General features: G+C 46.0%; 163 protein-coding genes, 2 tRNA genes, 1 rRNA gene, 1 pseudogene and 2 riboswitches (1 of these 169 cut by a window edge). Of the genes and pseudogenes, 148 read left to right on the plus strand and 19 right to left on the minus strand.

From position 1 onward, the window contains the following. The 13 genes from rrf to AC58QG_RS30105 form a co-directional block, all read left to right on the plus strand. A 5S ribosomal RNA gene (gene rrf, locus AC58QG_RS30045) occupies nt 1-110 on the plus strand; the annotation flags it as partial. Nucleotides 111-212: 102 nt separating this feature from the next. Then, the gene (locus tag AC58QG_RS30050) at nt 213-1,415 is read left to right on the plus strand and encodes a putative glycoside hydrolase (protein ID WP_497365734.1); all 1,203 of its coding nucleotides are present in this window, start codon (nt 213-215) and stop codon (nt 1,413-1,415) included. Nucleotides 1,416-1,575: 160 nt separating this feature from the next. Beyond that, nucleotides 1,576-3,033 carry an IMP dehydrogenase gene (gene guaB, locus AC58QG_RS30055; protein ID WP_497365735.1) on the plus strand — a complete coding sequence of 486 codons (1,458 nt, stop codon included), beginning with the start codon at nt 1,576-1,578 and terminating at the stop codon, nt 3,031-3,033. Nucleotides 3,034-3,200: 167 nt separating this feature from the next. Continuing rightward, on the plus strand, nt 3,201-4,571 hold the full coding sequence (locus tag AC58QG_RS30060) for a D-alanyl-D-alanine carboxypeptidase family protein (protein WP_497365736.1): 1,371 nt from the start codon (nt 3,201-3,203) through the stop codon (nt 4,569-4,571). Nucleotides 4,572-4,691: 120 nt separating this feature from the next. Continuing rightward, nucleotides 4,692-5,573, plus strand: a complete 882-nt coding sequence (gene pdxS, locus AC58QG_RS30065) for a pyridoxal 5'-phosphate synthase lyase subunit PdxS (RefSeq protein WP_065854409.1) — start codon at nt 4,692-4,694, stop codon at nt 5,571-5,573. Beyond that, nucleotides 5,573-6,151, plus strand: a complete 579-nt coding sequence (gene pdxT, locus AC58QG_RS30070; RefSeq protein ID WP_497365737.1) for a pyridoxal 5'-phosphate synthase glutaminase subunit PdxT — start codon at nt 5,573-5,575, stop codon at nt 6,149-6,151. Before pdxS ends, pdxT begins: the two co-directional genes overlap by 1 nt. A 91-nt stretch (nt 6,152-6,242) precedes the next feature. Beyond that, on the plus strand, nt 6,243-7,523 hold the full coding sequence (gene serS, locus AC58QG_RS30075; protein ID WP_497365738.1) for a serine--tRNA ligase: 1,281 nt from the start codon (nt 6,243-6,245) through the stop codon (nt 7,521-7,523). An 83-nt stretch (nt 7,524-7,606) separates the two neighbouring features. Further along, nucleotides 7,607-7,693: transfer RNA gene (locus AC58QG_RS30080), tRNA-Ser, on the plus strand. 157 nt (nt 7,694-7,850) lie between these two features. Continuing rightward, the gene (locus AC58QG_RS30085; RefSeq protein WP_497365739.1) at nt 7,851-12,017 is read left to right on the plus strand and encodes a choice-of-anchor I family protein; all 4,167 of its coding nucleotides are present in this window, start codon (nt 7,851-7,853) and stop codon (nt 12,015-12,017) included. A gap of 120 nt (nt 12,018-12,137) precedes the next feature. Continuing rightward, complete coding sequence (locus AC58QG_RS30090; RefSeq protein ID WP_497365740.1) at nt 12,138-12,485, plus strand: hypothetical protein; 348 nt, start codon at nt 12,138-12,140, stop codon at nt 12,483-12,485. A 20-nt stretch (nt 12,486-12,505) separates the two neighbouring features. Further along, nucleotides 12,506-12,661, plus strand: a complete 156-nt coding sequence (locus AC58QG_RS30095; protein ID WP_497365741.1) for a hypothetical protein — start codon at nt 12,506-12,508, stop codon at nt 12,659-12,661. A 15-nt stretch (nt 12,662-12,676) separates the two neighbouring features. After that, nucleotides 12,677-12,847, plus strand: coding sequence for a small acid-soluble spore protein P (locus AC58QG_RS30100; RefSeq protein WP_497365742.1), 171 nt, complete (start codon nt 12,677-12,679; stop codon nt 12,845-12,847). A gap of 26 nt (nt 12,848-12,873) precedes the next feature. Next, on the plus strand, nt 12,874-12,996 hold the full coding sequence (locus AC58QG_RS30105) for a hypothetical protein (RefSeq protein ID WP_279615885.1): 123 nt from the start codon (nt 12,874-12,876) through the stop codon (nt 12,994-12,996). Nucleotides 12,997-13,155: 159 nt separating this feature from the next. Here AC58QG_RS30105 and AC58QG_RS30110 read toward each other — a convergent pair whose 3' ends face one another. The 5 genes from AC58QG_RS30110 to AC58QG_RS30130 form a co-directional block, all read right to left on the minus strand. Further along, nucleotides 13,156-14,340: a hypothetical protein gene (locus AC58QG_RS30110; RefSeq protein ID WP_497365743.1), complete on the minus strand. Its 1,185-nt coding sequence runs from the start codon at nt 14,338-14,340 to the stop codon at nt 13,156-13,158. Next, nucleotides 14,340-14,816 carry an anti-sigma factor gene (locus AC58QG_RS30115; protein ID WP_497365744.1) on the minus strand — a complete coding sequence of 159 codons (477 nt, stop codon included), beginning with the start codon at nt 14,814-14,816 and terminating at the stop codon, nt 14,340-14,342. Before AC58QG_RS30115 ends, AC58QG_RS30110 begins: the two co-directional genes overlap by 1 nt. Continuing rightward, nucleotides 14,813-15,283, minus strand: coding sequence for a sigma-70 family RNA polymerase sigma factor (locus AC58QG_RS30120; RefSeq protein WP_497365745.1), 471 nt, complete (start codon nt 15,281-15,283; stop codon nt 14,813-14,815). The genes AC58QG_RS30115 and AC58QG_RS30120 overlap by 4 nt, the downstream gene beginning before the upstream one ends. A 186-nt stretch (nt 15,284-15,469) precedes the next feature. Further along, nucleotides 15,470-16,675, minus strand: a complete 1,206-nt coding sequence (locus AC58QG_RS30125) for an MFS transporter (protein WP_497365746.1) — start codon at nt 16,673-16,675, stop codon at nt 15,470-15,472. Nucleotides 16,676-16,776: 101 nt separating this feature from the next. Then, nucleotides 16,777-16,850 (minus strand) — tRNA-Arg (locus tag AC58QG_RS30130). 163 nt (nt 16,851-17,013) lie between these two features. Here AC58QG_RS30130 and AC58QG_RS30135 point away from each other — a divergent pair. Together AC58QG_RS30135 and AC58QG_RS30140 are read left to right on the plus strand one after the other, a co-directional pair. After that, nucleotides 17,014-17,511, plus strand: coding sequence for a DUF1648 domain-containing protein (locus AC58QG_RS30135; protein ID WP_497365747.1), 498 nt, complete (start codon nt 17,014-17,016; stop codon nt 17,509-17,511). 15 nt (nt 17,512-17,526) lie between these two features. Next, a complete protein-coding gene (locus AC58QG_RS30140) occupies nt 17,527-18,078 on the plus strand; it encodes a DUF1697 domain-containing protein (protein ID WP_497365748.1) in 552 nt (183 codons plus the stop codon). A gap of 21 nt (nt 18,079-18,099) precedes the next feature. Here AC58QG_RS30140 and tadA read toward each other — a convergent pair whose 3' ends face one another. Continuing rightward, on the minus strand, nt 18,100-18,558 hold the full coding sequence (gene tadA, locus AC58QG_RS30145) for a tRNA adenosine(34) deaminase TadA (RefSeq protein WP_497365749.1): 459 nt from the start codon (nt 18,556-18,558) through the stop codon (nt 18,100-18,102). A 284-nt stretch (nt 18,559-18,842) separates the two neighbouring features. Next, a riboswitch (cyclic di-GMP riboswitch) is annotated at nt 18,843-18,929 on the plus strand. Between the two features lie 103 nt (nt 18,930-19,032). Here tadA and AC58QG_RS30150 point away from each other — a divergent pair. The 62 genes from AC58QG_RS30150 (at nt 19,033) to AC58QG_RS30455 (ending at nt 93,883) form a co-directional block, all read left to right on the plus strand. Further along, complete coding sequence (locus tag AC58QG_RS30150) at nt 19,033-19,773, plus strand: PilZ domain-containing protein (protein ID WP_497365750.1); 741 nt, start codon at nt 19,033-19,035, stop codon at nt 19,771-19,773. Between the two features lie 79 nt (nt 19,774-19,852). Next, complete coding sequence (gene ychF, locus AC58QG_RS30155) at nt 19,853-20,953, plus strand: redox-regulated ATPase YchF (protein WP_497271010.1); 1,101 nt, start codon at nt 19,853-19,855, stop codon at nt 20,951-20,953. A 33-nt stretch (nt 20,954-20,986) separates the two neighbouring features. Further along, nucleotides 20,987-22,051 carry a peptide chain release factor 1 gene (prfA, locus tag AC58QG_RS30160; RefSeq protein ID WP_497365751.1) on the plus strand — a complete coding sequence of 355 codons (1,065 nt, stop codon included), beginning with the start codon at nt 20,987-20,989 and terminating at the stop codon, nt 22,049-22,051. 14 nt (nt 22,052-22,065) lie between these two features. Further along, nucleotides 22,066-22,941 carry a peptide chain release factor N(5)-glutamine methyltransferase gene (gene prmC, locus AC58QG_RS30165; RefSeq protein WP_497365752.1) on the plus strand — a complete coding sequence of 292 codons (876 nt, stop codon included), beginning with the start codon at nt 22,066-22,068 and terminating at the stop codon, nt 22,939-22,941. Between the two features lie 152 nt (nt 22,942-23,093). Then, entirely contained in the window at nt 23,094-23,897 is an 804-nt protein-coding gene (gene spoIIR / locus AC58QG_RS30170) for a stage II sporulation protein R (RefSeq protein WP_497365753.1), read from the plus strand. Nucleotides 23,898-23,980: 83 nt separating this feature from the next. Beyond that, a complete protein-coding gene (locus tag AC58QG_RS30175) occupies nt 23,981-25,048 on the plus strand; it encodes an L-threonylcarbamoyladenylate synthase (protein ID WP_497365754.1) in 1,068 nt (355 codons plus the stop codon). 64 nt (nt 25,049-25,112) lie between these two features. Continuing rightward, nucleotides 25,113-25,673, plus strand: a complete 561-nt coding sequence (locus AC58QG_RS30180) for a manganese efflux pump MntP (protein ID WP_497365755.1) — start codon at nt 25,113-25,115, stop codon at nt 25,671-25,673. A 143-nt stretch (nt 25,674-25,816) separates the two neighbouring features. Then, on the plus strand, nt 25,817-26,389 hold the full coding sequence (locus AC58QG_RS30185; protein ID WP_497365756.1) for a low molecular weight protein arginine phosphatase: 573 nt from the start codon (nt 25,817-25,819) through the stop codon (nt 26,387-26,389). A gap of 75 nt (nt 26,390-26,464) precedes the next feature. Continuing rightward, nucleotides 26,465-26,545, plus strand: a riboswitch (ZMP/ZTP riboswitch). Nucleotides 26,546-26,649: 104 nt separating this feature from the next. Continuing rightward, a complete protein-coding gene (gene rpiB, locus AC58QG_RS30190) occupies nt 26,650-27,108 on the plus strand; it encodes a ribose 5-phosphate isomerase B (RefSeq protein ID WP_056611733.1) in 459 nt (152 codons plus the stop codon). A 15-nt stretch (nt 27,109-27,123) separates the two neighbouring features. Beyond that, complete coding sequence (locus AC58QG_RS30195) at nt 27,124-27,735, plus strand: TIGR01440 family protein (RefSeq protein WP_497365757.1); 612 nt, start codon at nt 27,124-27,126, stop codon at nt 27,733-27,735. A gap of 36 nt (nt 27,736-27,771) precedes the next feature. Further along, nucleotides 27,772-29,022, plus strand: coding sequence for a serine hydroxymethyltransferase (glyA, locus tag AC58QG_RS30200; RefSeq protein ID WP_497365758.1), 1,251 nt, complete (start codon nt 27,772-27,774; stop codon nt 29,020-29,022). Nucleotides 29,023-29,798: 776 nt separating this feature from the next. Further along, on the plus strand, nt 29,799-30,809 hold the full coding sequence (locus tag AC58QG_RS30205; RefSeq protein WP_497365759.1) for a glycoside hydrolase family protein: 1,011 nt from the start codon (nt 29,799-29,801) through the stop codon (nt 30,807-30,809). Then, nucleotides 30,809-32,527: a family 16 glycosylhydrolase gene (locus AC58QG_RS30210; RefSeq protein WP_497365760.1), complete on the plus strand. Its 1,719-nt coding sequence runs from the start codon at nt 30,809-30,811 to the stop codon at nt 32,525-32,527. Before AC58QG_RS30205 ends, AC58QG_RS30210 begins: the two co-directional genes overlap by 1 nt. A 141-nt stretch (nt 32,528-32,668) precedes the next feature. Next, complete coding sequence (locus AC58QG_RS30215) at nt 32,669-33,571, plus strand: ABC transporter permease (protein ID WP_497365761.1); 903 nt, start codon at nt 32,669-32,671, stop codon at nt 33,569-33,571. A gap of 15 nt (nt 33,572-33,586) precedes the next feature. After that, nucleotides 33,587-34,459: a carbohydrate ABC transporter permease gene (locus tag AC58QG_RS30220; RefSeq protein WP_497365762.1), complete on the plus strand. Its 873-nt coding sequence runs from the start codon at nt 33,587-33,589 to the stop codon at nt 34,457-34,459. A 77-nt stretch (nt 34,460-34,536) separates the two neighbouring features. Then, complete coding sequence (locus AC58QG_RS30225; protein WP_497365763.1) at nt 34,537-36,150, plus strand: type 2 periplasmic-binding domain-containing protein; 1,614 nt, start codon at nt 34,537-34,539, stop codon at nt 36,148-36,150. A gap of 77 nt (nt 36,151-36,227) precedes the next feature. Then, the gene (locus AC58QG_RS30230; protein ID WP_497365764.1) at nt 36,228-38,012 is read left to right on the plus strand and encodes a cache domain-containing sensor histidine kinase; all 1,785 of its coding nucleotides are present in this window, start codon (nt 36,228-36,230) and stop codon (nt 38,010-38,012) included. Further along, on the plus strand, nt 38,009-39,607 hold the full coding sequence (locus AC58QG_RS30235) for a response regulator (RefSeq protein WP_497365765.1): 1,599 nt from the start codon (nt 38,009-38,011) through the stop codon (nt 39,605-39,607). The genes AC58QG_RS30230 and AC58QG_RS30235 overlap by 4 nt, the downstream gene beginning before the upstream one ends. 16 nt (nt 39,608-39,623) lie before the next feature. Then, a complete protein-coding gene (locus AC58QG_RS30240; protein WP_497365766.1) occupies nt 39,624-42,809 on the plus strand; it encodes a glycosyl hydrolase in 3,186 nt (1,061 codons plus the stop codon). A gap of 190 nt (nt 42,810-42,999) precedes the next feature. Further along, nucleotides 43,000-43,629 (plus strand): uracil phosphoribosyltransferase, encoded by a 630-nt coding sequence (gene upp / locus AC58QG_RS30245; protein ID WP_497365767.1) that lies wholly within the window; start codon nt 43,000-43,002, stop codon nt 43,627-43,629. Between the two features lie 107 nt (nt 43,630-43,736). Next, on the plus strand, nt 43,737-44,873 hold the full coding sequence (wecB, locus tag AC58QG_RS30250) for a non-hydrolyzing UDP-N-acetylglucosamine 2-epimerase (RefSeq protein ID WP_497365768.1): 1,137 nt from the start codon (nt 43,737-43,739) through the stop codon (nt 44,871-44,873). A gap of 223 nt (nt 44,874-45,096) precedes the next feature. After that, nucleotides 45,097-45,318 carry an AtpZ/AtpI family protein gene (locus AC58QG_RS30255; RefSeq protein WP_056611689.1) on the plus strand — a complete coding sequence of 74 codons (222 nt, stop codon included), beginning with the start codon at nt 45,097-45,099 and terminating at the stop codon, nt 45,316-45,318. After that, nucleotides 45,315-45,698, plus strand: coding sequence for an ATP synthase subunit I (locus tag AC58QG_RS30260; RefSeq protein ID WP_497365769.1), 384 nt, complete (start codon nt 45,315-45,317; stop codon nt 45,696-45,698). The genes AC58QG_RS30255 and AC58QG_RS30260 overlap by 4 nt, the downstream gene beginning before the upstream one ends. A 46-nt stretch (nt 45,699-45,744) precedes the next feature. Continuing rightward, a complete protein-coding gene (gene atpB / locus AC58QG_RS30265) occupies nt 45,745-46,443 on the plus strand; it encodes a F0F1 ATP synthase subunit A (protein WP_236290481.1) in 699 nt (232 codons plus the stop codon). Between the two features lie 78 nt (nt 46,444-46,521). Further along, nucleotides 46,522-46,746 (plus strand): F0F1 ATP synthase subunit C, encoded by a 225-nt coding sequence (gene atpE, locus AC58QG_RS30270; RefSeq protein WP_028556930.1) that lies wholly within the window; start codon nt 46,522-46,524, stop codon nt 46,744-46,746. A gap of 78 nt (nt 46,747-46,824) precedes the next feature. Continuing rightward, nucleotides 46,825-47,310, plus strand: coding sequence for a F0F1 ATP synthase subunit B (atpF, locus tag AC58QG_RS30275; RefSeq protein WP_236290479.1), 486 nt, complete (start codon nt 46,825-46,827; stop codon nt 47,308-47,310). Beyond that, the gene (locus AC58QG_RS30280) at nt 47,307-47,840 is read left to right on the plus strand and encodes a F0F1 ATP synthase subunit delta (protein ID WP_497365770.1); all 534 of its coding nucleotides are present in this window, start codon (nt 47,307-47,309) and stop codon (nt 47,838-47,840) included. Before atpF ends, AC58QG_RS30280 begins: the two co-directional genes overlap by 4 nt. Before the next feature lie 32 nt (nt 47,841-47,872). After that, on the plus strand, nt 47,873-49,387 hold the full coding sequence (gene atpA / locus AC58QG_RS30285; protein ID WP_497365771.1) for a F0F1 ATP synthase subunit alpha: 1,515 nt from the start codon (nt 47,873-47,875) through the stop codon (nt 49,385-49,387). Nucleotides 49,388-49,513: 126 nt separating this feature from the next. After that, the gene (gene atpG, locus AC58QG_RS30290) at nt 49,514-50,371 is read left to right on the plus strand and encodes an ATP synthase F1 subunit gamma (protein ID WP_497365772.1); all 858 of its coding nucleotides are present in this window, start codon (nt 49,514-49,516) and stop codon (nt 50,369-50,371) included. 48 nt (nt 50,372-50,419) lie between these two features. Continuing rightward, entirely contained in the window at nt 50,420-51,817 is a 1,398-nt protein-coding gene (gene atpD, locus AC58QG_RS30295) for a F0F1 ATP synthase subunit beta (protein WP_497365773.1), read from the plus strand. Between the two features lie 98 nt (nt 51,818-51,915). Then, complete coding sequence (locus AC58QG_RS30300) at nt 51,916-52,320, plus strand: F0F1 ATP synthase subunit epsilon (protein ID WP_497365774.1); 405 nt, start codon at nt 51,916-51,918, stop codon at nt 52,318-52,320. 495 nt (nt 52,321-52,815) lie between these two features. Then, nucleotides 52,816-53,181, plus strand: coding sequence for an NADH-quinone oxidoreductase subunit A (locus AC58QG_RS30305; protein ID WP_497365873.1), 366 nt, complete (start codon nt 52,816-52,818; stop codon nt 53,179-53,181). After that, nucleotides 53,166-53,684, plus strand: coding sequence for a NuoB/complex I 20 kDa subunit family protein (locus tag AC58QG_RS30310; RefSeq protein WP_028556938.1), 519 nt, complete (start codon nt 53,166-53,168; stop codon nt 53,682-53,684). The genes AC58QG_RS30305 and AC58QG_RS30310 overlap by 16 nt, the downstream gene beginning before the upstream one ends. After that, nucleotides 53,681-54,664 carry an NADH-quinone oxidoreductase subunit C gene (locus AC58QG_RS30315; protein WP_497365775.1) on the plus strand — a complete coding sequence of 328 codons (984 nt, stop codon included), beginning with the start codon at nt 53,681-53,683 and terminating at the stop codon, nt 54,662-54,664. Before AC58QG_RS30310 ends, AC58QG_RS30315 begins: the two co-directional genes overlap by 4 nt. A gap of 3 nt (nt 54,665-54,667) precedes the next feature. Then, nucleotides 54,668-55,768: an NADH-quinone oxidoreductase subunit D gene (locus tag AC58QG_RS30320; RefSeq protein WP_497243359.1), complete on the plus strand. Its 1,101-nt coding sequence runs from the start codon at nt 54,668-54,670 to the stop codon at nt 55,766-55,768. Beyond that, nucleotides 55,768-56,772 carry an NADH-quinone oxidoreductase subunit NuoH gene (gene nuoH, locus AC58QG_RS30325; RefSeq protein WP_497365776.1) on the plus strand — a complete coding sequence of 335 codons (1,005 nt, stop codon included), beginning with the start codon at nt 55,768-55,770 and terminating at the stop codon, nt 56,770-56,772. The genes AC58QG_RS30320 and nuoH overlap by 1 nt, the downstream gene beginning before the upstream one ends. A gap of 131 nt (nt 56,773-56,903) precedes the next feature. Next, nucleotides 56,904-57,356, plus strand: coding sequence for an NADH-quinone oxidoreductase subunit NuoI (gene nuoI, locus AC58QG_RS30330; RefSeq protein ID WP_497258854.1), 453 nt, complete (start codon nt 56,904-56,906; stop codon nt 57,354-57,356). Continuing rightward, nucleotides 57,349-57,879 carry an NADH-quinone oxidoreductase subunit J gene (locus AC58QG_RS30335; protein ID WP_497365777.1) on the plus strand — a complete coding sequence of 177 codons (531 nt, stop codon included), beginning with the start codon at nt 57,349-57,351 and terminating at the stop codon, nt 57,877-57,879. The genes nuoI and AC58QG_RS30335 overlap by 8 nt, the downstream gene beginning before the upstream one ends. 2 nt (nt 57,880-57,881) lie before the next feature. Next, nucleotides 57,882-58,193: an NADH-quinone oxidoreductase subunit NuoK gene (gene nuoK / locus AC58QG_RS30340; protein ID WP_497365778.1), complete on the plus strand. Its 312-nt coding sequence runs from the start codon at nt 57,882-57,884 to the stop codon at nt 58,191-58,193. 15 nt (nt 58,194-58,208) lie between these two features. Then, entirely contained in the window at nt 58,209-60,131 is a 1,923-nt protein-coding gene (nuoL, locus tag AC58QG_RS30345) for an NADH-quinone oxidoreductase subunit L (RefSeq protein ID WP_497365779.1), read from the plus strand. Next, on the plus strand, nt 60,121-61,743 hold the full coding sequence (locus AC58QG_RS30350; RefSeq protein WP_497365780.1) for a complex I subunit 4 family protein: 1,623 nt from the start codon (nt 60,121-60,123) through the stop codon (nt 61,741-61,743). Before nuoL ends, AC58QG_RS30350 begins: the two co-directional genes overlap by 11 nt. A 37-nt stretch (nt 61,744-61,780) precedes the next feature. Continuing rightward, on the plus strand, nt 61,781-63,259 hold the full coding sequence (locus tag AC58QG_RS30355; protein ID WP_497365874.1) for an NADH-quinone oxidoreductase subunit N: 1,479 nt from the start codon (nt 61,781-61,783) through the stop codon (nt 63,257-63,259). A 308-nt stretch (nt 63,260-63,567) separates the two neighbouring features. Then, a complete protein-coding gene (locus tag AC58QG_RS30360) occupies nt 63,568-66,069 on the plus strand; it encodes a S8 family serine peptidase (RefSeq protein ID WP_497365781.1) in 2,502 nt (833 codons plus the stop codon). A gap of 19 nt (nt 66,070-66,088) precedes the next feature. Then, complete coding sequence (locus AC58QG_RS30365; protein WP_497365782.1) at nt 66,089-66,349, plus strand: DUF1146 domain-containing protein; 261 nt, start codon at nt 66,089-66,091, stop codon at nt 66,347-66,349. 198 nt (nt 66,350-66,547) lie between these two features. Next, nucleotides 66,548-67,867 (plus strand): UDP-N-acetylglucosamine 1-carboxyvinyltransferase, encoded by a 1,320-nt coding sequence (gene murA / locus AC58QG_RS30370; protein WP_497365875.1) that lies wholly within the window; start codon nt 66,548-66,550, stop codon nt 67,865-67,867. Between the two features lie 698 nt (nt 67,868-68,565). Next, nucleotides 68,566-69,615, plus strand: a complete 1,050-nt coding sequence (spoIID, locus tag AC58QG_RS30375; RefSeq protein ID WP_497365783.1) for a stage II sporulation protein D — start codon at nt 68,566-68,568, stop codon at nt 69,613-69,615. Between the two features lie 82 nt (nt 69,616-69,697). After that, nucleotides 69,698-70,435: a peptidoglycan DD-metalloendopeptidase family protein gene (locus tag AC58QG_RS30380; RefSeq protein ID WP_497365784.1), complete on the plus strand. Its 738-nt coding sequence runs from the start codon at nt 69,698-69,700 to the stop codon at nt 70,433-70,435. 245 nt (nt 70,436-70,680) lie between these two features. Beyond that, nucleotides 70,681-70,971, plus strand: coding sequence for a sporulation transcriptional regulator SpoIIID (gene spoIIID, locus AC58QG_RS30385; RefSeq protein WP_497365785.1), 291 nt, complete (start codon nt 70,681-70,683; stop codon nt 70,969-70,971). A 174-nt stretch (nt 70,972-71,145) separates the two neighbouring features. Next, the gene (locus AC58QG_RS30390; RefSeq protein ID WP_436233409.1) at nt 71,146-72,144 is read left to right on the plus strand and encodes a rod shape-determining protein; all 999 of its coding nucleotides are present in this window, start codon (nt 71,146-71,148) and stop codon (nt 72,142-72,144) included. A gap of 28 nt (nt 72,145-72,172) precedes the next feature. Next, nucleotides 72,173-73,066: a flagellar hook-basal body protein gene (locus AC58QG_RS30395; RefSeq protein ID WP_497365786.1), complete on the plus strand. Its 894-nt coding sequence runs from the start codon at nt 72,173-72,175 to the stop codon at nt 73,064-73,066. A gap of 24 nt (nt 73,067-73,090) precedes the next feature. Continuing rightward, nucleotides 73,091-73,957 (plus strand): flagellar hook-basal body protein, encoded by an 867-nt coding sequence (locus tag AC58QG_RS30400; protein ID WP_497365787.1) that lies wholly within the window; start codon nt 73,091-73,093, stop codon nt 73,955-73,957. A 25-nt stretch (nt 73,958-73,982) separates the two neighbouring features. Continuing rightward, on the plus strand, nt 73,983-74,201 hold the full coding sequence (locus AC58QG_RS30405; protein WP_497365788.1) for a DNA-directed RNA polymerase subunit beta: 219 nt from the start codon (nt 73,983-73,985) through the stop codon (nt 74,199-74,201). A 206-nt stretch (nt 74,202-74,407) separates the two neighbouring features. Next, a complete protein-coding gene (locus AC58QG_RS30410) occupies nt 74,408-74,926 on the plus strand; it encodes a CDP-alcohol phosphatidyltransferase family protein (protein ID WP_497365789.1) in 519 nt (172 codons plus the stop codon). A gap of 166 nt (nt 74,927-75,092) precedes the next feature. Next, on the plus strand, nt 75,093-75,521 hold the full coding sequence (gene fabZ / locus AC58QG_RS30415; protein WP_029195635.1) for a 3-hydroxyacyl-ACP dehydratase FabZ: 429 nt from the start codon (nt 75,093-75,095) through the stop codon (nt 75,519-75,521). 32 nt (nt 75,522-75,553) lie between these two features. Then, entirely contained in the window at nt 75,554-77,248 is a 1,695-nt protein-coding gene (locus AC58QG_RS30420) for a phospho-sugar mutase (RefSeq protein WP_497365790.1), read from the plus strand. A gap of 183 nt (nt 77,249-77,431) precedes the next feature. Beyond that, nucleotides 77,432-79,483, plus strand: a complete 2,052-nt coding sequence (locus AC58QG_RS30425; protein WP_497365791.1) for a DUF5693 family protein — start codon at nt 77,432-77,434, stop codon at nt 79,481-79,483. Next, nucleotides 79,456-80,586 carry a polysaccharide pyruvyl transferase CsaB gene (csaB, locus tag AC58QG_RS30430; protein WP_497365792.1) on the plus strand — a complete coding sequence of 377 codons (1,131 nt, stop codon included), beginning with the start codon at nt 79,456-79,458 and terminating at the stop codon, nt 80,584-80,586. The genes AC58QG_RS30425 and csaB overlap by 28 nt, the downstream gene beginning before the upstream one ends. Nucleotides 80,587-80,688: 102 nt before the next feature. Next, on the plus strand, nt 80,689-81,480 hold the full coding sequence (locus tag AC58QG_RS30435; protein WP_497365793.1) for a WecB/TagA/CpsF family glycosyltransferase: 792 nt from the start codon (nt 80,689-80,691) through the stop codon (nt 81,478-81,480). A 132-nt stretch (nt 81,481-81,612) separates the two neighbouring features. Continuing rightward, complete coding sequence (locus tag AC58QG_RS30440; RefSeq protein WP_056611602.1) at nt 81,613-82,722, plus strand: glycosyltransferase family 4 protein; 1,110 nt, start codon at nt 81,613-81,615, stop codon at nt 82,720-82,722. Nucleotides 82,723-82,991: 269 nt separating this feature from the next. Further along, nucleotides 82,992-86,945 carry an S-layer homology domain-containing protein gene (locus AC58QG_RS30445; RefSeq protein WP_497365794.1) on the plus strand — a complete coding sequence of 1,318 codons (3,954 nt, stop codon included), beginning with the start codon at nt 82,992-82,994 and terminating at the stop codon, nt 86,943-86,945. A 618-nt stretch (nt 86,946-87,563) separates the two neighbouring features. Further along, nucleotides 87,564-90,638 carry an S-layer homology domain-containing protein gene (locus AC58QG_RS30450; protein ID WP_497365795.1) on the plus strand — a complete coding sequence of 1,025 codons (3,075 nt, stop codon included), beginning with the start codon at nt 87,564-87,566 and terminating at the stop codon, nt 90,636-90,638. Between the two features lie 254 nt (nt 90,639-90,892). Continuing rightward, nucleotides 90,893-93,883 (plus strand): S-layer homology domain-containing protein, encoded by a 2,991-nt coding sequence (locus tag AC58QG_RS30455; protein WP_497365796.1) that lies wholly within the window; start codon nt 90,893-90,895, stop codon nt 93,881-93,883. 66 nt (nt 93,884-93,949) lie between these two features. On the opposite strand, the gene AC58QG_RS30460 is transcribed toward AC58QG_RS30455, so the two are convergent. Beyond that, nucleotides 93,950-94,651, minus strand: coding sequence for a stalk domain-containing protein (locus tag AC58QG_RS30460; protein ID WP_497365797.1), 702 nt, complete (start codon nt 94,649-94,651; stop codon nt 93,950-93,952). Between the two features lie 116 nt (nt 94,652-94,767). Between AC58QG_RS30460 and AC58QG_RS30465 the strand changes: the two genes are divergently transcribed. The 47 genes and pseudogenes from AC58QG_RS30465 to argH all read left to right on the plus strand — a co-directional run bounded on the left by AC58QG_RS30465 (nt 94,768) and on the right by argH (nt 142,853). Then, entirely contained in the window at nt 94,768-95,304 is a 537-nt protein-coding gene (locus AC58QG_RS30465) for a hypothetical protein (protein ID WP_497365798.1), read from the plus strand. A gap of 149 nt (nt 95,305-95,453) precedes the next feature. After that, a complete protein-coding gene (locus AC58QG_RS30470) occupies nt 95,454-95,723 on the plus strand; it encodes an alpha/beta-type small acid-soluble spore protein (RefSeq protein WP_497365799.1) in 270 nt (89 codons plus the stop codon). Nucleotides 95,724-96,099: 376 nt separating this feature from the next. Further along, nucleotides 96,100-97,314 (plus strand): methionine adenosyltransferase, encoded by a 1,215-nt coding sequence (metK, locus tag AC58QG_RS30475; RefSeq protein WP_497365800.1) that lies wholly within the window; start codon nt 96,100-96,102, stop codon nt 97,312-97,314. Nucleotides 97,315-97,517: 203 nt separating this feature from the next. Further along, nucleotides 97,518-97,793: a hypothetical protein gene (locus AC58QG_RS30480; protein ID WP_497365801.1), complete on the plus strand. Its 276-nt coding sequence runs from the start codon at nt 97,518-97,520 to the stop codon at nt 97,791-97,793. 196 nt (nt 97,794-97,989) lie between these two features. Beyond that, complete coding sequence (locus tag AC58QG_RS30485) at nt 97,990-100,593, plus strand: stalk domain-containing protein (RefSeq protein ID WP_497365802.1); 2,604 nt, start codon at nt 97,990-97,992, stop codon at nt 100,591-100,593. Between the two features lie 98 nt (nt 100,594-100,691). Next, a complete protein-coding gene (locus AC58QG_RS30490; protein ID WP_497365803.1) occupies nt 100,692-101,855 on the plus strand; it encodes a sensor histidine kinase in 1,164 nt (387 codons plus the stop codon). A 1-nt stretch (nt 101,856) separates the two neighbouring features. Continuing rightward, nucleotides 101,857-102,582 carry a response regulator gene (locus tag AC58QG_RS30495; protein WP_056611570.1) on the plus strand — a complete coding sequence of 242 codons (726 nt, stop codon included), beginning with the start codon at nt 101,857-101,859 and terminating at the stop codon, nt 102,580-102,582. A gap of 80 nt (nt 102,583-102,662) precedes the next feature. Continuing rightward, nucleotides 102,663-103,058, plus strand: a complete 396-nt coding sequence (locus tag AC58QG_RS30500; RefSeq protein WP_497365804.1) for a hypothetical protein — start codon at nt 102,663-102,665, stop codon at nt 103,056-103,058. A 48-nt stretch (nt 103,059-103,106) separates the two neighbouring features. After that, a complete protein-coding gene (locus tag AC58QG_RS30505) occupies nt 103,107-104,960 on the plus strand; it encodes an ATP-dependent helicase ComFA (protein WP_497365805.1) in 1,854 nt (617 codons plus the stop codon). Next, nucleotides 104,957-105,715: a ComFC family protein gene (locus tag AC58QG_RS30510; protein WP_497365806.1), complete on the plus strand. Its 759-nt coding sequence runs from the start codon at nt 104,957-104,959 to the stop codon at nt 105,713-105,715. Before AC58QG_RS30505 ends, AC58QG_RS30510 begins: the two co-directional genes overlap by 4 nt. Nucleotides 105,716-105,831: 116 nt before the next feature. Further along, entirely contained in the window at nt 105,832-106,248 is a 417-nt protein-coding gene (locus AC58QG_RS30515) for a flagellar protein (protein WP_497365876.1), read from the plus strand. A gap of 111 nt (nt 106,249-106,359) precedes the next feature. Then, nucleotides 106,360-106,629, plus strand: a complete 270-nt coding sequence (locus tag AC58QG_RS30520) for a flagellar biosynthesis anti-sigma factor FlgM (protein ID WP_497365807.1) — start codon at nt 106,360-106,362, stop codon at nt 106,627-106,629. 30 nt (nt 106,630-106,659) lie between these two features. Beyond that, nucleotides 106,660-107,157 (plus strand): flagellar protein FlgN, encoded by a 498-nt coding sequence (locus AC58QG_RS30525; RefSeq protein WP_497365808.1) that lies wholly within the window; start codon nt 106,660-106,662, stop codon nt 107,155-107,157. Nucleotides 107,158-107,205: 48 nt separating this feature from the next. Further along, a complete protein-coding gene (gene flgK / locus AC58QG_RS30530) occupies nt 107,206-108,654 on the plus strand; it encodes a flagellar hook-associated protein FlgK (RefSeq protein ID WP_497365809.1) in 1,449 nt (482 codons plus the stop codon). 39 nt (nt 108,655-108,693) lie between these two features. Continuing rightward, nucleotides 108,694-109,593: a flagellar hook-associated protein FlgL gene (flgL, locus tag AC58QG_RS30535; protein WP_497365810.1), complete on the plus strand. Its 900-nt coding sequence runs from the start codon at nt 108,694-108,696 to the stop codon at nt 109,591-109,593. A 22-nt stretch (nt 109,594-109,615) separates the two neighbouring features. Continuing rightward, nucleotides 109,616-110,185, plus strand: a complete 570-nt coding sequence (locus tag AC58QG_RS30540; protein WP_497365811.1) for a DUF6470 family protein — start codon at nt 109,616-109,618, stop codon at nt 110,183-110,185. A gap of 73 nt (nt 110,186-110,258) precedes the next feature. Then, nucleotides 110,259-110,714: a flagellar assembly protein FliW gene (gene fliW, locus AC58QG_RS30545; RefSeq protein WP_497365812.1), complete on the plus strand. Its 456-nt coding sequence runs from the start codon at nt 110,259-110,261 to the stop codon at nt 110,712-110,714. Between the two features lie 5 nt (nt 110,715-110,719). After that, nucleotides 110,720-110,950 (plus strand): carbon storage regulator CsrA, encoded by a 231-nt coding sequence (gene csrA / locus AC58QG_RS30550; RefSeq protein WP_497365813.1) that lies wholly within the window; start codon nt 110,720-110,722, stop codon nt 110,948-110,950. Nucleotides 110,951-111,122: 172 nt separating this feature from the next. Beyond that, on the plus strand, nt 111,123-112,901 hold the full coding sequence (locus AC58QG_RS30555) for a flagellin N-terminal helical domain-containing protein (RefSeq protein WP_497365814.1): 1,779 nt from the start codon (nt 111,123-111,125) through the stop codon (nt 112,899-112,901). Nucleotides 112,902-113,583: 682 nt separating this feature from the next. Then, a complete protein-coding gene (locus tag AC58QG_RS30560) occupies nt 113,584-114,672 on the plus strand; it encodes a DUF2920 family protein (RefSeq protein ID WP_497365815.1) in 1,089 nt (362 codons plus the stop codon). A gap of 392 nt (nt 114,673-115,064) precedes the next feature. Continuing rightward, nucleotides 115,065-115,670: a DUF8042 domain-containing protein gene (locus AC58QG_RS30565; protein WP_497365816.1), complete on the plus strand. Its 606-nt coding sequence runs from the start codon at nt 115,065-115,067 to the stop codon at nt 115,668-115,670. Further along, on the plus strand, nt 115,657-117,525 hold the full coding sequence (locus AC58QG_RS30570; protein ID WP_497365817.1) for a motility associated factor glycosyltransferase family protein: 1,869 nt from the start codon (nt 115,657-115,659) through the stop codon (nt 117,523-117,525). Before AC58QG_RS30565 ends, AC58QG_RS30570 begins: the two co-directional genes overlap by 14 nt. A gap of 21 nt (nt 117,526-117,546) precedes the next feature. Then, a pseudogene (locus AC58QG_RS30575) lies at nt 117,547-117,609 on the plus strand (hypothetical protein); the annotation flags it as partial. A 126-nt stretch (nt 117,610-117,735) separates the two neighbouring features. Beyond that, on the plus strand, nt 117,736-118,785 hold the full coding sequence (locus AC58QG_RS30580) for a nucleotidyltransferase family protein (RefSeq protein ID WP_497365818.1): 1,050 nt from the start codon (nt 117,736-117,738) through the stop codon (nt 118,783-118,785). After that, nucleotides 118,782-119,471, plus strand: coding sequence for an acylneuraminate cytidylyltransferase family protein (locus AC58QG_RS30585; RefSeq protein WP_497365819.1), 690 nt, complete (start codon nt 118,782-118,784; stop codon nt 119,469-119,471). The genes AC58QG_RS30580 and AC58QG_RS30585 overlap by 4 nt, the downstream gene beginning before the upstream one ends. A gap of 14 nt (nt 119,472-119,485) precedes the next feature. After that, nucleotides 119,486-120,496, plus strand: coding sequence for an NAD-dependent 4,6-dehydratase LegB (locus AC58QG_RS30590; RefSeq protein WP_497365820.1), 1,011 nt, complete (start codon nt 119,486-119,488; stop codon nt 120,494-120,496). After that, nucleotides 120,493-121,674 (plus strand): LegC family aminotransferase, encoded by a 1,182-nt coding sequence (locus AC58QG_RS30595; RefSeq protein ID WP_497365821.1) that lies wholly within the window; start codon nt 120,493-120,495, stop codon nt 121,672-121,674. Before AC58QG_RS30590 ends, AC58QG_RS30595 begins: the two co-directional genes overlap by 4 nt. Then, nucleotides 121,667-122,821, plus strand: a complete 1,155-nt coding sequence (neuC, locus tag AC58QG_RS30600; RefSeq protein ID WP_497365822.1) for a UDP-N-acetylglucosamine 2-epimerase — start codon at nt 121,667-121,669, stop codon at nt 122,819-122,821. Before AC58QG_RS30595 ends, neuC begins: the two co-directional genes overlap by 8 nt. Before the next feature lie 3 nt (nt 122,822-122,824). Next, the gene (neuB, locus tag AC58QG_RS30605; protein WP_497365823.1) at nt 122,825-123,910 is read left to right on the plus strand and encodes an N-acetylneuraminate synthase; all 1,086 of its coding nucleotides are present in this window, start codon (nt 122,825-122,827) and stop codon (nt 123,908-123,910) included. Further along, nucleotides 123,907-124,554, plus strand: coding sequence for an acetyltransferase (locus AC58QG_RS30610; protein WP_497365824.1), 648 nt, complete (start codon nt 123,907-123,909; stop codon nt 124,552-124,554). The genes neuB and AC58QG_RS30610 overlap by 4 nt, the downstream gene beginning before the upstream one ends. 29 nt (nt 124,555-124,583) lie before the next feature. Further along, nucleotides 124,584-124,682, plus strand: a complete 99-nt coding sequence (locus tag AC58QG_RS30615; protein ID WP_497365825.1) for a flagellin — start codon at nt 124,584-124,586, stop codon at nt 124,680-124,682. A gap of 132 nt (nt 124,683-124,814) precedes the next feature. Then, nucleotides 124,815-125,228 (plus strand): flagellar protein FlaG, encoded by a 414-nt coding sequence (locus AC58QG_RS30620; protein ID WP_497365826.1) that lies wholly within the window; start codon nt 124,815-124,817, stop codon nt 125,226-125,228. A gap of 38 nt (nt 125,229-125,266) precedes the next feature. Further along, nucleotides 125,267-127,123 carry a flagellar filament capping protein FliD gene (gene fliD, locus AC58QG_RS30625; protein ID WP_497365827.1) on the plus strand — a complete coding sequence of 619 codons (1,857 nt, stop codon included), beginning with the start codon at nt 125,267-125,269 and terminating at the stop codon, nt 127,121-127,123. A 40-nt stretch (nt 127,124-127,163) separates the two neighbouring features. Continuing rightward, nucleotides 127,164-127,574 carry a flagellar export chaperone FliS gene (gene fliS, locus AC58QG_RS30630; protein WP_497365828.1) on the plus strand — a complete coding sequence of 137 codons (411 nt, stop codon included), beginning with the start codon at nt 127,164-127,166 and terminating at the stop codon, nt 127,572-127,574. Beyond that, nucleotides 127,567-127,908 carry a flagellar protein FliT gene (gene fliT / locus AC58QG_RS30635; RefSeq protein ID WP_497365829.1) on the plus strand — a complete coding sequence of 114 codons (342 nt, stop codon included), beginning with the start codon at nt 127,567-127,569 and terminating at the stop codon, nt 127,906-127,908. The genes fliS and fliT overlap by 8 nt, the downstream gene beginning before the upstream one ends. Nucleotides 127,909-128,319: 411 nt before the next feature. After that, the gene (locus AC58QG_RS30640) at nt 128,320-128,517 is read left to right on the plus strand and encodes a cold shock domain-containing protein (protein WP_028556842.1); all 198 of its coding nucleotides are present in this window, start codon (nt 128,320-128,322) and stop codon (nt 128,515-128,517) included. Between the two features lie 173 nt (nt 128,518-128,690). Then, nucleotides 128,691-129,239, plus strand: a complete 549-nt coding sequence (hpf, locus tag AC58QG_RS30645; protein ID WP_497365830.1) for a ribosome hibernation-promoting factor, HPF/YfiA family — start codon at nt 128,691-128,693, stop codon at nt 129,237-129,239. Nucleotides 129,240-129,531: 292 nt separating this feature from the next. Continuing rightward, nucleotides 129,532-132,051 (plus strand): preprotein translocase subunit SecA, encoded by a 2,520-nt coding sequence (gene secA / locus AC58QG_RS30650; protein ID WP_497365877.1) that lies wholly within the window; start codon nt 129,532-129,534, stop codon nt 132,049-132,051. Between the two features lie 54 nt (nt 132,052-132,105). Next, nucleotides 132,106-133,219 (plus strand): peptide chain release factor 2 gene (gene prfB, locus AC58QG_RS30655; RefSeq protein ID WP_497365831.1). Its coding sequence is split into 2 segments (ribosomal slippage): nt 132,106-132,177 and nt 132,179-133,219, totalling 1,113 coding nucleotides; the frame shifts between segments, so codons are not numbered across the junction. Nucleotides 133,220-133,361: 142 nt separating this feature from the next. Continuing rightward, complete coding sequence (locus tag AC58QG_RS30660) at nt 133,362-134,231, plus strand: YitT family protein (RefSeq protein ID WP_497365832.1); 870 nt, start codon at nt 133,362-133,364, stop codon at nt 134,229-134,231. Nucleotides 134,232-134,708: 477 nt separating this feature from the next. Continuing rightward, nucleotides 134,709-135,758, plus strand: a complete 1,050-nt coding sequence (gene argC / locus AC58QG_RS30665; protein ID WP_497365833.1) for an N-acetyl-gamma-glutamyl-phosphate reductase — start codon at nt 134,709-134,711, stop codon at nt 135,756-135,758. A gap of 31 nt (nt 135,759-135,789) precedes the next feature. Further along, nucleotides 135,790-137,016 (plus strand): bifunctional glutamate N-acetyltransferase/amino-acid acetyltransferase ArgJ, encoded by a 1,227-nt coding sequence (gene argJ / locus AC58QG_RS30670; protein WP_497365834.1) that lies wholly within the window; start codon nt 135,790-135,792, stop codon nt 137,014-137,016. Nucleotides 137,017-137,052: 36 nt separating this feature from the next. Then, the gene (gene argB / locus AC58QG_RS30675; protein ID WP_497365878.1) at nt 137,053-137,823 is read left to right on the plus strand and encodes an acetylglutamate kinase; all 771 of its coding nucleotides are present in this window, start codon (nt 137,053-137,055) and stop codon (nt 137,821-137,823) included. A 29-nt stretch (nt 137,824-137,852) separates the two neighbouring features. Then, nucleotides 137,853-139,049 carry an acetylornithine transaminase gene (argD, locus tag AC58QG_RS30680; RefSeq protein WP_497365835.1) on the plus strand — a complete coding sequence of 399 codons (1,197 nt, stop codon included), beginning with the start codon at nt 137,853-137,855 and terminating at the stop codon, nt 139,047-139,049. 30 nt (nt 139,050-139,079) lie between these two features. After that, nucleotides 139,080-140,039, plus strand: a complete 960-nt coding sequence (argF, locus tag AC58QG_RS30685; protein ID WP_497365836.1) for an ornithine carbamoyltransferase — start codon at nt 139,080-139,082, stop codon at nt 140,037-140,039. A gap of 45 nt (nt 140,040-140,084) precedes the next feature. Then, complete coding sequence (locus AC58QG_RS30690; protein ID WP_436233450.1) at nt 140,085-141,323, plus strand: argininosuccinate synthase; 1,239 nt, start codon at nt 140,085-140,087, stop codon at nt 141,321-141,323. A gap of 114 nt (nt 141,324-141,437) precedes the next feature. Then, entirely contained in the window at nt 141,438-142,853 is a 1,416-nt protein-coding gene (argH, locus tag AC58QG_RS30695; RefSeq protein WP_497365837.1) for an argininosuccinate lyase, read from the plus strand. Nucleotides 142,854-142,956: 103 nt separating this feature from the next. Here argH and AC58QG_RS30700 read toward each other — a convergent pair whose 3' ends face one another. After that, the gene (locus tag AC58QG_RS30700) at nt 142,957-144,702 is read right to left on the minus strand and encodes a methyl-accepting chemotaxis protein (protein ID WP_497365838.1); all 1,746 of its coding nucleotides are present in this window, start codon (nt 144,700-144,702) and stop codon (nt 142,957-142,959) included. 217 nt (nt 144,703-144,919) lie between these two features. On the opposite strand from AC58QG_RS30700, the gene AC58QG_RS30705 reads away from it, so the two are divergent. From AC58QG_RS30705 to AC58QG_RS30720, 4 genes are read left to right on the plus strand one after another with little or no spacing between them, the layout of a single operon-like run. Beyond that, nucleotides 144,920-145,963: an HD-GYP domain-containing protein gene (locus AC58QG_RS30705; protein WP_497365839.1), complete on the plus strand. Its 1,044-nt coding sequence runs from the start codon at nt 144,920-144,922 to the stop codon at nt 145,961-145,963. 19 nt (nt 145,964-145,982) lie between these two features. Then, a complete protein-coding gene (locus AC58QG_RS30710; protein WP_497365840.1) occupies nt 145,983-146,528 on the plus strand; it encodes a heme NO-binding domain-containing protein in 546 nt (181 codons plus the stop codon). Then, a complete protein-coding gene (locus AC58QG_RS30715; RefSeq protein WP_497365841.1) occupies nt 146,529-148,286 on the plus strand; it encodes an ATP-binding response regulator in 1,758 nt (585 codons plus the stop codon). Beyond that, complete coding sequence (locus tag AC58QG_RS30720; RefSeq protein ID WP_497365842.1) at nt 148,279-148,641, plus strand: response regulator; 363 nt, start codon at nt 148,279-148,281, stop codon at nt 148,639-148,641. The genes AC58QG_RS30715 and AC58QG_RS30720 overlap by 8 nt, the downstream gene beginning before the upstream one ends. Before the next feature lie 103 nt (nt 148,642-148,744). Here the strand turns inward: AC58QG_RS30720 and AC58QG_RS30725 are convergent, their stop codons facing one another. The 3 genes from AC58QG_RS30725 to AC58QG_RS30735 form a co-directional block, all read right to left on the minus strand. Next, nucleotides 148,745-149,632, minus strand: a complete 888-nt coding sequence (locus AC58QG_RS30725) for a DUF4097 family beta strand repeat-containing protein (protein ID WP_497365843.1) — start codon at nt 149,630-149,632, stop codon at nt 148,745-148,747. A 3-nt stretch (nt 149,633-149,635) separates the two neighbouring features. Then, nucleotides 149,636-150,424 (minus strand): DUF1700 domain-containing protein, encoded by a 789-nt coding sequence (locus tag AC58QG_RS30730; protein WP_497365844.1) that lies wholly within the window; start codon nt 150,422-150,424, stop codon nt 149,636-149,638. 113 nt (nt 150,425-150,537) lie between these two features. Then, on the minus strand, nt 150,538-151,971 hold the full coding sequence (locus tag AC58QG_RS30735) for a VanW family protein (RefSeq protein WP_497365845.1): 1,434 nt from the start codon (nt 151,969-151,971) through the stop codon (nt 150,538-150,540). A gap of 219 nt (nt 151,972-152,190) precedes the next feature. Between AC58QG_RS30735 and ftsE the strand changes: the two genes are divergently transcribed. The 5 genes from ftsE to AC58QG_RS30760 all read left to right on the plus strand — a co-directional run bounded on the left by ftsE (nt 152,191) and on the right by AC58QG_RS30760 (nt 158,116). Further along, nucleotides 152,191-152,877, plus strand: coding sequence for a cell division ATP-binding protein FtsE (gene ftsE / locus AC58QG_RS30740; protein WP_497365846.1), 687 nt, complete (start codon nt 152,191-152,193; stop codon nt 152,875-152,877). Beyond that, on the plus strand, nt 152,867-153,784 hold the full coding sequence (ftsX, locus tag AC58QG_RS30745; protein ID WP_497365847.1) for a permease-like cell division protein FtsX: 918 nt from the start codon (nt 152,867-152,869) through the stop codon (nt 153,782-153,784). Before ftsE ends, ftsX begins: the two co-directional genes overlap by 11 nt. Nucleotides 153,785-153,964: 180 nt before the next feature. Further along, nucleotides 153,965-155,158, plus strand: coding sequence for a murein hydrolase activator EnvC family protein (locus AC58QG_RS30750; RefSeq protein ID WP_497365848.1), 1,194 nt, complete (start codon nt 153,965-153,967; stop codon nt 155,156-155,158). Nucleotides 155,159-155,249: 91 nt separating this feature from the next. Beyond that, entirely contained in the window at nt 155,250-156,713 is a 1,464-nt protein-coding gene (locus AC58QG_RS30755) for a S41 family peptidase (protein WP_497365849.1), read from the plus strand. A 119-nt stretch (nt 156,714-156,832) separates the two neighbouring features. Beyond that, nucleotides 156,833-158,116, plus strand: a complete 1,284-nt coding sequence (locus AC58QG_RS30760) for a serine protease (protein WP_497365850.1) — start codon at nt 156,833-156,835, stop codon at nt 158,114-158,116. A 418-nt stretch (nt 158,117-158,534) separates the two neighbouring features. Here the strand turns inward: AC58QG_RS30760 and AC58QG_RS30765 are convergent, their stop codons facing one another. Further along, complete coding sequence (locus AC58QG_RS30765; RefSeq protein ID WP_497365851.1) at nt 158,535-159,356, minus strand: flagellar motor protein MotB; 822 nt, start codon at nt 159,354-159,356, stop codon at nt 158,535-158,537. Next, nucleotides 159,340-160,131 carry a flagellar motor protein gene (locus tag AC58QG_RS30770; protein ID WP_497365852.1) on the minus strand — a complete coding sequence of 264 codons (792 nt, stop codon included), beginning with the start codon at nt 160,129-160,131 and terminating at the stop codon, nt 159,340-159,342. The genes AC58QG_RS30765 and AC58QG_RS30770 overlap by 17 nt, the downstream gene beginning before the upstream one ends. Before the next feature lie 270 nt (nt 160,132-160,401). Here AC58QG_RS30770 and uvrB point away from each other — a divergent pair, with 270 nt between their 5' ends. The 4 genes from uvrB (at nt 160,402) to AC58QG_RS30790 (ending at nt 166,242) form a co-directional block, all read left to right on the plus strand. After that, a complete protein-coding gene (gene uvrB, locus AC58QG_RS30775) occupies nt 160,402-162,399 on the plus strand; it encodes an excinuclease ABC subunit UvrB (protein WP_497365853.1) in 1,998 nt (665 codons plus the stop codon). A 38-nt stretch (nt 162,400-162,437) separates the two neighbouring features. Beyond that, on the plus strand, nt 162,438-165,320 hold the full coding sequence (gene uvrA / locus AC58QG_RS30780) for an excinuclease ABC subunit UvrA (protein ID WP_497365854.1): 2,883 nt from the start codon (nt 162,438-162,440) through the stop codon (nt 165,318-165,320). 263 nt (nt 165,321-165,583) lie between these two features. Next, the gene (locus AC58QG_RS30785; protein ID WP_497365855.1) at nt 165,584-165,733 is read left to right on the plus strand and encodes a hypothetical protein; all 150 of its coding nucleotides are present in this window, start codon (nt 165,584-165,586) and stop codon (nt 165,731-165,733) included. 305 nt (nt 165,734-166,038) lie between these two features. Then, on the plus strand, nt 166,039-166,242 hold the full coding sequence (locus AC58QG_RS30790; protein ID WP_497365856.1) for a hypothetical protein: 204 nt from the start codon (nt 166,039-166,041) through the stop codon (nt 166,240-166,242). Between the two features lie 77 nt (nt 166,243-166,319). On the opposite strand, the gene AC58QG_RS30795 is transcribed toward AC58QG_RS30790, so the two are convergent. The 6 genes from AC58QG_RS30795 to AC58QG_RS30820 all read right to left on the minus strand — a co-directional run bounded on the left by AC58QG_RS30795 (nt 166,320) and on the right by AC58QG_RS30820 (nt 174,360). Then, nucleotides 166,320-167,288 carry a sugar phosphate isomerase/epimerase family protein gene (locus tag AC58QG_RS30795; RefSeq protein WP_497365857.1) on the minus strand — a complete coding sequence of 323 codons (969 nt, stop codon included), beginning with the start codon at nt 167,286-167,288 and terminating at the stop codon, nt 166,320-166,322. 51 nt (nt 167,289-167,339) lie between these two features. Then, nucleotides 167,340-168,494: an MBOAT family O-acyltransferase gene (locus AC58QG_RS30800; protein WP_497365858.1), complete on the minus strand. Its 1,155-nt coding sequence runs from the start codon at nt 168,492-168,494 to the stop codon at nt 167,340-167,342. Nucleotides 168,495-168,584: 90 nt separating this feature from the next. Beyond that, nucleotides 168,585-169,502, minus strand: coding sequence for a hypothetical protein (locus AC58QG_RS30805; protein WP_497365859.1), 918 nt, complete (start codon nt 169,500-169,502; stop codon nt 168,585-168,587). Nucleotides 169,503-169,593: 91 nt separating this feature from the next. Continuing rightward, nucleotides 169,594-170,793 carry a class-II aminoacyl-tRNA synthetase family protein gene (locus AC58QG_RS30810; RefSeq protein WP_497365860.1) on the minus strand — a complete coding sequence of 400 codons (1,200 nt, stop codon included), beginning with the start codon at nt 170,791-170,793 and terminating at the stop codon, nt 169,594-169,596. A gap of 7 nt (nt 170,794-170,800) precedes the next feature. After that, the gene (locus AC58QG_RS30815; RefSeq protein ID WP_497365861.1) at nt 170,801-171,052 is read right to left on the minus strand and encodes an acyl carrier protein; all 252 of its coding nucleotides are present in this window, start codon (nt 171,050-171,052) and stop codon (nt 170,801-170,803) included. A gap of 44 nt (nt 171,053-171,096) precedes the next feature. Continuing rightward, nucleotides 171,097-174,360 carry an FG-GAP repeat domain-containing protein gene (locus AC58QG_RS30820; protein WP_497365862.1) on the minus strand — a complete coding sequence of 1,088 codons (3,264 nt, stop codon included), beginning with the start codon at nt 174,358-174,360 and terminating at the stop codon, nt 171,097-171,099. Nucleotides 174,361-174,578: 218 nt separating this feature from the next. Here AC58QG_RS30820 and AC58QG_RS30825 point away from each other — a divergent pair, with 218 nt between their 5' ends. The 11 genes from AC58QG_RS30825 to AC58QG_RS30875 all read left to right on the plus strand — a co-directional run. Then, nucleotides 174,579-177,131: a U32 family peptidase gene (locus tag AC58QG_RS30825; protein WP_497365863.1), complete on the plus strand. Its 2,553-nt coding sequence runs from the start codon at nt 174,579-174,581 to the stop codon at nt 177,129-177,131. Between the two features lie 165 nt (nt 177,132-177,296). Next, nucleotides 177,297-178,235 carry a DoxX-like family protein gene (locus AC58QG_RS30830; protein WP_497365879.1) on the plus strand — a complete coding sequence of 313 codons (939 nt, stop codon included), beginning with the start codon at nt 177,297-177,299 and terminating at the stop codon, nt 178,233-178,235. Between the two features lie 4 nt (nt 178,236-178,239). Next, a complete protein-coding gene (locus AC58QG_RS30835) occupies nt 178,240-178,920 on the plus strand; it encodes a DUF4166 domain-containing protein (RefSeq protein WP_497365864.1) in 681 nt (226 codons plus the stop codon). Nucleotides 178,921-179,128: 208 nt separating this feature from the next. Then, on the plus strand, nt 179,129-181,198 hold the full coding sequence (locus AC58QG_RS30840) for an alpha-glucuronidase family glycosyl hydrolase (RefSeq protein WP_497365865.1): 2,070 nt from the start codon (nt 179,129-179,131) through the stop codon (nt 181,196-181,198). Nucleotides 181,199-181,237: 39 nt separating this feature from the next. Next, entirely contained in the window at nt 181,238-182,248 is a 1,011-nt protein-coding gene (locus AC58QG_RS30845; protein ID WP_497365866.1) for an endo-1,4-beta-xylanase, read from the plus strand. Nucleotides 182,249-182,394: 146 nt separating this feature from the next. Beyond that, entirely contained in the window at nt 182,395-184,014 is a 1,620-nt protein-coding gene (locus AC58QG_RS30850) for a response regulator transcription factor (protein ID WP_497365867.1), read from the plus strand. Then, a complete protein-coding gene (locus tag AC58QG_RS30855) occupies nt 183,986-185,773 on the plus strand; it encodes a sensor histidine kinase (RefSeq protein ID WP_497365868.1) in 1,788 nt (595 codons plus the stop codon). The genes AC58QG_RS30850 and AC58QG_RS30855 overlap by 29 nt, the downstream gene beginning before the upstream one ends. Nucleotides 185,774-185,868: 95 nt before the next feature. Continuing rightward, entirely contained in the window at nt 185,869-187,560 is a 1,692-nt protein-coding gene (locus tag AC58QG_RS30860; RefSeq protein ID WP_497365869.1) for an ABC transporter substrate-binding protein, read from the plus strand. Between the two features lie 199 nt (nt 187,561-187,759). Further along, entirely contained in the window at nt 187,760-188,629 is an 870-nt protein-coding gene (locus AC58QG_RS30865) for an ABC transporter permease (RefSeq protein ID WP_497365880.1), read from the plus strand. A gap of 30 nt (nt 188,630-188,659) precedes the next feature. Continuing rightward, nucleotides 188,660-189,589, plus strand: a complete 930-nt coding sequence (locus tag AC58QG_RS30870; RefSeq protein WP_497365870.1) for a carbohydrate ABC transporter permease — start codon at nt 188,660-188,662, stop codon at nt 189,587-189,589. 68 nt (nt 189,590-189,657) lie between these two features. Then, a protein-coding gene (locus AC58QG_RS30875; RefSeq protein ID WP_497365871.1) for a family 8 glycosyl hydrolase crosses the window boundary here: on the plus strand, nt 189,658-190,000 show its 5' portion. Its footprint extends 803 nt past the window's final position; 343 of the gene's 1,146 nt are visible here — the first part of the coding sequence; the start codon lies at nt 189,658-189,660; its stop codon lies beyond the right edge, outside the window.

Here is a 190,000-nt window from a genome sequence, read left to right on the forward strand (position 1 = left end):
ATGATGGCGGAAGGGATCCACGCGTTCCCATCTCGAACACGACCGTTAAGCCTTCCAGCGTCGATGGTACTTGAACCGCAGGGTTCTGGGAGAGTAGAACGTTGCCAAGCACACAGCAAGAGTCTTTCTGGATTTTTTCCAGAAAGACTCTTTTTTTTATATCTGTAAATGTTGCTTTTTTAACCATACTAATCCTACGAGGAGGGATGACGATGAGGACAACAAGCAGCATGAAATGGATCAACAGGGTGTGTCTTTGTTCGTTAGTTACGCTGATGATGAATGGTTGCTCAACCAAAATCGATGAAGTAAAGGAAGAAGCAAATCCACTTCACTCTTTGAGTTATGTAGGAAGTATTGGACCTGCGTCCAATCAGGAACAGAAGCAGATGCCGGACGTTGTGGCAACGCCTTCTTTTCAAAAGACAGGTAAACAGGTCGTAAAAGGTATTTATGTTTCCGCCTGGTCCGCCGTAGGCAATAAGTTTGAGCAATTGATTGATCTAGTGGAGCAAACCGATCTAAATGCCATGGTGATCGATGTTAAGAATGATTCCGGTCAGGTGACATACCCCTCAACGGTTCCTTTGGTCAACGAGATCGGGGCGAACAGCCACGTCATCATACAAGATTTGAAAGTAAAGCTGCAGAGATTGAAGCAGAAGCATATTTATACGATAGCTAGACTAGTCGTGTTTAAGGATCCTTACTTAAGTAAAAAGAAAAGTACGTTGGCTATGAAAAACAAAGACGGAAGCGTCTGGAAGGACGCGAAGGGGATCGCTTGGGTGGATCCTTTTAAAACAGAGGTGTGGGACTACAATATTCAAATTGCGAATGAAGTGGCTAAACTGGGGTTCGATGAAATCCAATTCGATTATGTTAGGTTCCCAGAGAATGGGCAAAAGGTGGACCGCGAGGTGATTTTTGATAACCCGCAGAAGCTAAGCAAGGCGCAGGATATCGCAACTTTTTTGCATACAGCGAAGGAACAGATAGGTGATAAAGCGTATATTTCAGCGGATGTGTTTGGATTAACGACGTCGATGGCGAATGATATGGGAATTGGGCAGGACTGGGGGATGATCAGCAAAGAGGTTCATTTCATTTCTCCGATGCTGTATCCATCCCACTATACCAGTGGTATTTATGGGATCAAAAGCCCTGATTTGCAGCCCTACGCGGTTATCCATCAAGCCGTTAACGACGCCAACTGGAAAAATCGGCAGTTAGCACGGTCAAATCAGCAGATTGCTCAGATTAGGCCCTGGTATCAGGATTTTACAGCCACATGGGTAAAACCACATAAGAAGTATGGTGCTATCGATGTAAAGGAGCAGATCAAAGCAGCGAGGGAGCAGGGGGTTGAGCAGTTTTTGTTATGGAATCCGAGCAGCACGTACTCCTATCGTTAACGAAATTGACTTATTCAAGGTGAGGGGGAGCTGCTTGCTCGTCCTTTTCCTTGACACTAAAAATAGCCTTTTGTTAAGATTGCAATCATATACGGAAGAATGAATAGAAGCTTATGAATCAAGCTTTCAGTTAGAGGGCTTTAAGGAGGACATGTACGCAGTGAGAGAAGACAAGTTTGGCAAGGAAGGCTTAACGTTTGATGATGTATTGTTAGTGCCTAGAAAGTCTGAAGTGTTCGGTAAGGAGATCGACGTTTCGACGGAACTGGCACCTGGTGTGAAATTAAATATCCCTTTCATTAGCTCCGCTATGGATACGGTGACGGAGTCTGCGCTAGCGATTGCTATGGCCCGTGAAGGCGGTATCGGAATTATTCATAAGAACATGTCCATTGAGTTACAAGCTGAACACGTTGATCGTGTCAAAAGGTCGGAAAGCGGCGTAATCACCAACCCGTTCTCATTAACGCCTGAGCATCATGTTTATGACGCAGAAGAGTTAATGGCGAAATATCGTATTTCGGGTGTACCGATTGTAAATGAAAATAATCGTTTAGTTGGTATTTTGACGAATCGCGACTTGCGCTTTGTACATGACTATTCCATTAAAATCAAAGAAGTGATGACACAGGAAGGCCTTGTTACAGCGCCGGTTGGAACAACGCTTCAGCAAGCAGAGGGCATCCTTCAGAAGCACAAAATTGAGAAGCTGCCATTGGTAGACGAGAATTTTGGTCTAAAAGGGTTAATTACGATTAAAGATATCGAGAAGGCGATTCAATTCCCTAACTCGGCGAAAGACACGCAAGGCCGTCTACTTGTAGGTGCAGCAGTTGGTGTGTCCAAAGACGTACTAGAGAGAGCCGCAGCGCTCGTTACAGCTGGTATTGACGTCATTGTCGTGGATTCCGCGCATGGACATCACATTAATATCGCAGAGACTGTGAAGAAGCTGAGAGCCCAATATCCAGAGCTTCCGATTATTGCGGGTAACGTAGCGACAGGCGATGGTACACGTGATTTGATCAAAGCAGGAGCTTCTATGGTGAAAGTCGGTATCGGTCCTGGATCCATCTGTACAACGCGTGTTATCGCAGGAATAGGCGTGCCGCAAGTGACAGCTATTTATGATTGCGCGCAAGCAGCAGCAGAGTTTGGCGTTCCGATCATCGCAGATGGCGGTATCAAGTACTCCGGTGATGTGGTTAAAGCGATCGCAGCGGGTGCTAGCGCGGTTATGATCGGCAGTCTTTTTGCAGGGACAGATGAGAGTCCAGGTGAGTCTGAGATTTTCCAAGGACGGAAGTTCAAGGTTTACCGTGGAATGGGCTCCTTAGGTGCTATGAAGGAAGGCAGCAAGGATCGTTACTTCCAGGAGAACGAGAGCAAGCTTGTCCCAGAGGGCATCGAAGGTCGTGTGGCTTATAAAGGGCCTATGGCGGATACGGTGTATCAACTGGTGGGTGGACTTCGTTCAGGTATGGGGTATTGTGGGGCGCGCAACATTCAAGAACTCATTCATGATACGCAATTTGTTCGTATTACGGGTGCAGGGTTGAAAGAAAGCCATCCGCATGATATTCAAATTACGAAAGAAGCACCGAATTACTCAATGTAGATGAGAGCCTTTAAGCTCTGCTAAAAGGTCCCTATATATTGTCACAATATGGATGAAATTGGAGGCGTGGGAGTTGAACCCACGTTTTCTTTTTTTTGTCTAATGGGGTGTGTTACAATATAACGTGTCTTATGTCTTGTCCAACATCATTTAGGGAGAGTGAAATTGTGAGATTTTTACGTTTTACAAAGAAAAAGGTTGCATTGGTGTTAGGTGTTAGCTTAATTGCTCAATCCTTACTTTTACATATACAGCCAACCTATGCGGCAGATGATAAGAAGCCAGCAGCTTCGCCATCACCAGCAGCGGTGACAACGCCTGCTCCAAATGCAGGGACAACACCAACACCAGCACTGAATGAACCTCAAGTAGCAGCGAAATCTGCGTTAATCATGGAAGCCAGCACAGGAGCAGTCCTGTTTCAAATGAATGCAGACGAAGCCTTCCCTCCGGCAAGTATGGCGAAGATGATGACGGAGTATTTGGCGATGGAGAGCATCAAAGAAGGCAAATTCAAATGGGACTCACCTGTGACAGCCACTAAGAATGCGGCAGATGTCATTGGCTCTGGGCAGTTGATTGCTGAGAACGAAACACTGTCGTTCAAAGATATGTTCAATGCGATGTCCATTTATTCCGCTAACGATGCTTCTGTTGCTTTTGCTGAATTGCTTGGCGGTACAGAAGAGAATTTCGCGAAAATGATGAATGACAAAGCGAAACAGCTTGGTATGTCGGATAAGGCTCATTTTATTAGTGCGACTGGACTTTCACGTGCTGACCTCAAGAATCCGCCTGCTTCTATTGAAGGTGAGACGAAGATGACAGCTCGCGATGCGGCTATTCTTGCCTATAATATTTTGAAGGACCATAAAGAAATTCTAGAGTTTACGAAGATTCCTTCCTTGAAGTTGAGAGCGACAGATAAATCACCTATGATCAACTGGAACTGGATGCTTGAAGGGAATTCAGCGAACACCAACTTTAAGAAGTATGCGTATCCGGGGTTGGACGGCTTGAAAACGGGTTCTACCGATGATGCTGGCTACTGCTTCACGGGAACGGCAGAACGTAACGGTATGCGTATGATTACAGTTGTTATGGGGACGAAGACAGAACCAGAACGTTTTAATGAAACACGCAAGCTGATGGACTATGCATTTAATAATTTTGAGATAAAACCATTCTTGAATGCGAAACAGACGATAGATTCTTTGAAAAGTGTGAACATTAAGAAGGGTGTACAATTGGAAGTACCTCTTGTTACGAAAACAGGTTTAACATTCGTTGCTAGAAAAGGCGCGAAAGATACCGATTTCCAAGTGAAGACAGAGTCAGTTGAAGAGAGCAAACTAGTAGCCCCTATTGCGAAAGGCGACACGCTGGGGAAAGTAAAAGTTAGCTACAATGGTCAAGAAAAAACCGTAGATCTAATCGCAGATGGAGATGTTGAAAAAGGCAGCTGGATCCGACTTCTGTTCCGTTCCATTAAAAACTTCTTCAGCGATATGTTCAAAGGGATTAAAGGCGGCTCGTAGGCCAGAAAATGGGTTGTATATTACCCCTCCTTCATGTAAAATTGTTGTTTAGAAGTTTATTATCGAATCGTGTAGGGAACTACACCGAAATTGCATAGAAGCTATAGGAGGAAATCAAGAATGGAAACAGGAACTTCCCGCGTTAAAACAGGTATGGCCGAAATGCAAAAAGGCGGCGTCATTATGGACGTTATGAACGCTGAGCAAGCTAAAATCGCAGAAGCAGCTGGTGCATCCGCTGTTATGGCACTTGAGCGAGTACCTGCAGACATTCGTGCTGCTGGTGGCGTATCCCGTATGGCTGATCCAACAATTGTTGAAGATGTGATGAAAGTTGTATCCATTCCAGTCATGGCGAAAGCAAGAATCGGACACTTCGTTGAAGCTAAGGTTCTTGAGTCCCTAGGCGTTGACTATATCGATGAGAGTGAAGTACTAACACCTGCGGATGAGGTTTTCCACATCAACAAACGTGATTTCACCGTGCCTTTCGTTTGTGGTTGCCGCGATCTTGGCGAAGCTTTGCGTCGTATCGGCGAAGGTGCTTCCATGCTTCGTACCAAAGGTGAGCCAGGAACAGGTAACATCGTTGAAGCCGTTCGTCACATGCGTACGATTCAAGGTCAAATTCGTAAAGTACAAAGCATGTCTTTGGATGAGTTGATGTTTGAAGCGAAAACGCTTGGCGCTCCTTATGAGCTATTGTTGCAAATTCACCAAACAGGTAAATTGCCTGTTGTTAACTTCGCAGCTGGCGGTGTTGCTACACCTGCTGATGCAGCGCTTATGATGCACCTTGGTTCTGATGGTGTATTCGTTGGATCTGGTATTTTCAAATCCGATAGCCCAGAGAAGTTCGCGAAAGCAATCGTTGAAGCGGTAACGCACTACACGGATTACAAAATGATCGCTGAAATCTCCAAAAACCTAGGTACCCCTATGAAGGGAATCGAAATTTCCAAGCTTCAAGCTTCCGAGCGTATGCAGGAGCGCGGCTGGTAATGACGAAGATTGGGGTTCTCGCGCTGCAAGGCGCGGTAGCGGAGCATATTCGTGGGATTGAAAAGGCGGGTGCAGAAGGTGTCGTTGTCAAACGCACCGAGCAGCTCGCTGAGATTGATGGCATTATCCTTCCTGGTGGAGAGAGCACAACGATCGGTAAGCTTATGCGTACGTATGGCTTCATCGATGCATTACGTGAGTTCTCCGCGGCAGGCAAGCCGATCTTCGGCACCTGCGCAGGGCTGATTGTCATCGCGAAAGAGATCACCGGACAACCGGAAGCTCATCTGGAGCTGATGGACATTACAGTGGCTCGCAACGCATTCGGTCGTCAACGCGAAAGCTTTGAGACGGACTTGCCGATCAAAGGCATTGACGAGAACGTTCGCGCGGTATTCATTCGTGCCCCACTCATTGAGAAAGTGGGACCGGATGTGGATGTATTGGCCACGTATGACGGCCAGATCGTTGCCGCGCAGCAAGGGCATCTCCTTGCAGCGTCGTTTCACCCAGAGCTGACGGACGATTTCCGTCTGCACAGTTATTTCTTAGACATGGTAAAGCAAAGCCAAGCATAATAAACGGTTCAAGCACCCCGAGTTAACCGGATTGCCGGTTTGGGTGCTTGCTTCCATATACAAACCATTTTGCGCTAACGGAGGAATCTCCTTGTTTGATGTAAAGTTACTTCGAAGTGATTTAGCAGCTGTACAAGCTGCCATGCAAAACCGCGGCAAGCAGATCGAGGAGCTTAATGGTTTCACAGCATTAGATGTGAAACGCAGAGAGCTGCTGCAAGAAACCGAGCAGCTGAAAAACCGCCGCAACACCGTTTCCCAAGAGGTAGCGGGGCGTAAGCGATCCGGTGAAAATGCGGATGAGCTGATTCAAGAAATGAAAGTGGTCGGAGACCGCATTAAAGAGCTTGATGATGAGATCCGTGTCTTGGACGAGTCGTTACAACAAGTTCTTCTCTCCATTCCAAATATGCCGCATGCTAGTGTTCCTGTAGGCCGTACGGAGGAAGAGAATGTGGAAGTACGCCGCATCGGCGACATTCCAATGTTCGATTTCGAAGTAAAGCCGCACTGGGAAGTGGCACAGGATTTAGGCATCTTGGATTTCGAAGCGGCGGCGAAGGTAACAGGTTCGCGTTTCGTGTTCTACAAGGGCTTAGGAGCTCGTCTAGAGCGCGCATTGATCAACTTCATGATGGACTTGCACAGCGATGAGCATGGCTATGAAGAAATGCTGCCTCCTTATATCGTCAACCGTGATAGTCTGACAGGTACGGGCCAGCTTCCGAAATTCGAGGAAGATGTGTTCAAGCTGGAGAATTCGGAATATTTCCTGATTCCAACAGCGGAAGTACCGGTTACGAATTACCACCGCGAAGATATTCTAACGAATGAACAGCTGCCAGTTAACTTCGTGGCGTTCAGTGCTTGTTTCCGTTCGGAAGCAGGATCCGCTGGTCGCGATACACGGGGGTTAATCAGACAGCACCAGTTCAACAAAATAGAGCTTGTAAAGCTCGTAAAGCCCGAAGACTCCTACGAGGAGTTGGAGAAGCTTACAGGGCATGCTGAGCGCGTCCTACAGCTATTGAAGCTGCCTTACCGTGTGTTGTCACTCTGCACAGGTGATATTGGCTTCACGTCCGCGAAGACGTACGATCTGGAAGTATGGCTGCCTAACAGCGGCGCATACCGCGAGATTTCCAGCTGCAGTAACTTCGAAGACTTCCAAGCGCGCAGAGCGAACATTCGCTTCCGCCGCGATGCGAAGGCGAAGCCGGAATTCGTACATACACTGAACGGATCAGGTTTAGCTTTGGGCCGAACAGTGGCTGCAATTCTTGAGAATTACCAGCAAGCGGATGGTTCAATCGTTGTGCCAGATGTCCTTGTTCCGTACATGAACAACGTGAAAGTCATCACGAAAAAATAAGACTTGCATCGAGTGACGATTGTGTGCTACAATGCTTTTTGTCACTGCACAAGGTCGTCTCCCTAATCGGAGACGCCTATCGTGGAGAGGTGGTCGAGTGGTTTAAGGCAGCGGTCTTGAAAACCGCCGAGGTCGCAAGGTCTCCGTGGGTTCGAATCCCACCCTCTCCGTAGCCAAGGTAATACCCAACCAAAGAGTCATGCGATTCTCGAAATCGTGTGGCTTTTTTTGTTTTTATTTTTAGGAAGAAAGCTCGTGAGCCTTTACAAAATCTACATCATATTTTAACGAAAAGTGGGTATTTTGTACCTAGAGACTTTCCTTATAATGGACAAGATCATCCAATATAAGGAGAGTGAATACCCTGTGAAGAAGGTTGGAACGAAAGTAGTCGCAGTTCTTTTATCTGTGGCAGTCACGATAAGTTCTTTAGCAATAGCCACTCCAGCAAGCGCTGTAGCGATAACACCAGGAACGCCTTATCAGGCGAATGGTACTTATGATGTCACGGTACCGCATGTGATCATCAATCAGGTGTATGGCGGCGGTTTGGTAACAGATACGAAAAATACAGCATCTTCTCATGGATTTATTGAACTTTATAACCCAACTAGCAATGATGTCAGCTTAAATGGCTGGTCACTACAATATGCGGATCGTGGATCAGATGCCTTAACTGGACCTACTGGGGATTGGCAGAAACTAGACCTTGTTGGCACGATTAAAGCTAAATCTTCATTCCTCATTCTTGGGGAAGCGACGGGAGCAAATGCACCCAAATTAAATCTAACAACGACTTATGATCAATTATGGAACAATCGTTTTATTAATAATAAAGGCTTGAAAGTTGTTCTGATGAGTAATCAGACGAAGCTGGAGATCACGAATAAACATCCGTTCTCCAATGTTCCCAAACCTACCGGTTATGTTGATATGTTAGGTACAGGAAGTAATGACGGAGATAACGTAGACGTTAAAACGGATATTGATGGCTATGAATTCGATTATCCCAAAGGCTCATCTGAAGGGACATCTAAAAAAATATCCGTACGTCGTAAGACATTAACAGATACGGATAATAACAAGCAGGATTTTGGTCAGTTCGGGATTTCAGATTCGACTACTCAGGAATTGGCGATTAAAGGACCTAAATATGGCGCATTCGGGCAATGGGACAATAATGTGTCTTTACTTGGATACTCGAATGAAACGTTTCCTACGGCCTATGAACAAGAAGCCTACTCGGTATCGATGAGTGTGTATGGAGGGAGAGCTCCATTTACGTTCGCAGCTACAGGATTACCTGCTGGATTAGCTATTAATTCTGTTACTGGTGAAGTCTATGGTAAATCAACGGAAGTAGTGACGTCTAACGTATACATCAAAGTGACGGATAGTTTGTTAACGCAATATGGCCGTTATTTGACGATTAAGGTTGAACCCGCTTCTAACTTGTTCAAAGATACTTTAAGTATCACGAAGTTAACTGATTTTAAAGTAGGGATTACGAATAAAGAAGGCGGTGTCGCCGAGATTGTTAAATACAACAAGGATAATAATAAGTTCTATCTGGTTAATGGATCTGGGAATCCACCTAGCTTAGATATCGTTCGTTTAGATCTTGTGCAAGGCTTAGTTAAAGAAAAAACGATTAGAGTAAAAGATTTGGTTGAAAATAACGGCTTTCTTTACGGTGACCTGACAAGTGTGGATGTGAATACGACCACCAAGAAAGTATCCGTATCTGTGCAAGAGTTAGATTCTAAAAAAGCTGGTAAAATCGTCGTTCTGGATTATGATGGCAACGTAATGAAAGCGTACGACGCGGGTGTTCAGCCGGATATGATTAAGTCTACTACGGATGGTCGCTATATTCTTACTGCGAATGAAGGTGAGCCTCGCACTGCTGGCATCGATCCTGAAGGAAGTATAACCATCGTAGATACGATCATGGATAGCGTGACACAATTAAGATTTGCTGATCCTTCCGTCATCGATAATAACGTTCATATTCGCGGTGCTTCTACACCAATAACTGGTCAAATTATGGGTGAAGGCACGAAGCAAGACGCAGTTTTTGATTTGGAACCTGAATATATCGCACTCTCTGAGGACAATAGCAAGGCATATGTATCTTTTCAGGAAAATAACGCGATTGGGACGATTGATTTAGCAACGAAAGCTGTCATCTCAATAAAAGGGCTAGGTCTCAAGGATTTGAACCTTGCGCGTAATTCTTTGGATCTAGTGAAGGACAATGCTATCAAGTTTGAAAATGTCCCTTTCTATGGGATGTATATGCCCGATGGAATTGCAAGCCAAACGATCAATGGTATCCCTTATGTATTCTCTGCCAATGAGGGGGATGTCACTGAATGGCCGGGTGTGAGAGGCAATGGAAGCACGATTGGCACGATGAAAGGCAGTTTAACGCCCAATTCACCTGCTGCGCAATTCTTGGCTGGTAAGACTGCTTACGACGGCGTAGAAGTAGCCAGTGATATGGGTCCAAATAGCATTTATCTCTATGGCGGTCGTTCCTTCTCGATCTGGCAGGCGAACACAATGGCGCAAGTGTATGACAGTGGGAATGAATTTGAGAAAGTCACTGCACAGCGTGTACCGAATAATTTCAATACGAGTAATAGTAAAACAGCTTTAGATGATCGCAGTTCCAAAAAAGGCCCAGAACCAGAAGATGTTAAAGTGGGGAAAGTGGGAAGTAAAACACTTGCTTTTGTTGGGCTTGAGCGTGTTGGAGGCATTATGACCTATGACGTAACGGATCCGGCCAATGCTAAGTTCGTAAATTATACGAATTCTCGTGTGTTTACACCGAAGGATAATCTTAATACGGATACGGGGCCAGAGGGTATTGATTTCATACCTGCCGCGATTAGCCCAAATGGGAATCCATTGCTTCTTGTTGCCAATGAGGTGGGTGGAACCGTTGCGGTATACCAGCTTAATGTACAACGGATTAGCGTAGATAAGTCCACACTTTCTGTTACCAAAGGAGCAGCTGCAAGCAAACTTACAGCAACGGTGACGACATCTGCAGGAGAATCTGTAAGCTCAGGGATCGTAGCTTGGAAATCTTCTAATCCAGCGGTTGCTTCCGTAAGTGCAGATGGTCAAGTAACAGCTTTGGAAACAGGTACAACAGTAGTTACAGCAGTAAGTCCTGATGGATATGCGACAGCGGATGTAACGGTTACGGTATCATCTGCCTATACACCGCCATATTCCGGCCCTGCTTCTGGAACGGGACCTAGCAAACCAACCACTAACGGTGAGAAGACAACCATTACGACGCCAACTGTCAAAGATAGCAATGGCACTTCTACGGCTAACCTTACTACCGCGGTATTAACGGATGCCTTAAAACAAATGTCCGAATCAGCTGAAAAATCATCTATTCTTGAAATTAAAGCAGATGTAGACGCTACTTCCAAAGAAGCGGTTATTAAATTGCCAGCAGAATCGCTCGTGAAGGTTGCGGAAAGCCCCACTACAGAAGTAAAAGTAAGCTTAGGTTTAGGTACCCTGACATTGGATAAAAACGTACTGGCTGCAATCGCTTCTAACGCGACTTCTGGTGATGTTTCTCTGTCCATCGCAAAAGCAGATCTAACTGCAATTACTCAGCAGATGGCTTCAAAAGAACGTGATGCTGTGAACGCCGCCGTTGGCGACCGTCCTGTCTTTGATTTTACGATCACAGCAGGAGGCAAAACAGTATCAAGCTTTAACGGAGGTACTGTTGAGGTTCAAGTGCCGTATAACCCGACGGCCAATGAGGATACGAATGCGATTGTAGCTTATTATATCGCTGACAATGGTGAGCTCGTAAAAGTTACTAATAGTTACTACGACGCGGTTACAGGCACGCTTAATTTTAAAGTTAGCCACTTCTCGCAGTATGCGGTAGGCTATTCTCTAGTTACGTTTGGTGACACATCAGCAAGCTTCGCGAAGAGCTATATCACGTACCTAGCGGCTCGCCAAATCATCAACGGAACAGCCGAAGGCCAATTCTCGCCAAATGCGCAAATTAATCGTGCTGATTTCACCTTGATGCTGGCACGCATGGCTGGCGCGAAGCTAGACGCGTATAAAGCGTCCAGTTTCCGCGATGTAAAGACAGACAGTTATTATGCCCAGTCTGTACAATGGGCAGCGGAGAACGGCCTTACAAGCGGTGTAAGCGAGGGTATGTTTGCACCTGCTGCCAACATCTCACGTGAGCAAATGGCCACCATGATCGCTCGGTTCGCTGCGCTGCAGAAGCTTAGCTTGCCGCAAGTAGTAGCCGCGGTGCCTTTTGCAGACGGGGCAGAGATTCCTGCCTTCGCGGTAGATGCGGCCAAAGCATTGCAGCAAGCTGGCATTATTTCCGGGAAATCAGGAAATCGATTTGCGCCGAAGGATCTTGCTTCGCGTGAAGAAGCAGCGAAAATACTGGGTATGCTCCTGCAGCAAATCGTTAAATAACAAGTTGCATATAGCACTTACCCCTCAGCACGAATTCGATTCGTATTGGGGAGTAGGTGTTTTTTTACATGGATAAAACACGGGCGGCTTCCGCATTTTAATCATGTGGAGGTGTTACCTATGAGCAAATCAGATAAGCCTAGCGTGGATCAAGCTGAAATCGTGAAAGAGTGGATGCGCGTCATGCCCACTGTTCTGCAGCCTGCCGATCAAACCAGGGTATGGGCAGATGAGGGCGATGCGGATGCCATCCGCGTGCACATTATGACGGCGGGGCATACCGGCTATTCGTTTGATTTTAAAGTCACGTATGTGGATGCCAGAGAAGTGAATGTTGAATTGACCGATGTACAGCAAGGAACGACGCATATTGACGAACGTGGCGATGTCGTACAGTCGTTAATCGATGATTATGTGCGGCATATTCATGAGTGTGCGCAGGCTTTGCAGAAGGTCACCAACGCTTAAGTAAGAAGGAGGACACCGTGATGACGAAGCAAAAGAGTCCGGATAAAAATTTGCAAAATGTGGCCAAAGATCTAGAAGCCGATCCGGTCAACGCCCATAATGCACAGCAGGTCCAGCAGAAGGTCAATGACCACCGGCATCAGGATGCACTTAATCACGAGGGAACCAACTCATAAAGGAGGATGGGACATATGTCTAAACCGAAATCATACTCAGCGGGCGATAATCTCGTGAACAATGGTTCTGTGAAAAACCGAAATAATGCAGGTGGCAATCAGGAGCCATTGTCCGGTTCTAAGAAAGTGAAGAATCAGAATCATCACGGCGGCCACGCTGCAGAAGGCCATGGACACGGCGGATAAAAGGCAATGAAATTTTTTTAATAAACATGATTAAAAAAACGAAAACCGGTCATACTATTATTGTCGGCAAGCAGAGAGGTGTGGTTCCGTTGGAGCAATTAGCGAAAGCGAAACAACCATTGCAAAGAGGACTTTTCTACCTGTTATAATCAGGCTGGAGGGCGATGTGCTAAAGACACTTACCGTGTTTTATACGCAGATTTAACTTAGGTTTACGTGTAACAAGGTTCAAAGAAATATCATCAATGCCGACGAAAAAAGAACCCTTAGGGGTTCTTTTTTTTCGTTGTCTATAAAGTTGTTAGCCATTACAGTAATTCGCGTTCTACGTTCACCATTTCAGTATCTTTTTCAGAAAACGTTGACTTCAACTTCTGCTTCCGGCTCATGAGCAAACGAATGCCGCCGCCAATCAGGAGCAGAGCAACTATCAGCGTTTGACTGAAGTTGTTAAGCAGATACATGTATTTCCGCGAAGCGGGTAGAAATTGATATAGGAATTGGACAAAGAACTCACTAAAGATATAGTAGCCGCCTAATACGATCAAGACTACGCCAATCAGGCGTTGGTAGGCTGTCCAGTTCTCGACAAGGGGCTTGTCAATTAAGGTACCATTTTCATACTTAGAAATGCTCTGCAGGGCATCAAAAAAGCTAAAGAACCATAGTATCGGGATCAAAAAGAAGAAAAGGGACAGCCGCAGCACATCCAACACATAAATGGAGAAAAGGAACACAGCCATCAACTGGATACCGCGTTTGGTCATCGATAAGTATAGGTGAGCTGCACCTGGGAAAATGGCGATAATCGTGGCAATGGTCCGGTTTTTGCGTCCATGTTCATCGCGTTGGAAATCTTCAAACATACTGCGATCGACGAGTTCAAGCCCAGCTTGTTTGCGATCTAGCTGCTTCAACGCATCGAATATGGTGTAAAACCAGAGCACCGGCAACGCCAGTAAGAAAACGATAAAGCCTTCATTGTGTGTCAGAATGGCGATAAAAAACACGAGAATGGCGATTCCGAAGAAGGATATCATCGCTGTAAGGCCTCTTTGCATTAACCCAAGCCAGAAATGGCCAACACCTGGAATAAAGGAGAGCATGAGAACTTTAGATCTTTCTTGTCTTCCTGCTAGTTGCGCATTATAGGAGGCGGCATTCCATGATGGCACCTCTTGCTCAGGCGGATAAGGTCCATAATAAGCTGGCATCGGTTGATGATAGGTTGTTGGAATTGGCATTGGGGCTGGAGCGTTTAATAAGTAGATAATCATATCGATCATATTGATGATCCACGTGAGCCCGATAGGAATAAGCAGAAAGGCGAATTCGTCGGCATCATGGGACACAATGCCTAAAAAGAGTAAGAAAGATAGTCCGAAGAATATGAAGCCGTATAATAAGCCGCGGACAGTCCGATTCATATACAAATGACCCACTCCGGGTATGAAAGACAGTAGGAATGCAACAAGATTACTTTTGGTAGGCATTAAGGCTCTAGGCCTCCTTCTTTATGTTCATTTTGTATGTTGTCTAACCATGTTAGTGTTTTATTAACGAGATGATCGGATATGGAAACTTGGGTTTCAAGGGAGGCAGGCGCTTCTAGAGGACGAGCGGGCTTGAAGGCACCGTAAGTTCCTATCTCCTGTGATAAGCCATGGAAAAACCCAGTTGCTACGAGCACCAGCGTCGCGGCAGCAGCAATCCCATAGTGGAACATCGTCGAGCGATACCAAGCAGGTTTCGTTCCAACCGTTCGGGCTAGAATACTATTCGTATAGGCTACTGGATCTTTGACCTCTATGGTCTGTTGTGCTGCTAGTTTGTCTATACATGTCATGTAACTCGCCAAGCATATCTCGCAACGGTATACATGATCCTCCATCTCGTCCCTTTCTTCTGACGATAGACGATCCTCCGCATACTGCAACCATTCCTGTTCACAATAGTGGTTAACCTTCATCGAAACTCCTCCTCCTTCCAATGATTTCGCAGCCACAGCTTGGCCCTGTACAGTTTCGATTCGACCGTTTTGATCGTAATCCCTTGAGCATTTGCAATATCTTGGTACGATTGATGATGAATATAATAGGCCAATAAGACGTCCTGATAGTTCGCTGGGATCTGATGCAGCTTCTCACGTACGAGCTCGGTCGTTTCTCTGATCAAAACTACATGCTCTACCCCGTCCTCCGGATGAGGAGATTTCGCCAAGGAGACGGTCTCCTCGAATTCCGCGATGATGTCTTCCTTGCGCCGACTGGATGCGCGCTTGAAATCAATAGCTCGATTCACCGCGATGCGTGTAATCCAGGTTTTCAAGCCTTTCCGTTCATACTGAGGGAGAGAGAAGTAAATACGGGTCCAAACCTCTTGGGACAAGTCTTCGGCATCCTTTTGATGGCGAACAATCGCAAAGATCGTCTGCAATATATATGGACGATACGTTGTTATCAGCTCGCGGAATGCCGCTTCATCGCCCTTTAATATGCGATCAATTAGTGTGTGCTCCTCAATATCCTTCTCCTCCTCTCCGCATGAATAGACGAAGCTCGGCCCATGTACCCCTGCACTTGAATGAAAAAAAGAGCGAATCGGGAGATTCGCTCTTTAGTATCATTGTGCAATCGTAGAGTTACTAGCCGCCATTGGTTGTTTCTTTGCTGCATTTTGAACGAACAGATACGCGAGTAGTGCACTGCCGGCACCGAGGACGCCGAGTACAATAAAGCCTTCATTTAGAGAGAAATAGTCACCAATGATGCCCATTAGGACAGGCCCTACGAACATACCGAGTCCATAAATCGCTTGGAAAAAGCCCATCGCTGTCGCCCGCTTATCCGCAGGCATATGCTTAATGCTCATCCCCATGAGCAGGGTGAACGAAAGTCCGCGACCAAAGCCCGCGAATGCTTGTGTAACCATGAGCAGCCAGAGATGATGGGTGAACGGAACCGTAAAGGTGAATATCCCCATGAGCAGAAAGCCAGCTACAACCATGCGTTTCTCTCCGTAACGGATCGACCAGCGCCGCCCCCCGAACAAGGAGGCTAGCGCAACAGGGACGTTAGCGAATAAGGAAAGCAAGGAGAGCGAGAATTTGTCTGCTCCAAGCTGCATGGCATATACCGGTGTGAAGCCGAAGACCGTAGCAAATATCAGCACCTGTGATAGAATAGCGAGCAAAGAAACGAAGAGAAGTGTGCGATCTGTCGCCACGTTGCCAATACCGCGCAAGGTAATCTTGGGTGCGTCTTTCTCGACTTTTTCGATGAGGAAGAAAGAGCCGATCATGCCTAATACGCCAAGCACAGCACCAAGAATGAAAACCGACTCCCACCCCAGCTTGTCTGCTGCCCATCCTGCACTAAGGATGCCTAGCACCTGACCAAGTGAGTTAAAAAAGGAGATCGTGCCAATCGCTTTCGTAGACTCTTCATGCTTGTAATAGCTCGTGAATAGCACCGTAAAATCAACCCAAGTGGCTGCGGCTGCGCCTGCAAGTGCGCGAAGAATCAAGATCCAGGTAAAATCGTGCGTGAACCACAGTCCGAGTCCGGTAATGGCGGTGAAGAGAAGGCCGAAGGTGATGAACAGTCTTCTTTTATGAAATCGATCCGACATAATGCCTACGGGGATGCGGAGCAGCATCTGCGAGATGCCGTACATGCCTACAATCCATCCGGCTAATTGGTGGCTCCCCCCGAGGAACTCCACGTAAGGCGCCATGATCGGAACGCTAGTGTACATCGACATCCAGAAGAGCATCGTGACCACACAGAAGAGCGGGATACGATAGGATGAAATAGAACGAGTTGTCATCGGAGTGAGGACTCCTTTCAATTATGAATCCATAACAAAGAAAGGGATTGCCAACCTGAGTTGAAATCCCTTTGTACGTATGTATGTTTAAAAGAACTATACGCGCCCGATACGATTCGAACGTACGACCTACAGTTTAGGAAACTGTTGCTCTATCCTGCTGAGCTACGGGCGCATAGTATCGTCATTCTAACACGAGATGTTTTCGGGGTGCAACCCATTTTAACCCATGTGTATGCAGGAGGTTTCCTTTGAGCAAGGAATGTACATAGTGGATAAAGAAATAGATATAGCATTTAACGTAATTTGTTGTTAAACCAATAGAAAGTAGGTGTCGTATGGAGCAACGTCCCGTGATTCAACTCACCAGTTCCAAAGCTGAAACCGTACTTGATGTTATTTCCCTGTTCATAATCATAAGTATGATCGCTTATGTCGCCTACGTGTGGCACGATATGCCTGAGCGAATTCCGATGCATTTTAACGGTAAAGGGGAGATCGATGGTTGGGGGAACAAAATGAGCCTAATTGCCTTACCACTGATAGGCGTTATCAGCTACATTGGCTTGACCCTCCTAAGCAAGGTCCCTCACGTGTATAATTATCCGTCACCAATTACGCCACATAATGCCCGTGGACAATACCAGAATGCTCGTTTATTTATGAACAGTTTAAAAGCGGTGATTGTGATTCTGTTTGGCTTTATTGAATGGTCTGTTATCCAAAGTGCAAAAGAGGGCAACGCCGACCTCAATTGGTGGGTGTTAGGCTTCATTTTATTGATGCTGTTTGGCACGATCATCTTCTTCATCGTACGTTCGATACAATTAAAGTAAAGGAGGTGAGCGGAAATGACGGTTTATGTTGGTTTTCTGCGTGGGATTAATGTAGGAGGCAAGAACAAGATCAAAATGGCCGATTTGAAAAAGACGCTGGAGGCCTCAGGGTTAGCACATGTACAGACCTATTTGCAAAGCGGCAATGTGCTGTTCCAATCAGAGGAGTCCAGTGAAACGCTAAGACCGCGTATTGAAAAAGCAATCAGCGATGCGGTAGGCGTAGCGCCTACCGTTATTTTGCGTACCGCAACGGAGCTAGCTAAACTTGTAGCGAACTGCCCTTATGACGCAGAGGCTTTGTCCGAAGCAGAGAGCATTCAAATTTCCGTGCTAACGGAAGAAGCCCCGCAGCAGACATTCACCGACATCTTATCCAAAGGACAGAGTGAAGTGGATGAATTTCAAATACGGGGCTGCACGATATATTTTCTGTTTCGGCAAAGTGTGTTGGATTCGAAGCTGGCAAGCAACATTCAGAAGCTTGGCGACCAAACGACGACTCGTAATTGGAATACGATGAGCAAGCTCGTAGAGCTTGCAGAGGCCTTACAGCCAAGCCAATAAGCTGTCGGAAGGGCTAAACCTTTAAGCTTTTCCCCGTAATTTTCGGAAAAATTGCGTTAGCATCGTCGAACACTCTTCTTGCAAAACGCCACTCACCACATCGACACGATGATTGAATCGATCCTCCTGCAGCAAGTTCATCAACGTTCCCGCACAGCCTGCCTTCGGATCCACCGTACCGTATATCACCTGCGGAATTCGTGCTTGTACGATCGCACCTGCGCACATCGGACAAGGCTCCAGCGTCACATAAAGCTGGCAGTCCAAAAGGCGCCAAGCCTGCAGATGTTCGCTCGCCTGTTTAATGGCAATCATCTCCGCATGCGCGAGAGGATCTAGGGTTGTTTCACGTAAATTATAGCCGCGGCCAATGATTTGACCTTGATGGACGACGACGGCGCCAATCGGTACTTCGCGGATGGCTTCAGCTTTCAGCGCCTCGCCAATCGCTTCTTTCATCCAGGGGATATGTTGATCCACAGGGGGACACCTCGCAATAATAGTTTATCCACATGTGTATAAAAATCCGAACAAATATTCGTTGTTAACAAGCTGTGGATAACAATGTGGATAACTTATAAACCTGTGGATATTTAATCCACTACACATTCATACAATAAAAACATGGCCCATGCAAGGATTTTAGTTGAAAGAAATATCCAGGCTACGTATAATGGTGGTAATAGTGGGTCTTTTAGACCAGTTTGGCCCAAGGATAGATCATTAAGACCAGAAACAATATATCTACATAAATGAATAGCAGGGTTCGACAATGGCAAACTTGCTGAAAGGCAAGGACGCAAAGCTGAGGGTCTACGGTTCTTATGAACTATGGCAGCCTGGTTACCGAAAATCGATGCTTTTTTTGATTGCGGTGATAGGCTGTCCCTGTGTGGGGGCAGTCTATTTTGTGCGGAAAATTGTTATGAAATCCATCATTAAGGGAGGGTGAAGATGAGCATGGCGATGAAGCAGGATGCTTTGAAGCGATATGGGAGTAAAGAAGGATATGATGTGGAGGTATTAATTGATTGCCGAGCTGTAGTGGCGAAGGATGATTTCGTGGCAACAGGTATTCTTACCTATGCACAAGGAGACATTATGGAAATTGAGTTGCCGGAATATGAGGTATTTCAGCTTGGTGATAAGGCGAAATTGACGTTATACACCAAATCGGGTTTATTCGTTTTTCATTCGACAATCGTAGCTAGAGAGCCTGGTTCACTCATCGTGATCAATCCACCTGAGAATCGGAAGAAGTTTTCAGAGAAACGGGAGTTCCCGCGGGTAGAAGTGAAGAACATAGGTCACATAGCAGGATTCCAAAATATAACCCAAAAAGAGCAGCATCAATTGGAAAATCCAATTGGAATTTCGATAAAAAATATTTCCATGAATGGAATTGGCTTTACCATAAATGATAATTCGATGATCGATGGTATTCTTCACAAAAAATGTCTGCTGCAAGTCGAGCTGGATTTAGGCTTTGAAATGCCTTGCATGTTGGAAATTATAAGGAAAGAAAAGCAAGAGGACGTCTACTACTACGGGGCCAGCTTCGAGAGCGTTCCTGCGGAACAAAGCAATGCGCTGCGCGGTTTTATTCTGCGAAATCAGATCCAAACCTACTTCGAGCAGAAGCGGGATGAAGAGTTCAAAAAAGCAATGGAAAAAAAGTCTGCAGCCAATCAATAGCTTGCAGGCTTTTTTTTGCCCTCCAAGTACTATATAATAAGAAGGATGATTTTCGAAAATTAAGGAGTTGTAAACGACAATGGCTTTGAAAGCAGGTATCGTCGGTCTACCGAACGTAGGAAAATCGACATTGTTTAATGCAATTACACAGGCGGGGGCAGAATCTGCGAATTATCCGTTCTGTACGATCGATCCGAATGTTGGGGTAGTAGAAGTACCAGACGAGAGATTGCAGAAGCTGGTAGAAATCGTTGTGCCTAAGAGCATTGTGCCGACGGCCTTCGAATTCGTTGACATTGCGGGTTTGGTTAAGGGTGCGAGCAAAGGCGAGGGCCTTGGAAATAAATTTCTAGCACACATCCGTGAAGTCGATGCGATTGTGCATGTTGTGCGTTGTTTTGAGGATGATAATATTACTCACGTTTCTGGGAAAGTCGATCCGATTGGCGACATCGAGACGATTAATCTTGAATTGATTTTGGCAGACATTGAGTCGGTTGATAAAAAGATCGAGCGTTCACGCAAAAACCTCAAAGGCGGCGACAAGAAAGTTGTAGCTGAGGTTGAGTGTTTGGAACGTATCAAAGAAGCCTTATATAATGATATGCCAGCACGCAGCTTGGATTTGACAGATGACGAGCGTCTTCTAGTTCGCGATCTTCATTTGCTGACGATGAAGCCAGTGCTCTACGCGGCAAACGTGAGTGAAGATGAAGTTGCAACTGCGGACGACAATGCATACGTTAAAATTGTGAAGGAATTCGCTGAGAAAGAAAACAACGAAGTTGTTTCTATTAGTGCGAAGGTTGAATCCGAAATCGCTGAGCTGGAAGACGAAGAAAAAGCCATGTTTTTGGAAGAGCTGGGACTTCAAGAGTCCGGCTTGAATAGATTGATCAAAGCAGCGTACAGAAAGCTAGGCTTGTACACGTATTTCACGGCTGGTGTTCAAGAGGTTAGAGCATGGACGATCCGTAAAGGAACGAAGGCTCCTCAAGCGGCTGGCGTGATTCATACGGATTTCGAACGTGGATTTATTCGTGCAGAGGTTGTTTCTTATAACGATTTGGCTGCTGCGGGATCCATGGCGGGAGCTAAGGAAAAAGGCCAAGTACGTCTTGAAGGTAAAGAGTACGTGGTTAATGACGGCGACGTTATGCATTTCCGTTTCAACGTTTAATTGTTAATAAAAATAAGAAAGGAGTGATCCCCTATGTTGGATCGACTTCAGTCCATTGTGGACCGCTATGAAAAACTAAGTGAGTTGCTGTGTGACCCGGATGTTACTAGTGATACGAAGAAGCTTAGAGAGTATTCCAAAGAGCAATCTGATCTTCAGGAAGCTTACGATGCTTATAATGAATATAAGAGTGTGAGCGAACAGCTAGCTGATGCGAAAGTGATGCAGAACGAGAAGCTGGATGATGAGATGCGCGAAATGGTCAAAATGGAGATCGACGAGCTTAGCGAGCAATCCGCTAAACTAGAAGAACATCTCCGCATCCTGATGATGCCGAAGGACCCTAACGATGACAAGAACGTTATCGTGGAAATCCGCGGAGCGGCAGGTGGCGATGAAGCTGCGCTGTTCGCAGGCGACCTCTACCGGATGTATACGCGATATGCGGATGCGCAAGGTTGGAGAACGGAGATTTTGGATGCATCCGTGAATGATTTGGGCGGATTCAAAGAAATTATCTTCATGATTACGGGTAAAGGTGCTTATAGTAAGCTCAAGTTTGAGAGTGGAGCACACCGTGTTCAACGTATTCCAGTAACGGAATCCGGTGGAAGGATCCATACTTCCACTTCGACGGTTGTTGTTATGCCGGAGGCAGAAGATGTGGAAATTGTGATTCATGATGCAGATATTCGCGTCGATACGTTCTGTTCCAGTGGAGCGGGCGGTCAGTCCGTTAATACAACGAAATCCGCTGTGCGTGTAACGCACGTACCAACGGGTATCGTCGCAACGTGTCAGGATGGTAAATCGCAAAACTCTAACAAAGAGTCAGCGCTTCGCGTACTTCGTACGCGGATTTCAGATAAATTGCGTGAAGAAGAAGAAGCGAAATATGCCGGCGAGCGTAAAAGCAAAGTCGGAACGGGCGACCGTTCAGAGCGTATTCGTACCTACAACTTCCCGCAAAGCCGGATTACCGATCATCGTATCGGCTTGACGCTTCACCGTTTGGAGACGGTGCTTAACGGCGATATGGCGGAAATTGTGTCAGCATTAACGATTGCTGCACAATCCGATGCCTTAGAGGCGATGTAATGACGACTGCAAACATGAGTGTGAGAGAAGCCTTTGTGAAGGCTTCTTCTTTTTTAGCGGAGCAAGGCGTCGCAGAGGCTTCGTCTTGCACGGAACTGCTGCTGCAGCACCTGCTCGGCGGCTGCAGTCGGACCGAGCTGCTGTTCCGCTGGTGGCAGGAACAGATGCCGGAAGAACTGGTCGCCACGTGGGACCAGCTCGTTGCCAGGAAGGCCGCGGGTGAACCGGTGCAATACATCACCGGTGAGCAGGATTTCTTCGGCCTTCCGTTTGAGGTGGGGCCGGCCGTGCTGATCCCGCGGCCGGAGACCGAGCTGCTCGTGGAGGCGTTGCTCCACGAGGGCTCGCGTCTGTTCCCGCAAGGCGCTCCGCTGCTTGCGGATGTGGGCACCGGGAGCGGCATCATCCCGGTGACGATTGCGCACGCGCGCCCTGCGTGGCGCGTGGCAGCCAGTGACATCTCCGCGGCAGCGCTGGAGATGGCTTTGAAGAACGCGCAGCGCCACGAAGTGGCTGCGCGGATCACGTGGCTCGAGGGTGACCTCCTCGAGCCCTATATTGAGCGCGGGCTCGCGCCGGATATTGTGGTGTCCAACCCACCCTATATCCCAGATGGCGACCTGCCGGCGCTGATGCCCGAGGTGCGGCTATTCGAGCCGCACACAGCTCTTTTCGGCGGTGTCGAGGGACTCGACCTGTACCGCCGCATGATCTCGCAGCTGCACCGGCTGCCACGAATCCCGACTGTGGTCGGGTTCGAGGTGGGCATCGGGCAGGCGGAGGCGGTTGCGGTGTTGCTGCGCGCCGCAGCGGACTGGATGGAGATCCGCTTTGTGCAGGATCTCCAGGGGATCGATCGCCATGTGATCGCGATCCGCTCTTCCGAGTAGCCGATTGCCTTCCAGGATCGGCTGCTTTCTTTCCGCCTGTTTCTTTGGCGGAGCAACTCTATCATTTTGCAAAAAATCATAGATTCATAGGTTTAGCCCCACCCACTATTGTCCATACTGGCTAGTAGATGACGGGAAAGGGGCTACTCTCCATGGTTAAGAGAACGGAGCGCCACTCAGTTAAAAGCCTATTATTCATTGCTTTTGCACTTATACTTATGATTATGTGTTGGGAATCCAATCGTACGAACGCGGCGGTAGTTTCGCCTACCATACCAGAGGAATCCATTCGTTTGCGTATTCTAGCAAATTCGGATTCTGCGCAGGACCAAGCTTTGAAACGCGAGATTCGTGATGCAATTATTGCCCGTATGGCGGAGTGGGTTGTTGGACCGCATTCCTTAGACGAGGCTAGAGCAGTCGTGAATGCACACTTGCCTGAGTTTCATGAACTTGTTGGACAAATGATTAAAGAACGCGGCTATAGCTATCCGTATACGGTGGAGCTTGGTGTTGTCCCTTTTCCAACCAAAATGTACGGAAATGACGTCTACCCAGCAGGGGATTATGAAGCTTTGCGTGTTGTAATTGGTTCTGGTGAAGGTCAGAATTGGTGGTGTGTGCTGTTCCCGCCGTTATGCTTTGTTGATTCCGTATCGGGCGAAGCCGTAGCTTCGGCTGCAGTTGTGGCCAAAACCACGGATGAGAACGGCAAGGAAAAGCAGCCGGCTAAAGAAAATAAGGCTAAAGCTAGTGAAACATCGTCTGCCAAAAAGAAAGACGAAGTCGTTAGTAAAGATAAAGCATCTTCGACAGAGAAGGTTGCAAAGAAAGACGCAAAAGTTGAGGTAGTAGCAGCTTCAGTTTCAGCTTCCACGACCGAAGAGCCAGCTCAACCGAAAGTGAAGTTCTTCATTTGGGAAATGTTTAAAGCGATCTTTTCGTGGTTCAGCTAAACTTAATAACCTGCAATTATACCTCTTTATATCATATTTACGGATACATATTTCATTTCATACAAGTAAGGATGAGAGTGATTGTGACAATCTACTGGAACGTGGATCAAGGAGCGACAAGCGCAACAGCGCAGTATATAGCAGAGGCAGCGAAACTTCTGCAACAAGGCGATACGGTCGCTTTTCCGACCGAAACGGTGTACGGACTTGGAGCGGATGCGACGAATACCGCAGCGGTTCTACAGATTTTCGCCGCAAAGGGAAGGCCCTCTGATAATCCTCTGATTGTACATATAGCTGATGAGAAGCAGCTCCCAAGCCTGGTTCAGCCAGATAGTCTAACAACGCATCATCTAGCGATTATGAAGGCTTTCTGGCCTGGACCTTTAACCATTGTGCTACCTGTACTTGCAGGTAGCCTTTCGCCGTTGGTTACAGCGGGTCTGCAAACGGTTGGTATTCGTATACCAGATCATCCTGTTGCCTTGCAGCTGCTGCGAGAAACGGGACTGCCGATAGCGGCACCAAGTGCGAATAGCTCAGGCAGACCGAGCCCGACCCTAGCATCGCATGTGCGTGATGATTTGGACGGGAAGATTGGTGGAATCGTAGATGGTGGTGCAACGGGTGTTGGCGTTGAATCCACGGTTATTCAACTTGTTGACAGCGAGCTATACATTCTGAGACCGGGTGGCGTGACAGCGGAGCAGCTGCAAGTCGTTTTGCCGGATCTGCCTATTCATGTTTCTGAGCCGACAGAGGTAGAAGCCTCGGATATCCCTCGTGCTCCAGGTATGAAGTACACACATTATGCGCCGAAGGGCTTTATGCACATCGTTCAAGGGGATGATGTGCAGGAAGTCTCCGCATGGATTCAACAAGATATTGATGCTGCGAAGGCACGTGGAGAATCGACGGGGATTCTCACTTTTGAAGAAAGAGTACGGGGGTATCGCGCTGATCTCGTTCTCGCGTGCGGCTCCTTATCAGAACCAGATTCGATTGCACGGGAGCTATATAGCGCTCTGCGGACTTTTGATCACAAAGGCATTAGCTATATTGTTGCAGAAGGTGTCCCGGATTCAGGTATTGGCAGCGCGATAATGAATCGACTGCTCAAAGCAGCGGGGCATGAGCGTATCCGTCTCTAATTAGCATGATTCCCAGTTTGTCCGCATATCTTGAGAAAGAATCGTGGACAAGGGGGATCGTGCTATGCTCGCATCTGGGATACAAGTTGGGCAACTCATGACAATTGGAATAATGGCGATTGCTTTGGGCCTGGATGCTTTTTCGTTAGGAATTGGCATAGGAATGAAGGGCATTCGTTTGTTGGATATTTTGAAAATTAGCATTGTTATCGGACTTTTCCATGTGCTCATGCCGCTGATGGGGATGTTTATGGGGCAATATGTTTCCCTCCTTCTGGGTAACGTTGCGACGGCCGCAGGGGGATGTTTACTTATTTTGCTTGGAGCCCATATGGTATACAGCTCGATACGCGGGGAAGAAGCGACGGCCTTCGATCATCGGACGCTATGGGGGCTTATCATATTTGCCCTCAGTGTTAGTATAGATTCATTCTCTGTGGGTGTTTCGCTGGGGATGTTTGCCACGGATATTGTGCTCACAGTGCTCATCTTTGGTTTGTTTGGCGGGTTGCTTTCGATAGCGGGCTTGCTATTAGGCAGACGGGTTAGCGGTTGGGTAGGCGAATACGGCGAGGCATTCGGCGGACTTATCTTATTAGGGTTTGGGATCAAGTTTTTACTATGATACAATACGGGTAATCACGGACGGTGCATCCGTTTATTTCAAAATTTTAGATTTTTTTTGTTTCACACAAAAAGTTAGCTAAATTTCTATATAAACGCATCCCTCCTAAGTGGAGGGGGAGTCGTTTATTTCGGGAGGATTTCATGTTGCGAATTCTATTTGTCTGTACAGGAAATACGTGCCGCAGTCCGTTAGCTGAAGGTTTGCTGCGTATGAGGGTGCGTCAAGAGGGGCTTGCGGCGGAGGTTCGTTCGGCAGGTGTATCTGCGATGACGGGGGGCCCGATTTCAAGGAATAGCCAGTCTCTTCTTCATGAAGCGGGTTTTAAGGAATCGATAAGTTCTCTAGCGATTAGCGCCGCGGATGTCGATTGGGCGGATCTGATCCTGACGATGACGACAGGACACAAACGCACGGTGATTGGGCGCTTTCCTCATGCGGTCGAGAAGACCTATACGCTCAAAGAGTATGTAGAGGACGATGATCGAATTCTCAAGGCGATTGAAGAAAGGGAGCAACTTGCGACAGAGCTTCAGCTTAAACAGGCGCTGTCCCAAACCGTATCCATAGAAGAAAGAAGTCGTATGTATACACTGGAGAACACAATTCCAGATTATGATATTTCCGATCCTTATGGCGGATCATTAGCCGATTATCGGTACACAGCTGAGGAAATTAGCCGAAGCTTAGATAAATTGGTGAAAAAATTACGCTAACCTTAGGTAATCAATGGGATAGGCCAATAGAGCTTTACACATCGCAGGGAATGCGATAAAATATAGGTAACAAGCAAGACTCAATGTAACTGGCGACGAGTGGGGTTAACCACAATGGAGCATTGAGCTATACGGCCGGTCGCCTGGGCAAAAGAGCAACGCGCGTTTTTTAGCGTGTGCGCTCTTTTTTTCGTTTTTGGTGAGCTTTGGGATATAATAGGATGGTCGAATTCGAACAGTCAAAAAGGAGCGTTTTATTCATGAAAATTGCTTTAGGTGCAGATCATGCAGGCTATCGTTTGAAAGATGTTATCATTCCTTTTATTGAATCATTAGGTCATCAAGTGATCGATTTCGGATGCAGCTGCGGCGATTCCGTCGATTATCCGGATTATGCACTTCAAGTTTGCGAAAAAGTTGTTTCGGGAGAAGCAGACAAAGGGATTCTGCTTTGTGGAACAGGCATTGGGATGTCTATTGCTGCCAATAAGGTTCCGGGAATCCGCTGTGCACTTGTGCATGACCTTTTCTCCGCGAAAGCGACACGTGAACATAATGATACGAACGTGCTAGCGATGGGTGAGCGAGTAGTTGGACCTGGCGTAGCGGAAGAAATCGTCAAAATCTGGTTGGAAACCGAGTTTTCAGAAGGTGTCCGCCATAAGAATCGAATCAACAAAGTGCAGAGCATCGAAGATCGTTTCACGGTACATCCCTAGAAATGAGGGAGCACAATGACAGATTCTATGTTTGACCCTATAGCAGCAGCGGTTGCGGTAGAAGCAAACTTGCGGGCGCTGGTTGAGGTTGCTGGGCTTCGCCCTGGGAACATATTAGTGATCGGCACGAGCACGAGTGAAATTCTCGGGCATCAGATCGGTACCTCAGGTACGCTGGATGCGGCGAAGCCGATTTTCGAGACGGTTAAGCGCATTTGCGGCGAGTTCGGTCTGTTTGCGGCTTATCAGTGCTGCGAGCATCTGAATCGTGCGCTGGTCGTGGAGGAAGAGCTGCTGACGCTAGCGCCGCAGCATGAGCCGGTTTCCGTGATTCCCGTGCCGAAGGCCGGGGGCTCGATGGCTTCCTATGCGTACAGACACTTCGCAAAGCCGGTCGTTGTCGAGACGATTCAGGCGCATGCGGGCATCGATATTGGCTCAACGCTGATCGGGATGCATCTGCGCAGAGTCGTTGTTCCCGTAAGGCCGCCGGTTCGGCATATTGGCCAGGCTTATGTCACGATGGCCTTCGCGCGGCCGAAGCTGATCGGTGGTACAAGAGCTGTGTACTCCGCAGATCTGGCGGATCAACTTTATCAACAAGCTGCACCTGATGCAGATTGCTAATTTATTTTTGACTATCATCCTTAGGAGGAATTCCATATGACAAACTTTTTGAGCAAGCAAGATCCGAAAATCGTAGAAGCGATGAACCTTGAGCTAGGCCGTCAACGCGACAAAATTGAGCTAATTGCTTCCGAGAACATCGTAAGCCAAGCGGTTCTTGAAGCTATGGGTACTGTACTTACGAACAAATACGCAGAAGGCTACCCAGGCAAAAGATACTATGGTGGCTGTGAGTACGTAGACATCGTGGAAGACATCGCTCGTGACCGCGCGAAAGAGCTTTTCGGTGCTGAGCACGCGAACGTTCAACCGCATTCCGGCGCACAAGCGAACATGGCTGTTTACTTGGCTGCTCTAAACCCTGGTGATACAGTTCTTGGTATGAACCTTGCGCATGGTGGTCACTTAACACATGGTAGCCCTGTCAATGCTTCCGGTATCCTTTACAACTTCGTAGCTTACGGCGTAAGTGAAAAAGATTTCCGCATCGACTATGATGATGTTCGCAAAGCAGCTTTCAAACATAAGCCTCGCATGCTCGTAGCTGGTGCAAGTGCATACCCGCGTACGATTGATTTCGAAGCATTGGCTTCGATCGCTAACGATGTAGGCGCTTTGTTCTTCGTTGATATGGCGCACATTGCGGGTCTAGTTGCAGCTGGCTTGCATCCGAACCCAGTGCCACACGCACATTTCGTAACAACTACAACACACAAAACGCTTCGTGGTCCTCGCGGCGGTATGATTCTTACTAAGAAAGCTTGGGCTGCAGCGATTGATAAAGCGGTATTCCCTGGTTCCCAAGGCGGACCTTTGATGCATACGATCGCAGCTAAAGCTGTTTCCTTCGGTGAAGCTCTTCAACCAGACTTTAAAGTATACGGTCAAAATGTTATCAGCAATGCACAAGCTTTGGCGACGGCTCTTACAGCTGAAGGCATCAACCTTGTTTCCGGTGGTACGGATAACCACTTGATGTTGGTTGACTTGCGCAACCTGAACATCTCAGGTAAAGACGCTGAGCACGTGCTTGATGAAATCGGTATTACAGCGAACAAAAACGCGATTCCTTTCGACCCAACTAGCCCGTTCATTACAAGCGGTATCCGCTTAGGTACACCAGCTGTGACTTCCCGCGGAATGGACGAAGAAGCAATGAAAACAATCGCGAAAGTTATTGCTCTTACGTTGAAAAATCCAAAAGACGAAGCTACGCTTGAGAAAGCTCGTGGCATGGTGTCCGATCTAACGGCGCAATTCCCACTTTACCCAGGTTTGACGTACTAATCTTTATTTGCAGGGGCCAGCTCATTGGAGCTGGTCTTTTTTGTACGTTTATATTGGTCGAACCCCAAGCCCCCATCCCGATACTCACCTCTAACCCAACTACGACCCAACCTAACCCAACTTAATTCAGCAATCCAGCTTACTCAACGCACGAAATTCGATCACTCAACTCGCTAAACTCACTCAACCCACTCAACCCACTCAACCCACTCAACCCACAGACCCACAGACCCACAGACCCACCAAACTCACTCAACCATCAAACCCACAAACCCACAAACCCACAAACCCACAAACCCACAAACCCACAAACCCACAAACCCACAAACAGACCAAACTCACTAACTCACCAACTCACTAACTCACCAACCTCCCCTTCCCGTAATCTAACTGGATTATCTCCATCTATTTGAATCATATTTCTCAGATTTGACCGAATAACTGTATTTCTTACAGTTAATTTTCTCCCCTTAGCTCGATTCATCAAATCCTCAATAAATTAGCTGTACCTTTTCCATCTATTCGCGAAAACACATCGGATTTTAGCAAACTAGCTGTAGTTTCTACAGCTAAACATTCGTCCATAGTCTCCGTGTGAGACAAACTTAAGTGCTGAGGCAGTTCCTGCCTATATCCAAGCAAATGTATGATCGTGTGAGATCACACATCCCAAAACTTCAAACCATCTTACGAAAATATGAAACCTTTCATCGTGGCATACCCCTTACACTGATTCTGTACCAATGTAAACCCTTACACAGGTAGGAGAGGTGTGCATGAATTTTCAGGAGATGCTTCGGCCAGTGCCGGCCCAAGCGAAGTTCGAGCTAGAAGGATGGCATGTTTGGTGTGGTTCAATGACACAAGATGCGGAGGGGAGGTATTATTTGTTCTACTCGCGTTGGCCTGAAAGCGCTGGTTTTGAAGCCTGGGTCACGCATTCCGAAATTGCCTATGCGGTCGCCGACAATCCGTTAGGCCCATTCCACCACGTGGACACGGTTTGGACCTGCAGAGATGACACAGCGAGCTGGGACAGGGATGTGGTGCACAATCCAGCGATGTTACGCCACGGCAATCGTTATTATCTGTATTACATGGGGACGCATGGCCCCGATTTTGATCTTGACCAACCTGCCGATGAGGCAACATGGTGGACGTATCGCAACCATCAACGTATCGGCGTTGCCGTGGCTGATCATCCAGCAGGTCCATGGACTCGTGGAACATCTCCAGTGTTGGATGTCTCACCAGGAGAGTGGGATGGTCTCATGACGAGCAACCCTACGGTGTGCGAGACCTCTGACGGCCGTATCCTGATGATGTACAAAGGTGTGGCTGAGGGTCCTCCGCCAAAGGGAGGGGCAGTTAACGCAGGCGTAGCCTTTGCTGACCAGCCACTGGGACCCTTTCACAAGCAGCTAGAGCCAACGGTGACGAACCCTACGAACGATTGGGCGGTAGAAGACCCTTACGTATGGTGTCAGGGCAATGAGTACTATGCATTGATGAAGGATTTCCAGGGTTATTTTACAAAATCAGAACGTGGTTCAGTGGCCTTATTTGAATCATCAGACGGCATTGTGTGGCGGCCTTCGCGGCATGTGCTCGCTTTCGATTTACAGATTCATTGGGCCAATCAAGCCACACAAGTCGTGACTCGACTGGAACGTCCCCAACTATGGTTCGATGAGCACGGGAAGCCTGTTGTCCTGCTGTGCGCCGTTCTTGAACGGGAGGGAAGCCGAACGTACAACATCCAAATTCCATTAGGAGGAGATTCATAATGAATTTGAAATGGCTTAGTCCGCTTCGCACTGTACTAGTCAATCCGCTCCGAACTGTTTTGCCCGCCTGCTTGTTGGCCACAGCGACCCTATCGACCATTTCGCCTACCCCAGCCTCAGCAACGGCACCAGCTGGTTACGCGTTATATTATGCTGATGAATTTGACGATACAGCGATTAATGAGAACGACTGGATGTACCGCGACGCAGGGCCTTATTCACTAGGCTACAATCGCAAGGAGAATGTACGTGAATCAGGCGGCTCCTTGCACATTGATTTTAAGCGTGAGCAGATTAACGGCACGTGGTACAACACTTGCGGTGGCTTAGTTTCGAAGAAATTGTTCGGCTATGGCTATTATGAGACAAGAGCGAAGCTGTTTAATTCCACGACAGGGCTGCATTCCTCCTTCTGGAGTATGGGGCTAAGTAATCATATCGCCGCGAATAACATAACCGGATTGACTGCCGAAATAGCTGCTGGTAATTTGCCATTCTATAATCAGGCAACGGAGATTGACGGTTTCGAGCATGACTCCGCCAATGGCTACTATGATACGGGGACGATCACGTACATTCCGGGCTACAGCTCGCCGCGTCAGAGTGTGAGTGTTACACCAGATGTGTGGCACGTGTATGGTTACGAATGGACCCCGACGGCGATTAAATTCTATCTGGACGGTACACTCGTCAACACAATCAATACGACGACGACACCGATGCCATTTGCGCCAGCGAATTTTTGGCTGACAGCGCTGGGCTACAAGACAGTCTCGGATTACACGAAGCTACCAGGTGAAAGTGAGTTCGACTACTTCCGTTTTTACGCGAAGAGCTACCCTAATGCCAACCTTCTGGGCAATCCTCAGATGGAGTTTACGGTGAAGGACACATCCAAGGGCTATACCGATCAGGATACACCCAGCTGGATCGAGACGTACGATAAAGATGCGAGCTTCATGACTACGACGGATGCACATACGGGAACGCGTTCCTTGAAGCACGCTAAGGCCAGCAATTATCTGGTTACGACGAAACAGAATCTCAATGGTATCACCAATGGCACCTATCAGCTCAGTGCTTGGGTGAAGAGCTCTGGCGGCCAGTCGCAGGCCTTGATGCGTGTGCTGAACTATGGCGGAACGGAGATGAACATCACGGTTCCAACAACAAGCACGTGGACACAAATCACGTTGAATAACATCCCCGTGACCAATGGTCAGGCAACGATTGCCTTTACGTCCAATGCCACTTCTACACAATGGATGCTCGTTGATGACGTAAGCTTCACTGAGATCTCGGCGACAACGGTGTATGAAGCAGAGTCTCTGCCAGTCACGGTATCCTCGGGCGACTCACAAACGAATTACACAGACGCCCCAGCGAGCGGTGGTTCATTCAATAACTTGAACGGCAATGGGGTTGGCGATTACGTTCAATACACGGTGAATGTGCCGCAGACAGGGACGTATACCGTCTACGTGGGCAATCGCAAAGCATTCAATAAAGGGACCTATCAGCTCGCAGTTAACGGCACCAATCTGGGTTCAACGGTAGATCAGTATGCCGCAACTTCTGGGTATACGGAGTCCAACTTGGGTACCGTGACGTTCAGTACCACAGGCAACCAGACGTTCCGATTCACTGTAACTGGCAAGAATGCATCCGCCAGCACCTATAATCTGGCTTACGATTACATGACACTCGTCAAAAATTGATCTAGAAAAGCCGTCTCTCTATCGGGAGACGGCTTTCGTATTTCCGAAGATTTTAGACCATCTGCCAAAGATATGAAAAGGATCGCCCCTTTCGCGGCGCTACAATAAAAGTATAACAAACAGAGAGAGGAGAGGCAGCTCATGCATCGAACGATGAACCTGCTGCGAAGATACGGTGTGATGTATGCCCTATTAATTCCGGGCTTGCTGTACTTTGCGGTATTCAAATATGTGCCGATGGTGTACATCGCCGCTGCATTTAAGAACTACAACGTCCTGCAAGGACTATGGGAAAGTCCGTGGGTCGGCTGGCAGAACTTTCATCTATTTTTCGATGGTGTGTATGTTAAGCAAATTATCGGAAACACCATTCTGATCTCGTTTTACAAGCTCGTATTTTCGTTTCCAGCACCGATTATTCTAGCGCTAATGCTCAATGCCGTCACTTCAACGGGGTTCAAAAGGACCATCCAAACCCTGACCTACTTGCCTCACTTTCTGTCATGGGTCATTATTTACGGCCTGCTGGTGGCTTTCCTTGCACCTGGAACAGGGCTAGTTAACCAGTTGTTAACCGCCTTCCACTTAGACCGCATTTCCTTCTTAACAGAGTCGGGTCTAATTCGAACGCTCATCGTCACAACGGACATTTGGCAGTCGGTCGGTTGGGGAGCCATCATTTACTTGGCAGCGCTCACCGGAATCGATCCGAGCCTTTACGAGGCAGCCACGATGGATGGCGCGTCCCAGTCCCGTCAGTTATGGCATATCACACTTCCGGGTATTCGCAACGTCATTATTCTCATGCTCGTGCTGCGGCTTAGTGCCATTCTTGATGTTGGTTTTGATCAAATCTTCATCATGCTCAATCCGCTTAATCAAGAGAAGGCCGATGTTATCGAGACATGGGTGTATCGGGTCGGTTTACAAGAGGGACGCATTGGACTTGCTACCGCTGTCGGGTTGTTTAAATCAGTAATCGGTTTCGTGCTCGTACTGGGTGCGAATCGGATTGCCAAAAAATTCGACGGACAAATCTGGTAGAAGGAGGAATCATCCATGCGTCACATGATCACTGGCGACCGACTCGCCCAAGGCGTTAACTATTTGCTGCTCAGCCTGCTCGCTGCTTCTTGTGTACTGCCGTTCCTGTATGTAATCAGCGTCTCACTGACACCGATATCCGAGTTCATTAAGAAAGACGGTCTGGTCATTATCCCGACACATACCACACTGACAGCTTACCGAGAGATTATGCAAGGGGGCCGATTACTCGATGCCTACCAAGTTACCCTTTTTCGTGTCATTGTCGGTACGCTCCTGAACCTAATGTTCACCGTCATTACAGCACTTCCGCTCTCACGCAAAGCGTTACCTGGTCGAAGCGGGTTCCTGCTTTTTATCGTATTCACCATGCTGTTCAACGGCGGTATTATTCCGGGTTACTTGCTCGTGAAAAATATAGGACTCCTCAATTCCGAATGGTCACTCATCATTCCTGGACTGATCAATGCGTTCTATCTCATGATTGTGAAAAGCTTTTTCGAACAGCTGCCAGAGGCCATTGACGAGGCCGCTCGTATTGATGGAGCAGGTGAAATCTCCATTCTGGTACGTATCGTAATCCCACTGTCCGTACCGATTATCGCGACGATTGGCCTTTTCTACGCGGTGTGGCACTGGAACAGTTATTTCGATGCCCTGCTCTACATCAACTCCCCAGAGAATCAGCCTGTACAGCTATTTCTAAGGCAGATTTTACTCGCCTCTGTGGCGATTAGTGGTGACGCTGCTGAAGCAGCCAACTCAGTGAACCCGATTTCGGTCCAAATGGCGTCCGTCGCCATTACAACGTTACCGATTCTGGTTGTGTATCCGTTCATCCAAAAGCATTTTACCCGAGGTGTTCTGCTTGGCTCTGTGAAAGGTTAATGTGGGGCCAAAATCGATGATATCTAGAGGCAACTCTCGATATAGCATGTATAATAGACTAAAGGGAGAGGTTCAAGATGAAAAAGAATTACGCAAGTGCGTTGCTTAGTATGACTGTAATCCTAGGGGTTGTTGCTGCAGGCTGCAGCAAGGCTGAGAATACGGCTTCACCAAGCGCGAGCGTTGCCCCCTCTACTGGAGCGGCACAAACGGCAAAGCCGCAGGAAGCTGACAAGAAGTACAAAGTTAGCTTTTATAATACGGTCGGTTATCGGTTAACAACGCCAATGCCAGCGAAAGAGCAGGATCCGATTCGTCAAATGATCGAGAAAGATAATAATATGGATCTCGACATGATCATGGGTGGTGAGAACTGGAAGGATAAGCTCAATCTGCTGATCTCCTCCAATCAAATTCCCGATATCGTCTCTTTCCCAGACCGTGCATCAGCGATTAAATACTACGATCAAGGCTTACTGGCCGATCTCGATGATTTGTTGAAGGAGTTTCCAGAGCTTCCGAAGGCATTCGACCCTTCGCGCCTCGAGCCTATGAAATATAAAGGACATACGATTGGTTTACCAGCTTCCGAAGCCGTTGGCGGAGTGAATGGTTGGTGGATCAACAATACATGGCTCAAAAAGTTGAACCTGTCGGTTCCGACTAATCCACAAGAGTTGCTCAACGTTATGAAAGCGTTCACTTTCAACGATCCAGACGGTAATGGTAAGAACGATACTTATGGCTACGTCGCGATGCTGCCGAAGGACGGCTCACTGGGTTACAGCACGAGTGGTGCGCAAGGCTTCCAGCAGATTTTTTGGATGTACGGTGTACAGCCTAATTTCGTGGATGTCAAAGACGGTAAGGTTGTTGTCTACAACACCGATGCGAAAACGAAGGAAGCACTGACTTTCATTAAAGAAATGATTGATGCGAAAGTTGTTGATCCTGACTGGGTAACCATTGACGACGGGCTGAAACGTGATAATAAAATGTACCAAGGTAAGGTTGGTATTATGATCGAAGACTGGCGCCGTTCGGAGCCTGCAGAAACGAAGAAAATGCAAGATGCCGGAGGAAGTGTGCCGGACTGGAAGCAAATCGCGCCTCCAAAGGGGCCATACGGTGATCAAATTCTTGACGTGAAGCCATTCCAACAGTCACTCATTGGACTTTCGAAGGAAGCGATGAAGGATACAGGCAAAGCTAAGCGCGCGATGCAGTTCATTCAATATCTATACAGCAATAAAGACGCATATCCATTCTTAGCCTATGGGATCAAAGATAAGTCCTTTACTGTGACGAATGGCACACCGAAGCTCATTGATAGATCCACTTACAACGAGAAGGAAATTGAGTGGCGTTATAACTATGCCTTTGTTCGCAAAGCAACGGACAGCGTGTACTTCGACTTCCAAAAACCTGATATCACGAACGCGAACCAGAAGATTAACACCAGCTATTTGAAGGAAAACAACGTAAATCCACGTGTTTTTGACGATCCGGCTGACCCAATGTCGCAAGATCGCCTCAAATATGCCAATGAAATGATGCTCAAATTCGTAACGGGAAAAGAGCCTCTGACGAACTGGGATACGTACGTGAAGACGCTGCAGGACAAATTTAAGCTGAACGATGCGATTGCCAATTATACGAAGCAGCTTCAAGGTGACGGTGTTATAAAATAAAAAGGGTAGGAAGAAGAGGAGATACCTCCTCTTTTTTCCATATTTCTATCTATAGGTTAGCTACAAGGGGTGCGCACATGCGGGATTGGATCAAGAAGTGGTTTCACAACATATCATTCCGACTGTTTCTGGTCTGTTTCGTCTTCGTGCTCAGCTCGGAGGCTATTCTAAGCGGTTTATCCTACCGCTATATTAAGAATGAAATTACGTCGAGTCAGCTCAACCAAGCGACACAGTTGCTGCATAAGGAAGAGGAATATATTGATCTGTACTTTCTTCTTGTGCAAAATACGATCGGGCAACTCTCCACTTCAGCTGCTTCGTGGCGCAATGATCTGACGGCTGCGCAAGCTGCCTTGGAGAATGCGTATCGTGAGAACTCGGTCATGCTGACAGACGTGTATGTGATTCGCAAGGATTTGTCCATTCTGGGCGGAAATCCTGTAACCAAGGTCATTAACGACCCTCGAGATGATCGTGATCCCCTATATAAAATGGCCTACAGTAACGCCTACGGGGCCGTGACGGTTAGCCAGCCGTACCAGAATTTCTTCTCTGGTTGGACTGTCACTTTCACCAAAGCGATTACCATAGCGGGTGAACCAATGGCCGTGGCTGTGGATTTGAATCTAACTGCATTGCAGGAGCGATTGCAGAAGATTGGCGGCGGCAGCAACGATCTGCAGTTAGGCATCATGGACAAAGAAGGACGCGTCATTCTGGAGCCAGCGGGCAGCCGCCTGTTCAGTATCGTCGATCATCGCCTGCGCTTTGATGACCGCGATGGTCGGGAGCTCGTGGAGTCCAAGGACGACGTCTTTAATGAGCATATGAACGGAACCGCTGTGACCATTATGAAGAGCATTAATCCACGTACGAAGTGGATCGTATTTGCTTTTTATGATGGAACGGTGCTGCAAACCTCGCTCAAGCGGATGGAGACATTTTTCATAAGCTTGCTGTTGCTTGGCTTCTTGCTTAGTGCCCTGACAGCCGGCTTCGTTGCACGCATGATTCGAACGCCTGTGTACTATCTCATCCGCAAAATAAGCCAAGTTCGTCACGGTGATTTGAACGTTAATATTACGAGCACACGCCGTGATGAGTTCGGCAAGCTGGCAGAAACGTTCGATGATATGCTGCGCCAAATCAGGACCTTGATTGAGCACGTGAATCATGGTGAGCGCAAGAAGAAAGAGTTAGAGATTCAAGTATTGCAATCGCAAATCAATCCTCATTTTCTGTACAATACGCTGGGTTCGATCTCGAATGTGGTCGCATTTGGCCGCTACCACGAGGTGGATAACATTATAGAGGCGCTGATTTCGATTTTGGAATATGGAATTACGGAGTTTTCTGACCGTGTCAGCTTGGAGCAGGAGCTTCGAAATGTGAAGAATTATTTATATATTCAGAAGATCCGATACGACTGTGAATTTGAGCTTAAGGAAGATATCGACCCAGTGACCTTACAGCTTCCTGTTCTTCGCATGGCGCTTCAGCCGATTGTGGAGAACAGTATTTTTCACGGATATGCCGGAGGTCGTAAGCCAGGAGCGATTCAATTGTCTGCCATTCGTCGCGAAGGTAATCTCATTATTGCAGTGAAGGATGAAGGCATCGGCATGATGGCTGACAAGGCAATGGAGCTATTGCTGGCGGATCCTGTAGAGAAAACCTTTGATCATCGGAAACGAATTGGGTTGTACAACATCCATCAACGAATCCGTTTGAACTACGGAGAGCCTTATGGGCTTAGCGTATGGAGCGAGCCAGGGCGTGGAACCTGTGTAACACTGACATTCCCAGACGATACAGCACAAGATCAGCTTGAGGAACGCGGAAGGGGGGAGGCGCAATGAGAGAGGTAACTTGCCTCATTGTGGATGATGAGCCGCCGATGGTACAGCGGTTAGAGACCTATTTCGAGCGCTGGGCGGAGCGGCGGATGCCATTCCGACTTGTTGGTCGTGCTTATTCGGGCGTCGAAGCCTTGGAGAAGGCTGCGGAGCTGCGTCCTGATCTCATAATCACGGATATCGTGATGCCTGGCATGGACGGGATTGAACTCGTTCGTCAGCTTCGGGAACGTTTACCTGGCGTGGAAGTCATCATCCTAAGCGCCTATTCTGACTTTGCATATGCCAAACAAGCGATTGCCATGGGTGTGTTTGAGTATTTGGTCAAGGTGCCTCTGCGTGAAGAAGATGTACGCACAGCCTTGTCCAAAGCGCGTAATAATGTGATCGCTCGCGAAGAGAAGGAGCTGCGGCTGCAAAGCCTTAGCGGATCGGTGAAGGAGAATTCGTATCGTCTGCGCAAGCATCTGCTTGAAGAGCTGCTGCGTGGCGAGGTATCGGATCCGGTCATGGATCGCCGAAGCGCAGAGCTGGTGCCGAGTTTTGAACCGCGGCAGTATGGGTGCTTTGCTGTGCGTTTTGATAATTACGATGTATTCTGCTCGGAGTATTCACCAGCGGACCGTAACATGCTCAAGTACGGCATGTTGAATATTATTGAGGAAGTGCTGCGGGAGAAAGGGAGCTGCTTTGCTTGTGAGCTGCAACAGGGCGTCATGGTGGCCCTTGCTACGATACGGGCAGGAAGCGAACAATTGTTCGACCGGAACTGCTACGAGCTTGGGGAAAGTATCCGTGACGCTATCAAAACCTATTTGCGGATATCCGTATCGATAGGCGTGAGCCGGATGTATAACGGTTGGGGGGCTGCTTCAAGAGCTTATGAGGAGGCAAAAGGTGCCCTTGCAGACACCTTCTATGCCAACTTTGGCACGGTGGTTACGCCGAACCGGCGGATAGGCTACACCGAGAGCGACTGGCGTGAGCTTACAGAACGCTTCGAGCAAACGCTTGAGCGATCAAGCCCGAAGTCTGGAGGCGAAGCGATTGCGCCTCTACTTCATGTGCTGCATAGCCACCGGGTTATCCCAGGCAAGCTGCTGGGCTATGTTGAGGGCTGGTGTGCGCGGCTTCGCCAGCGGCTGCTGTCAGTCGAGCATGGAGATGCAGCTGATGTGGTCACATTTGCGGACTGCACGCATCTGCATCAGCTGGTGGAGCGGCTGCGGATGGAGTGGGAACGACTTCATGCGCGAGCAGAAGGAAGCGGCCTGCGCGCTGAAATGGTGAAGGCGATGCGTTTCGTTGAGGACCACCTGAAGGAATCGATTTCCCTCAGCGTCGTAGCGGAGCATATTCATTTGAATCCGTCCTATGTGAGTGAGCTTTTCAAGAAAGAGTTAGGGATCAATTTCACCGACTACGTCTCCAAGCGCAGGATTGAGCGGGCTATCGAGCTGCTGCGTAAGAGCGATTATTCCAATTTAGAGCTGGCAGAGGCTGTTGGCGTTCATAATGAGAAGTATTTTTGTACCTTGTTCAAAAAAATAACCGGGACCTCTCCGCAGAAGTTTGTCGCGGCAAGCTGGAGGGATTGACGAGGAGAGAGTTGCTTTGCTATCGAAGGAAGCTCGAAATCGAAAAGATGACCAAAATCAATTCGAAGAATCGATTTTTCAGAATCCGCCTGCTGCTTATAGAAGCACACCCTTCTGGTCATGGAACGACAAGCTGGAACCCGAGGAACTTCGCAGGCAAATTGGCGAGATGAAGCGGGCAGGATTAGGTGGTTTCTTCATGCATACGAGACAGGGGCTGCTTACCCCCTATATGGGCGAGGCATTTCTGGATGCTGTTGAGATATCAGCGGAAGAAGCTAAGATTCAGGGGCTCGAGGCCTGGTGCTACGATGAGAATGGCTGGCCTAGCGGAACGGCGAATGGCGTTGTGCCGGCATTAGGAGTCTCTTATCAGCAGAAGTCGTTGGAGGGAATTCGGGTCAAGAGAGAGGATGCCTTCCAGCAGGTTGAAGCGCTTAGGCAGGATCTAGACTTTATGTACCTGCTTGTTCGTCGAGAGAACGAGCAGCAGTGGCGGGTGCAAGCGGCAGCTGATCATGAGGATTGGGATGTAGGTCTGGTTGTCATGTGCCGCGTGAATCCTTACTATATTGATATTCTTTTTGAACAAGCGATGGAGGCCTTCCTTCAGGCATGCCATGAGGTTTACTTTCAGCGTCTGGGGGAACGTTTCGGTGAGAGAGGCATGCCCGGCATTTTCACCGATGAGTTTAAGTTCTCCGGCATTCCTTGGTCCGTTGATTTCGATCAGTCGTACGCAGAGCGTTACGGAGAGTCGGTTGCGAATGCGATCGGTTGGCTGCTTACAGAAGTAGATGAGTCTTTGAACGATACCGCATATCGAGCACGCTATCAGTTCTGGCGTCTAGTGAGTGAAAGGTTTCGAACATCAGTTCGATTAGTAGCTGACTGGTGCGAATCACATGGCTGGCAGCTGACAGGTCACTTCATGGGCGAAGATACCCTCATGGACCAAATGCAGTATACCGCAGGGGTCATGCCATTGTATGAGCGAATGCACATGCCAGGTATCGATATGCTGGGGCGAACGCCGCGCAGCGTCCTGCTGCCAAAGCAGGCTGCCTCGGTAGCGCGGCAGTTAGGCAAACCATTCGTGATTACAGAAACCTTCGGCTGTTGTGGCTGGAATTTAAGCTTTCGCGAGATGAAAAAGATCGCCGAATGGCAGTTTGTCCTAGGCGTGAACCGACTATGCCCGCATCTGCAATCGTATTCGATTCGCGGGGTTAGGAAGCGGGATTATCCGCCTTCGCTTTATGTTCAGCAACCCTGGTGGGACGTGTATAGCCAGTTTAATGATTACTTTGCTAGGCTTACGTATTTGTTGACCCTCGGGAAGGCGGTTCCAGGGATTCTTGTGCTGCATCCGATTCGATCAGCTTGGCTGCTGCAAAGCATGAGGGATGTTAGTGCTGTGGAGCACTTGCAGGCCGGGATAGATGAGTTAGCAAATGAATTATTAGCGCTTCAGCGTGATTTCGATTACGGGGACGAGGCGTTGATTAGAGAATACGGGAGCATTTCGGATGGGCTGTTACAGGTCGGTTCCCAACAATACGCAACGGTCATCGTGAGTGATGTGCTAACGCTGGAGACTTCAACCTTTGAATTGCTGCATTCGTTCGCAGAAGCTGGGGGAAAGGTCATCCTGGTGGGTGAAGCTCCTCTATATTTGGAAGGCAAAAGGAGCGACAAGTTGGCATCCTGGTTTATGAGCGATCGTGTGGTTCATATTGCGGAATCCATGGACTTGGGTGAGCAGGTGCAGGTTCGCAGGGATTGGCTGCCAGAAGAGGGTACGTCACAGGAAGCTTTACGAAAGCTTTATGTGCAGGAGCGGCGTTTGCCAGGCGTGACATTGCTGTATGCTGTGCATACGGGTGATACCGAGATAATCGAGTTGAAGATTCCTGCGTCTGATCGACGAGTATGGATGGAGATGGATTTGAAAAATGGGGAAAAGGCCGAAGCTGATACACGCACACTGTCGACAAGTTTGAAGTTTGCCCCAGGCGATTCGAAGCTCTTCACCGTTTGGGACAGCGTGAATGTGACGGAATCAGCACCGGCTGAGGCTTCCCTTGGACATTCGCTCTCGGCAGCCCCTTCACCCATTGAGAAGATATTCTCAGCAGTTGAAAGTAACAACATGGATGCTCCATGGGATTATCAGTTGTCAGCACCTAATGCCCTAACCCTAGATTATGCCGCCTATCGTTTGGATGGAGGAGAGTGGTCATCTCCAACTTATGTGCTGAACATCCAAGAGCAGTGCATCGCGATGCAACGTCCCGTGCATATTGAGTTGGAGTTCACTTTCGAGACGGATGCTGAGCTGATGCGCCTTACTGATCGTTCGCTCTGGAGGCTCGCGGTCGAACGTCCTGAGCATTGGAGGCTGGAGGTTAACGGACAGCTTCTCCGGGCCGAAGACGCTGACGACTGGTTTGGCGGTGATCGCAGCTTCCCTGCGTTGGGGATCGGTGAGTACGTGCGGGAGGGTCGTAATCGTATCCGCATGTCGGGACCCTTTTATTGTAAGGAAGAGGTGTATCAGTTCTTCGGTGTGGCAGGTGCCAACTTAGCCCCGATACGCAATAAGCTCACGTTCGATGTCGAGATTGAAAGCATTTATGTTTTAGGACCGTTTGCTGTGAAACCGCATAAGGGCTGGGAGCGGGCGGAGCGTGAGGCGTTGTGGACGGAAGGTCCATTCATTTTGACTACACTGCCGAAACAGCTGTATCTGACGGATGTCACGACGCAGGGATTGGTGTTTTATGCGGGTCGTATCACTGTAAGCAAAATCATCACCTTACCCGAGCATGTTTTGAAACGTATAGGGGATGAGGGCAGCAGGCTCGTCCTACAGTGGGATGCTATGCGCTGTCCAGCTGTGAACATCACGGTGAATGGCGGAACCACCCATACGATTCTTTGGGGAGCCCAGCAGTTGGATCTTTCAGAGGAAGTATCGGATGCTCCTGTGCAGCTTCGTATCGAGTTGCTGACCAGTGGACGCAATACCTTCGGGCCTCATCATCATCTAAAAGGTGAAGTAACCTTCGTCGGACCGACTAGCTTTACCGATAAAATCGGTTGGGTTGATGCTGGGGCCGACAAGATTTGGACCGATCGCTACTGTTTTGTCAGCTGTGGGCTGACGGGTGTTCAATTTCTGCTTATTAACGCCAGCTAAACCTCATATTCAAACCCTTGTTTGAGCCCATTCTTCGATTGGAGTATGCGGCTCACGAGGGTTTTTTGTCATGATTTTATATCCGCAGCAAAACCCTGCATATTGTTGGTTCTATAGCAGATAAGTTGGATAACATATGATATAATGGACGAGGTTTGCCTGACCTACAAGCTTAATTTAGGAGGAACATATGGGTACAGTACATATTTGCGATCATCCGCTTATCCAGCATAAGCTTACTTATATTCGGGATGAGAACACGACAACGAAGGATTTCAGAGCGCTTGTCGATGAAGTTGCTACATTAATGGTTTATGAAATTACAAGGGATCTTCCACTGCAGCAAGTGCAAGTGAAAACCCCGGTTACAACAGCAGATTGCCATGTTATTTCGGGTAGAATGTTAGGTCTGATACCTATTTTACGAGCAGGGCTTGGGATGGTTGACGGTGTGTTAAAGCTCATGCCAGCTGCAAAAGTAGGACATGTTGGCCTCTATCGCGATCCGGATACGCTTCAACCTGTTGAGTACTATGTGAAGCTGCCTACCGATGTATTGGAGCGGGATTTGCTTGTTATTGATCCAATGCTCGCTACAGGCGGATCTGCCAACGCAGCAATTGAGGTGCTGAAACGCAGAGGCTGTACACGTATCAAGCTGATGTGCCTCATTGCTGCACCTGAGGGCGTAGCTTCTGTGCAGAAAGAACATCCAGACGTTGATATTTACGTCGCAGCTGTTGATGACCATTTGAATGATCATGGCTATATTGTGCCAGGTCTCGGGGATGCTGGGGATCGTTTGTACGGTACTGATTAATTTGCCTAAGTAATGGTTACGAAGTTAGTTTTCCTCACGGAAAACTTTAAAGTCAACGCTTACGAAGAAAGCTTTGCTGCGCAAAGCTCTAAGGGGAGAAGAAACCGATGAAACGTCTAAAAGTGATTACGATCTTCGGAACAAGACCTGAAGCTATCAAAATGGCTCCGCTCATTCTTGAGCTGGAAAAGCATCCTGAGCACATTGAGTCTCTGGTATGCGTAACTGCACAGCATCGTCAGATGTTGGACCAAGTACTTGATATATTCAAAATCACACCAGATTTTGATCTCAATGTTATGAAGGATCGCCAAACATTGAATGAGATCACCATGCGTGTTCTCCAAGGTTTGGAGCCTGTGTTCAAAGAGGCGAAGCCAGATCTGATTCTTGTTCATGGGGATACACTAACAACTTTCTTGGCTAGCTATGCAGCCTTCATGCAACAGATTCAAGTAGGTCACGTAGAAGCAGGTCTTCGTACGTGGAACAAATTGTCACCATATCCAGAGGAAATGAACCGTCAATTAACGGGTGTTCTCGCTGATCTTCATTTTGCGCCAACACAGCAATCAGCAGATAACCTGCGCAAAGAAAATAAATCAGAGTCTCAAATTTATGTGACGGGGAATACAGCCATAGATGTGTTTAAGTACACGGTGCAGGATAATTTCGAGCACCCTATTCTAGAATGGGCGGCGGGCCGCAAGTTGATCTTGATGACAGCGCATCGCCGGGAAGCACAAGGTGAGCCGCATCGTCAAATTTTCCGTGCCGTGAAACGTATCGCCGATGAGTTCGAGGACATTGCGATCGTTTACCCGGTGCATCCGAATCCGGTGGTTCTCGAGCCTGCCCATGAAATTCTAGGCAACCATCCGCGAATCAAGCTGATCGATCCACTTGACGTGTTCGAACTGCATAATTTCTATCCGCATACGTACATGATTCTGACAGACTCTGGTGGTCTTCAAGAAGAGGCGCCAACCTTCGGTGTACCAGCTCTTGTACTTCGTGACACGACAGAGCGTCCAGAAGGTATCCAAGCGGGTACATTGGAGCTAGTTGGGACAGATGAAGAACTGGTCTATACGCGTGCTCGTGCGCTGCTGACAGATCCAGATTTATACAATAAAATGAGCCAAGCTGCGAACCCTTACGGAGACGGGAAAGCCTCTGAGCGTATTGTTCAAGCGATTCTTCATCACTTCGGTAGGACTACGGAACGTCCTGAATCTTTCTAACCGTGACAAAATCATGACAAACGCTACAGCGTACAGTTGGACTGTTCGGTTTGAAAATGCGCAAACCCTAGAGCCGCAAGGCTCTAAGGAGTTTTGTGAGATGTGACAAATGAAGTTCCGTCAATTGACAAAGTTAGCATGGCTTCGATACAATGAATGAGGATTCGTAGCAGATGAGCTACGAGACGCGTTTTCCCACGTGGAAAACACCCAGGAGGGTGCAATGAAACGGCCAAATTCCAATGATAATCCTTGGCGGGCAGTAGCGTTAACTAGTGCAATTGGCATAGACCTTGTCGTATGTTTGGCAGCCGGATATTTCTTCGGTGATTGGTTAAGTGGTGCATTAGGTGGACAGATCTGGTTGTTAGTCGGGTTTTTACTTGGGCTTGTAACCGGCATCATGAGCATTTACTTCATGATTAAGCGGTACGGAGGGCTATGATGGACGACTTTTCAGCCACTCTGAAAACGGTTCAAAACGTATTTCTTTTCTTTTTATCCTTTTGTTTGGCTGCATGGGCGCTTCTTGTCGATTACCGGATTTACGTTGCGGGGATAATGCTTGGCGCTTGCGCGAGTATGATCAATGCAAGGTTCTTAGCCTGGAAGATTAACAAGCTGGCAGCAGCTGCGATAGAGCAGTCAGGGCGCAAGGTAACCCTTGGCTTTCTGACAAGGGCAGCAATCGCGGGGTTTGTCGGTTTGGTTGCCGTTAGGTATCCCGAACATGTTGCATTAACTACAACGATTGTTGGATACTTTTTTGCTCAATTGGCAACACTCGTACTGGGTATTCTTTCTATTAAGAAGTCTAAGAAGTAATTCCACGATGTAACTTCCACGGATGAAAGGGGTGAAAATGGAAAATATGGAACATAAGGTACCAGAGTTTGAGTGGTTAGGCATTCATTTCGATGCATCAGCACTGATGATGATCGGAATAACCACAGTTATCGTGCTTATTCTTGCAATTGCAGGCGCTAGCCGAGCATCCGTAACGAATCCTTCAAAACTTCAAAACTTCATGGAATGGACGATTGAGTTTGTAGAAGGCATTATTGGAAGCACGATTGGTTCCAAGCATGGCAAAGGATTTATTGCACTTGGTCTTACGCTCATCATGTATATCTTTATCGGCAATATGCTCGGCCTTCCTTTCTCAATCGTAACGGAAGATCACGTATCTTGGTGGAAATCACCGACAGCTGATATCGCAGTTACAGGAGCCTTAACGATTATCGTTATCGTAATAAGTCACTACTTAGGGATAACGCGTAACACAAAGCATTACTTCGCGCATTACTTTGAGTTCAAAGGGGCAATGTTGATCCTTCATTTAATTGAAGTTGTATCCAAGCCACTTACGCTTGCGTTCCGTCTTTACGGTAACATTTATGCAGGTGAAATCATGATATCTGTCATTGTTGGAGCAGGTTGGTTTGGAATTGCGCCTCTCTTCGTATGGCAGGGCTTCAGTGTGTTCGTAGGTGCGATTCAAGCCTTCGTATTCACGATGTTGACCATGGTTTATATCTCACAAACATTGATTCATGAAGAAAAGCACTAAGCATTAGACTTACCTCGGGAAGTCTCGAGTCACTTATAAAACAAACAAAACTTAAGAGTTTAAGGGAGGATTTTATCAATGGGAGCAATAGCATTAGTAGCAGCAGGTATCGTATTCGGTTTGGGAGCACTAGGTGCAGGTATTGGTAACGGTTTGATCGTAGGTCGCGCTTTGGAAGGTATTTCCCGTCAACCAGAACTTCGTGGTACGCTTCAAACAACAATGTTTATCGGGGTAGGTCTAGTTGAGGCAATGCCAGTCGTTGCATTGGTTCTTGCGTTCATCTTTATGGGAAAAGCTTAAGAAATCGTTTGGCGTTGATGGCCGTAGTCGCCACCACGCCTTCGTTTTGCCCACGTTATCAGAAGGGAGTGACGTTACTTGCATATTGAATGGTCCACATTTTTTATACAACTTATCGCGTTTTTGATTCTGTATGTGTTGCTTTCCAAATTTGCGTTCGGTCCTCTGTTTGGCATGATGGAAAAACGCAGACAATTGGTGAAAGATCAAATACAAACAGCTGAAGCAAGCCGTAAGCAAGCTGATCAATTGTTAGAGGAACAAAAGCAAGCGCTGCAACAAACTCGTAAGGAAGCTTACGATATTATTGAGCAAGCGAAGCATACTGGTTCCAAGCAAGCGGATGATATTATTCATGCTGCTAGTGCAGAAGCTTCACGTCTGAAAGACGAAGCCTTGAAAGATATCGAAAATGAGAAGAACAAAGCGGTTGCCGCTCTTCGCAGCCAAGTTGGCGCGATGTCCGTTCTGATCGCATCCAAAATTATTGAGAAACAAATCGACGAAAAGTCACAAGAAGAACTTGTTGAGCATTACCTCAAAGAGGTAGGAGGCAACGTATGAGTGACATCGTCGTAGCGAAGCGTTATGCCAAAGCTTTATTCGAAGTAGCGAAGGAAAAGAATATCATTTCCTTAGTTGAAGAAGAGCTTAAATCTGTAGCTAGTGCGATTAGGGATAATGCAGACTTGCAGAAGTTCCTGAACCATCCGAACATCGGGAATACCGCTAAGACGGACCTGCTGAAGCAGATTTTCGAAGGCAAAGTTTCCGAACCGGTGTGGAACACGCTGCTTGTCTTGATTGATAAAGGTAGACAGTCGATTCTTTCCGCTTTGGCGAGTGACTATGCGAAGGTTGCGAATGAAGCGCTCGGTCAAGCGAGTGCGACGGTATACTCGGCATACGTACTTTCGGATGCACAGCAAGCTGAGATTGCTTCACATTTCAGCAAATTAACTGGTAAAACGATCCGTGTTTCGTCTGTAGTTGAGCCTAAGCTGCTCGGCGGCATTCAAGTGCGTATCGGTGATCGTTTATATGATGGAAGCTTGGCAGGCAAACTTGATCGTTTGGCCAAAGCGTTAGTTTAATATAAGCACTGTAAGAATAGGGGTGAAGTTCGTTGAGTATCAAACCTGAAGAAATCAGCTCATTGATTAAACAACAGATTGAAAACTATAATTCCGATATCCAAGTAGTTGATGTAGGTACAGTCATTCAAGTAGGTGACGGTATTGCTCGTGCTCACGGCTTGGAAAACGTTATGGCAGGCGAGCTGCTTGAGTTCCCGAGCGGCGTACTAGGCTATGCTTTTAACCTTGAGGAAAGCAACGTAGGTATCGTTATTCTTGGACCTTACAGAGATATTCGTGAAGGCGACCAAGTTAAACGCACAGGCCGTATCATGGAGGTTCCAGTTGGTGAAGAACTTCTAGGTCGTGTAGTTAACTCCTTGGGTCAACCTGTCGATGGCAGAGGTCCAATCAATACAACAGCGTTCCGCCCTGTAGAGAACATGGCTCCAGGCGTAATGGCTCGTAAATCCGTACATGAACCAATGCAAACAGGTATTAAAGCGATTGACGCTATGGTACCAGTTGGCCGTGGTCAACGTGAGTTGATCATTGGTGACCGTCAAACAGGTAAAACGGCGATTGCGATCGACGCAATCATCAACCAAAAAGGCAATGGCGTTAAATGTATCTACGTTGCTATTGGTCAAAAACAATCCACAGTTGTAGGTGTTGTTGAAACCCTTCGTGCTGCTGGTGCGCTTGACTACACAATCGTAGTAACAGCTTCCGCTTCCGAGCCTTCACCGATGCTATGGTTAGCTCCATACTCCGGTTGTGCTATGGCTGAGTACTTCATGTACAAAGGCGAGCACGTTCTTATCGTATACGATGACTTGTCCAAACAAGCTGCCGCATACCGTGAGTTGTCCCTCTTGCTTCGTCGTCCACCAGGTCGTGAAGCTTATCCAGGGGACGTATTCTACTTGCACTCCCGTTTGCTAGAGCGTGCTGCGAAATTGAACGATGAACTTGGCGGTGGTTCCATTACGGCACTTCCATTCATCGAGACACAAGCAGGCGATATCTCTGCATACATTCCAACGAACGTAATTTCCATCACGGATGGTCAAATCTTCTTGGAATCCGATTTGTTCTACTCCGGTCAGCGTCCAGCGGTTAACGTTGGTAACTCTGTATCCCGTGTAGGGGGCTCTGCTCAAACGAAAGCGATGAAAAAAGTTGCTGGTACACTTCGTGTAGACTTGGCACAATATCGTGAGCTTGCAGCGTTTGCCGCATTCGGATCCGATCTTGATAGAGCGACTAAAGCACGTTTAGATCGTGGGGTTCGTACGCTTGAAATCTTGAAACAAGGCGTTCACCAACCGATGTCTTTGGAAAAGCAAGTTGCTTCTCTTTACACGGTTGTAAAAGGTCATGTGGATGACATTCCAGTTCAAGATGTAACGCGTTTTGAAGCTCAGTTCATAGCTTTCTTGGAATCCAACCGTCCTGAAATTCTGCATAGCATTCGTGACACGAAAGATATTACTGCGGATAACGATAAAGCATTGGTTGATGCAATCAATACATTTAAAAAGAGCTTTGCAGTTTCTGAATAAATCATGAGGGCAGAGCTTCATGTTAAAGTGAAGCTCTCTCTACCATGTGAATCCTGGGCAGGCGGACGCCTGAATTCAGGTCTTCGAATGAAGGCTTTCTAAGCCTCAAAAGAGAGGTGAGCAGGTATGGCAAAAGGAATGCGCGAGATTAAGCGCCAAATTAAATCCACACAAAGCACGAAGCAAATCACGAGAGCAATGGAAATGGTTGCAGCAGCTAACTTACGTAGAGCACAGCAATCAGCGGAAGCGGCACGTCCGTACTCCGAGAAGTTGAAAGAAGTGGTTGCAAGTATTGCAGCTGGCACGAAAGGCGTGAAACACCCGATGCTACAATCACGTGAAGTGAAGAAAACAGCCTATTTGGTTATTACTTCCGATCGTGGTCTCGCTGGTGGTTACAACGCCAACGTGTTACGTAAAGCAATGACTGAAATTCGTGAAAATCATAAATCAACAGCTGAGTACTCCGTCTTCGTAATTGGACGTAAGGGAAGCAATTTCTTCTCGAAACGCAACATTCCGATTGTTGAAGAAGTAACCGGAGTTCCCGATACGCCGAAATTCTCGGATATTAAGCCTGTTGCAACTGCAGCGGTCGCTAATTTCGTTAACGGTACGTATGACCAACTGTTCTTGATTTATAACAAGTTCCAAAATGCGATTAGCCAAATTCCAACCATGATTCGTCTGCTTCCTATGGAAGATGTATCCGGCGTGGCTGCAGCTAGCTATGAGTATGAGCCGTCACCGGAAGGCGTTCTGGAAGTGCTGCTCCCTAAATATGCTGAGACGCTTATTTACACGGCTGTTCTGGAAGGTAAAGCAAGTGAGTTCGGTGCGAGAATGACAGCGATGAACTCAGCAACGAAGAATGCAACGAAGATGATCAACAGCTACACATTAGCCTATAACCGTGCACGTCAAGCTTCGATTACGCAAGAAATTTCGGAGATCGTCGCTGGTGCTAACGCGAACGCGTAATGATAAACGGTCTCTAGAGAGACACAAGCTTTACTTAGGAGGGAAACCATGAGCAAAGGGCGCGTTGTGAATATTACAGGGCCCGTCGTCGACATTGAGTTCGAGCGCGGACAACTCCCTGAAATTCTGAATGCAATCAAAATTGAAAGAACCGAAGGTGGACAACAGTCTACTATGACGGTTGAAACGGCTGTTCACCTTGGTGACAACCTCGTACGTTGCGTAGCAATGTCCTCAACTGATGGACTTGTTCGTGGCGCTGTAGCAACAGATACTGGTGCAGCAATTACTGTACCGGTAGGTGCAGCAACACTGGGTCGTGTATTTAACGTATTGGGTGATCCAATTGATGGTAACGAAACAGTTGATCGTACGCTAACTAGCCCAATCCACAAAGAAGCTCCTGCTTTCGACAATTTGTCGACAAAAGCAGAGATTCTTGAGACAGGTATTAAAGTTATTGATTTGATGGCTCCTTACGTTAAGGGTGGTAAAATCGGTCTCTTCGGTGGTGCCGGTGTAGGTAAAACGGTAACCTTGCAAGAGTTGATCCATAACATTGCGCAAAACCACGGCGGTATCTCCGTATTTGCGGGTGTTGGAGAGCGTACTCGTGAAGGTAATGACCTTTACCACGAGATGAAAGATTCCGGCGTTCTTGAGAAAACGGCGATGGTATTTGGTCAAATGAATGAGCCTCCAGGCGCACGTCTTCGCGTAGCTTTGTCTGGTTTGACAATGGCTGAGTATTTCCGTGACGAAGAAGGAAGAGACGTTCTTCTTTTAATCGACAACATCTTCCGTTTCACACAAGCAGGTTCCGAGGTTTCTGCTTTGTTAGGCCGTATGCCTTCCGCGGTAGGTTACCAACCAACTCTGGCAACAGAGATGGGTCAACTACAAGAGCGTATTACCTCCACGAAAAAAGGTTCCGTTACTTCCATTCAAGCAATTTACGTTCCTGCCGATGACTATACGGATCCGGCTCCAGCAACGGCATTTGCTCACTTGGATGCAACAACGAACTTGGAGCGTAGTATCGCGGCTGCAGGTATTTTCCCTGCGGTAGATCCGCTTGCTTCATCATCCCGTGTTCTTACACCAGAAACAGTTGGCGAAGAGCATTACAAAGTAGCACAAGGTGTTAAACAAATTCTTCAACGTTACAAAGAGCTTCTGGATATCATCGCGATCTTGGGTATGGATGAGTTGTCTGATGAGGACAAATTAGTCGTTACTCGTGCGCGTCGTCTTCGTCTATTCTTGTCTCAGCCGCTTCACGTTGCTGAGCCGTTCAACGGATTCCCAGGCTTGTATGTACCATTGAAAGATACTGTGCGTAGCTTCAAAGAAGTTCTTGAAGGCAAGCACGACAATCTTCCTGAAGTTGCTTTCCACAACGTGGGCACTATCGAGGATGCAATCGCAAAAGCTAAAACGCTGTAAGGTGCATGCTCGCTAAGTGAGATTTGGTTATGCCAAACTCAGCTCATGCTTGACGAAACTGGTTTACCTACGGTAAACGCTTAGGAAGGAGAATCCAAGTGAGTACATTCCTACTGGAAATTGTTACACCGGAACGCAAAGTGTACGCTGAACAAGTGAACATGGTTAGCGTGAAGGGTGCTGAAGGGGAGCTTGGAATTCTGCCGAATCACATTCCATTGGTCACTCCTCTTAAAATTGCTCCGATTACTGTGAAAAAACAGGGGTCGAAAGACGAAGTTTTAGCAGTTAACGGCGGTTTCATGGAAGTGCGCAAGGATAAGGTGGTTATTTTGGCGGAAAGCGCCGAGCTACCAGAACAAATTGATATCGATCGTGCGAAGGCAGCGAAAGACCGTGCGGAGAAACGTCTTGCGGATTTAAAGCAAGATAACGTGGATTTCAAACGTGCTGAAGCTTCTTTACAAAGAGCAATGAATCGTATCGGTGTGTCCGGGAAATAAATAGATGGTTAAAAGCGGGGGAGCTACGGCTCTTCCGCTTTTTTGCGTTGAAGTGGCAAGAAAAAAGCTGCCCCTCTCGGATGAGAGGAACAGCTCGTCTAAGATATCCTTTTAAGCGTGATGCCAAATAGTAGATTCCCCTGTTTTTGGGCAAGGAGGGAAGGTTTCACCTGCAGTTAGTTGAATGCTTTGCCCGTCGGCATCGCGATAGCGACCTGTTTCGGTAACTTTGTCATTGGTTCTATGTTGGTGATTAGCGTTTGATGCATTTGCCATAAAAATCAGTCCTTTCGATGATCAAAATAGGGTTTGCGACCAGAGTCTCAATGCCCAATGAATAGTATTACCCACCTATGTGTAATGCTACTCATACATGGGAAGAATTAATGTCGACGCCTAAACCCCTTTTTGTTATACTAATATAGGTGATTATTACCAAAACAATTGAAATCGTAAGGAATGCAAATTAGAAATGGAGGCGGTTACATTCACATGATGTATACAAATAACTATGTAATCGTAGCGGTTTTTCTAGGGTTAGGTATTTTCCTCCCCATAGCAGCGCTGACGATTGGCAAATGGTTAAGACCGAGTAAACCCATCGATGAGAAGTACACGACGTATGAGAGTGGTAATGAGCCTGTAGGTGAAGGGCAAATCCGGTTTAACATTCGTTATTATTTGTTTGCTTTGATGTTTGTCATCTTTGATGTGGAGACCGTGTTCCTCTATCCGTGGGCTGTTGCTTTTAACCAGCTTGGATTGTTTGCTTTAATAGAAATGTGTATTTTTGTAGCCTTGCTTGCCATAGGATTAATATACGCTTGGAAGAAGAAGGTGCTGCAATGGACTTCAGTTTAGAGTCGATCTCTCCCGAGGAACGGGAAGAAATAAACCGCAATGTATTTATGACAACACTGGAGCAAGTAAAAGCATGGGCTCGCAGTAATTCGCTTTGGCCATTAACTTTTGGCTTGGCTTGTTGTGCGATCGAAATGATGGGAACTGGTGGATCCCACTATGATTTAGACCGATTCGGAGTCATCTTCCGTACGTCTCCTAGACAATCAGATGTCATGATTGTAGCAGGGACAGTTACGAAGAAAATGGCTCCTTTGTTGCGCCGTCTTTACGAGCAAATGCCTGAACCGAAGTGGGTTATCGCGATGGGCTCCTGTGCAACTGCAGGCGGACCGTACGTGAAATCGTATTCGGTTGTTAAAGGTGTTGACCAAATCGTACCTGTGGACGTGTATATCCCTGGTTGTCCGCCTAATCCGGCTGCGCTTATCTATGGCATCAACAAGCTTCAGGAGAAGATTCGCTATGAAGCGAAGACTGGGAAGCAGGTGACTAATCGATGAGCGAGGAGAAAAAGCCGGAAGAAACCACGGTTCCGACTCCTCCTGTTGGTGAGGATGGGAAAGAGGAAGGTCAAGCTGAAAGCACTGCTGAAGGCAGTGTAGGGAGCAAAGCGGAAGGTAGCGAGAACGCCGTAGCGGAGAGCCCGGTTGAGAGTAAAACGGAAGTTGTGGAACCCAATCCGGTAGGAAGTTCCGAGAGCAAAGTCGAAGGAAGCTCGGAGAGCAAAGCGGGAGCTAGCGAGCCGCCTGCTGCAAGCACGCCAGCTACGGACGCGGCGGCGGAGCGCGCCGCGGCAAGAGCCGCGCGCCTCGCAGCGCGCGCGGCCGCTGAGTCGGGCGAGCCTGCGCCCGCCGGGGCAGCAACGCCAGCGTCCGCAGACGCTGGCTCAGAGGAAGAGAAGGCGGCCAAAGCCCAGGCCGCCGCAGAAGCCCGCGCCGCGCGAGCCGCAGCACGCGGAGCGAAGACCGAATCGGCGGAGCCAGCTGCGCCGAAGGAGCCTTCACCGAACCAGCCGCTGCTTGACCGGCTGGTCGCGATCTTGAAGGCCGAGGCAGGCGAAGACGCCGTGGTTGATGCGTTCATCAACGAGAGGGACGCGCATCGCCCTTACGTGATCGTTCACAGCTCGCGCTGGCCGCAGGCCGCGCTGACGCTGAGAGATCATGCGGAGCTGCGCTGCGATTACTTGCGCAATCTATCCGGTGTGGATCAAGAAACGCACCTTGAGGTGGCGTATCATCTCCTTTCCCTCACACACAAGCATGAGTTTTGTGTGAAAGTGAAGACAGACCGCGAGCAAGCAAGCATACCTTCGGTAGCTGATGTTTGGCCGACGGCCAACTGGAACGAGCGTGAAGCCTTTGACCTTTTCGGCATCGATTTCCCTGGCCACCCGAACTTAGTACGGATCATGATGCCTGATGATTGGGTGGGTCATCCACTGCGCAAAGACTACGAACCGCTTGACCCGGAGGTGTAGCACGTGTTACGGACAGAAGAGCTCCTGTTGAACGTTGGTCCTCAGCATCCTAGTACTCACGGGGTTTTCCGCGTGATCGTAAAGCTGGATGGTGAAATTATTCGTGAAGCAATACCCGTTATGGGCTACTTACATAGAGGAACAGAGAAATTGGCTGAGAACCTCAGCTATACCCAAATCATCCCTTACACCGACCGTATGGATTATGTATCGGCGATGACGACCAACTACGCGTTAGTTAACGCCGTAGAGAGAATGATGGGGCTAGAAATCCCTGAACGCGCGGAGTTCCTTCGACTTATCGTGATGGAACTGCAGCGTATCGCGTCACATATGGTGTGGTGGGGAACGTACCTGCTGGATATCGGAGCGATGAGTCCATTCTTATATGCGTTCCGTGATCGCGAAATCATTATCGATCTATTCAATGAATTGTGCGGCGCTCGTTTAACGTACAACTACATGCGTGTAGGCGGCGTGAAGTGGGACGCACCAGAAGGCTGGATCGAGAAAGTACGGAAATTCGTGCCTTATATGTACGGCAAATTAGAAGAGTATCACACGCTTGTTACTGGAAATGAGATTTTCCTTTCACGGATCAAGGGTGTAGGTAAATATGACGCTGAGACAGCCATTGCTTATGGCCTTAGCGGGGCGAACCTGCGTTGTACGGGTGTAGACTGGGATATTCGCAAAACGCAGCCCTACAGCCTGTACAGCCGCTTCCAGTTCGATGTGCCTGTGCGTAATGGCGGGGATTGCTATGACCGTTATTTGATTCGTATGGAAGAGATTAAACAGTCCCTTCGCATCCTGGAACAAGCCTTAGACGTGTTCCCTGAGGGTGGCGAAACCATGGGCAAAGTGCCGAGAGTCATTCGACCGCCTGAAGGTGAAATTTATGCAGCAATCGAGTCTCCGCGTGGGGAGATTGGTTGTCATATTATTTCCCGAGGTAAACAAGAGCCTTACCGGTTGAAATTCCGCAGACCATCCTTCGTGAATCTGCAAATATTGCCCAAGCTTCTGGTCGGGGAGTCGATGACTAATCTCATTACGATTCTCGGCGGCATCGATATCGTCGTTGGGGAGGTGGATGCCTAATGGTCAATCTATTGGAAGAGAGTCTGACGTGGACGAACTTCTTCGTTTTCCTATTCTGGGGCATCGTGATGCTGATGCTCGTGCTCGGTTTCGTTACCTACGCGATCTACTTCGAGCGTAAGGTTATCGGCTGGATGCAGCTGCGGATCGGACCGAACCGAACAGGACCATTCGGGTTGCTGCAGAGCGTTGCTGACGTATTCAAGCTACTCATTAAGGAAGATACTATTCCTAAGAAAGCCGAGCGTGAGCTTTTCATTCTCGCACCGATCATTACCTTTATCCCGTCTTTTACGATCATTGCGACCATTCCGTTCTCGGATCGGATGTTCAATGCGAATTTAAATGTGGGATTGCTTTATTACGTAGCACTAACAGGGATCTCAACCATCGGAATTATACTTGGCGGTTGGGCATCCAACAATAAATACGCGTTGCTGGGCGGCATGCGATCTGCAGCTCAAATGATTAGTTACGAAGTTCCGTTGGTTATTTCAGTCGTAGGTGTGGTTATGATGACGGGCAGCCTGAATCTGCACACCATTGTTGATACTCAAACAGGCGGCTTCTGGCACTGGAATTTCATTCCGCAGATCCTAGGTTTCATCATTTTCGTGATTGCGGGTGTGTCTGAGCTTAATCGTACGCCATTTGACTTACCTGAAGCAGAATCCGAGCTCGTTGCGGGCTACCATGTGGAATACAGCGGTTTCCGCTTCGCCTTTTTCATGCTATCTGAGTATGTGTACGTCTTCGTCATTGCTTCACTCGTCAGTCTACTATTCCTTGGTGGTTGGCATGCGCCATTCGGGTTCCTTGATTTCATTCCAGGCGTCCTGTGGTTCCTGTTAAAATTCTCGTCAGTCGTGTTCTTCCTCTTCTGGCTGCGGGCGACACTGCCACGTGTTCGGATTGATCAGTTGATGGGATTTGGCTGGAAAGTGCTGCTTCCACTGGCACTGGTCAACATGCTGGTGACGGCGATCATCATGACGATCTTCTAAACAAAGAACAGATATGCGCCTTCGGAACATGTTAAATTCATGATTACAAAGTCAGTTTTCCGCTGGAAAATGCTAAGTCTATGCTTTCGAAGTTAGTTTTGCTAACGCAAAACTTGAAGGAGTTGAAACACATGAAGGGCATTATGAAAGGTTTAGGCTTCACGTTCAAGCACTTGACTGAGAAGAAAGTAACGTACGCATACCCTGATGTTCCGCTTAAAATGCCGGATCGCTTTCGTGGTATTCAATATTTTGATCCCGAGAAATGCATTGTGTGCAATCAATGTGCGCGTGTATGTCCGACGGAGTGTATTACGTTAACTGGAAAAGCGAACCCAGACCCTGAGAAAAAGGGGAAGGTCATTGATACGTATGACATCAACTTCGAAATTTGTATTCTATGCGATCTGTGCACAGAGGTGTGTCCGACAGAAGCGATCGTAATGACGAACAATTTTGAGCTCAGCAGCTACAGTCGGGATGATTTGTTTAAGAATATGGAATGGCTGAGCAACAACACACAAAACATTCGTCAAGAAAACAATTCTGCGATGCCTAAAGGGGGCGCGAAGAAAGATGTTTAGTGGACTCGGTGATTTCCTCTCCAGCGGTACGAGCTGGGCGTTCTTCATCTTCGCGTTGCTCGCCATCGGCGGGGCAATCTTTATGATCTCTTTTACGAAAGTCGTTCACATGGTTATCGCGATTGCCCTTACATTTATTAGTTTGGCTGGGTTGTATGTCATCCTGGAAGCTGAGTTTGTCGCTTTTGTGCAAGTCCTGATTTATGCAGGAGCGATCTCGATTCTGATGATTTTCGGCATTATGATGACGAAGCATAGACAGGGTGAAGACGAGGGACCAAAGCGTCCATGGCATGAAGGCTTAGCCATTCTCGGCGCTGTGGGATTATTCGGCGTATTGTTCTATGCGATTCAGAAATCGACCTTCGTTTCATCGGGGACTTTGGATGCTGGCAAGGATAATACACTCGAAATCGGGAAATTGCTCTATAATGTGCATGTCATTCCCTTCGAAATCATGTCCGTGCTGCTGACGGTAGCGTTCATTGGTGCTATCGTAGTCGCGAAGAGAGAGGAGGATTAGCGTTGGGTAACTTAATTACTCCTTATCTTACATTGGCGGCGATCCTATTCTGCATTGGACTGTACGGCGCATTAACGAAGAAAAACGGGGTTATCGTCTTGCTCTCCATCGAGCTTATGCTCAATGCGGTGAACTTGAACTTGATTGCCTTCTCGAAGTTAGGGGATCAACCCGCATTGACGGGGCAGATTTTCTCCCTCTTTAACATTACGATTGCAGCTGCTGAGGCGGCTGTGGGGATTGCCATATTGATCACGATTTACCGGAATAAAGGTACAGTTGAAGTTACGGATTTGGATTCTATGAAGCGCTAGGAGGCTAACAAGGCTATGGTATCGGACTATTCACAGTACGCCTGGCTCATTCCATTGTTTCCGTTGCTTGCTTTTCTAGCGCTTACGGCGATGGGACGTCAACTGAAGGATTTAGGGATTTACATTAGTATTTTTGCGATGTTGCTTTCATTTATTGTGGCTTTGCTCATATTTGTTGAGCGTATTGGCGGCAAGGTGGAAGACTTCACGTGGGATAAAATGAACTGGCTGCAGGTGGGCGATTTTACGCTAAAAATGGGGTTTGAGGTTACTAATCTAAACTCTCTGATGCTCGTAATTGTCACGCTCGTTTCGTTGTTGGTTAACATTTATTCCAAGGGCTACATGAAAGGTGACGAGCGCATTCACGTGTTTTTCGGCTATATTGCGCTGTTTTCCTTCTCCATGCTCGGTCTTGTCATTTCCGAAAATATGATGGAGCTCTACATCTTCTGGGAGCTTGTAGGGGTATGTTCCTTCTTGCTCGTGGGATTCTGGTATTTCAAGCCAGAGGCGAAGGCTGCCGCCAAAAAGGCATTCATCGTCACTCGTATCGGGGATGTGGGTTTATTCATCGCGATCCTGTTGTTGTATCTATACATGCCAGGGCATGCACTTGATTTCACATCGATACATAATGCGTTCACAACGGGCAAAATTGACCCTACGATCGTCACTTGGATCGCCGTCTTGATTTTCATCGGGGCGATGGGTAAATCCGGTCAATTCCCGCTGCACACTTGGTTACCTGATGCAATGGAAGGGCCAACGCCGATCTCGGCGCTGATCCATGCCGCAACGATGGTTGCTGCTGGGGTGTACCTCGTGGCGCGGACGTTTGATATTTTCCATGCCTCGCCGGATGCTTTGATGGTTGTTGCTTATGTCGGTGGATTTACCGCCATATTCGCAGCTACAATCGGTATCGCACAGAACGATATCAAGCGGATTCTCGCTTACTCGACCGTGAGTCAACTCGGATACATGATGATGGCGCTGGGGATTGGTGTTTCATTTACGTCAGGTATGTTTCACTTGTTTACACATGCGTTCTTCAAAGCGCTGCTCTTCTTGGGTGCTGGCAGTGTGATTCACGCGGTTCATACACAAAATATCAACGAAATGGGCGGCTTATCCCGCAAAATGAAAATCACGACCTGGACTTTCGCGATCGGAACGCTGGCTTTGGCTGGTATCTTCCCATTCGCAGGCTTCTGGTCGAAGGATATGATTCTCACGGAAGCGTACGAGCATAACCAGCTTCTGTTCTGGGTCGGTGTGATTGCAGCGTTCTTCACTGCTTTCTATATGTCACGCCTGTTCTTCCTTGTGTTTATGGGCTCGCCTAGAGCGAAAGCGCAGGCTTCGGAGGATCACGATGATCATGGGCATGATCACGCTCATGAGCCGCATGAATCTCCGGCTTCCATGACGACTCCGCTTATCGTGCTTGCTGTGCTTGCCGTCGTTGCAGGCTTTGTCAATACGCCATTCAACGAGTGGCTGGGTCACTGGCTGACAGGGCAGGAGCATGAGGAGACGGCCAATTGGACAGTTATTATTTTGTCCACGCTAGCTGGATTGCTAGGTATTGGACTTGGTTACCTCATTTATCTGAAACGCACGATCCCTCGGGACATCGTTTCGAGTAAAATGCCTTGGTTGTATACGTTGCTTAATCGCAAATATTTCATAGATGAAATCTACGAGACTATTGTTGTCAAACCGCTTCGCGGTCTAGGTTACATCTTGGAATTGATTGATATTTACGTCATTGATGGGATTGTACGCTTAGTTGCTTTCACCGTGGTTAGTCTTGGACGCTTAGGCTCCCGACTCCAAAATGGTCAACTGCAGTCCTACGGGGTCATCATGCTACTAGGGATGCTGATTCTGGCACTTGCCATTGCAGGAAGGAGGTTCATACATGCCGGCTAACTTACCCATTCTCAGTATGATTGCCTTCTCACCTCTGCTTGGTGTGCTCGTCCTGCTCTTCCTTCGGGGGGATCGTGGGCGTTTGATCAAAACGGTTGGTATCGTCACGACGTTGATTCCGCTTATTCTAGCGGCATGGCTGTATGTGGACTATAACTATCAGGGTGATCCGCTCCAGTATAAAGAACAGCTCGATTGGATCAAAGTCCCTTTGAACCACGAGGGTATTCAGCAAATTACACAATTTTTCTTCGAGTTTAAATACTCGTTGGCGGTCGATGGCATTTCGTTGCCACTCGTTTTTCTAACAGCGCTAATCTCGTCGATGGCCGCACTAGCGTCCGTTTATATCAAGAAACGTTGGAAAACGTATTTCATTTTGTTCCTTTTGCTAGAGACAGGCATGTTCGGTGTATTCATGGCACAGGATCTCTTCTTGTTCTTCCTGTTCTTTGAAATTACCCTAGTGCCGATGTTCTTCTTGATCGGAATTTGGGGGTACATGAACCGGGAGCAAGCAGCTAATCGCTTCTTGCTATATAACGGACTTGGCTCAGCGATTATGCTGATTGCCTTCCTTATTCTGGTTACGACAGCGGGCTTTAGTCAAGATCCGTCGCAGACAGAGGCTATCATTTCCTATAGCGGCGACATTCATACGATTGCGCATAATTTGCTGCAGGATCCTGCCTCCTATGTGAATCAGCCAGACACGCCGTTCTTCATGAGTCAAGCAATGAAATGGACCGTGTTTATCATGCTATTGGTCGCTTTCGGGATCAAATTACCGATCTTCCCGTTCCATACGTGGATGCTTAAGGTACATACAGAGGCTCCGCCTGCTGTTGTTATGATTCACTCCGGGATTTTGCTCAAAATGGGGGCCTACGGCCTTATCCGTTTCGGGATTCTGTTCTTCCCGGCGGAAGCCCAGCAATGGGCGTGGGTGCTCGCGCTCCTCGGTGTCATTAACATCGTGTACGGCGCGCTGCTCGCGATGGTCCAAAAGGATTTCAAACTCGTGCTCGCCTACTCGAGTATCAGCCACATGGGCATCGTCCTGTTGGGACTTGCGGCTTTCAACAATGCAGGTCTGCAAGGCGCCGTGTTCCAGCTGATCTCACACGGTCTGATTTCAGCCCTAATGTTCTTGCTCGTCGGCAGCATCTACGAGCGAACCGAAACCACGCAGCTCGATCGCTTGGGCGGTCTCGCCAAGAATATTCCTTTCATCAGCGGTATTCTGCTGATTGGGGGAATGGCGTCGCTCGGATTGCCAGGCTTATCCGGCTTCATCAGTGAGTTCCTCGCGTTCGTCGGACTCTTTGAAACACACCGTGTGTACGCGATTATCGGTACATTGGGTATTATCTTCGCAGCGGTTTACGTGCTTCGCGGGGTATTGAACATCACGTTCGGCCCTAAGCAGCCGAGCTTACTGCAGCAAGGGATGCGCGACGCGCGTCTCATCGAGGCTGTGCCGATGATTACCTTGGTCGCGTTCATTCTCTTGCTGGGCGTGTACCCAAGCGTGCTGAGTCAGCCGCTTCAACAAACCATTGGCAGCTTGGATCAATTGATCCATAGCGTAGCCGGGAAGATAGGAGGTTAGTCCAGTGGAACAGATTAGACTCCATGCTGCTGATTTGATGCATCTGCTCCCTGAGCTTGCGCTGGTTGCTACCGCGATCATCCTATCTCTCTTGGATTTGGTTCTGCCGAACCGATTCAGTCGTTCGATTATCGGATGGTTGACCTTAGTCGGCATCGCGATTTCCGCCGTGTTCGTCGTCTTGCAATTGAATCCAGATGAAGCGATTCAACTCTTGAATCAAAGCTATCGTGTCGACGATTTCTCGAACTTACTTAAATTATGTACCCTTGTCGGTACGGGACTCATCGTCTTCATGAGCTTAGGCTTTGTGAAAGAGGATAGCATCCCACACGTCGGGGAGTATTATTACTTCTATTTACCTGCTGCGTTAGGCGCCATGATTATGTCATCCTCGGGTGATTTAATCACGCTCTACGTAGGCCTAGAACTGCTCAGCATCACCTCTTATCTCATGGTTGCCATGAAGAAGAGAGACAGCAAGTCCAATGAAGGATCATTCAAGTACTTGGTGATGGGTGGTATCTCATCCGCGATCATTCTGTACGGGATGTCTTTCTTATACGGCATGGTCGGCTCTGCGAATCTGCAAGAGATTGGTACAGCCCTCCCGTCGTTGGTAGCTTCCTATGAGCCGTTACTCTATGTGGCCTTCTTCCTACTATTGGCGGGCTTCGGTTTCAAGATTGCTGCAGCGCCTTTCCACAGCTGGGCACCGGATGTATATGAAGGAGCGCCAACACCGGTTACAGCATTTCTAGCTGTCGTGTCCAAAGCGGCCGGCTTCGCTATCTTGTTCCGTGTCTTCTATGTATTGTTCGGATTTAGCGGGTTCGAAGAGAGCCATTTGCAGTCCGATGTGTTCCTTGCCATATCCGTTATGGCGGCAATAGCCATGGTTGTGGGGAATTTCATCGCACTGAAGCAAACGAATATGAAAAGGCTACTCGCCTATTCGGGTATAGCTAATGCCGGTTATCTGCTCGTACCGATTGGAACGTACTTTTCGGCCACGCATTATGCCAATTTCTCGGAGTTCATTTTCTACTTAATTGCTTATATGTTTATGAATATTGGCGCTTTCGCTGTGTTGATGATTATCGAGCAGGCAGAGGGACACACCGAGGCTAAAGGCTTTGCGGGACTGTACTATCGGGCTCCTTTAACGGCTGTAGCTATGGTGCTGCTCATATTGTCCTTAGCGGGTATTCCTGTATCTGGCGGATTCTTCGGTAAGCTCTACATTATCTTAGGAACGATGCAGACACAGCAATACTGGCTTGGTGCTTTAATGATTGCAACCAGCGTAGTCTCGTTCTACTATTATTTCAGCATCGTACGCCAAATGTTCATGCGCAGCGATTATGAGCCGGCTGCTATCAAAGTGTCCGTACCATTAGGCATAACTGTGTGGTTATGTGCTTTAATCAGCGTGGCCCTTGGGGCGGTACCGCACTTGGTGCTGAAAGCCATTGAGAGTATCTTTACGTTGACGAAGGATTTCATCATCATGTAAATGCGTTATGATAAGGCCTTTCCTACTCCAAATGTAGGAAGGGCTTTTTTTATTTTGATCGTTAGCTAGATACAAACATACTAAGTCTATCAGCCTATTTCCCCGGAAATAAAGACTTTCAGGCTAGACAACTTCCTGTAAAATATTTTAAAAAATATTTCACAAGATCTGAACTTTTTGCGAAGATGAACCGTTATAGGTATCGAGAAGATGTTTAATATGGTATAGATATATAAGTAAATGACAAATGAGATTCAATTTGGGATAAAGGACCTGATGTGATGGCATATTTTCGATACGTAGGCCTCATGCTACTTACGCTGCTCGTCCTAGGACTAACAGGGTTCGTGAGCAACGTAGAGGCAGCTTATGCGGTGTCTTCGGATCCCATGAGGGTGAAGCAAACCTATCTGGATATGATTCGCGTTGACCAAGCATGGGCGGCGGCAGGAGATGCTCGTACGCCGATTGTAGTCGCCGTAGTCGATACAGGGGTTGACCTTGGGCATCCAGATTTAATTGGCAATTTAGTGGATGGTGTGAACTTATTACAGGCTTCGAAGAAGCCTTTTGATGATAATGGACACGGAACGAACGTAGCTGGCTTAATTGCCGCTGCAATTAATAACGATAAAGGGATTGCGGGTATCGCCCCGAATGCCAAAATTATGCCAATTAAGGCGCTAGAAGCTGATGGGACGGGCGGCGAAGCCAAGCTGGGTGAAGGCATTAAATATGCAGTCGATCACGGGGCAAAAATTGTTGTCCTTTCCTTAGGTTTGAACAAATACTCGGATTACCTCGCAGGCGTTGTCCAATACGCTGAGGATCATAACGTGTTACTTGTCGCCGCTGTTGGGAATGAAAGCACAAGCGTGAAATACCCCGCGGCGTATCCAACAGTGCTTTCCGTTGGCGGCGTAAGCCCCAATAAACAAGCTGATCCACGCTCAAATTACGGCCCGGAGCTAGATGTCATGGCGCCTTGGGATGTGTATACGACAGCTCTTGGCGGGGGTTATCAGTATCAGGATGGCAGCTCGATGGCAGCGCCTCAAGTGGCAGCCGCGGCAGCGCTGGTCTGGGGCAAATACCCGGCGATGACAGCTTATCAGGTGCGATCACAGATTGAACAAACAGCACAGGACTTGATGACCAAAGGGTGGGACGCCAAGACGGGTTACGGCTTATTGAACATTGAGAAGGCGCTGACGGATGCTTATAAGCAAGATCGCTTCGAGCCGAATGATCTAGCGGGTGAGGCTGCTTCGCTGCCTAATCATACGATGGTCAAAGCGAATCTCAGCTCGGGGCAGGATCAGGACTGGTATGCGATTGATGCTGCGTACGACGGGTATATTCAAATAGGTGTGCAGCCGGAAGACGGCTCAGGTATCCGCGTGAATTTTGACTCCGGACAAAGCTTTGTGGCAGGCAATGGAGCTGATGGCAATCAGCTGTTCACGGTGGCCGTGACCAAAGGACGCACCTATGTGCAGCTAGAAAATGTGGATCGTACACGTAAAACCGCGCTGAATTATTCGTTGCGAACGGATTATGTGATTTATACGGATCCTTTTGAAGATAATGATAAGCAGTACAAAGCTTTTACGTTGCCAGAGCGCAGTCAAACCCTGAAAGGTACTTTTCATGAAAAAGGAGATGTGGATTGGTTTGCGCTGACGCTTGAACACTCCGGTACGATGCGTCTCCGGCTATCCACCGATACGGGGCGGATAGATCCTATGCTTCTTTTCCAGAAAGAAGGGGAGAAGGGGGCGACGATTGATCAGGCTGGCGATGGTGGCATAGAGGTCAGTTCACTGATGGAAGTGCTTCCTGGACAATATTATATTCGCGTTAGCAATGTGAAAGATTATGCGGGGCCGATTACAGGGGAATATACGTTAGAGATCGAGTATTTGCCTAAATTGATTGACCCGAACGAGCCTAATGACAGATCGTATCAAGCTACGTTTGCTGCGATGAATGCAGGGTATGAAGGTCTTTTTAATCGAAATGAAGACGTCGATTGGTTCGAATTCCGATTGACTTCAGATAGCTTGGCCCAAGTGAGATTAACGAATATTCCTACCTCACGGACGTTATATGCGACTTTATATAATAGTTCCTTACAGGAGCAAGGTACCTATCGCAGCGAATCCGGTTCGAGTCAGCTCAATTTCGAGAAACCGTTGCCCGAAGGGACGTATTATATTAAGCTTCAGGCTAATCAGTGGTTCATGAGTCAGATGTATCGCTTGCAGTTAAATAGTTATGGGCTTGTCAGTGGGTACGTCGATATTGCTGGACATTGGGCACAAGATGCGATTACTCAGCTTACCCAGCAAGGCATGATTAGTGGCTATGGGAACTATCGTTTTGCTCCAAATCAGTCCATTACTAGAGCAGAAGCGGCTACCGTGCTGTCGCGTGCTTTGCATTTGACGAAACGCAAGGATTTACGGTTTAGTGATCTAGCAGCTTCACATTGGGCTTATGCAGACATCGCCAAAACCGTTCAGGCGTCAATCGTAGATGGTTACCCGGATGGTACCTTTGACCCTGACGGCAAGCTGACTCGCATGGAGATGACACAAATGCTTGCGCGCAGTATGAATATGACAGGGAAGTTGAGAGGCAATACACCTTTTAGCGATGTGAGTGAATCTTACTGGGGTGTGGGCATTCTCAAACAGATGGCAGCCGATGGTTGGGTCAGCGGATTTCCAGATGGCACCTTCCATCCAGATGATCAAGCAACACGGGCTGAATTTGTGACATTGCTGGCCAGAGTCGTAAATCGGTAAAATGGAAGAGGAGTGACCTATGGGCGAGACGGACAAATGGAGTGAAGTGGCGCAATACGCGTCGTATATGAACATGGCTAGTATAGCCGTCTATATTCTTTGCATCGGTTTAGCCTGGTGGTCGCTGCAAGCGTTCCGCTTTGATGTGTTGCTGCGAAGGCCCAAAGGCGCGCAAGCTATCATGCTGCAGATTTTACTTTCGATCGGACTCGGGCAGCTGGTTGCAAGTTTTTTCATTCAGTATTTAGGTCTCTCGATGAGCTTCAGTAAGATGTTTTAATGCGATTTTCCGAATAATGCAGAAGTTTGTTGTCAACAATGGATAATAGAACGGAATGAAAATCACAAAAGGCTTCGAACTCTATGTAGGGCATCTCTGACTGCCAAAAGAACACAGTTGTATCTATGCTGCTCCAAATGATAAACTTAGGAAATGTGCGAAACCTGTCTTTTAAAATAAGTGCGCGGAGGGACCATGATGAGCAAAATTATCGTCCGCGGTGGCCGAAAGCTAGCTGGCAATGTAAAAATCAACGGAGCAAAGAATGCGGTACTGCCGATTATTGCGGCTTCCATTTTGGGGTCGGAAGGTGAAAGCGTCATCCATGATGCGCCTCCCCTTGACGATGTACTAGTCATTAATAAAGTATTACAAAGCTTAGGAATTGAAGTCGAATACAACCGTCAGGTGATTCGGGTAAGAGCTGGGCAGATTAATACCTGTGAAGCTTCCTATGATCTAGTCCGTAAAATGAGAGCCTCTTTCCTCGTTATGGGTCCTTTGTTAGCTAGGTTAGGTCAAGCGAGAATTTCGCTTCCAGGCGGTTGTGCGATTGGCACAAGACCGATTGACCAGCATCTCAAAGGCTTTGAAGCGATGGGTGCCGATATTGAACTGGGTCAAGGCTATATCGAAGCGAAAGTGAAAGGGCGCCTGAAGGGTGCCAAAATTTATTTGGATGTCGCCAGCGTTGGCGCAACCGAGAACATTATGATGGCCGCAACGCTTGCGGAAGGTACGACAACGATTGAAAATGCGGCGAAAGAGCCGGAAATCGTTGATTTGGCCAATTATCTGAATGCAATGGGCGCTGTGATCCGCGGTGCGGGAACGGGTGTTATCCGCATTGAGGGTGTAGAGAAGCTTCGCGGCGTCGTACATACGGTGATCCCAGATCGCGTAGAAGCCGGAACGTACATGATTGCTGCTGCGATTACGGGCAGTGAACTGTATATGGAGGGCGCGATTGGCGACCACCTTCGTCCTGTCATTTCCAAGTTGCAGGAAATGGGTGTGTCGGTCGAAGAAGACGAGAACGGCATTCGCGTTCGTGCTACAGGTCCGCTTCGTGCGGTTGACGTGAAAACGTTGCCGTATCCGGGCTTCCCAACCGATATGCAGTCGCAAATGATGGCGCTGTTGATGGTGGCCGACGGAACTAGTCTTGTCACGGAGACCGTGTTCGAGAACCGGTTCATGCACGTGGATGAATTCGCGAATATGAACGCCAATATTAAAGTAGATGGACGGACAGCTATCGTCAGTGGTAACTCCAAGCTGCGCGGTGCAAAGGTGTGTGCAACAGACCTGCGTGCGGGTGCGGCACTTATTCTCGCGGCATTAGCAGCTGAGGGTGAAACGGAGATTACGGGTGTTCACCACATTGATCGTGGGTATGTCGACATCACGGATGTTTTGCGTGAGCTAGGTGCCGATATTTATCGCTCGGTTCCACAAGAAATCGAGCAAGAAGTAGCGGAGCTTGGATTCTTCAATATCCAGCCAACGCTAGCGTAAGACAAGAAGAACCATCAGGGAACGAACCTGGTGGTTCTTTTTATTTGAGGGGCTATTATACTACGGAGGTCTGTGTCTTACTCTCTCTCACGCGAACTCTCACTTTTACTTCTACAAGGACTCTACTGTTACATTTGCGCGTCCCCTAATACGTCCTATTTCTGACACATCTACTAGTCCTATTCCTACTCTTACTGTTACTTCTACTTCTATTCCTATTCCTACTCCTACTCCTACTCCTACTCCTACTCCTACTCCTACTCACGCCCTAGCTACTCTTTCTACTTCTACTCTCTTTTCCCGCCTCCACCAACCTGCAACTCCCTCCATATTTAACTGTAAAAAGTACAGTTAATTTAATCAGTTTCCTTGCACTAGATCAACTAACTGGATTTCCTGTAGCTAATTTGACGAAACTTTGCTGAGATGACTGATTTCAATGATTTTAACTGTAGATATTCCAGCTAATCGACTAAATCAGGCATTTCACGAGAAAATAAATGAAGGTTTTCCAGTTAAACCGCAACCGGTAGGGAGCCTCGACGGTCTAGAAACAGGCGAACTAATAGACCAAGATTACGTTTATCTCTCAGCTAACTCTCAGCCTCGTTCAAGTTCTATTCTAGCAACGTCTCTCATAAGCTAAGACATACCAAAATTGCTGCTAGTAAACGCGCTTATGGAGGCTGCTCAGACATATGTTCAAAAAGAAACGCGTGCTCAGAAAAGGAGTCATCCTGTGGATGGCTGTTTGCTTATCTTCTATGTTGTGTGTCACTATCATCGTACCTGGATTGCTAGTCAAGAAGATTCCGAATGGTGATGTTTGGCCCCCTGCCCCTATCGAAGGCGCAGCAACGCAAGAGACAAATGCTGAACAAGGGTTGATGATTCCTGTGTATTTGACGAAACAGGCAACCGTGCAAACCGTTCCACTAGAGCAATATGTAAGAGGGGTGCTAGCTGCCGAAATGCCAGTTGATTTCGAGCTAGAGGCACTCAAGGCGCAAGCGATGGCAGCGAGAACCTACGTCGTGCGTAGAGTCATAGAGAAGGATTATAGCAATATGCCAGTCAATAACGCATTGGTAACAGATACGATAGCCCACCAGGCCTATCTGACCGATCAAGAGCTTCGAGAGAAGTGGGACAAGTCTAAGTATGAAGCGAATATAGCCAAAATCGATAGAGCCGTCAGTGAAACGAAGGGTAAAATACTTACCTATGGTCACGAACCGATCAATGCGACTTTTTTCTCAACAAGTAATGGCTATACCGAGAATTCGGAGGAGTATTGGCCCTTCAAAAGCCCTTATTTACGCAGTGTGCCTAGTCCATGGGATATTAAGCTTTCCTCTCGCTATCAAGAGAGTGTTACGATCAGCTATAAGACGATGCTTCAGAAGTTGGGTGTGCCTAGTATCTCGACAACAGATACGAGTGCGAAAGGTATGAAGGTACTCTCGTGGTCTACTGGACATCGCATAAAAAGTATGACAATAGGAGGCAAGGTTTTCACAGGACGAGAGGTAAGAGAGAAGCTTGGCCTAGCATCCTCTCAATTCGCTTGGAAATGGGCGGGCTCTCAAATTACCATTACCACTTACGGTTACGGCCACGGGGTTGGTCTCAGTCAGTGGGGGGCCAACGGCATGGCGAAGGAAGGGAAGACCGCGGAGGAGATCGTAACCTACTATTACACGGGCATCTCTATCGAAAATGCGGCCTCCATTCTCAATAAATCTTAAACTTTTATCGTTTCTATAAAAATATCTTTCTGCAAGTATAAAACCTTGGAATGTGTCAAGAATGGTTGATGAGGTGATAACCATGAGTGATAATAACAAAGGTTTTCAGAAAGAAGAAGCTCCTAAAACTGTTCAAGGAGCACAAGGTCCAACATCTGCATGGAAGAGGTTGCTTGCTAAGAAATGGGTATTCCCAGCGACGTATGTGGCAGCAGCAGCAATTATCTTAACCTTAATGTGGGTGTACCAGGGAGCAGGAACGAAAACAGTCAGCCAAGATGAACTGGGTATTGAGGTTAGCAGCAATGAACAAACCGATAATCCGAAAGCACCACATGATGGGGCAGTAGCGGTTAACGGAACTACTGAAGCGATGCAATGGCCTGTGAAAGACAGAGCAGCTGTCGAAGTAGCGATTCCTTACTACGATACGAATGCATCCAATGATGTGAAAGCAGCGGCTATGATCGAATACCTTGATCAACTTACACCGCACACGGCAATTGATTTGAAAGCCAAAGATGGCGCAGCATTTGATGTTCTAGCGGCACTTGGCGGTAAAGTTACGGCAGTAGAGCAAAGCCCTGTTGTGGGCAAGCTGGTTGAGATTACACATAGCAACGGCTTGATCAGTATTTACCAAAGCTTATCTGATGTGAAGGTAACTAAGGGTGCAGAAGTGAAGAAAGGCGATATCATCGCCAAAGCTGGCAGCAACGATTTCGAGAAGGAAGATGGCGTTCACTTACACTTTGAAGTACGTCAAGTTAGCGACAATGCAGCCGTTAACCCAGAAAACCTCTTGAACGCGAAGCAGTAAGCCGAACTTCGAGCAAGTCGATACATAGGCTAAGGCCTACATAGTGAAAGGCAGCGGGGGATACTCCTGCTGCTTTTTCATATTTTTCTTGAATATTTGACCTGTTTGGGCACCTAAAGCGGATCTTCTTTCATTATTTTGAAAATAAATATGGGAAATGAGCTTGTCAGGCTTGGTTACGTAGAATATCTAGTCATGCCCCTCATATACTTTACCAAACTATCTCGAGTAGGGAGGCGAGGGGAGTGCACGATTACATCAAAGAGCGAACCATTAAGATTGGTACCTGTATCGTCGAGACCAAGAATACGGTTCGCACCATTGCTAAGGAATTCGGCGTTTCCAAAAGCACGGTGCATAAGGATTTGACGGAAAGATTACCGGAAATCAACCCAGACCTGGCTAATCAGGTGAAGCACATTTTGGAGTATCACAAGTCCATCCGGCACCTTAGGGGAGGAGAAGCGACGAAAATTAAGTATCGTAAGACCCGTAATCCTAAGCATTCCGAAATCCTTGTTACGGTTAAGTCCTAAGGTACCCTTCATCCCGAGATGTTTCCTAAGTTTCCTTTAACTGGACGTGTCGAAATTTCACGGAAAAAGAGGAAAACATGCATTTATAGCGAATTTAGCTTATAATTAGAACTGTATATCAGAGCGCCGATTCTTCACGGGATGGACGGTAGGTTTAGGGAGGATTAATTAGAAATGTTCAGCAAGGATATTGGAATAGATCTCGGCACGGCAAATGTGCTTATTCATGTAAAAGGTCGCGGAGTTGTGCTTGATGAGCCATCCGTAGTTGCGATTGAAAGCGATACGAAACGCGTGTTGGCTGTAGGAGAAGAAGCCTTCCGCATGGTAGGTAGAACACCTGGTAACATTATTGCGATTCGTCCTCTTAAGGACGGTGTTATCGCGGATTTTGATATTACGGAAATGATGTTGAAGCACTTCATTGCAAAAATTGGGGGCAAGAATTGGTATTCTCACCCGAGAATACTGATCTGCGCCCCTACCAACATTACCTCAGTTGAGCAGAAAGCGATTCGCGAAGCAGCTGAACGCAGCGGTGCCCGAGAGGTATTCATGGAAGAAGAACCGAAGGCAGCAGCAATAGGCGCCGGCATGGACATCTTCCAGCCTAGCGGTAACATGGTTGTAGATATTGGCGGAGGGACGACAGATGTTGCCGTGTTATCCATGGGCGACATCGTCACCTCCTCTTCCATCAAGATCGCCGGTGACAAGTTCGATACAGCGATCATGAAGTATATCAAAAATAAGTACAAGCTGTTGATCGGTGAACGGACAAGCGAAGACATTAAGTTGAAAATCGGAACGGTATATCCACATGGGCGAGATCAAGAGATGGATATTCGCGGAAGAGATATGGTTTCTGGACTTCCATTGACGATTACGATCCACTCCAGCGAGGTACAGGAAGCACTATGGGATCCGGTTTCCTCGATCGTCACAGCGGCGAAGAGCGTTCTTGAGCGGACACCACCAGAGTTATCGGCAGATATTATTGACCGTGGCGTTATTCTGACAGGCGGCGGCGCATTGTTGCATGGACTTGATCAATTGCTTGCAGATGAGTTGAAAGTTCCTGTACTTATCGCAGAAGATCCAATGTCTTGTGTTGTTAAAGGCACAGGGATCATGCTGGATAATTTAGATAAAGTAACCAAACGCAAATTTTAATTAGATACACTATCTAAGAGGTGACTAGATGTTAAGAGGACTGTATACCGCGGCGGCAGGGATGATTTCTGAGCAACGCAGACACGATACCATAACGAATAACATTGCCAACTTGAACTCCCCAGGCTTTAAGCAGGGAAATGCTTTGTCGCGTTCGTTTCCAGAAATGCTTATCGCTACGATTCGCGGTGGACAAGGTGCCTCTCCAGCGCCGCTTGGGAAGATGAGCTTAGGTGTATTCTCCGAGGAGAGTATCTCCGTTCATACGCAAGGTGATCTGCAGGAAACCCAGAATCCCTTCGACTTTGCGCTTGTATCCAACATTCAAGTGCCTGGCATAACGTTCGATGCTACAGGGAAGTACGTGAATGAGGATGGGGAGCGCACGTTTCAACCCCAGGCTTTATTTACGGTGCTGAACCCGAATGGTGAGCAGCGATACTCGTTGAACGGGAAGTTCACGGTTGATGCAGCGGGCCAACTTGTTAATGCCAATGGTGAACAAGTGCTAGGTCGAGATGGACAACCCTTGGTCTTGTTGGATGGAGCCGGGCAACCGATTTCCAATTTCAAAGTGACGGGTAAGGGTGAATTCATGGACAGCGACGGTCGTCCGATTCTGGATGCCGGGGGTGCGCCGATTGGCTTGATGCTTTCTCGTGCAGAGAATCCGAATCTCTTGCTCCGCGAGGGGAACGGGTTGTTGCGTATTAATCCGGGGGATGAAGCGACGATCACGCAAGTAGCGCCTGGCGACCAAGTTGAAGTGCGTCAAGGCTATATCGAGCGTTCGAACGTGGATTCCGCGCAATCAATGGTGGATATGATGTCGGCTCTCCGCGCCTATGAAGCGAATCAGAAGGTTATCCAGTCGTATGACAAAAGTATGGACAAAGCAGCAAATGAAGTAGGACGCGTCTAAATCTAGCTTGCGAAGGAGCCAGCCATGAACAATTCCATGATCAACTCATCGGTATCCATGCACAGCTTACAGCAAAAGCTGGATATTCTCTCCAATAACATAGCAAATGTGAATACCAATGGTTTCAAGAAGAAAGAAGCCTCCTTCGAGGACGTGTTGACGAACGTTCAAACACAACCCGAAGGGTTCCGCCAGCAAGGACGCTTCTCACCACTCGGTTTCAACCAAGGTTGGGGATCGAGGCTCGTGCAAATTCAGACGAATTTGGCACAAGGACCGATCCAGCCGACGGGCAATACAACGGACTTCGCCATTCAAGGCGATGGTTTGTTTGAAGTTGCTGTGAGCAAAGTGGACGAGAACGGCAATCAAGTGTTTCAGCCCGCTTGGACACGTAACGGGGCATTCAGCTTAACGCCGAATGGGCAAGGCGGAACGGTTCTTACGACCAAAGAGGGCCATTATGTCGCAGATATCGATGGAAGCCCGATTAGTGTACCATCAGGCATACGACCAGTCGTTGAGAAAGATGGTACTATCCAAGGCTACAATGAACAGGATCCAGCAGCAGCACCCGTGACATTAGGTCAAATCAAGCTTGTTCGTGTCGTGCGGCCGCAACTTCTTCAAGATGTGGGAGATAATTTATACACGCTTCCAGCGGGGATTACTGAGGCCGAGAAAGCGAATATCTTGCAAGATCTAAATGCTGTGGCTGCCACACAGGCAACTCGGGTTAGCTTAATGCAGGGCTTTCTAGAACAATCGAATGTGACACTCTCGGATGAAATGACGGACCTGGTTATTGTACAACGAGCGTTACAGCTGAATTCCCGGGCTATCACATCCTCCGATCAGATGATGAACATGGCTAACAATTTACGTGCTTGATCGTAGAAAGGAAGGGATAGGCTCGATGACAGATAAGCCTGCTCCAGTTAAGAAGAAGCCAAGGCCTAGATGGCAGAAGATCCTATGGCTTATTTTCAAAATTGTACGTATTCCCGTGCTGGCTCTTCTAGCTATCTATATTGGTTTATGGGTGGGCTACACGAAGCTGGGAAATCAACCTTCATCAGAAATCTTACATATTAGCACATGGCGGCATTTATACGATCTCGTTTTTGCAAATTAATTGAACTCCCGCATGGGAGTTTTATTTTACCTATAGCATGTTTAAGTTTCACTTCATAAGAGAGCAAAATGTCTGGATAAACCCCTCCGTCCGAGAAAGACGGTTTAGTGGTTTATTTTGTGTGCGGGCAGCGGTATAATGAAGAAAGACTTTATCTACCAAATATTGAAATTTCGGATCGGATACTTAGGCGCAGGAGGAGTACCTTGAATATACCGAACATGCTCACGATTAGCAGGTTTGTACTAATCCCCGTGTATCTCGTGCTTTTTTTCAATGGCCATATCCGAACCTCCTTCATCATTCTGCTTGTAGCTGGACTGACGGATATCCTGGATGGCTACATCGCCAGAACGCGCAAGCTGATCACCCCTATGGGTGTTATGCTAGACCCGCTTGCAGATAAGTGCATGATGATTGCGGTTATCCTCTCTCTCCTCATTTCAGAGATGATTCCTTGGCAGGCAGCAGTGGCTATGTTTATCCGTGACGCAGGCATGATTCTTGGCTCCGCCTTCTTTCATTTTAGAGGCAAACTGACCGTTCCAGCGAACGTTATGGGGAAGCTAACGACGGTACTCTACTATTTCGCCATCCTCTTTATTGTGTTTGAATTCACCTTCGCCATCACGTATTTATGGTATGTCATAGGGGTCTCCTTCTTAACATCATTTATTTACATTTTCCAGTTCCTTCTACTAAATCGAGGGGCACGAGCGAAATAATGATACAAATAAACGAAAAAGAGCCTATGTAGGGGTCTGTCATACAGACCGTTACATAAGCTCCCCTTATATGAACCTTCACTTCTGCAGGATATGAAGGGACCTCCATATTGTAAGTAATTCCCTTGTATTTTATACAAGTATTCGAAAGGAGCACGAACGCACGATGCTAGATATTAATCAAATTCAAGAGATCATTCCTCACCGCCCGCCTTTTCTGCTGGTTGACCGTATTTTGGAAGTAGAAGAAGGGGTTAGAGCTGTTGGTATCAAAAATGTTACGATCAATGAACCTTTCTTCGCAGGACACTTTCCTGGTTATCCGGTGATGCCGGGGGTTTTGATTGTTGAAGCCCTAGCACAAGTTGGTGCTGTAGCTGTATTGTCCATGCCTGAATACAAAGGCAAAATCGGCCTATTCGCAGGCGCAGACGGGATTCGCTGGCGTCAACAGGTTGTGCCAGGCGATACACTTACGTTAGAAATGACCATCACACGAGTAAAAGGAACCATTGTCAAAGGTCAAGCTGTGGCTAAAGTTGGCGACAAAGTGGTAGTCGAAGGTGAGCTTATGTTCGCCCTTGCTAATAAATAGCCTATACATACAAAGGAGATGAACCTACGACGATGACGCGTGTACAAACAGAGTATCAATTATGGCTCCAAGATCCAGCTGTCGATGAGCAAACGAAGGAAGAACTTCAAGCAATTCGGGAGGATGAGAGAGAAATCGAGGATCGCTTTTATAAAGATCTTGAATTTGGTACAGGCGGTCTCCGTGGGGTCATTGGCGCGGGTACGAATCGTATCAATGTGTACACGGTGGGCCGCGCTAGCCAAGGCTTGGCGCAATATGTGAACGGTACAGGCGCGGCTAATCCCGCCATCGTTCTAGCCTATGACTCCCGGCATATGTCACCTGAGTTCGCACTGGAATCCGCGCTTGTTTTTGCAGGTAACGGGATCAAAGCATATCTGTTCCAGACGCTGCACGCGACACCTCAGCTTTCTTTTGCCGTCAGATACTTAGGTGCGACAGCGGGTGTTGTTGTCACAGCGAGTCACAATCCGCCAGAATATAATGGATATAAAGTGTACGGCGCAGACGGCGGGCAGTTGGTGCCTGAGTTTGCTGAGCAAGTAATTGCTCACGTACAAAGCATTGATACCTTTGATAAAGTGAAGAAGCTGTCTCAGCAAGAAGCGGAAGCGCAAGGGCTTCTCGCATGGTTAGGCGAAGATGTGGATCAGGCTTACATACAGGCCGTTACGGCCGTTAGTCAAAATCCAGACGTCATTAAGGAAATCAGCGATGATTTCCGTGTGATTTTCACGCCGCTGCATGGCGCAGGGAATATACCGGTACGCGAGGTTCTGAAGGCTGTGGGCTTCGAACAAGTGCGTGTTGTTGCTGAGCAAGAACTACCGGATGCACAGTTCTCCACCGTCAAATCACCGAACCCGGAAGAGCGCGAAGCGTTCACGCTAGCGATTGTACAAGCGAAGGAATGGGATGCCGATATCATCATCGGGACCGATCCGGATGCTGACCGCATGGGCGCTGTTGTGAAGGATACGAACGGTGATTATGTCGTGTTGACAGGTAATCAATCCGGTGCAATTATTGTGAACTATTTATTGGGAAGCATGAAAGAGCGTGGAACACTTCCTGCGAACGGCGTTGTGATTAAAACGATCGTAACCAGCGAGATGGGCGCCGTGATTGCGAACCATTATGGCATTCCAACACTGAATACATTAACGGGCTTTAAGTATATCGGTGAAAAAATGTCGCAATTCGAACAAACGGGCGAGCATACGTACCTGTTTGGCTATGAGGAGAGCTACGGCTACCTAGCTGGCAGCTATGCAAGGGACAAGGATGCGGTTATCGCAGCCATGTTAATCGCGGAAGCTGCGGCTTATTATAAGAAGCAAGGCAAAACCCTATATGAGGTTCTCCAGGAGCTATACGAATCCTTTGGTTTCTTTTTGGAAAAACTGGAATCAAGAACACTCAAAGGGAAAGACGGCGTAGAACAAATTGGCCGCATGATGGAAGCTTGGAGAACGAATCCACCGGCTGAGATCAGTGGCACACGCGTAAGCTCCGTTGAGGACTACGCACAAGGGATTCAGGGCTTACCTCGCGAGAACGTACTCAAGTTCAAGCTAGAAGACGGTTCATGGTTCTGTTTGCGTCCTTCTGGTACAGAGCCGAAGATTAAATTCTATTTCGCAGTTCAAGGGGCAACAGGGCCTGAGGCTGCACAGCAATTAGATGGTATCATTCAATACGTACTTAATCGTGTAGACGGATAGTGCAATAGGTGTACAAAACCTCTTCAGAACCTAAGTGAGGGATAGCTCGTCTAATACATGGCTGGATGTGAATCTACCATGTATTGGGCGTAATCCCCGCGTTTGGGGGCGGAGAGGTTTTCGAATGTATAAGGGATGGGAAAGCAACTAAAAAAGTACATGCTCTAAGGAGTGGACGAACTGGTGAATTTGTATCAAACCTGGAATAACCCGTTAAGAAATATTTTGTGGTGGATCGTGATTTTAGGGATGCTGTGCTCCCTGCCGCTCGCCTACACACGTCACCAAACCGAAACGTCGGCGAACAAAGTTGAATTCGTTTTTGACTATCGCGACCTATTGGATATTGCTGATGTGCAAACCAATCCACAGAACTTTGTGAACAATGAGTTGAAGAACATGAAAGCCGCGGGCATAAGCTCTATGGCTGTTTACGAAAGTACGTTAGGCGAGTTCAAGGAGAGCCGTCGCATTGAGATGTACAGCTCGCGTGATGCGGCTATGCTGACTCAGACACTGGGTGATCCTAGCGAGAACTATACGTATGTGCTGTTCGCGGATAGCCAAGTACAACAGAAGCTAGAGCCGCTTATCCAGAAAACGTTCGCCGATCTGAAGGTAGGTGTGAAGCCGTGGAGCTTCAAGAACCGTAATGGTCTCATCATTCAGATGAGCATGGATGATGCCTCTATTAAAGCGATGGATCCAGACCCGATTACGCTGCAAATGCTGAAAGAGCAAGGCTTCCAAATCGTCGTGCGGTTAGCGAATCGCAGAGGGTTCAACACGAATGAGATGGATGTCATGCTGAAGAATTTCCATGATCTTGGTGTGAAGCGAATCATCGTGGATGGGAATGAAGTCCCTGGATACACCGAAGAGAATACGGAAGTAAATCTGAATAAAATGGCGGATTTACTCAATAAGAACGGCATCGGACTGGCAGCAATTGAGTTGTTGAAGGAGCCGCAAAAAGGCTTCAGTACGTTAGCCAAACAAACGAATTACAACGTTGTGCGTCTGCACTCCTTTACGGAGAAGGATGGCGAGAAACTGACAGAGCCGCTGAAGAAGGCCGAACTTGCAGATCGTGTACAAGGTGTGTCAGATCGACTTGTATTGGCTGTGAAGGATCGTAATATCCGCATGGTGTTCCTGAATGCCAAACCGGTGAAAAGCTTAGATAAAGGCAAGGTTGTTGACCCGCTTTCGTCCTATTATGCCGCGTTGCAGGGTAAAGACGGTGCGATTCCTCGTATCCAAGACGTAGGCTTTACGTTAGGGCAAGCTGAGGCATTTGATGTACATACAACAGGTTGGCAGAAGATTGCTCGCTTTTTCTTGCTGTTAGGCGGACTAAGCTTGATTGTATGGATGATTTCATTCTTTTTGCCTGAATTGACGATTGTTTTCTTTGTTATTGGTTTGCTTGGTTTAGTGGCTTTACATACGCTTTCGGCGAATTTGTACGCGCAAGGACTTGCGTTAGCCACAGCCATTAGTGCGCCTAGCGTTGCGGTCATGCTGGCCATCCGATCTGTGCGATCTGGTGTTGCAGCCAAGTGGAAATCAGGACTGGCATTCGGTTTATGGCAGCTGCTTCGAACATCACTAGTTTCATGCTTAGGTATCGTTTATGTCGTAGCGCTGCTCAATCATGTCACGTATTCCTTGGTGTTGCAGCAGTTTAGAGGTGTTGGGATGCTGCATTTGCTTCCAATTGCCATAGTTGGTCTGTATCTCTTATTCTTTAGTGAGAATAATACGTATAAGGATAAGATCGTGAATATTCGCCGATTGCTTTCTTCCTATATAAGTGTGCTGTGGATTGTTATTGCAGGCGTAGGGCTTGCTGCTGTCTTCTATTACTTGTCTCGTACGGGGAATGAAGGACAAGCTTCTTCTATTGAGAAGTTATTCCGTTCTTTCTTGGAAAATACATTAGGCGTACGCCCGCGGACGAAAGAATTCCTAGTGGCACATCCGATCTTCTTACTGGGTGCTTACTTGTCCGTTCGTTACCGTCATGCGGTGTACTTGCTGTTCATCGGTGTCGTTGGTCAACTTTCCTTAGTGGATACGTTTGCTCACCTGCACACGCCGCTGCACATTTCCTTGATCCGTATCTTTTACGGACTTGTGCTAGGTGCAATAATCGGGTTAGTTCTCATTGCAGCTTGGGAAATACTCACAAGGAGTTGGAAGCGATGGGTACAGCCCCAATTGTCAAAATAGCGTTATCCGGCTACTACGGTTTCGATAATAGCGGGGATGAGGCTGTGTTGCAGTCGATATTGTTCGCTTTACAGGAGCAAGGTCAGGCGCAGGGCATTCAGATTGAACCTATCGTGCTTTCAGCTAATCCAGCGAAAACCACAGAGATGTACGGGGTGAAAGCTTATCATCGGATGAAGCCAGGCTCGCTGTTGCGGGCTTTGCGCGAATCGGATGGTCTGATCAGCGGTGGAGGCAGCTTATTGCAAGATGCCACCAGCTCGAAGACGATCCCTTATTACTTGGCTGTGTTGAAAATAGCCCAATGGCTCGGGAAGCCTACGTTTATTTATTCGCAAGGCATTGGGCCGGTGAGCCGGCCGATGTTCTTTGGCTGGATCCGCAGCGTGTTCAAGCGCTGCGCGTTAGTGACGGTCCGCGATACGGAGTCCGCGGACTTGTTGGGTAAGATGCGCCTCCCGCGGGAGCGCATCACGGTCGTGCCCGACCCGGTGATGGGCTTGCCCCTACGGGATAGTGGGGGTGGCGTGCCGGATGGTAGCACGCCTCGTGCAAGTGCGGTGCGGACGATCGGCGTGTCCGTTCGCTTCTGGAACGAGGACCGCTCCGAGCTGGAAGCTCTCGCGCGGTCGTTGCAAGAATTGCTCGCAGCCCGCACGGATGTGCAGCTGCGGTTCTTGCCCTTCCACCTCCCCTCGGATGAGGTGGCGTCGCAGTTCGTGATCGACCGCTTAGGCGATCACGGCGGTCGCGCGGAGATGGTGCGTGGCATCACGCATCCGCAGGATATGCTTGCGCAGGTCGCGGCGTGCGACCTGCTGATCGGGATGAGGCTGCATTCTTTGATTTATGCAGCCTCGCAGTTCGTGCCTATGGTGGGGATCTCGTACGATCCGAAGATCGACCAGTTCCTCCATAGGCTTGGTATGAAAGCAGCCGCATCGACAGCTCGCTTCGATGCGCAGCGGTTTACGGAGGAGGCGCTGGGCCTCCTCGATGCTCGCGAGCAGTGGGCGGCGTCGAGCCGCGCCGCCATCGAGCAGCTGAAAGCGCAAGCGCAGCTGCCCGCGCAGCGGATTATTTCCTTTTACAAAAGGAAATAGCCTACTGTTACCCCGAATAAGTGGCAACGTTAGCATATTTTGAATATCGCGAACTAGCAACCAAATAGCAACCTATAACGTCAATAATAAGGAAGAGATAAAATGAGCTCTACTTCTGTTACCAATCAGCCAGCAGCACTGGCGTCATTACAAGCCATTCCTAAGGTGCGAATATACGGTGTGCCTATCTCCAAAATGAGCATGAAACAAACCGTCGAGTACTTAACGAAGGTCATCGAATTAAAACAGCCGCATCAAGTCATCACCGCGAATCCGATTATGGTTATGGCAGCGCAGGATGATCCTTCTTATCTGAAGATGATGCAGCGCGCAGAGTTGATCGTTCCGGATGGAACAGGTGTTGTTTGGGCCGCTAATCACGTAGGTCAACCTGTTGCGGAAAGAGTGCCTGGCTATGACCTGATTCATGAACTTATGAAAGTTGGGGAAAAGAAGGAATGGAAGGTTTACCTTCTAGGTGCTTCTAATGAAGTTATACAAGCCGCGGCTGAGAAAATTCGTACGACCTATCCAAAGGTGAACCTTGTCGGAGTAAGGGATGGCTATTTCGGCGATGCAGAGGACGCGCAAGTGATCCAAGCCATTAAAGATGCTGAACCAGACCTGCTTCTGGTAGGTAGAGCTGCGGCTAATCAAGAGCCTTGGATCGGGAAATACAAAGAACAACTGGGTGTGTCTGTGATGATGGGAGTCGGCGGAAGTTTCGATGTGCTTTCGGGCAAGCTAAAACGAGCACCCGTATTTTTTCAAAAATTACGTCTGGAATGGTTTTACCGCCTCCTTCAGGAGCCGTGGAGATATAAAAGAATGCTTCTACTCCCGAAATTCGCAGTGAAAGTGATGCGCGACAAAGATAAAGTCACCAAATCATGAAAAAATCTATGAAAATTGGCTGAAAACGGTCATTTCAGATGAATTTAGCAGTAGTATTTGTGACGGAATGGGAGTATAATTCATTTCGGCGGATGACCTGCCACCCATGATAAGAGGAGCTGTGAAGAAGACATGTATGGATTATATGCGATAGGGTTTATTGCTGCGTGCGTTATGGCGTTGTTGCTGACACCCCTGGTCAAAAAATTTGCCTTCTGGGTAGGAGCTGTTGATGCCCCCAACCATCGGAAGGTTCATACGCGAATTATGCCGCGTCTAGGAGGATTAGCGATTTTCCTTGCGTTCGTCGGAGCTTATTTCGTCGTCTCTCCAGCACTTGATGCCGTGAACTCAGATGCTGCTTTTGGACTTCTGCTCGGAGGCTTTGTGATTGTTGTCACAGGAGCCCTAGATGATCGCTTTCAATTATCTCCAAAATGGAAACTGTTAGGACAGCTTATCGCTGCCTGTATCGTAGTCTCCTTTGGACTCAAAATAGACTTGGTTAATATTCCGTTTGGCGAAACGAACCTGCCGATTGGCTGGTTGAGTATCCCGATTACGATATTGTGGATTGTTGGTGTATCCAATGCAATTAACTTGATTGACGGTCTGGATGGCTTGTCAGCAGGTGTATCAGGTATCGCAACTACAACAATTCTCATTCTTGCCCTAATGATGGGTAATGTCACTGTTATTTTGCTTTGTGTGATCTTGCTAGGAAGTATTTCAGGCTTCATGTTCTTTAACTTTCATCCGGCCAAAATCTTCATGGGCGACTCCGGCGCCTTGTTCCTGGGCTTCGCCCTTGCAACGCTGTCGATCCTCGGCTTTAAGCAAGCGGCCGTCGTTTCACTATTAATTCCGATTATGATTCTAGGTGTGCCCTTATCTGATACTTTCTTCGCGATGTTACGTCGTTATGTGAATAAACTGCCGATCTCGGCACCGGACAAAAGCCACTTGCATCACTGCTTATTGCAAATGGGCTTCAGCCATCGTACAAGCGTCCTGATCATCTATGGAATTGCTGCTATTTTCGGTGGTAGCGCGGTTGTATGCTCGGTATTTATTTCCCAAGATTCTACATGGGGACTTATCATGATAATTGTTGCGCTGTTCCTGGTTATGCTTGTTGGGGCAGAAGCCATCGGTATTATTAGCAAAAGCCGCAAGCCTGTGATCAACTTCCTGCAAAGACTAGTAGGTAAGCAAGTACAGAGCGATCGCGTAGGTAAATAAAAGTTCATCTGTTTCATAGAAACACATCTAACCCAGCCCCCGCGGCTGGGTTTTTCTTGCTTTTAAAGGAAACCGATTCTTTCTCTAAACATTCCTCAGCAATCTACCGATAAGTAATGTACAGTAACTTTTGGCGGTGAGCCGCGTCTAATCTTGTAGAGTGTTAGAAGAATATGGGAGGGATTGTCGAAAGTCAGTAGTACATAGAGAAATACAGATCAACCCACTTGATAATAACAACATTTAGATAATAGAAGGAGGAACTTGTTTTGAAGAAAATACACACCAAATGGGCAAGCATCGTTCTGATCATGACCCTAATGATCAGTTTAATGCCTGTTATGACTGCCAACGCTGCGTCAACACTTGTGATTAAGAATTTGTATACAGGAACAGATAACGGAGGGACATCCGCCGCGAAACCAACTGATAACAACCTCGTCACTCGGATTACGCAACTACCGTTCACATTAAATGTAGAAACGACGAATGTTACGGATTCACAGATTCCGTCCATTTACTTCGAAATTACGAATATGAACTCGGGTGCTGTTATAACGGAGAAGAATAATAAAGCTCAAATTACGGGCACGAATTTAGTGAAGTTTGATAATATCCAGTTAACCGAGGGTCTGAATAAAGTTGTTGTTTACTTAGGGGAGTCTAACGCAATTGCATCAGCACCAGGATGGCTATATTACGCTCCAACTACGAACTTATCTGATATTACGGTAAATAACGCTCAACTAGAAGACGGAAAAATCTATCCGGTTGACCGTGGTCCTTTGAAAGCAGGAACGACCGGGATTCAAATTAAAACGAAGGCATCTAACGCAAGCGCGGTTCAAGCTACGCTGACAGGCGATAATCTGCCTAAACAAGGCTTCAAAAGTAATGACGGTTATTTCTATTTCACTGGGGACGATAAGAACAAATCATCCTCAATCTGTGCTTCTGTTACCAGCTTCTGTTTAAACCCGGGGGATAATATTATTAGCTTTACGGCAAGTAACGATACGAATAAATATCAAGCGGTCAAAAAGCTGTGGTACGATAATGGACAGCCGTTTGCTTTTAACGGGAAAATTTACGACTCTACTGATGCGGCAACAACAAAAGATTTGATCACAGTACCAACTTTCCAAACAAGTGCATTGACATTTACGGCAAGTGTGAAGAGTGATCTTGAAGCATCGGGATCTTTACGTTATCGCTATGTGGATGTTGCAGTAAACGACGCTTCAGTTGCCACAATTGATTTAGGTGGGGTTGATCTAGGTCCGACGACTGTAGCAAATGCCACCTACTCAGCTTATACTTCGAGTTCGCTCTCTCGCAATCAAGAATATCTAGTGAAGAATTTACAGATTGAGATTCCAACAATTACTTCAGTGGCTGCGAATGAGCAACGTCTTACTTTTACATTCAGAGATGTAACGAATAGCATAATTCCAGTAATTTCGGAATATAAATTCAAATATGTAAATCCAGACAAACCTTATATCGATAAATCAACATTAAGTAATGGAACGATTGAAAATGAACTTAATTTGACAGATGCGACACTAGTGAATGAACTCCCTGCTGACATTCATGTGTATGCAAATGACAAAACGCTTGCAGTTAAAGCTAAAATTGATGGCGTATACTATCCGAATAGTAATCCGATAACGGGTACTTGGAACGCAACGACAAAACAATTTAAATATGATCTTAGACTACAAGGCATAACGGATGGTAATAAGAAATTAAGTATAGAACTCTATAGTGATACTAGTGCTACCACACTCTATAGCACAACAGACTATAATTTGAGTATAAGTAATGCTCCTTACGTACTTATTAATAATATCTCTAACAGTATGACCATTAAGAATATCAAAAATCTATCTTGTGGTGCTACAGAAGCTTGCATTTCGGGCAGACTTGTTAATTTCTACCAAGATCCTGTAACGGGCTCAGCTGTACCTGTGAATAAAATAGAAGTATCTATGAACGAGAATTTAGTTACTCTAGATTCAAGAACTGCTGAAGCCATTTTCGGGAAAATTCCAAGCACACCAACTACTCCTGGAACATTGAATGTATTCACATTACCGCTCTCGACCTTTAACTCGGATCTCACGAAAGTAATGGTTGAAGGTAAGAATACGTTGAAATTCAAAATTTACGTTAATAATGTGTTTATTACCGAGCAATCATATGACATATACTTATTCTCAACAGATGCACCACAGTTTACTACGATTAAACCAGTTGAGAGTGGTACAACCTCAGGTGTTCAATTTGTTGCGAATGGCGATGCCGATACGTATACTACTACGCAGCGTACCGTTTCATTTGATGGCTTGTATTCAAGTTTAGATGCCAATGGAGTAGCATCTCCAATTAAAGCCCTAACTCTGGTTGTTCATACGAAAGATGCGAAAGGTGATGCGTTGGTTTATCAGCAAACGATTGGGAGTTCCAGTTCAATTGCTGTCATTGATCAAACGCCAAATTCACAGTCAGTGACTTCAACGGGCAGTAACTATTTCACATCGATTAGTAGCACCAACTTTAAAACAACCGCATTTAAACTACTTGATGACTCCGATATGGTCTTCGAGTTTAGAATTACTAATAATTCCAATATCACAGCAACGAAGTCGATTACAATTACAAGGCAGAACGTACCTTATACGGTTGTACAACCTCTTCTGATTAAGAATCCAAAAGGGGAATTACAATCCAACATTAACAGTGACTTCTATAACATTATTATTGAAGCAGAGAATGCTGACAGCGTGTTATTTGATAAAAATGTAGCCACGAAACGTACGGTGGCCTCTGTTGACCAATATATTTATCAAGTCACTGATTTGAAACCGGGTGCGAACCTTATTAAATTTACCATTAACCGTAATGGCGTCAAAGTAAACGGTAGCTTTATTCTCTATAATACGAATACGAACGTACAAGGTGCGGCAACTCTTCAGAGGACGGAAAGTAAATATAAACTCTTTAATGGCGGATTACAGTTATCGTTCCCAAGAGATACGAAATTAATGAGAAATGTTCCTGACAGTAACAATAATCAGTACATTTCGGCAGATCGCAAGATACTATTTGGTATCGCAGATACGAATGACGGCCGAGTTGATAAAACCTTATATCCTGTAGCCAATGGTTACTTTAAGTCTAAAATCAGTGTCAAAGCGACTGAAGACACATTCCATGCGGCGAGTAACCTATATTACATGGATGCGGGCTTCATTCCAGCTCCAAATTCAACAACAACAACAGCCGATGATCTAACTAAAGGGCTTAATGGGACAGGTGTGGACCCTTACGATACTTCCAATGCAGGCAGAGCGTATTTCAACCGTCTGAATGATGAGATCGTAGTACCTACACAAGATGGCTCATTGACACTTCAGTTTGACCAAGCGATTCGTCAAGATGCAGGGAAGTATATTACGGTATTTTTCTATGATATCTATGCTAACTATGCGAACACGACAGACTATGGTTGGAGGAACCTTGGTGGTGTTGTAGACACGAAATCTAATACGATAACAGTGCCATTCCGCAAGTTTGGATACTATCAAGTTATGTACATGGATCGTAGCTTCGACGATATGACAGGCCACTCATTCGCAAGAAATGAGCTGGAGACGCTATACTCCAAAGGTTTAATGAGAGCGAAAACTACTTTCTCATTTGGCCCGAATGATTACATTACACGCGGCGAGTTTGCTCAAGTATTAGTCAAGATCTTTAAGCTTCCATTGAACTACGCTGGGAACTCGACATTCTCAGATGTTTTGAAAATTGATAATGCCATAGGCATGCTTTACGACTATAAGTATGTCGAGACAGCTGCGAGGGCGGGTATTATCCGTGGTCAGGCGAGCAATCGTTTTAACCCAGGGGGATCTATTACGCGCCAAGATGCTGCTGTAATGATCGCTAGAGCAGCTGAAATGAAAGTTAGCACTGACCTTAGTAAGTCCCTAGCCTCTTTGCAAAAAACGTTCACTGATGGCGATAGAATAGAGTCCTATTCCAGGCCTGCAGTTGAGGCTGTAACTAAAGCGGGACTAATCGAAGGTATTCCGAACACCTTGCTTGCAGGCGAAAAAAAAGAAACAGTACGATTTGACCCAACGGAGCTCCTTACACGCGCACAAGCGTCTATAATCGGATATCGTGTAATGAAGCAGCAGAAGATGGTTCCTTAATAACAAAACCGGGGCCTTTCGAACGTGCTGTACAATAATAAACAATATAAAGAGCCTCAATACCTAGTATTGAGGCTCTTTATATTGTTTATAGGGGTATACTATCTACACAATCAGGGGACTTTCAGGCAATTTTAAGCAATTCAAAGGAAATCAGCACATACTTCTTTTACAAATAGGGCGTAAACTTTAAAATAAACTTGTGAAGTTGATTGTGTTTAAAACCAGTACTTTTTCTTTTGGAAAATACTTAACAATGAATAGTTGTATATAGTGTCGTATACTATATTTGTAGCAGAGGTGATATACACCTTGAGAAACAAAGAATTAAAAATAAAAAATGATGGATTTTAAAATTAATTTTAAAGAACATCGCAACTTTTTAAAACTTCATGCGTTTAATACTTTGAAACAAACAATGAAATAGCATTCTGTTATACATTGCATAATTTATTGAAAAAAGTTCTTTACGATCCAGATTGATCAATGTATAATGTAAATTGGTCTAGGTTCCTATTTATTTCGTTTTAGTTTACTAGTTTCTAATGTAGCTCAGGAAGCTACAAGCGAACCTTAGTTATATTATGCTCTAACTCTGGAGAGGGGGTGAACAATAAGATGAGTGAATCGAGCTGGAATAAAGAACAAATTAACTTAAAAAATAAAACTCACGATATTCAAGGAGGAGAAAAAAAGGTTATGAAAAAAAGTTTAAAAGTAATCGCAACAGCAACCCTAGCATTCTCTATGTTCGCTTCCGTAGCAATGGCTGCTGAAACAACACCAACAACTGCAACAACAACAGCTGCAGTTAAAACTTCTAAGGATTTTAAAGATTTGGCTGGCCTAGATGCAGGTCTTCTTGCAAAAATCGACGCTTTGCTTGCTAAAGGTTACATGGACGGTAAAGGTGACAACTTCGACGTTGCTGGTAACATGACTCGTGCAGAAGCAGCTAAGCTTGTTGCAAAAATCTTCAACCTAAAAGTTGGTACTGAAACAACTTCTTCTTTTAAAGACGTTGATGGAACTGACGCTTCCCTAGCATGGTCAATTCCTTTCATCGAAGCAGCTAAAAAAGCTGGTATCATCGATGGTATGACTGATACAACTTTCGCTCCAAAAGATAACGTAACTTTGGGTCAACTTGCTACATTGCTTGTTAAAGGTTTTGGTAAAGCAGGAGACGTTAAAACAACTACACCTTGGTACCAAGGTTACCTAGATGTTGCAAAAGCTAATGGTGTTGACCTAGGTACTGATGGAGCTAAAAATGCAACTCGCGCTGATCTTGTTGTAGGATCCTACGCTGCTGACGTAGCTTACTCAAACATTAACAAACCAGCTAAAGTTTCTGTAGCTTCCGCTAAAGCAACTGGCGTTCAAAAAGTAGAAGTACAATTGAACAGAGATGTTGATACAACTAAAGCAACATTGTCCTTGAAAAACGGTACAATTGCTGTAGCAACAACAGCTAAATTTGCTGCTGATGGTAAATCCGCAGTATTGACACTAACTGATACAAAAGTTAGAGCTGGTGAGTACACAGTAACTTTGGGTGGCGTGGACGCAGCTACAATCGAAACTGCAACTGCAAAATTCACAGCTGAAAACGAATCAGTAAAAGAAATTAAATTCGTTAACTCTAACGATACAGTAGCGTATGCTTCTGACGTAAGAATCGACCTAAGTGCAGTTAACCAATATGGTGAAGATGCTTCCTTCCCAGCTGCTAACTACACAATTTACGGAACAACTTCTGCTGCTCTTACAAAATCAGACAGCGGTAAGCTTCAAGTTAAAGTAAACGTATCTTCTGACTTCACAACAGCACAACAAAACGTTGCTGCATTCCCAATTTCCGTTCGTTTCAACGATAGCGGTGTTGTAGCTTCCAAAACTTTCAAAGTTGGCTTCGTACCATACGTTGCAAAAGTTGAAGCTGGCGCAGTTCAATATGCTAGCGGCAAAACTACTTTGACAGCAGCTGGTGAGGATGCTTACATCCCATTAACTCGCTTCGACCAATATGGTAATGAAATCCTTGGTACTCCTGCAGCTGGAACAATTAGTGCAGTTCAAATCCCAACAGACAGCAAGTTGACAAACTCCATTGTTGACAAAAACAATGATGGTCGTGCATGGGTTAAACTTCACGTAGATGTTCTTCCAGATGTTTTGACTAAGTACAACGTACAAGTATTTGGTGGCGGAAGCAGCGCATCGATCTCTGCAGACGTAACAGTAGATCCTGCAAACGTACCAGTTAAAATCGCATTTGGCGATTTCCCAACTCTTGCAGTTGGCGATACAGACAAATACGTTGCGGTTCTTGCATATGATGCTCAAGGAAACCAGCTATCTGCTGATGACGTTGTTAAATATGCAGACAAAATCACTTTCTCACCTAGCAATGTAACTCTTACAAGTTCAACTTCTGTTCCATCAGCAATGCTTGATACGAATTTGAAAATTGTAACTAAAGGTGTTAACAAAGGTAAGCTCCACATTGCATCTGTTGGCGTTAAAGGACCTGCAGGTATCTATGCTACTCTTGCTACAGGCACTCAATTTAGCCAAGCAAATGCTAACTTCAATATCCAGGATGTTCGTATTCCGGACAATATTATTTCAAGCGTAGCTCCAAAAGCTAGAATCCTTGGTTCTAATGTTGTAGCTGATGGCGCTGCTTCTACAGAATTCAAGTTCAAAGTAATTGACCAATACGGTGAAGAGCTTGATAAAAACGTAGCAGGTTACAATGTATGGGTGAATACAGTTTCTGATGCAGGCACGCCAACTGTAGGCGCAACATTGGACGATGTGGCTGTTACAGCTAACGTTTACAAAACTCTTGATCAAGTAAGCTCTAATTCCTTTAAATTTGTTACAACAGCTGGAACAGCAACAAATGCAAGCGAAACAGTTAAGGTAAAAGCAACTATTCAAAAAACAGACGGTACTGCAATTAAGTCCCTTACACAACAAGTTACAACTTGGAATACTACTGACAAATTGACTTACTCTGTCAATGCGGTAGATACTATGTTCAATGCACTTGACAATGCTGTAATTCCTGGTACACCTACACATGTTGCTAATGATATCGTAAATAGTAAGCACAGTGAATCAGTAGGCGTAACTGGGAAAGATGCTGCAGGTAACACTTACGCACTTCCTGGTAACATTGTAACTTCGGTAAGTTCTTCTGATCCTAACGTTGTAATGACAAATGGAACTGGCCCTAAAGTTATCGGTAATAAAGCTGGTACAGCTAAGTTGTCCGTAGTATTCAAAACAGCTACTGGATTCTCCACAGGTACTGTTGATGCAACAGTAAAAGCAGAAGCAATTTCAGTTGCTTCAATTACTGTAGGTAACGCAACTAAATCCCTTGCTACAATTTCTGGTACCAATGATGCTTATTTCTTTACTGGTACAATTAATGTTAAAGACCAGTTTAACACTGAGTACAAAAACGATGCAGCTGGTGTAAACGTAATTGGTGACTACCAAAAAGAACTAGGGACTACATTCTATGTAACTGATGTTGTATCAATTGATGCGACAACTGTTACAATCGATTCAGTAACTGGCCAAGTAACTGTAGGCACTGGCGTTAAGTCCTTCGTAATTAACATCGTAGCACCTAGCGGTCAATCTGCATTTACACAAGTTGTTAAACAAGACTAATTATATGTTGTAACGAAAGGGACCCTTCGGGGTCCTTTTTTGTTCACTTTTAACCTTCTTTATTATCAGTATTCCACCAATGAAACTATATATTCAACTTAACTCAACTTATTCATCTGGAAAATACTTAGCAATGAAGATTGTATAGATTCATAGTATACTAAGTTTGTAGCCGAGATGATACATCAAGTAGTACATGAATTGCTGCAAAAGAAGTAAACAAAACTCAAAAACATCTGGGAGGAATTACACATATGAAAAGAAGCCTTAAAGTTATCGCGTCCGCAACACTAGCACTATCTATGTTTGCATCAGTTGCAATGGCTGCAGAACCGAATACAACTAGCACAACTGCTCCAACAGCAACTACTACTACGACTACGGTTAAAACTTCTAAAGATTTTACAGATCTTAAAGATGTAGATGCTGCTCTTGCTGCAAAAATCGATGTACTTCTTTCTAAAGGTTTCATGGAAGGTAAAACTGATACAACTTTCGATATTAAAGGTAATATGACTCGTGCAGAAGCTGCAAAGCTTGTTGCTAAAATTATGGGTCTTACAGTAGATACTAATGCAAAATCTACATTTGCAGATGTTGATGCAACAGATGCATCCATCAGCTGGGCAATTCCTTTCATCGAAGCTGCAAAAGCTAAAGGTGTAATCGATGGAATGACAGATACAACTTTCGCTCCAAAAGAAAATGTTACTCTTGGTCAATTGGCAACAATGTTCGTTAAAGCACTTGGTAAAACTGCTGATGTTAAAGTAACAACACCTTGGTACCAAGGTTATCTAGATGTTGCTAAAGCTAATGGCGTGGATCTTGGAACTGACGGAGCAAAAGCTGCAACTCGCGCTGATCTAGTTGTTGGTTCATACAATGCTGACATTGCTTATCAAAACATTAACAAACCAGCTAAAGCTTCTGTAACTGCTGCAAAAGCAACTGGTGTTCAAAAGGTTGAAGTAACATTAAATAGAGATGTTGATACAACAAAAGCAACTCTTACATTGAAAAATGGCACAATTAATGTAGCTACAACAGCGAAGTTTGCTGCTGATGGTAAATCGGCTGTATTGACATTGACAGACGCAAAGATTAGAGAAGGCGAATACACTGTAACTTTGGGTGGCGTAGATGCATCTACAATCGAAACAGCAACTGCAAAGTTTACAGCAGAAAATGAAAAAGTAAGCAAGATTGACTTTGTAAATAATAATGATACAGTTGCATACGCAGCTGACGTGAGAATTGATCTAAAAGCTACAAACCAGTATGGAGAAGCTGCATCTTTCCCAGCTTCTAGCTACTCTGTATATGGACCAGCTAGTGCTTCCCTTGTAAAAACTGACAATGGTTTGCTTCAAGTTAAGGTAAACGTATCTTCTGACTTCACAACAGCTCAACAAAACATTGCTGCGTTCCCAGTATCCGTTCGTTTCAATGATAGTGGCGTTGTAGCTTCAAAAACTTTGAAAGTTGGATTTGTTCCATACGTTGCAAAAATTGAAGCAGGTGCAGTTCAATATGCTAACGGAAAAACTAGCTTAACAGCAGCTGGCGAGGAAGCTTACATTCCATTAACTAGATTAGATCAATACGGTAATGAAATCCTTGGAACTCCTGCCACTGGAACACTTAGCGTAGTTCAAGTGCCAACGGACAGCAAGTTGACTAACTCTATTGTTGACAAAAACAGTGATGGTCATGCATGGGTAAAACTTAATGTAGCAACACTTCCTGATGTACAAACAAAATACACTGTTCAAGTATTTGGTGGCGGAAGCAGCGGTTCAGTTTCTACAGAAGTAACAGTTGCCCCTGCAAACGTACCTGTTAAGATCGCCTTTGGTGAAGTTCCAACTCTTGCAGTAGGTGATACAGATAAATACATCCCACTTATGGCATACGATGCACAAGGTAACCAACTGTCTACTGATGATCTAGTTAAATATGCTGATAAAATTACTTTCTCACCAAGCAACGTAACATTGACAAGTACAACGGATGTACCTTCTTCAATGCTTGATGCAGGTCTAAAAGTTGTTACTAAAGGTAGCAATAAAGGTATGCTTCACATTTCATCTGTTGGTGTTAAAGGTCCAGGAAGCATCTATGCAACTCTTGCAACTGGTACACAGTTCAGCCAAGCAAATGTAAACTTTACTATTCAAGAAGCACGTGTTCCTGAGAACATCGTAACAAGCGTAGCTCCTAAAAATAGAATTCTTGGCTCCGCAACTGATGGTACAGCTTCTACAGAATTCAAATTCAAAGTAGTTGACCAATATGGTGAAGAACTTGATAAAGATGTAACAGGCTACAACGTAAAGTTGAATGCAAGCTCTGACGCAAGCACACCAAGCGTTAAAGTAACATTGAATGATGTGGATGTTACAAACAATTTGACTAAAACAATTGATGCAGTTAATGCAGAGTCCTTTGAGTTTGTTACACTTGGCGCAACGAATGCGAACGAAACAGTAACATTAAAAGCAACTCTTCAAAAAGCAGACGGAACACTAATCAAATCAGCATCACAACAAGTTACAACTTGGAATGGTAATGACAAATTAACTTATTCCGTTAACACAATTGATCCACTGTTTAACTCTATCGACAACTCTGTAATCGCTGGTAATGCAGATAGTGTTACTTTAAGTAAACACAGCAGAGCTGTAGGTGTTACTGCTAAGGATGCTGCTGGAAACACGTATGCACTTCCTGCTAACGTTGTAACTTCGGTAAGCTCTTCTGACTCAAGTGTTGCAATGACAAGTGGAAACAGAGTAATTGGTAACAAAGCTGGTACAGCGAAGTTATCCGTAGTATTCAAAACTGCTACTGGTTTCTCCACAGGCGCTGTTGATGTAACTGTTAAAGCAGAACCAATTTCTATCGCTTCAATTAGCGTAGGCAACACAACTAAAACTGTTGCGATCGCTGCTGGTACAAGCGCTGCTTATAACTACACGGGTACAATTAATGTTAAAGACCAATTCAACACTGAGTACAAAAATGACTCAGCTTCTGCAACTGTAATTGGTGACTATCAGCAAGAACTAGGAACTACTTTCTATGTTACTGATGTTGTAGCTGCTTCTGGATCTGGTGTTACAATCAATTCAGCAACTGGTGCAGTAACTATTACTGGCGCAGGCGATGTTACATCCTTCGTAATCAACATCGTAGCACCTAATGGTAAATCCGCGTTCACGCAAGTTGTAAATCAAGACTAATACAAAAAAGGACCCTTCGGGGTCCTTTTTTATTATGGCTCTAAGTTATTTTTAATGCCAATTAGCTTAAAAAGATTTAAGTGAATGAATAATTCTATTCGTATTCTTTATGTTCTGCTCGGCTAAAGTTAATGTACTTAAAACATTAATATTGAAAGAATTGCTAATAGCTACAGTACTTTTATCTTGAGACAAGAATTTATTTGCAGTCTTGGTTTGTTCAATTAGAGATATGAGTTTTATTTGTCGGGAAATAATATCATTAATATTGATGTTCGTTTGATTATTATTATAAAATTCAGTGGCATAATTGAACGATTCCGTGTACAGATTTGAAAGTTCAATAAATTCATTATCTATTTTTTGAAGGATCTCGGGATTGGATTCTATTTTTGAGTATTGTTCAAGTTTAATTACATACATCCACATTGCTGTATCAGTATCTCTAAGCCATTCATAAGTTTGTTTTAAAGCTATGTAGTCTATTAATTTTTGATTTTCATCTTGCTTAGTATTCTTTATAGTAACATCTACACTATAGTTGTCACCGTTCCAAACAACATCAGCGCCAAGTTCTCTCAGTAGATAAATAGGTACCATTGTTCTATTTTTGTAATTAATTGCAGGTATATCTTGAACAGTAAGTGGATTTCCATTAGACTTTACTGTGACAATTGGGTTTCCTTCAAATTCACCGTTATAACTAGAAGCTGTTGCAATGCTTGATGAAAGAAGTAAAACAATTGGCAGTAGAAAAAATTTCTTCATGCTATCATTCCCTTTTTATTGAAATTGAGTTAGTTGATAAACAAAATATTCAATAAAACATGAGGAATACCTGCAACAATTGTCAAATTATCTTACATAGGAAGAGGAGTGACATCATGAGAATCAAAAAGCTTACTTTATTTAATATCGTCTGTTTTCTTTTATTGTGTATTTTTGTATCGGATTCACAAGCCGAGGCCCCAGCACCTGGTACAACAGACCCGCTAATCACACAGAGCTATTTTGAGCAAAATACCTTAAGTGAAGTGAAGGTGAAAGAGATTGTAGCCTCCGCGATCGCAGGGAATGCTGGCGGGAGCAACGGAGGCACGAGCACTACCCCAGCGGCAGCAGCGAGCATGAAAGTTGTCCAATTGCAAAATGGACAAACCTTGTACGCTGGCGCTGGTGCGGAATTTATCGTGCGAACCGGCAGAGTGCTAGCGGTGAGCAATGATGAAAACGGCATCCCGGATGTAACGGGAGGCAAGGATCTAGCAGCAGGGACGGAAGTTGCATTGAATCATCTTTTGATTTTCCCGACAGAAGGCCGGGGTATTAAGCCGTCGCCGAAGAATACGGCGGACATCTTTGTCATGGTGCGCGGTAGCTATATAATTTTGAATGCAGATGGTAGTAAGGTTACGCAATAATTATTTGCTCCATAATTTTACCCAAACTGACAACTTCTTATCCGTGTTGCCTTTACGATTCTAGCCATACTAATCATTGTACCTAGCAGAGAAGGTAGCTGCTTACCACGTGCATGATCACAACTTAAACTCTGAGGAGGCGTTTGGTTATGGCTAGAAGTAAAGTGGTTCCGGAATCGAAAAAGGCATTGGATATTCTAAAGTATGAAATTGCTGCAGAACTTGGCTTACCCGTAGGTAAGCAAATGTCGTCGCTGAATGCAGATACAGAATTTGCGTCAGAACTCGGATCTGTTCACAGCTCTTCTATGAAAGAAGACTACTGGGGGCATATTACATCCAGAGATGCTGGTGCCGTAGGCGGTCGAATTACGCAGCGTTTAATTCAAAGAGCGGAAGAAACTTTATTTACTCTGTAATCATTTTACTTATTAAAGAACAAACAAAGAGGCCAGCTGTCGCTGACCTCTTTGTTTGTTCTTTAGGTTGTAATGCTCGTTACAAAATTACAATTGACAATAGACGACAAATAAAGTAGGATGGTTAATTGAAGGTCAATATTTAATTTAACCTTTTCCATTAGGGGAAGGTTCATTTTAATGTTGTCTTATTCATGATTTATCCATTGTTCCAGAGTGCGGAATTCATTGATCTTATCAGCGCATGAGCGCAAAAAGAGGGATTCCGTTTGGCGAGAAAAGCTGCCGCTAAAGCCGGGCCCAATTTTTTTATTTATAGAGGCATCGAGTAGAAGCTTTTCAAACATACTAAATGTAATGTAGGAGGATGAATATTATGGCTCAAGTTCGTGGACGTCGTTTATTTACATCCGAATCCGTAACAGAAGGTCATCCAGATAAAATTTGTGACCAAATTTCTGACTCGGTTTTGGATGCATTTCTAGCTAATGATCCGAATGCTCGTGTAGCATGTGAGGTATCTGTAGCAACTGGTTTGGTTTTGGTAATTGGTGAAATCACTTCGAAGTCTGAATATGTAGATATTCAAGCTATCGCTAGACAAACTATTAAAGACATTGGTTACACACGCGCGAAGTATGGTTTCGACTCCCAAACGTGTGCGGTTCTCGTTTCGTTGAACGAGCAATCTCCTGATATTGCACAAGGTGTAGACAGAGCCCTTGAAGCAAGAGAAGGTAACATGTCTGATGAAGAAATCGAAGCGATTGGTGCTGGTGACCAAGGCTTGATGTTCGGTTTTGCCGTGAATGAGACGCCTGAGCTTATGCCTCTTCCGATTTCTATTTCTCACCAATTGGCTCGTCGTTTGACAGAAGTTCGTAAGAACGGCACTCTTCCATACCTGCGTCCAGATGGTAAAACACAAGTAACGGTTGAATACATCGACGACAAACCTGTTCGTGTAGATGCAATCGTTGTATCCACACAGCATGATGAGAATACAACTTTGGAGCAAATCCAAAAAGATATTAAAGAGCATGTCATTATGCCAATCGTTCCAGCACACTTGTTGGATGAGAAAACAAACTATTTCATTAACCCAACAGGCCGTTTCGTTATCGGTGGACCTCAAGGGGATGCTGGTTTGACAGGTCGTAAAATTATCGTTGATACGTACGGCGGTTATGCTCGTCATGGCGGCGGTGCATTCTCCGGTAAGGATCCGACAAAAGTTGACCGTTCCGGTGCCTACGCGGCCCGTTATGTTGCGAAGAACATCGTAGCAGCTGGTCTTGCTGAGAAATGTGAAGTTCAATTGGCTTACGCAATTGGTGTTGCTCGCCCAGTATCCATTGCTGTGGATACGTTCGGTACGGCTAAAGTGAGTGAAGAGAAGCTTGTTGAGCTAATTCACAGTAACTTTGACCTTCGTCCAGCGGGTATCATTAAAGAGCTTGATCTTCGTCGTCCTATCTACCGTCAAACAGCGGCTTATGGTCACTTTGGTCGTAATGATCTAGATGTTCCTTGGGAGCGTACAGATAAAGCAGAATCGTTGAGAACGCAAGCATTAGAGCTTAAGCATTAATATAGAGAAGCCGTCCTTTGGGGGCGGCTTTTTGTTTGTGCATTTTTCACACAAATAGTTCACTGTAGTAAAATTATATGTTTTCTGTTGTTAATTATTATGGTAGTATATGTATATGTCATCTGATGCTAATTCATAGGGAATTATGTTATGATAAACAGAAAGATAAGTTCTGCGTTGGTATACGAAGGGAGAGCGATATTATGGACAATGAATTGAAGGAATCACTTACCGCGTTGCTAAGAGCAGAATTATCACCAGTTTTTGAAAAGTTAGATGCTATCGAAATACGCCTAAGTGGAGTAGATTCACGACTAGACAGAATAGAACTAGAACAATCCCAAATCAAACAAGCCGTGCTAGAAACCAATGAGATCGTGAAGCGGTTGGAAAATGTTCAAGAGCAACAACACAGGATTATTGAGCTACTCTCAGCACGTTCGATTGAACAAGAGGCTAAATTAAAGAAAATAATTTAATGGTTATATAAGCATCTCAAGCAGAGAGCAGACCCGAGCGGGTTGTGCTCTTTTTTTGCCTTTTTAGTGCATTTCTATGACATATGAATACAACATGGAGAATATCGTAACTTTTTCCATAGTTTAAGAGTCTATATAGGTATCGCTAAAGTGATAGATACTAGACTTAGATAACAAAGAGGAGTGGAATTGCAACGTGAAGGTACAGAGGCAAGTAGGAGTAGCTGCGCTGGCTTGCGCCATAGTGTGGCAGCTGGTGTCAGGAACTACGGTGAACGCGGCGGGCACTAAGCTGACATTAAGCACGCAGGAGACGATTACATCAGGCGCAATTATGAAGAACTACGTATGGACGACAACACGAAGTAATAAGGAAGTATCGGTGAACGCCAATGTGATCGAGGTTGATCTGACGAACCCGAACGTGAAGATAGACGCAATGGCAGGAACGAACAACCAGTTCACGAAGAACCAGAGTGTGCTCGGCATGGTAAAGGATACGGGCGCTGTAGCTGGGGTAAACGGTGATTTTTACAATACGCAGGCGGAGGGAGTACCGGAGGGCGCACAGATCACGAATGGTCAGGTGATGGCGACACCAGCGAAGATTTCGGGATTGTACTCATTTGCTATTACGAAGACGAATCAGCCTATCATTGATATTTTTGATTTCCAGGGTACGGTTACGGCAAAGGATGGAACATCCTTCGAGCTTGGAGGCGTGAACAAAACGTTCTACTGGGACGATAATGACGTGCCGCTGATTGCAGACGGGCTTTTCCTCTATACAAGTGCTTGGGCGATGACACAGCGCGCTGTGGATGGCACACACGTACCGACCGAGGCTCTCATCCAGAATGATATCGTTAAGGAAATCCAAGTTGATACGAATGTGAAAATGATTGCGCCAGCAGACGGGTATATCCTAAGAGGTTCCGGTTTGGCTAGAGAATTTATTGTAAAGCATCTAAAGGTTGGCGATAGAGTCACGACGAAATATGACATGGTTCCACATGATGCATCCAAGACTTACGATTGGAAAAACTTCAAAATGCTCATCGGCGGCAGCACATTGCTGGTAGATGAGGCGAAGCCGAGCTATTTTACGCGGAATATTAATGATTTTAACGGATATAGTCCAGTATCACGTACGGCTGTGGGTTACTCCAAGGATCTGAAGAAAGCCTATATTATAACGGCTGATCGAAGCGGTAGCAGTGCCGGAATGACGCTCCCAGAGCTGCAGCAATTCATGATTGATGCAGGTGTATGGCGAGGAATGGTCCTTGATGGCGGTGGTTCAACACAGATGGTGTCTAGGCCATTAGGTGATGTAGATCCGAAGCTAGTGAACAAAACGCAGAATGGCAATCAACGAGCGGTTGCAAATGGTTTGGGTGTGTATTCGACGGCACCGAAGGGTGAGTTGAAAGGTCTTATTTTAAAAGGGCAATCCTTATTATTCATGAATGAATCCAGCACTTATCAATTTAAAGCATATGATGATTATTATAATCCAATTGCAATTACAGGGATTGTTCCACAATGGAGCAGTACGATGGCGAATGGCTCGTTCAAAGATAACGTTTATACGCCGACTATGCCTGGGAAAACGCAGATTGTCGCTAAATCAGGTAAAGGTTCAGCAACCATGGATGTCGAAGTTGTCGGACGAGATCAGATTACATCGATGGCTTTTAGCTCGGGGGCTTTCTCACTGACGGAGGGTGGAGATTTCAAGCTTCCGATTACAGTGACAACACGTAGTGGAGCAACGCGAGAATTACCCGCGGCATCAGCGACTTGGGAGCTTAGTGGTATCAAGGGGACTATCACCAACGGCGTACTGCACGTAGACAGCACAGCGGGAGCACAAACGGCCCAGGTTATCGCTCGATACGATGGGTATAGCACCATGGTCACACTACCTGTGGGTCAGGAAAAAGTTTGGTACGACTTAGATAAATTTGCTGTCATGACAACAGGGGACAAATATCCGGCTGAGGTTGTTTCTACAGTCAATATTACACAAAACAATGGGAATAAGAACTTAGAGATCGCCTATGACTTCTCTAAAGGACTAGGAACGAAAGCAGCTTATGCTAAATTTAATAATGGTAACGGTGCGCCAATTGAAGGTGAGCCAGAATTTATTACGGCTAAAGTCCTAGGCGACGGTAGCTTCAATTGGGTTCGTGCAGAAGTCATTGATGCTGACGGCAAGTTGAATTATGTGAGCTTTACGGAAAATATGAACTGGACAGGCTGGCGCAAGGTGACGGCGGATGTGTCGGATCTGAAGGCTCCCCTTCTAGTCAAAAGCATTTATGTCGCAAATCCGGCCAATGGACAGGATGAAAGAGCCGCTAAAGGGAAAATTAATATTGACGATATTTCATTTATTTATAAAGGGCAACTGCCAGCTTTACCGAAAAACGCAATTAAACTGACAGTAAACAAAAAGCAAGCTACCTTGAATAGCAAGCCAATGACTTTGGAGCAAGCACCGACGATTGTAAAGGATAATACCTTGGTTCCGATTCGTTTCGTCACAGAAGCATTGGGTGGAACTGTGAAGTGGGATGACAAAGAACGTAAGGTAACCATCCTTCGTGGGGATAAACTAATTGACCTGTGGATTGATCAAGCTGACCTGCTTGTAAATGGCGGCCGAATCACGGCAGAAGTGGCACCTGCGATCATGAATAATGTGACTATGGTCCCATTACGGCTAATTTCAGAGAGATTAGGCTTCAAAGTAGGCTGGGATCCCCAGAATTACGGAATTTCTATTGAATAAATAGTACTAGAAGTACACGGCAAACGGGAAGAACTATGCTACAATATGGGGTAGACAACTTACTATTATAAGGTTTTATTAAAAGGAGCTCGTTTCATGTGCAACCAGACGCTATAGACAAGGTCATAACCAACGCCATTAACGTCATGGAAAGCAGCAAGTATCAATTATTTGAAATTGCTGAGTCATCACGCTTAGAGAAAGAGTCGCTTGCTCGGGAGCTCAATGACATTAAGCATGAGACGGGTGTCACGATTGATCTCGTGGATATGTTAGAAAAAGAATACAAGCGGTCGCGGATCCGACTCACGGAAGTTAGTCGTGATTTCAACAAGTATCGTGAAGAAGATATCAAGGTTGCTTATGAAGCCGCTATCGCTTTTCAATTACAGCTAACCGTTGCGCGGGAAAAAGAGAATAATCTCAAGATCCGCCGCAACGACCTTCAGGTTCGCATGAAGAATGTGGACAAACAGGTAGAACGCGCCGAGACGATCGTCTCTCAGATGAATGTGGCATTGGAATACTTATCAGGAGATCTCAATCAGTTAACGCGTATTATTGAGTCTGCGAAGAATCGACAACTGCTGGGGCTGAAGATTATTTTAGCTCAGGAGGAAGAACGCAAACGAATCGCGCGAGAAATTCATGATGGTATGGCTCAAACCTTGGCTAACGTCGTGCTTCGGACTGAGATTGCCCACCGCATGCTCGTGAAGGAAGATATCTCGGCGGTGAAGGATGAGTTAATCGATTTAAAGGGACAAGTCAGGAATGGCCTTGAGGAGGTTCGAAAGATTATTTTCAACCTCCGGCCAATGGCGCTCGATGATTTAGGGATTGTGCCTACATTACGGAAATATGTGCAGGATTTCGAAGATAAATATCGGATCCACACACAATTCAACCTGGTCGGGAAAGAGACACGTATACCGTCCGGATTGGAGATTGCTATTTTCCGATTGGTGCAGGAAGCGTTATCGAATGTAAATAAACATGCCAAAGCAACCTTCTTGTCTGTTGAACTCACCTTAGAACCAGATCAAGTGCAGATCTACGTGGTGGATAACGGAGTCGGCTTTGATGTTCCGCTAACAGAACAAAGAATAGCCAAGGGAAATAACTTTGGTTTACTGGGAATGCGAGAACGTGTAGAGCTGCTAGAAGGTTCGATGGTTCTGGAGTCCGAGAAAGATTCAGGAACAAAAATTACGATGCTTATCCCTATCGGCGGCGTTGGAGAGAACAAGGAGGAAAACTAGAATGGACAACACGGCGAGTCATAAACGCAATGTGCATATTGTTATTGCAGACGATCATCAACTTTTTCGTGAAGGTGTTAAACGAATCATTAATATGGAAGATGATATGGAAGTTATCGGTGAGTGTGGCGATGGCATCCAAGTCATTGAATTGTGTAATCAAATCACCCCGGACATCGTGCTCATGGACATCAATATGCCCCTTGAGAACGGTGTAATTGCAACAGAACGTCTTAAACTAATCTTTCCTGATATCAAAGTCATCATTCTTTCCATTCATGATGATGAAAGCTATGTGTTTGAAACGCTACGCAAAGGGGCTTCTGGCTACTTGTTGAAGGATATGGAAGCAGAGTCGCTGATTAATGCGATTCGTTCTGTTGTTGCAGGACATGCCTACATTCATCCTAAGGTAACAGGTAAGCTTATCAACCAACTAAGACGTATGACGTATCTTGACGATGTTGGTGTGGTTGGTACAGGCACTGGCGTTAAGGATTCCGGATTGAAGTACATACATAATGCAAACAGCCCATTGACCAAAAGGGAAGCAGAAGTGCTTCGACTTATGGCGGAAGGCAAGAGCAATAAGCTGATTGGTGAATTCCTATATATCAGTGAGAAAACGGTGAAAAACCACGTAAGTAGTATCCTTCAAAAAATGGAAGTTGATGACCGTACACAAGCGGTAATTATTGCAATTAAAAATGGTTGGGTAACGCTGTAAATTACGGCTGTTGCATTTAGTGCCTATAGGAACCCCCCTTTGCTCTGCCGCATACACTGCAGGTAAGGGAGGGACCCGCTATGTGGATTGGATTGCTTTGTATCTTCGGTTGCTATGGCGTGAGCATTGTTGTGCTACATCTCTTATTGGGTGCCCGTAAAGGGACTAAGAAGAAACCGGCTACTATTTTACTTGTTACCAAAAATAATCAAAATCAGATTGAGTGGGTTATTCGCTCGTTGTTTTTCTTTTCGCGTGTAAAAGGCAACCAGGTCAAGGCAACGATTATTGATGAGGGTTCGTCGGACGATACCAGAGAGATCATTGAGCGTTTATCCCAAACTTATGCGTTAGAGCTGCGGTTTCAGTCTGAGTATGATGCCGTTGATCGTTTTCTAAGTCAGCATGACGAAGATCCTGTTGTACTTGTTCATCTCAGTAATAGGGAGGATCTCGTGAAGATTCCTGTTATTTGATGGTAAACGCTTTCAAATACTTATGTTATAAAGAGAGTACGGTGAAGAATGAAGGTTCAGATCTATGCCGTTCGCAAGGAACATGTATGGGAATGGAGATTTACGGTACACGCCCAGACAGATATCCAATATTGGTTCGAGCACTACGCAGCCGACGCCGGCCTCGTATTGTTCGAACCTTTTATTTCATTAGGGCAAGTGATGCGACTGCTCGAGGGGCTGAGAAAGAAGCCGATTGAAGTGGCATCTAAGAATGATAGTGAAAGTCATTTACTAGCAATGGTTAAACGGGAAGCCACGGCACTGGGAATAACGAATGTGGAGAAGATAAGATCGAAAATGATAGATTACTCTCTATGGTGTGACAACCGTGATCGCAGAATTAAGCTGCTTTCGAGCACATATATTAGTCTCGTAGAAGCATGCAGAGGGCGTTCTTTGCTGGTAGACGAACTTCAGCAGCTAATTGGAGCATCTGGCGCTGAGTTAGCAGGGTTGGAGGCTTCTTGGCCAGCCTATCTGCAACTCGCCTACCTCAACGGCGATGTGTCGCTCACGAATGGCTTACACGTTCAAGTCAAGCGTGACTGGCGACGCTGGCTTAAGAAGGTATCGCATTACGCTTGTAAACGCTGCGGCAGCGGGGAAGCAAGGATGTTCTGGTCACCCTGCTTGCATTGTGGACAAGCCTGTCCCTATTGTGAGGAGTGTCTCACAATGGGCAGAGTCCGCTCCTGCTCCTTGCTTGTGCTCGGAGGCCCGGGCGATGCAGCTGCTACGCCGAAGGCTGCTGATGATTTACAAGCGTACATAACGCCTTGGGGACTCAGCGATGCGCAAACCCATGCTTCCCTGGAGGGCCTGCGCTACATCCAAGGCAAGCAACCCAGTGGCTCAGGGAAGTTCCTCATCTGGGCCGTCACTGGTGCCGGGAAGACAGAGATGATCTTCCCGTTCATTCACTACACCGCCGCCCGTGGCGGGCGCGTCCTCATTGCAACACCACGCAAAGACGTGGTGTTGGAGCTACAACCGCGCATCCAGCGGGCATTCGCTACATACAGCGTGGTCACGCTGTATGGCGGAAGCGAGCAGCGCTGGGAGCAAAGGCAAATCACCATCGCAACCACGCACCAGTTGTTGCGGTTCCATCAAGCTTTTGACCTCGTCATCATCGATGAAATCGATGCCTTTCCCTACCACAATAACCCGATGCTCAGCTATGCAGCAGAAAAAGTATGCAAGCCTAGCGGGACGAATATCCTGCTGTCAGCGACACCGCCAACGCGCGTTAGGCAAGCCGCCGAGCGCGGACGTCTCCCCCATGTGCGGGTGCCCGTACGTTTTCATAAACATCCCCTGCCAGTTCCACTCTTAATGACTACTCCCACACTACGAAAGTCCATCGCTGCACAAACCATCCCATTGTCGATTCAATCCCGATTAGAAGTTTCCATTGAGCGTGGAGCGCAAGTTTTTGTTTTCGTCCCGAACATCCAGCTCGTAGAGCCGATGGTAGAGTTGTTAAGAAGATTGCTAAAAGGGGACAAGGAAGCCGTTCGCGTGGAGGGAACTTCCTCCAAAGACCTGTCACGCACAGAGAAGGTTCAGCTTTTCCGCAATCGGGAGATTCGTATACTTGTCACGACGACCATTCTTGAAAGAGGGGTAACCGTGCCCCAGTCGGATGTGTTCATTTTGGATGCAGACTCGAAGTTATTCGATGAAGCAGCACTTGTTCAAATGGCAGGTCGTGCAGGAAGATCAAAGGATGACCCGCATGGGAAGGTGTATTTTGCTGCTGCGGAAATAACCAAATCACAAAAAGAAGCCGTGCGACAGATTCGTACGATGAATCGCATTGCACGTAAACAGGGCTTTCTACAAGGAGGCATGCCATGAGACCATGGTGGAGACAGCTAGGGAACTCTTTATTTTCGCTATTAAGTTCTAAGCGGGAAGTTTGTTTATTATGCAATCAGATGACGAGCCTAGAAAGAGATGAGTTAGGACTTTGCCACGCGTGTTACTCCCGAATTCCATGGATTCGCAAGGTAGTCTGTTCATCTTGTGGGCGGGGTGAGTTCTGCCCAGACTGTCGCCGGAAGCCGCATACCCATTTCACTAGAAGCCGAAGTGCCGTCCGATATGATGAAACGATGAAAGAGCTTCTGGCTAGATATAAGTATCGAGGAGACGAGCGCTTGAAGGCGGTTATAGGCCATATGCTGGTGCATTCGTTTCAGCTGCTAAAGCTGGATAAGGCAGCATCGACATCTGGACAGGTGCGAGAGTTCATCACCTACGTACCCGTTAGTGAACGCCGCATGCAAGAGCGTGGATTCAATCAGGCGGAGCAAATGGCTAGAGAGCTAGGTCGGCGAGTCGGCCTCCCGGTCGTGCAATTACTCAATCGTTCTAAGCACACGGATAAGCAAAGCTTTAAGAACCGAAGTGAGAGGATCGGCGATCTTACGGACGTTTTTGAGTTTGATGTTTCGAATCAGCGTGATTTAGGCGTAGTGGGGGCTGCGGTTATCATTTATATCGTGGACGACGTGTATACAACCGGGAGTACGATGAATCAATGTGCCATGGTAATAAGTCAGAATATGTCGACACATGTCGAAATATATGGACTTACTTGGGCTAGGTAAACGATGGAATTTCCTATTTTTATAAAAATAGTATTAGGCAAAAGCTGTCGAATTGCGGTAAACTGGAATTAAAAAGTGGATACTGGGAATACTGAAGAGGAGGCCATACAATGAGTATGAATGTGGCGAATTGTCCGCGTTGCGGGAAAATATTTGTGAAGGGCTACGCAGATTTTTGTCCAAATTGCATGAAGGACCTAGAGTTGCAATATGAGAAATGTGTGAAGTACCTGCGTGAAAACAAAGCGGTCAACATAAATGAACTAAGTGATGCAACTGGTGTAAGCATCAAGCAGATCTCGAAATTCATTAAAGATCGCCGTATCTCCATTTTGAATGCACCGAATATGGCGTATCCGTGTGAGGTTTGCGGAACACCACTGCGTGAAAATGTGATCTGTGAAACATGTCGTTCGAAGCTTGTTAAGGATACAAGGAATAATGCAGAAGATGAGCGAAGAGACGAAGAGCGAAAACAACAAGAAAAAAGGATTACATTTAACATAAGTGATCGCTTGAAAAATAAACGATAAATCGAAATAGGTCTGAACAGATATAAAGTTTCATATAGAAGATGCCGATAATAGTACTAACGATTATCGGTTTTTTATTTTTCAGGTCAGTGAACATAGGAGTGTATCGGTATGAAAATTAATGATAATGGGCGCATTGGCGCTTTGAATCCGTATAAGAAATCAGGAGACGCGACTTTCGCTCAAGCTGCAAGCAAGAAGGGTAAAACGAAGGATCAGGTTGAAATATCAGCTGAGGCAAAGGAGCTTTTAGGTGCACAAGGAATTCGTACTGAAGCGCAATCACTTCGAATCGAACAGCTGAAGTCTTCCGTCGCATCGGGAACTTACCATGTAGAGACCGGTAAAATAGTAGAGAAATTGCTGCCGTACCTTAAATAGGCACATAAAAGACAGAAGTAGGTGACAGTAATGTCGATACAGCCTTTATTGGAGACGATGAATGCACTACAAGAAGCACATGAAGCATTGCTTGAACTAGCCAAAGTCAAAACAAATGTTCTAGTTAGTAATGACATCGAACAATTAAATATGATTGTTAACAGGGAAAACAAGTGGGTTAGAGCCATAGCTGAAGCGAATCAGCAACGAATTCAGTTTATTGGCTCTTACTTGATTTCCAGAGGCTACAATCCTAATCCCAATATAACAGTTGGTGATTTGGTCAAAGTAATTTTTAAAGCTGAAGAAAAGAAAGCGCTTATGGAAGCACAACAAAAGCTGCTTGTTACGATAGAGGAATTAAAGTCTAGTAACATTATTAATCAGCAGTTGATCGAGCAATCACTGGTGTTTATCGACTATTCGCTAGATCTTATTATCGGGCCGCCAGATGATGATGTGGTGTATAAGAATCCCAATCAAATCAAGAGGAGTAATCGACAAGGCTTATTTGATCGAAGAGGCTAGTAATAATCATAATCAGAACACCCAAGTAGAGCATAGGAGAGAGAGACCATGAGATCAACTTTCGGCGGTATCGAAATATCCAAGCGGGGAATTCTTACACAACAAGCAGCATTAACTACAGCGGGTCATAACGTCGCGAATGCTAATACGCCAGGCTTTTCACGTCAGGTTGTCAAAATGGTCGCTTCTGAGCCAATAGAGGCACTGAGTATGCAGCGCTCGACAATTCCGGGTCAAATGGGACAAGGTGTTGAGTTTACGGAGGTAAAGCGAATTCGTGAGGCATTCCTCGACAAGCAGTTCGTTAATGAGAATAAAAGTTTTGGTGAATGGTCTGTTCGCCAAGATTCATTAGAAAAGCTAGAAGCTATCATAAATGAACCTACCGATACGGGACTACGTCAGGTTCTGGATAACTTCTGGAACTCCTGGCAAGAGTTGAGTAAGCAACCGGATAATTTGGAAACGCGCGCGGTTGTTAAAGAAAGTGCGATTGCAGTAACGGATGCTTTCAATCATGCAGCTAAACAGCTTAATGATCTTGCTTCAGACTTAAGCGATAACATTACAGTTAAGACAACAGAAGTAAATTCATCTCTGAAACAGATTGCCAATCTCAATAATGAAATCTACCGAGTTGAAGGATTAGGTAATAATGCTAACGATCTTCGTGATCAACGAGATCTACTAGTTGACCAGCTATCCAAAGTTATTAATGTCTCTGTGCAAGAGGAGTCGGGTGGCTATCATGTTAAAATGGGAAATCAGGATTTAGTGGTGGGAAGCACACCAACGGAGTTTACGGAGGATCTTGTTACATCAGCATATCAGTCAGATCTGAACAGTGGGGAATTATTCGGACTAAAGTTGTCCAATGAGAGATATGTGACTGAATATAAGAATCAATTAAATTCGATGGTTACCACAATTGTAACCTCTGTCAATGCTATGCATAAGCAGGGATATACATTACAAGATACGCCACCTAAAAAAGGTGAAGACTTTTTCACTCCTAGTACTGATTTTAGTAACGCAGCACTAACAATGAAGGTTAGTAGCAATATAACAGATAACGTCGAGAATATTGCTGCTTCAGCTAGAACCTACACGGATACTAGTGGTGTTGAACATGTGGTCAAAGGGAATAATGAATTTGCGTTAAAATTGGCTAACATTAAGAATACAAAGTACAATTTTGATGGCTCTGGTGTTACTAAAATTATTCTCAATGGTGGTACGTTCGATGAATTCCTTCGCGCAGTGGTATCTGAAATCGGGGTCCAAACGCAAGAAGCACAACGTCAAACCTCGAATCAGAAGATTCTTGTAGACCAGGTGGATTCAAGACGTCAATCTGTCAGTGGCGTGTCCCTAGATGAAGAGATGGCAGATATGATTAAGTACCAGCATGCTTACAATGCAGCTGCTCGCTCTCTAACAACATTTGATGAAATGCTAGATAAGGTTATTAATTCGATGGGTACGGTAGGTAGATAGATAATAGCTAGATTATTACTTGGATAAGAGGTGAAACGAATGCCACTTCGCGTTACACAAGGCATGTTAAATACACAACTATTGCGCAATTTAAATGGGAATATGAATCGCATGGACAATTTACAGAATCAGTTATCGACAGGCAGGAGAATCAATAAGCCATCTGATGATCCGGTGGGGATTAGTTTCTCTATGCGGTATCGCAGTGAGCTAGCTGCTAATGATCAATACCAGAGAAATGTCGACGCTACAGTGTCTTTCCTAGACTATAGTGATACGGCATTAGGGCAGATGGGCGATGTGTTGCAAAGGGGGCGCGAACTTGCAGTAGAAGCTTCTAATGGATCCAACTCAAGCGAATCCCTACACGCTATAAAGATCGAAATTGATCAATTATACAATCAGTTAACGAATATAGGAAACAGTCAGTTCAATGGTAAGTATGTTTTCAATGGACAAGTAACGGACAAGGCCCCGTTTCCTGATCCTGATAATGCTGCGAATGCTGTTACTGATAATGGAGATATTAAGTTCGAGATTGGTGCAGGGGTGCAGATTGCTATGAATAAGACCGCAACTGACATTTTTGGGAAATCTGGTGATAAGGATAACGCGTTTCAGATGCTTAAGGACCTTTCAACTGCTTTAACTACTGGAGACAGTAAAGGAATTCAAGACTCGATTGGGATTATTGATGAGAGAATGACTAAAGTGCTTGGAGCCCGTTCGGATATTGGGGCTAAGACCAACCGTATTCAACTAGCCGAAGCTCGTCTCCAAGACATTGGGATTAATCTGCAGAGCTTACAATCTAAGACGGAAGATGCAGATATGTCGATAGTTATCACGAATCTTAAAATGGAAGAGAACGTCTATCAAGCCTCCTTGTCAGCAGGCTCAAAAGTCATTGTTCCAACGTTAGTTGATTTCTTACGCTAATAATAGTTAGGAGGAGGTTGATTTGTCGAACATTCCACAACTCCAAATTCGCCAACAACCTGCTCTCATCGGAATAGATGCCGATTTAGGAACACAGGACATCAGACAACCGAAGGCAACCTACGAAATGCAGATTGATCGTCCACAGCTAGAGATGCATCAGCAACAAGGAGATTTACAAATTGATCAAAGTCGAGCTTGGGATGCATTGGGTATAGGACCGATTTTTGAATCAATGACTAGGATTTATTCCCAAAGTAAGAATATTGCTTTACAAGGAATCGCCCGGATTGTGGAAAATGGTAATCGAATGGCCGCCATTCATTTGGGGGGTAACCCAATTGCCGAAATTGCCAAACAATTGACATTTGAACATCCAGAGTTTGATTACTATGGCGAAGCTTCTTTTGACAATGTAGATATTACATATACACCGTTTAAGGTTGATATAAATGTAATAGACGGTAGAGTAAATGTGAATGCACATATAAATCCGCCAGAAATTTCGTATAATCGGGGAAAACTAGACATTTATATGCGGCAATACGCTAAAGTTGAGTTCATTCCTCCACAAATTGATTTCAAAACGTAAAGCGGTATAATCAAAGCTATAGATAAATCTATAGCTTTTTTCGTATGAATAGATTGAGGGAGAGATACCACTTATGAAAATAAACACATTGTTTTTTGGGGAACTAGAAATTGAAGAAACAGACATTATTACATTTCCAAGTGGTATACCTGGCTTTGAGGAATGTACACAGTTTACTTTGGTTCAGCCAGCTAATAGCACACCTTTCTCCTATTTGCAGTCTATTCAGCAACAAGAGCTTTCTTTCTTGGTAGTTGACCCTTTTCTATTCTTCAAAGACTACGATATCAGTATTCCTGAGTCTGTCCAGGAAGAGTTGAAGATTGAGAATGCGATTGACGTTCAACTCTGGACTGTTGTTACATTAAGTAATGAAAATTCGAAAATGACGGCTAATCTTCTCGCTCCAATCGTCTGGAATACGAAACAGCATGTGGCCAAACAAGTTATATTACATGACTCTAATTATCATATAAAGCATGATATTATTCTCAGTGATTTGAATGAATCCATGCAAGTGGAGGGGTGACGACAATGCTGGTACTGGCTAGGAAAAAAGGTGAGTCCATCATGATAGGGGACCAAATTGAGATTGTAATACTAGGCTCGGACGGCGATACGATTAAGATTGGTATTAGTGCTCCCAAGAATGTTGAAGTGTATAGAAAAGAGCTGTTTCTACAGATAAAGGAATCAAATAAAGATGCCTCAAAGCATACGGTTAGCCCAACGGAAATTAGTCAGTTTTTTAATAAAACAAAATAATAAAAAAATGTCGACGTAATGTCGACATTTTTTTTATTTCGCTATAAACTTTTTAGAGAGAACCGACGATATATATAACATCGGGCAACAAGTAGGGCGGCCGACCTACTTAGAAACCCTAATAAGATCCACATGGACGTGGATCAAACGAACCTTCAGGAGGAAGAAAACAATGAGAATTAATCACAATATCACAGCTTTGAACACACACCGTCAATTAGGTGCTAACAGTGCAGCAACTGCTAAAAACATCGAGAAATTGTCTTCCGGTCTTCGCATCAACCGTGCTGGTGATGATGCAGCTGGTCTAGCAATCTCCGAAAAAATGCGTGGTCAAATCCGTGGTTTGGATATGGCTGCTAAGAACTCCCAAGATGGTATCTCCCTTATCCAAACAGCTGAGGGCGCTTTGAACGAGACTCACAGCATTCTTCAACGTATGCGTGAGCTTGCTAACCAATCCGCTAACGGCACGAACACTGATGCTGACCGTGGCGCGCTTCAAGATGAGATGAACCAATTGACTTCCGAGATCAACCGTGTAGGTAACACTACTGAGTTCAATACTCAAAAGTTGCTTCAAGGTGATGGCAATGTTAGCCTTGCTAAAACAGGATTAACTTCAGCTGTAACCGCTTCTGGTACAACAGTTCATACTGCAGCTAAACAAACAGCAACTTTTGGTGCTTTAGTGTCAGGTGATGGTGGAAAAAGCGCAACTTTTACAATGAATGGTCAATCAGTCAAAATAAATTTTGTAAAAGATACAACGCTAGCGGCTAATGCTACATCAATTGATACAGCGAATGCAACAGCGAATGAAATTACAATCAATATTACTGAATCAGGGGTAGCTTCTGGTGCCGCTGATACTGCGATAGCAGCTGCTTTGAATGCTGTTATTGGAAAAAACACTGCATTAGCAGGAAACTTCGTCGCAGCTACTTCAGGTGCATTTCTTAAATTATCTGCAACGACAACAGGTACTGCCAATGGTGCTGCCGGTAATATATCAGCAGTTTCCTCGAATATCGCCAGCTTTACTGCTGCTACTAGTTTAGCATCTGTTGGTACGACAGTTAATACTCAAGAAGTACAAACTATTGACTTCGCATCATTGAATGGTACAGGAGTAGGTGCAGCTGATACTACAACGGATGCTGCATTGAAAGCTCTGGTAGGCAAAGGAATGACGATCGCTGGACAACAAATCGAGTTTTACAATGCTAATGATGGTGAGTATAAAGGTAGCGCAATTGGAATAAATATTAGTACATCTCTTGCAAATGCTGAGGCAGTTGACGGTGATAAAGTAAAAGAGCTTGTTAAAAACATTGCAGCTCAAATTGGTTCAAAAGTTCCTGGCGTTAAAATCGCACAAGACACTACAGTCCTTACAAAGTTGAACATCACTGATGCTACTTATGTTGGTTCAGCTGGTAAAGGGAAGATTGCAATTACTGATGGTGGAATTCAAGAAGATTTCAAGACTTCGTTCCAAATCGGTGCTAACACTGGTCAATCCATGAGCCTTGAGATTTCCGATATGCGTTCCAAAGCTTTGGGTATCACAGCTAAAGCTGGCGATACTGGCTTCACAAAAACTAACTCCGTTACAAATGGAACTGATGACGTTAAAGGCGAAGCTGCTTTGAACATCTCCACTAAAGATGATGCAGCTAAAGCAATCGCAGTTCTTGACAAAGCAACTGCTGCTGTTTCCAGCGAGCGTTCCAAGCTAGGGGCAGTTCAAAACCGTCTTGAGCACACAATCAACAACTTGGGAACTGCTTCCGAGAACTTGACTGCTGCTGAATCCCGTATCCGTGACGTTGATATGGCGAAAGAAATGATGGAACAAACTAAGAACAACATCCTTGCTCAAGCTGCACAAGCTATGCTTGCACAAGCTAACCAACAACCACAAGGCGTTCTGCAATTGCTACGTTAATATTAGTAATAAAAAGAGAGACCTTAGATTATCTAGGGTCTCTTTTTTTATAGGCTCTGTTAAACTGTGTTGTTGATTTTTTATTGGAGTAACGGGAGGTTAACGCAATAGATAATTGTTCATTTACGATACGGTTCGCCGCAAATTAGCCTGCAACCACGCTGAGTTGTTGGCTAATTTTATATTTAAAAATACATTGATTTATATTTGAAACATTTCAAATTACTAATTTAAGATTTTGACAGTTGATGTTCTTAAGCCAAATAGTATTTCAATAGATATATACTTTTTGACAAATAAAATAATAGTAGTAGAACGGCTGTGTGGACTTCTGAACGGTTTTGATAGGAGTGCGGGAATGCCTTGGGGGGATTCAAACATGCCTTAGAAGGATGTCTAGGAGTTCTGATGTCGTTATGTAGTTAGTGGTGGGTGTGGTCTTCATCAGAATGAAGTTGTTTGAATGGTGAAAGGGTCATAGCACTTCCACCGCTCGACTATTAGTGAAATTTGAAGCGATATATGAACTGTCCGAATTTACTTCAACGTTTAATATTCTCATAATACCAATTTCTTTAATGCGATATTTTATATAGTTAGTGTAAAAGTGGTATTATTGTTACTGGGTACCGTTTCATAAGTAAATGAGGTATTAATAATTTTAATTCAAGGAGAACTGAGAATGTCTGAACAACATAGTGTTAATATCCCAGCACATCATAACATATACACAGGTACTTCTAATCGAGAACTACGAATTGATTTTTCTACTCCACAAAATGGAGTTAATGAGTATACAGGATTGCTTATTTTTGTCCCGGGGTTTGGTGGTAATATTGATTCTAAAGTTTATAAAAAAATGAGAGAAGTATTTGCGGACAAATACAATATGGTAACAATTCAGTGTAATTATTTTGGTAGTTCATATATGCAATCAGCTAATCAATTCCGTTTAAGAGATTCACGAATTTTACAAATAAATCTAACAGCAGATGAATTGAATAAAGTAAATAAAGACTCTTCTATTCTACTAAGTATATTGTCTGAAAAAAACATCTCACTTCCTGTGATTGCTAATATGGATGAAAGTGTAGAAGAGTTTAATGATATGAGCTATATGCAAGCAATAGATATCATTACTGCAATAGAGATAGTTAAAATTATTCTAAATGATAATAATTTTATATATAATTCTAATAGGCTTATTGGATATGGACATTCTCATGGAGCATATTTATTGCACTTAAGCAATAGGTTAGCACCTAATTTGTTTTCATTTATAGTAGATAACTCTGCGTGGATAGAGCCAGTATATTTATCAGCTAATAGAATTTTGTATCAAAATATAGGGAATTCAACTCTTGCTATCGAATTTGATTATTTAGCGAAAAAAATAATAAAAAATAAACATAATTTAAACTTAGAGACATTGTATAAAGATTATGATGGAGATACACAGGTTTTATCTTTTCAAGGAGATGATGATAATTTAGTTAACCATGTAGAAAAGAAACGTATAGTCGAGACTATCAATAATTCGGATTTTATTCTTGTTAAAAAAGAAAATGTAGATAATATAAAATATAAATCGAATAGTCATGGTTTAAATGCAGATTTTTTAGAGCTTTTTTCCTTTGCATTGGAATTAGAACGACCAACGAAAGAAATCGTAAAAAAAGATTTAAAGCATATAGTAGAATTTGAAAATGTAAGTATAGAAGTGGATTCTACGCTTGGATTACCAGTATTTAATTTCAATTTTATTGAATAGAATCTTCAACAACTGTTAAAATGAGTTTACACAAAATTATTTATAGACCCTTTCCCATCGCTCCAAGAGACACTATTACTAATACTAAAAGTTATTTTGAAGAAGCCACTCCATATCTGAGTGGCTTTGTCTTTATAAATAATATATTTTTTTGGTCAAACAGAACTTTGTGTTAAGCGTACATTACGCTGAACCGTACCATAAATGACAGGTCAGGTCATTAAGTTAACGGTGAACGATAGTTCAGAATGAACCGCCAAATTGGGCGGTTTTTCTTTTGGTCGAAAATTAACAAGCAAGGATAACAGAGCCTTTTTATAAGAACTAATGAATTCCTGTTCAAATGTCGATAATAGAAATAATTAATTAATTAATTAACTGGGGGTTACTTTGTGTTAGTTACTATTCTAGATCATTCTTTTACCTATCACAATGAAATCAGCTCGATTGAACCGTGTTTAGTCCAAATTGAAGAGATTCTAAACGCGAATGATGTAAGTCTGGTTTTGATGGAAATTAACGGTGTGGAAGTGTATGAAGGTTTTCAAGCGTTCTTAATTGAACATATACAAGAGATCGAGCACGTACATATTAAGGTCCAGACCGAAAAACAGATGATGGAAACATTGGTCATTACCATGAAGCAATATCTTGAAGACGCGCTTCCTGAAGTAAAGAGGTTGGGAGATGAATTTTATCAAGGCGCATCCAAGACAAGTTGGGAGAAGTTAACGCAACTATTAGAAGGAACAGCTTGGATTGTACAAAGTGTACAAAAGATCCAAAATGAACAACAATTTCAAAATTGTGAGGCATATATAGAGACGTCAAGATCACTTCACGTGGAGCTCTCTAATTTGGAAGAGGCATTGAAGAATGAGGATTTAGTGTTAACAGGTGACATACTTAAGTATGAAATCGTTTATGTTTTTGAACAATTGCTGCAAATTGTAACCCATACAATTGATAACGAGGTAAAGAGTCATGATATTAGCTGATAATGTTCTGTTCCTGAAGAATAGGTTCGCCCAAATTTGGAGTCAATTAGAAACGTTAAAGGAACAAACCGTGGATGCCGCGTATGAGATTATTCCTTCCAAAAGCTCCGAGCCTACCGTAGTTATAGAAAACCAGGGAAAATCATTATACTTACACAGTAAATATAACCCGATCGAGGAAGCCAGACAATTCATTCAACAGTTCGACAATATAGAACAGTATAAGCATATTCTTTTTTACGGTACAGGTCTGGGTTACCATATTGAAGCGTTGATTAATAAATATCCGGGAATCCCTTTTACTATATATGAACCAGTCCCTAAATTATTTGAAGAGTTTCTTTCTCGGATTTCACTTCCGAAGCTTCCAGCTCAATGTAGGCATATCATTTTGGAAACAAGCATAGCGCAAGGGCTAAATTCTTTGCACCAATTTGTTGAAGGAATGCATGAGGAATTGTTGTTTGTTCAATTGCCTAGTTACGAGAAAGCATTTCCCGATAAATTTAAATATTTCTCAGAAGTATTTAAAGAATTGATCTCTCAGAAAAAAAAATCTCTTCAAGTAAACATAAGTTATGAAAAACGATGGATATTCAACAGTTTGATTAATTTGGAAGAAATAATAAAAACGCCTAACGTCTTAATTGAGAAGCGAGATGTGTTCAAGGGTAAGCCAGTTATTGTAGTTGCAGCAGGACCATCGTTGCAAGATGAAATTGAACATCTGAAATATATAAAAGAAAACGGATTGGCGTACATATTCTCTGTGGGTACATCGATCAATGCATTGCTTGCGCACGGCATTCATCCTGATGCTGCTTGTACGTATGACCCAAGCGAACTGAATCAGAAAGTATTTGAAAAGTTAAATGAACTTGAGATTACGGACATTCCTCTTATTTTTGGCAGCAGTGTAGGGTTCGAAGTGTTGAAGTATTTCAACGGGCCTAAACTGCACATGCTAACGAGTCAAGACCCCGTAGCGCAATTTTATCTCGAAGCTATTACCAAGCAACCACTAGAGGTCGTGTATGATGCGAGTACCATTTCAGCCATTGCTTTACAATTGCTGTATGCGTTGCAGTCAAATTTAGTTATTCTAGTGGGGCAAAACTTGGCTTTTAGAAATAACATGCTCTATTCAAGCGAAGCGCTAGTCATCCGAGAACAGGCAGACGTACTGCCTTCAGATCGCAAAGATATGGTTCTAGTTGAAAGTGTGGACGGTGAACAAATTGAATCTAATAAAAGCTATCTGAGCATGAAGCAACAGATTGAGACTGTTTTACAAGCACGTCCTACGATGCAGGTCATCAATACAACGCAAGGTGGAGCCAAGATCGAGCATACTTCGTTTATGTCACTCGAAGAAGTGATACGAACCAAGTTGAATGAACGTGTTGTAGATCCAAAGTGGTTCGTTCATAATGATAATATCTACAACTTGGCTTATGCCAAAAAGCAAGCCCTTGAGATGAAGAAGCATTATGAAGAGCTTCGCAAAAGCTATAATCAATCCACAAACTTTTTTAACGAAATGAACCGTTGTAAAGAGCACAAAGATAAACCTCGTTTAGGTCAGTTATTCCCTAAGTTTGATAAACTATTTATGAAAATCAAAGCGAACCTGTTTTATACGACCTTTCTTAAGCCAATGAATCGGGTTCATGAAGAATTATTGATGAAGAATATAGGGAAAATTAAGTTTGAAAAGGATTATATGGTCAAAGCGGACTTAATTATGCAGCATTTTGGTAAGTTTATTTATGGGTGTCAGGTTGATATGAGAACGATTACCCCTGTATTCGAAGCAATTCAAGACTTACTAATCAAGCTACATCCAACGGAGTGATCTCATGATTAACAAGTTGTTGTTACAGGTGCGGACGGGTTTATTGGCTCGCACTTAACAGAGACGTTAGTTCGACAGGGCTAAGTAATGAGCTTGCTCCGAAATATTTGGATTTTGTGCACGGAAAGAAAGTGAGACAAGATGTGAAGAAGGGAACGCTTTTATCGGTTGATTTATTAGGATAATAATCTCGAGAGTAGGGAGACTGCAATGAGTTGGAACAATATAGTTGTATCCCTCGAAACTACAATTGTAAAAGTCTTAGAGGTTATTGATTCGTCTGCAATGCAGATTGCTCTGGTCGTAGATAGTCAATACAAATTAGTTGGAACGGTTACAGATGGCGATATTAGACGGGCTATCTTAAGAGGAGTATCCTTGCAAGAACCAGTCGGTTTAATTATGAACCGGAATCCGATCTGTTTAATCGAGAATTATTCACAAGAACAAGCAATGAAAGTCATGAGACAAAAAGCCATTCGACATTTACCTATCGTTGATAACGAAGGAAGAATTATTCATTTAGAAACTTTGAAGCATATTCTGGAACCTGATCCGATGGATCATTGGGTTGTATTAATGGCCGGAGGGTTAGGGACAAGGTTAAGACCGCTAACAGAGGATTGCCCCAAACCGATGCTGAAAATTGGCGGCAAGCCAATGCTTGAAATAATCATTGAAAATTTTAAAAGCTACGGATTTAAGAAGTTTTATCTTTCAGTCAATTATAAAGCGGAAATGATAGAAGATTATTTCGGAGACGGATCACAGTGGGGCGTCGATATTCGATATATTCGAGAAGATCAGCGTATGGGTACGGCAGGAGCGCTATCATTGTTACCTTCGATACCTAAATCTCCATTAGTCATTATGAACGGGGATTTATTAACTAAAACAAATTTTAAGCATCTTGTGGACTTTCATAGTAAAGAGAAAACTGCGGCAACAATGTGTGTCAGAGAATATGAATATCAGGTGCCTTATGGTGTGGTTGAAGTGAGCAGTAACAATAGATTTATAAACATTGCAGAGAAACCAATCCAACAGTTCTATGTCAACGCAGGCATTTATGTATTGAATCCAAATGTAATCGAATACATACCGCGAAATACTTATTATGATATGCCTTCACTGTTTGCCTCATTATCAGAGAATGAGATCGAGGCAACTATTTATCCTATTCGAGAATACTGGTTGGATATTGGGCGAAAAGAAGACTTTCAAAAGGCCAATAACGAATACGGAGGGGTCTTTGAATGATTCACAATAAAAAAATTTTGGCTCTCATTCCAGCAAGAGGTGGATCGAAAGGGATACCAAGAAAAAATATTCGTGTCGTTCAAGACAAACCGTTAATTGCGTGGACCATAGATGAGGCTAGAAAATCAAAATATATAGATAGAGTTGTTTTATCCTCAGAAGATGAAGAAATAATAAAGGTAGCAGCTGAGTGGGGCTGTGATATTCCTTTTGTTAGACCTCTACATTTGGCGGAAGATGATACGCCAGGAATCGACCCGGTGTTGCATGCAATGGATCAATTACCGGAGTATGATTATGTTATTCTGCTTCAACCTACGTCACCGCTTAGAAGTGTCGAGGATATAGACGGTGCAATTGAGTATTGTTTCAGTAAAAAAGCGCTTTGCTGTGTATCAGTTTGCGAATCGAGCGAGACTCCTTACTGGATGTACAAAGTAATTGATGGGAATCTGCAACCATTAATTAGTAACAATGGAGCTGAGTATGTAAGAAGACAAGATTTGCCGCCAACATATATTCTAAACGGGGCTATCTATATTGCCGATTGCAACTGGCTTAAAGAGAGTAAATCATTTCTTGCCGACGAGTCGACTCCTTATGTAATGGATTCTACACGCTCTCTGGATATCGATAACGAGATTGACTTTGTATTACTTGAGTATTATTTGAGTTTACGAAGTTAAATGGAGGGAATGAAATGGATTTAGCCAATAAAAAGATACTTGTAACAGGCGCGGATGGCTTTATCGGCTCACACTTAACCGAAGAATTGATCCGAAGAGGTCATGATGTCCGAGCTTTTGTATATTATAATTCTTTTAACTCGTGGGGGTGGCTAGATCAAGCTCCACAAGATATAAAAGAGAGTCTGGACGTCTTCTCAGGAGATATTCGTGACCCTTATGGTGTAAAAGCTGCCATGAAGAGTTGTGATGTTGTTTTGCATCTCGCGGCCTTAATAGCAATCCCTTATTCATATCATTCACCGGATACGTATATTGACACCAATGTGAAGGGGACATTAAACATCGTACAAGCAGCTCGTGAATTAGGAGTTCAAAAAGTTGTCCATACTTCAACGAGCGAGGTTTATGGAACAGCTCAGTTCGTGCCCATCACTGAACAGCATCCACTACGAGGGCAATCTCCTTATTCAGCCTCCAAAATTGGCGCAGATCAGATTGCGATGTCATTCTATGATTCATTTAGCGTGCCTGTTTCCATTATTAGACCCTTCAACACCTACGGTCCTCGTCAATCTGCTCGTGCCGTAATCCCGACTATCATTACTCAAATTGCAAATGGGTTAACGAACATTAAACTGGGTGCTCTGAATACGACGCGGGACTTTAACTTTGTAAAAGATACTGTCGGTGGCTTTATCTCTGTCGCACAATCAGACCAGTCGATCGGCGAGGTAATCAATATCGGCAGTAATTATGAAATCTCAATTGGTGATACGGTTGATTTAATTGCTGAAGTCATGAATGCAAAAGTGAAGATCGATACCGACGAGATGCGCATTCGGCCGGAAAAGAGTGAGGTTGAACGACTTTGGGCGGATAATGCTAAAGCTAAACAGGTATTAGGCTGGGAACCGAAGTACGGTGGACGTGAAGGGTTTAAAAGAGGTTTAATGGAAACTGTAGAGTGGTTTACAAATCCTCACAATCTGTCGACTTATAAAGCGGATCGGTACAACATATGAGAGATTTATATGAATTAGACGAATTAGTGAAGGTAATTGCATCGGCTTTACCTGATGATCAGAAATTTATAGCTTTGCATGAGCCTCATTTTAGCGGAAACGAATGGGAATATGTAAAAGAATGCTTGGATACAGGTTGGGTCTCCTCGGTCGGCAAATTCGTTGATAGATTTGAGCGTGACTTAGCGGAATATACGGGTGTTAATCATGCGATTGCTGTTGTTAATGGGACAGCAGCCTTACATATTTGTCTGAAATTAGCTGGCGTAGAACAGAATGATGAAGTTCTCATTCCTTCTTTAACATTTATAGCGACGGCGAATGCAGTCTCCTATTGCGGAGCGATTCCACACTTCGTCGATAGTGAAATGAAGACGTTGGGGCTTGATCCGCGAAAGCTAAATGACTACTTAAAGGAAATTGCCGAAGTTAAACAAGGTGATTGTTATAATAAAATAACGGGTCGTCGCATTAGAGCAGTCGTACCAATGCATACTTTTGGCCATCCAGTGGATCTAGATCCACTAATGGAACTATGTGCTAGTTATCATATTGAACTTATAGAAGACGCAGCCGAATCTCTAGGTTCTTATTACAAGGGTAAACATACAGGCAATTTTGGAAAAGTATCCGCTTTAAGCTTTAATGGAAATAAAGTTATTACTACTGGCGGCGGTGGTGCCATTTTAACGAATAATGAATCGTTGGCAAAGCTTGCTAAGCATGTAACAACTACAGCTAAAGTTCCGCATAAATGGGCATTTAATCATGATCAAATCGGCTTTAACTACCGACTCCCTAATATCAATGCAGCCTTGGGTTGCGCTCAGATGGAACAGCTTGATCGGTTCTTAATTAAAAAACGAGCATTGGCTGATTCCTATCGGAAAGTTATTGCAGAAATTCTTTGTGCTTCTTTCATGGTGGAACCTGAATTTGCGAAAAGTAATTATTGGCTTAATACGATACTCTTGAATGAGCCTGATGTAATAAAGCGCGATTATTTACTAGAGAAATTAAATAATCAAGGAATTATGTCAAGACCAGTTTGGACCTTAATTCATAAATTGCCAATGTTTGCTGATTTTCCAAAGATGGAACTAACCGTTGCAGAAAATCTCGAAATGCAATTGATTAATATACCAAGCAGTGTCATGTTAGGTGAGACAAATGGCTAAAAGAAAAATTTGCGTAGTTACAGGTACAAGAGCGGACTATGGATTATTGTATTGGATAATGAAAGAAATCGATAATTGCAACGAAATGGAACTGCAGATTATTGCCACTGGGATGCATTTATCGCCCGAATTTGGATTAACGTATAAGGTTATCGAGCAAGATGGTTTCATGATTCATGCTAAAGTCGAAATGTTATTGTCAGGAGACACTCCTGTTGCAATTACGAAATCAATTGGATTAGGAACAATAAGTCTTGCAGATGCTTATGACAGATTGAAACCCGATCTTCTTATTGTACTCGGAGATCGCTATGAAATACTTGCCGCTGCTCAAGCAGCGCTTGTTGCGAGAATCCCCGTTGCACATATAGCAGGTGGGGATACAACTGAGGGTGCAATAGATGAAGCGATTCGGCATAGCGTAACGAAAATGTCTCACTTGCATTTTGTCACAAATGACACTGCCGCTAGAAGGGTTTCTCAAATGGGTGAGAATCCTGATCATATTTACACTGTCGGCAGTCCGGGAATCGACCAGATTAAACGACTGAAACTTCTCTCGCGAAGCGAGTTAGAACAATCACTGAATTTTCAATTTAAGAATAAAAACATTCTAGTCACCTTTCATTCGGAGACTCTTGATGCAAGGCCTGCCGCGGAACAATTCGGTGAATTGTTGAAAGCTCTTGATAGGTTAGGGCCTGAGGTAGGAGTTATTTTCACTAAACCTAATTCAGATACAGATGGTCGTGTGCTTATTCAAATGATTGATGATTATGTCGACATACATACAAATGCGAAATGCTACATTTCTTTAGGGCAACTAAGGTATCTTAGCGCGATAGCGAATGTTGATGTTGTTATTGGAAATTCATCTAGCGGCCTATATGAGGTGCCTTCTTTTAAAAAACCGACAGTAAATATTGGAGACAGACAGAAGGGACGGTTACAAGCTCCATCGGTAATTAATTGCAAATCTGCAGTTGATGATATTGAAATTGCCATTCGTAAAGCTTTTGAGTTTGATTGTTCAAATACATTCAATCCTTATGGGGATGGAGATAGTTCAGCGAAAATTGTTTCGATTATAAAGCGTATTCCCGATTACAGTGAGCTTTTGAAAAAAACGTTTTTTAGGGTGGACTAATCAATGAAGCAGAATAGTCATGTATATATTATTGCTGAAGCTGGAGTTAATCATAACGGATCCTTGGAGATGGCGGTCCAATTGATTGACGTCGCTGTTGAGGCTGATGTTGATGCAGTAAAGTTCCAAACTTTTAAAGCTGACAACTTGGTAACTCGTAATGCAGCAAAGGCAGAGTATCAGAACAAAAACACAGACAGCAATGAAACGCAATATGAAATGATTAAAAAGTTAGAGCTCGATGAAGAATCCCATCAATACCTGATCAACTATTGCAAAAATAAGGGTATCGAGTTCTTATCTACCCCGTTTGATCATGATAGTGTGGATTTACTTGTACAAACGTTTAATTTATCGCAAATTAAAGTGTCTTCGGGTGATCTTACGAATGCTCCTCTTTTATTACAAATAGCTCAGACAGGGAAGCCCATTATTATTTCTACTGGCATGAGCAATTTGAGTGAAATCGAGCAAGCGCTGAGTGTTTTGGCATTTGGTTATATGAATTACCAGGAACAACCTTCCATTCGTGCGTTTGAGCTCGCATACAGTTCAGAAGCAGGACAATCAGCACTGCGTAAGAACGTAACAATTCTTCATTGTACAACGGAGTATCCAGCTCCCTTTGCTGAAGTAAATCTTAGGGCTATGGATACGTTAAAACAAGCCTTTGGTTTGACTGTTGGATTTTCAGATCATACACCCGGAATTGCAATTCCTGTTGCTGCTGTGGCAAGAGGGGCTATGGTCATAGAGAAACATTTCACGCTTGATCGGACTTTGCCTGGGCCTGATCACAAAGCTTCCTTAGAGCCGAATGAGCTCAAACTGATGGTTCAATCCATTCGTCAAGTTGAAATGGCATTAGGATCAACTATAAAAAGACCTGCAGATTCTGAACATAAAAACATGGCAATCGCTAGAAAAAGCATTCTTGCTTCGAAACCAATTTTTAAAGGGCAAAAGTTTTCGGAAGAGAACTTAATGATTAAACGGCCAGGCGACGGCGTTGCCCCAATACATTATTGGAGTTTACTGGGGAGAGAAGCCGACACAGATTATGAGGTTGCTGAACCGGTGAGATTATGAGGTCCCCTGTCATTGTTCTGGGCGCTGGCGGTCATGCAAAAGTATTGATCGATACGTTACATATCCAATCTATTGAAATTATTGGCATATGCGCTCCGGATGTATCTTTTATACAGAATGTAGACAGTGGTATACAAGTATTAAGTAATGATGCTGACATATTTAAATATCAGCCCGATAAAGTTTTGCTGGTCAATGGGCTGGGATCAGTTAAATCCACAGCAAAAAGAGAAGAGATTTTTAAAATGTTTAAAAGTAAAGGCTACACATTCGCAACTGTAGTTCATCCATCAGCCATAATCAGTCAGAGCGCACGGCTACTAGAAGGAGCGCAAATAATGGCTGGAGCGATCATTCAAACAGCTAGTGTGATTGGGGTAAATTCGATCGTGAACACAAAGGTATCTGTTGACCATGATTGTAAGATAGGAGATCACGTACACATTGCACCTGGAGCAACGTTGTCTGGTGGGATCACTGTCGCGGATGGCGTTCATATAGGGACAGGAGCAACAATTATACAGGGCATTCATATTGGAAGAAGCAGTTTGGTCGCAGCAGGTGCTGTTGTTACGAAGGAAGTTAGAGAGTTCAGTGTTGTACGGGGTGTTCCAGCAAGGGATGAAAAAAACATTAATAATTGATAGCGGTTATTCCAATATAAAATGTATATATGCTGATATTCCTGAGCGACATCCTTGCTCAAGCTGCACAAGCTATGCTTGCACAAGCTAACCAACAACCACAAGGTGTTCTACAATTGCTTCGTTAATCTAATTTTATTAAAGGTCCTAGGTTTTCTCTAGGGCCTTTTTTTTGCTTCTTCTACAAAATTAACTAACACTATCTTATTATTAAACCGATAATAATTGTATATAGTTAACTTCAGATGGAGGTTAGTACCATGAGCATGAATTATCCTTTGAGTGGAATGAGCAGTTCGTCCGGCTCGGATAAGCCTACAGAGTCAGTGGCAAGACCACAAAAGTTAGATGAGGTAAACCCGGCGGTTGGAGCTGAACTTGTGACTGCTAAAATCAATAACGCCTATGAATTGAAGCAAGCAGAGCTTCATGGGGATAATATCACAGTGAGTGATGCTCAAGTCGTAAAAGCGTTGGAACATGCGATTAAAGCTGTTCAAGGAAGAACGACTTCATTGGAGTTCTCTATCCATCAGAAGACGAAACTTATTTCGGTGAAAGTACTAGATAAAAGCACAGGGGAAACAATTCGAGAAATCCCACCAGAAAAGAGCTTGGATTTTGTAGCAAAGCTCTGGGAAATGGCTGGAATTATCATCGATGAACGTAGATAGTTAGTTATTGCACATATTAAGGATGGTGATTTTTACCAATGGTTATGCGTTTAAATGGATTCTCAGGGACGGGGATCGATATTGATGATACGGTAAGCAAGCTAATGAAGGCGGCTCGTATGCCTCAAGATAAATTAAAGCAACAGAAGCAGATTCTTGAATGGCAACGGGATGAATATAGAGCCATGAATGCCAAAATTATGGATTTTCGTAATTCTGCCTTTAATATGAAATTGCAATCATCCTTCTTGAGTAAGAAAGCTTCTTCATCAGATGAGACTGTTTTATCAGCGATCTCAACGTCCGCAGCGGCAGATGGGATGCACACGATTAAGATAAATAGCTTAGCGGAAGCGGCTAAAGTGAACTCAAGCCAACTCAGTGCAACAAGTGATAGCGCAGATTTAGCAAGTTTAGGTCTTACTGGGCCGACAACTCTAACAATAGGCGGTAAAAAAGGTTCTGTTACGATTAATGTCGATAAAACAGATACCATCGCAAGTGTTGTTTCACAAGTGAATGCTAAGTCTAGTGTGACTGGCGTTGGCATGAATTATGATACAAATATGAAACGTTTCTTTTTCACTTCTTCGAATACAGGCGCTGTCGGGGACTTCAATTTACAGATGAAAGGTCCTACGGTTGCAACTAACTTTTTGAAGGATGTATTTGGGCTATCAACGGCTGCAATGTCAGGGACTCCAGCGAAAACGACCGCAGTGAGCACGCCATTCACTAGTGGAATCAATGCACTTATCGATAGTACAATTACTACACCACAAAAAATTCGGGTGACTGCTGGAGGCAAGACAGCGGACTTTACGATTGACAATACTACGACGGTGAGTAATTTAATCGATTCTATTAATAGTTCAGCAATCGGCCAAGCAGGAGTAAGTGCATATTTGGGGACTGATAAAAAACTTACCTTCTTTGATCCAACAGGAGGAACCCTAGCCATTGAGGATGTAACTAGTGGAACACCAGCAGCTTCAACTACTTTCGCACTAGATGCCTCGTCAAACGCTCAATTTTCTAAGATCTCCGTTACAGGTAAACAGGCGGATGTGGTAATCGATAACATTCCAACAACTTATGATTCAAATACCTTTACTTTCAACGGAATGAACATTACTGCGAAAAAAGCCGGAGATGTAACTCTTACAACAACACGTGATGTTGATACCGTGTTCAATAGCATTAAATCCTTTGTTGATAAATATAACGAGTTGATCACGACCGTAAACACGAAGATGAGTGAAAAGAAATATAAAGACTTCCAACCATTAACAGATGAACAGCGTTCGGCCATGAAGGAAGATCAGATCAAAGCTTGGGAAGAGAAAGCAAAGAGCGGTATGTTGCGAAATGACGCCTTACTTTCAAGTGGTCTTAATAACTTCCGTACGTCTTTTTCTAGTATCATACAGGGTTTACCGACGGGCGCTGCAAAGAGTTTGTCCGAGATTGGAATTTCAACGAGTCTATTGGCTGGTACTTCAGTTTCCGGTAGTTATATGGATAATGGTAAAATATATTTAGACGAAGCTAAACTAAAAAAAGCAATTACAGATAAACCAGATGAAGTCATGGCTCTATTTAACGCAAATGATGGTATGACTGACTCCGATTTAGGCGATGGCTTAGCAACACGATTATATGATAGAGCAAATGCACTCATGCAAACCATAACATCTAAGGCTGGGGCTAGTACAAGCCCGGAAAATACTTATGTCATGGGCAAAAGTATGAAAGACATTGATACACGCATTGATAACTTGACATCAAGATTGGATGTATTACAGACTCGTTACTATAGACAGTTTACTGCGATGGAAACGTATATCTCGCAAATGCAAGCACAAAGTTCGCAGCTTACTTCACAATTTAGCTAAATTAGAATAGGTTACAACGATTTAACTAGGGGGATTACTGATGATTCAAGCCCAGCGCAATAAATACATGGAAAATACTGTTCAAACAGCAAGCCCAACGCAATTATTAATTATGCTTTGTGATGGTGCAATTAGATTTTGTAGGGCAAGTATTGAAGCCTTGAAAGTTAACAACTATCAAGAAGCTAATACGAATCTCATCAAAGTACAGGACATTATTAGCGAATTCTGCATAACGATTGATCGTAATGCCCCAATTGCGACTGAATTATTGAGATTATATGAGTACTTTACTCATCGTCTAATTGAAGCAAATTTGAAAAAATCAGTTGAACCAGCTGAAGAAGTGTTAGGTTTTTTGATTCAATTGAAAGAAATGTGGATGCAAGCCGCGTTGCTAGCTAAAGGGAGCACAGCGACTGCCGCACCTGCTGGAGCTTCGCATGGATGAGTTGGTTTCTGAGTTAGAACAACGAACAGAGCAGGCTCTTACTCAGCTCGTTTCGATGGATATTGAGCAACTTTCCGAGTTTATGGAGCAGCGCGGCGTGATGATGCAGAAGTTAATTAACGCCTCGGAAGCCGCCTCAGCGAGTGATAAGGATAGGTACAAGGCTCGTATTCAAGCGATCGTGAGTCTAGATCCCATATTTCTTCAAAAGCTCACTCAATTCCGTGATCAGGCTAGCGCTCAATTATTTAAAATCGACAACGGAAAGACCCAGAGGAATGCGTATGATAATAATTATGACGGTGAAAGTTACTTCTTCGACAAGAAGAAGTAGTCTATCCACATCAACCTTTTGCCGCGGCAGAAGGTTTTTTCTTTTATCCCCCGTTTTCCTCAACCTCCTCCAACAATCCGTGGATAAACGATCCGATCTGGCCCCACCATGTGAATAAACGAGCCGATTCATCTCGAGTTATCCATAATCTCTGCTCTCTAGCCTGTGGACAATGTGCATAAACCTGTGCATAACTTTGTTAATAACATGTAAAGGAGCCCATTATGACAGGATTCTACAAATTCTGCAGTTATCCACGGCATGTATATACTTGAATTTTCTAAATATTCATTCTTATTGAAAGTTAGAAATTGACAGGTCAAGCAGATAGATGGTATAGTCAAAAAGAAAGGGCTTACATTTTATTTAAACTCTTTTTATATTTTTAAAAACGAAAGGATTGTGTACGTTATGCAAGGTAAAGTGAAATGGTTTAACGCAGAAAAAGGCTATGGTTTCATCGAGCGCGAAGATGGTGGAGATGTGTTCGTACATTTCTCAGCGATTCAGTCCGAAGGCTTCAAAACGCTGGACGAAGGTCAAGCTGTTGAGTTTGACATCGTAGAAGGCGCACGCGGACCACAAGCTGCAAACGTAAGCAGACTATAATTATTTGGCACGTGCCCGTGCCATTGCATACACCAACGAACAAGATCACCCTGGGGAACTACTCTGGGGTGTTTTTTATATTTTATTAAGAAAAGTTTAGTTCGGAATTTAAAGGAATTATGAAGATGGAGTGGAATGTAGTATAATGTAAGAAGGAAGGGAGATGTTTAACTATGGAAATTAGCATTCGCGGAGAACACCTTGAAGTTACTGAAGCCCTCGGAGACTACGTCGACAAGAAGTTGAATAGACTAGAGAGGTATTTTGAAGCTCCCCTTACATCCGATGTACAAGTAAAGCTAAGTGTGGTTAAAGGTCTTCAGGCCATCGAAGTAAGCATACCTTTAACAGGCGTGCTACTGCGAGCAGAAGAACGCAACACAGACATGTACGCATCCATTGATTTGGTTGTGGACAAATTAGAGCGTCAAATTCGTAAGCATAAGACAAGAACGAATCGTAAAATTCGCCAAGATGGCGGCAAACGTGATTTGTTCAAAGCAGAAGTTGCAGCAGCTTCCTATATTGAGGAAGAAGAGGATTTTGAACTCGTACGTAACAAACGCTTCAACCTGAAGCCGATGGACGTGGAAGAAGCGATCCTCCAAATGAATATGGTGGGCCATAACTTCTTTGTATTCTCGAACATGGAAACAGACACAGTCAATGTGGTTTACAAACGAGACGACGGTAAGTACGGTTTAATCGAACCAGCAATGTAATGTAATGCATAAACAAATGGCCTAATACATTCAATCAACATTCCTATACAAAATGATCAAGTGAGCTTAATTCGATGTCATCGGATTAAGCTCTTTCCTTTAAAGCATGAAGTCATCGTCTCTGCTATGCATGTTAGTAGCCTCTCCATTTCATACTAAGAAATACGGAAAGTATGGTTTTTAAGTCCTATTTCTATAGGTTTTATAAGGAAGAGAGTGCGTGTTTGTTGCGACAAGACTGTCATAAGTGGTACAATTTAAGGATACGAACGCAATGGAAAGGGGTTCACCGATGCTAGGACTAGTGAAGAAAATTTTTGGTGATTCCAATGAACGGGAGATTAAACGGATGCTCAAGGCCGTTGACTACATCAACGAGCTTGAAGCTGGCATTAAGCCACTGTCCGATGAAGAGTTAAAAGGCAAAACAACAGAGTTCAGAGAACGCCTTGAGAAAGGCGAAGAAATCGATGATTTATTGCCAGAGGCTTTCGCAGTTGTTAGGGAAGCAGCTTGGCGTGTGTTAGGGAAACGTCATTATGACGTTCAACTTATCGGGGGTATGGTGCTGCATGAAGGCCGTATCGCTGAGATGAGAACAGGGGAAGGGAAAACACTTGTTGGAACACTTCCTGTTTATTTGAATGCCTTGCTTGGTAAAGGCGTGCACGTTGTAACCGTCAATGACTATTTGGCACAGCGGGATAGCGGCGAAATGGGTCAAATTTACGAGTTCCTCGGCTTAACCGTTGGGGTTAACTTGCATGACTTGTCTCATGAAGAGAAGCAAGCAGCTTATGCTTGTGATATTACGTATGGAACGAATAACGAATACGGTTTTGACTACCTGCGTGACAACATGGTGCTGTACAAAGAGCAGATGGTTCAACGTCCGCTATACTACGCGGTTATCGATGAGGTGGATTCCATTCTAGTCGATGAAGCGAGAACGCCATTGATTATTTCTGGACAAGCCGCGAAATCGACAGATATGTACTTTACAGCTGACCGTTTCGTTTCGACGCTGAAAGAAGAAGAAGACTACACGATCGATATCAAAGTACGTGCTGTCGCGTTGACTGAAGAAGGCGTTGCGAAAGGTGAGCGAGCTTTTGGTATTGAGAACTTATTCGATCATCAGAACGTAAACATCAACCACCACATCACACAAGCGCTCAAAGCTCGTTTCATTATGAAACGTGACGTGGACTACGTTGTTCAAGAAGAAGAAGTTATGATCGTTGATGAATTTACAGGCCGTATTATGACAGGCCGTCGCTATAGTGATGGGTTGCACCAAGCCATTGAGGCCAAAGAGCAGCTGAAAGTTCAGAATGAGAGCATGACACTCGCTACGATTACGTTCCAGAACTATTTCCGTATGTACCGCAAGCTAGCGGGGATGACGGGGACGGCGAAGACGGAAGAGGAAGAGTTGAAGAAAATCTACGGGCTTGAAGTTATTATCGTGCCGACGAACCGCCCTATGATTCGTAAGGATCTACCGGACGTGGTTTATAAGTCAGAGAACGGTAAGTTCAGAGCCGTCGTGGAGCAAATCCTAGAACGCCATAAGCTGAATCAGCCAGTGCTTGTTGGTACAGTATCAATTGAGAACTCTGAGAAACTTTCGGAGATGTTGAAGAAGAAAGGTGTTCAACATAAAGTATTGAATGCCAAGTATCATGCCGAAGAAGCGGAAATCGTTTCACGTGCAGGTCAACCGGGTTCCGTAACGATTGCAACCAACATGGCGGGCCGCGGTACTGACATTGTGCTTGGTCAAGGCGTACATGATGCTGGCGGCTTGCATATCATAGGTACAGAACGTCATGAAAGCAGACGGATTGATAACCAGCTGCGTGGACGTGCAGGACGTCAAGGTGACCCAGGTTCTTCGCAGTTCTACCTCTCCCTAGAGGATGAATTGATGAAACGATTCGGCGCTGAGAATATTATGGCGATGATGGATCGTCTGGGGATGGAAGAAGATCAGCCGATTGAGAGCAAATTGATCTCCCGTGCAGTGGAATCCGCTCAAAAACGCGTTGAGGGTAACAACTTCGACGTGCGTAAAGTCGTCCTTCAATATGACGATGTTATGAATCAACAACGTGAAATTATATATAAACAGCGCCGCGAGCTGCTGGAGTCCGAGAATATCCGCGAGGTCATCGAGGGCATGATCAGCGCCGTAATCGAGCGCATCGTGAAAGCACACTGTCCAGAGGAAACAATTCCAGAAGAGTGGGAGCTGCAAGAGGTTGCGAACTTTGTGAACAACAACCTGCTGCATGACGATGCTCAAATCACAGATCAAGCCATTTGGGGTAAAGAGCAAGATGAGATCATCGAGCTAATTAAAGATCTTGTAAGCAAACGATACGATGAGCGTGAAACGGAAATTGGCGCAGAGTTCATGCGTGAATTTGAAAAAGTTGTAGCGCTGCGTGCGGTAGACAGCAAATGGATGGATCACATTGATGCGATGGATCAGCTGCGCCAAGGTATTCACTTACGTGCATACGGTGGTACAGATCCACTGCGTGAGTACCAATTCGAAGGCTTCGAGATGTTCCAAGAGATGATCGATAACATTCGTGAAGAAGTCGCGATGTACATCATGAAAGCACACGTACAGAGCAACCTGGAGCGCCAAGCGGTAGCAGAAGGTCAGGCTGTTGATACGAAGAATGAAGCAGGCGGCAAAAAACCGCTCGTACGTGATGAAGAGCAGCGTATCGGGCGCAACGACCCATGCCCATGCGGCAGCGGTAAGAAGTTCAAGCAGTGCCACGGGCAAGGCATGTAAGCGACTAAACAACTTGTCTAGGTACATGCAAGCAGAATAAACGAGGTGTACGACATGCTAGAACCAGAAGTGAAACAAGACTTAAGAGAAACAGCGAAGCGACTAACTGAATTACGGGGGTCTCTTTGACTTAGATCATAAGCTAGAAGCGATCGGGGATTATGAGGAAAAAATGGGCGCACCGGACTTCTGGGACGATAATGAACGTGCCCAGAAGACGATTGCTGAGCTCAACGTGATCAAGAGTGTCGTGGATGAGTTCCAAGGCTTCACGAATGCGTTCGAGGATATTCAAGTGATGGTCGAGCTTGAGGAAGAAGAGAGCGATGCGGGTCTTGTTAAAGACATCGAAACAGGCATCGCGGCGCTCGTTAAGAAGCTCGAATCCTTCGAGCTTGGCTTGCTGCTTAATCAGCCGTACGACCGGCTGAATGCGATCCTTGAGCTGCATCCAGGCGCCGGCGGCACCGAGTCGCAGGACTGGGCAGAGATGCTGCTGCGCATGTACCGCCGCTGGGCGGAGAAGCGGGGCTACAAAGTCGAGGTGCTCGACTATTTGCCCGGCGACGAAGCCGGCGTGAAGAGTGTCACGCTGCAGATCACAGGCTTCAACGCCTACGGCTACTTGAAGGCAGAGAAGGGTGTGCATCGCCTCGTCCGGATCTCGCCGTTCGACGCCTCTGGCCGTCGTCACACCTCGTTCGCATCGTGTGACGTGATGCCAGAGATCGAAGACGACACCGACGTAGGTGAGATCCGCTCCGAGGATCTCAAGATCGATACGTACCGCGCAAGCGGCGCCGGCGGTCAGCACATCAACACCACGGACTCGGCTGTGCGGATTACGCACATTCCGACTGGCGTCGTGGTGAGCTGTCAGCAAGAGCGCTCGCAGATCAAGAACCGCGAGAAAGCGATGAAGATGCTTCGTTCCAAGCTCTACGAGCGGAAGATCGAAGAGCAATTGAAGCACCTGGCCGAGATTCGCGGCGAGCAGTCGGATATTGCGTGGGGCAGCCAGATTCGTTCTTATGTCTTCCACCCATATAGCATGGTGAAGGATCATAGAACCTCGGCAGAGACTGGGAACATTGGAGCGGTCATGGACGGCGACCTCGATGCCTTTATCGATGCGTACCTGCGTCATCAAATTCGGAAGCCAGAGTAATACATTTTCACAACATCACACGAAATCATGCATGCCAAGCAAGCTGATTTGCAGGGCCTATGCATGCATCGCGTCATAAACGTTGATCCTACACCTGATGGGTGTAGGATTTTTCATGTAAACGAACGAAGGAGGACCACTCGTGTCCAGAAGAGAACCACGCATACAGATCGGAAGTCCGAGTCACACGGCATTCGAATACATATTGCTAATTGTCGGATCGCTGATTATGGCAGCGAGCTTTAATAGTTTTTTGAACCCGAACCAAATCGCAACAGGCGGGGTTTCGGGGATCTCTACTATTTTGCAGGAAGTCACCAAAATAAACCCAGCGTACACACAGTGGGCGCTCAATATCCCCATTTTACTATTAGCCATATGGTTGCTAGGGAAGAAATTTGGCATTAAAGCCATCGTGGGCTCAGTTATTTTCCCATTCTGCGTACTCGTCACCACCCACTTAGGCGTGCCAACGCATAACCCATTGCTAGCTGCTGTATATGGCGGGATAGGCGTAGGTTTGGGATTGGGGATCGTCTTCAAAGGCCGTGGTTCCACAGGTGGACTGGGGTTGGCTGCTCAAATGCTGCATAAATACTCAGGCTTAAGCCTTGGCTTCTCAGTCGCGATATTCGATGGGCTCGTCATTATCAGCTCTGCGCTGGTGTTCACCCCAGAGAATGCGCTGTACGGAATGATCGGCTTATTCGTCACCACCAAGACCATTGATATTGTGCAGCTCGGCTTCAACTATGCCAAAGTGGCCTTTATTATTTCGGATCATACGGATGCTATTCGGAAGGCGATTTTGTACGATTTGGATCGCGGCTTAACAGAGCTCAGCGGCTCAGGTGGCTATACTGGCGAATCACGGACAGTTATGATGGTCGTCGTGAAACAGAATGAAGTCAGTCGCCTGAAAACACTGGTTCAATCGGTGGACCCGCAGGCTTTTGTGATTTTGAGCGAAACGAATGAAGTGTTGGGTGAAGGCTTTAAACGCCATGCGTAGTGGAAGAGAGGGCTTGCCACTTGATTAAACAGAAGAGGACTGTCAGGGGGAAATTTGCCTGATGGTCTTTTTTGTGGATAACTTGTTGGCAATTTGTGTACAATCCCCCAACTTATACACAATGCCTGTGTACAAATGTGTATAACTCGAGACCGACTAACATAATTTGCCTTCTGACTGTAGAGTTTGGGATAATGAGTAAGGCTGAACAAAGGGCAAGCAACAAGGCGATGGCAGAGATGAATCATTTCTTTATGCACGACTTGCGTGTAATTGATGCATAATGTGCATATAACCTTATATAGTCAGACTATTCAGTTAATATAAATTTCGCGTTCGCAAGTCGTCCAAAGCCTTGAAATACCTTGCTGGAAAGCGATTTTTGGCAAACGAAGCACGCAAAAAAATTCATTGAATTATTATGTATACGAATGTATAATAATACATATATTTTCGGAACATCGGGAGGGCATGGGAATGAGTCAGAGCATTAGAGCGGCTATTATTGGAGCAACAGGGTATGGTGGTGCGGAATTGATTCGTCTTTTGCAGGCGCATCCACTTGTACATATTACATCCGTGATTTCAACATCGAATGCAGGAGCGCCGTTGGCGGAGCATTTTCCACATTTGCAGGAAGTGGTTGTGGATATCCTCGATGTCCTTGATGTTAATCTGATCGCTGGCAAAGCGGACGTTGTGTTCTTGGCCACACCAGCGGGTGTGAGCGCAGAGCTTTCGCCGAAGCTGCTTGCAGCAGGCCTGAAGGTGATCGATATTTCAGGGGATTTGAGATTGAAGTCAGCTAGCGACTATGAAAAATGGTACAAAAAACCGGCCGCTTCTGAAGAAGCGCTGACACGTTCGATTTATGGTCTATCCGAAGTGTTCGGGGACGAAGTGAAGGGCAGCGATCTGATCGCGAACCCAGGCTGTTATCCAACAGCAACATTGCTAGGACTTATTCCTGCGGTTGAAGCGGGATGGATTGATCCGTCGACGATTATTATTGATGCTAAATCGGGTGTCTCCGGTGCGGGTCGCGGTGTTAGCCTAGGTGTGCACTATGCAGAAGTGAATGAGAATTTATCGGCTTACAAAATAAACAAACACCAGCACATTCCGGAAATTGAGCAAGCGCTGAGTCGTGTTGCAGGCAAACCGGTTGTGACGACGTTCACGACACATCTTGTGCCGATGACGCGTGGGATCATGGCGACAATGTATGCAACGCTAACAGGTGAGTATACGGCTGAGGAGTTCGTCGAGAAGTATCGTCAGTACTACGAAGGACGCAAGTTCGTACGGATTCGTCCGCTTGGGAAATATCCGTCAACGAAAGAAGTAACAGGTTCGAATTTCTGTGATATCGGCTTCGCTGTGGATGAGCGTACAGGGCGTGTAACGATTGTGTCGGTCATCGACAATGTCGTGAAGGGCGCTGCAGGTCAAGCGATTCAGAATTTAAATATTATGCAAGGCTGGGACGAAACGACAGGGTTGTTGTTCGCACCGGTATATCCATAACTAGAAGATGAGGATAGGTGAGTAGACGACCATGTCGGACCAAGTAAGCTTCACTGTCGTGCCAGAGGGCACAGTAACAACACCGAAGGGATTTCGTGCAGGCGGACTGCACTGCGGATTGAAGAAGACGGAGCGCTATGATCTCGGCGCGATCCTTTGTGATGTGCCAGCAGCGGCAGCAGGCGTGTACACGCTGAACGCGTTCCAAGCGGCACCGCTGCGTGTGACGCAAGAAAGCATTGCCCACAGCGGCAAGCTGCAGGCAATGATCGTGAACAGCGGTAATGCTAACGCGTGTACCGGCCAGCAAGGCGAAGACGACGCTCGCGCAATGCGCGCCGCAAGTGCGAAGGCACTAGGCGTAGCGGAGCACCACGTCGGCGTGACGAGCACTGGCGTTATCGGCGAGCTTCTGCCGATGGGCAAAGTGTTGAGCGGCATCGAGCAGCTGCCTGCGAAGTTAAAGCTAGACGGCGGCGAAGATTTCTGCCAGTCGATCCTGACGACGGATCTCGTGCAGAAGATGACGTGCGTCCGTGTTATGGTTGGCGGCAAAGAGGTGCACATTGCCGGAGCAGCTAAGGGTTCGGGGATGATTCACCCGAACATGGCGACGATGCTCGGTTTCATGACAACCGACGTCGCGATTGAGAGCGAATACCTGCAGCTGTTGCTTAGCAGGATTACAGATAATACGTTCAACATGATCACGGTTGACGGAGACACAAGCACCAACGACATGGTCGTGGTGATGGCGAGCGGGCTTGCCGGCGGCGACACCCTGCATCCGGGGCACCCGGATTGGGATGCTTTCGCGGCTGGTTTCCAATACGTTGGCGAATACCTCGCCAAAGCGATTGCACGTGACGGCGAGGGCGCGACGAAGCTGATCGAGACGACGGTTATTGGCGCGGAGAGCGACGATGCGGCTCGTAAGATCGTCAAGTCGATCATCGGATCGAGCCTTGTGAAGTCTGCCGTGTACGGCGCTGACGCGAACTGGGGTCGGATCATTGCAGCTGTCGGATACTCCGGGCAGCCGGTGAATGTGAACACAGTCGATATTCGCCTAGGTGATATCGCAGTGTTAGAGCAATCGCGTCCTGTGAAGTTTGACGAGGAAGCGGCATTGGCTTATTTGAAAACAGATACAATTCAAATTCATGTGAATTTACATATGGGCGAAGGCAAAGCAACGGGTTGGGGCTGCGATTTGACCTATGATTATGTGCGAATTAATGCGGCTTATCGGACGTAAGGGGGAAAAAGAGCAGTGAAGAACAATTGCTTTGTCATGAAATGCGGAGGCAGCACGCTTGCGGCGCTGCCTAGTAGTTTTTTTGAAGACATGCGTCAACTTCAGGAAGAGGGTATCGTCACTGTCATCGTGCACGGTGGCGGTCCTGCGATTTCGGATACGTTAGGTAAGTTGGGTATCGAGTCTGGCTTCGTGAACGGACTAAGGGTAACTTCTGAGGCAGTTCTAGATGTCGTGGAAATGGTGCTATCAGGCCAAATTAACAAAGAAATCGTACGCCGGATTCAGTTGACGGGCGCGAAAGCACTTGGTTTGTCCGGTGTGGATGGACATTTGATCGAAGCGAAGCCCGTTGCTAACAGCCATGAAGTTGGCTTAGTAGGCGATGTAACGAAAGTGAATGCTGAGCTGATCCAAGGCATCGTAGGCATGGGCTACATTCCGGTTATCGCGCCAGTTGGACTTGGTGCAGATGGCGGACAACGGTATAACATCAACGCGGATACAGCGGCTGGTGCTGTCGCTTCTCACCTTGGTGTGGAGCAGATGGTTGTTGTGACGGATGTTCCTGGCATCATGAAAGTTGTGGATGGCGAGAAGCAAGTGCTTCCAGTCGTCAGCGTAGCGCAGATTGAAGAAATGATCACAAGTGGCGACATCTATGGCGGCATGATCCCTAAGGTTCGTGCAGCGATTGCTTGTATACAAGGGCAAGTGCAAGAAGTGGTTATCGTGAACGGTGCGGAGCCGAACGTGTTAAGTAAAGTGCTGAAGGGCGAAGGCATCGGCACACGTATTGTACGGTAATTTAATAACCCCATAAGGAGGGAATGTACATGACAGAACAAGGGAAAAGCTCGTTATTTCCAACGTACGCCAGATATCCAATTACGCTAGTGAAGGGTGAGGGCAGCCGACTTTGGGATGACACTGGCAAGGAATACATCGATATGATGAGCGGGATCGCGGTTGCGGCTCTCGGGCATGCACCAAAAGCTGTGAAAGAGAAATTGATCGAGCAGTTGGATCAGCTTTGGCATGTGGGCAATCTTTTTCATATTCCGAATCAGGAAAAGTTGGCTGGTTTATTAACAGACAACAGCTGTGCGGACGCTGTATTTTTCTGTTCCACGGGAGCGGAAGCGAATGAAGCTGCGATTAAAATCGCACGTCGCTACTCCCAAAAGGTGCTGAACAACGGTAAGTACGAGATCATCACGTTCAACATGTCCTTCCATGGGCGTACGATTGCTACATTAACAGCTACCGGTCAGGACAAAGTAAAGGAAGGCTTCCTTCCGCTTCCAGAAGGCTTTGTCTATGCTGATTATAACGATATCGAATCCGTGCGCCGTCTCGTGAACGATAAGACGTGTGCGGTCATGCTCGAGTTCGTGCAAGGGGAAGGCGGCGTATTGCCAGCCGATCCAGAGTTCGTGAAGCAATTGGCTGCGCTATGCAAAGAGCATAATCTGCTCCTGATCGCGGATGAAATCCAGACGGGCGTAGGACGTACAGGTAAACTTTTTGCCTATGAGCATTATGGGGTAGAGCCGGATATTTTCACGTTGGCCAAAGGTCTTGGCGGTGGATTCCCGATCGGTGCGATGCTGAGCAAAGGGTACTTGGCTGAAGCTTTCAGCGCAGGTAGTCACGGTTCCACGTTCGGCGGCACACCGATTGCAACAGCAGCGGCTCATGCGACACTAAGCACTATTTTAGACAATCAATTGCCGGAGCGTGCAGCTCAGTTAGGCGAATACACAGTGAAGAAGTTGGAGAGCAAGCTGGCGGGCAATCCGCTAGTGAAAAGCATCCGTGGCATTGGCCTTCTCATTGGTATTGAATGTGCACAGCCAAGTGCCGAAATCATCAGCGAGATCCACAAGCAAGGTGTGCTGGTCATTCCAGCAGGACCTAACGTGATTCGTTTGGTGCCGGCGTTAACAATACCGCAAGAAGATTTGGATCAAGCGTTAGATGTGGTGTGCGGTGTCCTCTCCCAGAAGGCATCCACAATCAGCGGCGTCTAACCGAAGTTAATTGTAGAGAGGTTGGATCACATGAACAGCATGGTCAAGGAAGAACTGGCTGCCCAGTTGAAGGGCAAGGATTTTCTTGCTTTGGTTGATTATACACCGGAAGAAATTGAATATTTGATTCACTATGCGATCGAGCTGAAGCGTAAGCAGAAAGCAAGAGAGCCTCATGCGGTACTGGCGGGTAAAACGCTGGGGATGATTTTTGAGAAATCCTCCACGCGTACGCGTGTTTCCTTTGAAGTGGGGATGTACCAACTTGGAGGTCAAGCGCTTTTCCTGAGCAAAAACGATCTGCAACTGGGTCGCGGAGAGACGGTATGGGATACTGCTCAAACGTTGTCCCGTTACTTAGACGGGATTATGATTCGTACCTACGAGCACCGCAAGGTGATTGATTTGGCACGCGGAGCGACGGTGCCTGTTATCAACGGTTTAACCGACCATGCGCACCCTTGCCAGGTTATGGCGGATTATCAAACCGTCTTGGAGAAAAAAGGCCGTTTGAAAGGCATTAAAGTCGCCTATATCGGCGATGGCAACAACATGGTTCACTCCTTGATGATGGGCGCTAGTAAGTTAGGGATGGATTTCGCGGTTGCTTCCCCAGAGGGCTATGAGTCCGATAAAGAAGTGATCCGTCAATCCAAGGAAAATGCGGCGCAAACCGGCGGCAGCCTGTTGGTGACGAACGATCCACGCGAAGCGATTGAAAATGCCGACATCATCTATACGGATGTATGGGCGAGCATGGGTCAAGAAGCGGAGCAAAAAGAGCGGGAAATCGCGTTCAAAAACTACCAAGTTAACGAAGCTTTGGTGAAATATGCGAAGCAGGATTACTTGTTCATGCATTGCTTACCTGCACACCGCGGGGAAGAAGTGAGCGAAGGCGTTATCGACGGCGCGCATTCCATTATTTTCGACCAAGCAGAGAATCGTCTTCATGCGCAAAAGGCTATTATGGCCGCGACAATGATATAAATTTCATTCATATTAGTGAGAGTAGAAACGGAGAGAAGAGTAGACATGGCTAAGGAAAAAATCGTACTCGCTTATTCAGGCGGTTTGGATACATCAGTTATCCTCAAATGGTTAAAAGAAACTTACGACGCGGAAATCATTGCGTTCACAGCGGATATCGGGCAAAAGGATGAGTTGGACGGCTTGGAGGAAAAAGCGCTGGCAACTGGCGCATCCAAAATCTACATCGACGATCTACGCGACGAGTTCGCGAAGGATTTCATCAACCCGATGTTCCAAGCGGCTGCTCTTTATGAAGGGCAATACCTGCTTGGCACGAGCATTGCGCGTCCATTGATCGCGAAGCGTATGGTTGAGATCGCTCGCGCTGAAGGCGCAACAGCGATTGCTCACGGTGCAACAGGTAAAGGGAATGACCAAGTGCGTTTCGAGCTTACAGCAGCGGCGCTAGCGCCTGAGCTTTCCGTTATCGCGCCTTGGCGTTTGGAAGAATTCCGAGAGCAGTTCCCAGGTCGCGCAGAGATGATCGCATACGCGGAGAAGCACAACATTCCGGTAACGGCATCCGCAGCGAAGCCATATTCGACGGACCGTAACTTGCTGCACATCTCCTTCGAGAGCGGCATGTTGGAAGATCCATGGTTCGATGCAGCAGCTGACGACAACAAAGGCATGTACGTGCTTAGCGTTGCGCCAGAAGATGCACCAGATCAAGCAGAGTACATCGAGCTTGAGTTTGCTGCTGGTGATTGTGTAGCGATCAACGGAGCTAAGCTTTCCCCACTTCAAGTGATGGAAACGTTGAACGAAATCGGCGGCAAACACGGAATTGGCCGTGTAGACATGGTTGAGAACCGTTTCGTCGGCATGAAGAGCCGTGGCGTATACGAGACTCCAGGCGGTACCATTCTATTCACCGCTCACCGTAAAATGGAATCCCTCACGATGGACCGCGATGTGATGCACCTTCGTGATTCCTTAATTTCGAAATATGCATCCCTTGTATACAATGGTTTCTGGTTCGCTCCTGAGCGTTTGGCGATTCAAGCGCTTGTGTCCGAGAGCCAAAAGAACGTATCGGGTACGGTTCGTTTGAAACTGTACAAAGGTAATGTGATTGGTGCTGGCGTGAAAAGCCCAGTATCCCTTTACAACCCAGATATCGCTACAATGGAAGCTGATCCAACGAAAGCTTACGATCAAGGCGATGCTACAGGCTTTATCCGCTTGAATGCACTGCGCTTGAAGGTTGGTTCCGGCGTGGAACAAAACGCAAAGAAGTAACATTCAAATAGCTGCTCAGCCGTGGGCTTTCCCTTTGTGGAAAGCCTTTGGGCTGTCCATAAGGATGTCCTATAAGGGTTTCTAGGTAGGTTAATACGAGAGGGGTCATGCACGGTGTCAAAGCTTTGGGGTGGACGTTTCACGAAGAAAACCGACCAATTGGTCGAAGAATATACAGCATCCATTACATTCGATAAAGAGCTTGCTGAGGAAGATATTGAAGGCAGCTTGGCGCACGTGACGATGCTGGGCAAATGCGGGATTCTTCCTGCTGACGATGTGGAGAAAATCAAAGACGGCTTGCTGCAAGTACAAGGCATGATTCGCCGCGGCGAGCTGGAGTACACGATTCAGAACGAAGATATTCACATGAATATCGAGAAAACCTTGATCGACTTGATCGGTCCTGTCGGCGGTAAGCTGCACACGGGCCGCAGCCGGAACGATCAGGTAGCGACGGACATGCATCTCTACCTGCGTAAGCGCGTGGTTGAGTTCGTGGGCTTGCTGATCAAGCTGCAGGAAGCTTTGCTTGAGAAAGCGAAGGCTAATCTTGATACGATTATCCCTGGGTATACGCATCTGCAGCGTGCGCAGCCGATCCTGTTCGCGCACCATCTGATGGCCTACGTCAGCATGTTCCAGCGTGACCTTGAGCGCTTGCAGGACAGCTACAAGCGCGTAGACATGCTGCCGCTCGGCGCTGGCGCGCTCGCGGGCACGACTTTCCCGATCGACCGCCATTTCGTGGCGGAGCAGCTCGGGTTCGGACGCGTGTACGAGAACTCCCTAGATGCGGTCAGCGACCGCGATTTCATCCTGGAGTTCCTCTCTAACGCGTCCATGATCATGATGCACCTTTCTCGCTTCAGCGAGGAAATGGTGCTCTGGTCTTCGACCGAGTTCGCGTTCATCGAACTCGATGATGCATTCTGCACCGGCAGCTCGATCATGCCGCAGAAGAAGAACCCGGACGTAGCGGAGCTTGTCCGTGGCAAAACGGGCCGCGTCTACGGCAACTTGGTCGGTCTGCTGACCGTACTTAAGTCGCTGCCGCTGGCGTACAACAAGGATATGCAGGAAGACAAAGAAGGCATGTTTGATACGGTTCGTACCCTGCAAGGTGCGCTGCAATTGTTTGCACCGATGGTGTCTACAATGAAGGTGAACACGGAGCGTATGCGCCAAGCCGTGAACCAAGACTTCTCGAACGCAACGGATATCGCAGATTACCTAGTGAACAAGGGTCTTCCTTTCCGTCAAGCCCACGAAGTCATCGGCAAAACGGTGCTCTACTGCATCCAAAACAAAAAATACTTGCTCGATATGAGCATCGAGGAGTTCAAAACTTTCTCCGAGCTGTTCGAGTCCGATATTTTTGCTGTGCTTCAACCTGAGCAAGTCGTGAATGCGCGGAATGTTTACGGTGGTACGGCGAGCAATCAAGTGAGCGAGGCCATTGGTCGCGCAGAGCAAGTGCTGGCGGAATCGCAGGAGTGGTTGCATGACTTTTTAGAGAAAAGCAAATAGGGTGTCTTGCTAATATAAAAAGCTCTTCCCATCATGGATGATGGAGAAGAGCTTTTTTGGTTTATGCATTGGGCTTTTCGTTTTTCGCTTTTCCCGTTACCGCTTATACCTTGAATTGTTGAATGACATGCTGTAGTTGGGCAGACATCTCATTTAAGTTTTTAATAGAAGCTGCGATACCGTCGATGCTGGATAGTTGAGTTTCGGTCAAAGCGGAAATAGTTTGTGTAGTGCCTGCCGACTGGTTAGCGGAATTCTCCATTTCGGATAAGGATAACGTTACCTGTTGGGACGTAGCTGCCATGCGCTCTGCTTCGGATGATGCCTGCTGTACCTGGCCTAGCACCTGCTTAACAGCGCTGTGAATCCTTTCAAAAGCGGATCCGGTCTCCAGCAATGTCCCTACACTAGAGGAGATTTCTTGATCCCCTTTATGCATCGTCTCTACAGCCCCAAGGATGTCACTCTGGATACCCTCAATAAGTTCTGTCACCTGCTCCGAGGATTGCTTAGAGCGCTCTGCAAGCTTCTTAACCTCGCCTGCTACTACCGCAAATCCTTTGCCGTGTTCTCCGGCGCGCGCCGCTTCTATTGAAGCATTCAAGGCCAACAGGTTCGTTTGTGACGAGATGTCAGAGATGATCGAAACAATTTCACCGATCTGCTGGGAACGTTCACGCAGCAAGTCGATAATGCCAGACAGGCTTTCCATTGTGGAGCTAACGGTCTGCATCTGCACGTTCGTTTGTTGGATATACGCATTGCCCTTCTCTGCTTCTAAGACTGTGTTTTCAGACAAATCGAAGGCAAAGGATGAGCTGGAAGCGACCTGCTGAATGCTATCGGATAATTCTTTCATGGCGGATGAGCTCTCAACAACACTAAGGGCATGTTTGTTGGTACTGGTTGCTACGTCATGCATGACAGAGGAGATATGGTTCGCGGCTTGAACCATTTGATCCAACGCATGGGATACTTGATTGGATTCTTCATTTAAAGCACCCGAGCTCAAGCTTGCTTGCGATACGAGCTGCTTAATATAAGCTTTCATCTGATTGAAAGATCCGGCTAGCTTGCCGATTTCATCACGATTTGTCACATTCAAATCCGCTATCGCCAAGTTTCCTGTCGCAATCTGACTGGCTTGGCGCTCCACCCGAACGAGGGGCTTCGAGATATGCCTCGCAAAGAGGATGAGAACCACAAGGCCAATCAGCAAACAAACGACCAGTGTAATAACAATCGTATTCAACATATGGGTTTGTCCGGCATTATAATCTTGTAAATACGAGCCGGCCGCCACAACCCAGCCCCAACGAGGGTCCTTCTCTGCGTAGGTAATTTTCATGGCTTCCTTAGTGGAACCGCCGGGCAGAGGCCACATATAGGTGGTGAAACCTCCGTTATTTTCCGCTTTTTGAATCATTTCTTGTATGAAAAGTTGACCGTCATTCGATTTCTTATCCCAAATGTTTTGGCCCTCCAACGAGGGATGTGCAAGCTCGGTCCCCTTGTTATCAAGGACAAAGAAATACCCATTTTCACCTAAATCAATCTTCGGATTGATAGGTCGTTTCCCTTCGTTTTTGGGACCAAGCATCCATATTTTCACTTTCTCTTGTGCTTCTTCTTGGGTGATACTGCCCGATTTTACCGAATCATCGAAGGATTGAATCAGTTGGATGGACATTTGCACAGCATTCCTTAAGTCTTTTTCGATCAAGTCATTCGTGACGTTGGAAGAAACGTAATAGCTGATACTGCCGAGGATAAGAATGGGGATAAGTAGTAAAAGCAGTGATGTTGTCACAATCTTCATCTGAATATTCATTTGAAAATTTTTTAACATATGGTTAATTTCCCTACTTTCTGTATTATTTTGTATATATTCTTGGTAATCTCTGTAATTCCTTTATTTCGACAAAATATTTACAATTCGAGTAAATATCATCCATGTTAACTTTTTATTATAAGTTTCGACATTTCAAAGTCACATAGCGTGATATATATGGTAAAATATGCATATGAAATGAGACTTAAAAGCAAGGATGGAATGAGGTGCATACATGGATAAAATTTGGATGCAAGGCGCCAGTTTCCTGATTATCGACGATCAGGCCTACAATATCAGCTTGTTAGAGCGAATACTGAGCCGTGCGGGTTTTTCCAATTTACACTGTACAACGGATCCTAGACAGCTAGAAGCCCTATTTGACGAGGTTAAGCCGGATATTATTTTATTAGATCTACATATGCCAGACGTGGACGGCTTTGCAGCTTTGAAACTATTGAAGGAACGGGTGGAGGAAGGTCATTTTCTACCGATCTTAGTGCTTACAGCCGATGTGACACAGGAAGCTAAGACCGAAGCGCTGCATTTGGGCGCACATGACTTCCTTACAAAGCCCTTAGATAAAACAGAAGTGGTATTACGGATCAATAACTTATTGAAAACGCGATTCTATCATTTGCAGCTGCAAGACCAGAATCAGCTATTGGAGCGACGCGTACAGGAACGGACAGCTAAGCTGGAGCAAGCCAAGCTGGAAATCTTGCAATTGCTTGGACGAACCTCTGAATTCCGTGATGACCAAACGGGGCAGCATACGCAGCGCGTTGGTCAGATGGCGAAGGAGATTGCTTCTTCTTTGGGTTTATCCGAGCACGAGGCAACGCTTATTGAGCGGGCCACGCCTCTACACGATCTGGGAAAGCTCGGCATACCGGATGATATTTTATTAAAACCAGGCAGATTCAGTCCCGAAGAGTTCGATCAGATGAAAACGCATACGACGATTGGCGCAAGTATTCTGGAGGGAAGTCAGTTCGCGGATTTGCAACTAGCCCATACGATTGCCTTGACTCATCACGAGAAATGGGACGGTACAGGATACCCGAACGGATTAAGGGGAGAAGCCATTCCGCTTGCAGGGCGCATTGTGGCACTTGCTGACTTTTATGATGCCTTGACGCACGAGCGCCCCTATAAACGGGCATGGTCCTCCGAGGAAGCTTTAGCGGAAATTCAGAAGCAGCGTGGCTATCATTTTGACCCCCAAATTGTGGATGCCTTCATGCGCATAGTGCGAAAAGAGAGTTATTCTACTTAGAAAATAGGAGCGTGTTAGGATGAAAGGCATGGTATTCACATCTTTTCTCGAGATGGTCGAAAATAAATTTTCTCTGAATGTTGTGGATCAAATTATTGAGGGCTCCGAATTGCCTTCAGGCGGCAGCTACACCTCTGTGGGCACCTATGATCACAAGGAAATGATTCAACTTATTGTGCAGTTGAGCCAGCAGACAAGCATCCCCATTACCGACTTAATCATCACTTTTGGTGAATATCTGTTTAAACAGCTTATTGACATGCACCCGCAATTCCTTCAAGAAAACAGTACAGTATTCAGCTTCTTGCAAAAGGTAGACAGCTATATTCACGTTGAAGTACGTAAACTCTATCCAGGGGCCGAACTGCCTGCGTTCGAATATGACACATCAGTACCTGACACGTTGATCATGACGTATCGTTCGTCACGACCATTTGCCGATTTGGCGGAAGGGTTGATTAATGGATGCATGAAGCACTACGGCGAGGAGCTGAGTATGGTGCGTGAGAATTTGGAGGAAGGAACCGCAGCCCGGTTTATTTTGTCGAAAGCGGAAGTGAAATAAATGCAAGACATGCTAGAAGTAGATGTTCTTCGAAGGCAACTGGAACGGGAGAAGAAAGCACGGAAGGAAGCCGAACAGATTGCTGAGCAGAAAACCCGAGAGATTTATTATGTGAATCAAGAACTAAGAGAATTGAACGATCAATTAGAGGAATTGGTGAAAGAGCGTACGGCTGAGCTATCCAAAGCTCGCGACGAAGCCATTGAGGCCAATCAGATCAAAAGTCAGTTCCTCGCGAATATGAGTCATGAGCTGCGCACTCCGCTGAATGCCATTATCGGATATAGTGAGATGCTCAAAGAAGATGCCGAAGATATGAATGAACCTGCATTTGCAGATGATCTGGGCAAAATTCACAACGCCGGCAAGCATCTGTTGACGTTGATCAATGACATTCTAGATCTCTCCAAAATCGAAGCGGGTAAGATGGATCTTTACTTGGAAGTATGTGATATTCCGACGTTGATTCGCAATGTGTTGACGACGGTGAATCCGCTTCTGGAGGCAGGTGGCAACCACTTGGAGGTCGTGTTCCCTCAGGGCGAGATGAGAACGGACGTCACGAAGTTGATGCAGGTTTTATTCAATTTATTGAGCAATGCAGGTAAGTTTACCAAGGATGGCACGATCTGGCTAACCGCTGGTTATGAAATGGTTAATCGGCGGTCAGGCATTAGCTTTAGCATCAAAGATACAGGTATTGGCATGACCGCGGAGCAGATGGCGCATTTATTTCAAGCGTTTAAACAAGCGGATTCCTCGACAACAAGGAAATACGGAGGTACGGGGCTTGGACTTGCGATCTCTCAGAAGCTGTGCCAGATGATGGGCGGTCACATTACCGTTGATAGTATGTACGGTCAAGGCACGACTTTTACCGCTTGGTTGCCCCTGCAGGAGAATCGAGCGGGTAGCAGCGATGAGCTGTTTATAGAGAATAGCCCACTCACAACGCAGGAAAATCGCACGGTTTTGGTCATTGATGATGATCCTGCTGTGCTGCAGCTGATGCAGCGTTTTCTCAGTAAAGAAGGCTGTACCGTTGCTCTGGCCCAAAATGGAGAAGAGGGCATTCGACTTGCTAGAGAGCTGCGCCCTACCCTGATTTCGCTGGATGTGCTCATGCCGGGTATGGATGGTTGGACCGTACTGACCACGCTCAAAAATGACCCAGAACTATCCGGCATTCCCGTCATGATGATGTCGATGACCGATGATAAGAATATGGGATATGCGCTCGGAGCGGCCGAATTTCTGACCAAGCCGGTCTATATCGATAAATTAATTTCCGTGTTGGATAAGCATATCCCTGAGCGGCAAACCAACGCTGTACTCGTCATTGAAGATGATGTAACAACCAGTCACATGATGACGCAAATGTTGGAAAGGGAAGGCTTCAAGGTCTCAAAGGCAAAAGATGGACGCGCGGCCTTGCACATGATGACACAAGCGCTTCCTCAATTGATTCTGCTCGATTTAATGATGCCGGGCATGGATGGCTTCGAATTCGTTACGGAGCTTCGCAAGCGTGAGGACTGGCAATGGATTCCGGTTGTCGTGGTTACCGCGAAGGATATTGCCTCAGAGGATCGAGTGCGATTGAACGGTTACGTGAAGAATATTATCCAAAAAGGAAGCTTTAAGCGCGAATCGCTGTTGCATGAAATCCGCAGCCTCATGGCTGGCGCGAGAAATGATCAGAACAACGGGGGTCAACCTTATATTCGACTTAAAGAGGAAGCGGACGACCATGTTTAAAATTTTATTGGTGGAAGATAACGAAATGAATCGTGACATGTTGTCTCGCCGTCTAGTTCGCAAAGGATATGAGGTCATCATGGCTACAGATGGACAGCAGGGCGTCGATGCAGCGAGGACCGAAGCACCTTCCCTTATTCTCATGGATATGAGCCTTCCTGTTATGGACGGCTGGCAAGCGACTCGGTTACTTAAAGCTTCGCCGGAGACGAAGGGAATTCCCATTATCGCGCTAACCGCTCATGCAATGGCATCGGATCGGGAGATGGCTTTTGAAGCGGGCTGCGATGACTTCGATACGAAACCGGTTGACTGGAATCGGCTTCTGGAGAAGATTCAGACCTATTTGACATAGAAAACGGTTTGAAAAGCAATAAGTTTTTATCGTAAAAAAGCTCTTCCCGTCATCCATTGGATGCTCGAGAGGAGCTTTTTTGCATTTGAAAAAAAGAGGAGTACTATCTACCTTTTACCTCAACATAGCCTGTATCGGCCCGAACCGTAACCTTTTTGCTGCCATTGCCGATAGAACCTTTGGCCTTATTGTGGCTGGTCCGTTGTACGTTCACGCCTGGCACATCCAGCGTGGCACTGCCCGTATCTGTGCTTAGATCGAAGCTTGCATCTGTAGGTGCAGGATCTAGCTGTAGGCGTACTGTTCCAGTGTCTGATTCAGCGGTAACCGTATTACCGAGCTCACGGAGCTTAGCTGTGATGGTGCCTGTGTCGGTTTTGAGCTTCACATTGCCCTGACCATCATTAAGGTGAATACTGCCTGTGTCGGTTTGCAGATTTAATGTTTTTCCTTCGTAGCGGTCAACCGTTATGGTTCCCGTATCTGTACTTGCGGTTAGCTTCTCCGCCTTCACTTCCTTGAAGTTGATGCTGCCTGTGTCTGTGCTAACGGTAATGGCCTTGTAAAGCTTGTCGGGCAGACTGACTTCTGTGGTTAAACGAAGGCGTTGACCGCTGAATAAGCTTTTAAATTCAGTGAGATCAAAGCCGAAGTCGATATGAGCTTTTTTATTCGTACACACGTCTACTCGCCATGTATTCGTACCTTCTGTTGTGGCCTCGACTGTGCAATTCTGCGCATTTTCGGATCGTGCAGCACCAACGAGACGAACGCTAATTTCATCCGAATTGCTAGGAACGAAGGTGACCCCGGAGATATCATTTTCAATAATGAGGGTATCGATATTAGCTGCGGCTATTTTCTTCTCGACATCTATGGTTGAGACTCCAGTATCAAAGTCTAAGGATTGGAAGGATACGGCTGCTCCAATCAGGCCTATCGCTAGGCAGATAAAGCCAGTCACTAAGAAAAATTTCACTTTAAGTTGCATGGCTTAAGCCCCCTTAATCAATTTGGCGTTGAATTGGATGTATTTCCAGCTAAGCTTGAAAAACTGCTTTAGCAGCCAGGAGCTAAGCGTCGTAATGATGATCCCTAAGCCAAAGCAGGCCAGGAGTGAAAATGAAATGAATTGGAAGTCACTACCCGTCGTTCCTGCTAAGCTGGTAAGCACGCCGATGATGGGAGCGACCAATAGGGCGAAGCCCGAAACAAACAACGCGATTAACGCAGCGCAAACCCCAACCCAAGGGCCAACTACGAACATGAGATTAAAGAATCCGAGCATAATCGAAATAATGATCGCCTTAATCCCCGTTTCTGGCTTAGCTGTTGGATAGGGGGGCGGATAAGGCGTACTGTACACAGGTGGGTAATTCGGCTGAGGCGGCTGCGTATAGGCAGGCGGCTCCCAAGCCTCAGGGGCTTGTACAGGATTCTTATGTCCGATGGCCGGCTCGGATTGTTTGACATACGGTATCTCTGTATCTTGTTGTTGTTCCTCGTTTAGATCAAATGCTTCCTCCGTTTTCAACTCTTCAGCTTCGAACGTACTCGTTGTACGTTTTGAAGCTTCCGTTTGTATAGGAGGGGCCTCTTTCTGCGCATCCCAGTTCGGAACTCGCGGGTAGCCGAGAGACTGTGAAACCTCGTCTTCATGCTTGCCATTTTCCACGGCCTTTTGAAATAATTCTTCGTACACTTTTAGTATATTTTGGCGCTCCTTCTCAGGAAGTCCGCGCAGGCGATAGTTTAATTCTTTGAAATAATCTACTTTGCTCATCGTTATGCCTCCCTCAATACTCTTTCGATAATCTTATCATAAAATAAAAAAGTCATGATGACGTAGTAACTACAGTCACATGACCTTCATGATTTCATCACATTTATTGGTTATCATTGTACAGCGAGCGTGCTTACGCCATCTTCCACCATAGGTTGCTTAGGTGTAGGGTCATCCGTTTGGAGATCTTTACGGTTGGCCGCGATGACTGTAGGCACAGCTGAATATTGATCCTTCGAGATTAACTCTTTGCTCACGACAGTTCCGTTTTCTCGTTTCGTCCGATAGGTCTCTACCTTGTACCCGACCTTTCCTGTACTGATTGGGCGTTCTAAGCCAGGGCTCAAGCTCGGATTGTTCACATATTTGATCGGGGGCTGAATCGTTTCCACGATCTTGGAGTCAATGTCATAGGTGATGGCAGGCGTTTGGTGACCGAAAAGCTTCACAGTAACAGCTGAATCCGTCGTTATTGTACGAATCCAGACGTAGCTGTTTGTATTATTGCGAAATTTAAAATTAATATAACCATTTGCGAATGTAGCATCCTGCCCAAGCGGAACGTAGCTGACGGGGAGAGAGTGGTTGCGTCGCTCTACGATTTCAAGGCCGCTGCGCAGAACGGCATTATAGAGCGTTGAGGAGACTTGGCAGATGCCGCCACCGATCCCGGGAACGAGGCTCCCGTTGAGGATAACTGGGGCTTCCTTGTAGCCAAATTTGGCTTCTGTCTGTGCAATGATTTTGCTGTAATCGAAGATATCACCTGGTGCCATCAAGTAATCCTGAATGGAAGTAGCGGTCACCCGTATATTGTGAACCCGTCCTTCGCCTGATACGGGGAACGAGGTCGTGAATTCGGATATTTTGCCATCGATGCCTTGCTGCTTTAAGGTTGTTAGTGTGACGGTCGGGCTCAGCTCGTACACAGGTAACGAGAGCCCCAATGGTGCGGTATGCGTTAGGGTACCGAGGCTAGGGGCGATGCTTTGCAGCTGCTCCTGCAAGTGCGCGGTATCAATCCTGAGCACATTTCGCTCAGGTTCGTAGGCAACTTGATCGTGAGATTGGATGAGTCGTTTGGCGGCAACCGGCTGCTTCGTATATAGCTCTTTCCAGGTTTCCTTGATAGTGGCCGTAAGTTGCGTGGGATCCACCGAGACATTCAAAGGAATATTCGCATTCCGCAGGGTCCATCGCGCTTTGACACGCTCGAAAGGTGATCCGCTAGTTAAATGTTGTAGGGATTGTGTGAGGAGGCTCCTGTCATAGCGAATGCCTAGCTGTCCAAGGGAGAGCTCTTTGGCGGGGATTTCGGTATAAGATGTATGCAAAAGGACAGGGAAAGCGGACAGTCGCTTCAGGCGTTGCTCGGATTCAGATTGAAAAGTCGCATAAGACATTCCGCCTACGCGCCAGCCGGCAATCGTGACATTCGCAGGGAAGGTAGTTTGAGAGCCATATATGTAGAGTGCAGTGCTGCACGTGATGAACAAACCAAGAGCGACCGAGAAATAGAGGATGGGGTTTCTGAATGAGCGTGTCATGAAGAGCCACTCCTTTACATACGAATGTGATACGGCCTGTCTCTCTATATGTATCAATCTCGATGCCAATTTAGTACAGAATCCTGATTTGGCTAAAATTAGGTACAATGCAATGGTATGATGACGGTATTCCCCATGAATTTCAAAGAGGATTTAGAAGGATTTTCACCTTTTGTGTCGAATGGATATAGGCTATCTATATAATTAGGATGTGATATTGTGATCGAAATGCAGGACGTATGGAAAACATACGCCAACGGGACTCATGCATTAAGAGGCATTAATGTAAAAGTGGACCGCAATGAGTTTGTCTATGTGGTTGGACCTTCAGGCGCAGGTAAATCTACTTTCATGAAGTTGATGTATAGAGAAGAAAGACCCACGAAAGGTCAAATTTTCGTGAATGGTTTTAATTTAGAAAAACTAAAACAACGTAAAATTCCCTATGTACGTCGAAATATCGGCGTTATTTTCCAAGACTATCGCTTACTTCCGAAATTAACTATTTTTGAAAATATAGCTTTCGCCATGGAAGTTATTGAGGCACCTAAGAAGCAAATCAAGAAACGCACCATGGAAGTTCTTGAGCTCGTTAAGCTGAAGGACAAAGCAAACTCCCTCCCATCGCAGTTATCCGGCGGCGAACAGCAGCGTGTGGCCATTGCCCGGGCAATAATCAACAGTCCTTCCGTCATTATCGCCGATGAACCGACAGGAAATTTGGACCCTGAAACGTCATGGGGCATTATGAAATTGATGGAGGAAATTAATTTCCGCGGTACGACCATCGTCATGGCTACGCATAACAAAGAAATTGTAAATACGATGCGTAAGCGCGTGATTGCAATTGAGAATGGCCTTATTGCTCGCGATCAGATACGGGGGGAATACGGCTATGAAGATTAGTACAGTTTCTCGACATCTACGAGAAGGTACGAAAAATGTCGTGCGAAATGGTTGGATGACGTTCGCGTCGATCAGCTCCATAGCGATTTCCCTATTTATTCTTGGTATTTTCGTACTTATCACCTTAAATGTGAACGATGTAGCTACTCAAATTGAGCAACAGGTTGAGATCAACGTGTACCTGGAGGTTAATACCGCACAGGATCAAATCACAGCGCTTCAGACGCAAATCCAGGCGATCCCTGAAGTGAAGACGATTAAGTTCGTTTCGAAGGCAGAGGGACTTGTCTACTTGCGCGAAAAGTTAGGGGATAGTGGAAAGGCACTCTTAGATGGCTTCGAGGGGGATAACAATCCGCTGAACGATGCGTTCACGATCGAAGTGGATGACCCGCGGAATGTGGCGATTGTTGCTGATCAGATCTCAGCGCTTAACGTTGGCAAGGATCCTAAGCCTATCTACAAGGTGAATTACGGTAAAGGAACCGTAGAAGCGTTGTTTAAAGTGACGAAGATTGCACGTTGGATTGGAATTGGTATCGTTGTACTGCTTTCCTTTACTGCGGTATTCTTGATTGCCAATACGATCAAAATTACGATTTTGGCAAGAAAACGTGAAATTTCGATTATGAAGCTCGTAGGTGCGACGAACTCTTTTATTCGTTGGCCGTTTTTTATTGAAGGTGCGTTGCTCGGATTCATTGGTTCAGCTGTCCCAACTGCCATTATTCTTGCAGGCTATTGGAAATTGCTGAATTTGAGCTCATTGAATTTGAATTTATTGATGATTAAATTAACGCCGTTCGAAAATATTGCGCCAACGATGACTGTGCTTCTCATTGGTCTAGGCATCGTGATTGGGGTATGGGGTTCCCTCATCTCCGTCCGCAAATTCCTCCGCGTTTAGTGGAAAGCTTGAATGAAACTGGGGCAGAGTGTTCCTCTTGCCTCCTTTTTCATCTTTTCTTCGTTTTTTCATTTTCAAAGATTCATAGACTCCTAGAAATATAGATTCCTAGACTCAGAACGTAAGAGATTCAAACCATACATGCAGCATCAAACGCTTGAAAATGGGGAGGTTACGTGCTTGAAGAAGAAGATTCTACCTGTCGTGTTGACATTAGGAATGGCGATATCGCTTGCCATCCCGCATGCAGCGAGCTATGCCGCATCGGCAACGGATAAGATCGACCAACAGTTGTCGCAGCTCAAGAAGCAGAAGGCAGAAGCGCAGCAGAAAGCTAACAACGCCCAAAGTCAAATCACAAAAGTTCAATCGGAGAAAGATCAGACGACGAAGGATATGAATGCCCTCGTGTCGCAAGTTAATGAAGCCAGCAAGAAATTGACACAATTGAATGAACAAATCGATCAAGTGTCGCAGGCTCTGGAAGCCAGTGCTAAGCAATTGGATGAAGCCGAGGCACGTGTAGAAAGCCGCGATAATATGCTGAAATCCCGCGTTCGCTTGATGTATATGAACGGCTTCGTTTCCTATATGGACGTGGTGTTGAGCGCAACGAGCTTCTCAGATTTTTTGAATCGTGTTGAAGCTTTGAAATCTATTGTTAATCAAGATAAAGAAATACTAGAATCGAATATGAAAGACAAAGAAACCGTTACGCAGAAAAAGGCAGACAACGAGAAGCAGCTTGAGAATGTAAAGGGGCTTTATGCGGAGGCGGATGCGCTGAGGGATGATCTGCAAGCGAAGGAGAAGGCGAAGGAAGTGAAGATTGCTTCCCTAACCAAGCAAGAGAGAGAGCTCGAGGATATTTCGGAAGAAAGCGATAAAATGATTACGCAGCTAGCGAAGCAAGAGGCAGATTTGCAAGCGAAGAAGCGGGCGGCGGAGAATGCCAAATCACCTTTTACCTATGCGGGTGGCAAACTTGGATATCCACTGGCTGCACAAGCGCCAATTACATCTGATTTCATATCGCGGATTAATCCCGTTACAGGGCGAGCTGAGAACCATAAAGGTATCGACTTAGGGACGGCGAAAGGTACGCCAATCTTAGCTGCAGAGAACGGCTCTGTCATTTATGCTTCATGGATGAACGGTTACGGCAATTGTGTCATCGTGGATCACGGGAACGGACTATGGACGTTGTATGGTCATATTATGAACGATGGGATTTATGTGAAAGTAGGCGATGTCGTGAAGCGCGGCCAGAAAATTGCTGGCGTGGGCTCCACCGGACAGTCAACGGGCAATCACTTGCATTTTGAAGTTAGGAAAAATGAAGTGCCTACCGATCCTAAACCGTTTCTGCGATAAGAGTTTTTTCATAAAAGAGGGAAGGCTTGTCATATACTACTAACAGGCCAGTCCAAAAAAGGGTTTTAGGAAAAAAGGTGGTGAACCGATTTTGCAATTTAAAGGTCGTACGGTCATTGTATTTGTTCTGTTAGCAATGTTTGCAAGCAGTATTGTCACGTTAACGATTGTAGATCCATCCTTTACGTGGGGGCAGAAGGAGCAAACAACAGGGAGTGCAGCAACTTCAGTATCTGCTTCGTCTGGTCTTTCGAGCAAGGATTTAAGCAAAATCGCAACAACGTTTCAGCTAATCGAAAGTAAGTATTTGAAACAGCCTGATCATGATCAACTGGTGAACGGTGCGATTAACGGGATGTTGGAATCATTAGAGGATCCTTTTTCCGTTTATATGGATCAGAAGGAAGCGAAACAGTTCGATGAGAGCATTACGTCCTCTTTCCAAGGCATCGGTGCAGAGGTATCGCTTGAGGATGGTAAATTCGTCATCGTATCACCAATCAAGGGCTCACCTGCGGAAAAGGCAGGCATTCAATCGAAAGACGTCGTTCTCTCCGTAAACGGGGATAAATTGGACGGGCTTACCTTGAACCAAGCGGTCATGAAAATCCGTGGACCGAAGGGTACACAAGCTAAGTTAGATTTACTTCGCCAAGGTACCGGAGATCCAGTGCAAGTCATCGTGGTCCGAGACAATATTGATGTTGAAACGGTCTACGGCGAAATGATGCAGGATCAGATTGGCAAAATTGAGATTCGTCAGTTCTCCTCAAACACGGCAGTTCGTTTTGCAGAAGAACTGAAAAACCTCGAGGGCAAAGGGATGAAGGGACTTGTCATCGATGTTCGTAATGATCCAGGCGGTCTATTGAACGTCGTTGTCGATATCGTGAATCCCTTCGTGAAGAGTGGGGCTTCCATCCTCCAAGTGGAGAATAGGGACGGCAAGCGAGAGCCGACACCTTCTACAGGTAAAGGAAAGAATTATCCGGTTACGGTGTTAATTAACAAAGGAAGCGCTAGTGCATCGGAGATCTTAGCAGGTGCGTTCCAAGAGGCGGTAGGCAGTAAAATTGTTGGTGAAACGTCCTACGGTAAAGGAACGGTTCAAGTGACGTTCGAGAAGGAAATGGGCGATGGCAGCAACATTAAGATGACAGTCTACAAGTGGCTAACACCGAATGGTAACTGGATCCACAAAAAAGGTATTACGCCAGATATCCCGATAGAGCAACCAGCCTACTTCAAAGCAGCACCGCTTACGAAGAAAGAAGTGCTGAAACAAGACAGCAACAGCGATGATGTGAAGAATTTGCAGTTGATGCTTGCAGGAATTGGTTTCAATCCAGAGCGAACAGATGGCTATTTCAACGACAAGACAGCTTTGGCCGTCAAAGCGTTCCAGCGGACGAATGACTTGCCAGTTACGGGTGAGGTCGATACGGACACAGCGGCCAAAATCGAAAAAGCGATTTTAGCGCAAATTCGTGATCCGAAGAACGACTCGCAATTGAAAGCGGCCGTCTTTCAAATTCAGAAGCAGCTTGGGAAATAATGACCGTTAGTTAATGGAAATTGTTCAGAGCGGCAGGAAATAGGGATTAACAGTCGAAATAGTGTAGGAAGGTTGCTTAGGCGGCCTTCCTATTTCTTTATCAAGGAGCCTAGATTCGTATGGATGTGTGGTTTCAATTATTGGACAGAATGCTGCTGGCTGTAGGGCAGTTGTTTACGAATCCTTTCTACTATATAGGTGTTTTATTTATTGTTCTGCATTACAGAAAGCAAATTCAATTAGAACGGAAGCTGTTTCATACACGACTTCATTCTTTATTAAACGAAACTTGGCGCGTGGTGCTTTGGGGTTGGTTAGGCGGGCTGGGAGCCTCTGTTCTGCTCCTGTTCGTCGGTGTAAATCTACAATTGGATGTCGTGATCGTACTTTGGGTGATAACCGTTGTACTGATGATATTCCGCATTCGATTCCTGTGCTTAGCTTATGCAGTAGGGATTCTAGGGATTGCCCAAGTGATCTTCTCTTGGTTCCCTAATGCGGAGCATCTACGCGAGTCGTATTCGCTTCTCGAAACCATCGCAATAGCGGATATCCCATCCCTACTGGTCATTGTAGGCGTGCTTCATCTCTTGGAAGGCGTGCTCGTTGGTTACCAGGGGGCGCGGATGGCGACACCGCTGTTCCTTGAAGGGAAGCGCGGGCAAATGATTGGCGGGCAGCAGCTGCAAGGCTTCTGGCCAGTTCCATTGTTTCTCTTGGTGCCGATGGCTGGCGGGAGTGAGCTGAGCTTGCCTTGGCAAACGTTGTTTGCCTCTAACTTGAGCGCTGGTTGGACGATGCTTGCGTTCCCAGCGATGATTGGCTTTACAGAGCTGACGATTTCCAAGCTGCCGAAGAGACAAGCGCGTCACAGCGCTAACTTACTGTATCTGTATGGCCTCCTATTGCTTGGGGTAGCTGTTGCTATGCATTACTGGACGCCGCTAGTGCTGCTAGGAGCGATCCTCAGCATCGCCCTTCACGAAGGGCTGCTGCTCTATAACCAGTGGGTAGAAGCGAAGCAGATGCCATTCTACATCCACTCGGAGCGCGGTCTCATGGTGCTATCGGTTGTACCGAACAGTCCGGCTCAGGAGTTAGGCATCAGCGTTGGTGAGATCATCCACAAGGTTAATGGTTACAAAATCAAGACGAAGACAGATTTACACGCGGCTATGGGGCTCAACTCTGCATTCTGCCGATTGGAAGTCTTGAACGATCAAGGTGAAGTTCGCTTCCTGAAGCGAGGCATTTTCGACGGTGATCATCATCAGTTGGGCATTCTTTTGGCACCGGATCAGGATGTGCTGTACTTCTTGGAGCAGCGTCCGATGCACCTGTTCAGCTATTTGCGAAGCAAATTAACGGGCTTATTGCCGAATAATTCGACGAAGTCATTGTGAGAAGAGTTGCCCTCAAAGTAGAGAAATCTACGGAAAGGGCGGCTCTTTTTTTTTGCGTGAATGGATGGCAATATGATTGAGAATGTACATGTACCTCCGCCTCCCTTCTTGCGACAGCAATAGATGGTTTTTATGAAGTTAATTCAGACATATATTGAAAGATTTGATGAATAAATGGATTTAGTACAGCTAAATCGTACCATTAGACTCAGGTGTTACAAATTGTGAAATATTAACTACATGTTTTCCAGTTATTTTAAATATGGGGCACTAAAAACCGCAATTAACTGGAGTTTTTACAGTTACTATAAGCCATGCTGTTACCAGAGCAGACGAGCAGGAACACAGCAAACAGCAAAGCCCTATCTCCACTTTGCAGTGAAAATAGGGCTTTTATGCCTTAGCAGCGTATGACGGCTTATTGTACTGGCGTAGTCGGAGCGATATCGTTCCGTAACACAATGATTTCCACGCGGCGATTTTTGCTGCGATTCACATCCGTTGAGTTAGCTACTTTGGGCATCGTATCCGCATAAGCGGTGGCAATAAATTTGTGGTCGTCTAGATTAGCCGTGTCGCTGAAATAGCGAAGCACGGAAAGGGAGCGGGCAAACGACAACCCCCAGTTATCTCGATAGGGAGAGCCCGGTGCAAGGGGTAAATCATCCGTATGCCCTTCAATGCTAACCTTGCTCTTCAAGGTCGGGAAAAGCGAAGCCAGCTTTTGCAGAATCGGGAAGGATGGCGCCTTCAGATCGGCTTTCCCCAAATCGAACAGGAATAAGTCGTTGAGCGTGATCGCCACACCGCGTTCCGTATCAGTGGCGGATACTTGCGCTTCTAAGTTTTGATCCTTAATATATGCTTGCACTTGTTTCAGAAGATCCTGGAGCTCTTTCTCACGTTTTTCTTTCTCGCTGTCCTCGGTCTTCGTCTTGTCATGCTCTTCTTTTTCTTCATCCTGATTCCGATGCGTGAAATCCTGGTCCTTGCTTTCAGCATCACCTTGTTTAGGGGTCATGGAGCCGCTGATGCCATGGTTTTTATCCAAGACGGAGTCAGCTTTTTGGAATTGTAGGTTTAAGGCTTGCGCCAAAACGGCATACTTTTGAACATCCACTTTACTCATCGCATACATAATAATGAAAAATACAAGCAGCAACGTAATTAAGTCAGCGTAAGTAATGAGCCATCTTTCATGATTAACATGCTCTTCTTGTCTCTTACTGCGCCTCGCCATTAACGTCATCCTCCTCTACGGCTTTTTTCGATTTATCATGGAGGAAGGAGTTCAGTTTTTTCTTAATCAATTGCGGGTTTTCACCAGCCTGCAGGGCAAGAATACCCTCTAGCATTAATTCCATTTCATTGACCATTTCTTTACCACGGACTTTAATTTTGGTAGCGATTGGCAAGTAAACTAAGTTGGCGCTCATAACACCATAGAGAGTAGCTGTAAATGCAACGGCAATGGCAGGGCCGAGTGCGGAAGGATCCTCTAGATTACCGAGAACGTGTATGAGCCCCATGACCGTACCGATAATCCCCATTGTAGGCGCATATCCGCCACCGGCTTCGAATACCTTAGCCATATTATTAACTTGATGTTCAATGGCGTCCATTTCAAGTTCAAGAATTTGTCTAGTCAGTTCGGGGTCTGTTCCGTCTACGACCATGAGCAATCCGTCCTTCAGGAACGGGTTCTCGTGCTCTTGAGCGCGTTGCTCTAGGGCAAGTACACCTTCTCTGCGCGCGATCGAGGCCATATCAACAATTTCATTAATGGTTGTTGCAGGATCTCTTTTGACTTGCATGAAGGCAATGCCGAGTGCTTTGGGGATTTTGGCTAAAATAGAGCCAGGGAAGCTGACAGCGACTGCACCGAAGGTTCCGCCGAACACGATAAGCATTGCGCTGGGGATGATCAAAGAGTTGATATGACCGCCGTCCCACATATACCCGCCGATTAAACCTGCCAGACCTAATAGTAATCCTAATACTGTTGTCAAATCCATGACTGTACCACTCCTAATTAGCATAAAAAGAATAGGTTCCAAAACACGTGAAAGCCGCCTTGAGTAAGGTTAAAACAGAGAAAGCTGTTTGCATCCATGATTCAAAAATAGTATAATGGAAAAACGAGAACAAACATTCTTATGTTGGATAGATATTGCAATCCTTCATATATGTACGACAAAGTTCCATAGACTTCTATATCGGAATGTCGAATGGGAAAGTTTATAGGATAAAAGTTCGATTTATTTCGACAATGAGGGTGATAATGAATGAGTGAACTCGTCATGAGCTCTAAGAAATTTGAGCTTGTATCAGATTTTCTTCCGCAAGGGGACCAGCCTCAAGCTATTGAGGAGATCGTCCAGAGCATACAAGCCGGCAACAAGCATCAGACGCTGCTCGGTGCAACGGGAACAGGGAAGACGTTCACAGCTGCACAAGTGATAGCGAAACTAAACCGACCAACTTTGATTATTGCCCATAATAAAACCTTAGCCGCACAGCTGTGCAGCGAGTTTAAAGAGTTTTTTCCTCATAATGCCGTATCCTACTTCGTTAGTTACTATGACTACTACCAGCCCGAAGCCTACATTGCCTCCTCCGACACTTACATCGAGAAAGATTCCAGCATCAATGAAGAGATTGATAAGCTTCGTCACTCGGCGACAAGCTCCTTATTTGAACGCCGCGACGTCATTGTTGTTGCCAGCGTATCGTGTATTTACGGTTTGGGTTCACCGATCGAATACGGGAATTTGCTGCTATCTTTACGTGTTGGGATGGAGAAGTCGCGTACGGAAATTTTGCACCGACTAGTGGATATTCAGTATCAACGCAATGATCTGAACTTCGTTCGCGGTACGTTCCGTGTGCGTGGAGATGTTGTAGAGATTTTCCCAGCCTCACATAGTGAACATGCGGTGCGAGTAGAGTTATTTGGCGATGAAATTGAGCGGATTACGGAGATTAATGTTCTCACGGGCGAGATCATTGGTCAGCGCGATCATATTGCGATCTTTCCTGCCTCTCACTTCGTGACAGGCGAGGATACGATGAAGCGTGCGCTCGTGAACATTGGCCGCGAACTGGAAGAACGGCTTGATGAGCTTAAGGCGCAAGGTAAGCTTCTCGAAGCACAGCGTTTGGAGCAGCGTACTCGCTATGATATGGAAATGATGGAAGAGATGGGCTTCTGCTCAGGCATCGAGAATTACTCGGGTCCATTAACTTTCCGCGAGCGAGGAGCAACACCATATACGTTGATGGATTATTTCCCTGACGACATGCTGTTCATGGTGGATGAGTCCCATGTCACGTTGCCGCAAATTCGCGCGATGTTTAATGGGGATAAAGCACGGAAAGATGTATTGGTAGACCACGGCTTCAGGCTGCCTTCCGCTTTGGATAATCGTCCACTGCGTTTTGAGGAATTCGAGGAGAAGGTTAGTCAGATTTTATATATATCAGCAACACCAGGACCGTATGAGCTAGAACACTGCCCGACCATGATTCAACAAATTATTCGGCCAACGGGACTGTTGGATCCGATAATTGAGGTTCGACCAACCAAAGGTCAGATCGATGATCTTATCGCGGAGATTCACGACAGGGTTCGCAAAGACGAGCGTGTGCTTGTGACCACCTTAACGAAGAAGATGTCAGAGGATTTGACGGATTACTTTAAGGAAATTGGTATTAAGGTACGTTATTTGCACTCGGATATTAAGACGTTCGAACGGATGCAGATTTTACGGGACTTGCGATTAGGGACGTTCCATGTGCTAATCGGGATCAACCTTCTCAGAGAAGGTCTCGATTTGCCAGAGGTTTCGCTTGTTGCCATTCTCGACGCGGATAAGGAAGGCTTCTTGCGTTCCGAGCGTTCATTAATTCAAACGATCGGCCGTGCGGCGCGGAATTCGGATGGTCGGGTTATCATGTACGGGGATAAGATCACCGATTCCATGGAGAAAGCGATATCGGAGACCAATCGTCGCCGTGCCCTTCAGGAAGCGAACAATGAAAGATTGGGGATCACGCCGCAGACAATTGCGAAGAAAATCCGCGATGTGATCGAAGCAACCAAGGTTGCTGAGCAGAAATCCGACTATCTTGCTGATGTGAAGGGTGCCAAGATGTCGAAGAAAGATCGCGCATCCCTCATTGAGCGCTTAGAAGTTGAGATGAAAGAGGCGGCGAAGAACCTGCAGTTCGAACGTGCAGCACAGCTGCGTGACGCCATTATGGAAATGAAAGCTGATGCTTAGATAATGGTTCAGCTTCACATAGGAGAGGAAGGGTATCTGTGTCTAGAGATCAGATTGTTATTAAAGGAGCTAGGGCTCACAATCTTAAAAATATAGATGTCACCATCCCGCGTGATAAGTTCGTTGTTCTTACGGGCTTGAGTGGATCGGGGAAATCATCACTGGCCTTTGATACGATTTATGCGGAAGGGCAGCGGCGCTACGTGGAGTCGCTTTCTGCCTATGCGCGTCAATTTCTTGGGAATATGGATAAACCGGATGTTGATTCAATTGAAGGCTTATCACCAGCCATTTCAATCGACCAGAAAACTACAAGCCGTAATCCACGTTCCACGGTTGGAACCGTAACGGAGATTTACGACTATTTAAGGCTGTTGTTTGCTCGTATCGGGCGGCCGCACTGTCCTACCCATGGCATCGAGATTACTGCGCAAACCGTGGAACAAATGGTAGACCGGATTATGGAGTATCCGGAGCGTACGAAGATTCAAATCTTAGCGCCGCTTATTTCAGGACGTAAAGGTGAGCATTCTAAGCTATTTGTGGATGTTCAGAAGCAAGGGTTTGTGCGGGTGCGTGTTAACGGGGAAACCATGGACCTTTCAGAGAAAATTGAGCTCGACAAAAATAAAAAGCACACGATTGACGTGGTCGTCGACCGAATCGTGGTCAAAGATGATGTACAAACACGTCTAGCTGACTCCCTTGAAACAGCGCTGAAATTAGCGAATGGCCGTGTCATCGTGGATATTATGGATAAAGAGGAACTGCTGTTCAGCCAGAATCTAGCATGTCCGGAATGTGGATTCAGCGTAGAAGAGCTTGCGCCAAGGATGTTTTCGTTTAACAGCCCTTTCGGTGCTTGCCCGGATTGTGATGGTTTAGGCAGTCAAATGATCGTGGATCCAGATTTACTCGTTCCTGACAACAAGCTGACAATCGAAGAAGGGGCATTTGAAGCGTGGGCGGGCAGTACGTCCAACTACTATCCGCAGTTTCTTGCGGCTGTGTGTGAGCACTACAAGATCCCACGAAATGTACCTGTATCTGAGATCAGCAGCGACCAAATGAAGGTGATCTTGTATGGAACGGGTGGCGAGAAAATCCGTTTCCGTTATGAGAACGATATGGGCGCATCCAAAGAAGCGCTGGTTCCATTCGAAGGCATCATTCGCAACTTGGAACGCAGGTTCAAGGATACCTTCTCAGAGGGCATTCGCGAGCATATTCAGACTTACATGAGCACGAAGCCTTGTCCGAAATGTAAAGGACACCGCTTGAAGCCTGAAACACTTGCCGTAACGATTAATGGTAAGAACATCTCGCACGCAACTTCCCTTTCCATCGGAGAAGCGGAAGAATGGTTTAAGGGTCTGCAACTGAATGAGCGTGAGCTGACGATTTCGAATTTGATCCTCAAAGAAATTAGAGCACGTCTAGGGTTCCTCGTGAACGTCGGACTTGATTATTTGACGATGCACCGTGCGGCAGGTACCTTGTCAGGTGGAGAGGCGCAGCGGATTCGCTTGGCTACGCAAATCGGTTCGAGCCTCATGGGCGTCTTGTATATCCTCGATGAGCCGAGTATTGGTCTGCATCAACGGGATAACACACGACTAATCCAAACGCTTGAGCATATGCGGGATCTAGGCAACACACTCATCGTCGTTGAGCATGATGAAGACACGATGATGGCGGCCGATTACATCATTGATATCGGTCCTGGGGCCGGAATCCATGGTGGACAGGTTATTGCTCAAGGTACACCAACAGAGCTGATGAAGGATGAGAATTCCTTAACAGGTCAGTATTTGAGCGGCAAGCGTTTCATTCCGATTCCTGCGGTTCGACGCAAGCCGAATGGCAAATGGATCGAAGTGAAAGGCGCCAAAGAGAACAACTTGCGCAACGTATCTGCCAAAGTACCTTTAGGGGTATTCACTTGTGTAACTGGCGTGTCAGGTTCAGGGAAGAGTACGTTGATTAACGAAATTTTGTTCAAAACGCTATCCCGTGATTTGAACGGTGCGAAAGTTCGTCCCGGTGAGCATAAAGAAATTGTCGGATTAGAGCATATCGATAAGGTCATCGACATTGATCAGTCTCCAATCGGGCGTACACCACGTTCCAATCCAGCGACATACACAGGCGTATTCGATGATATCCGTGATGTGTACGCGAATACGAACGAAGCTAAGGTACGGGGTTATAAGAAAGGGCGCTTCAGCTTTAACGTGAAGGGCGGTCGTTGTGAAGCTTGTCGCGGCGACGGCATCATCAAGATTGAGATGCACTTCCTGCCTGACGTTTACGTACCTTGTGAAATCTGCAAAGGCAAACGGTACAACCGCGAGACGATGGAAGTGAAGTACAAAGGCAAGAGCATTTCGGAAGTGTTGGAGATGACGATCGAGGACGGCTGCGAGTTCTTCAAGAACTTGCCGCGTATTCATCGTAAGCTGAATACACTTCTCGATGTCGGCCTAGGCTACATGACCCTCGGCCAGCCAGCAACCACGCTGTCAGGCGGCGAAGCCCAGCGTGTGAAGCTCGCGGCGGAGCTGTACCGCCGCAGTACAGGCAAGACGATCTATATTCTGGATGAGCCCACGACGGGGCTCCACATCCATGATATCGATCGTCTCCTGAAGGTCCTCCACCGCCTCGTCGAGAGCGGTGAAACGGTATTGGTCATCGAGCATAACCTCGATGTCATCAAGACGGCGGACCACCTTATCGATCTAGGACCCGAAGGTGGTAACCGCGGGGGCTTGATCGTGGCGTCAGGCACGCCAGAGGATGTCGTGAAGGTGGCCGGGTCGTATACCGGCCAATATTTGAAGCCGATCCTTGAACGGGATCGCGTGCGTTCGGAAGACTATGCGAAGCGTATGGAGGTCCTAGAAGGCTCCGTTAGCTAAAAACGAACAAAAAAGCTTGGAATTGGGTGTTTCATTTGCCAATTCCATGCTTTTTCTTTTCGCAAGTGACTAAAATACCTAAAAGTTTGCTAAGACTTAATTGAATGATACAGGCTTCGACAATTTAACCCTCTATCAATCGTGATGAAAGTAGGCCTATAATAATAGTAAGTAACAGTGAACATCTCCCTCTACCTTAACCATTGACTAGATGAATGAGAGATATAGCAGTTCTAATCTAATTCATGTTATGGAGGCTAATAATGAAACCGACGTTAGAGCTTCAGGAAATTGTATCTGCTTTGGGAATTGATCCATTCCGATTTCTAGCATGGCAAGAGAAAGAGCTAGCTTACGCCGGATTGACCGAAATTCCGGAAGATGAAGATCACCGAGATGCGCTAGCCGTGTAAGAATAGTCTTCAGTTCCAATCGAACAAAGCCCGTACGGTATTCTCCGTACGGGCTTTGTTGTTCGCGGAAATCTAGGCAGGAGCAGAGTAATAAATAGTCGCGCAGATGGACATTTTATACGTACAAGGGATATTAAAGAAATCTGCCTGCGTAGCCTCGTCAAATAGGCCTAATCCCAAACAAAAGGTGACAAACTTGTTACACATCGATGCAACTACTTGCATCTCGTGTCCAATCGAGCTAACATAGTATTAAAATAGCAGGACGTGTGCCTTGCACCGAGTTACTATAAGGAGGTTTCACCATGTTATTCGCAGAAGCAGCTGAAGCATCAACAAGTACGTATACTAGCTTTGACATCTATGTGTTGATCTTCACAGTGATTATTGCCATTGCGGTGATCAGACAATTGATTAACCCTAAAAGAAATTTGTTTGCACTTGGATTTGGAACTGTTGCACTACTCGTTTTCCTATTCATGGACGTTGTCATGATCAAAGGCTGGTAGTACATAGAAGCAAACAAAAGCCCACAGGACTTTAGATCGGAAGATCTCTAGCCTGTGGGCTTTTTGGTTTGTTTAAATTACACCCACCACATTTCACCAAGAGGTTCCTTGATGAGAACTTGTTGTAGGTTTTGAACGGCTTTGGAGAAGCCTTCGTCAACGGACATTAAGCCGTCTTCATGCTCGATACTGACAACATAGTCATAACCAACCAGACGCAATGCGCTGATGATGTCTGCCCATACCTTCATATCGTGACCGAAGCCAACGGAGCGGAACTGCCAAGAACGATCCAGCATGTTCGTGTAGGACTGCATGTCCGTCACGCCAAAACGGTTCGTGTTATTGTAATCATGCGATGTATCCTTCGCGTGGAAGTGGTGAATGGCGTTAGCGCGTCCAAGAATTTGAACCGCTTGAACAGGGTCAATACCTTGCCACCACATGTGACTTGGATCTAGGTTGGCACCGATCACTTCACCTGCAGCTTCGCGAAGACGAAGAAGTGTAGCAGGTGTATGAACGGAGAAACCGCCATGAAGTTCTAGACCGATTTTGATGTTGCGATCAGCAGCGAATTTACCTGTTTCTTTCCAGTAAGGAATAACTTTGTTCGTCCACTGCCAGTCCAAAATCTCTTGGAAATCGTTCGGCCAAGGCGCTACCGGCCAGTTCGGATATTTGGCATCCTCATGGTCACCCGGGCAGCCTGAGAACGTATTAACCACAGGTACTTCTAGGCGTTCAGCCAATTCAATCGTTTGTATAATAGCATCGTGAAACTCTTTCGCGATGTGTTTTTGCGGGTGAAGAGGGTTACCGTGTGCGCTAAGTGCGCTAATCGTCAAACCGCGGGATTCTACAGCATGTTTAAAAGCCTTTAGTTTCCCTGCATCAGCAAGTAGTTCAGCTGGGTTGCAATGCGCAGTACCTGGGTAGCCGCCGGTACCAATCTCAACAGCGTCCAAGCCTTTCGCAGCAATATAATCCAGTGCTTCCTCGAAAGGTTTTCCACCGAAAAGAACCATAAAAACGCCTAACTTCATTCGATTACACCTCCATAATTGATAAAACAATCAGATCAAATTATACCACTATCATCCAGTAAAATGAAGCAAGCCTTTATAGATTCGAAGCACCGTATCGTAGTTGGAGCTGTAAATAATGACCGAGAACGTAACCAGTGTCTGTGTAACGAAGCATCGGAAGTAGAAGTATGCTTTGGATACCTTTTTCTTATTCACGGTCGTGAGTTTAAAGATATTCTCGATCGCGATAATGATGCCATGATACAGCCCGTAGAGGAAGTACAGCCACGTAAAGCCATGCCATAAGCCCATCAGCACCATGATCAGGATGGATAGGCTGGCTGTGAGCCCCGTAGAGGGCGTTTTACGTGAAAAGAACATGAAGATGTGATCCCGGAAAAAATCACCCAGCGTCGCATGCCAATTGCGCCAAAACTGCGTCATGGAAGGCGAGAAGAGAGGCTTTTTGAAGTTCTCAGGCATCGTATAGCCCATTAATCGGCCAAAGCCAATCGCCATATCGGAATAGCCGGAGAAATCAAAATAAATGAGTGCATAGAACCAGACTAGCAGAAATAACGATTGATGCGTGTGAAGCTCCTGCTTCAGGACGTGGTCGAACACCCCAGTCATCCAGGTGACTACGACGATCTTTTTAAATAAGCCTAAGATAATACGCTTAATACTGTCTTCAAACAGCTTAGCATCTACGGTGTAGGGCTTTTTGCTGTCGGCCATAAAGTCGCGGAATTTCAGAATCGGTCCGGAGGTAAAGGTCGGAATGAACAACAGATAGTTAGCATAATCAATGGCCGGCACTTCGCCTTCTTTTCCAAAGAAATAAGCGAAATAATACGAATCAATCACTTTGAGAACGTTGTAAATGAGACCTAAATAAATAATGGCATCAAAGAGGGGACTGGTGAAAACACCCATAACGAAAAAACGAACACCGAGAAAGACGCCAACGATATTCGCGGCGATACCGAAAATAAAGGTAGCCTTCCGCCAAATCGTCGTCCGGCACAGATACACAAACCCGAGATAATTAATAATCGTAAAAGCAGCGTAGAAAACGACAAGCTTCTTACTAAACAACAGTAGAAAGCACAGGCTGAATATGATCATCAAAATGCGCTTATTATCCGCCCACTTGCGGGTGAGCATCAGAACGGCAATCATGCCACTCATCGCGACCATCGCGTTCATGTGCATATAAAACATAGCTAAAGAACTCCTCGCTTGCTAGATCTTAGAACTTCTCGTAGATGAACAATCCCTTGCCGGTAAAATAAATGAAAACCAAGTAAAGCATCACGAGGTAGATGAGGATTTCGACGGTTTTCCTAAGGAATTTAACCATGTGTCAACCTCCTTCGTAAATAGCGGCGCGCCATCTTCCCGGTTCAGGTGAACAAGGTCGTGGAAATAACGTGGATCAAAAGTATGCATGAGATCTAATGTCGGAACGTCAGCAGCTTTAAGCTGGCTATTGACCGCTTCCTTCAGGGAAGCCACATAGGGCGGATCAGCGTAGCCTTTGTTCCACGGCATCCAAATCACACGCAGCGCGAGCTCATGTTCATCGGCATATTGGAGAACCCACTGTAAAGCGTCCAGATTGTCTTGGAAATCTTTCAAGGTCATGGCGCCGAACCGTTTGTCGTAGTCGTCCCACTTCACTTTGAGCGCTGCGTCGTCTTTGCGTCCTGGGTACAGCTCCTTATCAATCCAGCGCGGTTCATAGGCCAGGCTACCTTTGCTTAAATTACGAGCAAATTCGGTACCCGAATCACGGAAGTAATCGCGGTACGTATACACATAAGGCTGGTACCAAGGCTTGAACCACTGATAAGTTGGATCTGTTTCCAGAGCGTCGAGCATCGTATGCACGTCGATACCAATGACAAGTTCATCCTTCACCTGATAAAGGTCGTCCTTCAGGATGCCCTTCAGATCAGTCAGCTTCCCATAAGAAAGCCCCATCTCGATCAAGTGAGCGTCGGACTTCTCTTCGATATAAGCGCCAGTAACGGACGAATTACCGAAGAAAACCGGACCCGTATGGGACCAGCTATGGTGGTAGAGCGTTTTGGTGAAGTCGTTTTTGTAAAAACGGCGCGAAGACGCCATCGGGTTCCACCAAGAAATGAGCAGGTCGGAGACGACGATGGCGAGCAGGAGGCCGAGTGCAAAGCTATTTTTTTTGAGAAAAGCAGCGGTTGCTTTCAATAGAATCACTCATTATCTTCGTAGTGGTTAAAATGAAACCCAAGGACTCGTTCTTATACCACGAGAACCCTGGGATAAATTGATGTAAGACTTACAAAGCTTTCTCTTGCCAAGCGTGGAACTGATCACGGAACGTGGCAGGCCATTGCTGCTCATCGAGACCGTACTGTGCGAGGAACGCGAACGCCCAGCGCTCAATACCAAAGCCTACACAGCCCGTAACGGCGTTACGTTTACCCATTTTAATATTAAACGCATTTCCGAATGTGTTGCTATGGAAATTGACGGAGGAACAAGCGATTGACTTCTTCACATGTGGAATCGTCAAGCGAAGCTCATACTTCATCTCCTGGTTGCGTTGGAAAGAGGCTTTTACTTGGAAATCGTTCGTGAAGAACGGATCGTTCGCGATTTCCAACATGCTGTCTACGTTCCACTCTACCGCCAACTCTTTCAAATACTCGATCGACTTCAAGCGGTTTTCTTTGACGAAATCAGGCTTACCGACGAAAATAATTTCACGCATCGAGAAATCGAGCAGGCGACCGAAGTCGGAGTGATTTTTGGACTCGAAACGATGACATTTCGCAATAGCGGTCACGACAATGCCGTCGCCTTCTAGTGTCTCATTCTCAAGCCCTTCATAGCAGTGATAGCATGTGGAAGGATTCATCATGAAATTGGGCTTAACCATGTTATTGTCCATGGCCAAAGGCTTCTCTTGATCCCAACCGCCAGCTTCACGGATAGACTGGGAGAATGACTCGATGACATCGAGATCCTCACGCAGATGCGTGACGAAATGAATGTGCTCAGGGAACGAAGTGAAGTGATTCGTTTTGTTCAACGTATGACTGTGAATCACAGCTGGATACTGCTCTTCCTGCATCCCTTCAAAACGCTTCGCAATCTTCGTTACGAATGAATAGTCAAGGAAACGCATTAAGCTGGAGAAAGGTTCACGGAAAATGAAGAGACCTGGCTCGAGCACCTTAATGGCTTTGCGTTCGACCAATTCAGCGATAATGTCACCTTCATAAGGCGTGTCGACTTTGTTTTCGAACAGGATATTCTCTTTGAAGCCGAAATCACCGTGGGAGAAACGCTCGATGAGACGCTCAACGCGTTCAATAATGCCCTTATCTCCATTCGGAGAGTTATGAGTAATGTGAATGTGACCATCGATTAGCGCGATATCTTGAATATGCTCATCTGCGAAAGCGGAGGCATATTTGACTTGTCCGTGTTGGCTTTCTGCTAAACCGGCTAATGAAATTTTACAAGTATTCATGAATCAGTTACCTCGCAGTCTTCTTGGAAATAAATTCGGCAATCTCACTCACCGTGTTCATCGGATAGAGCATCAAATCTTGGTTCGTTACTTGCAGGCTGTACGTTTTCTCAATGTGAGCGATAAGTGCAGTCGCCCCAACGGAATCAATAAAACCATAATCGAACAAATGAACATCAACATCGAAATCGTCATCGTCCTCGGCAATTTCGTAACGCTCGCGAATATGCTGCTCTAGCTCTTCTAACAAATTAGACATGGGGGAAAGCCTCCTGATTCAAATATAAAGTAAGTAAATGTTAATTACTGTGCAGGCTTGACAGGACCTGTAAAAGTAAGTGTCGTCACGTCACCGTATCGGGTCAGTGTGTATGTGTGCGTTGGTGCATCATAAGTAAGTGTAACATCCTCAGAAGGATTGAACGTAAGCTCGTCAGGACTAAAGAATTTCACTTGTTGCAGACCAGCGGATTCAAGCTTCAACTGATAGGTGTTTCCTTCATCCGTAAGGGTAAAAGGGATATTCGAACGGACAACATGGAACTGTTGCGACGATGGGCCCACACGAACTTCAGTCTTCTTCGCTAATCCTAGATAAAACTTGTTCTCGATCGTGGTATAGATGTCGGAATCGCTTTGCAGGGAATATAAGGCGAGCTTATCCCCTTTTTCAATGATGACACCTAAGGTATCTGCATACTCTTCAGCTAAACGAGAAACACCTGAAGCCTCAGGCGACAACGTAGCGTGGAAGTGCGGATTACCTCCGCTGAGACGATCCTTCAATCGATCCCACAGGAAGGAACCCCAGGTTTGGCTGATCTTCACATCACTTTGCATAGCAGTTAAGAAAGATTTGGCCATCTGTGTTTCGGACATAAAGTTATAATCATGCTTCGTGCGAAGCTTGTCAAAGTAATCAGCAAATTCCGTTAAATTGGCAACCAGTTGAGGGTCAGGAAAATGGTATTCAATATGCTCGAAATAATCAATCGGCATATCAAGCTTCACCATCGACTCGAACACATCGGTGTTCGCATAGTCACCTGCTGGCCTAAGGACCGGTGTAGGAGCATGTATGAGCATCGTTGCATCAGTCTTTCCTTGCTCATCTTGTAAAAGGAACGGAAGCGACCAAATCGATTCTGGACGGGCGAGCACAGGTGATTCGGAAGGTAAGAAGCCGAAGTTGTACCACATGCCTTGCCCTTTTTCTGTAAGAAAAGTCTGATCATGATCTGGATTATTAATGCGCCAGGTGTGCTGATTCGTCCCTGGATGTAACCAAGGAATACCAAGCTTCTCAAAAGCTTGTTGATGCAGGTTGAACTCAGTTCTCTCGTCATCAGCACTCTTAAAATTATGCACAAATGTATGCGGATTTAGTTGTAAATGATTCTTCTGTGCATATTGAATGAACTCGTTTAACTCTGCTTTATAAGGAAAGTGCGGGTCATCGATCGACACAGGAGATCCGAATTCGATACCACCCACTAGGAGATCGTCGTTTCCGTCGTGATTGAGATCCAACCATAAAGGCACCGAGTAATGTCCAGCAACCAACGCATGGTTGCCGACCTGGTTCAAGGTTGTCCCTTCGAGGGGACCTTGTGCCGTCCAAGCGCCGTCGGCGCCTTGGAGGAACACCTGCAGGTCCCCGTCGCTGCTGCCGACCACGAGATCGCGTCGGCCGTCGCCGTTCATATCACGCACCGCTGGCGCGGCGTGCGTGGCCTTGTTCGGCAGCGTTGCAATCACGCTGCCTTGGTTTAGATCCAGGGCCGCTGCGCTGCGGCCCTGATACAGCCATACTCGTCCATCAGCTGCGCCTAGGACGAGGTCGAGCTTGCCGTCGCCGTTCACGTCGGCGACGGATGGGGCTGCAGGCCCTCCGGGCAGCTGCAGCTGGTTGCCGCCCACGTGCACGGCCGCGGGCTTACCGAACTTGCCGCTAGCGAGCTGCGGCAGTAGCTGTACGGCGCCGGACTCGTCGGAGACGACGAGGTCCGTGCGGCCATCCCCGTTCACGTCGGCGGCGTGAACGGCACTGTAAGGGCTGAGCTGGAGCGGTGCGCCGCTCTCCAGCAATAACTTCGCCGGCGCGCCGAACGTGTCGGGCAGCGCCATGCCCTTCGGCAGCGGCTCGCTTACGTAAGCCGCTGCATCTGGACCTTGATTCGTGTAGACATATACGAATCCATCACTGCTGCCGGCCAGCAAGTCCGTGCGGCCGTCGCCGTTCAGATCCGCGGCGGCCGGGTACGCGCGGTAGGGCAGTTCAATCGCGCTCTGAAGGTCGCGATAATCGGGAAATGCAGCTTGCCTTAAGGGAATGCCGGCAGCCATCACGTGCAGTCCGCTCGCGTAGCCGGAGCCGGGCAGCTCACCGACGAACGACGGCTTCGTGTTCGTTCCTGTGTTGAGCTGCACCGTCACGCTCTCGCGCCATTGCCCCCAGTAGAAGGCATTGCGCACGAGTGTAAACGAGGGAACCTCGTTATACTCCTTCAGCTTCTCCGCCCAGGCAATGCCGTCCTTTTGCTCGATTGCCGGCATCGCCTCGAAATGGTTCTGAAACGCCATCGCAGGCCGTCCATATGGCCCTAGACTTTTGCGAACGCTGAATCCAAGCGTTTCCTTAGCAACATACGCGAGCAACTCACTGCGATACTGCATGTTCGCCGCCGCCCAAGCAAAGTTAAAATAAGGCTCGATCGGCATCGCTCTTTTATTGAAGTAAGTCGTTCCTGATGTTGGCTTGCTTGCCGCTTGGTATTTCTCAGCGAGCTGGGCAAAGCCTAACTTCGGATCAGAGCCGCTCTTCATATCAAAGCCCGTAGGGAAGTACCGGTTCGGCAGGAAATTACTGCTGATGAGTACGGCACCTTTGCCCACACGATTGTGCAAGACAAGGGAGACTGGCTGCTTCGATTCGAATGCCTTATACATGTTGATAACGGATTGCCCCGTAGATGGATTAAAGCCATATCCAAGATTAAATCCAGGCATATCATCAATGGCATTATGTTTGAGATAGCTTTGTGTAAACAATTGAAATGTTTGCTGAATGCCCTGTAAATTAACAGACACTTGTGGATAGCCGAGCGTCAGTGAATCTAAAGTCTGAGGCGTTAAAGCTAAGTTGCCAATTGGAACTTTTTTCAAATCAACAAGATGTGCAGCACCAATGAAATCTAGCGGAAAGCGATCTGCAAATTCATTTTCCAACAGTAAATGGCCGCCCTGCTTCACGAAATCGATGAGCTTATCTGCTTGTTTCGACCATGCAGCATCTTGGGCTAATCCTGGATCCAAATACAAAGCGTCGTACTCACGAAGCTGACGATATGAGAGATGGGGTAAACTCTCTCTATCAATTTGAACGCCTGCTTGTAAGGTTTGCTGGAAATTACTATAGGCGGCGGTATCATAAGAATCCCCGCTCGTTGCGTATAGAAGCTTAGTTTCCTCGACTTTTGGCAAAAATAGAAGGGTTAGCACAATGACTACGAAGCCAAGGCTTAACCCGATCAGTAGTAGACGTACACGAATTTTCGACAAATTCAAAAGGATCCCTCGATTGCTAGAAAGGTCACTATCCTTGCCATTATAGCATTCATGGGTACGTTTGTTAACTTCTAAAGGCATGGAAACGCATTGTATTGTCGGATATTGGCTTTATGCGTAGTTATCTCCTGCCCTAGATTCCTACCTATCGTTTCTGTTACACTAAAGAGAAGACTTTGAGGGTTACCCGAGGATTGATATTGAAAGGATTTGCTGCCATGCGTACGATACGCAGAGAAGATGTAGAATTATTGGCCCCTGCGGGGGATTGGGATTGTTTGCGAGCGGCTGTTGCCAATGGGGCGGATGCCGTGTTTTTTGGTGTGGAGAAATTCAATGCGAGAGCGAGAGCGCATAACTTTACGATGGCTGAGCTGCCGGATATTATGTCGTTCCTTCATCTATATGGTGTACAGGGCTTCCTGACGTTTAACATTCTCGTGTTCGAGGAAGAGTTGAACGATGCGAAGCAGTTAATTGAAGCATGTGTTGATGCAGGCGTGGACGCAGTGATCGTGCAGGATTTGGGCTTGGTTAAAATGATTCGTGAAATCTCACCGGATTTCCCGATTCACGGCTCAACGCAGATGACGATTACATCGCCAGAGGCTGTTGAATTTACGAAACCGTTCGATATTGAGCGTGTCGTTCTCGGTCGTGAGAATAACCTGAAACAAATTAAGCAAATCGGCGATCAAGCGAAGCTTCCGATGGAAGTGTTCGTGCATGGTGCCCTTTGTGTGTCTTATTCAGGACAATGCTTAACCTCCGAAATGTGGGGAGGCCGTTCCGCTAACCGTGGCGAGTGCGCGCAAGCTTGTCGTTTGCCGTATGATCTGATGGTAGATGGCGTGCAAAAGCCGATGGGCGACGTCACCTATTTGCTGTCGCCGAAGGATTTGGCGGCCATTGAAATCGTACCTGAGCTAATCGAAGCAGGCGTTCGTTCTTTTAAAATTGAAGGGCGTCTGAAGACCCCTGAATATGTAGCCAATGTTGTGAGCAAATATCGCAAAGCGATTGATCGTTATTTCGATGGGCTGGATGCGCGTCCATCACGCGAGGAAGTACGTGAGTTACAGCAAAGCTTCTCACGCGGATTTACGGTTGGGTTCCTTCAAGGAACCAACAACAAGCAGTTAGTTGACGGCACGTTTCCGAAGAGCCGCGGGGTTTTCGTAGGCCGCATCAAGCAGATTCTGCGCGATGGCGTGATCTGTGAGCTAGAAGCGCCGCTGAAGCGCGGTGATGGTCTCGTATTCGACGCGGGGGATCCGACGAAGAAGGAAGAAGGCGGGCGCATCTACGATTTGCGCCGCAAAGGTGAGAAACTCGAAGGCGAAGCTGAGGGTGGAATCATTGAAATCGTCATGGGACGCAACGATGTAGAGCTTGGACGTTTGCACGTAGGCGATCGCATCTGGAAGACGAACGATCCAGCGCTGGACAAACGTCTACGTCAGACGTTTGAGACGGATAAGCCTTACCGTACTTTCCCGGTAAGCGTGAAGGTGAGCGGCGTCCTTGGTGAGACGCTGAAGAGCTGGTGGACGGATGTGAAAGGCGGTCACACCGTCTTCGTACAGTCCGAGCTTCCGCTGGTTCAAGCGGAAAAAAGACCAATGGACGAACAGCTCTTCACCGAGCAGTTCGGTCGCCTTGGCGGCACGATTTATGAGCTCAGTGAGCTGGATGTCCAGCTTGACGGTGCGCTTATCGTGCCGATGCGTGAGCTGAACAGCATGCGCCGCATGGCTGTCGAGTTAATGGAAGACGAGCGGCAGAAGCCGCGCGCGTACATCAAGCGCGAAGTCGGCGTGTATGACGACGTGCCGGTTTCTGTGACCGAGCACCACGCTGCTGTTACAGCTGTTAATGCACCTGCATTATCACTCGCGGATCGCAGCGCGGTCGAGTTGACTGCACTTTGCCGTAACCTGGATCAAGTGAAGGCAGTACTGGCAACGACGGACGTTGGCTTAATCTACGCTGATTTTGAATTCATTAAGCAGTTCCCTGCCGCAGTTGAAGCTGTGCATACCGCTGGTCGCAAGATCGCGCTAGTGACACCGCGGATTCATATGCCAGGGGAAACAGGCTACTTTAACAATATACTCAAGCTTAAGCCAGATGCGGTTCTTATTCGGAATACAGGCGCAGCCTTCTATTTCTTGAAGCATCGCCTAGAGAATCCGGATGCACCGCAACCGCAGCTGATCGGTGACTTCTCATTGAATGTAGCCAACCATAAGGCCGCAGATTTGTTCTTGGCTGCCGGGCTTTCGAAGGTTACGCCTTCGTATGACTTGAACATTCAGCAGATGGTTGACTTGCTTCGCCGCGCGGAGACATCCAAGCTTGAAGTAGTCATTCACCAGCACATGCCGATGTTCCACACCGAACACTGTGTGTACTGTACGTTCCTGAGTGAAGGAACTGACTTTACGAACTGTGGTCGTCCATGCGAGGAGAAACGTGTGTCCTTGCAGGACCGTGTGGGGATGTCTCATCCCGTGCGTGTTGATGAAGGCTGCCGGAATACCGTCTACAACGCGGTAGATCAATCGGGTGCGGAGTATTTAAACCACTTCATGGACTTGGGCATCCGCTCGTTCCGTGTAGAGTTCTTGGAAGAAACACCGGAGAAAGTAACAGAGATTCTTGATTTGTACCGCCGAGCGATTGATGGACAAATTAATGGCACACAAGTGTGGCGTTCCCTGAAGGCGACGAATCAGTTGGGTGTAACGAAGGGTACTTTGGTGAAATAACTAGTATATCCGAAAGCAGATTAAAGGCTGATCACTCAGTCTTGATCTGCTTTTTTGTTTTTCACAATCTGTATACGCGAGTGTAGCTTTATCCTTCCAACTTTCATAAATAAAGGTAAAATAAGGAATGCGGTGAAAATATGTAGTAAACAAATGAAATAGGTGATGTTTATGCGCAAAAGTAAGCCGATTTACGTCGAACAACTTATTCATGTCCCTATAGAGAAACTTTGGATCTATACCCAAACCCCCGAGCTTCACCAACAGTGGGATTTACGATTTTCTGAAATTACCTACCTTCCGAAGGATCAGGATGAAGAATCACAGCGTTTCGTGTACCGAACCAAAATTGGGTTTGGTATTGCCATTTCAGGCGAAGGAGAAACAGTTGGTACGCAAGAAAAGGATGGAGTCCTGACATCTAGCTTGAAGTTCAGTTCAGGGCACCCCTTATCCTTAATCTCAGATGGAGGGGGCTTTTGGCGATATATCCCTACAACGGAGGGCATACGCTTTTTAACCCGATATGATTATCGAACAAGGTTTGGATTTATTGGCAAATGCTTGGATGTAGGTCTGTTCCGTCCCCTGATGGGCTGGGCCACAGCTTGGAGTTTTGACGTGTTGCGTCTTTGGGTAGAGAAAGGGATCTCCCCCCAGCATTCACTTCGCCGCGCTGTGCTTGATATGTGCTCTATGTTTAGCTTATTCGTCATTTGGGTGTATCAGGGGGTTGTTCCCAAACTTTTATATCCAAACTCAGGAGAAATAACCATGCTGCAAGGGATACCCTGGGTACATGGATATGAGAGAACGGTTGTATGCCTAGCTGGACTAGTTGAGGTAGGTTTTGGTTTCTTATTCGTACTTCTTTCCCGGAAATATCGCAGGGCCTTACACCTGTGGAACATCGTGTTGTTGATCGGTTTGGGTATCGGCGCATTGAGCAGGCCCGCTGTCTATATAGAGCCTTTTAACCCGGTTACCCTGAGTATTGCCATGATTGCTTTATCGGTGATTAATCTAGCAAATCGATTGGATCTCCCGGATGCTATGAATTGCTTGCGGAAGCCGAGTAGCGAACGAGCCAGCAAAGGAGAGTGAAGATATGAGTTCAATCTATAAAAGGGTATTAGGGAATAGATTTGCAGATTTGCATCCGTCCATTCAAAAACGTTTTGGCTTCAGTAGCAAGGATGGTGTCGCTGCGATCGGTACAGGGGTCATGACCAAAGTGTGGTACGGAGGCCTATTTACACTGCCTTTTTTGACGCTGGGAGCATGGCGAAATATCTTATTCCCTCAGAAAGGTGAGAACATTCCATTTACCATTGAAAACTATGCGTATGTGGATCGTTATGGGCGTGAAACAGTCACCTGGATTAGGACTTTTGATTTTGTGGAAAAGAAACGTCGTTTTGATGCAACGATGATTTATAGTGAGAAGCGAAATCGAATCATTGATTACTTAGGCACACATCAGCATCTAGCGGTTGAAATCGATATGTCTGTTTCCGAACAAGGCGGTGTGCGTCTTCATTCCGGTCCGCAGTATTTCTACGAGGGACCAATTAACTTTCGTTTTCCGATGCTATTTTCTGGTTATGCTGATGTGTGTGAATGGTTCGATGAGGCGGATAGCAAGTTTCATATTGAAGTCAAGGTGCGCAATAAGGTCTTTGGGCCGTTGTTCGGATATCGCGGAGCCTTTGATGTTGTGTATATTCCTTTAAAGGATGGCGAAGTTCCCTCCCATGTTAAGCCAGTTCGTGAAGAACGCAGAGAATGATTGAAATTCCTCCTAGCCTTATTAAATATCTATACGTTGCGAACCGTAAACGTTTCTCGTTTATGGTTTTTAACTTATTCATCAAACTCCTTTAATCTGTAGGGTAAAACCTAAACTTCATAGGGTATGATTTGAGATGTTCAGACGATATAATAACTCGCGAAAGCGCTTTATTTTAGAAACCATACATAAATAAGGGTGGTGCATCATGCCTACACATAAGCAAGAAACAGATCTTTGTTGGCTTCGATACGAGCAACTGAATGAGGCCGCATTATTGGAAACCTACCGAACGTGGTGTCAGGAAATTGTCACCTATACGATATCCGAAGTCTTTCAGACGGCTGCGCACGAGCTCCATGAAGGAATATCAGCGTTGCTCGGTGTCGCGCCTGTATATTCAGAAACACCTACGAAATCACATGCGATTCTGCTTGGCGTCAAAGATCAGACGACTGCGCTGGATCATCTTTTGGATGCTAAGCGAGTAGCAAACATAGAGGAAGATGGTTATTTGATTCAATCGGTAGAAACATCAGGGCACAGCTATATCGTCCTCATCGGGGGCTCCGATAAAGGTGTGCTATACGCGGTGTTCGAATTGCTTCGCAGAATCCAGTGCGGGGAATCGCTTGAGCAACTCGCCATTGTTCAGAATCCTGCGAATCGCCTGCGGATGATGAATCAGTGGGATAACATGGATGGCAGCATTGAGCGTGGATACGCGGGTCGCTCCATTTTCTTCGAGGATAATGACATCGTCAAGAATCACACGCGCATTCGAGCCTACGCTCGCCTGCTCGCATCCGTAGGTCTCAATGCGATCTCGATCAATAACGTGAACGTGCATCGCCAGGAAACGATGTTGATCACAGAGGCGTTTCTCCCTGAGGTAGCACAGATTGCTGCGGTGTTCCGGTCGTATGGCATCACTTTATTTCTCAGTGTGAACTACGCAAGTACGATGGAAATTGGCGGATTGACTTCGGCTGATCCGCTGGATAACGACGTCATCCTCTGGTGGGAGGAGAAGGCGGCTGAGATCTATCAATACATCCCTGATTTCGGCGGTTTCTTGGTGAAGGCAGACTCCGAATTCCGCCCAGGGCCATTCACTTATGGCCGCGATCATGCAGACGGTGCTAATATGCTGGCAAATGCGCTTTGGCCGCATGGCGGTCTGGTCATTTGGCGCTGCTTTGTGTACAACTGCCTGCAGAATTGGCGAGATCGTTCAACCGATCGCGCGAAGGCAGCCTTTGACCATTTCACGCCGTTAGATGGGAAATTTAAAGATAATGTCATTTTGCAAATCAAAAATGGTCCGATGGACTTCCAAGTGCGCGAGCCGGTATCTCCACTCCTCGGAGGGCTGCGCAGCACGAATCAAATGCTGGAGCTGCAAGTGACGCAGGAGTACACAGGGCAGCAGAAACACGTTTGCTTCCTGGTGCCACAGTGGAAAGAAGTCATCGACTTTGATACGTATGCGCAAGGGGAAGGCTCGACAACAGCTGAAATTGCTAGCGGCGCTTTATTTGGGCGGGTGCACGGCGGTTTCGCAGCGGTGTCCAATATCGGAGATGATTGGAATTGGACGGGACATGTGCTAGCGCAAGCGAACCTATACGGATACGGCCGATTGGCCTGGGATCCTAGTCTTACTTCCGAAGCCATTGCTGAGGAATGGATCAAGATGACGTTCAGCCGGCAGCCAGAGATGGTTGCAACGCTTTCGGACATGATGCTCCGTTCTTGGAGCATTTATGAGAAATACACAGCACCGCTTGGCGTAGGCTGGATGGTCAATCCAGGTCACCACTATGGACCGAATGTGGATGGATATGAATATGCCAAATGGGGGACCTACCATTTTGCGGATTGTCATAGTATAGGTGTCGATCGCACTGTGAAATCGGGAACAGGCTACACGGCGCAATACCATGAGCCGCAGGCAGCGCGATACGAATCGTTGGCGGAATGTCCGGATGAGCTTTTGCTATTTTTCCATCATGTCCCTTACACCTACCGGTTGAAATCCGGCAAAACAGTCATTCAACACGTGTACGATACTCACTTTGAAGGCGTCGATGAGGCGGCTGGGTTAGTTGCTGCATGGACGTCATTACACGAGCAGATCGATGAAGTCCGTTATGATCATGTGCTGCAGCGTCTCAAGGAGCAGGCTGAGCATGCGATGGAATGGCGAGATGTGATTAATACGTATTTTGCGAGAAAATCGGGGATTTCTGATGAGTTGGGACGGACGATTTACTAAATAAACGACGGTTCTGTTAGAAACGAAGGAGGCTATAACGTGACCTACAAGCAGGAAGAGAATGTTTCGCTGTATCAGAAATTTGCGCGATATTTCGATATTGGCGCTGCTGTGAGCTCCAAAACCATTGAAACACAAGCCGAGCTGCTGAAACGGCATTATAATAGCCTAACGTGCGAAAATGAAATGAAATTTGCCGAGATTCATCCGGATCCGGACCGCTATACGTTCGGCGCGGCAGATGCGATCGTTGATTTTGCGACCAACCTGGGGAAAAAGGTTAGGGGTCATACGCTAGTGTGGCATAATCAAACACCAGAATGGGTGTTCGAGGGGCCTGCAGGAGCACAAGCAACGCGGGAAGAACTGTTGACTCGGATGCAGCAGCATATCGAGACCGTCGTAAAGCGATACCGTGGTCAGATCTACGCCTGGGATGTTGTGAATGAAGCGATCGAGGACACCGCAGATATTACGCTTCGCAAATCCAAGTGGCTCGACATCATTGGCGAGGACTATATCGCTAACGCCTTCCATTTCGCACATCAAGCGGATCCTAGCGCGCTCCTGTTCTACAATGATTACAATGAAACGAACCCTGTGAAACGGGAGAAAATTGCTGCGCTCGTCAAATCCTTGAAGGATCAAGGCGTGCCCATTCATGGCATCGGGATGCAAGGACATTGGAACATTCATGGTCCTTCCATCGATGAGATCCGCGCTTCGATTGAGCTCTATGCTTCGCTTGGTGTACAATTGCAAATTACAGAGCTCGATCTGTCGGTATTTGAGTTCGATGATCGACGGACCGATCTAACGGAGCCAACGAGCGAGATGCTAGAGCGGCAGGCCGAGCGGTACGAGCAAATTTTTGAGCTTTTTAAGGCGTACCAAGGGATTATTACGGCAGTCACGTTCTGGGGTGCGGCGGATGACTACACATGGCTGGACAATTTTCCGGTCAAAGGTCGGAAGAACTGGCCCTTCCTTTTTGATGGTCAACATAAACCCAAAGAGGCTTTTCATCGCATTTGCCGTCAGAACATGTAAAAAATATGAAATTAACCTCATGTTGTCAGAAGTGTCCAGAAGGGATACAATAGTAACAATCTAGATCGACTATGATACACCCCGCGAGTCCGGCTAAGCACCGGGCTCGCTTTTCCATTTTAATAACTGAGGGAGTGAATGTCATTATGCTGCAAGTGATGTTAGTTGATGATGAGCAATACGTCAGGAAAGGCTTACTTGGGTTAATAGACTGGGAGTCCTTAGGTTACTCTGTCAGCCTTGAAGCGGATAATGGAAAAGATGCGCTGCGAATGATTTCCTCCAGCCAGCCAGATGTTGTGATCACGGATATTCGAATGCCGGTCATGGATGGGTTGAAACTGATTGAAGAAGTGAAGCTTCGTAATCTCAGCGCCTGCAAATTTATTATATTAAGCGGTTACAATGATTTCTCTTATGCGCAGTCCGCCATTCGTTATGGTGTGAGTGACTACATTTTGAAGCCCATTGAGGAAGAGGACTTAGAAGAGACTTTACGGAAGCTAGCACTGCAAATTAAAGAAGAGCGTGTGCAGAAAGCGATTAGCGGACGTCTAACGTTGAAGGGCTTATTTGAACAGCTCAGCAGGGGCGATCAGGGGGCCAAAGCAGTGGCGGAGCTGGATGCGCGGGTTCGCTTGACCAAAGGAACGCTGCTGCGATACGGCATTGTTGAAATCAACCGTGGCTTCGCAGATGAGCGAGATTTGGAGACCTACAACCTGCAGGACGATGTCACCGTTGTAGCGGAAGCCTTGCAAACATTGGTTGGCGTACCGAATGATTTCATCGTCCAGCTGCGCAACCATCAGTGTGCATTTCTCATTTGCAGTGATGTGCTGAAGCTTTTTAGTGGCAGCTATGAACGCTTGGCAGAAGCACTGCAAAGCTTGTTAGCCAAACGGCTGCAGGCAGGTGTCACCCTTTATTTTGGTAAAAGTGTGAAAGAGATGACATCGCTGAGCGAGTCGATTCAAACAGCCAATGAATTGCTGCAGTACAAGTATGTGAAGGGTGCAACGGATGTCCTGTTTTACGAAGCCGTCTCCATGACGACCCTGAGCTATTCAGAGCCCGATGCCAGCTTGTTTCGGCAGATTCAAGAGGCTGTTGAAGAACAGGCGATGGATCAGATTAAGATGTCCATTACATCGTTGTTTGCGGCAATCGAGAACAAGTCGCTGGCCAAAGACGCCATTCGTACCATTATCAATCGCTACGTGCACAGCATCGTGGGAACCGTTCAGCAGATGCAGGGACCTACGGAGCTGCTAGTCAATCTCAAACCTATGCTGAGCTGGGATGCGCAACCCCTTTCTTTTACCGAGCTGCAGCTGTTGTTCACTTCCTTTATGATCGAGAGTTCTCGTATGATAGAACAATTGCGCGGGGAGCAGACGAAGGGCAGTATTCACAAGATCAAAAGCTATATCGAGCAACACTATCAAGACAACATTAATCTCAAAAGCATTGCGGCTGAGTTCTATATGAACCCCGTTTATGTGGGGCAGCTATTTAAGAAAAAGTACGGCATGTACTTTAACGAGTTTCTTCTATCGATCCGGATTAGCGAAGCGAAGAAGCAGCTCCGTCAAACGGATTTGCGCATTTATGAAATTGCCGAGAAGGTAGGCTTCAATAATGCGGACTATTTCGTGGCACAATTTGAGAAGCTGGAAGATATGCCTCCCTCTGAATATCGCAAGAGACTACTGATGAAGCAAGGCGGCCAGAGCCATGAGAAAACACCTCTTTCGACTAAATAATGTACGTATGCGCAATAAGTTGTTGATCCTTTATTTCCTATGCGTATTTATTCCGATATTATTGACCAATGTAATTTTCTATCAGGTGACGACGCACAACGTTCAACGTCAGAAGACTGTAGATATTTCTTTGAATTTGGATAAATTGAAAGATGATTTTCGGGCCAAAGTGGATAATGCCATAGGTATCTCATCCGTTTTCTATACAGATGGTATCTTGAACGCTGCCTTGGAGCAGAATTACGCGGAAACCATCGACTATGTCTGGGCCTATAATGCGCAGCTAGGGACGATGATTAATAAATACAATTCGGTGTATAGCGAAATAAAATCGATCGAGATGTATACAGCCAATCCGACGATTATTGATTCAGGAGGCCTGCATCCGCTGACAGAGACTATTCGCAATACGGACTGGTACCGGAACCTGCAGAAGGCGACTTCGGAGGGGCAACAATATCCGCTCGTTATGCGAAGCGGGGACAATGAGAGTATGTTCAGCGGGCTTAGCGTCATCCGGCAAATGAACAATTTCAGCAATGCGAACACGTACAGTAAAGTATTAAAAATTCAAATGAGCCCCGATGCGATTGAATTGATGTTCAGCAACCAAGCTTTGCAGGGTAATCTCTATTTACTCGATGGCGAAGGGGATATTCAATATGCCACTGATACGAAGCTGGACTGGGTTCGCGGGAAAATCAACTTCCGCAGCATCGCGATTCCGAAAAAAGCGATTCAGTTGGAGCGGGATTACACGACAAACTATTTGAAGAATTGGCGTATTGTTCTCGTATCGGATGAACATGTGTTGGATGCTGTGCGTAAATCGAAGCAATTCGTTGTGTATTTGGCACTCGTTAATTTCTTGCTGCCTACTTTAATTATTTTTTGGATTTCGTCTTCCTTCCATAAACGGCTAGTTCGCATTCTTGTCCATATGAAAAAGGTGAAAAATCAGCACTTCGATCTCATTAATGAACCGGAAACGAAGGATGAAATCGGACAGCTGATGCGAGAATTCAATCGGATGACGGTACAAATTAAGAGTCTTATTGATGATGTCTATATCGCAGACATTCAGAAGAAAGACATGGAGCTGAAACAGCGGCAATCGCAGCTGCATGCTTTGCAGAGCCAAATTAATCCTCATTTTCTGTTCAATGCGTTAGAAACGATTCGGATGCGCAGTCTGATTAAGCAAGAGAATGAAACGGCCAAGATCATTAAGAATATGGCTAAAATATTTCGCCGATCCTTGGAATGGGGCGGAGATTGGGTCACGTTCCGTGATGAGCTAGACTTGATATTATGCTTCCTAGAAATTCAGAAATACCGTTTCGGTGACAAGTTGAGCTACCGCTTTGAGGTTGAAGATTCTGTGTATGATTGCAAAATCCCTAAAATGACCTTACTCCCTTTCATTGAAAATGCGAGTCTGCATGGGATTGAACCCTTGCAAGGGCATGGTTTAATTGAACTTAAAGCAACGCGAGTCGGCGATGAGCTGCACTTTACGATTTCCGATAGCGGGATCGGGATGCCGCAGGAGAAGGTAGCGCTATTGAACGCCTACATGATGAATGGGGAAGACGTCAGCGAGCACGTTGGCATGAAGAACGCTTTTCTGCGGCTCAAATTGTATTATGGCAGCGCGATGGCTGTGCAGATTATTAGTGAGGGCGGTACGGGTACGATCGTCAAAATTGTAACACCCGTGAAGGCCAGCACGGGCCAAAGCGAATCTATGCTTTACTAAGAAGATTCTAAACTTTACTGGGTAATCAAGCTGGCGGCGGTTTTATATAATGAAAGTGCTTACAAGAAAGAGTTGAGAGGGGAGCTTCACTCAGAATGAAGAAACTACAATTAGTAACCATGAGTACATTGTTAGCGCTTTCGCTTAGCGCATGCAGCAGTTCTAAGACAGCAGATCCCGTAACTTCCGCAGCACCAAGCACTCCTAGTGGTACAGCTGCAGCAGCAGACGTTAAACCGGCTACATTCAGTTATTTCTTGTTCAACGCTGGGAAGAACATCAACACCAATGAAACACCAATTGGAAAAGAGTTGGAGAAGCAAACGGGGGTTAACTTCAAAGTTGAGAACCTTGTTGGGGAATCCAAAACGAAATCTGGTGTCATGATCGCCGGTAATGAATTTCCGGATGTTATTCAGCCAGAGGGTGAAATTGACAAGTTCATGGATGCAGGCGCATTCATTCCACTCGATGATTTAATTGCCAAATACGGTCCGAACATTAAGCGTGTATATGGCCCTTATTTCGACAAAATGAAACAAAAAGACGGTAAAATTTATCACCTTCCTTTTAGTGCCAACCAAGGCTTTATCGCTAACCCGAACGTAGACCAAGGTGCATTCTGGATCCAACGCGGCGTGTTGAAGGAGCTTGGCTATCCGAAGCTAACGACGCTTGATGAGTACTTTAATGCCATTAAGACTTATAAAGATAAACATCCACAAGTGGATGGCAAGGACACAATCGGGTTCTCCGTCATGACGTATGACACGAACTTCTTCACGATTACGAACCCTGCTTTCCATCTAGCTGGCTATCCGAATGATGGCGGACTTCTGATTGACTTGAAGACGCACGAAGCGAAGAGCAATGCGATTGATGAAGCAACAACGAAACGTTGGGTGAAAAAGCTCAATGAAGTGAATACATCAGGTCTATTCGATAAAGAATCATTCACAATGAACAAAGACCAATACTTGGCGAAATTGACTTCTGGTCGCGTGCTTGGTTACTTCGCATATGACTGGCAAGTGGGCGATGCTCGTAACAACTTGGCTAAAGCTGGCGTAGATGACAAGCGCTATGTTGCCCTGCCAATCGTGTTCGACAAAGGCGTTAAGGACCAATACTTAGATCCGCCTTCCTTCGTAAATAACCGTGGTATCTCCATTTCCAAGAGCGCAAAAGACCCTGTTCGCATTATTCAATTCTTTGATAACATGCTGAAGGACGAGAATCAAATCCTTTCGCAATGGGGTATTAAAGGTCAAACGTATGAAGTGGACGACAAAGGCAAGTTCTTCCGTACGGATGAGCAAATTGCAAAAATTAAAGATCCTAAGTTCTATGAAGATTTCGGTTTGAAGCAATTCGCTTACAATTGGCCGCGTTATGGCAGCTTCTCTGTTGTCAAAGGGGATAATGCCTTCGATCCGAACAAACAGCCAACTGTTGCTGAGAAGAACTATACCGATGGCGATAAAGCACTTCTGAAAGCATACAATGCGAAAGTATTTACGGATATGTTTAGCAAGCCAGATGAGCGTCCTTGGTACCCTGCATGGAGTATCAACAAAGGTCAAGGGACACCTGAACAAATTTTTGAGCAAAAAATGGGTGATCTTCAGAAGAAGGCTTATCCAGAAATGATTCTAGCGTCACCTGATAAATTCGAGAAAGTATGGACGGATTATGTGGCACAAGCAAGCAAGCTAGACATTAAAGGTTATGAAGCATTTATTACGAAAGTTGTTAAAGATCGCGTTGCAGGTAACTGGGCAAAATAAGTGTTAAGAGGGCGCCGGCACGAGCGCACGTGGTTCGTGTCAGGCGCCCTTTCTTTTAGAGATAAAAGGCAGTGATGGAGGAGATTGATTTTCTATGGAGAGCTTAACTGAAAATTCCCTAACGAGCAGGCAAAAGCTATCCGGGAAATCAACGGGAATAGCTTTGTTTTTTCAAAGGCTGGGTAAACAAAAAGTATTGATGGCCATGTCGCTTCCTTTTCTAATTTGGCTTTTTATTTTCAAATACGTTCCACTTTGGGGCTGGTCTATCGCGTTCCAAAAGTATCGCCCTGCCAAGAAGTTCTCCGAGCAGGAATGGGTTGGCTTTGATCAATTTAAATTCCTATTCCAGGATGATGGATTCATTCGTGTTATGCGTAATACGCTTGCGATGAGTACGATTAATCTCGTGCTAGGTTTCGTTACAGCGGTTACATTAGCTATTCTTCTCAATGAGTTGCGTCGTGTTATTTTCAAGCGTCTTGTACAGACGGTCAGTTATTTGCCTCACTTTATTTCCTGGGTTGTGGCAGCGAGTATTGTTTCGGGTGCGTTGTCTACGGACGGCGGTATTATCAATGAAATGTTAATGAAATTGCATGTGATTAGTGAACCCATTCTATGGCTCGGTAAGGGCGAATATTTCTGGGGGATCCTTGGTGCATCTGAGGTTTGGAAGAACGTAGGCTGGAACACGATCATTTATTTGGCGGCTATGACAACGATTGATCCGGCACTCTATGAGTCGGCGGAAATGGACGGAGCCAGCAGATTGCAGCGCATTTTGCATATTACGATTCCTGGCATTAAACCGGTTATTATCATCTTGCTAATTATGAATTTAGGTCACATTCTTGAGTCGGGCTTTGAACCGCAGTACCTGCTCAAAAATGGGATGAACATAGATTACGCAGAAAATCTTGATATTTTCGTACTCAATTACGGCATCAACTTGGGGAACTTCTCGTTGGCAACGGCGGCAGGCATCTTCAAGACAGTGGTTAGTTTTATCTTCTTAATCGGTGCGAATCAAATCGCTAAACGTGCCGGTGAAGCTAGATTATTCTAATTCTGACCATTTCATAAGGAGGTATCAGCTATGGAAGCTACGCAACAATCAAGCTCGAGCAGGCGAAGTACGGGTGTAGGTGATCGTCTGTTCGATATTTTTAATATCATTTTTATGTGCTGTCTCGTCGTGGTTACACTATATCCCTTCATCAACACGCTTGCCGTAGCTCTCAATGATGCCAATGATGCGGTTCGCGGAGGGATTTATCTATTCCCAAGAATGTGGACGATAGATAATTTCAAATATGTGTTTAGTGAAGCCGCCATTGTGCATGCTTTCTTCATTTCCGTGATGAGGACGTTGATTGGCACAGTCGTAACGGTATTCTGTTCGGCGATGGTGGCCTACACGATGTCGCGTCAAGAGTATGTGCTTCGTAAGTTTGTTACGATTTCTTTTATTTTCACAATGTACTTCAGTGGTGGCTTGATCCCAGGTTACTTGCTGATTCGTGATCTCGGTATGGTTGGAAGCTTCTGGGTGTATATCATTCCGGGCATGATCGGCGTGTTCAATCTGATTGTCATTCGCTCCTTTATCGAAGGATTGCCGGATGGCATTATGGAAGCGGCTCGTATTGACGGTGCTAATGATTTTTCGATGTTCATGCGTATTGTGCTTCCGCTCGTTGTTCCCGTCTTGGCGACCGTTGCCCTATTCAGCGCGGTAGGCCAATGGAATTCCTGGTTTGATGTCTTCTTGTACAACTCGTCCAAGGAAAACTTGAGTACCTTGCAGTATGAGTTGATGAAAATATTGCAAAACACGAATACGCAGACGTCGCAATCCGCCGCAGACGTATTCGCCAGCAGTGCGAATACAGGCGCAGCCTTAGTGACGCCAACATCGATTCGTGCGACGATGACGATCGTGGTAAGCGTTCCGATCATTATGGTCTATCCGTTCCTGCAAAAGTACTTTGTTAAAGGTATGACGGTTGGTGGCGTAAAAGGATAACAAAACGAGCGGTGAACCCCCGGCATCTCACATGTCTCGGGGGTTCATTTCATGAGGAGGCAATAATAATGGACAAACAAGCGACAGGTACCTCGACTTTGGGAGGCTACCGTAATTTATTCGCTGAATATGGCTATGCGGAAGAAGCGATACAAGCCAAGCTTGCGGACATGTGGAACCAAGTGTTCCACGGCGATGAGGACACAAGGATTTATTACGAAGCGGGCGATGCCGGAGCGTATTTGCTGGATACAGGTAACTTGGACGTGCGGACGGAAGGCATGTCCTACGGCATGATGATCGCTGTGCAGTTGGGTCACAAGGATGTTTTTGATCGAATTTGGAAGTGGACACACACGAACATGCTGTTGACCGAGGGCGATAATGCGGGTTATTTTGCTTGGTCGTGCT

This window comes from Paenibacillus sp. J22P169 (assembly GCF_059691995.1).

Coding starts and splice junctions, on each gene's coding strand:
- AC58QG_RS30050 (WP_497365734.1), top strand. CDS start 213: ATGAGGACAACAAGCAGCATGAAATGGATCAACAGGGTGTGTCTTTGT.
- pdxS (WP_065854409.1), top strand. CDS start 4,692: ATGGAAACAGGAACTTCCCGCGTTAAAACAGGTATGGCCGAAATGCAA.
- pdxT (WP_497365737.1), top strand. CDS start 5,573: ATGACGAAGATTGGGGTTCTCGCGCTGCAAGGCGCGGTAGCGGAGCAT.
- AC58QG_RS30085 (WP_497365739.1), top strand. CDS start 7,851: ATGGACAAGATCATCCAATATAAGGAGAGTGAATACCCTGTGAAGAAG.
- AC58QG_RS30090 (WP_497365740.1), top strand. CDS start 12,138: ATGAGCAAATCAGATAAGCCTAGCGTGGATCAAGCTGAAATCGTGAAA.
- AC58QG_RS30095 (WP_497365741.1), top strand. CDS start 12,506: ATGACGAAGCAAAAGAGTCCGGATAAAAATTTGCAAAATGTGGCCAAA.
- AC58QG_RS30100 (WP_497365742.1), top strand. CDS start 12,677: ATGTCTAAACCGAAATCATACTCAGCGGGCGATAATCTCGTGAACAAT.
- AC58QG_RS30105 (WP_279615885.1), top strand. CDS start 12,874: ATGATTAAAAAAACGAAAACCGGTCATACTATTATTGTCGGCAAGCAG.
- AC58QG_RS30110 (WP_497365743.1), bottom strand. CDS start 14,340: ATGCCTACCAAAAGTAATCTTGTTGCATTCCTACTGTCTTTCATACCC.
- AC58QG_RS30115 (WP_497365744.1), bottom strand. CDS start 14,816: ATGAAGGTTAACCACTATTGTGAACAGGAATGGTTGCAGTATGCGGAG.
- AC58QG_RS30125 (WP_497365746.1), bottom strand. CDS start 16,675: ATGACAACTCGTTCTATTTCATCCTATCGTATCCCGCTCTTCTGTGTG.
- AC58QG_RS30135 (WP_497365747.1), top strand. CDS start 17,014: ATGGAGCAACGTCCCGTGATTCAACTCACCAGTTCCAAAGCTGAAACC.
- AC58QG_RS30140 (WP_497365748.1), top strand. CDS start 17,527: ATGACGGTTTATGTTGGTTTTCTGCGTGGGATTAATGTAGGAGGCAAG.
- AC58QG_RS30150 (WP_497365750.1), top strand. CDS start 19,033: ATGAGCATGGCGATGAAGCAGGATGCTTTGAAGCGATATGGGAGTAAA.
- ychF (WP_497271010.1), top strand. CDS start 19,853: ATGGCTTTGAAAGCAGGTATCGTCGGTCTACCGAACGTAGGAAAATCG.
- prfA (WP_497365751.1), top strand. CDS start 20,987: ATGTTGGATCGACTTCAGTCCATTGTGGACCGCTATGAAAAACTAAGT.
- prmC (WP_497365752.1), top strand. CDS start 22,066: ATGAGTGTGAGAGAAGCCTTTGTGAAGGCTTCTTCTTTTTTAGCGGAG.
- spoIIR (WP_497365753.1), top strand. CDS start 23,094: ATGGTTAAGAGAACGGAGCGCCACTCAGTTAAAAGCCTATTATTCATT.
- AC58QG_RS30180 (WP_497365755.1), top strand. CDS start 25,113: ATGCTCGCATCTGGGATACAAGTTGGGCAACTCATGACAATTGGAATA.
- AC58QG_RS30185 (WP_497365756.1), top strand. CDS start 25,817: ATGTTGCGAATTCTATTTGTCTGTACAGGAAATACGTGCCGCAGTCCG.
- rpiB (WP_056611733.1), top strand. CDS start 26,650: ATGAAAATTGCTTTAGGTGCAGATCATGCAGGCTATCGTTTGAAAGAT.
- AC58QG_RS30195 (WP_497365757.1), top strand. CDS start 27,124: ATGACAGATTCTATGTTTGACCCTATAGCAGCAGCGGTTGCGGTAGAA.
- glyA (WP_497365758.1), top strand. CDS start 27,772: ATGACAAACTTTTTGAGCAAGCAAGATCCGAAAATCGTAGAAGCGATG.
- AC58QG_RS30205 (WP_497365759.1), top strand. CDS start 29,799: ATGAATTTTCAGGAGATGCTTCGGCCAGTGCCGGCCCAAGCGAAGTTC.
- AC58QG_RS30210 (WP_497365760.1), top strand. CDS start 30,809: ATGAATTTGAAATGGCTTAGTCCGCTTCGCACTGTACTAGTCAATCCG.
- AC58QG_RS30215 (WP_497365761.1), top strand. CDS start 32,669: ATGCATCGAACGATGAACCTGCTGCGAAGATACGGTGTGATGTATGCC.
- AC58QG_RS30220 (WP_497365762.1), top strand. CDS start 33,587: ATGCGTCACATGATCACTGGCGACCGACTCGCCCAAGGCGTTAACTAT.
- AC58QG_RS30225 (WP_497365763.1), top strand. CDS start 34,537: ATGAAAAAGAATTACGCAAGTGCGTTGCTTAGTATGACTGTAATCCTA.
- AC58QG_RS30230 (WP_497365764.1), top strand. CDS start 36,228: ATGCGGGATTGGATCAAGAAGTGGTTTCACAACATATCATTCCGACTG.
- AC58QG_RS30235 (WP_497365765.1), top strand. CDS start 38,009: ATGAGAGAGGTAACTTGCCTCATTGTGGATGATGAGCCGCCGATGGTA.
- upp (WP_497365767.1), top strand. CDS start 43,000: ATGGGTACAGTACATATTTGCGATCATCCGCTTATCCAGCATAAGCTT.
- wecB (WP_497365768.1), top strand. CDS start 43,737: ATGAAACGTCTAAAAGTGATTACGATCTTCGGAACAAGACCTGAAGCT.
- AC58QG_RS30255 (WP_056611689.1), top strand. CDS start 45,097: ATGAAACGGCCAAATTCCAATGATAATCCTTGGCGGGCAGTAGCGTTA.
- AC58QG_RS30260 (WP_497365769.1), top strand. CDS start 45,315: ATGATGGACGACTTTTCAGCCACTCTGAAAACGGTTCAAAACGTATTT.
- atpB (WP_236290481.1), top strand. CDS start 45,745: ATGGAACATAAGGTACCAGAGTTTGAGTGGTTAGGCATTCATTTCGAT.
- atpE (WP_028556930.1), top strand. CDS start 46,522: ATGGGAGCAATAGCATTAGTAGCAGCAGGTATCGTATTCGGTTTGGGA.
- AC58QG_RS30280 (WP_497365770.1), top strand. CDS start 47,307: ATGAGTGACATCGTCGTAGCGAAGCGTTATGCCAAAGCTTTATTCGAA.
- atpG (WP_497365772.1), top strand. CDS start 49,514: ATGGCAAAAGGAATGCGCGAGATTAAGCGCCAAATTAAATCCACACAA.
- atpD (WP_497365773.1), top strand. CDS start 50,420: ATGAGCAAAGGGCGCGTTGTGAATATTACAGGGCCCGTCGTCGACATT.
- AC58QG_RS30305 (WP_497365873.1), top strand. CDS start 52,816: ATGTATACAAATAACTATGTAATCGTAGCGGTTTTTCTAGGGTTAGGT.
- AC58QG_RS30310 (WP_028556938.1), top strand. CDS start 53,166: ATGGACTTCAGTTTAGAGTCGATCTCTCCCGAGGAACGGGAAGAAATA.
- AC58QG_RS30315 (WP_497365775.1), top strand. CDS start 53,681: ATGAGCGAGGAGAAAAAGCCGGAAGAAACCACGGTTCCGACTCCTCCT.
- nuoH (WP_497365776.1), top strand. CDS start 55,768: ATGGTCAATCTATTGGAAGAGAGTCTGACGTGGACGAACTTCTTCGTT.
- nuoI (WP_497258854.1), top strand. CDS start 56,904: ATGAAGGGCATTATGAAAGGTTTAGGCTTCACGTTCAAGCACTTGACT.
- AC58QG_RS30335 (WP_497365777.1), top strand. CDS start 57,349: ATGTTTAGTGGACTCGGTGATTTCCTCTCCAGCGGTACGAGCTGGGCG.
- nuoL (WP_497365779.1), top strand. CDS start 58,209: ATGGTATCGGACTATTCACAGTACGCCTGGCTCATTCCATTGTTTCCG.
- AC58QG_RS30350 (WP_497365780.1), top strand. CDS start 60,121: ATGCCGGCTAACTTACCCATTCTCAGTATGATTGCCTTCTCACCTCTG.
- AC58QG_RS30355 (WP_497365874.1), top strand. CDS start 61,781: ATGCATCTGCTCCCTGAGCTTGCGCTGGTTGCTACCGCGATCATCCTA.
- AC58QG_RS30360 (WP_497365781.1), top strand. CDS start 63,568: ATGCTACTTACGCTGCTCGTCCTAGGACTAACAGGGTTCGTGAGCAAC.
- AC58QG_RS30365 (WP_497365782.1), top strand. CDS start 66,089: ATGGGCGAGACGGACAAATGGAGTGAAGTGGCGCAATACGCGTCGTAT.
- murA (WP_497365875.1), top strand. CDS start 66,548: ATGAGCAAAATTATCGTCCGCGGTGGCCGAAAGCTAGCTGGCAATGTA.
- spoIID (WP_497365783.1), top strand. CDS start 68,566: ATGTTCAAAAAGAAACGCGTGCTCAGAAAAGGAGTCATCCTGTGGATG.
- AC58QG_RS30380 (WP_497365784.1), top strand. CDS start 69,698: ATGAGTGATAATAACAAAGGTTTTCAGAAAGAAGAAGCTCCTAAAACT.
- AC58QG_RS30390 (WP_436233409.1), top strand. CDS start 71,146: ATGTTCAGCAAGGATATTGGAATAGATCTCGGCACGGCAAATGTGCTT.
- AC58QG_RS30395 (WP_497365786.1), top strand. CDS start 72,173: ATGTTAAGAGGACTGTATACCGCGGCGGCAGGGATGATTTCTGAGCAA.
- AC58QG_RS30400 (WP_497365787.1), top strand. CDS start 73,091: ATGAACAATTCCATGATCAACTCATCGGTATCCATGCACAGCTTACAG.
- AC58QG_RS30405 (WP_497365788.1), top strand. CDS start 73,983: ATGACAGATAAGCCTGCTCCAGTTAAGAAGAAGCCAAGGCCTAGATGG.
- fabZ (WP_029195635.1), top strand. CDS start 75,093: ATGCTAGATATTAATCAAATTCAAGAGATCATTCCTCACCGCCCGCCT.
- AC58QG_RS30420 (WP_497365790.1), top strand. CDS start 75,554: ATGACGCGTGTACAAACAGAGTATCAATTATGGCTCCAAGATCCAGCT.
- csaB (WP_497365792.1), top strand. CDS start 79,456: ATGGGTACAGCCCCAATTGTCAAAATAGCGTTATCCGGCTACTACGGT.
- AC58QG_RS30435 (WP_497365793.1), top strand. CDS start 80,689: ATGAGCTCTACTTCTGTTACCAATCAGCCAGCAGCACTGGCGTCATTA.
- AC58QG_RS30440 (WP_056611602.1), top strand. CDS start 81,613: ATGTATGGATTATATGCGATAGGGTTTATTGCTGCGTGCGTTATGGCG.
- AC58QG_RS30450 (WP_497365795.1), top strand. CDS start 87,564: ATGAGTGAATCGAGCTGGAATAAAGAACAAATTAACTTAAAAAATAAA.
- AC58QG_RS30455 (WP_497365796.1), top strand. CDS start 90,893: ATGAAAAGAAGCCTTAAAGTTATCGCGTCCGCAACACTAGCACTATCT.
- AC58QG_RS30460 (WP_497365797.1), bottom strand. CDS start 94,651: ATGAAGAAATTTTTTCTACTGCCAATTGTTTTACTTCTTTCATCAAGC.
- AC58QG_RS30465 (WP_497365798.1), top strand. CDS start 94,768: ATGAGAATCAAAAAGCTTACTTTATTTAATATCGTCTGTTTTCTTTTA.
- AC58QG_RS30470 (WP_497365799.1), top strand. CDS start 95,454: ATGGCTAGAAGTAAAGTGGTTCCGGAATCGAAAAAGGCATTGGATATT.
- metK (WP_497365800.1), top strand. CDS start 96,100: ATGGCTCAAGTTCGTGGACGTCGTTTATTTACATCCGAATCCGTAACA.
- AC58QG_RS30480 (WP_497365801.1), top strand. CDS start 97,518: ATGGACAATGAATTGAAGGAATCACTTACCGCGTTGCTAAGAGCAGAA.
- AC58QG_RS30495 (WP_056611570.1), top strand. CDS start 101,857: ATGGACAACACGGCGAGTCATAAACGCAATGTGCATATTGTTATTGCA.
- AC58QG_RS30500 (WP_497365804.1), top strand. CDS start 102,663: ATGTGGATTGGATTGCTTTGTATCTTCGGTTGCTATGGCGTGAGCATT.
- AC58QG_RS30505 (WP_497365805.1), top strand. CDS start 103,107: ATGAAGGTTCAGATCTATGCCGTTCGCAAGGAACATGTATGGGAATGG.
- AC58QG_RS30510 (WP_497365806.1), top strand. CDS start 104,957: ATGAGACCATGGTGGAGACAGCTAGGGAACTCTTTATTTTCGCTATTA.
- AC58QG_RS30515 (WP_497365876.1), top strand. CDS start 105,832: ATGAATGTGGCGAATTGTCCGCGTTGCGGGAAAATATTTGTGAAGGGC.
- AC58QG_RS30520 (WP_497365807.1), top strand. CDS start 106,360: ATGAAAATTAATGATAATGGGCGCATTGGCGCTTTGAATCCGTATAAG.
- AC58QG_RS30525 (WP_497365808.1), top strand. CDS start 106,660: ATGTCGATACAGCCTTTATTGGAGACGATGAATGCACTACAAGAAGCA.
- flgK (WP_497365809.1), top strand. CDS start 107,206: ATGAGATCAACTTTCGGCGGTATCGAAATATCCAAGCGGGGAATTCTT.
- flgL (WP_497365810.1), top strand. CDS start 108,694: ATGCCACTTCGCGTTACACAAGGCATGTTAAATACACAACTATTGCGC.
- fliW (WP_497365812.1), top strand. CDS start 110,259: ATGAAAATAAACACATTGTTTTTTGGGGAACTAGAAATTGAAGAAACA.
- csrA (WP_497365813.1), top strand. CDS start 110,720: ATGCTGGTACTGGCTAGGAAAAAAGGTGAGTCCATCATGATAGGGGAC.
- AC58QG_RS30555 (WP_497365814.1), top strand. CDS start 111,123: ATGAGAATTAATCACAATATCACAGCTTTGAACACACACCGTCAATTA.
- AC58QG_RS30560 (WP_497365815.1), top strand. CDS start 113,584: ATGTCTGAACAACATAGTGTTAATATCCCAGCACATCATAACATATAC.
- AC58QG_RS30570 (WP_497365817.1), top strand. CDS start 115,657: ATGATATTAGCTGATAATGTTCTGTTCCTGAAGAATAGGTTCGCCCAA.
- AC58QG_RS30580 (WP_497365818.1), top strand. CDS start 117,736: ATGAGTTGGAACAATATAGTTGTATCCCTCGAAACTACAATTGTAAAA.
- AC58QG_RS30585 (WP_497365819.1), top strand. CDS start 118,782: ATGATTCACAATAAAAAAATTTTGGCTCTCATTCCAGCAAGAGGTGGA.
- AC58QG_RS30590 (WP_497365820.1), top strand. CDS start 119,486: ATGGATTTAGCCAATAAAAAGATACTTGTAACAGGCGCGGATGGCTTT.
- AC58QG_RS30595 (WP_497365821.1), top strand. CDS start 120,493: ATGAGAGATTTATATGAATTAGACGAATTAGTGAAGGTAATTGCATCG.
- neuC (WP_497365822.1), top strand. CDS start 121,667: ATGGCTAAAAGAAAAATTTGCGTAGTTACAGGTACAAGAGCGGACTAT.
- neuB (WP_497365823.1), top strand. CDS start 122,825: ATGAAGCAGAATAGTCATGTATATATTATTGCTGAAGCTGGAGTTAAT.
- AC58QG_RS30610 (WP_497365824.1), top strand. CDS start 123,907: ATGAGGTCCCCTGTCATTGTTCTGGGCGCTGGCGGTCATGCAAAAGTA.
- AC58QG_RS30615 (WP_497365825.1), top strand. CDS start 124,584: ATGCTGATATTCCTGAGCGACATCCTTGCTCAAGCTGCACAAGCTATG.
- AC58QG_RS30620 (WP_497365826.1), top strand. CDS start 124,815: ATGAGCATGAATTATCCTTTGAGTGGAATGAGCAGTTCGTCCGGCTCG.
- fliD (WP_497365827.1), top strand. CDS start 125,267: ATGGTTATGCGTTTAAATGGATTCTCAGGGACGGGGATCGATATTGAT.
- fliS (WP_497365828.1), top strand. CDS start 127,164: ATGATTCAAGCCCAGCGCAATAAATACATGGAAAATACTGTTCAAACA.
- fliT (WP_497365829.1), top strand. CDS start 127,567: ATGGATGAGTTGGTTTCTGAGTTAGAACAACGAACAGAGCAGGCTCTT.
- AC58QG_RS30640 (WP_028556842.1), top strand. CDS start 128,320: ATGCAAGGTAAAGTGAAATGGTTTAACGCAGAAAAAGGCTATGGTTTC.
- hpf (WP_497365830.1), top strand. CDS start 128,691: ATGGAAATTAGCATTCGCGGAGAACACCTTGAAGTTACTGAAGCCCTC.
- secA (WP_497365877.1), top strand. CDS start 129,532: ATGCTAGGACTAGTGAAGAAAATTTTTGGTGATTCCAATGAACGGGAG.
- argC (WP_497365833.1), top strand. CDS start 134,709: ATGAGTCAGAGCATTAGAGCGGCTATTATTGGAGCAACAGGGTATGGT.
- argJ (WP_497365834.1), top strand. CDS start 135,790: ATGTCGGACCAAGTAAGCTTCACTGTCGTGCCAGAGGGCACAGTAACA.
- argB (WP_497365878.1), top strand. CDS start 137,053: ATGAAATGCGGAGGCAGCACGCTTGCGGCGCTGCCTAGTAGTTTTTTT.
- argD (WP_497365835.1), top strand. CDS start 137,853: ATGACAGAACAAGGGAAAAGCTCGTTATTTCCAACGTACGCCAGATAT.
- argF (WP_497365836.1), top strand. CDS start 139,080: ATGAACAGCATGGTCAAGGAAGAACTGGCTGCCCAGTTGAAGGGCAAG.
- AC58QG_RS30690 (WP_436233450.1), top strand. CDS start 140,085: ATGGCTAAGGAAAAAATCGTACTCGCTTATTCAGGCGGTTTGGATACA.
- AC58QG_RS30700 (WP_497365838.1), bottom strand. CDS start 144,702: ATGTTAAAAAATTTTCAAATGAATATTCAGATGAAGATTGTGACAACA.
- AC58QG_RS30705 (WP_497365839.1), top strand. CDS start 144,920: ATGGATAAAATTTGGATGCAAGGCGCCAGTTTCCTGATTATCGACGAT.
- AC58QG_RS30710 (WP_497365840.1), top strand. CDS start 145,983: ATGAAAGGCATGGTATTCACATCTTTTCTCGAGATGGTCGAAAATAAA.
- AC58QG_RS30715 (WP_497365841.1), top strand. CDS start 146,529: ATGCAAGACATGCTAGAAGTAGATGTTCTTCGAAGGCAACTGGAACGG.
- AC58QG_RS30720 (WP_497365842.1), top strand. CDS start 148,279: ATGTTTAAAATTTTATTGGTGGAAGATAACGAAATGAATCGTGACATG.
- AC58QG_RS30725 (WP_497365843.1), bottom strand. CDS start 149,632: ATGCAACTTAAAGTGAAATTTTTCTTAGTGACTGGCTTTATCTGCCTA.
- AC58QG_RS30730 (WP_497365844.1), bottom strand. CDS start 150,424: ATGAGCAAAGTAGATTATTTCAAAGAATTAAACTATCGCCTGCGCGGA.
- AC58QG_RS30735 (WP_497365845.1), bottom strand. CDS start 151,971: ATGACACGCTCATTCAGAAACCCCATCCTCTATTTCTCGGTCGCTCTT.
- ftsX (WP_497365847.1), top strand. CDS start 152,867: ATGAAGATTAGTACAGTTTCTCGACATCTACGAGAAGGTACGAAAAAT.
- AC58QG_RS30760 (WP_497365850.1), top strand. CDS start 156,833: ATGGATGTGTGGTTTCAATTATTGGACAGAATGCTGCTGGCTGTAGGG.
- AC58QG_RS30765 (WP_497365851.1), bottom strand. CDS start 159,356: ATGGCGAGGCGCAGTAAGAGACAAGAAGAGCATGTTAATCATGAAAGA.
- AC58QG_RS30770 (WP_497365852.1), bottom strand. CDS start 160,131: ATGGATTTGACAACAGTATTAGGATTACTATTAGGTCTGGCAGGTTTA.
- uvrB (WP_497365853.1), top strand. CDS start 160,402: ATGAGTGAACTCGTCATGAGCTCTAAGAAATTTGAGCTTGTATCAGAT.
- AC58QG_RS30785 (WP_497365855.1), top strand. CDS start 165,584: ATGAAACCGACGTTAGAGCTTCAGGAAATTGTATCTGCTTTGGGAATT.
- AC58QG_RS30790 (WP_497365856.1), top strand. CDS start 166,039: ATGTTATTCGCAGAAGCAGCTGAAGCATCAACAAGTACGTATACTAGC.
- AC58QG_RS30795 (WP_497365857.1), bottom strand. CDS start 167,288: ATGAAGTTAGGCGTTTTTATGGTTCTTTTCGGTGGAAAACCTTTCGAG.
- AC58QG_RS30800 (WP_497365858.1), bottom strand. CDS start 168,494: ATGTTTTATATGCACATGAACGCGATGGTCGCGATGAGTGGCATGATT.
- AC58QG_RS30810 (WP_497365860.1), bottom strand. CDS start 170,793: ATGAATACTTGTAAAATTTCATTAGCCGGTTTAGCAGAAAGCCAACAC.
- AC58QG_RS30815 (WP_497365861.1), bottom strand. CDS start 171,052: ATGTCTAATTTGTTAGAAGAGCTAGAGCAGCATATTCGCGAGCGTTAC.
- AC58QG_RS30825 (WP_497365863.1), top strand. CDS start 174,579: ATGCGTACGATACGCAGAGAAGATGTAGAATTATTGGCCCCTGCGGGG.
- AC58QG_RS30830 (WP_497365879.1), top strand. CDS start 177,297: ATGTTTATGCGCAAAAGTAAGCCGATTTACGTCGAACAACTTATTCAT.
- AC58QG_RS30835 (WP_497365864.1), top strand. CDS start 178,240: ATGAGTTCAATCTATAAAAGGGTATTAGGGAATAGATTTGCAGATTTG.
- AC58QG_RS30840 (WP_497365865.1), top strand. CDS start 179,129: ATGCCTACACATAAGCAAGAAACAGATCTTTGTTGGCTTCGATACGAG.
- AC58QG_RS30850 (WP_497365867.1), top strand. CDS start 182,395: ATGCTGCAAGTGATGTTAGTTGATGATGAGCAATACGTCAGGAAAGGC.
- AC58QG_RS30855 (WP_497365868.1), top strand. CDS start 183,986: ATGAGAAAACACCTCTTTCGACTAAATAATGTACGTATGCGCAATAAG.
- AC58QG_RS30860 (WP_497365869.1), top strand. CDS start 185,869: ATGAAGAAACTACAATTAGTAACCATGAGTACATTGTTAGCGCTTTCG.
- AC58QG_RS30865 (WP_497365880.1), top strand. CDS start 187,760: ATGGCCATGTCGCTTCCTTTTCTAATTTGGCTTTTTATTTTCAAATAC.
- AC58QG_RS30870 (WP_497365870.1), top strand. CDS start 188,660: ATGGAAGCTACGCAACAATCAAGCTCGAGCAGGCGAAGTACGGGTGTA.